Annotated in this window: 190 protein-coding genes, 1 tRNA gene, 1 pseudogene and 1 riboswitch (2 of these 193 running past the window's edge); of the genes and pseudogenes, 33 read left to right on the top strand and 159 right to left on the bottom strand. The window is 51.7% G+C overall.

The annotated features are described in order from the left end of the window. Window positions 1-134 carry the 5' portion of a GNAT family N-acetyltransferase gene (locus tag AC0YOB_RS10780; protein ID WP_475792996.1) on the bottom strand. The gene continues 79 nt to the left of window position 1, outside the view, so only the first 134 of its 213 coding nucleotides appear in the window; the start codon lies at window positions 132-134; its stop codon lies beyond the left edge, outside the window. 50 nt (window positions 135-184) lie between these two features. Beyond that, complete coding sequence (locus AC0YOB_RS10775; RefSeq protein ID WP_475792839.1) at window positions 185-787, bottom strand: nucleotidyltransferase domain-containing protein; 603 nt, start codon at window positions 785-787, stop codon at window positions 185-187. Between the two features lie 402 nt (window positions 788-1,189). Between AC0YOB_RS10775 and AC0YOB_RS10770 the strand changes: the two genes are divergently transcribed. Next, window positions 1,190-2,296 (top strand): acyltransferase, encoded by a 1,107-nt coding sequence (locus AC0YOB_RS10770; RefSeq protein ID WP_475792838.1) that lies wholly within the window; start codon window positions 1,190-1,192, stop codon window positions 2,294-2,296. 9 nt (window positions 2,297-2,305) lie between these two features. Here the strand turns inward: AC0YOB_RS10770 and AC0YOB_RS10765 are convergent, their stop codons facing one another. The 14 genes from AC0YOB_RS10765 to AC0YOB_RS10700 all read right to left on the bottom strand — a co-directional run bounded on the left by AC0YOB_RS10765 (window position 2,306) and on the right by AC0YOB_RS10700 (window position 20,756). Further along, the gene (locus AC0YOB_RS10765) at window positions 2,306-3,130 is read right to left on the bottom strand and encodes a carbohydrate ABC transporter permease (protein WP_475790098.1); all 825 of its coding nucleotides are present in this window, start codon (window positions 3,128-3,130) and stop codon (window positions 2,306-2,308) included. Beyond that, complete coding sequence (locus AC0YOB_RS10760; RefSeq protein ID WP_475792837.1) at window positions 3,127-4,011, bottom strand: carbohydrate ABC transporter permease; 885 nt, start codon at window positions 4,009-4,011, stop codon at window positions 3,127-3,129. The genes AC0YOB_RS10765 and AC0YOB_RS10760 overlap by 4 nt, the downstream gene beginning before the upstream one ends. 63 nt (window positions 4,012-4,074) lie before the next feature. Then, on the bottom strand, window positions 4,075-5,349 hold the full coding sequence (locus AC0YOB_RS10755) for an ABC transporter substrate-binding protein (protein WP_475792836.1): 1,275 nt from the start codon (window positions 5,347-5,349) through the stop codon (window positions 4,075-4,077). A gap of 153 nt (window positions 5,350-5,502) precedes the next feature. Continuing rightward, window positions 5,503-7,014 carry a helix-turn-helix domain-containing protein gene (locus AC0YOB_RS10750; protein ID WP_475792835.1) on the bottom strand — a complete coding sequence of 504 codons (1,512 nt, stop codon included), beginning with the start codon at window positions 7,012-7,014 and terminating at the stop codon, window positions 5,503-5,505. After that, a complete protein-coding gene (locus tag AC0YOB_RS10745) occupies window positions 7,014-8,855 on the bottom strand; it encodes a cache domain-containing sensor histidine kinase (RefSeq protein WP_475792834.1) in 1,842 nt (613 codons plus the stop codon). Before AC0YOB_RS10745 ends, AC0YOB_RS10750 begins: the two co-directional genes overlap by 1 nt. 71 nt (window positions 8,856-8,926) lie before the next feature. Beyond that, the gene (locus AC0YOB_RS10740) at window positions 8,927-10,606 is read right to left on the bottom strand and encodes an extracellular solute-binding protein (protein WP_475792833.1); all 1,680 of its coding nucleotides are present in this window, start codon (window positions 10,604-10,606) and stop codon (window positions 8,927-8,929) included. A 30-nt stretch (window positions 10,607-10,636) separates the two neighbouring features. Beyond that, a complete protein-coding gene (locus AC0YOB_RS10735) occupies window positions 10,637-12,994 on the bottom strand; it encodes a helix-turn-helix domain-containing protein (RefSeq protein ID WP_475792832.1) in 2,358 nt (785 codons plus the stop codon). Window positions 12,995-13,191: 197 nt separating this feature from the next. Next, a complete protein-coding gene (locus AC0YOB_RS10730; protein ID WP_210037521.1) occupies window positions 13,192-14,073 on the bottom strand; it encodes a carbohydrate ABC transporter permease in 882 nt (293 codons plus the stop codon). A 12-nt stretch (window positions 14,074-14,085) separates the two neighbouring features. Further along, the gene (locus tag AC0YOB_RS10725) at window positions 14,086-14,964 is read right to left on the bottom strand and encodes an ABC transporter permease (protein WP_210037657.1); all 879 of its coding nucleotides are present in this window, start codon (window positions 14,962-14,964) and stop codon (window positions 14,086-14,088) included. A 161-nt stretch (window positions 14,965-15,125) separates the two neighbouring features. Beyond that, window positions 15,126-16,769 carry an extracellular solute-binding protein gene (locus tag AC0YOB_RS10720; RefSeq protein WP_475792831.1) on the bottom strand — a complete coding sequence of 548 codons (1,644 nt, stop codon included), beginning with the start codon at window positions 16,767-16,769 and terminating at the stop codon, window positions 15,126-15,128. Window positions 16,770-17,299: 530 nt separating this feature from the next. After that, window positions 17,300-17,851, bottom strand: a complete 552-nt coding sequence (locus AC0YOB_RS10715) for a GNAT family N-acetyltransferase (RefSeq protein ID WP_475792830.1) — start codon at window positions 17,849-17,851, stop codon at window positions 17,300-17,302. Window positions 17,852-17,893: 42 nt separating this feature from the next. Continuing rightward, entirely contained in the window at window positions 17,894-18,829 is a 936-nt protein-coding gene (cysK, locus tag AC0YOB_RS10710; RefSeq protein WP_475792829.1) for a cysteine synthase A, read from the bottom strand. A 204-nt stretch (window positions 18,830-19,033) separates the two neighbouring features. Beyond that, the gene (locus AC0YOB_RS10705; protein ID WP_475790117.1) at window positions 19,034-19,447 is read right to left on the bottom strand and encodes a LytR/AlgR family response regulator transcription factor; all 414 of its coding nucleotides are present in this window, start codon (window positions 19,445-19,447) and stop codon (window positions 19,034-19,036) included. 328 nt (window positions 19,448-19,775) lie between these two features. After that, window positions 19,776-20,756 carry an Ldh family oxidoreductase gene (locus AC0YOB_RS10700; RefSeq protein WP_475792828.1) on the bottom strand — a complete coding sequence of 327 codons (981 nt, stop codon included), beginning with the start codon at window positions 20,754-20,756 and terminating at the stop codon, window positions 19,776-19,778. 179 nt (window positions 20,757-20,935) lie between these two features. On the opposite strand from AC0YOB_RS10700, the gene melA reads away from it, so the two are divergent. Further along, window positions 20,936-22,348: an alpha-galactosidase gene (gene melA / locus AC0YOB_RS10695; protein WP_475792827.1), complete on the top strand. Its 1,413-nt coding sequence runs from the start codon at window positions 20,936-20,938 to the stop codon at window positions 22,346-22,348. Between the two features lie 108 nt (window positions 22,349-22,456). Here melA and AC0YOB_RS10690 read toward each other — a convergent pair whose 3' ends face one another. After that, window positions 22,457-23,038, bottom strand: a complete 582-nt coding sequence (locus tag AC0YOB_RS10690) for a TetR/AcrR family transcriptional regulator (RefSeq protein ID WP_475792826.1) — start codon at window positions 23,036-23,038, stop codon at window positions 22,457-22,459. 205 nt (window positions 23,039-23,243) lie between these two features. Here AC0YOB_RS10690 and AC0YOB_RS10685 point away from each other — a divergent pair, with 205 nt between their 5' ends. The 4 genes from AC0YOB_RS10685 to trhO all read left to right on the top strand — a co-directional run bounded on the left by AC0YOB_RS10685 (window position 23,244) and on the right by trhO (window position 26,994). Next, a complete protein-coding gene (locus tag AC0YOB_RS10685) occupies window positions 23,244-23,984 on the top strand; it encodes an SDR family oxidoreductase (RefSeq protein WP_475792825.1) in 741 nt (246 codons plus the stop codon). 371 nt (window positions 23,985-24,355) lie between these two features. Further along, window positions 24,356-25,180: an oxidoreductase gene (locus AC0YOB_RS10680; protein ID WP_475792824.1), complete on the top strand. Its 825-nt coding sequence runs from the start codon at window positions 24,356-24,358 to the stop codon at window positions 25,178-25,180. Between the two features lie 153 nt (window positions 25,181-25,333). Then, window positions 25,334-25,996, top strand: a complete 663-nt coding sequence (locus AC0YOB_RS10675; RefSeq protein WP_475792823.1) for a TetR/AcrR family transcriptional regulator — start codon at window positions 25,334-25,336, stop codon at window positions 25,994-25,996. A gap of 83 nt (window positions 25,997-26,079) precedes the next feature. Then, window positions 26,080-26,994 (top strand): oxygen-dependent tRNA uridine(34) hydroxylase TrhO, encoded by a 915-nt coding sequence (gene trhO, locus AC0YOB_RS10670; protein WP_475792822.1) that lies wholly within the window; start codon window positions 26,080-26,082, stop codon window positions 26,992-26,994. Window positions 26,995-27,133: 139 nt separating this feature from the next. Here trhO and AC0YOB_RS10665 read toward each other — a convergent pair whose 3' ends face one another. The 7 genes from AC0YOB_RS10665 to AC0YOB_RS10635 form a co-directional block, all read right to left on the bottom strand. Then, on the bottom strand, window positions 27,134-28,312 hold the full coding sequence (locus AC0YOB_RS10665; RefSeq protein ID WP_475792821.1) for an NAD(P)/FAD-dependent oxidoreductase: 1,179 nt from the start codon (window positions 28,310-28,312) through the stop codon (window positions 27,134-27,136). A gap of 27 nt (window positions 28,313-28,339) precedes the next feature. Further along, entirely contained in the window at window positions 28,340-28,774 is a 435-nt protein-coding gene (locus tag AC0YOB_RS10660; RefSeq protein ID WP_210037511.1) for a DUF1641 domain-containing protein, read from the bottom strand. A 512-nt stretch (window positions 28,775-29,286) separates the two neighbouring features. Next, entirely contained in the window at window positions 29,287-29,598 is a 312-nt protein-coding gene (locus tag AC0YOB_RS10655; RefSeq protein ID WP_475792820.1) for a hypothetical protein, read from the bottom strand. Window positions 29,599-29,636: 38 nt separating this feature from the next. Further along, window positions 29,637-29,939, bottom strand: coding sequence for a hypothetical protein (locus AC0YOB_RS10650; protein ID WP_475792819.1), 303 nt, complete (start codon window positions 29,937-29,939; stop codon window positions 29,637-29,639). 119 nt (window positions 29,940-30,058) lie between these two features. Beyond that, window positions 30,059-30,415, bottom strand: coding sequence for a hypothetical protein (locus AC0YOB_RS10645; RefSeq protein ID WP_475764971.1), 357 nt, complete (start codon window positions 30,413-30,415; stop codon window positions 30,059-30,061). 157 nt (window positions 30,416-30,572) lie between these two features. Continuing rightward, window positions 30,573-31,523: an HD domain-containing phosphohydrolase gene (locus tag AC0YOB_RS10640; protein WP_475792818.1), complete on the bottom strand. Its 951-nt coding sequence runs from the start codon at window positions 31,521-31,523 to the stop codon at window positions 30,573-30,575. A gap of 101 nt (window positions 31,524-31,624) precedes the next feature. Continuing rightward, complete coding sequence (locus AC0YOB_RS10635) at window positions 31,625-33,472, bottom strand: DUF342 domain-containing protein (protein WP_475792817.1); 1,848 nt, start codon at window positions 33,470-33,472, stop codon at window positions 31,625-31,627. An 86-nt stretch (window positions 33,473-33,558) separates the two neighbouring features. Continuing rightward, window positions 33,559-33,644: riboswitch (cyclic di-GMP riboswitch) on the bottom strand. A 435-nt stretch (window positions 33,645-34,079) separates the two neighbouring features. Here AC0YOB_RS10635 and AC0YOB_RS10630 point away from each other — a divergent pair. Then, window positions 34,080-34,814: a LytR/AlgR family response regulator transcription factor gene (locus AC0YOB_RS10630; RefSeq protein WP_475792816.1), complete on the top strand. Its 735-nt coding sequence runs from the start codon at window positions 34,080-34,082 to the stop codon at window positions 34,812-34,814. An 11-nt stretch (window positions 34,815-34,825) separates the two neighbouring features. On the opposite strand, the gene AC0YOB_RS10625 is transcribed toward AC0YOB_RS10630, so the two are convergent. Further along, window positions 34,826-35,737 carry an AraC family transcriptional regulator gene (locus tag AC0YOB_RS10625; protein ID WP_475792815.1) on the bottom strand — a complete coding sequence of 304 codons (912 nt, stop codon included), beginning with the start codon at window positions 35,735-35,737 and terminating at the stop codon, window positions 34,826-34,828. A 181-nt stretch (window positions 35,738-35,918) separates the two neighbouring features. Here AC0YOB_RS10625 and AC0YOB_RS10620 point away from each other — a divergent pair, with 181 nt between their 5' ends. Beyond that, window positions 35,919-37,049 (top strand): Gfo/Idh/MocA family protein, encoded by a 1,131-nt coding sequence (locus AC0YOB_RS10620; RefSeq protein WP_475792814.1) that lies wholly within the window; start codon window positions 35,919-35,921, stop codon window positions 37,047-37,049. Here AC0YOB_RS10620 and AC0YOB_RS10615 read toward each other — a convergent pair. Further along, window positions 37,008-38,435, bottom strand: a complete 1,428-nt coding sequence (locus tag AC0YOB_RS10615) for a sensor histidine kinase (RefSeq protein ID WP_475792813.1) — start codon at window positions 38,433-38,435, stop codon at window positions 37,008-37,010. The two genes, AC0YOB_RS10620 and AC0YOB_RS10615, sit on opposite strands and share 42 nt — an antisense overlap. After that, window positions 38,428-39,075 (bottom strand): response regulator transcription factor, encoded by a 648-nt coding sequence (locus AC0YOB_RS10610; protein WP_475792812.1) that lies wholly within the window; start codon window positions 39,073-39,075, stop codon window positions 38,428-38,430. Before AC0YOB_RS10610 ends, AC0YOB_RS10615 begins: the two co-directional genes overlap by 8 nt. Before the next feature lie 231 nt (window positions 39,076-39,306). On the opposite strand from AC0YOB_RS10610, the gene AC0YOB_RS10605 reads away from it, so the two are divergent. Continuing rightward, window positions 39,307-41,667, top strand: a complete 2,361-nt coding sequence (locus tag AC0YOB_RS10605; RefSeq protein WP_475792811.1) for a glycoside hydrolase — start codon at window positions 39,307-39,309, stop codon at window positions 41,665-41,667. 339 nt (window positions 41,668-42,006) lie between these two features. On the opposite strand, the gene AC0YOB_RS10600 is transcribed toward AC0YOB_RS10605, so the two are convergent. Continuing rightward, the gene (locus AC0YOB_RS10600) at window positions 42,007-42,780 is read right to left on the bottom strand and encodes a DUF3891 family protein (RefSeq protein WP_475792810.1); all 774 of its coding nucleotides are present in this window, start codon (window positions 42,778-42,780) and stop codon (window positions 42,007-42,009) included. Between the two features lie 190 nt (window positions 42,781-42,970). On the opposite strand from AC0YOB_RS10600, the gene AC0YOB_RS10595 reads away from it, so the two are divergent. Then, window positions 42,971-43,177: a YrzA family protein gene (locus AC0YOB_RS10595; RefSeq protein ID WP_475764951.1), complete on the top strand. Its 207-nt coding sequence runs from the start codon at window positions 42,971-42,973 to the stop codon at window positions 43,175-43,177. Window positions 43,178-43,262: 85 nt separating this feature from the next. Here AC0YOB_RS10595 and AC0YOB_RS10590 read toward each other — a convergent pair whose 3' ends face one another. Next, window positions 43,263-43,616 (bottom strand): hypothetical protein, encoded by a 354-nt coding sequence (locus AC0YOB_RS10590; protein WP_475792809.1) that lies wholly within the window; start codon window positions 43,614-43,616, stop codon window positions 43,263-43,265. A 196-nt stretch (window positions 43,617-43,812) separates the two neighbouring features. Here AC0YOB_RS10590 and AC0YOB_RS10585 point away from each other — a divergent pair, with 196 nt between their 5' ends. Further along, window positions 43,813-44,037 (top strand): hypothetical protein, encoded by a 225-nt coding sequence (locus AC0YOB_RS10585; protein WP_475792808.1) that lies wholly within the window; start codon window positions 43,813-43,815, stop codon window positions 44,035-44,037. Between the two features lie 345 nt (window positions 44,038-44,382). Here AC0YOB_RS10585 and AC0YOB_RS10580 read toward each other — a convergent pair whose 3' ends face one another. The 8 genes from AC0YOB_RS10580 to AC0YOB_RS10545 all read right to left on the bottom strand — a co-directional run bounded on the left by AC0YOB_RS10580 (window position 44,383) and on the right by AC0YOB_RS10545 (window position 55,155). After that, the gene (locus AC0YOB_RS10580) at window positions 44,383-45,978 is read right to left on the bottom strand and encodes a response regulator (RefSeq protein ID WP_475792807.1); all 1,596 of its coding nucleotides are present in this window, start codon (window positions 45,976-45,978) and stop codon (window positions 44,383-44,385) included. Window positions 45,979-46,046: 68 nt separating this feature from the next. Further along, window positions 46,047-47,348, bottom strand: a complete 1,302-nt coding sequence (locus AC0YOB_RS10575; RefSeq protein WP_475792806.1) for an ABC transporter substrate-binding protein — start codon at window positions 47,346-47,348, stop codon at window positions 46,047-46,049. 40 nt (window positions 47,349-47,388) lie between these two features. Beyond that, window positions 47,389-49,113: a cache domain-containing sensor histidine kinase gene (locus AC0YOB_RS10570; protein WP_475792805.1), complete on the bottom strand. Its 1,725-nt coding sequence runs from the start codon at window positions 49,111-49,113 to the stop codon at window positions 47,389-47,391. A 94-nt stretch (window positions 49,114-49,207) separates the two neighbouring features. Further along, window positions 49,208-50,062: a carbohydrate ABC transporter permease gene (locus AC0YOB_RS10565; RefSeq protein WP_475792804.1), complete on the bottom strand. Its 855-nt coding sequence runs from the start codon at window positions 50,060-50,062 to the stop codon at window positions 49,208-49,210. Next, on the bottom strand, window positions 50,059-51,003 hold the full coding sequence (locus AC0YOB_RS10560) for a carbohydrate ABC transporter permease (protein WP_475792995.1): 945 nt from the start codon (window positions 51,001-51,003) through the stop codon (window positions 50,059-50,061). Before AC0YOB_RS10560 ends, AC0YOB_RS10565 begins: the two co-directional genes overlap by 4 nt. Before the next feature lie 206 nt (window positions 51,004-51,209). Beyond that, window positions 51,210-52,538, bottom strand: coding sequence for an ABC transporter substrate-binding protein (locus tag AC0YOB_RS10555; RefSeq protein WP_475792803.1), 1,329 nt, complete (start codon window positions 52,536-52,538; stop codon window positions 51,210-51,212). A gap of 313 nt (window positions 52,539-52,851) precedes the next feature. Then, window positions 52,852-53,928: a Gfo/Idh/MocA family protein gene (locus AC0YOB_RS10550; protein ID WP_475792802.1), complete on the bottom strand. Its 1,077-nt coding sequence runs from the start codon at window positions 53,926-53,928 to the stop codon at window positions 52,852-52,854. A gap of 207 nt (window positions 53,929-54,135) precedes the next feature. Then, window positions 54,136-55,155 (bottom strand): AI-2E family transporter, encoded by a 1,020-nt coding sequence (locus tag AC0YOB_RS10545; protein WP_475764941.1) that lies wholly within the window; start codon window positions 55,153-55,155, stop codon window positions 54,136-54,138. A 438-nt stretch (window positions 55,156-55,593) separates the two neighbouring features. Between AC0YOB_RS10545 and AC0YOB_RS10540 the strand changes: the two genes are divergently transcribed. Both AC0YOB_RS10540 and AC0YOB_RS10535 read left to right on the top strand, forming a co-directional pair. After that, a complete protein-coding gene (locus tag AC0YOB_RS10540; RefSeq protein WP_475792801.1) occupies window positions 55,594-56,526 on the top strand; it encodes a macrolide 2'-phosphotransferase in 933 nt (310 codons plus the stop codon). 41 nt (window positions 56,527-56,567) lie between these two features. Further along, entirely contained in the window at window positions 56,568-57,395 is an 828-nt protein-coding gene (locus AC0YOB_RS10535) for a helix-turn-helix transcriptional regulator (protein WP_475792800.1), read from the top strand. Window positions 57,396-57,465: 70 nt separating this feature from the next. On the opposite strand, the gene AC0YOB_RS10530 is transcribed toward AC0YOB_RS10535, so the two are convergent. The 16 genes from AC0YOB_RS10530 to AC0YOB_RS10455 form a co-directional block, all read right to left on the bottom strand. Then, entirely contained in the window at window positions 57,466-60,315 is a 2,850-nt protein-coding gene (locus AC0YOB_RS10530; RefSeq protein ID WP_475792799.1) for an AAA family ATPase, read from the bottom strand. After that, window positions 60,305-60,883: an ABC-three component system middle component 1 gene (locus AC0YOB_RS10525; RefSeq protein WP_475792798.1), complete on the bottom strand. Its 579-nt coding sequence runs from the start codon at window positions 60,881-60,883 to the stop codon at window positions 60,305-60,307. Before AC0YOB_RS10525 ends, AC0YOB_RS10530 begins: the two co-directional genes overlap by 11 nt. Before the next feature lie 4 nt (window positions 60,884-60,887). Next, a complete protein-coding gene (locus AC0YOB_RS10520) occupies window positions 60,888-62,504 on the bottom strand; it encodes an ABC-three component system protein (protein WP_475792797.1) in 1,617 nt (538 codons plus the stop codon). A 211-nt stretch (window positions 62,505-62,715) separates the two neighbouring features. Beyond that, the gene (locus AC0YOB_RS10515) at window positions 62,716-63,420 is read right to left on the bottom strand and encodes a phytanoyl-CoA dioxygenase family protein (RefSeq protein WP_475792796.1); all 705 of its coding nucleotides are present in this window, start codon (window positions 63,418-63,420) and stop codon (window positions 62,716-62,718) included. A 139-nt stretch (window positions 63,421-63,559) separates the two neighbouring features. Further along, the gene (locus AC0YOB_RS10510) at window positions 63,560-64,468 is read right to left on the bottom strand and encodes a Gfo/Idh/MocA family protein (RefSeq protein WP_475792795.1); all 909 of its coding nucleotides are present in this window, start codon (window positions 64,466-64,468) and stop codon (window positions 63,560-63,562) included. 10 nt (window positions 64,469-64,478) lie between these two features. After that, window positions 64,479-65,555, bottom strand: coding sequence for a Gfo/Idh/MocA family protein (locus AC0YOB_RS10505; protein ID WP_475792794.1), 1,077 nt, complete (start codon window positions 65,553-65,555; stop codon window positions 64,479-64,481). A 20-nt stretch (window positions 65,556-65,575) separates the two neighbouring features. Continuing rightward, entirely contained in the window at window positions 65,576-66,580 is a 1,005-nt protein-coding gene (locus AC0YOB_RS10500) for a phytanoyl-CoA dioxygenase family protein (protein WP_475792793.1), read from the bottom strand. Between the two features lie 25 nt (window positions 66,581-66,605). Continuing rightward, the gene (locus tag AC0YOB_RS10495; RefSeq protein WP_475792792.1) at window positions 66,606-69,284 is read right to left on the bottom strand and encodes a carbohydrate-binding protein; all 2,679 of its coding nucleotides are present in this window, start codon (window positions 69,282-69,284) and stop codon (window positions 66,606-66,608) included. Continuing rightward, window positions 69,268-71,622, bottom strand: coding sequence for a hypothetical protein (locus tag AC0YOB_RS10490; protein WP_475792791.1), 2,355 nt, complete (start codon window positions 71,620-71,622; stop codon window positions 69,268-69,270). The genes AC0YOB_RS10495 and AC0YOB_RS10490 overlap by 17 nt, the downstream gene beginning before the upstream one ends. Window positions 71,623-71,716: 94 nt before the next feature. Continuing rightward, entirely contained in the window at window positions 71,717-73,336 is a 1,620-nt protein-coding gene (locus tag AC0YOB_RS10485; RefSeq protein ID WP_475792790.1) for a type 2 periplasmic-binding domain-containing protein, read from the bottom strand. An 89-nt stretch (window positions 73,337-73,425) separates the two neighbouring features. Continuing rightward, on the bottom strand, window positions 73,426-74,289 hold the full coding sequence (locus AC0YOB_RS10480; protein ID WP_210037466.1) for a carbohydrate ABC transporter permease: 864 nt from the start codon (window positions 74,287-74,289) through the stop codon (window positions 73,426-73,428). 31 nt (window positions 74,290-74,320) lie between these two features. Further along, a complete protein-coding gene (locus tag AC0YOB_RS10475; RefSeq protein WP_210037465.1) occupies window positions 74,321-75,244 on the bottom strand; it encodes an ABC transporter permease in 924 nt (307 codons plus the stop codon). 201 nt (window positions 75,245-75,445) lie between these two features. Beyond that, entirely contained in the window at window positions 75,446-77,662 is a 2,217-nt protein-coding gene (locus AC0YOB_RS10470; protein WP_475792994.1) for a helix-turn-helix domain-containing protein, read from the bottom strand. Window positions 77,663-77,777: 115 nt separating this feature from the next. Next, window positions 77,778-78,680: an aldo/keto reductase gene (locus AC0YOB_RS10465; RefSeq protein ID WP_475792789.1), complete on the bottom strand. Its 903-nt coding sequence runs from the start codon at window positions 78,678-78,680 to the stop codon at window positions 77,778-77,780. Between the two features lie 35 nt (window positions 78,681-78,715). After that, window positions 78,716-80,497, bottom strand: a complete 1,782-nt coding sequence (locus tag AC0YOB_RS10460) for a hypothetical protein (RefSeq protein WP_475792788.1) — start codon at window positions 80,495-80,497, stop codon at window positions 78,716-78,718. A gap of 95 nt (window positions 80,498-80,592) precedes the next feature. Then, on the bottom strand, window positions 80,593-81,279 hold the full coding sequence (locus tag AC0YOB_RS10455) for a phytanoyl-CoA dioxygenase family protein (RefSeq protein ID WP_475792787.1): 687 nt from the start codon (window positions 81,277-81,279) through the stop codon (window positions 80,593-80,595). A 118-nt stretch (window positions 81,280-81,397) separates the two neighbouring features. Here AC0YOB_RS10455 and AC0YOB_RS10450 point away from each other — a divergent pair, with 118 nt between their 5' ends. Continuing rightward, complete coding sequence (locus tag AC0YOB_RS10450; protein ID WP_475790051.1) at window positions 81,398-82,306, top strand: helix-turn-helix domain-containing protein; 909 nt, start codon at window positions 81,398-81,400, stop codon at window positions 82,304-82,306. 35 nt (window positions 82,307-82,341) lie between these two features. Here AC0YOB_RS10450 and AC0YOB_RS10445 read toward each other — a convergent pair whose 3' ends face one another. From AC0YOB_RS10445 to AC0YOB_RS10430, 4 genes are read right to left on the bottom strand one after another with little or no spacing between them, the layout of a single operon-like run. Then, on the bottom strand, window positions 82,342-83,385 hold the full coding sequence (locus tag AC0YOB_RS10445) for a hypothetical protein (protein ID WP_475790050.1): 1,044 nt from the start codon (window positions 83,383-83,385) through the stop codon (window positions 82,342-82,344). Window positions 83,386-83,407: 22 nt separating this feature from the next. Next, a complete protein-coding gene (locus AC0YOB_RS10440) occupies window positions 83,408-83,842 on the bottom strand; it encodes an AAA family ATPase (protein ID WP_475792786.1) in 435 nt (144 codons plus the stop codon). A gap of 39 nt (window positions 83,843-83,881) precedes the next feature. After that, the gene (locus AC0YOB_RS10435) at window positions 83,882-84,658 is read right to left on the bottom strand and encodes a spermidine synthase (protein WP_475792785.1); all 777 of its coding nucleotides are present in this window, start codon (window positions 84,656-84,658) and stop codon (window positions 83,882-83,884) included. Window positions 84,659-84,695: 37 nt separating this feature from the next. After that, window positions 84,696-85,457, bottom strand: a complete 762-nt coding sequence (locus AC0YOB_RS10430; protein ID WP_475792784.1) for a MerR family transcriptional regulator — start codon at window positions 85,455-85,457, stop codon at window positions 84,696-84,698. Between the two features lie 145 nt (window positions 85,458-85,602). Between AC0YOB_RS10430 and AC0YOB_RS10425 the strand changes: the two genes are divergently transcribed. From AC0YOB_RS10425 to AC0YOB_RS10415, 3 genes are all read left to right on the top strand, one after another. Further along, window positions 85,603-86,811: an MFS transporter gene (locus tag AC0YOB_RS10425; protein ID WP_475792783.1), complete on the top strand. Its 1,209-nt coding sequence runs from the start codon at window positions 85,603-85,605 to the stop codon at window positions 86,809-86,811. A 270-nt stretch (window positions 86,812-87,081) separates the two neighbouring features. Beyond that, window positions 87,082-87,636, top strand: coding sequence for an NADPH-dependent FMN reductase (locus tag AC0YOB_RS10420; RefSeq protein ID WP_210037454.1), 555 nt, complete (start codon window positions 87,082-87,084; stop codon window positions 87,634-87,636). A 152-nt stretch (window positions 87,637-87,788) separates the two neighbouring features. Beyond that, window positions 87,789-88,253 carry a MarR family winged helix-turn-helix transcriptional regulator gene (locus AC0YOB_RS10415; RefSeq protein WP_475792782.1) on the top strand — a complete coding sequence of 155 codons (465 nt, stop codon included), beginning with the start codon at window positions 87,789-87,791 and terminating at the stop codon, window positions 88,251-88,253. 6 nt (window positions 88,254-88,259) lie between these two features. On the opposite strand, the gene AC0YOB_RS10410 is transcribed toward AC0YOB_RS10415, so the two are convergent. From AC0YOB_RS10410 to AC0YOB_RS10370, 9 genes are all read right to left on the bottom strand, one after another. Continuing rightward, window positions 88,260-89,318, bottom strand: a complete 1,059-nt coding sequence (locus AC0YOB_RS10410) for an NAD-dependent epimerase/dehydratase family protein (protein ID WP_475792781.1) — start codon at window positions 89,316-89,318, stop codon at window positions 88,260-88,262. A 13-nt stretch (window positions 89,319-89,331) separates the two neighbouring features. Beyond that, on the bottom strand, window positions 89,332-89,961 hold the full coding sequence (locus AC0YOB_RS10405) for an NAD(P)-dependent oxidoreductase (RefSeq protein ID WP_475792780.1): 630 nt from the start codon (window positions 89,959-89,961) through the stop codon (window positions 89,332-89,334). A 101-nt stretch (window positions 89,962-90,062) separates the two neighbouring features. Further along, a complete protein-coding gene (locus tag AC0YOB_RS10400) occupies window positions 90,063-90,656 on the bottom strand; it encodes a TetR/AcrR family transcriptional regulator (RefSeq protein WP_475792779.1) in 594 nt (197 codons plus the stop codon). Window positions 90,657-90,732: 76 nt separating this feature from the next. Further along, window positions 90,733-91,182, bottom strand: a complete 450-nt coding sequence (locus tag AC0YOB_RS10395) for a VOC family protein (protein WP_475792778.1) — start codon at window positions 91,180-91,182, stop codon at window positions 90,733-90,735. A gap of 272 nt (window positions 91,183-91,454) precedes the next feature. After that, window positions 91,455-92,453, bottom strand: coding sequence for an oxidoreductase (locus AC0YOB_RS10390; protein WP_475792777.1), 999 nt, complete (start codon window positions 92,451-92,453; stop codon window positions 91,455-91,457). 134 nt (window positions 92,454-92,587) lie between these two features. After that, a complete protein-coding gene (locus AC0YOB_RS10385; protein WP_475792776.1) occupies window positions 92,588-93,058 on the bottom strand; it encodes a CcdC protein domain-containing protein in 471 nt (156 codons plus the stop codon). Between the two features lie 145 nt (window positions 93,059-93,203). Next, window positions 93,204-93,944 (bottom strand): SDR family oxidoreductase, encoded by a 741-nt coding sequence (locus AC0YOB_RS10380; RefSeq protein WP_475792775.1) that lies wholly within the window; start codon window positions 93,942-93,944, stop codon window positions 93,204-93,206. Continuing rightward, window positions 93,937-94,197 (bottom strand): Atu4866 domain-containing protein, encoded by a 261-nt coding sequence (locus AC0YOB_RS10375; protein ID WP_475764874.1) that lies wholly within the window; start codon window positions 94,195-94,197, stop codon window positions 93,937-93,939. The genes AC0YOB_RS10380 and AC0YOB_RS10375 overlap by 8 nt, the downstream gene beginning before the upstream one ends. Before the next feature lie 190 nt (window positions 94,198-94,387). Beyond that, complete coding sequence (locus AC0YOB_RS10370; RefSeq protein ID WP_475792774.1) at window positions 94,388-94,768, bottom strand: hypothetical protein; 381 nt, start codon at window positions 94,766-94,768, stop codon at window positions 94,388-94,390. 204 nt (window positions 94,769-94,972) lie between these two features. Between AC0YOB_RS10370 and AC0YOB_RS10365 the strand changes: the two genes are divergently transcribed. Together AC0YOB_RS10365 and AC0YOB_RS10360 are read left to right on the top strand one after the other, a co-directional pair. Further along, the gene (locus AC0YOB_RS10365; protein ID WP_475792773.1) at window positions 94,973-95,662 is read left to right on the top strand and encodes a response regulator transcription factor; all 690 of its coding nucleotides are present in this window, start codon (window positions 94,973-94,975) and stop codon (window positions 95,660-95,662) included. Further along, on the top strand, window positions 95,643-97,127 hold the full coding sequence (locus AC0YOB_RS10360; RefSeq protein ID WP_475792772.1) for a HAMP domain-containing sensor histidine kinase: 1,485 nt from the start codon (window positions 95,643-95,645) through the stop codon (window positions 97,125-97,127). Before AC0YOB_RS10365 ends, AC0YOB_RS10360 begins: the two co-directional genes overlap by 20 nt. Before the next feature lie 181 nt (window positions 97,128-97,308). On the opposite strand, the gene AC0YOB_RS10355 is transcribed toward AC0YOB_RS10360, so the two are convergent. The 5 genes from AC0YOB_RS10355 to AC0YOB_RS10335 form a co-directional block, all read right to left on the bottom strand. Further along, window positions 97,309-98,247: an SDR family oxidoreductase gene (locus AC0YOB_RS10355; protein WP_475792771.1), complete on the bottom strand. Its 939-nt coding sequence runs from the start codon at window positions 98,245-98,247 to the stop codon at window positions 97,309-97,311. 111 nt (window positions 98,248-98,358) lie between these two features. Further along, window positions 98,359-100,260, bottom strand: a complete 1,902-nt coding sequence (locus tag AC0YOB_RS10350) for a hypothetical protein (RefSeq protein ID WP_475792770.1) — start codon at window positions 100,258-100,260, stop codon at window positions 98,359-98,361. Then, complete coding sequence (locus tag AC0YOB_RS10345; RefSeq protein ID WP_475764857.1) at window positions 100,245-101,030, bottom strand: ABC transporter ATP-binding protein; 786 nt, start codon at window positions 101,028-101,030, stop codon at window positions 100,245-100,247. Before AC0YOB_RS10345 ends, AC0YOB_RS10350 begins: the two co-directional genes overlap by 16 nt. A 340-nt stretch (window positions 101,031-101,370) precedes the next feature. After that, a complete protein-coding gene (locus AC0YOB_RS10340; protein ID WP_475792769.1) occupies window positions 101,371-102,225 on the bottom strand; it encodes an NAD-dependent epimerase/dehydratase family protein in 855 nt (284 codons plus the stop codon). A 191-nt stretch (window positions 102,226-102,416) separates the two neighbouring features. Next, window positions 102,417-103,145, bottom strand: coding sequence for a MerR family transcriptional regulator (locus AC0YOB_RS10335; protein ID WP_475792768.1), 729 nt, complete (start codon window positions 103,143-103,145; stop codon window positions 102,417-102,419). Between the two features lie 128 nt (window positions 103,146-103,273). Between AC0YOB_RS10335 and AC0YOB_RS10330 the strand changes: the two genes are divergently transcribed. Both AC0YOB_RS10330 and AC0YOB_RS10325 read left to right on the top strand, forming a co-directional pair. After that, window positions 103,274-104,143, top strand: a complete 870-nt coding sequence (locus tag AC0YOB_RS10330) for an Hsp33 family molecular chaperone HslO (RefSeq protein WP_475792767.1) — start codon at window positions 103,274-103,276, stop codon at window positions 104,141-104,143. A 63-nt stretch (window positions 104,144-104,206) separates the two neighbouring features. Then, window positions 104,207-107,269 (top strand): ATP-binding protein, encoded by a 3,063-nt coding sequence (locus tag AC0YOB_RS10325; protein WP_475792766.1) that lies wholly within the window; start codon window positions 104,207-104,209, stop codon window positions 107,267-107,269. A gap of 93 nt (window positions 107,270-107,362) precedes the next feature. Here AC0YOB_RS10325 and AC0YOB_RS10320 read toward each other — a convergent pair whose 3' ends face one another. Continuing rightward, window positions 107,363-107,785 (bottom strand): MarR family winged helix-turn-helix transcriptional regulator, encoded by a 423-nt coding sequence (locus AC0YOB_RS10320; RefSeq protein ID WP_475792765.1) that lies wholly within the window; start codon window positions 107,783-107,785, stop codon window positions 107,363-107,365. 294 nt (window positions 107,786-108,079) lie between these two features. Between AC0YOB_RS10320 and AC0YOB_RS10315 the strand changes: the two genes are divergently transcribed. Further along, window positions 108,080-112,333, top strand: coding sequence for a sulfite reductase subunit alpha (locus AC0YOB_RS10315; RefSeq protein ID WP_475792764.1), 4,254 nt, complete (start codon window positions 108,080-108,082; stop codon window positions 112,331-112,333). 163 nt (window positions 112,334-112,496) lie between these two features. Here AC0YOB_RS10315 and AC0YOB_RS10310 read toward each other — a convergent pair whose 3' ends face one another. The 18 genes and pseudogenes from AC0YOB_RS10310 to AC0YOB_RS10225 form a co-directional block, all read right to left on the bottom strand. Further along, complete coding sequence (locus AC0YOB_RS10310) at window positions 112,497-113,087, bottom strand: TetR/AcrR family transcriptional regulator (RefSeq protein ID WP_475792763.1); 591 nt, start codon at window positions 113,085-113,087, stop codon at window positions 112,497-112,499. A gap of 279 nt (window positions 113,088-113,366) precedes the next feature. Continuing rightward, a complete protein-coding gene (locus AC0YOB_RS10305; RefSeq protein WP_475792762.1) occupies window positions 113,367-113,507 on the bottom strand; it encodes a hypothetical protein in 141 nt (46 codons plus the stop codon). Then, entirely contained in the window at window positions 113,500-113,958 is a 459-nt protein-coding gene (locus AC0YOB_RS10300; protein ID WP_475792761.1) for a VOC family protein, read from the bottom strand. The genes AC0YOB_RS10305 and AC0YOB_RS10300 overlap by 8 nt, the downstream gene beginning before the upstream one ends. A gap of 290 nt (window positions 113,959-114,248) precedes the next feature. Then, the gene (locus tag AC0YOB_RS10295) at window positions 114,249-115,064 is read right to left on the bottom strand and encodes an ABC transporter permease (protein ID WP_475792760.1); all 816 of its coding nucleotides are present in this window, start codon (window positions 115,062-115,064) and stop codon (window positions 114,249-114,251) included. Window positions 115,065-115,066: 2 nt separating this feature from the next. Continuing rightward, the gene (locus AC0YOB_RS10290; RefSeq protein WP_475792759.1) at window positions 115,067-116,092 is read right to left on the bottom strand and encodes an ATP-binding cassette domain-containing protein; all 1,026 of its coding nucleotides are present in this window, start codon (window positions 116,090-116,092) and stop codon (window positions 115,067-115,069) included. Window positions 116,093-116,892: 800 nt separating this feature from the next. Further along, complete coding sequence (locus tag AC0YOB_RS10285) at window positions 116,893-117,822, bottom strand: GH25 family lysozyme (protein WP_475792758.1); 930 nt, start codon at window positions 117,820-117,822, stop codon at window positions 116,893-116,895. Window positions 117,823-118,447: 625 nt separating this feature from the next. Beyond that, window positions 118,448-119,374 (bottom strand): NAD(P)-dependent alcohol dehydrogenase, encoded by a 927-nt coding sequence (locus tag AC0YOB_RS10280; protein WP_475792757.1) that lies wholly within the window; start codon window positions 119,372-119,374, stop codon window positions 118,448-118,450. Between the two features lie 117 nt (window positions 119,375-119,491). After that, window positions 119,492-120,832, bottom strand: coding sequence for a LuxR C-terminal-related transcriptional regulator (locus AC0YOB_RS10275; protein ID WP_475792756.1), 1,341 nt, complete (start codon window positions 120,830-120,832; stop codon window positions 119,492-119,494). A gap of 41 nt (window positions 120,833-120,873) precedes the next feature. Then, entirely contained in the window at window positions 120,874-122,166 is a 1,293-nt protein-coding gene (locus AC0YOB_RS10270; RefSeq protein ID WP_475792755.1) for a winged helix-turn-helix domain-containing protein, read from the bottom strand. Between the two features lie 670 nt (window positions 122,167-122,836). Continuing rightward, entirely contained in the window at window positions 122,837-123,310 is a 474-nt protein-coding gene (locus AC0YOB_RS10265) for an RHS repeat-associated core domain-containing protein (RefSeq protein ID WP_475792754.1), read from the bottom strand. An 842-nt stretch (window positions 123,311-124,152) separates the two neighbouring features. Then, window positions 124,153-126,168, bottom strand: coding sequence for a M13-type metalloendopeptidase (locus AC0YOB_RS10260; RefSeq protein WP_475792753.1), 2,016 nt, complete (start codon window positions 126,166-126,168; stop codon window positions 124,153-124,155). A 75-nt stretch (window positions 126,169-126,243) separates the two neighbouring features. Next, entirely contained in the window at window positions 126,244-126,432 is a 189-nt protein-coding gene (locus AC0YOB_RS10255; RefSeq protein WP_475792993.1) for a cysteine-rich KTR domain-containing protein, read from the bottom strand. Further along, window positions 126,432-127,058, bottom strand: a complete 627-nt coding sequence (locus AC0YOB_RS10250) for an ABC-2 transporter permease (RefSeq protein WP_475792752.1) — start codon at window positions 127,056-127,058, stop codon at window positions 126,432-126,434. The genes AC0YOB_RS10255 and AC0YOB_RS10250 overlap by 1 nt, the downstream gene beginning before the upstream one ends. After that, window positions 127,055-127,915: an ABC transporter ATP-binding protein gene (locus AC0YOB_RS10245; RefSeq protein WP_475768384.1), complete on the bottom strand. Its 861-nt coding sequence runs from the start codon at window positions 127,913-127,915 to the stop codon at window positions 127,055-127,057. Before AC0YOB_RS10245 ends, AC0YOB_RS10250 begins: the two co-directional genes overlap by 4 nt. Before the next feature lie 5 nt (window positions 127,916-127,920). Next, entirely contained in the window at window positions 127,921-128,295 is a 375-nt protein-coding gene (locus AC0YOB_RS10240) for a GntR family transcriptional regulator (protein ID WP_475792751.1), read from the bottom strand. A gap of 19 nt (window positions 128,296-128,314) precedes the next feature. Further along, a complete protein-coding gene (locus AC0YOB_RS10235) occupies window positions 128,315-128,491 on the bottom strand; it encodes a DUF6440 family protein (protein WP_475768386.1) in 177 nt (58 codons plus the stop codon). A 246-nt stretch (window positions 128,492-128,737) separates the two neighbouring features. Then, window positions 128,738-128,995 (bottom strand): annotated as a pseudogene (locus AC0YOB_RS10230) (IS110 family transposase); the annotation flags it as partial. Between the two features lie 1,063 nt (window positions 128,996-130,058). Beyond that, window positions 130,059-130,538, bottom strand: a complete 480-nt coding sequence (locus AC0YOB_RS10225) for a hypothetical protein (protein WP_475792750.1) — start codon at window positions 130,536-130,538, stop codon at window positions 130,059-130,061. A 154-nt stretch (window positions 130,539-130,692) separates the two neighbouring features. Here AC0YOB_RS10225 and AC0YOB_RS10220 point away from each other — a divergent pair, with 154 nt between their 5' ends. Further along, window positions 130,693-131,064 carry a M48 family metalloprotease gene (locus AC0YOB_RS10220; RefSeq protein ID WP_475792749.1) on the top strand — a complete coding sequence of 124 codons (372 nt, stop codon included), beginning with the start codon at window positions 130,693-130,695 and terminating at the stop codon, window positions 131,062-131,064. A gap of 83 nt (window positions 131,065-131,147) precedes the next feature. Beyond that, the gene (locus AC0YOB_RS10215) at window positions 131,148-131,426 is read left to right on the top strand and encodes a hypothetical protein (RefSeq protein WP_475792748.1); all 279 of its coding nucleotides are present in this window, start codon (window positions 131,148-131,150) and stop codon (window positions 131,424-131,426) included. 249 nt (window positions 131,427-131,675) lie between these two features. Here the strand turns inward: AC0YOB_RS10215 and AC0YOB_RS10210 are convergent, their stop codons facing one another. The 3 genes from AC0YOB_RS10210 to nrdR all read right to left on the bottom strand — a co-directional run bounded on the left by AC0YOB_RS10210 (window position 131,676) and on the right by nrdR (window position 133,043). Continuing rightward, window positions 131,676-131,816: a hypothetical protein gene (locus tag AC0YOB_RS10210; RefSeq protein ID WP_475792747.1), complete on the bottom strand. Its 141-nt coding sequence runs from the start codon at window positions 131,814-131,816 to the stop codon at window positions 131,676-131,678. A 635-nt stretch (window positions 131,817-132,451) separates the two neighbouring features. After that, a tRNA-Ala gene (locus AC0YOB_RS10205) sits at window positions 132,452-132,524 on the bottom strand. A 48-nt stretch (window positions 132,525-132,572) separates the two neighbouring features. Further along, window positions 132,573-133,043: a transcriptional regulator NrdR gene (gene nrdR / locus AC0YOB_RS10200; protein ID WP_210037426.1), complete on the bottom strand. Its 471-nt coding sequence runs from the start codon at window positions 133,041-133,043 to the stop codon at window positions 132,573-132,575. Between the two features lie 108 nt (window positions 133,044-133,151). Here nrdR and AC0YOB_RS10195 point away from each other — a divergent pair, with 108 nt between their 5' ends. Further along, window positions 133,152-133,370, top strand: coding sequence for an alpha/beta-type small acid-soluble spore protein (locus tag AC0YOB_RS10195; protein WP_210037425.1), 219 nt, complete (start codon window positions 133,152-133,154; stop codon window positions 133,368-133,370). 68 nt (window positions 133,371-133,438) lie between these two features. Here the strand turns inward: AC0YOB_RS10195 and AC0YOB_RS10190 are convergent, their stop codons facing one another. The 11 genes from AC0YOB_RS10190 to AC0YOB_RS10140 all read right to left on the bottom strand — a co-directional run bounded on the left by AC0YOB_RS10190 (window position 133,439) and on the right by AC0YOB_RS10140 (window position 146,010). Next, complete coding sequence (locus AC0YOB_RS10190; protein ID WP_475792746.1) at window positions 133,439-134,017, bottom strand: lytic transglycosylase domain-containing protein; 579 nt, start codon at window positions 134,015-134,017, stop codon at window positions 133,439-133,441. Continuing rightward, window positions 134,017-134,613 carry a dephospho-CoA kinase gene (coaE, locus tag AC0YOB_RS10185; protein WP_475792745.1) on the bottom strand — a complete coding sequence of 199 codons (597 nt, stop codon included), beginning with the start codon at window positions 134,611-134,613 and terminating at the stop codon, window positions 134,017-134,019. The genes AC0YOB_RS10190 and coaE overlap by 1 nt, the downstream gene beginning before the upstream one ends. 23 nt (window positions 134,614-134,636) lie before the next feature. Continuing rightward, complete coding sequence (ytaF, locus tag AC0YOB_RS10180; RefSeq protein ID WP_475792744.1) at window positions 134,637-135,329, bottom strand: sporulation membrane protein YtaF; 693 nt, start codon at window positions 135,327-135,329, stop codon at window positions 134,637-134,639. A gap of 135 nt (window positions 135,330-135,464) precedes the next feature. Next, a complete protein-coding gene (gene mutM / locus AC0YOB_RS10175) occupies window positions 135,465-136,328 on the bottom strand; it encodes a DNA-formamidopyrimidine glycosylase (protein WP_475792743.1) in 864 nt (287 codons plus the stop codon). 106 nt (window positions 136,329-136,434) lie between these two features. Then, window positions 136,435-139,086: a DNA polymerase I gene (polA, locus tag AC0YOB_RS10170; protein ID WP_475792742.1), complete on the bottom strand. Its 2,652-nt coding sequence runs from the start codon at window positions 139,084-139,086 to the stop codon at window positions 136,435-136,437. A gap of 270 nt (window positions 139,087-139,356) precedes the next feature. Next, entirely contained in the window at window positions 139,357-140,478 is a 1,122-nt protein-coding gene (locus tag AC0YOB_RS10165; RefSeq protein WP_475792741.1) for an EAL domain-containing protein, read from the bottom strand. Between the two features lie 77 nt (window positions 140,479-140,555). Beyond that, a complete protein-coding gene (locus tag AC0YOB_RS10160) occupies window positions 140,556-142,064 on the bottom strand; it encodes a GGDEF domain-containing protein (protein ID WP_475792740.1) in 1,509 nt (502 codons plus the stop codon). Between the two features lie 208 nt (window positions 142,065-142,272). After that, window positions 142,273-143,037 (bottom strand): phosphate ABC transporter ATP-binding protein PstB, encoded by a 765-nt coding sequence (gene pstB / locus AC0YOB_RS10155; RefSeq protein ID WP_475792739.1) that lies wholly within the window; start codon window positions 143,035-143,037, stop codon window positions 142,273-142,275. 31 nt (window positions 143,038-143,068) lie between these two features. Continuing rightward, window positions 143,069-143,956 (bottom strand): phosphate ABC transporter permease PstA, encoded by an 888-nt coding sequence (pstA, locus tag AC0YOB_RS10150; protein ID WP_475792738.1) that lies wholly within the window; start codon window positions 143,954-143,956, stop codon window positions 143,069-143,071. Continuing rightward, window positions 143,953-144,813 carry a phosphate ABC transporter permease subunit PstC gene (gene pstC, locus AC0YOB_RS10145; RefSeq protein WP_475769376.1) on the bottom strand — a complete coding sequence of 287 codons (861 nt, stop codon included), beginning with the start codon at window positions 144,811-144,813 and terminating at the stop codon, window positions 143,953-143,955. Before pstC (AC0YOB_RS10145) ends, pstA (AC0YOB_RS10150) begins: the two co-directional genes overlap by 4 nt. Before the next feature lie 207 nt (window positions 144,814-145,020). Further along, complete coding sequence (locus tag AC0YOB_RS10140; protein ID WP_475792737.1) at window positions 145,021-146,010, bottom strand: phosphate ABC transporter substrate-binding protein; 990 nt, start codon at window positions 146,008-146,010, stop codon at window positions 145,021-145,023. A 184-nt stretch (window positions 146,011-146,194) separates the two neighbouring features. Here AC0YOB_RS10140 and AC0YOB_RS10135 point away from each other — a divergent pair, with 184 nt between their 5' ends. Beyond that, on the top strand, window positions 146,195-147,088 hold the full coding sequence (locus tag AC0YOB_RS10135) for a LysR family transcriptional regulator (protein WP_475792736.1): 894 nt from the start codon (window positions 146,195-146,197) through the stop codon (window positions 147,086-147,088). A gap of 109 nt (window positions 147,089-147,197) precedes the next feature. Here AC0YOB_RS10135 and phoU read toward each other — a convergent pair whose 3' ends face one another. The 7 genes from phoU to AC0YOB_RS10100 form a co-directional block, all read right to left on the bottom strand. After that, a complete protein-coding gene (gene phoU / locus AC0YOB_RS10130; protein ID WP_475769375.1) occupies window positions 147,198-147,857 on the bottom strand; it encodes a phosphate signaling complex protein PhoU in 660 nt (219 codons plus the stop codon). 24 nt (window positions 147,858-147,881) lie between these two features. After that, entirely contained in the window at window positions 147,882-148,637 is a 756-nt protein-coding gene (gene pstB / locus AC0YOB_RS10125; RefSeq protein WP_379112820.1) for a phosphate ABC transporter ATP-binding protein PstB, read from the bottom strand. Between the two features lie 102 nt (window positions 148,638-148,739). Beyond that, window positions 148,740-149,882 carry a methyl-accepting chemotaxis protein gene (locus tag AC0YOB_RS10120; RefSeq protein WP_475792735.1) on the bottom strand — a complete coding sequence of 381 codons (1,143 nt, stop codon included), beginning with the start codon at window positions 149,880-149,882 and terminating at the stop codon, window positions 148,740-148,742. 328 nt (window positions 149,883-150,210) lie between these two features. After that, on the bottom strand, window positions 150,211-151,107 hold the full coding sequence (pstA, locus tag AC0YOB_RS10115; RefSeq protein ID WP_475792734.1) for a phosphate ABC transporter permease PstA: 897 nt from the start codon (window positions 151,105-151,107) through the stop codon (window positions 150,211-150,213). After that, window positions 151,107-152,066, bottom strand: a complete 960-nt coding sequence (gene pstC / locus AC0YOB_RS10110) for a phosphate ABC transporter permease subunit PstC (RefSeq protein WP_210037410.1) — start codon at window positions 152,064-152,066, stop codon at window positions 151,107-151,109. The genes pstA (AC0YOB_RS10115) and pstC (AC0YOB_RS10110) overlap by 1 nt, the downstream gene beginning before the upstream one ends. Before the next feature lie 102 nt (window positions 152,067-152,168). Continuing rightward, window positions 152,169-153,035, bottom strand: coding sequence for a phosphate ABC transporter substrate-binding protein (locus AC0YOB_RS10105; protein ID WP_210037409.1), 867 nt, complete (start codon window positions 153,033-153,035; stop codon window positions 152,169-152,171). Window positions 153,036-153,075: 40 nt separating this feature from the next. Next, window positions 153,076-154,470 carry a stalk domain-containing protein gene (locus AC0YOB_RS10100; protein WP_475792733.1) on the bottom strand — a complete coding sequence of 465 codons (1,395 nt, stop codon included), beginning with the start codon at window positions 154,468-154,470 and terminating at the stop codon, window positions 153,076-153,078. Window positions 154,471-155,503: 1,033 nt separating this feature from the next. Between AC0YOB_RS10100 and AC0YOB_RS10095 the strand changes: the two genes are divergently transcribed. Further along, window positions 155,504-156,190 carry a DNA-binding response regulator gene (locus tag AC0YOB_RS10095; protein WP_475792732.1) on the top strand — a complete coding sequence of 229 codons (687 nt, stop codon included), beginning with the start codon at window positions 155,504-155,506 and terminating at the stop codon, window positions 156,188-156,190. A gap of 375 nt (window positions 156,191-156,565) precedes the next feature. Here the strand turns inward: AC0YOB_RS10095 and AC0YOB_RS10090 are convergent, their stop codons facing one another. The 7 genes from AC0YOB_RS10090 to fucU all read right to left on the bottom strand — a co-directional run bounded on the left by AC0YOB_RS10090 (window position 156,566) and on the right by fucU (window position 164,510). Beyond that, complete coding sequence (locus AC0YOB_RS10090) at window positions 156,566-157,741, bottom strand: GNAT family N-acetyltransferase (RefSeq protein WP_475792731.1); 1,176 nt, start codon at window positions 157,739-157,741, stop codon at window positions 156,566-156,568. Window positions 157,742-158,047: 306 nt separating this feature from the next. Next, window positions 158,048-159,061: a zinc-binding alcohol dehydrogenase family protein gene (locus AC0YOB_RS10085; RefSeq protein WP_475792730.1), complete on the bottom strand. Its 1,014-nt coding sequence runs from the start codon at window positions 159,059-159,061 to the stop codon at window positions 158,048-158,050. A 61-nt stretch (window positions 159,062-159,122) separates the two neighbouring features. Continuing rightward, on the bottom strand, window positions 159,123-160,067 hold the full coding sequence (locus AC0YOB_RS10080) for an aldo/keto reductase (RefSeq protein ID WP_475792729.1): 945 nt from the start codon (window positions 160,065-160,067) through the stop codon (window positions 159,123-159,125). 24 nt (window positions 160,068-160,091) lie between these two features. Then, on the bottom strand, window positions 160,092-161,603 hold the full coding sequence (locus AC0YOB_RS10075) for a UxaA family hydrolase (RefSeq protein WP_475792728.1): 1,512 nt from the start codon (window positions 161,601-161,603) through the stop codon (window positions 160,092-160,094). After that, complete coding sequence (locus tag AC0YOB_RS10070; RefSeq protein WP_475792727.1) at window positions 161,600-163,123, bottom strand: tagaturonate reductase; 1,524 nt, start codon at window positions 163,121-163,123, stop codon at window positions 161,600-161,602. Before AC0YOB_RS10070 ends, AC0YOB_RS10075 begins: the two co-directional genes overlap by 4 nt. A gap of 123 nt (window positions 163,124-163,246) precedes the next feature. After that, entirely contained in the window at window positions 163,247-164,083 is an 837-nt protein-coding gene (locus tag AC0YOB_RS10065; protein WP_475792726.1) for an amidohydrolase family protein, read from the bottom strand. Next, window positions 164,070-164,510, bottom strand: coding sequence for an L-fucose mutarotase (gene fucU, locus AC0YOB_RS10060; protein ID WP_475792725.1), 441 nt, complete (start codon window positions 164,508-164,510; stop codon window positions 164,070-164,072). Before fucU ends, AC0YOB_RS10065 begins: the two co-directional genes overlap by 14 nt. Before the next feature lie 148 nt (window positions 164,511-164,658). On the opposite strand from fucU, the gene AC0YOB_RS10055 reads away from it, so the two are divergent. Continuing rightward, complete coding sequence (locus tag AC0YOB_RS10055) at window positions 164,659-165,525, top strand: AraC family transcriptional regulator (RefSeq protein WP_475792724.1); 867 nt, start codon at window positions 164,659-164,661, stop codon at window positions 165,523-165,525. A 109-nt stretch (window positions 165,526-165,634) separates the two neighbouring features. Here the strand turns inward: AC0YOB_RS10055 and AC0YOB_RS10050 are convergent, their stop codons facing one another. From AC0YOB_RS10050 to AC0YOB_RS09975, 16 genes are all read right to left on the bottom strand, one after another. Then, a complete protein-coding gene (locus AC0YOB_RS10050; RefSeq protein ID WP_475792723.1) occupies window positions 165,635-166,534 on the bottom strand; it encodes a fumarylacetoacetate hydrolase family protein in 900 nt (299 codons plus the stop codon). 237 nt (window positions 166,535-166,771) lie between these two features. Continuing rightward, window positions 166,772-167,545 carry an SDR family NAD(P)-dependent oxidoreductase gene (locus tag AC0YOB_RS10045; RefSeq protein ID WP_475792722.1) on the bottom strand — a complete coding sequence of 258 codons (774 nt, stop codon included), beginning with the start codon at window positions 167,543-167,545 and terminating at the stop codon, window positions 166,772-166,774. 77 nt (window positions 167,546-167,622) lie between these two features. Continuing rightward, a complete protein-coding gene (locus AC0YOB_RS10040) occupies window positions 167,623-168,378 on the bottom strand; it encodes an IclR family transcriptional regulator (protein ID WP_475792721.1) in 756 nt (251 codons plus the stop codon). Window positions 168,379-168,755: 377 nt separating this feature from the next. Beyond that, complete coding sequence (locus AC0YOB_RS10035) at window positions 168,756-170,504, bottom strand: glycoside hydrolase family 2 protein (protein WP_475792720.1); 1,749 nt, start codon at window positions 170,502-170,504, stop codon at window positions 168,756-168,758. 18 nt (window positions 170,505-170,522) lie between these two features. Beyond that, window positions 170,523-172,148 (bottom strand): beta-galactosidase, encoded by a 1,626-nt coding sequence (locus AC0YOB_RS10030; protein ID WP_475792719.1) that lies wholly within the window; start codon window positions 172,146-172,148, stop codon window positions 170,523-170,525. Beyond that, window positions 172,145-174,571 (bottom strand): alpha-L-rhamnosidase-related protein, encoded by a 2,427-nt coding sequence (locus AC0YOB_RS10025; RefSeq protein ID WP_475792718.1) that lies wholly within the window; start codon window positions 174,569-174,571, stop codon window positions 172,145-172,147. The genes AC0YOB_RS10030 and AC0YOB_RS10025 overlap by 4 nt, the downstream gene beginning before the upstream one ends. A 210-nt stretch (window positions 174,572-174,781) precedes the next feature. Continuing rightward, the gene (locus tag AC0YOB_RS10020; protein ID WP_475792717.1) at window positions 174,782-175,666 is read right to left on the bottom strand and encodes a carbohydrate ABC transporter permease; all 885 of its coding nucleotides are present in this window, start codon (window positions 175,664-175,666) and stop codon (window positions 174,782-174,784) included. A gap of 21 nt (window positions 175,667-175,687) precedes the next feature. Further along, window positions 175,688-176,587: an ABC transporter permease gene (locus AC0YOB_RS10015; protein WP_210037391.1), complete on the bottom strand. Its 900-nt coding sequence runs from the start codon at window positions 176,585-176,587 to the stop codon at window positions 175,688-175,690. 63 nt (window positions 176,588-176,650) lie between these two features. Next, a complete protein-coding gene (locus AC0YOB_RS10010; RefSeq protein ID WP_475792716.1) occupies window positions 176,651-178,393 on the bottom strand; it encodes an extracellular solute-binding protein in 1,743 nt (580 codons plus the stop codon). 99 nt (window positions 178,394-178,492) lie between these two features. Next, window positions 178,493-180,238: a sensor histidine kinase gene (locus tag AC0YOB_RS10005; RefSeq protein WP_475792715.1), complete on the bottom strand. Its 1,746-nt coding sequence runs from the start codon at window positions 180,236-180,238 to the stop codon at window positions 178,493-178,495. Between the two features lie 366 nt (window positions 180,239-180,604). Continuing rightward, a complete protein-coding gene (locus AC0YOB_RS10000) occupies window positions 180,605-182,233 on the bottom strand; it encodes a response regulator transcription factor (protein ID WP_475792714.1) in 1,629 nt (542 codons plus the stop codon). 201 nt (window positions 182,234-182,434) lie between these two features. Then, entirely contained in the window at window positions 182,435-183,658 is a 1,224-nt protein-coding gene (locus tag AC0YOB_RS09995; protein WP_475792713.1) for an enolase C-terminal domain-like protein, read from the bottom strand. A 25-nt stretch (window positions 183,659-183,683) separates the two neighbouring features. Next, window positions 183,684-184,529: a phytanoyl-CoA dioxygenase family protein gene (locus tag AC0YOB_RS09990; RefSeq protein ID WP_475769317.1), complete on the bottom strand. Its 846-nt coding sequence runs from the start codon at window positions 184,527-184,529 to the stop codon at window positions 183,684-183,686. A gap of 52 nt (window positions 184,530-184,581) precedes the next feature. Beyond that, a complete protein-coding gene (locus AC0YOB_RS09985) occupies window positions 184,582-185,532 on the bottom strand; it encodes a carbohydrate ABC transporter permease (RefSeq protein WP_475792712.1) in 951 nt (316 codons plus the stop codon). Next, window positions 185,526-186,452, bottom strand: coding sequence for an ABC transporter permease (locus tag AC0YOB_RS09980; protein WP_210037384.1), 927 nt, complete (start codon window positions 186,450-186,452; stop codon window positions 185,526-185,528). The genes AC0YOB_RS09985 and AC0YOB_RS09980 overlap by 7 nt, the downstream gene beginning before the upstream one ends. Before the next feature lie 87 nt (window positions 186,453-186,539). After that, on the bottom strand, window positions 186,540-188,174 hold the full coding sequence (locus AC0YOB_RS09975) for a type 2 periplasmic-binding domain-containing protein (protein ID WP_475789863.1): 1,635 nt from the start codon (window positions 188,172-188,174) through the stop codon (window positions 186,540-186,542). A gap of 528 nt (window positions 188,175-188,702) precedes the next feature. Between AC0YOB_RS09975 and AC0YOB_RS09970 the strand changes: the two genes are divergently transcribed. Both AC0YOB_RS09970 and fabV read left to right on the top strand, forming a co-directional pair. Next, on the top strand, window positions 188,703-189,842 hold the full coding sequence (locus AC0YOB_RS09970; protein WP_475792711.1) for a GntR family transcriptional regulator: 1,140 nt from the start codon (window positions 188,703-188,705) through the stop codon (window positions 189,840-189,842). A 1,199-nt stretch (window positions 189,843-191,041) separates the two neighbouring features. Next, window positions 191,042-192,232, top strand: a complete 1,191-nt coding sequence (gene fabV, locus AC0YOB_RS09965; RefSeq protein ID WP_475792710.1) for an enoyl-ACP reductase FabV — start codon at window positions 191,042-191,044, stop codon at window positions 192,230-192,232. 150 nt (window positions 192,233-192,382) lie between these two features. Here fabV and lspA read toward each other — a convergent pair whose 3' ends face one another. From lspA to AC0YOB_RS09950, 3 genes are all read right to left on the bottom strand, one after another. Beyond that, window positions 192,383-192,859 (bottom strand): signal peptidase II, encoded by a 477-nt coding sequence (lspA, locus tag AC0YOB_RS09960; RefSeq protein ID WP_475792709.1) that lies wholly within the window; start codon window positions 192,857-192,859, stop codon window positions 192,383-192,385. 249 nt (window positions 192,860-193,108) lie between these two features. Next, window positions 193,109-194,125, bottom strand: coding sequence for a Gfo/Idh/MocA family protein (locus AC0YOB_RS09955; protein ID WP_475792708.1), 1,017 nt, complete (start codon window positions 194,123-194,125; stop codon window positions 193,109-193,111). 145 nt (window positions 194,126-194,270) lie between these two features. Next, entirely contained in the window at window positions 194,271-195,152 is an 882-nt protein-coding gene (locus AC0YOB_RS09950; protein ID WP_475792707.1) for a sugar phosphate isomerase/epimerase family protein, read from the bottom strand. 202 nt (window positions 195,153-195,354) lie between these two features. On the opposite strand from AC0YOB_RS09950, the gene AC0YOB_RS09945 reads away from it, so the two are divergent. Further along, window positions 195,355-196,248 (top strand): AraC family transcriptional regulator, encoded by an 894-nt coding sequence (locus AC0YOB_RS09945; RefSeq protein ID WP_475792706.1) that lies wholly within the window; start codon window positions 195,355-195,357, stop codon window positions 196,246-196,248. Between the two features lie 100 nt (window positions 196,249-196,348). Here the strand turns inward: AC0YOB_RS09945 and AC0YOB_RS09940 are convergent, their stop codons facing one another. The 8 genes from AC0YOB_RS09940 to AC0YOB_RS09905 form a co-directional block, all read right to left on the bottom strand. Then, on the bottom strand, window positions 196,349-197,848 hold the full coding sequence (locus AC0YOB_RS09940) for an IMP dehydrogenase (RefSeq protein WP_475792705.1): 1,500 nt from the start codon (window positions 197,846-197,848) through the stop codon (window positions 196,349-196,351). Between the two features lie 386 nt (window positions 197,849-198,234). Then, a complete protein-coding gene (locus AC0YOB_RS09935) occupies window positions 198,235-199,227 on the bottom strand; it encodes an aldose epimerase family protein (protein WP_475792704.1) in 993 nt (330 codons plus the stop codon). Between the two features lie 175 nt (window positions 199,228-199,402). Beyond that, window positions 199,403-201,223 (bottom strand): ABC transporter ATP-binding protein, encoded by a 1,821-nt coding sequence (locus AC0YOB_RS09930; RefSeq protein WP_475792703.1) that lies wholly within the window; start codon window positions 201,221-201,223, stop codon window positions 199,403-199,405. Then, window positions 201,204-202,961: an ABC transporter ATP-binding protein gene (locus tag AC0YOB_RS09925; RefSeq protein ID WP_210037369.1), complete on the bottom strand. Its 1,758-nt coding sequence runs from the start codon at window positions 202,959-202,961 to the stop codon at window positions 201,204-201,206. The genes AC0YOB_RS09930 and AC0YOB_RS09925 overlap by 20 nt, the downstream gene beginning before the upstream one ends. 203 nt (window positions 202,962-203,164) lie before the next feature. Next, window positions 203,165-203,977 carry an alpha/beta hydrolase gene (locus AC0YOB_RS09920; RefSeq protein WP_475792702.1) on the bottom strand — a complete coding sequence of 271 codons (813 nt, stop codon included), beginning with the start codon at window positions 203,975-203,977 and terminating at the stop codon, window positions 203,165-203,167. Beyond that, on the bottom strand, window positions 203,953-204,885 hold the full coding sequence (locus tag AC0YOB_RS09915) for an aldo/keto reductase (RefSeq protein WP_475769303.1): 933 nt from the start codon (window positions 204,883-204,885) through the stop codon (window positions 203,953-203,955). Before AC0YOB_RS09915 ends, AC0YOB_RS09920 begins: the two co-directional genes overlap by 25 nt. 60 nt (window positions 204,886-204,945) lie before the next feature. Continuing rightward, complete coding sequence (locus tag AC0YOB_RS09910) at window positions 204,946-205,935, bottom strand: Gfo/Idh/MocA family protein (RefSeq protein ID WP_475792701.1); 990 nt, start codon at window positions 205,933-205,935, stop codon at window positions 204,946-204,948. Between the two features lie 220 nt (window positions 205,936-206,155). Continuing rightward, on the bottom strand, window positions 206,156-206,938 hold the full coding sequence (locus tag AC0YOB_RS09905; RefSeq protein WP_475792700.1) for a phytanoyl-CoA dioxygenase family protein: 783 nt from the start codon (window positions 206,936-206,938) through the stop codon (window positions 206,156-206,158). A 124-nt stretch (window positions 206,939-207,062) separates the two neighbouring features. On the opposite strand from AC0YOB_RS09905, the gene AC0YOB_RS09900 reads away from it, so the two are divergent. Beyond that, a complete protein-coding gene (locus AC0YOB_RS09900) occupies window positions 207,063-207,950 on the top strand; it encodes an AraC family transcriptional regulator (RefSeq protein WP_210037365.1) in 888 nt (295 codons plus the stop codon). Window positions 207,951-208,050: 100 nt separating this feature from the next. On the opposite strand, the gene AC0YOB_RS09895 is transcribed toward AC0YOB_RS09900, so the two are convergent. From AC0YOB_RS09895 to yicI, 6 genes are all read right to left on the bottom strand, one after another. Then, complete coding sequence (locus AC0YOB_RS09895; protein ID WP_210037638.1) at window positions 208,051-209,790, bottom strand: ABC transporter substrate-binding protein; 1,740 nt, start codon at window positions 209,788-209,790, stop codon at window positions 208,051-208,053. An 83-nt stretch (window positions 209,791-209,873) separates the two neighbouring features. Beyond that, window positions 209,874-210,779 carry a carbohydrate ABC transporter permease gene (locus tag AC0YOB_RS09890; RefSeq protein WP_210037364.1) on the bottom strand — a complete coding sequence of 302 codons (906 nt, stop codon included), beginning with the start codon at window positions 210,777-210,779 and terminating at the stop codon, window positions 209,874-209,876. Between the two features lie 12 nt (window positions 210,780-210,791). After that, complete coding sequence (locus AC0YOB_RS09885; RefSeq protein ID WP_210037363.1) at window positions 210,792-211,745, bottom strand: ABC transporter permease; 954 nt, start codon at window positions 211,743-211,745, stop codon at window positions 210,792-210,794. Between the two features lie 396 nt (window positions 211,746-212,141). Next, window positions 212,142-213,698, bottom strand: coding sequence for a response regulator transcription factor (locus tag AC0YOB_RS09880; RefSeq protein ID WP_475792699.1), 1,557 nt, complete (start codon window positions 213,696-213,698; stop codon window positions 212,142-212,144). Next, window positions 213,676-215,481, bottom strand: a complete 1,806-nt coding sequence (locus tag AC0YOB_RS09875) for a cache domain-containing sensor histidine kinase (RefSeq protein WP_475792698.1) — start codon at window positions 215,479-215,481, stop codon at window positions 213,676-213,678. Before AC0YOB_RS09875 ends, AC0YOB_RS09880 begins: the two co-directional genes overlap by 23 nt. A gap of 271 nt (window positions 215,482-215,752) precedes the next feature. Then, the gene (yicI, locus tag AC0YOB_RS09870) at window positions 215,753-218,080 is read right to left on the bottom strand and encodes an alpha-xylosidase (RefSeq protein ID WP_475792697.1); all 2,328 of its coding nucleotides are present in this window, start codon (window positions 218,078-218,080) and stop codon (window positions 215,753-215,755) included. Window positions 218,081-218,270: 190 nt separating this feature from the next. Here yicI and AC0YOB_RS09865 point away from each other — a divergent pair, with 190 nt between their 5' ends. Further along, window positions 218,271-219,185, top strand: a complete 915-nt coding sequence (locus AC0YOB_RS09865) for an AraC family transcriptional regulator (RefSeq protein ID WP_475769298.1) — start codon at window positions 218,271-218,273, stop codon at window positions 219,183-219,185. Here the strand turns inward: AC0YOB_RS09865 and AC0YOB_RS09860 are convergent. The 8 genes from AC0YOB_RS09860 to AC0YOB_RS09825 form a co-directional block, all read right to left on the bottom strand. Continuing rightward, the gene (locus AC0YOB_RS09860) at window positions 219,162-219,806 is read right to left on the bottom strand and encodes a GTP pyrophosphokinase (RefSeq protein WP_379112840.1); all 645 of its coding nucleotides are present in this window, start codon (window positions 219,804-219,806) and stop codon (window positions 219,162-219,164) included. The two genes, AC0YOB_RS09865 and AC0YOB_RS09860, sit on opposite strands and share 24 nt — an antisense overlap. A gap of 34 nt (window positions 219,807-219,840) precedes the next feature. After that, entirely contained in the window at window positions 219,841-221,289 is a 1,449-nt protein-coding gene (cls, locus tag AC0YOB_RS09855; protein WP_475792696.1) for a cardiolipin synthase, read from the bottom strand. A gap of 374 nt (window positions 221,290-221,663) precedes the next feature. Beyond that, on the bottom strand, window positions 221,664-222,332 hold the full coding sequence (locus tag AC0YOB_RS09850) for a bifunctional 2-keto-4-hydroxyglutarate aldolase/2-keto-3-deoxy-6-phosphogluconate aldolase (RefSeq protein WP_475792695.1): 669 nt from the start codon (window positions 222,330-222,332) through the stop codon (window positions 221,664-221,666). A 157-nt stretch (window positions 222,333-222,489) separates the two neighbouring features. After that, entirely contained in the window at window positions 222,490-223,356 is an 867-nt protein-coding gene (locus AC0YOB_RS09845; RefSeq protein WP_475792694.1) for a helix-turn-helix domain-containing protein, read from the bottom strand. A gap of 172 nt (window positions 223,357-223,528) precedes the next feature. Continuing rightward, window positions 223,529-224,452 carry a nucleoside hydrolase gene (locus AC0YOB_RS09840; RefSeq protein WP_475792693.1) on the bottom strand — a complete coding sequence of 308 codons (924 nt, stop codon included), beginning with the start codon at window positions 224,450-224,452 and terminating at the stop codon, window positions 223,529-223,531. 183 nt (window positions 224,453-224,635) lie between these two features. Continuing rightward, window positions 224,636-226,552, bottom strand: coding sequence for a YhgE/Pip family protein (locus AC0YOB_RS09835; protein WP_475792692.1), 1,917 nt, complete (start codon window positions 226,550-226,552; stop codon window positions 224,636-224,638). 106 nt (window positions 226,553-226,658) lie between these two features. Further along, window positions 226,659-228,677 carry a Na+/H+ antiporter gene (locus AC0YOB_RS09830; RefSeq protein WP_475792691.1) on the bottom strand — a complete coding sequence of 673 codons (2,019 nt, stop codon included), beginning with the start codon at window positions 228,675-228,677 and terminating at the stop codon, window positions 226,659-226,661. A gap of 400 nt (window positions 228,678-229,077) precedes the next feature. Beyond that, window positions 229,078-230,686: the 3' portion of a family 78 glycoside hydrolase catalytic domain gene (locus tag AC0YOB_RS09825; protein ID WP_475792690.1), read on the bottom strand. 1,292 nt of this gene lie beyond the right edge of the window; the window shows 1,609 of its 2,901 coding nt (coding positions 1,293-2,901); its start codon lies beyond the right edge, outside the window; the stop codon is at window positions 229,078-229,080.

Here is a 230,686-nt window from a genome sequence, read left to right as displayed (position 1 = left end):
TGGGAATTTTTAATTCCTTCTTGTAGCAGTGCTGAACCTATCCCTGTTCCTTGATGTTCCGGATAAAGATAAATAGCCCCTAATTCTACTTTCCCATCTTCTCTTACAAATGAAAAATTGGCGAATCCAACTATCTTCCCGTTAAGTTCGGCAACGTATAGAAGCGAGCTGCTTGCACTTTAATTTAAAGAAAACTGACCCAGGCATGACCTTCTGGAAATTGCCGGTTTAAAGAAGTTTTCAGCCATGCTTTTTCTTGTGGTAGAAGTGACGGAAGCATTGTTTGAAAATCACTATAATCCTTTTCGCGTACTTGCGAACCACCTGCTTTATGGAGAAGTTGGATTTCAGGTCTCAAATAAGGTATGCCTTCAACAGTTCTCAAAAAAATTTCATCAAGTGGTCTTCTAACTGATTTATCCCTCTTATAAATCCAAGAATCTTCTTCGGCATCAATTATCATTATTTGAAAAGCCCAAGGCGACTCGCTGCTCTTACTAACCCATATGTCGTTTGTCGAGTTCAAATACTCTCCATCTTCCCAAAGATCAAGCTTACCATTCTCCGCCTTGTATAACTTCCAATCACGTATTAAATACTGATAGGCGGTTAATTGCTCATCTCGAGTGATAATAACATCTATATCGCCATGTTCCCTTGTTTGCTTGCATAGATGCAAATCTAAAGCCCAACCCCCAGCGACACACCAAAAAAGAGGCATGTCAGAAAACACTTTATTTATTTCCGACACAGTTATTGGCTTCCAATTGCTTATATCCGTCCTCAAGCGCCTATTTCCTCCCATTTTACGTTTTATAGTTTTAGGTTTCTTAAACCCTGCGCTATTTTTTGCAAAGTTATCATTAGTTCCTCTTCAGACAAACTCAAATTTTTTTTATTGAAACTATTTCGCCTCGAGTAAGTCCGTTTCCCGCCACCGCCTCCTAAGATATTTACATTCCTAAAAAGTTAGACGCGGCCTAAAAGGAAAAGTTTTCTAATCGGAATCTGTCAGAAATGAGAATAAGGGGACCAGGAGAAATGAATATGTCCAGGGGAGTTTTCGGGCATACTGGCTAGAAGATTCTGTAAGCTGATTCGAAGGGCGCGCTGGATGTCCATATGTAAGTAGCTAATCTTTCGTTGGAGGTAATATTCAGGATATAGATCAACTGCTATCGGAGGGCGTATGGTGAGAGAAAAACTTACTTATCTCGAAATATTAAGGGGATTTGCGATTCTGGCCGTTTTGGCGATTCATACGACGTCGTCCGCGATCACTGAGCTGTCGACGGCTTCGTCACTTTTTCCCGTCTACAAGATTATTAATGCAGCCTCGCATTTTGCCGTGCCGGCCTTTCTCTTCCTGAGCTCGCTCCTGCTTTTTTATCATTATGATGAGAGAACGAAGCAAAACTGGCTCGTTTTTTACCGTAAGCGGCTGAAAACCATCCTTATTCCCTACTTGATCTGGTCCGTGTTCTACTCAGCTGCCGACTCATACGTCAAGCATGTGTCCGCGGAAGACAGCCTGCTCGGCTTTGTTAAGGGACTGCCGTTCGGCGGCAGTTACCCCCATCTGTACTTCATCATTGTCATCGCCCAATTTTACCTGGCATTCCCGCTCTTTCATTTGCTGTTTCGGATCCGATTCGTCAAGAACCATCCATTGCTGTGCGGCGCAGCAGCCCAAACCGCCTTTTACCTGTTAAATTATTACGCTCTTGATATGAAAGGGGTCGGCTCGTTCATCGGCTCGTACCTGCTCTATTTTTTTCTGGGCGCTTATGCGGCCGGAAAATTGAAAACCATTACGGCAGGCGGCAAGGATTGGCGGAGATGGTGCCTTTTTGCCGGATTTATCATCTCCGCCGTTATCTATGTCGGCCAGATGTGGCTGCAGAAAACAAATCCGCAATGGATTCCGCAGCCGTATTACTCTTATCTCAATTTCGTTTCCGACTACTCCTACGCCGCAATCAGCTGCATCGTTCTGCTGCAGGCTGCATCGCTGCTGGAAGGAGGACGTCTTCATCTTTCGCGAAATACGCTGCTTTCGATCGGCACGTACTCATTCGGCATCTATTTCATCCATCCATTCTTCCTGCTCCTTTGGCGTCAGGAAGTGATGATCCACGGCGCGATATCCTATCATCTGCTCATATGGGCAGGAGGAGCTGTCGCATTCATTCTTTCATGGCTGATTACAATCGCCGTTCAGAAATCGCGCCTCGGCGTGTACATCGTCGGGAAATCGGATAGTCGCAGACTTTCTCCTGCGTCTTCAACGACGTGACATCGTTGACTACCCTTTTACCGCTCCGCCTACGATGCCTTTCACAATCTGCTTCTGCATGAGGATGAAGAAGATAAAGATCGGAATAAGCGTTATAACGGTCATGGTCATGAACAAAGGCCAATTCACCGAGAACTCTCCCTTTGCCTTGTAGATTTCCAGAACAAGCGTAGAGTTGCTGCGGGAGCCCAGAAACAGCATCGGGGCCAGAAAGTCATTCCAGATCCACATCGTCTGGAAGATGATGCTCGTGACGGTGATCGGCTTGAGCAGGGGAAGAATAATCCGCCAGAATATTCCCCATATCGAGCTTCCATCAATAATGGCGGCCTCCGACAGCTCTTTCGGGATCGTTTTCATATAACCGAGCATCAGGAAGAAGACGAACACCGCCCCCCCTGTATACAAGGCAATCAGTCCGTAAAGGCGGTCGACGAGGTTCAAATCGGTCATCAGCTGAAATAATGGAATCAGCGTCGTCTGGAAAGGAATCATGAAGCCAAGCAGCAAATAAAGCATGACATAGTGATTCAGACGTCCCGGGTTGAAGACGACCGGGTAAGCCGCCATTGCGCCAATCAGCACCATCAGCAGGACGGACACGACAGTCACGACCAGGCTGTTGCCGAAGCTTTGGACGATGGAAGTCTGCTCGAACACCTGGGCGTAATTCGAGAAATCCCAGGTCGTCGGCAGGCTCATCGGTCTGGCCGCCGTTTCCTGCTCGCTCTTGAATGTGTTGACGATAACCAGGTAGAACGGAAAGAACGTCAGCAATCCGACCGGCAGCATCAGAATGTCAAACCACCAATTTCTTCTCACTGCGCCCGTCATTGGATCCGATCCTCCCTTTTCTGCATCAGGGTAACCTGGAAATAGGCGATAACCAATACAATCAGGAAGAAAACAATGGATATCGCGGAAGCCAGCCCATACTGGGTCTCCGTGATGCCGCGCAGCACGATGACCTGTGTAATCGTATGGGTTTCGAAGCCGGGTCCGCCCTTCGTCAAGGCAAAAGGCACTTCATAGACTTTGAGCCCCCCTGTAAGAAGCAGCATGACGCTTACCGTCATGGCTGGCGCAAGCAGCGGCAGCGTAATATAGCGGATCTGCTGCCGGCGGTTGGCCCCGTCTATCGAGGCGGCTTCATAATAATCCCTGGAAATCGATTGAAGGAAGGCCAGATACAGCACGGCATGCCAGCCCACTGCCGCCCAGGCAGCCACAACAATGGTAGACAGCTTGGCCAGAAGCGGATCCGACAGCCACGGCTGTGGGCCGGCATGGAAGACTTCACGCAGCACCGTGTTGAGAACGCCGGATGGAACGGGCGACAGGATAAATCCCCATATGAAAGCCAGCAAAAGGCCGCTCGGAATGGATGGGAAAAAGAAGATGGCCCGGTGCAAATTTCTTGTCATAAATTTCTGATCCAGTATGAGAGCCAGCGGTATGGCCAATATCGTGATCAGCAGGGTGCTCAGCAGTGCAAACAGCAGGGTGAACGAGATGCCCGATACGATGGCGTCGTCGGTAAATAATTGCATATAATTTTTTAGTCCGGTAAAAGCATAATTCTTGTCATACCCGTCAAAATCCGTGAAGCTCAGGATCAGAGAGCGAATTAACGGATAGATCGTGAATAGCGTGTAGACCAGCAGGATCGGAAGCAGAAAAATCTGGTACTGTAGCAGTCGAAGAACCTTAGTCACGATTGTCTCCTCTCAGCAGCCGAAAGAGCAGCAGGTTTCCCTATTGCCCTGACGCGTTGACTGTTATTTATTTTCCATTTCCTCGAACTTTTTATCGATCGCTTCCGCTGCTTGCTCCGGTGTTATTTTGCCGACTGCCATATCCTGTGTCGAGATGACGAATTGATTGCGGAGCGCTTCCTGATGACGCGGCCACGTTACCATCGGCAGGTAGACGTTTCCTTTCATCAGCCCTTCTTCAAAAGCGGTTTGCAGCGCCGGATGCACCTTGGCCTCGAAGTCCTTAACCGTTATCAACGCCCCCGTTCCGTCATAAAACAGCTGCAGCCCTTCCTGCGTGCTTAAATATTCGATGAACTGCAGCGCTTCCTCCTGATGCTTGCTGGCGGTATTGACCGCAAACCCGACGCCTGGCGCTCCTACATAATAATTCGCGCCCTGCTTCGGACCCGGTATAGGCATCATGCTGAAGTTCAGCCCCTCCGTTGCCTCCAGCTTGGCGATGCTCCATGGACCGCCGAAGAACATCGCGACGTTGCCCAGCGTGAATTCACTCTCAATCTGATCGCCTGTCAGACCGATCATATCCGGTGTCAGTATCTGGGTGTCGATCAGATCCTTTTTCCATAGCTTGAACACTTCCGTCCAGCCTTCGGCGAATGTTTTTTCTCCGGTAAAGATTTTGTCATCAAAATTTGCGTCTGCCGCGAGGGTCATGTTGCCGTACAGCGCGGAATGAATCTGGGTGAGGTCCTGCATATTGTCATAGATCGGAGTAATGCCGGCTTCCTTGAGCTTCAGACAGAGGGCGACGAATTCATCCCAGTTTTCCGGCAGCTTCTCAATTCCCGCCTTCGTGAACAGGTCTTTGTTATAATACCAGCCGCCAACCCAGCCGTTCTGCGTATATGCATAGGTTTTGCCGTTTTTGCTGAGCATTGGCTTGTTGCTGTCCAGCATCGTTTCCATGAATGGAAAATCCGTCAGATCCAGCGCATGACCGCCGTCGATAATTTCATTCCGGTTTTCGGCGGCAATCATGAAAATGTCCGTAGCCGATTCCGACAACAGCATCGTCTGGAGCTTGGCAATATAGTCCTTCACGGGCGGAGCGAATTGAAAATCAATGGAAATATGCGGATACTTCTTCTTGAATCCGTCGAGAACCGGCTTCATTTCGGTTTCATTGTTCCAGGAAAGCAGGCTCAGCTTAACCTTCTCCTCCGTCTGCCCATTGCTGCTTTCCGCCCCCTGCTCATTGCCGCCGGCGCTGCCGCATGCGCTGAGCAGCAAAGCAGTCAATAGAACAATCGGAAGCAGGCTCCTTATTCTTCTCATCGTATTAGTTCCCCCTTCAATACTGGTTGTAAGCACTTACAAGCCATATGATAACTTCTTTGCCGCAACGGGGGAATTCATATTGTTGCATGTTTATTTGTATTTTGTTGCGTAAGCCAGGAGTCATTGGAGCTTCCGGCCGCTGCTCCGGATTCAACTGCCGCTTTCCGCTCCTGCCTTTGCTTGCCGGTACTGCTTGGGGGACAGGTCAAAATGCTTTTTGAAGCTGCGGCTGAAATGGCTCTCGTCGCCAAAGCCGGTTGCAGCAGCAATCGCGCTGTTCTTCATCTCCGTATTGACCAGCATTTCAGCGGCCTTGGACATTCTTGCCTGCATCACATACGTCCAATAATTAATATGCAGCTCCTGCTTGAAGGCTCTGCTTAATTGAAATTTATCCATGTTGAACAGCGTGGCGATCCTTTGCAGCGACAGATCCTCGCCATAATGGAGATCGACGAAATGCTTCACCTGCAGCACCGTTTCACCGGCATGCGGCGCAGCCTCGGATTTATCGGCAATACGGTGAAGCAGGGCTTGAAGGTAATGCTCAAGTCTATCCGCCGTCCGGCAAGCTTTGAGCATGTCGAGTGTTATTCCAGCCCACTCCGTCTTCCCTGCACCGGAGTCATTCAAGGCTTGTCCGGTTCTGTACACATAGTGGAGAATCAGCATATATACGTTTTCCGGATGGAGACGCTTCTCCCGAAAATGATCGAACAGCCCGGATACAAGCTTGCTGACCGAAGCGGATTGAAAGCCATAGGATACCTTCTCCGGAAGCGCGCGCTCATATCTTTGAAGCTCCCTGGTTCTCCAGTCTGTCGTGAAATAGCCTTCCTTGTACAGATTGACCGCTTCCTGCGAATAGAAACGCTGCAGGCCCGCTTCCTCACTCTGCCTGTACAGCTCCGGCAATCTGTCGGGAGTATCAGCTACCGTGCTGATCCCGATTGAAGCCTGTGAATCCGCAAACCGCTCAAGCCATCGATCGGATAATTGCCGATACAACTCCTCCAGCCGCATGGCTGGAACCGGGGCTGTCATTCCCAGCAAGCAGGAATATCCGTCGGGGCTTTTCCGGTGCACGACCGGTATAATCGCATCTTCAAGCCCGGAAATCCACTCGATCAATGACTCGGCGGACGGCTGTCCGCCATCTACATCCAGCAGCATGTATTCCCTTATTTGCAGCGCCTGGAACGAGCGCCCGATCACCTCAAACGATTCTGCCGGACAGGATAAGGACTGAATTATCCGGCCCAGCTCATGAGCGAGCGCTGCTTGCTGCTCATCCTGAATGCTTGCGAGAAGCTCCCTGATGGCACTCGTCAGAAGAGCGACATCCACCGGTTTAAGCAAATACTGGGCTACGCTCAGGTGCAGCGCTTCCCGCGCAAATTCAAATTCGTCATAGGCGCTCAAAATAACCGTCTTCGGTTTTCGGAAGGGCTGCTTCAGCTGCTTCAGCATTTCCAGGCCGTTCATGAAGGGCATCTGCACATCGAGTATCAGCAGATCCGGCATGAATTGTTCAATGATCAGCAGCGTTTCCTTGCTGTCGTAAGCATGTCTGATCTCGGTAATCCCCAACGAGAGCCAGTCTACCATTTTGTCCAGAAAGGTGTGGAGGGAGGCTTGGTCATCGGCTATCAGCAATTTCATTAAAGGTCCCCTTTCCGCAAATCGGCTCCGCCGGGAATGACGGGCAGCAAAATATACAGGGTCGTATGGACATTCTCGTCGCTTCGGATATAAATACCGTAATCATTGCCGAACTTCAGCTTGATCCGGTGGTTGACATTATACAGTCCGATATTGCCCGGCTTTGGGCTGGCAGGATCAATATGCCGCCTCAGCGCCTTCAGACTGTGCCTGTCCATCCCTTTACCCGTATCCCGGATGACGATCAGCAGCCCGCGCTTAACAGAGAGGACGCTTATCCGAATCGCGCCTTCCCGGCGGTTCTCCCCGAAGCCGTGCCGGATCGAATTTTCGGCCATAGGCTGAAGAATGAGCTTCGGAATCTTATAAGCCAGGACCGCAGGATCCGGAATATGAACCGTCACTGTAATCCGATCCTCGTATTTTTTGTTCATGATAAATAAGTAGTCCTTCATATGGGCGAGCTCCGTCGCCAGCTCCGCCATTTCGTCGGATTGCCGCATGGAGTAACGAAACAGGCTGCTTAAGGACAGCACGATCGTATTGGAGGACTGGATATTCCCGCATACGATCTCCGTTTGCAGCAGCTGCAGCGTATTGAACAGAAAGTGAGGATTGATCTGGGATTGAAGAGCCTTGAATTCTTCATCCTTCAAGGCGATCCGGGTCAGGTAATTTTGTTGAATGAGCAGCTCAATGCGGTTCATCAGCTCCTTGAATTTGGTGCCGATATGATTGAGCTCCTGATACCGGTAGTCCCTGTTTTTAACAAATAGCGTGTCATCTCCTCCCATTCTGTCCAGCGTCATCAGCAGCCTGCTGACCGGGCGCGAAATCCGGAAGGTAATAACCACGCTGATCAAGGTATTGAGCAAAATGCAAAGATACAGAATGCGGATCAGATTAGATTTGAGCGGGATGGATTGATCGGAGATTTCCTTCATGGTAACGGTTGCAATCATGGTCAAGCCTTTAATGACGGTAGGCTGATAGATAACGAGATGCTCTTCCCCGTCAATCTCCTCCGTGAAGTTGCCGCCAATATCGGAATCAAGCTTTTCGATCCCCTGGAATTTCAGAGCGTGGCCGATCTGCTCCCTGTCCTGGTGAACGATAATGGTGTGGTTCTCGTCGATCAGGAAGATATTGCCCCTGTTGTGATAGGCGCTCCTCTCGAACATCCCGTTCAGCTTGTTCAGGTCGAGATTGGCGATAACAGAGCCTACCGTGTCCCCCTGAAAACCCTGCACCTTCATGCCAACGGACAAGGTCGGAAGCCCGTATCGGGACGTATCATCCTTTAAATAGTAGTTTTGTACATGTACGCCCAGACTGAAGAAGGTATTGTCCGGATGGGAACGGAAGGATTCCTGTACCCAGGGCTGCTGCCTGAAGGCATAATCCCACTGGAGGGAATTGCGGCCATTCAAGTTGTTCACGTATCCATTCTGGCCGAGAATCAGCACATCGCTGATCAGGGACTGGTACGTATAAATGCCTTTCGTTATTTCGGCAATATTGCGTTCATGCTGAATCAGGTTGATCATCTCCATCTTGCCTGCCTCGCGCATAAGCGAAGCGACAGAATAATTCCCTGCCAGGAGGATCAGCGAACGCTTGGTCTCTTCCAGATTGAAGCTCAGGCCCAAGGCGGCCTGCTCCATCACCTTGTTGCTCGAACGGATAATTTCATCCGTCATCATTCTCGTGGAGTCCCGGATAGAGAGCATGCCGAAGAACAGGAGAAGAAGCAGATTAACGATCAAATAGGAAAACAGGATCGTCCGGTAAATCGTTCGATTAAAAATAAAATGCCGAAAAAAACGGAACAATTTCTTCATCAGCCACCTCATTTCATTTTCCATATTCCGCACGATTGCATTATACCAGAACCATTGGCATTATTATGCAGTTACATGCGGTTATACCGCTCCAGCGCCTTCTCCTGAATCTCTATCGCTCTATCAATATGCAGGGCTTTCAGCTGCGCGACATAGGCATCGCAGGCATCCACCGGTTCGATACCAAGGATGATCTTCAGGGACATCTCATCGACAAGCGTCGTCACATCCATCATGATCGCCGACAGCTCCGCGCTTTCCCGTTCCGTCTTCGGAACCGGCGGCAGCAGATGGCTGTCGGCATCCGTATCCGACCAGATGCGCGTCGCCTCCTTCTGCTCGGGCAGTACATAATACTGCTCCAGGTATCGCACATCCTGCACGAAAGGCCCGAAGTAGCTGGCCCTGTTATACATGGCAAGCGCCTGCGAGGGCGCAAGCCTGTCCGGATTGCGGAGGATAAGATCCGTATACGTCGGGTACCCGTCCACCATCGTGTAGCTTATATTCTCTATTCCGAAGTTAAAGAACAGATGTCCCTCCGGGCTGTAGCCGTAGTCCAGCATCCGGACCGCTTCCTCGACATTGCCGCTCCTGCTGGAGATGGCAACGCCGCCGCTGCCCGAGTACAAATTGGTCCGCTGTCCGAACTTCGGGCGGTCACCCTTGTTCAGCACGGGATAAGGAGCCGCAACGAACCTCGCGTTCGGGTCCCGCTCCTGTACAATCGGCTGCCAGGTACCGATTCCCGCTCCCGCATTCCATATGCTCGCGCCGCTTCTCCCCGATATCATATTGGAATCGAGCGTCTTCGTATCGACCGTCGCAATGTTCCGGTCGAGCAGTCCCTCTTCATACCACTTGCGGAACAGAGCGAGGAATTGCTTATAACCCGGCTCAAGCGGTCCGAACTTCACCTCTCCCTGATCCAGGTAGAAACCTTTCTTAATGCCGAAAGCACCTACGAAAGCGCCGTTCTCGATACCGAATAACGGGCTTGGCACGCCCAGGAATGTCAGCGGCGCCTGGACGCCCTTCTTCTCCTTGAAGCCCTTCAGGGCGGTATGCCATTCATCAATGGTAGCCGGCACCGGAAGGCCCAGCTCATCCAGCCAATCCTTGCGGATAACCGGTCCCTGGTAAGTGCGCAGCCTGTCGTCTCCCTGGATGAACGGAAAGACGTAATAGCTGCCGTCTGCCGTCTTGACCTGTTTATCGATCTCCGGGTGCCCGCCAAGATATTTTTTGAGATTGGGGGCATAACGCTCGATGGCTTCGTTCAGTCTGAGGATATAACCGTCCTTAATGGCTTTCTCCGGCCCGCCGGGAAAGCTTGCCCATTCGTATTCGATCATGTCCGGCAGCTCGCCCGAAGCGAGGAGCACATTCATCGCTTCCTTCGCCTGATTTGCCGGAGGCTGGATAAATTGCAGCTTCACGCCTGTCCGTTTCTGCCATTCCCTGAAGAACGGAATGTCCTCAAAGGAAGGCTTGATGCTGGCCGCATTGCCGTTCAGCTCCGCCCAATAGGTGAGCGTTTTGCCGGTGCGGATCGGATAGCTTCCGATCCCGCCCGTATATCCAGGCAAGCCTGCCCCGGCCCCTTTGCCCGTACCTGTCTGCTGCTCCGGCACGGCATTCCCTTGCGAATACCCGGCAAGCGGAACGGCATCCTGCCGATCGCAGGCGGACAGCAGCAGCGCCGCAGTCAGCAGAAGAGCTATCACTGCGGTAAGACGTGATCCTCTCATTTTCCCAGACCTCCCACTACTTGTCCCGATTTAATGAATTTCCTTATACTTGCCAGGAGTAATGCCTTCATACTTCTTAAACACGCGGATGAAGGTAGCCGCATCGTTGTAGCCGACCAGCCGCGAAATATCCGAGATCGATTCCTGCCTGCTTTTCATCATCCACTTGGCCTGCTTTATCCGGTATTTGTGTATATAGTCCAGAAGCCCTTCGCCGGTCTGTGTCTTGAACAGCTTCGACAGGTAGCTGCCCTTCAGGTCGAAGCGTTCGCCGATCATATTGACATTCAGATTGGAATCCTGATAATGGTCTTCGATATGGTGAGCGACCCTTGCCGTCAGCTCCCGCAGCGATTCCGCCCGCTCGTGCGTCACATTCGTCTCCAGCCTGGCCGCTGCGAAAGCGCATACCTCTTGGAGCAGGGCATGGAGCTCATCCTGCATCTCCTGAATCGTGTCGCATGCGATAATCTGATCCATCCACAAGGGATTGCCGCCCAATACACTGCTGTCTCCGTCGCCCAGCTCGTTAATCGCTTTCACCATTGTCCCTACAAGGTCGAAAATCAGGCATCTGGCAAGCGTCAGCGACATGATCGGCTTGTTGAAGTTCCGGTCCGTAATCTCCTTCATGAATGCGGATGCATGCTCGAAGTCGCCGGCCTTGATCAGATTGATCATCTGCTGCTCCGCCTGGAGCGGGTAATAGTAGCCGAACTGCAAATGATCCGCCGGATCGATCCAGATGTCGTCGTACGTAATAATCCCCTTCTTGCCGAGAACCATCTTGTACTCCATGGCGTCCACCGCCTCCTGATACGCCGCGGCGATGCCGGACAAATTGGCGTGCTTGCCGCCGATCGAGACCGTCAGATCCATCTGATACCGCATGAGGAAGCGCTGGGCCTCCCCGGCAATCATACGCAGCTCATCCTTATAGCGCCCGTCATCGGGCTCCGCCAGATTAACCAGGCAAACCATCATATCGTCCACTTCGGCCACGTAACCCGCATGACGATGCTGGCCGGCCAGCTCCTCCACCACATTCGTAATAATAAAATGAATCAGCTTCCGCGTCTCGTTGATATCGATGCCCGGCATATTTTCCGCAAGGCTCCCGTCATTCTCCACGACGAACAGGATAACGGCAAATTCATCGGACAACAGCTTCATGTTGAACGATTTGAAGGCTTCCTCGTAGGGGATCGGCGAATCCAGCTTGCCTTTCATCAGCCGGTTCAGCATGTTCGAGCGGAGCACATTCTGATGAATTTGCAGCTGCAGGGCGATATTCTCCTTCTCGCTTCTGGCAGTGGAGATCGCCCGCTGAATGAAGCTCAGTTCATTCCAGTCCGTCCGCTCCTCATTGGCATTCTTATCGGACAACGACTGTACGAGCTGCTGAATCGGCGAATAGTTGCGGCGCATGAAGAACCAGGTCAATACGCCGGCACCCATAATACTGATGAGAATACTGATATAGGTGAACTGTCTGACATACTCCGCCTTCTCCCAGTAAATGCTGCTGGGGATGACGAGCGCATACTTCAAATCCGATACGGAGGACTGCAGATAAAAGAGCTCCGAGCTGCCATCCTTCGCGGAAGCGGGCATCGTCTGACCGCCACCCTTGATGCGCTCCAGAATATGCTTCTCATCCGCCTGCACCGGCAGGTTGGACAACAGAACCTCATTATCCCGGTTCAGGATCAGCACCTGTCCCCCGCTGAACCCCGATATGCTCTCGATCGCCGCCTGGAACCGGACTGTATCGGCCATGACGACGACCGTTCCCGTTTCCTTGCCGTTCAGGTCCTTGGGCAGACGGGTAATATAGGCGATTGACGTGTTCGGCTTGGCCGAATCAAGATGGGGCAGCACCATGAACTGATTATGCTCCGATCCTCCGATGACCGCGAGCCACTGCTCATACGTCATCTTCCCTGTCTGATGCAGCGTATTGAACGCGGTCTTCATATCCCTGACGTTGCCTGGGCGCAGCACCGAAGCCTCCCGCTCCCAGGTTACATAAAATTCATCGATGGAGGCGTAAGAGGTTTGATACATGCGGAAATCCTTCACCAGCTCGTAGGCGCTGAATTGCGCGCTTCCGTCGGGCATGCTGGAATACATCAAGGTCTGCAGCTTGGCATTCCAGGTCAGCTCCATGTTCAAGCGCTTCATCAGATCGATCTGGTTGTCTATGGTATACCGTACCTGCTTGAGCATGGAATCGTTGGCGCGGTGAATCTCGCTTCTCAGCGCCCCGCTCGACTGTGAATAAACGATGAGGCTGATCAGGATCGGCACGAACAGGACAGCGCTGTAAGAGATAAGCCATGTAAAAATAATACTCTTCCGTTTCTTCCATAACTGTCGGATGTTCAATAGAATCTCCTCACCTAAGCGTAGAGTAACTAACAAGGGGTTACCCGAGTCAGACCCTTATTATACCTATAAATGCAAAGACCGCGGAATATGCAAAACGTTCAAAGCGATTGACGAAACGCACAAAAACCCGAATGGATCCCCTCCATTCGGGTTTTTGAGCCAAGCGGCCGTAACGATTCATATAAATACTGCTTTCAGCCCTTCAATGAGCCGACCATTACCCCTTTGACGAAGAAACGCTGCACAAACGGATATACGCACAGGATCGGCACAGTCGCGACCATGATCGTCGCATATTTGATCGTCTCTCCGATCTGATGGCGGTCGCCCGCCGAGGCCCCTGCCGACATGCTGTCCGTGGAGTTCGCGATCAGAATCTCCCTGAGCACAAGCTGCAGCGGGAACAGCTCGCGGCTCTTGATGAACACGGAAGCGTAGAACCAGCCATTCCACTTGTCTACCGCGTAATAAAGAATCATGACGGCAATTACCGGCATGGACAGCGGAATGATAATACGGAACAGGATCGTAAAATGATTTGCCCCGTCGATCTTTGCCGATTCCTCTAGACTGTCGGGGATGCCCATAAAAGCCGTGCGCATAATGATCAGATTGAATGTGCCGACCGCGAACGGCAGAATGGTCGACCATAACGAATCGAGCAGCCCTACTCCTTTTACGACGAGATAGAGCGGAATCAATCCACCGTGGAAGAACATCGTGAACACGATGAATACCATGAAGCTGTTGTTCCACAGCACATTCTTCCGCGACAGCACATACGCGCCGAGCGCAGTCATGACCAGATTAACCGCAAGACCCGCAAATACGATGAACAGCGTGTTGCGGTAACCGATCAGAATGCCGGGGTTGTTCATGACGCTTTTATAAGCCTCGAAGCTGAAGCCGAGCGGCTTCCACAGAATCCCTTTGTGGATAATGAGCTGCCCCGCCTCGCTGAATGAAGCGAATAATACATACAGCAGCGGATATAAGGTCACAACGACGAGGAAGATCAATACCGCATAGATACCGGCGTCGAACAATCTCTCGAACAGGCCAATCTCTCTTTTCATTGATAGCTCACCTCACCATAAACTGCTTTTGTTGACCTTGCGGCTGATATAGTTCGCGGTTACCAGCAGCGCGAGATTGATGACCGAATTGAACAAGCCGACTGCCGAGCTGTAGCTCCACCCGAATTCCAGCAGGCCCTTGCGGTAGACGAACGAAGAGATCACGTCGGCTTTCTCGTAGGTAATGGGATTGTACAGCAGAATAATCTTCTCGAAACCGACATTCAGCAGATTGCCCATCCGCAGGATGAGCATAATGGCAATCGTAGGCATGATGCCGGGAAGCGTGATGTAGAAAATCTGCTTGAACCGGCTCGCTCCGTCCATTCTCGCCGCCTCATACTGCTCCTGGTCGATGCTCATCAAGGCGGCGATATAAATAATCGACTCCCAGCCGATACGCTGCCAGATCTCGGACAGAATATAGATCGGCCGGAACAGATCCGGCTTCTGGAGCATCGCTTGCCCGTCGTAGCCGAGCAGCATGAACAAACGGTTAATCACGCCGTCGGCATTCGTAAAGTCGGTGATGATCCCGCAGATGACAACGAGCGAGATGAAATAAGGCATATAGGTGATCGTCTGGGCAACACGCTTGAATGCCCTGCTGCGAACCTCGTTAATCAGCAGCGCCAATATGATAGGCGCGGGGAACTCGAAGATGAGAGAATACAAGCTGATGATAATCGTATTCTTAAGGATTCGGACAAAATAATAGCTGTTGAAGAAATCATAGAAATGCTTCAGCCCGACCCAGTCGCTGCCCACAATGCCCTTCATCGGTGAATAATCCTTGAAGGCGATCAGGGCCCCATACATGGGGGCATAATGAAAAATCAGATAATAGGCGATAACGGGAAGCATCATCAGGTACAAATATTTATTCAGCATGAAGTCACGTGCGAACCGGTTCCGGCCTTTCTTGACGAACCGCTGCGTCTGGCCGCTGAGCGGCTTCCTGCTGTTCATCGCTTGCGCTTTTGCCACTTGCATCTTCACCTCCATCCGGATTGAAGGAGAGGGCCGTACCCCCTCCTTCGGATTTTCATTCTTTACCGGCTGTTATAGCGCTCCAGAGCCGCGGTCTGAATGGCAATCGCCCGTTCCAGATTAAGCGACTTCATCTTCGCAACGTAGCTCTCGAACTGATCCAGCGGCTCGGAGCCCAAAATGATTTTCAGCGTCATCTCGTCCACAAGCGTATTTATGTCATTCATAATGGTGGCGAATTCCGAGCTCTCCTCCGGCGTCGGCGTGATCGGAGGCAGGTTGTATTTGTTAGCGTCCGTCTTCTGCCAGGTCGTAACCGCGTCGCGCTGCGTCTGCAGGGCGAAGAATTGCTCGGCGTAACGCTTATCCTGTATGAAAGGGCCGTTGTAGCTGGCGCGGGCATACATGGAGATCGCCTGTGCCGGAGCCAGCTTGTCCGGATTCTTCATCAGCAGGTCGGTATACTTCGGATACCCGTCCTCGAGATTATAGCTGACGCCTTCCGTGCCAAAGTTAAAGAACATCCTGCCTTCCTCGCTGTAGCCGTAGTCCAGCATCCGGACCGCAAGCTCCGGATTCTTCGCAGCCGTCGTTATGGCTACGGTTCCTTCGGAAGCATAAGCCATGCTCTTTTGCCCGAACTTGGGCATATCGCCATGCTTCAATACCGGATATGGAGCGGCCACCAGCACCGCTTCCGGATTGTTCGCTTCCACAAGCGGCTGCCACTTGCCGATGCCGCCGCCCGCATTTCCTATGGTTGCTCCCGTAGCGCCAGAAGCGATGCCGCTGTCGAGCGCCTTCGAATCCGCAGTGGCGACATTCTTATCGATCAGGCCCTTCTGGTACCAATCGCGGAACAAGCTCAGGTATTCCTTGAAGCCGCTCTCCGACGGTCCGAACTTGATCACGCCATCCTCCTGATAGAAGCCGCGGTTCACGCCGAACGCTCCAAGGAACGCTCCGTTGCCGGATTCATTGAAGAAGCGCGGCTTGCTGACAACCGAGAATGGCGCCGCCGCCCCTTTCTTTTCCTTGAAGGCGGTCAAGGCTGCGGTCCACTCGTCGATCGTCTCCGGAACGGAGAGACCCAGCTCGTCCAGCCAGTCCTTGCGGATAATCGGCCCCTGGAACACGCGCAAATATTCGTCTCCCCGGATGAACGGGAAGGCATAGTAGCTGCCGCTGTCGGTTTTGACCATTTTGTCGATGTCCGGATTCTCCTGGAGGAACTTCTTAAGGTTCGGCGCATACTTGTCAATCAGATCGTTCAGCTTGAGGATATAACCGTCATTGATTGCTTTCTCGGGCCCGCCTGGAAAGCCCAGAAAGTTGTATTCGATCATATCCGGCAGGTCGCCGGAAGCCAGCATCACGTTGAGCGCTTCCTGCGTCTGGCCGGTCGGCGGAGCCGTGAACTCGAGCGATACCCCCGTCTTCTTCTGCCAATCCTGGAAGAACGGAATTTCGCTATGCGATGCTTTGACACCGATCAGATTGCCGTTGATCTCTCCCCAGTAGGAGAGCTTCTCGTCCGTCTGTATCGGGTAAGTTGTCGCAGTCGTTTCGGCAGGCGTCTCTGTCTCATTCGCCGGTTTGTCCGTATTCGTATTGCCGCTGCCGGCGTTCCCCCCATTAGAAGAACACGCGATTAATAATGTGCCCAGCATCACAATGCTCAGGGCAGTTGCGAACAGTCTTTTCATTCCCTAACCTCCGTTGGTCGTTTAGTGAGATGCATCTCCTCCACAGACTAACGGATAACCGGCTTCTCCCGATATGAGCAAAAAAGCAAATCCAATGCCGATTTCGTTCCAGGCAGATTGATCATAACGCCAAATGAATTGATCATAACGCAAGAATAATGGCTATCCTTGAAGGCCAAAATCAGTTTCTTATGCTCAGAACGACAAAAAAAACCGCCCCTGTAGGCGGTTTCCTGCGATCCCGTATGAAATTTCATCACTCTGATGCAAAGGCTCCTATTCACCGGCATTCGGACCGGTGTGAGGCAACTTCCGGCTTGCCTGCTTCCTCAAAAGGAGTCGAATGAATTTGATTTTCTCCATAAACGTCTTCTATAAAACTCATAAGCCGGCGCAAGTACAATAATCGAGACTCCAATTATTTTTAAAACAATCAAGGTTATTACCTCCCCCCTGATTATCAATCGCGCTAATCAAAATAATTCTACGTCAAGAAGCCGTTTCCTCCATACCTGCTTTGTGTCAGCCACTTATTTTTTCAGCTGGTCATATTCGCTCCGGAGCAGTCCGTAGACAAGCTCATCATAATGCTGTCCCTTCGTGAACAGCATATTTCTAAGTCTTCCTTCCTGCTGGAACCCAAGATGCTCCTGCAGCGCTTTGGAGCTTTCGTTAAAAGCATAAACATGCGCCGTTGCTTTCTGGTAGCGCAGCTCCTCAAAATAATACCGCAGCAGCAGCCTGACAGCCTCTGCTGCGTAACCCTTCCGCCAGTGCTCCCGAAATATCGCAACACCGTACTTAAAGGTTCCATGCCTTGCATCACAGCTGTGGGTATTGATGCTTCCGACCAACTCGCCCTCATGTGTTTCAATGGCCAGCATAATATTATCGTTATCAGGGCCGAGAGAGGCTTGATTATCCGCCCATGACCGGGTGCCTTCTTCCGATCTCGGGAAGTGTGTGACATCACACAGCCTGGCGGTTTCAGTATCATAGTCATTGTGATGAAACTTCTCCCAATCACCAGGTACTATTGAACGTAATCTTACTTTGCTGCCTGTCCAAATGTTCTCTACCATAATAGTCACCTCTTCATGCTGATCTAATGTACACATGTACCGTTATGAATCCGGATAAAGATCACTGGACAAATAACGCTCGCCGCTGTCCGGAAGCACGACAACGATATTTCTGTTTTTATTTTCCGGTCTTTTGGCGATTTGGAGTGCGGCGAATACGGCGGCGCCCGATGATATTCCGGCAAGCAGACCTTCAACCCGGGCCAACTTACGCGCCGTATCGAACGCCTCTTCATTTTTCACCTGAATAATTTCGTCCACAATGGACCGGTTAAAGTTATCCGGAACAAATCCCGCGCCAATCCCCTGGATCTTATGAACCCCTTTGCTGCCTCCGGAGAGGACGGGAGAATGAAAAGGTTCTACAGCGATGATTCGGACGGATGGCTTACGCTCCTTCAGCAATTCGCCTACCCCTGTAATCGTCCCTCCCGAGCCGACACCGCCAATAAAAATATCTACCCCGCCATCTGTATCTCTCCAGATTTCCTCAGCGGTTGTTGTTCTGTGAATTTGCGAATTGGCCGGATTATTAAATTGTTGGGGGATATAGGAATGAGGGGTTATTGCCGCTAAATCTTCGGCTTTTCTTATGGCTCCGGCCATTCCTTCATTCGCGGGGGTAAGCACCAATTCCGCTCCGAGCGCGACCAGGAGCTTCCTGCGTTCCATACTGAAATTTTCCGGCAGCGTAATAATTAATCTGTATCCCATCGCCGCGGCCGCAAAGGCAAGACCAATACCCGTATTCCCGCTCGTCGGTTCAATAATGACGGAATCCTCATGAATAATTCCCCGTTCTTCAGCATCTTTGATCATGGCATAGCCAATTCTGTCTTTTACACTGCCTGCCGGATTAAAAGATTCCAGTTTTACGATGATGTTAGCTTCGACATGATATTTTTTGGTGAAATTGGTGAGCGCGAGCAGCGGCGTATTCCCTATCAGATCTGTCAGATTCTTAGCAATTCCGGGCAATGTCATCACTCCGAGCCTTCAATTCCAACTTGAGAAGTTGGTATTATCATACTAGCATAGCCATTTTGGCGAGTAAATAAATACCATCCGGATGCGATTCTTATAGCAGCTATAAATTTCAAAAAAAAGAAGACGTAGACTAACCGCCTTCCTTATCGTAAGTTACTTCCGCTGCAAATCCCGGACATGGCTGCTCACATCACATCAGATCTGTGACGATTCCGGACAAGGTATTGGAGATAACCCGTCTATCTCCCTGACCAGCATAATTTTCTGTCTCACACGCTCTACGGTCTGCTGCAGACGGATTGGATGCACAGGCTTCAAAATATAATCCAGCGCGCAAATATCAAATGCCTTGACCGCATACTGATCATAACCCGTTACAAACACAATCTCTACATGCGGCACCGCCTGCTGCAGCTTCTCGCCCAGCTTCAAACCGTTCATGCCGGGCATATGAATATCCAGAAATACAACATCGGGCTGAAGCTCCTCCGACCGTTCGAGAGCCTGCACCGGATTTGATGTCATCTCAATGATCTCTACACCGCCCACAACTTCTTCCAGCATTCTCTTGAGCTGTTTCAAAGCCAATCGTTCATCATCGATCAACATCGCTCTCAACTTGCGTTCACCTCGGCATTCCCGCCCGGCCGTTCATCAAATACAGCAGCGGTTGTTGGGCAGTCATTCTGTATTCAATGCAGTATACCAACCGCACCTGTACAAAATCTGTACATGACAAGCATGAGGAATTTTATACTTTCTTCTATAATTCAAAAAAAAGAAATACCAGGGAGCTGCCCTGGTATTTCTGATATCGATGCTCTAATTTGTTCATAGCGGCTGCCATATTGGGGAAACCGGCACTCTCTTGGCAGCCTCGCAGCCGGATCGATTGGCCTCCTGTGAAACAACCATCCCTCGCCCCAACTCCCGGCTATTAGAACGGAAGCTCCAGTCCGAATTCAGCCGCGGCTGCCGCCAGATCGGCTTTGTGTTCACGGCTGACAGGTATTCCCGAGACTGTCCAGTCCCGCTCGCGCTGTGCTTCCAAAACGCCGGGAAGCGTCGCCTGGTCATACCCTGGCATAGGCTGCATGGTGCGGGTCATCCTCATATAGGCATCCATTTCTTCCTTGAAGGCTGCCGGAGAAATAAACCGGCTTATATCAAGCGCAATAATCAAGGCGCCTTGATTCGCTCCGTTGAAGCTTTTGCCGTTCCCGGACGGCGCAGCCGGAACCCCTGCAAGGAAGCCGCCAAGCGCCTGACACATGAAACCCAGACCCATACTGCGAAATACAAGGCCGGGAGCGAGTTTGAACAGCTCGTCCACATGAGGGGAATCGGCATACAAATCATGCATGGCGCCAAAATCGAGCACCATCGGAACCTCTTCGCCGGAAGGGACCGCAAACGACATCGGCGAGCCGCCCGCCGCTCTCATAATCGAATCCTCGGGCTTCAGCTCCAGCTGATGCCCGGAAGTGACATAGCCAATAAGGCCTTGCTCGGCCAGTAGTCGGGAATAAATGCCGGCTGCGCCGATGTGGCCGTGATTGCGTGTGACCGCAGCGGCTATCCCCTGCTCACGGGCACGATCCGCAAGCTTCTCCACCGCCCGGTAAGCGGCAAAATAACCAAGACCTCCATCGCCGTCGACCACGATTGTCGAAGGAGCCTCATTCGTAATGCTGATCTGCGGATCAGGATTAATCAACCCGTCGCGCATAATACGCGCATAGGTGGCCATTTGTCTCGTTCCGTGGCTGAGTACGCCGCGCAGATCATTTTGAACCAACACATCCGTCAAAAATAAAGCCTTTTCTTCAGGCATCCCGGCACTCTTCGCCAATGCGGATATAATACCGCGCAGCTTCTCCGGTTCCACCCTCGTATGATTTGCTTGTTCAATATTCATATTTGTTTAAACACTCCCATCTATCGCCATTGTACCCCTCGCCCGGCGTAATTACCATTGTATCATTTCAGCAATTCCGCATCATTAACTTGATTATAATGTTGGGGACAACCGTTCAGCTGGAAAACAAATCATGCTATGATGAGGGCATGCATCAAACATAAGGAGGTTCAACACAAATGAGAAGAGTCGCGATTATAGGAGCTGGCAGCATTGTATTTTGCAAAACTCTGATGTTGGATATTATGGCAACGGAAGCGCTGGAGGAAACAGAATTCGTGCTCATGGCCCCATCCACCTCCAAAACAGCTCAAGTGGAGACTTTTGCGAACAAAGTCATTGCAGAGAATGGCTTGAAATCCAGAGTCTCCATTACAACGGATCGGCGGGAAGCGTTGACCGGCGCCGATTATGTCATCTGCACCTTCCAGGTGGGAGGCGTCTCCGCTTTCGAAATGGATTATAAGATTCCGCTTAAGTACGGCGTGGATCAATGTATCGGGGATACGCTGGGACCAGGCGGCATCTTCCGGGCGCTGCGCAGCATTCCCGTCATTCTTGATGTGGCCAGAGACATGGAGGAGCTGTGTCCGAATGCCCTTCTGCTCAACTATGTGAATCCAATGGCGATGATTGGCTGGGCGCTCGGGGAAACCAAAGTGAAATTCGTCGGGCTCTGCCACGGCGTGCAGACGACGCTGGATCTGATCGCTGGTTACGTCGGTCTGCCCAAGACGGAGATCGATTATGTAAGCGCTGGCATTAATCATATGGGCTGGTTTCTCCGGCTGGAGCATCAGGGACGGGATTTGTATCCCCTGCTGCGGGAGAAGTTCGAGCAGCCGGAATTCTATGTCAATGAGAAGGTGCGCGGGGAAGTGTTCCGCCATTTCGGCTATTTTATGACGGAGTCGACGGGTCATCTGTCCGAATATGTCCCCTGGTTCCGCAAAAATGCCAGAGAGCTTGCGCTTTACTGCGACGAACCGGCCTTCGGCGGGGAATCCGGCGCGGCTTACGAGTGGTCGACTTATGTGGCCGGCAAGTACAATCAGCCGAATATCATGGATAACGAGCCGACGAAGCTGCCGAAGCGGAGCGTCGAATACTGCGCCTATATTATAGAAGCGCTGGAGACAGGCAAGCCCTTCAAGTTCAACGGCAATGTCCGAAATAGCGGAATGATCGCCAATCTGCCTGATGAATGCTGCGCAGAGGGGCCGATCTATGCGGACCGGACAGGATTAAACCGTACGCTGCTGGGTGATCTGCCGCCGCAGTGCATGGCGCTCAATATGACGAATATTAATGTGCAGCGTCTAGCTGTTCTCGCCGCCAAGACAGGCGATCCGGAAGCGGTTGTCCATGCTTGCGCACTCGACCCTCTCACCTCAGCGGTGCTTTCCCTGAAGGAAATCCGCGAGATGGTCACCGAGATGCTGGAGGCGGAAGCCCAGTGGCTGCCGCAATTTGCCGACAGGAAGCCAAGAGCGACTCCCACCATCGCTATCCCCCAGGACGTACAGCGCGCCGAGGTCCCTATCGATCCCGCGCTCGCGATATTTTCAAGATTTGGCGAGCTTGCCAGGTAGGGTGATTGGAAACCTGCCCTTCTGCTGGACACTGACTTATTATAAAAGCTCCTGCCCGGCTAATTGCCGGACAGGAGCTTTTATTTCTCACAGTCTTGTATTTTCGCTTTATCTGTCCAGAGGATAAATATCGTTCCGTTCAAATAATCTCCACAGCTGCTCCGCCATAAATTGAGGCGGATGCGGCATTTTATTCAGAATCCACCACTCCACGGTACCCACGAAGGCTGAGGCCATAAATTGGGCAATCAATTCCTTATCCATTTCCTGATTGATGTCATTCATTTTTATCTTCTGGTCTACCGTTGACGCAATGACTTGCATCAGGCGTTCCCGAAATACGGTCGTTCTTTGATTGGCAAGCATGGAAGAGAAGAACAGGTAATTCTCCTCGAAATAAACGAATGCAGGCTTCAGCGCACCAATCAGACCGGTTTGCACCTGATTAAACTCGTCGAATTTGCAGGCACGGAACATTTTGTTCAAATGGTCATCTATACATTGATTAAGCAGATCATATTTATCCGTGTAATGAAGATAGACGGTTCCCCGGTTTACATTCGCCCGTTCCGAAATGTCATTAATGGTGATGTGATCGAGTTCTTTCTCGGAAAACAGTTCCAGAAACGCCTTGTTGATGGCTTCCTTCGTCCGCAGAATTCGTCGGTCTATTTTCGTTTCCGCTGCCATTAGGCCATTGCCTCCCCTGTTATTGAACATTCCCGGTGCTGCTGTTGGATATGAAACAAAAGCGCGTATATTACCGATTGAATTAACTTCCCTTCTCTATATAATAGTAATCAACAGCAGTAAGATAATCAACTGCCGTTAAATAATCAACACCAGTTTCATAGGGAGAAAGCAATAACAAAATTCCTTTAAGGGGCGATAACGAATGGAAAACTTGAAATCCAAGGTCATCATTATTACGGGAGCATCCAGCGGAATAGGTGAAGCAACTGCGAAGTTATTGGCCCAACAGGGCGCAAAGGTCGTATTGGCGGCAAGAAGAGAGGATCGTCTGCAAACCATCGTGAACGATATTAAACAAGACGGCGGAGAAGCTGTTTATATACCAACCAATGTAGCTTCATCAGAGGACATGCAGAAGCTGGCACAGCTTGCATTGCAGCAATATGGCCGGATCGATGTGCTTGTGAATAATGCCGGAATTATGCCGGTTTCCCATTTGAATGAACTCAAGATCCATGAATGGGATCAAATGATCGATGTTAACATCAAAGGCGTTTTGTACGGCATCGCCGCTGTTTTGCCAACCATGAGAGAGCAGAAATCGGGACATATCCTTAACGTCTCCTCGGTAGTAGGTTATCAGGTAAGTCCGACCGCGGCTGTGTACAGCGCTACAAAATTTGCTGTCAGAGCGATTTCGGAAGGGCTGCGCCAGGAGGAATCTCCTTCCTCCAATATCCGGTCCACCATCATCTCCCCGGGACTTACGGATACGGAGCTGAGCGACACGATCAGCAGTCCCGAAATAAAAGCGATGGCAAGTCAAATGAAAAGCATGGCCATCTCGCCATACAGTATCGCAAGAGCGATTGCCTATGCCATTAATGAACCCGAGGATACCGGAGTCAATGAGATTATTATCAGACCGACCATACAACCCTGATGCAACCATCCTGATAGAAAAATACTTCTAAGGATCCTCTCCAAAGCAATGGTCGTCCTCTTTATGCTCAACAAAAAACAGCATGATACTTTTAGGGCAGCTTCGTTCAATGCGAAGCTGCCTTTTTTCCTCCCACTGCGACTTTTATCACCGCTTGGGCACAAGCGGGACTTGTCATTGATGGAATGCTAGTGTTCATTCATTTATTAACGGCTCCATATAACCTCCACAAGAGGTACACCAAAAAATCCGCCTTTACAATCGACTCTGAGTCAATTATAATCGATTCATAGTCAATTATAATTGATTTAGAGTCAATTACTTCGGTTGACAAATTATATACTGAATACTTATTCAGGGCGGAGGAATGAATGATGAGTAAAAAGGTCATCTTGATCACGGGTGCATCATCCGGTATAGGCAAGGAAACCGCAAAGAAGCTTCTATCCGAAGGTCATATTGTTTATGCCGCCTCAAGGCGGGTTGAACAAATGCGCGATCTAACAGAATCAGGCGCGGTAACAGTAAAAATGGATATTTCAATTGAGGATGAAATCAGAGCTTGTATGGATAAAATCATCAAGGAACAAGGAAGAATTGATGTGCTTTTCAACAACGCCGGATTTGGTCTTTACGGGAGCGTAGAGGAAGTGAGTATGGATGATGCGAGATATCAGTTTGAAGTGAATATTTTCGGATTGGCCCGAATGACCCAGCTTGCCGTGCCTTATATGAGAGCACAAAGAAAAGGAATCATCATCAATACCTCGTCCGTAGGCGGAAAAATTTACACGCCGCTTGGCGCATGGTATCATGCAACCAAACATGCGCTGGAAGGATGGTCCGATTGCTTGAGACTCGAATTGAAGCCGTTTGGAATAGATGTCATCGTTATTGAGCCGGGAATTATTGAAACCTCATTCGGAGATGTGATGAGCGAGCCTATGCTGAAAAACTCTGGTAACGGTCCGTATAAGGCCATGGCAGAGGCCGTTGCGAAGACAACCAAAAGCTCCTATCAGGCAGGAGGCGGTTCATCGCCTGGCGTAGTGGCAAATATCGTTTCAAAAGCAATCGCAGCGAAGAATCCCAAAATCAGATACGCTGTCGGTAAACTGGCCAAGCCCCTGATTTTATTGAGAAAATGGATTAGCGACAGGAACTTTGACAGACTCATTATGAGTCAGATGAAATAAAGACAAAACTTAGCTAAGAATACCTTGATTCCAGTTTTGAGAATGCTCAATCTGAAGTCAGGGTATTTGTCCTTTTCCTTGACAATCCTGCATGTATTACTTACGATTGACTGCAAGTCGACATAGAAGTTAATGATCGAGGTGCCGGTTTCAATGAAAAGAGCCATGACGGAAAGCGCTAAAGCAGAGAAAGCGAAGCTGATTTTAGATACCGCACGTGAAATGTATCAGAACAGCACATTTGATAAAATCAAAATGAGTGACATAGCAAAAGCGGCGAAAGTTTCAAACGGGACGCTGTTTTATTACTACAGCACGAAAGAAATCCTGTTTATGGAAATGCTTTTCCAGGAATACGAGAAACGCTTTCAGAATTTCGTGAATGTCCTTCTTCCTTTTCAAACCATGACACTTGAAGCATTCAAAAACTTTTTTCTGAGCGAGATGGAAAGCATTCTGGACCAGGATTCCGTATTGATCCGATTGAGCGCCATAAAGAATACCATTCTGGAAAAGAATATCGATCAGGAAACAGCCGTTAAAGACAGCACGGGATTGTACGCAATATTGGATCATATCGTACGCTTATTGACTGAAAGAGTAAGTTTGTTAAATGCTGAAGCTTTTTACAATTTACTGTTGGCTCAGAACGCCATTATTGTAGGGTATGCCAATATGGCAAGCATGCCCGAGGTGCTGCTTAAAGCGATTGACGACCATGAGCTGGAGGGTTTCAGAATAGATTTCAGGAAAAATGCATTGACCGCAATGGATTATTATCTTGTTGGATTATTTGAAAAGCTGAAGATTAATTAAAAAGTCTGGCGCCGGTTATAATATTTTTCCGTTTGTTAATCAAGCACGTTATGTTAAAATATATAGAATGTATTTTACAATCAATGAAGCAGGTGAAGAAAGTGAACGGGCAATCCGAGTACAATGTATTATTGTTTTACAAATTTATCGCCGTACCCGATGCGGAACAATTTACGCAGGAGCATTTGGCTTACTGCAGAGAGCTTGGCATCAAGGGACGCATCCTGATAGCCGACGAAGGAATTAATGGAACCTTATCGGGGACGATCGGGCAGACGGAGCAATACATGCATGATCTGCGCCAGAATCCTCTTTTTGCTGATATTGTCTTCAAGATCGATGCCGTCGAAGGGCATACCTTCCGTAAAATATTTGTCCGCTACAAGAAGGAACTGGTCACCTTCCGCTTCAACGAGGAAGATATCAACCCTACTCTCCAGAGCGGCAAGCGGCTCGCTCCGAAGCAATTTTATGAATATTTGCAGCGCGATGACGTGATTGTGCTCGATGGCCGCAATGGGTATGAGTATGACCTGGGTCATTTCCGCGGCGCCATCCGGCCGGACATCGAGACCTCCAAGGAGTTTCCCGAATGGATCAGGGAGAACCTGAGCGAGAATAAGCATAAGCCGATTCTGACCTACTGCACTGGCGGCATACGCTGCGAGAAGCTGAGCAGCTTTCTGCTGAAGGAAGGCTTCGAGGACGTTTATCAGCTGGATGGCGGCATCGTCACCTATGGACAGGATGAGGAAGTGAAGGGCAGATTATTCGACGGCAAATGTTATGTGTTCGATGAGCGGATCTCCATTCCGGTCAATCATACGGAGGAAGCCAATGTAGTGGGACAATGCCATCATTGCGCCAAGCCCGCCGACCGTTACATTAACTGCGCCAATGATCTCTGCCATCACCAGCATATTGTCTGCGACGAATGCGAAACCCTGCACAATCATTATTGTTCCGAGGAATGCAGCTCGTTCTCGCAGGCCATTTAATATACGTTCAAAATGCAACCACTTACCCTCCTGCTGCAGCCGGGAATGGATAAGTGGTTTTTTTATAAAAAACAGCGCCGATTTCAGGAAGCTGAAATCGGCGCTGCCGGTATGAATAGAAATGTGCCGCTGGTGAATCTTAATAAGCGAGTGAGAACAAGCCGTTGATATGAGCCAGGTAGCGGGCATTGCTCGCTTTTTTCATCAGGGAAGCCGGCGTGCCTTTCAGCTCGATGCCGCTGCCGCCAATGCTGCCGATTCCATCTTTGCGTCCGAGACTCGCCAGAGTACCGGAGAATACCGGATTGAACGTGTCCATGCTGCTGCCGTTGAAGAAGGCTGCGATGTTGGCGCCGGCAAGCTCGCCCATTTGCCAGGCCAGCTGTGCTGTCGGCGGGTAAGGACGGCCCTCGGGACCAAATACAACCGCACAGTCGCCGGCCAGGAATACTTCCGGATGGGATACGGATTGCAGGAATTCATTGACCGTGGCACGGCCGCGGTTCACTTCTACGCCGCTTTCGGCAACCAGCGTGCTGCCTTGAACGCCGCCTGTCCATACCAGCGTGCTCGTATCGATCGTTTGGCCGTCTTTCAGGCTGACAACAGATCCGTTCACTTCTGTGATGGCAAGGCCTGTCAGGAACTTAACGCCGCGCTGCTCAAGGCTTGAAGTTGCACGCGCAATCAGATCGGCCGAGAAAATCGGCAGAATGCTTGGCATAGCCTCAACAAGATAAAGCGAAATATCGGCAAAATCTACGCCGTTCTTGCGGCAGATGCCTGGAAGCTCGTCCGCCAGCTCGCCCACAAGCTCCACGCCTGTAAGTCCGCCGCCGCCGATAACGAAAGTAGCGTCCGCTTTGTTTTTGGATTTGCTGTATTCGCGGATGCGGTCTTCAACATGCGCGTAGACGCGGTTGGCATCCTGTACGGATTTCAGGGTTAGGCTGTTTTCCTGCAGTCCCGGAATACCGAAGTAGTTCGTTTCGCTGCCCAGAGCAAGAACCAGGGAATCATAACGATAGGATTCTCCGCCCTCAAGCTTCACTGAACGGCCTGCGACGTCTATTTTTTGAACCGTGCCGACTTTAACGTTGATTTGCTTGCCTTTAAGCAGCTTCTCCAAAGGCAGGGCAACTGCCTTCTCTTCCACATTGCCCGCCGCAAGACGGTGCAGTTCCGTGATGATCTGATGTGAAGGAACACGGTTAATGACTGTGATTGTAGCCTCTTCTGCCGACAGATGCTCACGTGCCGAAAGAGCGCTCAACAAGCCGCCGTAACCGCCGCCCAATATAAGAATATGTTTACTCACGTTCATCCTCCGTTCTGAATGATTAATCTATTCGTCTTTTTTATTTCTTTCGCCCAGAATATCCAGGTAAGCTTGGCTGAAACGAAGCATTTTCTGAAGCTCCGGATCTTTCAGCAGCTTAAGCATGCCAAACAAACCGATGGTTGCTTCGCTTTGCTCAGCGCGGTCATTCGCTTCGATAACGGCAGATGCGTAGCCTTTGACTTTCTTCTCAAGCGGCTTTACCACCTCTTGAAGGCCTCCGACCATATCTTGAATAAGCACGCGGTCCGTTGCCACTTTTGAAGCAAGGTCATACGTTTTGGTAAGCAGAGTCATCATTTCGGTAAGCTTCGGCAGTTGTTCCACCAATACCGTTAAGGACTCTTGTACTTCCGGCTTTAGCAGTTGATCCAGCACATCCGGCTTGGCAGCTGCTTGTACTGCGGTAACTTCTGTTTGTTGTACAGTTGTTTCTGACATTTGCACGTTTCCTCCTTCATTCAAATAAATAGTGCCGGCTCGCTGCTGAAAACGGATACTCTTCTAATCAGTCGGAATGTAATAATTTTTCATCTATCAGCCTTCTTAGTGAAAATCTTCACATAGAATCATAGAGGTGGGCCGTATCCAGACTGATGCGATCGACATAGTCACATCTGTATCTATTGTATACCTAAACGACGAATTTTGCATCCCCAAAACAAATTGTCAGATCTTTTGTTTTTATGGCGGATCTGGATTTATTATGCGGGATAGTCAGGCTGCTTATTCTACCTGGGCCAATGAGAATTTTTCAAGTACAAAAACACCCCTGCTATCCATTACGGAACACTGGTATGAAAGGAAAAGCCGCTAAAAGCCTAACCCTCGGGAGGCGGTTTGATTAGACGTCATAGCTTCTATAGATTCAATCTATTTCTCCCACTGCTGGTTCGGATCTTACACGCCTAAAAAACTTAAAAATTTTTAATCAGTCAAAAAAACCAATGGCTTCACCCTTGGTGACAAAGGGCGAAGCCATTGGTTTCCACTGGTTGCTGCCTTATTTTACTTCCGTTTCCGCTGCCATCGCCTGCCGTCCATATCCGGCAGCGGCCAGCTGACGATGCGTCGCTCCCACATATCCGCAGAATTTCCCACATCTCATCGCTGGAATCGTAGATGCCGTATTTGCCGAACAGGCCGTTCACATTGCCGAAATCATACAGCGCAAACCAATGCGTCCCCACCATGTAAGAAAGCCCGGCGGCGCGGCTGACAAAGTCCCGGCAGCTCCAGCCGGATGCAGCCTTCCTCCCCCGCAACCGGCTGGCAGGGCGGGATCAGACTGTAAAAAAGCTCTTCAGCAGGGCTCCGCGAGGACGAACGCATCCGTAACTTCAATCAAAGCCTCCCGCTGCCGTTCCAGCTTGAAGGATCGCCGCCAGGATTCGATGTCCGCCTCGCCGGGGTAGGCTGCCGCAATATCGATGGACATCACGGTGCCGCTCTCTTCCTGATGATACCGGGGACCGGACGCCTGGTACTCGCCGCCGTTCTGCTGCAGAACGCCCCGGACCGTCGGCAGATGATGGTATTGGGACTGGAGATACCACAGCACCTTGATCATTGGATGCATGATCAGGATAGCAGATAAACCCACCATGAAATACGAGACTCTCTTGCTTTTTATTGTCTTTTATTAGCCAACCTTGCCGCTGGCAAATCAAATAGAGGACCGCCGGCAAATTTGCCAGGCGGTCCTCTATTTGATTACGGAGCTGATTACAGCGAAAACATGGTGTATACACCTATAGACAGGACAATAACGGAGACTGCGCTGCATAAATAGGTATGCCGCGTCAGATTGGCGCGTTTCCTCCATGCTAACGCCAGCTGCCGGCAGGCAAAATACATACTGATTATATTGACAAGAAACAGCACGAGAATGAGCACATCCATAATAACGGAGCCGTGACCCTCCATATCCCGATGCTGCAATTGCATCCCCGCTGTCGCGCCCATTATGAGTGGAGCCAAAGCCCAATGGATCAGATGCAGAATAATGACGCCTGTAACCGAAATAAAAGATAAGGTGGAATATTTCGACTCAAGACCCATTACCCTGATTTTCTGCAGCATTCCATTCCCCCTTTTCACTTAAGGCGGCGGCTTGTTCTTCACACTGCGGTTGTTTGAAGCTTCCTATTTATGCCGTTATTTTTGTATATTCATTCCTCACCGATTGCAGAACAACCATATAGGGAGGCCCGTTGAAAAAAAACAGGCAGCCTCCCCGTTATACGATCTGCTCCACATGCACCGATTTGTCTTTGCTTAAATCCAGATATTGGCCTTTCACCTCGACAAGGGGACTCAAGGGATCATTGGCATGAATCAGAATAATCGTGCCCCGCTGTCCATTGGAGAGGCAGACCTCGCTGCCAATCAGCATGTCCATGATACGCGCGAGAAAGCATAACGTTGTCTCCGGATCGAGCAGCCCGTAGGCATTTTGCGACATTTCCAGCAGAACCTGATAGAAAGGAACCTGTTTCTTATAGACCCGCTTCGAGATCATCGCGTGAAAAACATCCGCGACGGCTACGATTTTGCTGAAAGAGTCCATCTGCTCTCCCTTGATGCCATGCGGATATCCGCTTCCGTCCTCGCGCTCATGATGCTCCAGAGCCACCAAGGCGTGCCGCTGCGCAAGCCCCGGCGTTTGCCTGATCAGTTCGTACCCGTAAAGCGTATGCTTCTTCATTTCATCAAATTCTTCAGGCGTCAGCTTGCCCGGTTTATTCATGATCGCTTCAGGAACTTTCGCTTTTCCGATATCATGCAGGAAGCCTGCGATGGTCAGATCCAGCAATTCCTCTTCGCCAAGACCCTTCACTTTGCCGATTAAACGTGCAATCAGCGCAACTGCGATAATATGACGGTAGGTATATTCATCATTTTCGCCGAAATAGGTGAAAACCTGCTTTAAATAAATATGGTTGCTCATATCCACAATGATCGGCACCATCGTATTGCGGACATGCGCAAACGGAATCTCATCGAAGTGCCGGACCTGATGAAAGACGTCCTTGATTTCAACAATAGCCGAATTCAGCAGGTGCAGGACCGGAAGATCTTCAATATCCTCTTCCTTCAGCGTAATTTGATGTTGAATGAGCCGCTTCAGATTTTTTCGTGTGAGCCGGGAAAAAGCAGGCACAATCAAGGCACCCATTTGGTTGTACATATTTTTATTTACTCTCATGCCTACATATTGATATTGCCGAACAGTCGGAGTCACCAAGATTCCACCACTTTCACGGGGTGCTTATTATAGAAGAAATCAGATTAAGCCTGCATCATGTTATCGATATCAAAGGTTGTATTTTCGACAGACTCCAGAATTTCCTTACTGTAATTCCCGATAGAGACTCTTCCCGAGTGCATTCTGACGACGCTGACCCGCCTCTTGGCTTTCAGCAGCGTGGCCGCTCCGGTCTGCCCTCCTACAATCTTCGCCGTGATATCCCCTTCGGCTTCCAGCCTTGAACCGCGGCAAACGGCCAGCCGATGCTTGAAGGATATATTGCCGGCCGAGTACAAATCACTGACAAGAACTCCGTCGCGCTGGATCAAAATATCGCCATTGGATTTGAGCTCGCTGTTATGGCATTGATTGATGGTAATATTGACCAGCGCCTCCTGCATGCGGGCCACCTCCTGATGGGCGTCCGTCAATAGGGACAAGAAGCTCTGGATGCCATTTCTGGTGGCCGACTCAATGAGCTGCGAGGGCTTCAGGAAAACCGCCGCCATTTCCATCAGCTTCTGGTACTCTTCTTTCTTCAGATGGCGGATATTGGCGACCACGGATAGCAGATCCTTGATTAGCCCCGGTATATCCTTCATTTTCTTCTCCAGCAGCAGCAGCACAATCTGTCCGTATTTAACCGTCTGGTCACGTGACTGGATCGCTTGCTCCAGCACCTGGGAGCCGATCAGCAGCTTCTCGATCTGCTTGCTCAGCAGCTTCGAGGTGTTGTATAAACGGTTGAACATGACACCGAAGTATCCCGAATACAGCTTGCTGCCCATTACATTCCCCCGGATATGGATGCATCCCGTTGCTGTGATGGTCGCATTGAAGACACTGCCAATGACATATACATTCCCCAGAGATTCAATAATCATATTGTCGGTTACATTGCCATATACGATCACATCGCCGGAGAAGACAATATTGCCGGTTTCAATGTCTACATCGCCGGAGACGGTATACGCTGTCGAGATATCAAAGACTTTGATTTTGGTTCCCGTAATCCGCGGGCGTCCTTCTTTTCTGGCGATAATGGCCCCCTGTGGAGTCAGCTCTACGCCCGACTTGGCTACCAGCAGGATATCAGCCGGCGCTTTGGGCGTGATCAGATTGCCGTAAACATCGTATCCCGGGATGCCGTCGATAATCGGGGATTTCCTGGCAATAACGTCGCCGCTGGTGACGGAAGGGATTTGCAGATGATTGCGGAAGTCAACCGTCCCTTCCGTTTCATGGAAACGGCTTTCGATCTCCTCGGAGAAATAAATCTCCAGCTCCGCATCCTTCCCGGGTACGGGAGCTTTGCCCCTGGCGATGAGAATCGGGCTGTAGGTCGGCTGCAATAATTCCTGATGAATAGCGGCCAGGTCGACGTTTGCTTTGATCGACTTCTTTTCAAGCACGGCGGCGACATCTGTCAAATGCACACTTTCAAGAACCATATTCCTGTCTTCCTCGGCAGATATTATGATTTTGGCAAGAGGCTCTGTATCGGTTAGCTGCCAGGCATACCGTTCTTTGGCGTGCAGGTGGAAATAAGCGTGAAGCTTGTCTTCCGAGACTGTAATCTCATACATCGGTTGATTCTCAATTTCCCAAAGGATGCTGTCGCTGGAAGTCACGTTGATTTCTGAATGTATGTCATGATGATTTACCTTTAGTTTGACCGGGGCAATAGCGCTGATGACGGGGAGCTTGCCATTATTGACGGGATCATGGACAATAATCCGGTGTTCAATTACCTGAATCCAGCCGTCCTGCTTCAAGGGGCTTCTGATATCCCTTTCGTCTGTGGAAGATCTGGAAGCCGCATCCACCTCACCCAGATGCAATTGCTTGATCAGCTGGGACAATTCATCTTCAGAGATTTTTTTCTTCACGTTAACACCTCTCAAACCTCAGACCAGAATGGTTTTTTTTAACAAAAAAAACACCATCCGATTGGATCGTGTTTATACACCACCAATTCGGCAGCCTGGCGACCATAGAGATGCTCTCTTTAGGCCCATAGCTTTGCGTCCCTGACTTTCGGCAGGTTTGCCTTTATCGTTTGAGTTTCTTAATTATTAGTCACTAGTTCCTATTTGAATTTTAATAATTAGGAAAATATACCTTGCAAGTCCAAATTGAGTGTACTAAAAGGACTGTCTTTTGTCTAATGCAGTCAAATAAAGAAGTTCGCCTGTTTACAGCCGTTCATACCTGAAATCTGCCATGTTCAGGCCGGAAAAACGACTATTCAAGTCATTCGACAACTATTTTCACTCCACTTCCGATAGGCACGAAGGGTGATTGCATTTTAATATTGTTAGCGTTATGATTTCAAATCATATCATTCCGTGATTCTGCAAAAAAACGATGATTAAAATAGATATTTCTAATAGATATTTAAAATATAAACGGTTTTCATATGGGGTTTTTGAATATTTTTCCATTCCGCTTTTTTTCGTCGGGCAGCCCAAAACAAGTATTGGAGTGTAAACAAGAATGATAAATATCAGGGTCATTATTGCTGACGAAGACAATCAAACGAGAGAAACTGTCAAGAAGTTTATCACTGCGCTTCCTTATATTACGCTCATTGGCGAAGTTCCCGACGAACATTCCGTTATGGAAATCATGGTCCGGGAGAGGCCGGATTTAATTTTGACCGATCCTTCGCAGCCGGGGCTGGGCGGACTTAAGGCGCTGAAGGACTATTTGCAGATCATCCCCCGTCTGAAAATGATCTGGATGGCCCCAGGCCAGGAGTATGCAATCGAAGCGTTCAATATGGGTGCAGTCGACTATATCATAAAACCGGTCCTTCGCACCAGACTATACAAGGCGCTGGAGCGGACGAAACATACCCTCGAAATGGAACGGAAGGCCAATCATTTGTTCATCAATCCGGACCCCAAGCTGATTATAAAAATCAATAAAAATATTCATATCATTCCTTTTAATGAAATACTTTTCATAGAAAAGATGGGAAAAAAATCTATTATACATACTCTGAATAACGATCCCCTTGAAACCTATGACAAACTGGAACCGGCTCCTCATCTGGTACAGGCTCACCGCTCCTATCTGATCAATCTCAGCAAAGTGTCCCGTATAACCAGGATGGGTGAAACCTACCAATCCTTCTTCGGTAGCTACCCCAGACAGGCGTTGATCGCCAAATCGAAAATGAAAGATATTCAGGAGCAGCTTCAGCTGAGGGACCCTAAACAGCCTTAAGCAATAGGCAGTCAATTTCCGGTTTCAAGCTTCATTCGCGATTTCACCGAACGCGCATATTCCGAAGGACTCATCCGCGTGGCATTCTTGAATGCCTTGGAAAAATAATGGACGCTGCTGAACCCCAGCTGCCGGGAAATCTCTGTGAAATTATAGCTTTCCTCCCGGATGTACCGCTTGGCGCGCTCGATCTTAAGCTTCGAGAAGTACTCCTTGACGGAATAGCCGGTATTCTGCTTGAATAAGCTTTTGAGCTGGGTTTTGCTGATATGCAGCTCGCCGCAGATATCGTTCACATTCATCGGACCGCCGATTCTTCCTTCCATAAACAAAAGCGCCTGCCTGGTCAGCTCATCCTTGCTTTTCTCCCGGGCTGGCGAGGACAAGGGCTTCTCCGGCTGCAGGAGACTGCTTTTGCGCAGCAGACGGATCAGGAAAATTTCCAGGTAACAGCGGAGCAGCTGCTCACTGCCGATCACCGCACCCTCGCGGCGCTCCAGCGGATGGCGGAACGGGAAAATGAAGGCATTCTCACCCTCCTTGATCATCTGCGCCAGCAGATTGCGCTCCTCATCCTCCAGACTGAACACTTTATCCGCAAAACGGTTCATTGCGCCGGAGCGGCAGTCGAACGTCATGACGATCGCATTGGGCGCTTTGCCCTTGGCGGCATAAAATTCATGAAACTCATTCGGCTTATGAAATATAATCATGCCCTGCTTCAGCAGCTGTCTCCTGCCGTCGGCAAACACCTCGATTTCTCCCTTGTCCACGTACAGAAACTCCCAAAAGTTATGTTTCTCACCGTTAAACCCGAAGTCCTTGTCCAGTTCAAAATAATACATCGTGATGAGCTTCTCAATGACAAGGGTCTGCTGCAGCGGTGTCCGCTGCAGATCGTCCAGCTCTGCTTGCGTGCTCACTTGCAATCATCACCTTCCGCATTTATCCGTTAATGCTATCATACCGCGTGCCGCCAGCGGCGGGAAGGGTCGCCCGATAGCAAAACAACAAAAAACGGGGCTTTTTGAACAAAGCCCTTCCGCCTCTCAGCTCTTATACTGGTAGTAAATCCAGTCAAGCAGATCATAGGAGGATGGCAAGATGAATTTGGGTGTAATCGGTTATGGGCTTCGCATACGCACGATCATTGCGGAGATTATCAAGCAGGAGCCCTCCTGCAGGGTGACGGCTATCGTCGATGTGCGGAAGGATGAGATCCGGGAGGAGCTTCAGGCGCAGGGGATGGACAGCATCCATTATTATGATACTGCCGAGGAAATGCTTGGCGCGGAGAGCCTTGACGGCATATTAATCGGCACGCGCTGCTCGCTGCATACGACAATGGCGCTGAAGGTGCTGCAAAGCGGAATTCCGCTTTATCTGGAGAAACCGGTATCCACGACGATGGAGGATTTAAGACGGCTGAAGGCGGGCTTTGAAGCTTCCATATCGAAGGTGGTGGTATCGTTTCCGCTGAAGCTGACGACGATCGTCCAGCTGGCCAAGGAAATTATCGATTCCGGCAAAATCGGTACGGTGGAGCATGTGCAGGCCGTGAATAATGTGCCGTATGGCGGGGTTTATTACCAAAGCTGGTACCGTGACGAGCAGGAAACCGGCGGACTGTTTCTGCAGAAGGCCACGCATGACTTCGATTATATCAACAGCCTGCTTGGGATCAAGCCCACCGAGATTGGCGCGATGACCTCCAAGCAAATTTTCAAGGGCACGCGGCCGGCAGGCCTGAAATGCGTCAATTGCGAGGATAACCGGGTCTGTCCGGACAGCACCGCCTTCAATAAAGATCGCTGGCGCAGCTGGGAGTACTGCTGTTATGCGGAGGATACCGGCAACGAGGATTCCGGGAGCTCCCTGATCCGTTACGAATCCGGCATGCATGTCTCCTATTCGCAGAACTTTTTTGCCCGCCGGGAGGCAGCCGCGCGCGGAGCGCGTTTGCTTGGCTATAAGGGGACGCTGGAGTTTGATTTCTACACCGGCAAAGTGAACGTATTCATGCATCATACGCCGCGTGTGGAAACCTATGATATTTCAGGGGGCGAAGGACATTTTGGCGGCGATTCCACCCTGGCGCAAAATTTCGTGGCTATCATGCAGAACGGCGCGGAATCGCTCTCCCCGCTGGAAGACGGTTTATTGAGCGCGTTGATGTGCCTGAAAGCCAAGGAATCAGCCGAGACCGGCATGTTCCGCTCCATTGATTGGGCGTAGCTCGCGGCGAAGCAGCGGGAGGGAAAAATAAAACGTGACTTTTCCTTCCTGTGCCCGAACACCGAAGGAAGCGTTGTGGCTCTGCAAAATGGTCCCGGCAATGGACAGCCCGAGACCGGTGCCGCTGAATTTTTTGCTGCGGGAGCTCTCCATGACATAGAAGGGCTCCCATACCCGCTCCCACTCGGCCTCCTTCCCGGTGTTCGTGCTGTTGGTGATGCGGAATTGAACGGCGTCCTCCTTCGCCGCAAGCGTCATGGCCACCTGTTTGCCTGTCGAATATTTCATCGCATTCGTCATGAAATTGTGCAGGGCGGATTCAAGCTTCCTCCTGTCCGCCATCACCCATGATTCAGCGGGCAGGCGGTCGTCCACCTCAAGCTCCAGGTCCTGCTGCCGGAACGCAATCCGGTATGCGACCAGCATCTCCCCAAGCAGCTGCCGAAAATCGACCGGCGCGAATTGATACGTCTCGGCCTGCAGCCTGGAGAGCTCCAGCAGACGGTCGATCATCCCGGACATGGCTTCGCTCTGCTGCCGGATCACATCGGCATAGCTGCCATCGTCCAGACCGTCCTGAATGCCGGACGCATACAACTGAATCAGGGACAGCGGCGTTTTCAGCTCATGCGAGATATCCGCGATAAACGTCCGAAGATTGGCATTCTTCGCTTCCAGCGATTGATGCGCGTCCTCCAATTTATCGCTCATCCGGTTGATGCTGCCGGCCAGGGACTCAATTTCATCGCCCGTCCGGATATCCGCCTTGGCAAACGACAAATTGGAAATCGCCTCTGCCGTTTCAATCAGCTTCGCAAGCGGTTTGACAATCCGGGTCGTATACAGAGCGGACAGCACGATAAGCAGCAGCAGCATGCCAACCCAAATGTACAGATTGAAGCGGTTGACGATCCGGATCGTATCCGAGGAATAGGAGATGGACTCCCCTACCGCAAACACATATCCGCCTGCAGGCAGGAAATTGACCAGGAAGCTGGACTTCAGCTTGGCCTGATCATATATTTTATTGACCCTTCCCCCTTCGCGCAGTGCCGCCACGCTTTCCTCGGCCAGCCAAAATTTGCTGAGGGCGATGCCCTTCCGGTTAAACTGCACGATGAGCCGGCTGTTCAGGTCATTGACCGTATCCGCCAGGGAAGTATACGCGATCGTTACCTGATACTGCTCCTCCATAGATCCGATCCGCTCCACCAGCTGCCCGTACTCCATGCCCGCCAGCTCCGAGGTCAGACCGGCAAGCTTATGCTTCTTCTGGTACAGGAAGTATTTGGGAAGAAAAAAAGTATTCACGGCAAAAGACAGCACAAAAACCGCGCACAGCGCCACCGTAATCCGCAGGATCAGCTTCCTGGTCAGTTTACTCATCGGCATCCACCAGACTGTAACCCATTCCCCGGAAGGTTTTGATGCGATGCTCGCCGATCTTCTCCCGCAATCTGCGGATATGGGTATCCACCGTACGTTCTTCGCCGAAATAATCGAATCCCCACACTTGATCGAGCAGCATTTTGCGGGTCACAATCTGCCCCTTGCTGACAACCAGATATCTCATCAATTGAAATTCCCTGGAGGTAGCCAGCACATCGTGCCCGCCGCGATAAATCTTTTGTCCCTCCATATCAACGGTCAAATCCCCGAGTATAATCTTGTCAGTCAGCTGCAGCAGCTTGCGTGCCCGAATGAGCAGGATGCGCGGATCGAACGGTTTGCGCATATAATCGTCAGCCCCCGACTGCAGGGCGGCAAACTCATCTTCCTGATCGCCCTTGGCCGTCAGCAGCAGCACCTTCGTCCGGCCCGTCTTCTTGATTTCCCGGCAGACCTCGACACCGCTCCGCTTCGGCATCATCCAATCCAGAACCGCCAAATCCACCCTGTTGTTATAGAACAGATCCAACGCCTCCTCTCCGTCCTGCGCAAGAAGCGTATGGAACCCTTCTTTATGAAAGTATGCCTTCAATATTTGCAGCATTAGCGGTTCATCGTCAGCAAGCAGCAGCTTCATGCCCGCACCTCCTTCCTCCTGGGCCGCTGTATGGCAAAGGCATCAGCAAGCCTCCCCCACTATAAACTCCGTATGTTACACCAGTATGACAGAAGCGTCTGTCTCCGGACAAGCTGTCTTCCTGCCGCTCCCGCTTCAGGTCAGGAGGACTTTTTTGCAGCATGCACTTTCCTGTAACAAAACTCTCTTACACTGAGTCTGGCTGCAACTACATGAATTGGAGGAGATAACATGAAACAACGATTAGCTTTGATTTTGGCGGCAGGCATGCTGATGTCTGCCGCCACCGGATGCGCTAGCGGCGCTGACGCCCCCGCCTTGCCCCAACCCTCCGTGACGAAGGAGGTTCCGGTTCTGCAGACGAACGGGGGCGTGAACGTGAAACCGGCGGAAAGCCATTTTGATTTCGAAGTGGATCCGGAGACCTTTGCCCTCACGATTATCAAGGACGGAGTACGGCAGCAGGCATCGCAGCCGCTGCCCAAGGAAAAGGTAAGCGGTCTGGTCAAAGGCAAGGATTCGGTCCAGTGGACTTACCCGGGCAAACTCAAGGTCAGCATCGCCAGGAAAAGCGATTATTTGGACATCCGTCTGAACAGTATCGGCGCTGCGCAATTTCAATGGCCTGCCGTCAAGGCGGACAGCTATATGCTTCCCATTGGGGAAGGGAAAAAAATCCCGGCGAATGATGCGAATTGGAAAACCTTCCTGAACGGCCAGGACTACACCTGGAGCGAATCGTTCTCTATGGACTTCTTCGCTCTGAATGCCGCGCCGTTCTCCATGGTCTATGTCGTGACGAACAAGTTCAATAACGAGGTCCATTTTGACACATCCCCGTCCGTGCAATTTCAATTTACGCATCAATTCCCTGCTATAAATCCAGACAAAAGCTACGGCTTCCGTCTGTACGTGACCGGCAGAGAGCCGCAGGAGGTCGTGCGCCCTTACAAGGATTACGTCAAAGAGAAGGGAGACTTCGTCACGCTGGAGGAAAAGGCCGGAGACAATCCAAACATCCGCAAGCTGTACGGAGCCCCCCAGATTTATCTGTGGAGCGGGTCCATTCTCACCGACGCCGACGTGAATTGGCCGAAGCTCCGAGCCTTGCTGCCAGGGGCGCTCGGTTCCTGGCTGGTTCAGCTGCTTGCAGGAACAGCCGACGGCAGCAGCGAGTATGAGGAAGTGCTGAAGCAGGTTCCCAAGCAGGATTATCTGGACAAGTACCAGAAAAGAATCGTGCTGGACGCATTGAATAAGGGAATGAGGATGAAAGGGTTCTACTCCCCTTCCGTGTTCCCCAACCCCGGTGAGGAGGCTGAGAAGCTCCTCGCTCAGGGACCCGGCAAGTTAAGCGAGGAGAAGCTGTATGATTTGAACAAGCTGCTGCTCAAAAGCGTGCTCAAGAACGCTGCAGCCGATTTGTCTGAATGGGGCCAGTCGGACTCGACGAACCTGCTTAAGGACATGCACAGCTCCGGCATCGAGAACGCCTGGATCGGCTTATCCAATTGGGCCGACGGACTGATGAATCCCCGACTGGTGAGCGAAGCGGATCAGCTGGGCTATCTCATCGCCCCATATGATTCCTATCATTCCATTCAACAGGACGCGGATCCCTCCTGGAATACCGCTTCCTTCGCAGATTCTTCGCTTTATGAGAACGCGACGATCACGCGCAGGGACGGGACTAAGGTGGCCGGATTTCTGCAGCGGGGGCGCAAGCTGAACCCTACCCTCGCGATGCCCAGCGTGAAGCAGCGTGCGGAAGGCATTTTGCAGGACGGAATCAACTTTAATTCCTGGTTCGTGGATTGCGACGCGACAGGAGAAATTTATGATGATTACTCGCCTGCTCATGTAACGACACAGCAGCAGGATCTGAACGCCCGGCTTGAACGGCTCGGCTATTTTGCCAAGGACCGCAAAATGGTGGTCGGCTCGGAAGGCGGCAACGACTATGCCAGCGGCGTGATCGCCTTCGCCCAAGGAATCGAGAGCCCGGTCATCGCCTGGGGCGATCCCGATATGCGCGACAATGTGGACAGCGAATACTATGTCGGCGGCTATTATTCTGCGGACGGCATACCCGACCGCTACGGCAAACCCGTGCCCATCAAGCCGCTGTATGAGAAGGTCTATTCCGATCCGGCTTATTCGCTTCCCTTATATAAGCTGGTTTATAACGACTCCATCATTACGACCAATCATTGGGAGTGGGGCAGCTACAAGATCAAATGCGAAGAGGCGGACCGGATGCTTTACGGGCTGCTGTACAACGCGCCTCCCCTGTATCATATGAATCGTCAGACATGGGAACAGGACAAGGCGAGCATCGTCGATTACCTGAAGGTCTGGTCCCCGTTCAACCGCCAGGCCGTAACCAGGGAAATGAGCGGGTTCTCCATTCTGACTGACGATCGGCTGGTGCAAAGCGCACAGTACGGGGACGATCTGAAGGTTATTGTCAATTTCTCCGCTCATGACGTTACAGTGGACAAGGAGGCCATCAAAGCGAAATCAGCCGTTATTTATGAGGGCAAGCAGCGTCTGGAATTCAACGCCGCTGCCAATATGAAGCTCATATCTTAATCCCAGGTTTCGACCGCGTGCAGCACCCAGCCCCCCTGCGGCGCTGGGCGACGGCTGCCGACCGCATGCCCGGCCTTGTCCGCGGCATGACTCAGCTGCCGGATAAGGCATCCCCCGCAGGCATAAAAGGCGCCGATGCGGACGGGAAGACTTTACCGGTATTCCAAAAAGGCTTCCGCATTCCTATCTGCGGAAGCCTTTTTCCATATATGTCTGCTCATGAGCACATCAATTCTCTGCCTTTTCCATTCATTCAGCCAATCCGCAAAATCCGCCACCCGTTTTCGGATACTCGCCGCTTTCGGGCGAAGAAAGCCTGTTCCATAAAGCTTGAAAAAATTATGCCTGGGATGGCCCCGTAAAAGTCACATTCAGTACCTGCTGGGCTGCTTTGCGGTGGGCCTCAATAATCCCTTCAGCCTGTATATCCAGTTTGCTGACTTCCTTGTAAGGAAGCGCCGCCGCAACATCCCGCCGAAACGGGAACAGGGACAGCTCAATTACATTTTTGTTTTGCCAATGGACCTGGATCTTTCGCTCGCTGCCCGGTTCAGCCGAATAATGAACACCGCTGCCAAACCATTCATATCCCTGCGCCGGTGTCCCCGGCTCCTCCATACACAAAAATAACGAAAGCTCGTCGCAGACCAGCATGATGCCCAGATGGTGCTGAACCCTTGCATCCAGGACGGAATCAATGCCGAGCAGCTCAAGCAGATGCTTTTGCCTGATATATTCTTCGTTTAGATACCCTTGCGTCTCCTCATCCCTGATTCTCTCGAACAAGGTCGTATACAGAAGGCTGCACAGCAGAGCCGAATACGGATTCTTGGCCGCAACCTCAGCGATTCCTTTCTTGTAAAATGCAAACCGCGGCTTAAGCGGAAAATCGCGGAAGGAATACGGGCAGCGCTTCGCGTCATTCCAGAAGGGAGAGAAATCCAGATCGATCCAGCCCCGGTCATGCTGATAAGCCGCATAGATAAGATCCTCTTTCCTTTCCGGATCATGCAGCCATTCATTGTTCCACTCCGAGGCAAGAACTCCGGATATTTGTGCATGATCATGCTGGTTTATCATTACGAATGCATTCGCTTTCTCATAGACGATCATATCGGCAGCCCCTTTACATCCGTCAGATTTGTTATTCTTATTATAGGCATGAGCGGGGCAAAAAAGCATCATGAGAGCGCTTTATTTTCAATTGGCCTTCTCCCGTCCAGCCTCCATCCCCGCCGCATTGTTAAAGCGGTGCGTCTATATTACAATGATGGGACGTATACAGAAGAGGAGCTGCTTTATCATGGAATTTTCACTTGAACGCATTGAGAACAAGATTGAATTTTTTGAGGCTTATGATTTGAAAACGCTGGAGATCAGAATCAATGATCAGATTGAGAACAATAAGGCTTTGCTGCTTGACGTATTCTCTCTCAGCCACCAGGCGGTATTCAATCCTCTTGCCAATAAAATGCTTTACAGTGCCGTCGTCCACTTCAAAGCCAAGTAGAGCTTGCCCGGCAAGGCCATAAAAGACAGCGACCAGGCTCCCCTTTGCCTGCAGAGGGAGCCTCACTCGCCTGCCAGACTGCTTCTCAGCCAGTCAAACGAAACGCGGCCGCTGACTTGGTGGGCCCCGGAAACAAATCATAAGCCAACCGGTTCTCTGCCCCCTGCTGACGGTAGATTTCTTGAAGCTCCCGGACCGCCCGCTTGAAGCCGTTCGCCGGGAAGATGGGGTCGTCCTGGCCCGGTTCAAGAAACAGGGGACGCGGGGCCATCAGGCCCATCAGCTCCGGAAGCTCCCCATGCGTGAGTATCCCCGGCGTAAAATTGCAGATACAGTGTTGCACGGCCATAATGCTTTCCTGGAACGTATTTGGGAAGCCGATCAGCACTGAGGCTCTCAGGCTCTCATCCATAGCCGCCGCAGCGAAAGCCTGCTCCAATCCCTGTTTCGATACTCCCAGACTATTCCTGTGCATCTTTAAGTGAATGCCCGCCGCTTACCGGAGCCGAAAAACAGGTAATTCGCCCGTTTAATAATAGATGTATTTAGCAGGAGCATACGTTATAATATAAGAATTAGCATCTGATGCCCGCAGTTGACTTTGAAAGACAAGACTTGGGATTGGAGATGAAGGTATGACGATTGGTAAAATTGCACGCAGTCTCTCCGTCGGAATTATCTTTGCTATCTTGGGTATTGCTTTGCTGCCGTTTCTGCTTGTTTACAATTGGGCCGAAATGTTTGGTCTGATCGATCTGGACTCATCCCCGCTCATGCTGTTTATGGCGAAATGGCTCGGTAATTCCCCGAAAAAAGCATCCGTGCCCCCGGATCAAACCGAACCATCGGATCATTTATAGAACCTGAAACAACGCAGCCCGGGAACGGGCTGCGTTGTTTTTATGTATTCGGCTGCCACGGGAGAGCAAGAGCCGCTCATCATGTATAGTTTTCAGCATTTCCAGTAAACATAAAAAAGACCGTCCGTAGACGGTCTCTTCACCCATGGCGCTTTTTTAAAAATTGATCCGCATCCCGCGCCTTCAACAGAAACGATTAATTGATGCTGCTGAATTGGGTAAGGGATACGTTCAACATGTGATTATGAATGTTGACGCACCTCCTTCCTTTGTGATTAGAGTTTAACACTGGTTCAAGCCAATTTCCAGCTTTTTTTTCTTCCAGTTCAGATAAATTTTAATCAGTCACGAGGATTCGCGGAATTCGGTTGGCGTCCTGCCAGTTGTTTTCTTGAATACCTGGGTAAAATATTTTGGATCCTGGTACCCGACCAGAGGCGCCACCTGATACACCAGCACATCAGTATGAAGCAAAATATATTTGGCTTTCTCCATCCGGCATTGGGTCAGATATTCGAGGAAGGTATACCCGGAGATCTGCTTGAACAGCGCGCAAAAATGACTCGTGCTCAAATCCGCATACTCCGAAACCTCTTCAATGCCCAAATCTTTATGATAATGGCTTTGAATATAGTTCATCGCCTTGTCGATCAGGGAACGGCCGTCCTCCTTGGACTGCTTCTCAATGTTCGCTGTCATCCAGCCGGCGAAGGAGCCTTTGACCGTTTCAATCCAGTCTCCAAGCGTATCAGCATCCTGCAGCTTCTGCAAAAGCTGTTCCAGTGAGCTGTCGCTCTGCACAGGCATGTGCTGGAATTGACGGTAAAGAATAACCGTGAGCCCGACAATCAGACGTTCCGCCATATTCTGCGTCCATTGATGATCACTGAAGAACAGCTGCACCTTGTCGAAGCCCGCAAGCATCCCGGGCAGATCAAGATTACGGATGCTTTCGATGATCTCTCCCTCAAGATGCTTCGGATACACGGCCGCCCCGCTAGCTGTCTCTGCCTGCTCCTCCAAGGCAAATACGCTTTCCCGGCCGGAGAAGAAGCGCCGGTACAACGCCTCGCTCGCCTCCGCATAAGCCAGGCTCAACTGATTCAGCCCCTGCACATCCCCGCTTAACCCTACCGAACAGGATAGCTTCGAGTACCGCTTGACGGTTAAGACCAGCTCTTCCCCGAGCTTACGCTTCAGACAGCCGGCGTTATGCGGAAACAGGAGTACCCATTCCCCGCTGTGGAACGGAAACACCACCAGCCCCTGATGCCTCGCCGACCATTCCTCCAGAATATTGCGGATGGCAAAGAACCACAGCTGCTTCTCATTCTGCGACCACTTCCTATGAACGGTCAGCATATGATCCAGCTGCACGACAGCCATATAATAAGGCCGGTCAAGCTCGCTGTTCTCCAGCCACTGCAGATGCTCCATCGGTCTCGGACTGCCTTCGATCAACTCCGACAGCATGCGTTCACGCGCCAGCAGGGACAGAGACTGAACCGAGTGGCGGAGCTGATCGGTCTCGCTTTTTACTCTTTTATCCGCATCCAGCCTCTCCGCTGCCCGTTCCATCATCTTCGTCAGCTCTTCATGGTCAATCGGCTTCAGTAAATAATCGAAAGCCCCCTGGCGCAGCGCATCCCGGGCATACTCAAATTCCCCATAACCGCTGATAAAAATAAAAATCAACTCCGGCCTCTTTGCCAGGACCGCCTTCATGAGTGATATTCCGTCCATGGATGGCATGCGGATGTCGCTGATGACAATATGCGGTTCAAGCTGTTCGACAAGCTCCAGGGCCTGCTGGCCGTTCCTCGCCTCCCCGACAATTTGCATATCAAGCGAATCCCAGGGAATGGCTGCTTTGAGGCTGCGCAGAATGAGAGGCTCATCATCAGCCAGAACAACTTTATAGGTTCTATGGAGCATGTCCATCCTTCGACCCTGCCTCTCCGTATGATTCTCCCCCGACCTCGGCATCGTACTCCAGCTGCCGGTAATCTCTATGAATCCAGGCGTTCAAGCGCTGCTGCAGGGGAAATGCTTCCATCGATAAGCTCCTTCAATATTTCCAGAAACGAACTGTTGACCTCCGGGGACAATACGTTATCGTATGCCAGAAAGCTCAAGCCCCTCCGGTCCACTAGGTCCAGCACCTGTGCAAAGATCGGACCTGTTCTCCCGCTGTCGACAGGAATCCGCATGGAGGGAATCCGCATTCCCTCATAAACCAGTCTGGCCTGAACTTCAGGCGTATACAGAGCCTTCAACAGCTCAAGGGCCGCTTCCTTCTGAGCTCCGGTCAGGCTTGCGGACAGACCGATGCCAAGCGTATAGCCACCTGCCAGATCGCCGGGCTCTCCCGCATTGCGGGAAGGAAAAGGAAGAACGCCAACCTCATCGCGGAATTCCGGCGGCGCCTCCCCGTCCTGGAATAAGGTAATATCCCAATTGCCGTTGAGATACATAGCCGCTTTACCTCCGGTAAACAGCCGGATGGCCGCTTCTGTCGACAGATCATTCGGCGAAGGCGGGAACGCAGCCGAATTGATCCAGGCATCATACTGCTTGAACGCATCCGCATAAGCGGCATTGTTAAAGAGCCTTCCTGGCGTGCCCTGAGCAAGCTCATCAATCAGCTCCGGTCCGGCAAACAGGTTCATCAAATAATGCGCATAGACGCCGGCAGGCCAGCGATCCTGATTGCCCAGCGCAAAAGGAATATATCCCCTGCCCTTCAGCACTCCGATTGCAGCATTCAGCTGAGCCAGTGTTTCCGGCGCTTCCAGACCAAGCTCGCGAAATATCCGTTTATTATAAAACAGCGGCTCCACATGGCCCTCCAGCGGCAATCCATATACGCGTTCATTCTGCGTGAACAGGCTGAGATCCTCGAACTGGTTCTCCAATCCATTATCCGTCAGGAAGTCTGTCACATCCATCAGCCGGTTCGAACGGATATAAGGCTCAATCTCAGCACCGCCGAACAGCACGAACAAATCAGGCGGCGTACCGGTCACCATTTCACTTTTGAGCTTATGCTCCCTGTGGATAGTCTGGTCAATCCCCTCGAAGTTGATTTTCACATTGGGATGCGTCTTCTGGTAGGACTTGACCACCTCTTCAAAAATATGAAGAACAGGCCGGTCATGCTCCTTGATCCAGAAGTGCCGGAATGTCAGCATCACCTTCTCTTCCTGCTTCTCCTCAATCGGCTCCGTCTTGCCATGCACGACAATGAGCACCGCGCCCGCCAGAACGAGTGCATAGAGCACGACCCAGCTCCAGTTTTTAAATCGCTTCATCGCGTCCATCCCCTGCTCCCCGCCTCCTCGCTGCTCATCACTATGAAGGCAATATCTTCGGCAAACGGATCCGGATAACCGTTCCACAGCCGACGGCCGAGCAAATGAGTATGCCGCAGCCAGGACCAAAGCGGATCGTCAGCCGTTCATGGACATTGCGCAGTCCAACCCCGTTATCCCGGTATTTATGTACCGCCCGCTCCGCATCTCCCGCCGGGCGCTCGAAGACGGAGGGATCAAAGCCGGGTCCATTGTCGCTCACATAAATCCAGATACAGTCAGCAGCTTCAACCGCCTGAATGCGGATGAAGCCCTGCTCCTCCATCGGCTCGATGGCATGATAGAGCGCATTTTCCACAATAGGCTGAACGATCAGCTTCTGGGTCATATACGTTCCAAGCGTATCCGGAATCTCGATTTCATACTGAAATTTATCCTCGAAACGCAGCTTCTGAATCTGCAGATAATGGCGGACATGCTCGAACTCCATCGCCAAGGGAATCAGCTCCTGGCTTTCGCTGATGGAAATCCGCAGCAGCTTGCCCAGCGAGATTACCATTTTGCTGATATCCTTATTCCCTTGGAGCACCGCCATGGAATTGATCGATTCCAGTGAGTTATAAATGAAATGCGGGTTGATCTGGGCCACAAGCGCCTGCATCTCCGCTTCTTTCTTTCGGGCCTGCTCCGTCTCCACCTGCTGCAGCAGCTCATTAATCTGGAAGCTCATCCGGTTAAAGCCGTCAATCAGAAGATCGGACTCATCGTTGGTCTTCACCTGCGAGACGATCGGCTTGAATATCCGCTGCTCCACCCGTCTCATTCCGTTGACCGCGCTGTTGATAATCCCCACGAGCGGCAGCACGAAGAAACGGTCGAACAGAAAGGCTGAGAGCAGCGAAAAAACCGCAAGCACCAAGGCGGTATTACGAATGGGCGCCGATTCGGATTGCAGCAGCTTGAGCGGTGTGACCGCGACCAGATACCATTTGGGATTGTGGGCGGGGAGAAAGGTCACCAAGGACTTCTCATTCCGGTAGTGATCGATATAATAGTCCTTCTGCTGCCCTCCGCTGGCAGCCAGGAACGTCAGGCTTGCCTGTTCACCGATATGCTCGCCGGATTTGTCATACACGATGGCTCCCTGTTTGTTGACCAGCAGCACATCTCCCTGTTTCAGCGTAGCCGCCTCCCAGAAGACCTGCTCCATTATATCCGGCTTGACATGAATCACCAGATAACCGATGTCTTCAAGGGAATAATAATCCTTGATTACCCGGGCGTGAATAAGTACCGGTTCACCTGAAGCTGCGGATCCATTCTCGCCGGGACCCGACCAGACCGGCAAACCCTCCGCCTGCTGCATCTCCGCGAACCAGGGCTGGCTATGCAGATCGTCCTCCGCCTCATTGTTGTAATGGAAGACCAGCCTGTCCTTCGAATACAAGCTGAAGGAGGCGATCATAGGATGATTGATGAGCAGGTTGATGATTTCCTGCTGACGGTCGTAGCTGACTTCAGCGCCCCGCTGCTTCAGTGCCTGCTGAATGACAGGCTGGGTAATGGCGGAACTTGACAGTGTAGATATTTCGTTGAGCGCAAACTTCAGCTTGCGGTCGGTCTCGAGCAGCGAGATCCAATAAAAGCTGCTGGACTTGGTCTCGATGGCATCCGAGAATTTATAATAGGAGATTCCGCCCATGGCAATAACGGGGAAGAAAATAAGGAGAATGATGGCCACCAATATTTTACGTCTAAGCTTCAATTTACGCTCACTTCCCCTTGATGGCATGAATCGTCCTTGACTTCTTTCTCCGCGTTGCCTTTTTTTTCAGCAGCGGCTATCCAATCGTCACAAATTAGCTTTTGACCGCTCCTGATGTCAGACCTGCAATGAACCAACGGCTGAATAGCAGGAATACGATCAGCAGCGGAAGCGTTGCAATAAAGGTCGCGGACATAATCATACCGTAATCCAGCCCGTCGCGCACCGTAAATAATTGCTGAAGAGCGATTTGGATTGTAAAATGCGCACTGTCCTTCAATACGACCAGCGGCCAGAAGAAATCATTCCATGTGTTGAGGAAAGTAAAAATTCCGAGCGTTGCAATAGCCGGCGTTATGACTGGTACGGCAATATTCCAGAAAATGCGGAAATGCCCGCAGCCGTCGATCCTGCCCGCTTCAATCAACTCGTTATGTACCGCTGTGGCGATATACTGCCGCATCCAGAATATACCGAAGGCATTAACCATCGCCGGCACGATCAGCGCTTTGTAGGAATCGATCCAATGCAGCTTCGCCATAATGACATAGGTTGGCAGGACGCCCAGCTGCTGCGGTACGAACAAGGTGCCGATGACGAAAAAGAACAGCGGTGTTTTGAAAGGGAACTTGTATTTGGCAAATGCATACCCGGCCAGGGTGCAAAAGAAAAGCACGGAAGCCGTTACGGAAATAGACACGAAAAAGGAGTTGCCCAGGGCGTTGAAGAAATCCGACTGCGCCAGCGCACGCTTGAAGTTGGCGAAGAACTGATTGCTCGGCGTCACGATTGGAGGCACATGAAAGGCTCCGCTCTTGTCATTTGTGGCAATGATGAACATCCAGTAAAACGGAAAGACAGAAAGAACAGCGCCGATGATCAGAACCACATGAGAGATCCCTTTGGCAAGAGGAGACTGACGCTCCCCGGAGCGGATTTTCGAACTCATGACGATCTCCCTTCCGTATCCCCGCCCAGGCGGTTTGATACCCACATATTAATGACCGAGAACAGGATCGTGATCAGAAACAGCATGACCGCCGTTGCCGCCGCCGTGCCGAAGAAGCTGTTGCGGAACGCTTCGCTGTATAGATAGATAACCATCGTAATGCCTTCCTGCCTCGTGGATCCAGTGCCGGATTGACCCAGGAACACATAAGGCTCGGTAAACAACTGAAGACTGCCGATGGTCGACAGCAGAACCGAGAACAGAATGAACGGTTTAAGCAGCGGCAGTGTGATATAGGCCATTTGCTGCTTCCGGTTGGCCCCGTCAATCCGTGCGGCTTCATACAAATCGGTCGGGATGCTCTGCAGCCCCGATAAATAAATGATGGTATTGTAGCCCGTCCATCTCCACATAACCATCGTGGCGATCGCGATCTTGACGCCCCACCATCCCGAATTCCAGGCCACATTATCCAGTCCGATCAGGTTCAGGAACCAGTTCGCCATCCCGTGATTGCCGAAGAACGAGCTGAATACGAGTGTAACGGCCACAATCGACGTGATATTCGGCATGAAGAAAAGTACCCGGAAGCCTTTCTTGAACCGGGTAAGCCCGGAATTCAGCATAACGGCAAGCACCAGCGCAAGAAGCAGCTGCGGCACGGTTCCCATCAGGGAGATCAGCAGCGTATTGGAGAAGGAAATCCAGAAGGTCGGGTCATGGATTACCCAGCTGTAATTTTGCAAACCAATGTACGTCATAGGGCTGAGCGCGTCCCATTTGAAGAAGGAGAGATAAATGGTGAACACGATCGGATAAAGCCCGAATATGGCAAACAGCAAAAAGAAAGGGGAAATAAATAGATAGGCGGTCAGATTGCTCCGCCGGTTCTCCGTTAATATGGGCCGCTTCACCTCCAGAGGAGAAGCCGTCCGGGGCATTATTTTAGCCATGGGATACCTCCGCAAACAGAATCATCAAAAGAAGAAAAGGCTACGCCCATCCTTTGGGGCAAAGTTAGTTTCTTCCCTTAGAAATAAAAGCAAAGCATGATGAAATTTTATACTTTCTTATATTTGAAAGAAGAGCAAGGGAAGGGTCTCCCCTCCCCATGCCTCAGGTGAACAAATGATCAGGTGTAGCGTTTCTAGCTGCGTTCTGCCAATTTCTTCGCCTGGGCAATGGCATTATCCCATTCCGCTTGCGGGTCGGCTTTCTTCTCCAGCACATTTTTCAGAGCCGCTTTGATAAAGGAGTCGGTCTGGTCATGCAGCGGGCCGTAAAACATCGGCTTCACCCGCTCAGCCGCTTTGCCGTACTCCACTGCCGTCAGCTGTCCGCCAAAGAATTCGTCCGCGAAATCGCTGAATGCCTTGTCTTCATATAGAGCCGGGATGGACGGCATAAGGTTCTTGGTTTTAAACGATTCCAGCTGGTTCTCCTTGCTGTCCAGCCAGCTGATGAATTGGAAAGCCTCTTTCGGATGCTTGCCTTCCTTCGGCAGCGACAGGAAAGATCCGCCCCAGTTGCCTGACCCTTCCGGAAGTTGGGCTATTCTCCATTTGCCCGCAGAGTCCGGCCCATTGCTCTTGACATTGCCTGCCATCCATGCCGGTCCCGGAATAACCATGAAGTCGCCGTCATTGGTCGCTTGTCCCCATTCCGGCGACCATAACGCCCAGTTGCCTACCCAGCCGTCCTGAATGCCTTTGACTGTAAAATCGTAAGCTTTCTTGATTTGCGGATTCGTATCGGCAATCAACGATTTATCCGCTTTGCTGTAATAAATTTCGCCGTCGGATTGATCGCGGAGCGCGTTGTAGATCAGATCCGTTCCGTCCACGAACGCTTTGCCTGTTTTGGCCGTGAACTGCTTGGCTGTTTCAGCCAGTTTATCCCAGGTATCAATCGATGCGCCGAACGCTGCGGGATCGGTTGGCAGTCCTGCCTGCTCGGCCAGATCCGTACGGTAATAAATAACGGTCGGGCCGATATCCGTCGGCAGTCCGATGACGAAGCTTCCGTCAGCCGAGGAGCCCTGCTTCCATTTCCAGTCCAGATAATTATCCTTCAGTTCTCCGGCGCCCAGATCGTTCAAATTATAAAATTTGTCCTGCGCATTGATGAACCGCTCCATGAATCCAATCTCCAGCTGAAAAATGTCAGGAGCGCCGGAGCCTGCGGACAGCGCGGTGGTCAGGTTGTTGTGATGCGCCGTTTGGTCTCCCGTGTTCTGCACCTTCACTTGAATGTTCGGGTTCTCTGCATTCCATACTTTAACCAGATCCTCATAACCGGTATTGCCGAGCGTCCAGAAGGAAAGCTCCACCTTCTCTGCAGGTGCGCCTTCTTCTACGCTGCCGCCTGCTGCAATGGTATTCCCGTTATTGCCGGCATTGTTTCCACCGCAAGCTGCAAGGGACAATACCAGCAGGATGCTGAGCAGCATAAGCGCCCCATTTTTCATTTTCATCATTTTTTCGAATACCCCTCTCGGACAATGTTTATTTACCAGTTAACTGTAATTCATCCGCTGGAAGATTGTGAGGAGGCATTCTGCTGATTTAAGGTTGAAATTATTATGAATGGAGCTATATAAGAAGAAACGGCTTCGCCGTCCTTTGGCGGCAGTGTCAGCTTCTAAATAAACTCTATACGGTCAAAAAAAAGCCAGCCTCGTTGATATCGGAGGCTGGCGTTGTGTCAGTGTTTAACATGGCAAGCTCATTCATGACATGATCAAAGGTCATATAGTATTCGGGTTAATTGGCAAATATGGATGGATCCGTCTAGCTTTGTGCCCAGCACTGGGTTTCAGTCGTAACCGCTTCTCCTGATTTGACCGCCTTTTTTATCATAAGTCCCAGATAATGATCCTGACAGGCTTCTGCCAGACTGTAGAAATCCGGTCCGCCATCCACATATTCCGCCATACGCGCCAGACATGCCGCAACTGCAATCTCATCATCCGACAGACGTCCGGGAATGAATTCATTCCGGTAGACGTAGGTGTCGCCGCATAGAACAGCCTTCAGATGATGGCCCTCCAGATCCCCGCCATGACCCGCATGCACCCTTCTAAGCTCCGTATGTACGGGAGTACGGTAATCCTGGAGATAACGGACATCCGTATTGTTGATTTCCCCGTGATCTCCGCGAACAAGCACCTGCCGGGAGCGGATCCATGAGAAGTAGAGGTCGCCGGTAAAATCATAGACGCCCAGTTTTCCGCCGAAATCCAATGTTGCGATCGTTTGCTCGGAATCCACCAGACGGTAGGATTCAGGTCCTCCCGCCCGGCCGCGTCCTTCCACAATCGGGGAAGTAAACGACTGTCCGCGGATGACGGCATTCTCGAAGCCGATATCCAGAAATCTCCTTATCAGCACAAGTCCATGGTAATCATGAGCGACCGCTACTTCCGCAAGCGACACCTTGCCCAGCTTGCCCGAACGGACAACCTCCAATCTTGCCGCGTGGTCAGGCTGGTAGGGATACTGCTCCGCAATCTGGATTTTGGCTTTTCCTCCTACTGCCTGATACAAGGAGACAAGATCCTCCAGCCTGTCCGCCGGAGGCGTTTCGCATAGAGCCGGAACTCCCGCGGCTGCAAGCTCCAGCATGATTTCAGGGGCGATCGTGCGGGGAACGCTTACAACAACAAATGCCGGTGCCGTCCGTCTGAGCATATCCTGGATGGTGCGGAAGGTCGGAACCTGCCACTGCCGCTCCAATTCCCGGCCTTTCTCTTCGCTGCGGACAACAATTCCTTCAACCTGGAAGCGCTCCGGCAGCTCTGCCGCAATCCGCAGAAAAAACTCCGCACGCCAGCCGCCGCCGATTATACCGAATGGGGTTACACTCATAGAAACCTCCCGTTTATATTCAAGATGATTACGATTTGCAAGATAGGCAGGATTCAAGTTCGTCTATGAATCGGATTGCCTTTCTTACCTATCCTATCATAGCACAGGAAGATGTGATGGTACGCGCAACTTCTGCTCCTCCGGTCAGAAAAAAAAAAGAACCCTTGATCGCTCAAGGGCTCTTGATGTCCAGCAGCTGCAGCAGTTCTAACCCGATTTCTCCGAGTTCTCCGTTTTCCCCACATCCAGCACATCCAGCAGAAACATGAAGATCGGAATCCCGATAATCAATCCCCATATGCCCATGTAATGCTGGGAAAAAATAAGAATGATAAACGTATAGAACATAGGCAGCTTGGTCTTGTGGGCGTACAATCTGGGATTCAGAAAATACGTTTCCAGCGAGTGGATAATCAAAATCAGCAGAATCGCCCACAGCACCAGCGAGAATCCTCCGATCTGATAGCCGATGATGCCAATGGGAATGAAAGAAATAATGACTCCTGCCACGGGAATCAGGCTCAGCAGGAACACCATGACCGTCAACGCGAACAAATACGGGAAACCCAAAATCCATAGACCGATCATGGTCAGAACCGTATTGAACAAAGCGATCAGCAGCTGCACTTCGATAACCTTGCCGAAAGAAGAAACGAATTTCGTACCGAAGTAATCAAACTCTCTGTAGATCCAGCCTATTTTGCTGTTCTCCAGTTTCATCGTAAACTGAACAACCTTGTTTTTTTGCAGCAGATAGAAGAAACTGAGCAGGATGACGAACAAAATAATCTCCAGCCATTTTCCCAGCTTCATTATGTAATCGACTGCACTGCCCAGATATTTCTGATAGTCCACCTTCTCAAGCGCACTGTTTAATTGCTGGACCACCTCATCATTTTGCGAACTGCTCAGGAACTTGGAGATGTTGTTGATCATGTCCACGACCTGACTTACGATTTTGGGCGCATAGTTGAATATCCCGTACACCAGAGAAGATACCAGCAGCACATAAAGCGCCACGTTCACAACTATAGGGGAAACAGGGAAAAGGCGGTTGAGCTTCCTCGTTACGATGCCCTCCAATCTCCCCATAACGAATGTTACCAGGAAGAGCAGAAGCAGCAGGTTAAGCATGTGGCGGAGACTGTACAGCAGCAGCAGGGCCAGCAGAAGAAACACAATTCTCCTGGCAGAAGGCTGGGCAAAAAATTTGCGCAATGATTCCATTAGCTTCCCTCGTTTAATTTGATCTAATTTCACCCAACATTATACGGATAATCAGTCGAAGCGTTTCATTTGTTTAGACAAAAAAAGCAACTTTTTATGCTACAAGAAACAGCGTATCCGACTTTGGAAGAAGATTCAAGCGGAACTAAGGGAAAGCGTTTCAAAACTGCTCTTTAGGGCACTGCGTCTCCCCTTTTGTAAACATTTATGTTAACCCCCTGATTGAATCCGCAACAATCAAATGTTATATTCGGGAGGGGCACGGCGCCCACACTGGAATTTAATGGAGGAGTCCTCATATGTGCATCCATTACATGCGGATCAGGTAAGCTTGGCATTCTATCACAGGCTCAACCATTTTTTTAAAGACGAATGGCTTGAGTTTATTTGTGTATGGTTCGTAGTTTCCTAATACAAATGAATGAGGTGTATATGGATATGATAGACAAACCCAATATCAACGATTTACTTGATCAGGCAAGCCGCTGCGGACTTCAGCTGGACCCTGCGAGTGCGAAGATCAACGAAGCAGGACTCGATTTCCAGGCTATGTTTGCCGATACGGCGGATGGAGTGCCCTGGGTCATACGCAGGCCAAGACGGCTTGATGTCATAGATTCCGCGGATTATGAGAGCAAGGTGCTGCATCTGATCCGCAATAAGCTTCCGGTACAGGTGCCGGATTGGAACGTGCACACAGCGGACCTGATTGCATACCCCATGCTGGAGGGAGTTCCCGCTGCGAGCATCAATGCCCAGACCAAAAGCTACGATTGGGTTATCAACCCGCAATCCCTCTCTGCTGTTTTCGTTCAATCCTTGTCTGCGGCAATGGCAGCACTGCACAGGATCAACCATGATGAAGCGGCAAGCGCAGGCATCCGTGTCCTGCAGCCCGACGAAGCACGCCGGACCCTTTCAATCAGAATGGACAGAGTCAAAGCCAATTTTGGCGTTTCCCACGCCTTATGGCAGCGTTGGCAAGCTTGGATGGCAGACGACTCGTTCTGGCCGGAGCATTCGTCGCTGGTCCATGGCGACCTGCACCCCGGGCATATCCTCATAAACCCGGATGAAAAAGTAACCGGACTGCTGGATTGGACCGAGGCGGAGGTTGCGGACCCTGCCGCTGATTTCGCCATTTACTGCGCATGCTTCGGCGAGCCGGCCCTGGCGGATCTGATTGAGCATTACCGGACCGCCGGCGGCCGGGTATGGCCAAGAATGCAGGAGCACATCGTCGAGACGCTGGCAGCCTATCCTGTTCTTATCGCGCTTTTTGCCTTGAAGTCGGGACTGCCGGATTATATGGAGATGGCGCGCGGCGCTCTCGGCGTGGATGAGAACGGAGAAGATCTCCCCGCACAGTAAACAATGATTAAAAAGCATTCGCAGCCCGGGAGTGGATAGCCTTGTATGATTCCAATATTCAGCTCGTCAACGGATATACGATCGAGGAGCGTCTGGCGCAGTACACCGAGCATGAATGGCATATGCACGATGCGCTGGAAATCAGCATTCCACTGGATGATGCCATGAAATATCCGCTTGGTAATGATATGTACTACGCCGTTCCCGGAGACGTATTCCTGCTCCGGCCGTTCGAGCCGCACTGGAATCTGATTCAGGAGGAAGGCAAGCCGGGCCGCTGGATTATGCTGCTTTTCTCACCATCGATTGTCGGCCCTATGCCCGGCGGCTACAGCCTGCTCACTCCTTTCTACACCAAGGATGTCTCGCCTCTTCTCCCTGCTGCTTCCCCGTATGCCCGGTCTGTCTGCCGGCTCGTCATGGAGGCCATGGAAGAACGGCGCAGGGCGCTGCCTGGATGGGAGCTTCAGCATTACGGCCTGCTGGTCCAGATTCTTGTGCACGTCCACAGGTATTTCCGGGAGCAGCTGGCCGAAAACACCGTGGATGCGGCCGCATTCTCCGGAATTATCGATGCCGTTGAGTATATGATGGAGCATTGGTCCGAGGAGATCAATATGGATGAGCTGATCGGGCGCTCACAGCTGAAGAAAACCTGGTTTTATACCAAATTCAAGGAGGTTACCGGCCTTACGCCGCTGGCCTTTACCGTCAGGCTCCGTCTGCAGTATGCCAGCCGGCAGCTGCGGGGCACGAACGAATCCATTACCGATATCGCCCTGACCTGCGGCTTCGGCTCTTCCAGCTATTTCAATAAAGTTTTCCGGGATTTCCGGGGGATGACGCCAGGCGAATACAGGAAGCAGTAGGCTTATATCTTTTAAAAAATCGAGAGGCCCATGCGCAATTGCGCATGGGCCTCTCATAGATCCGGACCTGTTACTGCTCCGGTTTGGCAAGGAGCAGGATTGTCTTCTTGGGACTTGCTTCAAAGAACCTTTGGCTGACAAGCGGTCCCTTTTCAGAATACGACTCATACTCGATTACACCGACATTTAACATTCGGAACTTCTTTCGCATCAGCTGGTAAAAGGCAGCATCATGTGTGGATATAATGAACTGTTTTTTTGTGTTTGATTGCGGATCGGCAAGCATCCGTATAAGGTCGATTAAGGCAGCGACATTCAGATCATCCATGCTCTGGACGGGATCATCCATCGCTATGAATTCCAGAGGCGACCATTGCTGCCTTAATGCCATTGCCAGGAAGAAGGAAATTGCCGTGGCATTAACCTGGGCTGCGCTAAAAATGTAAGCTGGATTGGCCTGTTTGCGCAATTCCGGTATGTCATCTGTCATGACAGTAAGAAACAGACGATTGTTGTTATATTTTTTATCCGTATCGTAATCCATTTCCGTGAATAAAGGGTGTGAATTGACCCGGACAAAAATCGACCTCATCGTATCGAACATTTGATCCATGACTTTTTCATTCAAATCATTGACTGCTTCCGGCACTTTCTGCATGGCTTCATGTGCTATTTCAATATAGCTGTTCCATTTATTCATTTCTTCGACAGTGTCTGCTATCTCTTGCTGCTTGCCTGTCATCAGACCTTCCAGGGCTTGAAGCCTGCTGACAGAGGTATCGGTACGATAGGCCTCTTGTATTTGCAGAATCTTCGCTTCCCTCTCGTTCAAACGGGATATTCTTTGTTCCTGCTCATGCGCCATGAACTCCATTTGCTCCTGCAAAGCTTCAAAATCCGGCTCCTGGCCTTCCTCCAAATCCAGTCCGGCATCCTTCAGCCTATTCTTGAAAAGCACCTGTTCATCTTGAAGCTTCGTCAATAAAGCTTCACATTCCGTCAACTTTCCAGGCAGTGTTTCCAATTCCATTCCAGGTAAATGGGAGAGCTTTTCTTCAATGGCCGCGTGCAGGGTCTGATATATTTTATCCAATTCCTCCTGAACGGTCGGGTCCCCCGTTTCCAAGCCAAATTCACGCAGACGATTTCTAAATTCTTCATAGGACTGATCCATGATGTCCATTTCTTTCTGGTACAAATCTATTTGCTCCAGCGTTCTCAAATGAAACTGTCTGCTCTTTAACAGCTGTTCATCTTTTTGTTCGAGAAAATGTTCGGCTGCGCCCAAGGATAGTTGGAAATCGTTCTTGGCGATCATAAGAAAAGCTTCCTTGGCCTTAAGTTCATCATGAGCCTTTGACACTTCTTCTTCAGTCGCGGCCAAACCGGGATGAATGTCATTTCTCTTCTTTTCCACATTGGACAGCAAGTGTTCCGCATCGACACTTTGGGTTCCGCATGCAGGACACTCGTGTGTGTCTGGACGAATAGATGCATATTCAAAAACATGTTGCAGTAATTGCCTGTATTGTTCCTCCCGCATTTCGAGCCGGTGAGCGGTGTTTTGACATTGTTGATAATGATCATGCGCATCTTGAACCAATTGGGCTTGCTCGGTTCGCACATGATGTGAATCTTCAACCTGTCTCATGACGTCAAGAAAAGAAGTCCTGAGCTCTGAATCTAAATGATTGACCTCCCTTAGAAATGAAAGCTGCAAGGAAGAGTAGCGTTCGTCTTGTTCTCTGGCATCCTCAAGCGCCTTTCGAAAATGATCCCGCGCCAGCTCTAATTGTTCTGACTCTTTTTTCTCTTTTTCCACCTTCCTTGAAAGCTTCTGCATGAGCATAATTACATGTTGTTTGGTTTCCTCTGAATTCTGGAATCTCTCGAGCTCATTGACAAGTCGAGCCAATCGCTTGAGCGTTCTGTCCATTCCTCGTAATATCTCCAAATTCGCCACTTTCCTGGAGATATTCCTGTAGTCAGGTTCATTTTTCTTCCAGGAAAGCAAAGCCGCTTCCGCCAACTCCAGGTTTCTTTTTTCTTTTTGCCTTATACGCTCCCGTTCAACTTCCGATGAGCCTAGATGGCGGACCAGCTGCTTCATGAATTCCGGGAACCGGGTACTATCATCCAGCTTCCAATCACAGCCATATTCATGGGCATAATGACTCAACATGGCCGATACATTTTTTCTTGTGCCCGAGCCTTCATCCAACCGGATCTCTTCCCTGAGACGCTTGTATTCCTGCTCCATGATCCCAAGCTGTTGGTCTATTGCGGCTTTTCGGCCTTTGGCCTCTGTATGACACTGTTCAAGCCGTTTTTTCGTCTCATGAAACAATTGTCTATAGCGCTGAAACTGATCGGTTCCAAAGAGAGCTGAAACGGAATCATAGCGCTCATTTTCTTTCATCCCCCGCAATATGCCGTTCATTCTTTCCTGGCACAGCAGATGAGTTAAAAATAATGACTTGTTCAAATCCACATGTTTCTGCCAATCCTCGTTGATCAACAGGGAGTGCAGCTGGTTTTCAGCCTGATCATCAGCTATCTGGATACCATTAATAAAGATTTGCAGTTTACTGGACATACTGTCCGTTTTCGAACTGGATTCGGCTGTTCCCGTTCGGGTAATTTGAATATGCCGGTTTTCCCGGTCCCTAAGTTCGATTGTGACGGATGGTTTTGTCTCGCCAGAGAAGTGGTTTCCGATAAATCGATATTGTTTACGTTCTGTATCATCCTCAAATCTGTAAATTCTTCCTGTCAGTCCCCATTCAATAGCATCAAAAAACGAGGTTTTCCCGAAGCCGTTAGGACCATAGAGCACAATTACATCCGCGCTTGGAAAGATGAATGTCCGTTTTTCCTGAACTCCCCTGAATGCTTCCATGGTAAGGGCTTCAATTCTCATGATTCACCCCCTCCGCTTGGCCTCGTGAGAATAAGGTAAGCATGTCTTCCACACTCTTCGCTCCATTTGTAAAAAATAATTCTCCCAGTTGCTTCCTCGCTCCTTCACTTAAGCGATCCTTCAGTTCCTTAAGGAACTGCCCGTCGTTAAACAGCAGCCCATTGCCCGTATTATCCTTGCCGGAAGGCAGCTCAAACCGCAGCGGAAGCTTCTCGCTCAACTTGCTCATATCCGAACGGGTGAGAACGATCTTGCGAAAATAAAACCGGTTATTCTCAATCAGCCTCTTCAGCTCGCTGCTGATCTTATCCTGATTAACGAAAATAATCAGATACATGTCCCAGCGCAAATCGTCCAGCTCAAGCGGCAGCCGGTTTTGAATATTATGCGCCAGCTGATGCGCCGCCCGCTCCCAATGCTGCTCCATCTCCGCCTCGTTCGGGTAGGAGGCAACGGCCATTAATTGCAGGGATGAGAAAAACAAAGCCTTGATATGACGCACTTCCAGATCTTGAAGCCTCGTAAATCCGGGATGCTCTTGCAGAAAGCTGAAAAGTTGTTGTTCCATTCTCTTAGATCACCTTCCTTAACCGCTCGCAGATCTCCGTAAAAGAGGTTTCATTTCTTGCCTGACGGATACATGACGCGCAGCTTATGCTCACTTCTTTGGCAAGGTAATTGAGCTCAAGTCCCTGGAATACGGAAAGATTCTCCGTTCGTCCGAATTGCACCAGGATCTTACTGAAGTCGGCTTTCCTGCCTTTGCAATGCTCGCATATATTTTCCTCGTTTTGAGGAATCATCGATTCCGCATTGACGTTCTCCAGAATGAAGCGATGCGGAAAAATATCGCTTTGGCCCGGATGCATGAGAAACTGGCGGAAAGCCCCGTTGTACAGCTTGGACAAGAACCCGATTATGATCTCCGGCATCGTTTCTTTGTGCACCGAGTAGAGGAGGCGAACCCAGTAGTGATCGTCGATCCGCAAATTAGGGAGTTGAAACAGATCATCAGGAGCGATGAAGTTCCAATTGGGATAGACCACATTAATTAAAGTCAGCAGCTCCCATAATTCCTGCAGACCCGAACCCTCCGTCTTTCTGTTTTGCGTCGAATAGCGGTAATGCGTCATGAATTTCTCAAGCCCGGTCTCATTCATGCCCTTAAGCTTCAGCAGCACCTGATCCATCGAATGGAGAAGCTGATCCTGCGCATCTCTGGAGAATCGCTCAATAAATTGAACTCTCAAGGTTTGACCGCATTGCTCGAACTGCCTGATCAGCTGACGGGAATTGTCCGGCGGGACCGGGGCAGCATGTGCATGGGAATCCGCCCGCACCGCTCCGTCAGTTAAATCGCTTACATAAAACTGGTGCGGATCGATCGTGCTGCTCACATCGAGAATCAAATCTTTCAACAACTCATAATTGGTGGAGTGGATTCCTGCAGACAGATCCAGCACGGTTCCATGATCGCCCGGGAGAGTTCTCATTTCGTTATAGGTGTGCGCTCTTCCCGTATGCGGCACAGCGCTTTCCTTGACCACAAACGGATCCTTGTCTCCATAGCAGTAGTTAAACATCATTTGCTGCCGCAATGGATCCTGATGCTCCGAATAGGTACGGATTATCTCATCCAGAAATCCGCAGTTCGGCTCCAGCTGGACGATTTGATTATGCTTGTGCACGGGTTTAATCAGCTTGTGAAAATCTGCCATGCTCGAACCGTTAAAGGGTGTCGCATAGCTTATGTACCCGCCGATTCGATTTACGTTTTTGTGATTTTCAAACTCGTTCAGGATATACCTCATGCCGACCAGCCCTCCCATGCTGTGACCGGCGATAACAATCTTCTGGTAGGACTTGAATCTGCCTGTGCTCAATTTGGTCTTGAGGTGCTGTGCCAGGTCTCCGACAGCAATCACATTGTTTTTCCGGACCGTAATGTTTCTTCCCATTATGCTGTATGTTCCCGAGATTCCGAATAACCCGCTTATCAAATGCGCCGTTTCATACTTGACAATACCGACATCTGCTTCTTCCAAACCTGGATCAGCAAGAAGCTGATTTCTCCAGTCACACCCCGGCATGACCCAGGTATCCGGAGCACCTAATCCATGGATGAGAAGAACCAATACACGCCCTTGTTTAGTTGCATTTCTGCAGAACAATTCTATATTTAAAGACATCCGGCATGCCTCCATTCTATACCTCTCTATTCTACTTTAACTATCAGATATTTCCAATAGAGGGAGCCAGCTCACAGGCATTAAAAAGCCGCCATTTGATTAAATGGCGACTGTTAATGATTATTATCGGAGCCCATTGTCAATGTCAGGCGCAAAAAGAGGCTGACCCGCGTCCAATGACGCCAGATCAGCCTCCGTTTTTCCACTGTCTTTATTTGCGGTATCCCGACAATAGCTCCCGATCCTCGAGCAGCTTGCCCGTTTGCGCGTAGCGGCAGGTCGCCGACGCCACCTGAAAGGCATAAGCCCGTCTTGGCTTGTCGGTGTGGTTCTGTTTGCTGTGATGCAGGGTTTCCCTATGGAAAAAAACCGCATCTCCAGGCAGCATGGGCTTGCAGGGCATGCCGTTCTCCGGATCTGCCGCTCGCCTGTGCGCGCCTTCCGCATTCAGATTCGGCTGCCGCCCCTTCAGATGGGAGCCAGGCGCAAGCCACAAACCGGCATTTTCCTGTGTAATGGAATCAAGTGCGATGAAGCCGTTAAACATATGGCCCAAAATATGCGTGTATTGGTTGTCCTGATGCCATTCCAGCCCGCTGCCAAGCGGTGCGACCACCGCGTACATGCCCATCCATAACCTGACTTGATCCCCTACAATTCTTTCGAATATGCGGACTATATCGGGTTCGGTCAGAAATTCCGTTGTTCGCGGATATTCGCCCTGCTCCTTTGCAATATTCGTAATGCCTTTACTCTTCCATTGCCCGTCGCCTTTGGCATGGGCGAACTCCGCATTCTCCGCATTGATCGCATCCACAGTTTCCTGCGTGATAAAGCCGGGCGCATAGAAGTAGCCCTCGCGGTAGAACTGCTCGACTATTTCTTCTGTAAGCGTAAAATTCGTTACGTTGGACATCCGATATTCAACTCCCGCTGCTTGGAATATCTTTATTTTACAAAGACCCGACTTCCTTTTCTTTCGATCGCGGCATCGGATAATAGCAATTTTGTTCACTATTCCGATACCCGCAAGTATGAAACTCACGCAGGAACGGCTACAGCTTCACGGGCCGCCCTGTCTCCGCGCTCTCGTTGGACGCTTCGATAAACCGGATCAGCTCCAGCGATTCTTCAATCGGGATGGGCGCGACGCCCGTCTGAAACATCTCCATTACCCGCTCCAGCAGGCTGGCATAATACGGTTTGGGATGTGCGCTCACATCCGCATAGTGAATACAGTTCTCGCGGTGAATCGTCGCACCGAAGCGGTAATTCCCCTTCCTGTTGCCGCGCACCGTCCCGATTCTGCCATCCTGCCATATCCCCACGGCAAGATCATAGTCGGCGTTGGAGCGTGTGTTCACCTCCACACATCCCGGTCCCATCGCGGCATAGAGCATTTCGACGGAATGTATCCCGTACGTGAACAACCCCGGCATAACCTCTTCAAGCGGCGTCGGACCGAAGCAGTCCACCCCGATAATCGGGCCGTCGGCTTCTTTTGCCGTCTCAAGCGCTTCAGTCAGGCCTGCTGCATAACGCAGCGAGGAGCAGCTCATCAGCGGCACATTATGCTGCCTGGCCAACCGGACGATCTCTTTGGCGTCAGCCACTGTCGTGGCAAAAGGTTTGTCGACAAATACCGGCTTGCCATAAGGGGCGATACGCCGGAAAAGCTCCAGATGCGCCCGCCCGTCGACCGACTCCAGCAGAATCCCATCAGACCGCTCGGCAACCGCCTCCGGCGAATCGACGATAGCCACTCCGAATTGATCGCGCAGCTGACTCGTATACCCGTCCACGCGGGAGAAGCTGGAATGCATATCGGCGGAGCCGCCGGGATAACCGGCAATCACCTTGCCGCCCGGGACATGCCAGGGATGATCCTTATGATTGAGCAGCTCCGAAAATACAATGACGTGGGAGGTGTCCAGGCTGATCATGCCAAGCTTGATTTCACTCATAGGAGGCTCCTTATCTTAGATCCAGTTTGGATAACGGATTTTGTCTATGGCATTCTTCGATGACGGCGATCTGCTGCTTGACCTGCCGCGGCGTAATATCCAGCGGCTCTCCTTTCGTAAGGGCCGCATGCAGGTTCCCGTAAAAAGTCCGGCATACGTAGCCTAAAATGTCCTTTTGTCCCTCCGGCAGCTCCCACTGCTCCTCTATCCACGGCAAGGTTTCCGACCCGTATGCCGGAGAGCCGTCCGCATGCTTCAGTGGTGTTCGGATCAGCTGCTGCGCGGGCGCCTGCCCGGGCCTGAAATACTTCCAGTTCAGCTTCGTGCCCGTGCCGCTGATCCCGCCATACTGCGCTTGAATGCGATAGGTTGCGGCGGGATAGGCGTCACAGGAGGTGATTTCCAAATCCAGCAGCGGATGGTCCTTCTTGTGCATAATCAGCTTCACGTAATCCTCGGCATCCCCGAACGTATTAACGCGGTCCATAAAGCAGGTGATCTCCGGCATCGTCTCCGTCCCGAACAGCTGAAGCGCCTGATCGAGCGGGTGCGGACCCGTGTTCAGCAAATTGCCGCCATTATTGGCCTGCAGCGTCTGCCAATCCCACCGCCGCGCAAACCCGTTAAATGAAATACTTACCTGCACGATACGCCCGAGCACGCCGGAGCGGATGACCTCCATAATCTGCTGGAAGGCCGGCGAATAGCGGGATTGCTGGAAAATGGTCAAAAGCCTGCCAGCCTCTTCTGAGGCCGCGATTAAAGCATCCACTTCCTCCCCGGTTCGCGCGAGCGGCTTCTCGCACAATACATGAAAGCCGTTAGCCAGACATTCCAGCGTGATCGGGACATGCAGGTGGCTGGGCGAAGCATTGACGATCAGATCCAGATCCTTGCGCCCGAACAGCTGCTTGTAATCCTCATAAGCCTCACAGCCGAATTCCGTTTCTGCCCGCTTGCGGTAGGATGCCTCGTAATCCGAAACGGCGGCAATCCGGAACAGCTCCGGCAGACCTTTTAATGTTCTGGCGTGTATGTCGTGACCGCTTCTTCCCTGCCCGATAATGCCTACATTTAACGGTTCCATGGAGCGCATCCCACCATCCTTTAGCATTCTGCATTCGTCATTTCATTGGTGAACATCATTTTGAATTCCTGCGGCGTCATTTTTCTGGACGATTGCGGGGAGTAGTGAAACTGGAGAGCCCGTCTGCGTTTGCTGGAGAAGTTGGGCGGCGTTCCATGATGGAGAAGTCCCGCAAAAAAGAGCGCCCCGCCCGGCTTCAGCGTCACGGCAACATCGCGTTCAACAGCAACGTTCGTATCGCACAGCTGCCAATCCCGAATCGCATAATGGGGAACCGGCCCATCCATATGGGAGCGCGGAATAACGTGCATGCAGCCATTATCAAGGCCCGCTTCATCCAGGGCAATCCAGACTCCGCATACCATTTTATTCTGGGACAGATTGCCGTAGGCCATATCCTGATGCCATGGCTTCTCGCCGCCCGCCTCCGAGGAAGGCGGCTTCAGAATCGCCTGATCCTCCAGAAATTGCGCCTTCTCCCCGAATATCCGCTCCAGAATGCTCTGAACATCCTTATGAAAGCAAGCTTCATGGAGAGCAGGCGCATGATCGATAAATTTATGCAGCTTGCGCATCGCCCGGTCCCGGTCATCGGGAGTGAGCAGCTCACTCTCCTTCTTCATAAATTGCAAACGGGGTCCGACAATCCGTCCCTGGATAATATCCGTGATTGCCTCATTGGCTGCCGCGACCTCGGCCCCGGTCAGCAGCTGATCCACAACAAGATATCCCAGCTCCCAGAACTGCTTGATCCGGTAATCGTTCACGTCCTCTGCTGCTGCCGCACGGTCAGACGCGATGTGATCGTACCTGTACATCAAATGTGCCACATCAGCCGGGGCATCCACCTCTTTCTCGTCATAAGTGTATGTTGGATGGCCGCCGTCCTGAGGCCAAACGACAACCCGCTTGCTGATGACCGGCCGCTCCTCGGGGATAGGGAATCTATACCACTGGTTGTTGTCAGCCAATACAACCATCTGCTCCTCTGTAAAGCTGTGAACCATGCCTTTGATCGTCGCCATTACAGTCACCCTTTCGTATAGAAGCTTATGATTCTTCCGGATCAGGCCGCCACATTCCGATATCGTCCAGATAGACGAAATACCGGCTTTTATTCTCGAACGAAACCACCACATCGGTTTCCTCCGGCTTCGTCGTGAACGGAAGCTTCACCATCTTCGCTTCCCAATTCAGGCGGAATACGCTGCGTTCGAGGATTGGACTTTGAGAGCCCTGGACGGCCATCGTTGCACCGCCGCCGAAGAAATTGTTATGGCCCAGCTTGAAGCCGCTCAGCAGTAAACGTCCCGGGCCTTTGATCCTGAAATAGAGATCATGTACACCTGCCCGGATCGGAATAGGCGTGGAAAAGTAGCGCCATACATCGTCATAGTCCATTTCCTGGGAAATAGCGGCTATCCGCTCTCCCTCCAGACTGTCCAGATAAACTTCTACCGTCACCGAATCGAAGATTTTGGTCATCCCGAGAGCAATATGATCATATTTGCCCGGGCTTCCGAAATCCACTGCCACATATTTCAGCCAATCTCCCTCAGCCAGCTGGCCGATATAATGCAAATCGCGATAGACGGCATAACCGCCATCAGGCGTTGTATCAAGCGCGCCGTTCTTATGAATGTCATCAAATTGTTCCGCGCTGCGGTATTCGCCGTCTATCTTGATCCCAGCCCATAATTCGTAGGCTGCGCCAGGCGCGACTCCCGTAATTCTCTGCTCGATCCGGTCGCCCGGTCCCAGCATGGCCCCATATTTGTTGCTGCGTACAATCGAAGGATAACCATCCCGGCTGAAATCCCATGCGCATTCATAAACGATCTTCGGCGTCCCCGCCGCTGCCTCCCATGGCTCCCAGGCGCCAGACTCAAAGCCCCCATTGCCGATTGCGCTCTTGCTGTTAAGCTCCGAATAGACAAGCTCCGCTTCAATGACCCTGTCAAAATCATGTCCTGCCGTCCAATAAGGCTCGCTTGATTCGTAGGCGCCAAGATCCGGCTCCTTGCCGCCGGGAGACGCAACGCCGGCAATTCTCATCCCGGCCGACAGGGCCGGCGAATCTGCCCGCAGACGGAAATCGCCATGGTCGGCATCCTCAAAACCGCCATCCGCCCCGAGAAGATTGTGGGAAACCAGGCAATCCTCGCCCCACTTGACAATCTTGCCGTCCGCGAAAATATTGTTGATCATCTGCGTGCCGTACATATCATCCAGCAGGAATACAGCCGAGTCCGCATCCCCGCTGCGCAGGAACGTATTGTTGTAAATAAGCGTGCGCTGCAAAGGCCGGTTGAGATGAAGCCCATGATGCGGGATATTCCACACCACATTGCGGTAAAGATTCACTCCGCTGGTCCAGGCATCCATGTAGAAGCCAAAGCTCAGATGAGGCGACTTGTTATCGTGCAGCCAATTATGATGAATATCCGTATTGTCAAAATCATGGTTAAACAAATAGATAATGCCGGAGTCCTTCGTCAGACAATTGGCATGGGATATATCGCAATATTCAATTACGGATCGCGAGAAAACCCCGGAAATACAAGTCCGGGCCGATCTTGTGACCGTACAGTGGCTGATCAGATGCTGCGAGCCTGCTGCCCGTATCAGACTGGCATAGGAAGCCTCCAGGTTGCCGTCATGGATGTAGCAGTTGACGACACGGTTCCGCTGTCCTGACAAATTGATGCCGATGCCTTCGAAGTAGCCGATATCGCTTCCCGAGATGATATTGTCGCAGCCTCCCAGCTCGATTCCTTTTGTCCGTCCGTAGATGGATTGGCGGCTGCTGAAGCAGCGGTCAATGGCATGAATCTGCACATTATCGATGCTGCAATAAGATGCATTCTCCGTTGTGATGGACGCGGCGCGAATCTCGAAGCCCTTGATTTGGACATAGGAACACCCGCGCAGGTCAAACGCGTATTCGCGCCGCTTGGCCTCAACCTCGCGGCTTGTGGGGTCCCCGCCATCCGGCAGCCGTACCGTCAGCCGCCCTTTGACCGGGTCGATATGCCAGCCTTCGCTTACGGCAAGCGTCCGTGGTGAGCGGGTGAGGAAATAAATATCCCCCGGAGTCGTCCGGTAATGAGCAGCCGAGCTTATCCAGCCATCGAAATACAATGTGCCCTCGCGGAAATCCGTAACGGCCGCAGTGGAAATAAAATAACCGGCCCCGTTGACGCAGGCCACGACGGCCCCGGTCCAATGACCATCGGCAAAGGCAAGCAAATCCTCGTCATATATCGTGTACGTGGGCACTTCATTGGTGCATGAGTCTACCACCGCGTATTGAGTCCGGTCCAGACGGTCGGTAATTCGCGGCCACATGCCCTCATGGCTGAGCTCGCTGTCAATGAATACAATATTGCCGCTGTCTCCCTGCAGACTCCAATCCATTGCCGCCTCATATACGCCCGCGTTAGCGGTTGTGTCTTCCTGCCGCGCGGTCCAGCCGACAACGGGATCACAGCCGCTGATTACGACCCGTTCTCCCGGCTGCGCCTCATAACGGATAGGTGCGTCTTCGTGCCCCGAAGCTGCAGGAACAACGGTCTCGCGGTAAGTTCCCCCGCGCACGATGCAGCGGTCTCCTGCCGTCATCTCCGCAGCGGCGCGACCGATCGTCCGCCATGGTCGCTGTGGATCCAGCCCGTCGCTGTCATTACTGCCGTTCACCGCAACATAATAAACATTACCGCTTGCCGTCATGTTCTTCCTCCTCATCTATACCTTCCAGATTTGCTCCGCCGCTGCGCTCCAGCCTGAACCGGACGCTCAGCGTCCCCTGCATACCTTCCCGGCAGAAGGTAATCCTTGTCTGCACGGGACCAAGCGGCATATTGCCGCAGAGCATTTCCTTGCGCTGCTCAAGCAAAGCCTGATAGTCGCCGCCCAGCAGCGGCAGCGAATCGATTCTCGCCGTACAGCCTTCCGGTACCGTGATACGCGTTATGCCGCGCTTGCCTCGCAGTATCACCATTCCGTCCCTAACCTCCGCCGGCAGCGGCGTGGACCAATAGAATTCAACCCCTGTCCCGCGGATCAGCTCATAGCTGTCGGTGATCGTCCACTCATCCGGAGCCGGCGAATCCCATGTCCGGACCCAGGAGCGGTAATACTCCTCCCAGCCCGGAGAAACATTCATCTCCGCATGAAAGGAGGCTGCATCGCCATGGCCCTTTGGCTTGATATCGGCCATAATCGGGTTCTGCGGCCGCGAACGCTCCTCCATTCCTACCGGAACCAGCATATTATGGCGTCCGCAATGCTTGAGCACTTCAGCCATGGGATGGCTGTAATCGCAGGTGCCCATCTCCATCGCCACCGTCTCTCCGGCGAACTCCAGTACAAAATGACCTTTGTCCTCATGGGTGTGGCTGGCCCCCGCCTGGTTGCCCACAATGAGCATTTTCACCGGCTCGCCCTCATGCCATCTGACCGAAGAGAACAGCCCCAGATCCGGCAGCGAAACGAAGGGCGCAAGCTCCGGCGCTTCCTGCGGAATGGAGGATTCCAGCAAATAGGACGGCAGCGTGTCCGGAATCCCTCCCGCAAGCTGCAGCGACTTGCGGAATATACGGACCCATTGGCTTTCTGGCATCATTGCAGCCAGATAAGCTACGGATTCCTGATTGATATACATCGCATCGCAGATCAGAATCATGAGCAGCTCATCGCTGGTCGAGGCAAGCGCTTCCGCAAAAGCGGCCGTCCGCTGCAGGGATTCAGGCAGTACCTGCCTGTAATCGATCCCCCGGTGACGCCCGTAATAATACAGGGAAATCGCGCATTGGCGCGCTGTCCAGGTGAAGTACATCGGCCCCTCGAGGAAGCCGCCATCGGGAAGGATGGTATGCTCCATGCTTTCAATCAAGTCGTTCAGGGCAAGCTCCGTATACGGCCTGGTCCGCGGCATGGCCTGCTCCAATACGGCATAGCCAAGCATGCGCCCCGGGGAGAACCAGGCCATTTGATTGCAATGAAAAATATATTCATGCCTCCAGGTGATATAATTGGCGTTCCCATGTCCGTCTTCTGCGATCCTGCGGATGATCACCTCCCTGCCGTAGTCCGTAAACATCTCGCCAGCCATATCGAGTACCGCCGATGTCTCAAGCATGCATAACGACTGGACAAACGAGCGGTGCTCGAAGGAGCTGCCAGGGAAAAAGCAAATAAAGCCGCTATCCCACCTCGTGCACATGGCCAGTGAAATCGCGTACCTTGCGGCCAGGCGAAGCAGCGTCTTGTCCTTCATCAGCAGCGCAGCCGCGGCTGCATTGGGACCATGCGTCAGCAGATGCTTCCCGTAATCCCGGTCCCGGCAGTAACGGGTATCGTTCCAGAAATTGACGAACTCGCCGATCATCCGCTCCGGAACAAGCTGACGCGCATCTTCGGCCAGCTGCAGAAACGGACTGGTTCCGTGTTCCGCCAGCCAATCTGCATGCTTGAGCCGCAGCTGCTCCAATTCCCCGCCGCTCACGACCAGGCCATAGAACGGGTTAAAGGCCGGCTCGAAGCTCTCCGGCTGCAAATAGTTCTCCCACTGATCGTCGAACCGCTTCCACTGCCGGTCATACCGTTCTACCAGCCCGGAATGCTGCAGCCCGATCCAGTTGAACCATCCGACGCCCTGTCCCTCGCTCTGCGGCCAGAGTTCCAAGGTAATGGACCGCACCAGCGATGCGCCTTCAAGAGGAACATAACATTCCCGCTTCAGCATCCCGAAGGGTTCCGATTCATACGTCAGCATTCCTTTATCCGTGTCCGCCTTCATCCTCAGCAGCGCGCCTTCCGGAGCAACCAGCGATATCATCAAATGATCGTAGTCTTCGCAATCAACCTGGAAATCGCGGGTCATCCTCACCGCTGGCCCCTGCTGAGGTTTGGCTGTCCATTCGACCTGCGCCAGCGCCCACCGCTGATGGACCTTCAGCCCGTGCTCCTTGCCTGGCTCGATCCGCCACTTCGCAAGACCGCTGAGCTTCGGATCGGTGAACAGCTCGAATATCGACTCTGCCATATTGATCGGCGTATTCCTCATCTTCCTTACCTCCATTCAAGCCGCATATGGACATGAAGCAAGACTGCCCTGCAGCCGACAGGACGTCGCTTGCAGGACAGCCGTGTCAGCTTGCCTATTTCTTCGTGCTTGCGTAGACCTCGTTTGCTTCTGCTGTCGCTTGCTCCAAGCCGGCTTTGTTCATTTCCGAAATGAACGTATCGAAGCCTTTATCCGTGTCCGCCTCGCCGAGAATAAATTTCAACTCATATTCCTTCGCCATCTTTTGAAGCGCATCCTTGTTGGCATCCCAGGAAGGCAGCGTCTTCATCTGCATGGCATCCGTGATCGGCGTAATGCCTTTATCGTTAACCTGCGTACGGAAGGCTACCTTCTCGGCCGGATAATCGATTTTCAGCATAAGCGGATTATTTCCCTTGATCGGGCTGAAGAAGTTGATGCCAAGCGCCGATGTCGCCTGAATAGGATCCGTAAATTCCGGCCTTGGCACTACGCCGCCGCCTTCGGCGATGTCGTAATTGACGCCTTCTTCACCGTATGAGGTCATGAGATAGGCTTCTTCATCCGTTGCCAGCGTCTCCACCATTTTCAGAATGGCTTCCACCTTCTTGGGATCCTTGGCGGCATCCGCTCCGATTGCGAATGGAACCTGCTTGAAGCCCTGCGCGATCCCCATCATTTTGCCGGCTTCGCCTACGACCGGCTTGCCGACAATCATGTCCATACCGGCCTTTGCCGCATCCTGTCCGACTTGGCCGGAGCTGTGATAATGGTACCAGAGGGCCTGATCCATCATGCCTGCCTTGCCGCCGACGAATTTGGCGCGGTACGTATTCCAGTCATCAGTAACAAATTCCGGATCGATCAAGCCCGCTTTATACCATTTGTTCAGCAGCTTGAACGCCGCACGCGCCTGCTCGGTCACAAGACCGTACTGCACGCTGCCGTCAGCCTGGAGCACCCAGCCGGAGGGCGTGATGCCAAACGATGCGAATACGGTATTGAAGATCTGGTTGCTTCCCAAGGTATCCTTTCCCCGGGCTGTCAGACCGTACGTATCCTTCTTGCCATTGCCGTCGGGATCGTCGTTGCGGAATTTGGTGAGCACGTCCTCCAGCTCTGCGATGGTTTTCGGCGGCTCGCTGTACCCGATCTTGGTCAGCCAGGCCTTGTTAAAGGCTGGAACGAACGGCGAATCGCCTTCGGCATAGATTTTGGGGATACCGTAATTCTTGCCGTCCACGACCGGAACGTCCCAGTCTGTCGGATCCGCGTCGTCAATCATTTGAGAATATTCAGGCGCGAATTCGCGAATCTTCTCGACCGGAATTTCGCCGACGATGCCCTGTTTCACCCAGCCTTTGAAATTATCCATTCTGGAGTCCAGGTTGCCGAAGAAATCCGGCTTCGTATTGGCGGCAAGCTTGATATTGAGCTGCTGCTCCCAGTTCGAGCGGTCAATCCCGATCGGATCGATTTTCATGTTGAACCGCTCCTCCACATACTTCTGGGCCATCGTATCCTTGCCCGGAATGTATGAGGCGATCCATGAGATCTCAATGGGCTTTTCCGCCTCCGCCTCCGCCTCCGACTCCGCCGCAGCGGGTGCGGGCGCGTCAGTTCCGGGCTCCGCAGCTGCAGCCGGACTGTTGTTATTCTCTTTACTGCTGCAGCCCGCCAGCACGATCATAAGCAGCAATGCAGAAGCAATGGCCTTGAAAGCTTTACCCTTCATATTGATAATCCTCCCTTTTATTGAACTGCATTTTATATCAAGGAGCGCTGGTCCGCCCGCTTAATAACGCCGCTGTCCATTCCAATTCTTCATCCTTTGACCGATCCGATCAAAATGCCTTTGGTAAAGTACTTTTGCAGGAAAGGGTATACCAGCAAAATAGGCAATGTCGTAAATACGAGCACGGCGGCCTTGAGCGACTCCGCCGGAGGCGCGCTTAGGCTCATCAGGGCCGATGTCAGCATGCTCTCATCCTGGCTGATGATCAGCCGCCTCAGGTAGATCTGCAGCACAATCTGGCTCTGATCCTGCAAATAAAGCAAAGCGTCGAACCAGGCGTTCCAATGGTACACCGCGCAGAACAGGGTCATCGTGGCGATTATCGGAAGCGACACCGGCAGCACAATCCCGATAAATATGCGGATATCATTGGCGCCGTCGATCCTGGCCGACTCCTCGATCTCTTCCGATAATTCCATAAAGAAATTGCGGATAATGATCAGCCAGAATGTATTGATCAGGCAGGGGAGGATAAGCGCCCAGCGGGATTCGATCAGACCCAGGTTCTGAACGAGCAGATAGGAAGGCAGCAGACCTCCGCTGAAGAACATCGTCACCACAATGAACATCGTATAAAATTTACGGTGCGGCAGACCTCTTTTGGACAAGGCATAGGCGGCGGCAGACATAACGGACACCATCAGTATCGTGCCGACAACCGTCCGGAAGACGGAGTTGCCAAGCGCCGTCCAGATTTCTTCGGTTTTGAACAGCTCGCTGTAGGCCGAGACGGCAAAGTTTTTCGGAATGAGGCTGACTCCGAGCCTTGGCGCGTCGGCGCTCAGCGACAGGGTGAGCTGGTACAGGAACGGGTACAGCATCGTTATACAAAGGAGCGATAGTCCGAGCACCAGGAAGGTCTGGAATATTTTCTCGGGAACCGTCATTTTCATGCTCTCCGCGCCTCCTCTTTGCAGGTTGGCTTCATACCAGCCCCTCCTGTCCGGAACGCTTCACGATATAATTCGTGGTCAATACAAGCGCGAATGCGATGACGTTCTTGAACAGGCCGACTGCGGTAGCGAAGCTGAACTGCATCTGCTCCAGACCGATCCGGTAAACATACGTATCCAGAATATCCGCTACGCTGTATGTGGCCGGGGTATACATGTTGAGCACCTGATCGAAGCCGGCGTCAAGGACCTGGCCGATCCGCAGAATGAACATAATCGAGATGACGGGCACAAGCGAAGGCAGCGTAATATAGAGCATCTGCTTGAATCTGCCGGCGCCATCCACGACGGCCGCTTCATACATCTGCGGATTGATGCCGGCCAGCGCCGCCAGGTAGATAATGGCGCCCCAGCCGATTTCCTTCCAGATGGCCGACATAACCAGCGTGAACCGGAAGTATTCCGCTTTGCCGACAAAATAAATGGGCTCGACGCCGAACCAGCCGATAATCATGTTCACAATGCCGCTGGAAGGAGACAGGACCGTGAACATAAACCCGGCCACGACAACCCATGAGAGAAAATGAGGCAGATATGAAAGCGTTTGCGAAACCCTTTTAAAAATTTCCCCGCGCACCTCGTTCAGCAGCAATGCCAGTACAATGGGAGCCGGAAATCCGAAGATCAGATGATAAAAGCTGAGTATGATCGTATTGCGGATAATCTGGTAGAAATCCTGTGAGCCTTCGACCATCTCCCGAAAATACTTGAGACCGACCCAGGGGCTGCCCATAATCCCCTTGTTGATAATAAAGTCCTTGAAGGCGAGCTGAATGCCGTAAAGCGGGCCGTAAGCAAAGATCACATACCAGATCAGGGCCGGGGCCAGGAGCAGGAACATATATTTATAGCGTTTATATGACTTCCAGGTTCTCCGCCAATACGTCAGCTGCATGGATGCACCATCCTTTCCCGTCTGATGTGTGTTTGTCGCTTGAGACTAATGCTGCTTCAGAATGGCGCCAAAGTCTATTTCAATTCCCTCCAAATCATTGCACTTTTATCTTATTGGCTCTCTAATTGGAAATTATTATAATCAAACAGCCGCATCCCGGGGCCACTACGGATGTGAGCCCGGGATGCGGCAGGCATTGGATCATTCCGCCACGCTCTCCCGCAGCTTTCCGGAGCCGCGGTATTGAAGCGGGGTAATGCCGAACCTGGCCTTGAACCTCGTGCAGAAATATTGGGAATTGCGGAAGCCGACGGATGCGGCAATATCCGCCACGGTCAGATGCCGTTCCGCAACAAGGAGGGAGGCCGCCTGCTCCAGACGAATCCGGTTCAAATATTCGGTAAAGGATTCACCCGAAATGGATCCGAACAGGGTCGACACATAATTGGCCGAGAGGTTCACCCTCCCTGCCACTTCATCAAGCGACAGATCCTCCGCCATATGCTGAGCGATAAAGGATTTCAAGTAAACGATTTTCTCATGATGGGCGTCATTACGGCTTTCACTGATATGCTTCGCGATGCTTGCCGCTTGCTGCTTGAGCACCGCCATCGTTTCGTCCAGCGTGCGCTTCCTGATCTTCTCGTTAATGCCGAACACCGGGAACAAGTCCTGCAGCTTTTGTTCAATGACGATCTGCGAGATGACCGTCGTGATCCGCAGATGGATCAGCTCCACCATCTCGACGCTGAGAGGCTCCGACTTCAGGGTGAATGTCATCTCGTCGATCCAGCGCTCCACTTCGCCGACCTTTCCCGCCTGCACCCTGTTTTGCAGCATATCGTATTCGACCTGAGGGAGCAGCAGCAGCTCCCGGCATGCCGAAATCTCCTCATACCGGATGACCGCGTTCCTGCCCCGGATGTAGGAATATTTGTAAGCTTCCACCGCTTCCAGATAAGAATGGTGGATCGCTTCGACAGAATGGACTACGCTTCCGATGCCGGCGCCGTAAGGGATGGACCCGAGGGAGGATCGCATCGCTTCAAGCGTGTCCGCCACGGCGCGAGAAGTCGGGGTGTCATCGTACATGAATACAAGAAGGGCCATCTCCGTCGCGCTCAGGCTGACGAGCTCTGCGGACAATCCCGGTTGATCCGCGATAATCCGGGCCAGAATCCCGCAGTCCTCCGGCTCCGTTGTCATATAAGCCACGGCATATCTGCACTCCAGGGGCATGGCCGGGAACTCCCCGAAGCCCGCTGCCGTTTGCTGCCCGGTAATAAGACCTGTAATCTGTTTCGTTCTTACCTGATCCTTCATCTGGAGCATGCTCAAATCGATAAACATCAGCATATGGTCGATAGCTGCATACTCATGTCCGGCAGCTGCGGGCGGCGGTCCCGTGTAGAGATTGCGGATGGAATAGAGCAGCTTCTTGAGCGGCATATAAAAATGCCGCGACATGAGAAAGGAAATGATGAAGCCGCCGAGCAGCGCCATGAGGCAGGCTGTCCATACCTGGCGTTTCATCTTGCTTGCGGACAACTGGAACGATTCATCCGGTCTCACAATGACATAGTTCCAGCGGTTCATGGCATCGTTCCGGTGAAGGACGGAGATCACACTGCTGCCATGGCGGGTGAAGGTGCCGGCGGCTGATTGGCTGTTCGCAGAACCCGCCATCGCACGCTGCACCACGGCAATCTCCTCCGGAGCGGCATTTTCTCCTCCGATGATCATCTGCCCGTTCTCGTCGTACATATAGACATGGGACTCGGGATAATTCAGCGCATCGCGCACCATCGTGCTTAAGTGATCCAGGCTGATATCCAGATACAGAAATCCCGCGGCCTTGGCGGGCGGCGATTGATAAGGCAGCGGAAACACATAGGTCATCACCTGATGACCCGGGGAATCCGGCTTCTCGCGTTTGAACCACTGATTGGGAACGATGTCGTCAAGCTGCCGGATAAAGGCCGCGTCCAGAGAGTTGTCGGGGGTCTGATAGTAGCGGTTGTTGTCCATAGCATATTCGCCCTCGCGCATATATACCGTAACCCCGTCAAGCCCCGGCGTCATGTCCTGGATTAAGCCCAGATCCGTAATAAAGCGGACGATTCGCGAGACATTGCCCTCAGCCCGGTGCTCGAGCAGGTACTTGATCTCCTCGTTGCTGTCCTTATTGAAGGTCATCAGCACCTTGTTGAAGAAAGCGTCTTCATAAAACCGGAAGAAATTATTTTCCACCAGCTCCTTCACATTCAACAACTCATACCCGGCGTCCTTGGATACCTCGCTCGTTACAATTTCGCCCGCATTGGTCAATAAATACCCGCCCGTAATGCCGATCAGCACAACGGCAAGAAGCGTGTAGGAAAGGACCAGCCGGAAGTAATAGCTGCTTCTCCATTTCATGATCACCGAAGAACTCACCTACCCTTCGTCAATAGAAACGGCTTTCGCCATCCTCTGGCGGCACAACAAGTTTCTTCCCTCCGGACTTATAGACAAGCTCCCTTAGCCTTAGAACTTATATCATTGCTTCACCCTTGAATAAGGATAAAACCTGCTCCAGCAGCTCAGGCGCAAGCCCCTTGCCGTCGCAATACGACGCGTTCTTCGCCAGTTCCAAGACGCTTGTGGTTCCTGTCAAGGTCACCGCGATATCGGGACAGCCGAGACTGAAGCGCATCGCCGGCTCGATCAGCCCGCCCGTTCCCGGCTGACGCAGGAAAGCGAGCTCCGCCTTGCGGCGCTCTCCTTCCAGAAGCTTGGCTTGATAATTAGCCATGAACGGCGCCGGGCTGTCCGCAAGAACCCCCATGGCCAAGGGACTGCCGTGAATAACGCCAACTCCATGGCCGCGTGTGTGGGGGAACAGGATATCGGAAGCCGTATGATCGATGAGCGTATATTTGCCAAAGGTCTGCACCGTATCAACAAGCCCTTCCTGCACGAAGGGCAGCAGCATCGCAACCTGCCCGGCGTTCACGCCAACCGCGCGGACCTTGCCCTGTTCCTGAAGCTTGCGGAAGGCGGGAAGCGTATCGCTCATGGCTGTTTCCTCCCCGCATGTTTCCAGCTCATGCAGCTGGATCAGGTCAATAAAGTCCGTCTGCAGCCGGTCAAGGCTCTCCTCCACGGAACGGATCGTATTCCCGTAGGAATAGGAATCTCCGCGCATCACCGCCTTGGTCGCCAGAATGACGCGGTCGCGGCGGCCGCGAAGCGCAAGACCCAGCCTGCGCTCGCTCTCCCCGCGCCCGTACAAGGGGGCCGTATCGAAGAAATTAATGCCAAGATCGAGGGCGGCATGAACCACCTTCTCAACCTCCCGGTCATTCGTTTCACCGAAATCCCCGCCAAGCGGCGCGCCCCCGAGCCCCAGCCTGGAAACCCTCCATCCCGTTCTGCCGAGCTGTGTATACTCCATTCTTGTGTTCCCCCTTTGCCGCCCTAGTCAGGCATTCATAAATATTCCGCAAAGCGTGTTGTCCATGAGCATTCGTCTCCGGCTTTAAGCGGTCCTGATACGACCAGCGACAGATTCGCGGATACGCCGGACACGGACAGCAAGGAGCGTGACAGTGACAGATTATTGGTGTTCGAATAGACCGCTTCAGGTGTACGGATGATATTGTCGCAGGCATCGCATGAAATTTCATACTTTGCATCCCCATAGGCCAGCTTCCAGCCATGTCCGGTCCGGGCTTCGAGTCTCGTGCCGCTGCGGCCATCCGTAAGCAGCAGCGGCAGAATATGCTCACAGCTGACAAAATTCTTGTTCACTTTCAATTGATACGTCCATTCGATCCCCGAGCCAATCAGCGAAATCGTCTTGCGGCAAACAAGATGTTCGTTTTGCGCTGTCATCGCAATACCGTTATCCAGCCACTGCACCTCCGGATTCGATGTCATATCGGGGAAACAGAGATTACCCGCAGCGTCGCGCAGCAGGAACCCTTCCCAGGCTCCCAAATCATACCCTTGCTGATAAAGTCCGGCCGCCAAACCGTTCACATTCAGCTTCGGTTCGGCAAGAGGCGGCTTGCTCCCGTTTATGCGGTAGTGAAAACCGCAGAGAGCCGGGCTGTACTTGCCCAGATGCATGCGCAGGCTGACGGCGAAGAAATCATCGTGGCTGCGGATGAATGCATATCCGCTCCGCAAATCCATGTATTGATTGTTTGCGGGCAGGGGGCTGCGCTCATTGGCCCGCTCCATCTGCAGGTCCCGGCTGATGATCCGTTCTGCAACCGAGATGCCTGTCATGCCCAGGATGCCGTAACAATTCACCAGCGTGTACCATTCGTAGCCTGTACGAAGCTCATGAGGCAGATAGTTGGGAGTAATGCTGTATGTGCCGTCAGCTTTCTTATAGGGGAGCCAGGACTGAAAGGCCCGCGTAAACAACCCCTCGTCGCCCATCCCCGCGTAAGCCTGATAGGTTACGAACGAGCCCCAGGTAAACATTTGATGGCGGCTGCGCTCCATCATTGCATAAGTACCATCAAAAGAGGTAGCGTGATTGAGCCACTGCTGCCCTTTCTCAATCAGGATTTCCAGCCGCGTCCGAATCTTCTGATGCGCAGGCGGCCATTCCTCAATGGCCGCCAGAACACCGGTCAGAATAAACATAATAAAGGCGGAATAGGAAATCGGCATCCCGTCATGCTCGCGGAACGTCTCCTGATCGTGATAATCGAAGGAATCGTTCAGAAACCCTTCATGCTCCCGCTCTTCGATCAGCGCCATTAATTGCCCGATGAACGCTTCATTGGCAGGGCGATACCCCAGCTTCTCCAGGAACAGCTCGTTGCCCAGCTGCAGGGCAGCGCAGTTGAGATTAATCGTGCCGCAATCCTGCGGCTCGCCATGCAGAAAATCCTCCGCAAATTCCCCCTTGTGACGAATGCGGACCTCTTCAGGCAGCATAAGGAGCGCCATCATGCCAAAATGGTAGATAAACAGGCGGGTGAACGGGGCCGCGTTAAGATCCTTCAGGCGCAGAGTCGAGCGCCGGATTAAACGAAGCGCCGTATTTGTAATTTCCTTATCGCCGCTGAAGCTTGCTCCGCCTGCGAATATAACCGCCGCCGTGCCTGCCGTATAGTTCTCGCTGTATATCGTATCCCAGCGGTCCTCGATAGCACCCGTTTCCCCATCGATCCAGCCGGAGATCGTCTTCATGTAGTCGAGCAGTACGGTTTGCATCTGGTGATGCGTGCTTTGCCGTTCCGTTGTGAACATGGACTATTGGCTCCTTCGTAACCATTTTCAAGCAAATATTTCTCCTTACACGTCAGGTGCTATTCATCGGCAATACATTCATACCCTCTGCAGGATCAGATGGGAAAGGCTGCTTTGGCCCACTCGTAGGACGGATCTTCCTGCGTTCCGTCTTTATACGTCGAAATCAAGGCCACCCGGTCTTTGCCGGACTGATTCGGGTAGGAGGCGTGGAAGAGCAGATCATGGAACACAATAGCGGTTCCCCGCGAGGCAGGCAAATCCACAATTTGCGACTGGTCAATATCCTCTACCTTCAATCGGCTGGAGAAGCCGTTGCCGTCATTGTCTCCTTCGCCATGATGAAGCGCCCCTTTCAGATGGGAGCCCGGCAAAATCTTCAGGCAGCCGTTCTCGCGTGCCGCATCATCCAGTGCGATCCAGACGGAATACTTGTGGCTGCCTTCCCAGTAAGGATAATCCTGATGCCATGGTGATCCGAAATCGACCTTTGAATCCTTGAATACCACTTTATCGCTGAGGAAGATGACCTGCTCCCCGATAATTTTCTTGAGGACCGCGGCCAATTCAGGCTTTGCCGCCGCTTGCCTGAATAAGGCGCTGGCCGCCGACATGCCTACGTATACGCCATGCTTAACCGCCTCCGCTCCTTTCTCCTTCTTGACTTCCTCCAGCACTCGGGCCGCTTCCAGCTTAAGCTTCCGCACTTCCTCTGTCGAAAACAGGTCCTCAATCACGACATAACCCTTCTCCGCGAATTGTTGTTCCATATTGCCGCTCATCGGTTCATTCCACCTTATTTATCATGTTAAATGAGATGTTAGCACAAATAAGCTGTGATATATTTGGTAGAGATCGATGATAAGTTATCCTTTTCCGACATTGGAGGCGAATGTCCTTATGTTCCGGCATCCCAAACCGCGATACCTCGAATTAACGGAAATACGGCCAAATGTGCACTGGGCGCAGATTCAGCATGTCCCCCGCAGCAGCGGGCAGCTGCGGACCATTTACGATTTCGAGCTGATGTATGTCTTCCAGGGCGAGCTGCAGATCCATTTTGATGATGAGAGCAGCCGGATTCCCGCCGGGGCGGGCGATTTGCTTCTGCTGCCTTCGTCCATCCGGCATCGGATTGAGATCCTTACGGAGATGGACACGCGGCTGCTGGGGATTCATTTTGATTTCTTCAATGAGCACTCTGCCCTGGCCGAGCAGGATATTGTCGTTCAGGAGGATAAGGTGGTTCTGGAGCGGTTTTGTTCCTTGCCTGTGAACGGGGAGGATCTGCCGGCTTTCGGCCTGCATTACGAGGGAATTCCATTTGAAATGGTGGAATGGATGGAGCGGATTGTGCAGGATCATGCGAGAGGAAGAGGGAATCCGGGCTATGAATTGGCGTGCAGGGGACTGATGCTGCTGATTTTTACCCAATTGTTAAGTCTTCCTGCGAAGTCCAGCCGCCCGAGCCTGCAGTCCCAATACTATGAAGCGGTGCAGAACCTTGCTGCGGACATGGAGCACAGCCCTGGCGGGACCTGGCCAAACGGGGCGATGGCGGAGCGCTTTAATGTGAGCGAGGATCATTTTATCCGTCTGTTCAAGGATATTATCGGGATGAGCCCCCATAAATACCTGCAGTTTGTCAGGCACCGGGAAGCGAAAAGAATGCTGCGTGAAACCGACATGAAGATCGAGCTGATCGGCCGTCAGCTCGGTTATGACGATCTTCATAATTTCAGCAAAATGTTTAAAAAATGGCAAGGCGTCTCCCCCAGAGCTTACCGCAAGCTCAGCATTATGCATTAAGGACAGGAGGCCGGAGACAGAATTTCTGCCGTTGTTTACTCAGCTGCGATGTCCGGATTCGCCGATATAATGGCCTCGGCGGTCTCCCAGACTCTGGGCAGAAACCGTTTAACGTCAGATGCGCGGCGGGTCAGGTCACCGGTGGAGTGAATGCCAAGGTCAGCGATCATGGCAAGAAAGGCCGGAGCATGCGCATGCTGCAGGTCCCATGGAGCGTCTGCGGCGAGAATTTTGTGGCAGCGAGCGAAGGTCGCAGCGATCCAGAAGACTGCTTCCCGGTGATTGCCCGCCCGTACGAGCTCGCGGCTTCCGTCGATCGCAATCGGCCTCGCCGCGGCCGTGATGTCGGTGCTGAAGAAGAAAGGAGTCTTGGCCGCAGCCGCCGCGGCGTCGAAGGTCCGGGCCAGCTCCGATATATGATGTTCAATGCGCCCGGGAGTCAAGCGGGCGCAGCCGAGCAGCTCCAGCAGCTCGTCGTACAGTCCGGAATGGCCGTATTCCTCCAGCACACCGCGGGCGGCGAGATAGCGGAGCCGGACGGTCGGATTGCGAAGCGCGGCTACGAGCAGAACATGCGTGGTTATGCCGGTCGGAAACAGCCACGATGTGACCTGATCATGCAGCGGCGCGGCGGTGTCGAATGAATTCAGCCCATTCTCGATTTTCTCCCGTGCGTTCACGCACCGGCGGAGAACCCATTTCCGCCCGGCAAATTGGCGCGATACCTGAATTTGCAGACTGCGCAGGTACCCGGTAGGATCCGCAATGATGGTATCCGCTCGGAAGCTGCCTGCCAGATGATAGGACGACAGCACATCCTCGACCGAATTGAACAGGCTCAAGGACAGATACGTGGCCTCCACCAGCGTGCCGCGGTAGATGAATTTCCCGAGCTTGAGCGGAGGCTCGTCCCCGGCGACGACGATCACAACGTCAACGTCGGAAGCGGGCGGCAGCTCGGCTTCATCAGGCAGTCCCACCGTCGATCCGCTGTAATACGCCCCCCTGAATCCGGCCTCGCGGCTGGCCTCCTGCAAGATCCATTCCGCCGCTGCTGCCCGTGCATCTCCTACTCTCATATATTCATCCTCCTCCACTTTGTCAAGTCCATTCCGAAACCGTGAAAACGCCGTCAACAATCTGAACGCTGTACAGCTGATCGAAGCCTTCATCGAAATCCGGTTTTTGCAATTTACGAAGTGTGCTCCTCAGGCCCGGCAATGGAACCTTTCCCTGGCTGCGTTTATCATTTCTCGCCATTGATTCCTCCAGGTTCGGTTCAAAATAATAGCCTGTAACCTTGAACTGCTGATTGCGGGCAGCATCCATGTATTTCTGCCGGTCCGCTTTCGTTGGATTCGTGTTATCAATAACAAACGGCTGCTTGGCATTAATTGACGCATCGACAAAAATATGTTCTCTGTGTCTGGTTTTAAGCATATCCAGATTGATTCTTACATGTGTATCATAAAATTTTTCTTTGTAGAAAGTGGATTTCCCTGATGCCTGGATCCCTATGAAAATGACACATTCCAAATCAATCGCCTCTCTCTATCATATTTTAGGCGCTCCGAATCAGAAGTCCCGCTTCTTGTCCCTTATGATATGTCCCGGCTCCAGTTCAATTTCCCGAAATCCTGCCATGGCCTCCGCCTGGAATTCAACAGCTCTGCCGCTTCCCATAATGATAATATTCCCGATACCGGCCGCTTCCTCCCCCGGCAGAAGCAAAGCTTTTGTGCAGGCGTATACTTCCCGGACCGTCGTGTGAATGGCATTGATTACAGTGTCGTTCCTGGGTTTTCCCATAAGGTTCAACATAATGGAGCCTCTAGGGCCAAGCTTTTCAAGGGTCATACCGAAAAATTCCACGGTTGTCAGATGAGGCGGAGTTCCCCTGCTGGTAAAGGCGTCCAAAATAATATAATCCAGCCTTCCAGGCTCTTCATCCGCCAGCAGCTCCCGACCGTCTCCAATGGTTACATTCTCCATGCGGTAATCAAAAAACTCCCTGCTCAGCTCGACCACCCTTCCGTCAATTTCCGCCACCTTGAACCGCTTGTCCGGGTAATGGCCGGCAATAGTGCCAACTCCGTGGCCGATGACAAACACATCCTCGAACGACGGATAATTATACTCCATCAGATGGATCATGGCCCGTGGATATTCCAGCACGATCCGCTTCGGATCCTTCAAGTCGATTGCCCCCTGCACGGCATGGTCCGAAAACTGCAGGAAGCGGTATCTCCCTGTCTTCCCATACAGCTGTGCCGCCTCGTAAACGCCGATCTCCTGATGCCTGCTGATCTCCCTGGCTAGCTGACGCAAATGCCCGATCTCCTTCACTATCATCTATTTATCATTTCCCGGATATCCCCTATTGCTTCCATTACCCGCCTGCTGTGTCCTCTGCCGCGAATGCTTCTGCCGCTGCGGCAAGAAAATAGGCCAGGCCGGTCTGCTGATCCTCAAGCATGCGAAGATGAAAGTCGTCAGAGAGGAAGAAGCGTGTTTGCGCAGCAAAATCATGAGCGGATATTTGATGGCCGTGCTGATTCATAAAATGGATATGGCTGCGGATAACATCCCGCATTATCGCATCATTATGCTTCAAGCCTGCTCTCAATGCATCTGCCATATGCATCATAAATGCTGCCGCCTCCGATGCCTGCTCATTCATCTTCTGTACATCGGCTTCGGCAACCTCCAGAGCGTCGACCGAATAGGTCTTCTTCAAATAATCATTTTGTCCGCGCAGCGCTTCATTCCACTCCTCCATGGTTTCAAAGCCCTTGAACAAATCCCGTTTATTCATGTTCTCCCCTTTCTCTGTGTGCTCCATGGATAATTTCAAGGTTTCTATAATGTTTTCCAGCCTTTGCTTGCGGGCAAGCAGCAGCTCCTCCTGCTGCGACAAGATGGACAGCCGTTCCTGCTCTCCTTGAAGCAGCTCCCTAATTGTCTCCAGAGGGAAATCCAGCTCCCGGTAGAACAAAATATGCTGCAGGCGTTCAAGCTCCTTCGTTCCGTACAGCCGGTATCCCGCTTCCGTGATCTCGTGCGGAATAAGGAGACCTATCTTGTGATAGTGGTGAAGCGTCTTGATCGTGACCATGGATAATGACGATACCTCTTTTACCGTATAGAGCATCTGGCTCACTTCCTTTCAATTTCCACTCTAAAGCCTTCCCTAAGAGGAGAGTCAAGTCCGGGCAGCGACCATAAATAATTTGACTCTCCCCTTGAAGGAGGGCCTAAGCTTACGTCCGAGATGATATCAAGGAGGAAGCATAGCCATGTCAAATTCCATTCACCTGCTTCGCAACAAATTTGTACGCGTCATTCTGATTTCCAATCTCTTCTCACAATTCGGAATCTGGATCAGAAATATGGCGGTCCTCTTATACGTCATGGAAAGCTCGAATGGGGATGCGCTGGCCGTTTCGATGATTGCTGTCGCCGAGTACGCGCCGATCTTTATTTTCTCATTCATTGGCGGTGTATTCGCGGACCGGTGGCGTCCCAAAAGAACGGTCGTCTGGTGCGAAGGCATAAGCGCTTTATCGGTATTGATTGTTTTCTTCCTGATACAATCCGGATCATGGACGGCCGTGTTTTTCGCTGCCCTGATTTCCTCGATTCTATCACAGTTTGCGCAGCCATCCGGCATGAAGCTGTTCAAGAACCATGTAAAGGATGAAGAAGCGCCAATTTGCATGTCACTGCTTCAGATGCTTTTTTCAGTTTTTATGATCATAGGTCCGATTCTAGGAACGCTTGTCTACCAGCAGACAGGAATTGGTGTCTCGATTCTGCTAACCAGTGTCTCTTTTCTCATATCCGCATTTGTCATGCTGTTTATTCCGGCAGATCCGGCAGTTCCCTCGGATCAGTCCGCTGAACCGGCCTCCCTGCTTCGTGAGATGGCGGACGGCATTCGTTATGTCATCTTCAACAGGGAGCTTTTGCGCCTTAGTCTATGCTTCACGCTTGTCGGACTCGGCGTAGGGCTGATATCGCCTTTAAGTATTTTCCTCGTCACCGATCGTCTGGGGTTGCCGGCGCATGACCTGCCATGGATCACCATTCCTTACGGACTGGGGGAAATGCTCGGAGGAGTCCTAGCGTTTGCTGTGGCTGCCCGAATTGCTCCGCAGCGTCTTCTTCTGATGGGATTGCTTGTCAACGGATTGGGCATCCTGCTAATCGGATTATCTTCTGTACTTTGGATTACGATGGCCGCGCAGTTCATTATAGCGCTTCTGCAGCCGGCTATATTTATTGGCAACAATACGTTAGTCATGAATCATACCGAGCAAGCGTTTATCGGCCGGGTTACCGGAATCCGGACACCGCTTATGACCGGTTCCATGCTTCTTATGATGAGTGCTTCCGGTGTTCTGAAGGATGCATGGTCCCTTGCCATCGTGTATGAATTGGCCGGTCTATGTTTTCTTGCGGGTCTGTTATTCATCGTACCCATCCATCGCAGCCGCAGTCAATAACCGCTTCATATCCGGGCTTGCTTCGACAGTCAAATCTTCACGCCCATATTTCGATTGACAATAAAGTATCCTAATGTTAGGATTAAAAAGTCCTATAAATATTATATATATGATTATTTTATATAGGATTGGGAGGGAGTGAAGTCCAGAAAGCTTTCATCACAAGCATCATAATAAAACGTAGCTGATTAGTCCAAACTAGTCTAAGATTACGCATCTATACACGATGGTCTTCGATTTCAAAAAAAAGAATTCATGGAGGAGTTTACGATGTTAAAAATAGCGATTATACTTGGAAGCACACGTCCGGGCCGCAATGGTGAAGCTGTAGCACGCTGGGTAACCGATATTGCAAAGAAACGCAGCGACGCTTCATTCGAGCTTGTGGATATTGCGGATTTCAATTTGCCATTGCTCGATGAGCCGGTACCGCCGTCCATGGGACAATACAGCAAACCGCATACGATCGCCTGGTCTGAGAAAATTGCTTCCTTCGACGGCTTTGTATTCGTAACACCCGAGTACAACCATGCAACCTCCGGCGCGCTCAAGAATGCCATTGATTTTCTCTTTAAAGAGTGGAATCATAAAGCGGCAGGCTTCGTGGGCTATGGCGGCAGCGGCGGCGCGCGCGCAATCGAGAATCTGAGGCTGATTGTAGGCGAGCTTCATATCGCCGATGTACGCGCTCAGGTCGGACTTTCCCTGATCACCGATTTCGAGAATTATAGTGTTTTCAAACCGGCCCCTCACCAGGAGTCTGCGGTTAACACGATGCTTGACCAGGTTATCGCCTGGAGCGGCGCGTTGAAAACATTGCGTTAATAAGAATTGCAATGCTCCATGCTCGAATCAGCAGCAAGCCGGGTCAGTTCTCTTCTGATCCAGCTTGCTTTTGCTATGGATAGAGCAGTTGTTTCGACGCAGGCAACGGACCTCCAATCCGGAGGTCCTGATTTATAAAAGGAGGCAAGGCAATGTCACAGCCAGATGAGCACAACGAGCTTGACCTGAGACTGTTCCGGATATGGATGAAAGCTTCCAGAGCCGTCTTTGACAATGTACGAAACGATATTGAGGATCATGGCATTAGTCAGGAGCATTTCATGATTCTGGAGCTGCTCTACAGCAAAGGTCCCCATCCCATCCAAAAAATCAGCGAGATTTTCTCCATTCCCAGCGGAAGCATCACCTACGTCGTCGATAAACTGGAACAAAAAGGATATGTCAGACGCGAGCCAAGTCCAACCGACCGCAGAGGCTCCAATGTAACCCTTACACAGCAAGGTCAAGCTCTGCTCGGCGGCATCTTTCCGAAGCATGCTGAAGTGATTTCCAATAATCTATCATTTATCAGCAAAGAGGATAAGCTGAAACTCATAGATTTGTTAAAAGCCATTGGACTGGGCGCGGAAGCCCTCGCAAACAATACCAAGCCCTGAACTATTCTATATGGATCGTAATGGCGAAGCAAAAAGCTTACTTGCCTCTTGGCTCGATGATGCCGCTCGCAATAAGATTATCCATCGTATCCCGGACCATCTGAAGCAAATGGGTGTCTTGTATTTGTAAACATTCGGATATTTCGTTTTCATGACGGTATTTACCCTCAATTTTGAATAAATGGATGCGACATCGGCACTGAAAAACTTCATTATCCATAACAGAAAATGCGGCGCCACTCTTGATGTTACCTTGTAACCAAGCTGGGAATAGTTATCCCGTATGAGCTCGGCGAGATCGAAATATTTCCCCCTTGCCGCCATGCTCAAATGACGATGGCCATTCGTTTCGGGATCATTCATAATCGCAATATGCATGCGGGCGCAGTCGCGCACATCGACATAATAAACCGTCATATCCGGGAACATCGGCATTTTGCCTTCCGCAATGTTTTTCACCGTCTCACTGCTGAAGCGCGCCCACGGCACGAGAGATGGCCCCAGAATCATGCTCGGATTAATAGTAGACAGCGCCACCTGCTTCGGATTGCGTGTTTGATCCCGTGCGATCTCCCATGCAATTCTCTCCGCCCGCGTCTTGCTGCGGAAATAATCGCCGGGCCCATTCGCGTCCGTCCAGTCATCTTCATTGAACGTTGTCTTGGAAGAAGGGTGGCCATAAGCCACTGCCGCTTCCGAACTCGTAACCACGACTTTTTTCACCGTATCGGAGCAAAGCGCGGCATTCATCAGAAATTCCGTGCCTTTGGTAGCCCCGCCGATTCGATCGGTCTCCGTCTTCACCGCCTGCGGGCTTGCGACGTGGAATACCCACTTCACCCCATCCACCGCTTGATCCCAACCGTTTTCCTTCCTCAGATCGGCTTCGACAAATTCAATGCCGGGCAGCAGCTCGCTCAGCTTCTCCAATTGCTCACGATTATTAAGGCTTCGAACGGTTCCTCTGACCCGGTAGCCCTCCTCAATCAGATAATGCCCAATCCAGGACGCCAGATATCCGCTGATTCCCGTTACCAAACAAAGATCGCCTTTTTGCATACTCATGATTCATTTCCTCCTAATAGATGACTGTGGATTTGTTGTTAAATTTATGACTCTCTAGCTGATCAACCATAAAAACCGCCACATCCATCCGGGAGACTCTGCCAAGCATGGGAGCACGCGCCGTATCCAGCCGGTAACGTCCCGTCCTTGGCCCATCGGTAAGCGTCGGAGGCTCCACGATCGTCCAGCTGAGCCCGCTTTGCCTGATACGGCTGTCCTGCTGCCGTTTATCCATGGACTCCCGGCGGAAAAGCAGGACAGACAGCCACACCGCGAGTTTGGTCCCGAACCTCATCTGCAGCCGGCTGTCGCGGCTGATGCCGAACCCCGTCACCGCAATGATCCGCGGAACGCCGGCCTTGCGCATCGCGGAGAGGATATGCGCGGTTCCTTCGGAACAGATATCAGGCGGACTGCCGCCGCTTGCTCCTATTGCGCACAACACCGCGTCCTGCCCGACAACCGCTTGCTCCACCTCATCCGCGATCAGCACATCACCTTCCACAATGCGAAGGTTCTTATGCGCATGCGGGATTCGGCCCGCCTTTCGCACAAATGCCGTAACCTCATGTCCCTGCTTCAGCGCTTGTTCGATGAGCTGCCGGCCTGTAAGACCGCTTGCTCCAAAAATGATTACTTTCATTCCATGCGTCCTCCAAAAATATAATTTATTCATAAATGAACGTCTATTTATAATTATTAAAATAAAAAAGTGTTCATTTATTTATATGGAAAAAAATTTGTCTACGTCTTTATTGCATCCCAGCTCATTTGAATGGCTGTTTGAAGGCTTCTCTCATCGAATAGAAATTCGCCCTTGATCTGAGCCTTGGCGAGCTGCGCGATGGGCATCACAGAATATATGATAAGCAAATTAACATCCTCTTGTTTGAATAGCTTTTCGCTCTTGCCTGTTTCAAACATTCTGAATACCGGCTCGTACAGCGAACTGGTTTCTTCCAGACACCAATTCTGCAGCAGCGGGGAGTTGGTTACCTGCTCCATAAACATAAAATTATCGCCATGGTTTAGAATGAACTTTACAAAGTTCCGGGCAAAGAAGTTAAACTGTTCTCTCACAGGAGCTGCTTCATCCATCCCATGAAACAATTTTTCACTCATCATCTTTTTGGCCTTCAAATAGGTTTTCCCCAGCATATCCTCCTTATTCTCAAAATAAATGTAAATGGTTGCAGCCGATACATTGGCTTTCTTGGCAATCTTGGAAATGGATGTTTCGGCAAAGCCGATTTCATTCACAAGCTGAATGGTGGCATCGTAAATCGCTTCTATTTTGTTGTCATCTCTTTGTCTCATGAAGCAATAATAAACGATCATTTATCTTAAGTCAACCATAAAAATTATACCTTGATTCGGGGGTATAATTTTATGGCAAGCCGGCTGTTCAACATGCCTACCCGTTGTAGGCTTGTTTAAGAAGCGCAATATCGATCTTATCCATTTGAAGCATCGCCTTCATGGCTCTTCCCGATTTTTCAGCGTCCTCGCTGTGCAGCATTTCACCCAAGGCAGAAGGTATGATCTGCCAGGACAGCCCGTATTTGTCCCTCAGCCAGCCGCATCTTTCTTTGGATCCGCCAGCGGACAGCTTCTCCCACAATTCATCGACTTCCTGCTGCGTCTCACAATTCACGAATAACGAAATGGCAGGCGTGAAGGTGAAATGAGGACCGCCGTTCAATGCCATAAATTCTTGTCCTTCCAGCTGGAAGGTTCCTGACATAACCGCTCCCTGGTTGCGGTGAAGACTCAAAATTTTTGAATTTTTAAAGATAGACGTATAAAAGTTGATTGCCTCCTCCGCCTGATCGTTGAACCACAGGAAGGTGGTGATTTTTTGCATAAACCTTCAGCTCCTTTTTCATCCTATTGGAATAGTCCGGATTATTCTCTTAAAACGAATAGTAGCATAAAATCGGAACTGCAGTTTCTTCTGGATTGCTGTTTTTGCAGGATTTCTTCATGTGCGCTGCATATCCGGAAATATTCATGTCTGCCCTGGCATGCGCATTATGCGCTGCCCCCTGCCGCCATGGGTTGTTCTGGAACCTCACAAAAACAGGCCCGGGATTGCCCCGGGCCTGCTCCAACCTATCCTATAGCTCAATTAACCGCTCAGATGCTGAACTTCACGCCTGTAAGCTCTTCGCTTAGCGACCAGAGCCGCTTCGCATCATCGGGATCGACTGCCCATGGCCGAACCCCTGTGCCCTTTACACTATCGGCCGGGACAGCTTCAGCGATATCGCTGTCCTCACAGTAGACACCGCCCATTCCGTCCAGCTGACCGCTGGTTGCACACCAGACGCTCGTCGCCGCTCCCTGCTGAACGTTCTTCATTTGATCGGCTTTCCTGCCGCCAACCGGCTTCCCATTCTCGTCCTTCACCATCTGGGGAGCATTTTCTTCCGCTGTCAGGCTGCGCCCTATATCAGTCGGAATTAGACCGGGATGAACGGAGAAGGCGCGGACTCCATAAGATCTTCCACGCTTGTCCAGCTCCAGGGCGAACAATATATTGGCCGATTTGGACTGGGCATAGGCCTTCCATTTGTCATATTCCCTGCGTTCAAAATTCGGATCGTCAAAGTCGAGCCCGCCCAGCCGGTGCGCCCGCGAGGACAGGGCAACGACCCTGGCCCCTTCGGACTTGCTCAAGGCAGGCCAAAGCCTTGCCGTCAGCTGGAAATGCCCGAGATGATTCGTCGCGAATTGGGATTCATATCCGCGGGCATCCCTTGTAAGCGGGTTTGCCATGATGCCTGCGCTGTTCACCAGGATGTCGAGCGCTCTTCCCGAAGCGAGGAACCGTTCCGCGAAGCTGTCGATCGAAGCCGGATCCATAAGATCCAGCGTTTCCATTTCCAGCCGCGGGATGCCGGCAAGTGCTTGCTGCGCTTTCTCCGGCGTCCGCACGGGTACGATAACCACCGCTCCGGCCTCCGCCAGAACCCGCGAGGTTTCAAGTCCGATACCGGAATAACCGCCTGTCACTATGGCAACTTTGCCTGTCAGATCGCGGCTGCCGATGACTTCCCTGGCTGTTGATTGAGGACCGAAGCCCGAGGGAATCGGCTGTTGTGCTGTATCTTTAATACCTGTAAATGACGTCATCCTGCTCCACCGGCCTTTGATTGTTTATTCATTCCGAAACCCATTTGAATTAGAATATCCATCATTGTCGGAATGTAAAACAATCTTACACCTTAAAGTTGACTTTAAGGCAAGAGCCTTTTATATAATAAGGATCAGACATGTGCCCGGCTGTTCACGGCACGCTGGAGTTTAGCGAAGATCGCGATTCTCCAAACCGCGATGTAGCTTAGAGTGGCGACATTAAGAATAAATTCAAGTGTTGTTGAATCAATACCCGTTATCAATCCCATCAGTGCAAAGCGGAGCGCAAAAACCACTATCAGGATGACAAATACAGCACTGCTGCGCTGAAAATAAATGCCGTCTGACCGGATTTCAAAATTTGTCGCGATAACAAGCGGTACGGCAATAACGAGACCTGCCACCAGCGCAAGAATAATTTGATCCTCCCGCACATGCAGATCCGGATCGAGCAATTGAAACAAGCAGGTGGCGATATAAATAATCGGCAGCAGCAGCGTGATACCCGATTGCCGGATCGGGTTCTTCATGCCCCGGGACAGACCGGAAACGATGAGAATAAAAATCAATACAGAAATCACCATAGACGCGGGCGCACTCATGCTTCCATACACTCCCTTTAATCGGCTTCTAAATCAAAGTATCCCCGATTCGAGAGTGATTCAATAGTGAAAATAATCATGGGCCCCGGATGACTTACTTTATTTCAAACGTCTGCAGTCGATAATCCCGTGCAATAACCCGCAGCTAATTGGAGCTTGCGGTCGGCCTTACAATGATCTCGTTCACATCCACGTCCTCCGGCTGCTCCATCGCAAATAGTATTGTCCGGGCGACAGCAGCCGCTGAAATTGAAATACGCCGATACTCCTTCATCTGCTGCCGTGCTTCCTCATCGGAGATATGATCCGCAAGCTCCGATTCCGTTACTCCCGGCGAAACAAGCGTCACCCGGATACCGTTTCCGGCCTCCTGGCGCAGCCCGTCGGTAATTGCCCGGACCGCGTATTTCGTGGCACTATAAACAGCAGCGGTCGGAACTACCCCGTACGCTCCTATGGAAGCGACATTGATAAATTGGCCGAATCCCTGTTTCTGCATAATGGGAAGGCCTGCCGCTATGCCATGAAGCACGCCGCGGATATTCACATCGATCATGCGGTCCCATTCGTCAACTTTCAGCGCTTCCAGCTTCGAGAGCGGCATAACCCCGGCATTGTTCACAATAACATCCACATGGCCGTATTTATCTTTAGCAAAGCCGATAAAAGCCTCCATTTGCTCCCTGCTTGTAACGTCCAATACCTGGTACTCGGCTGAGCCGCCTTCAGCACGAATAGCGTTTACGGCAGCCTCCAACCGGTTGAGACGTCTTGCTCCCAATACGACATGTGCCCCATTCGCAGCCAGAAGCCGTGCGGCTGCTTCTCCAATTCCGCTGCTTGCTCCTGTAATAGCCACAACTTTTTTTGAAATATTTTTATACATTTTTTTCCTCCCGGTAAAAAATCATTCCTCCGTGATAGAGAACATCGTCCCGAAACTCGCCATCCGCAGTAAATCCGGTATCGTCCACATAATCAATGCGGTTGCCTTTAACGCTATAGCTTCCCGTATAGGCGCTTTTCCGGTTGCCGCGGGCTTCATCGTAACGGCCGTCAGGCAGAAGCTCCTGCCGGATATGGCCATCCTTGGTGACCCACATGCCGACGTACGGATGAGTAGTTGAATGTTGATTCATTTCGTATTCTCCCTTCCTGACTTCAATTGCTTGGTCTCTTCCACATTATGAAACGATTCCGATTGAAGGAGATAGTCCATTCATCGCAAATGATTGCCTGATCCTCCAGGCCGTTGTCTGAAATAAAAAAAAAATAACCCTCCGAATATCGGAAGGTGGGGAATAGCCTAAAGGGTGAACGCCTGTCCTGTTATTGCTCAACCGTATACCGCAGCAGAATTTCATTATCCAGCTTCAAATTGCCTGTCCAGATAAATTTGCCTTTACTGAATTCCTCCCTGAGATTGGTGTAGGGATTTTTATTGTCCACCCCTGCCTCTTTCTCGGAATAAGTCGACACCTGCGGCCAGCTTGTATTGTCGAAATCAACGGCATACCAATCAGCCGGAACGGCAACATGAGCAGAGCCCCGGGTAAAGCTGGCAGCCGGAACGGATCCATCAACAGACTTGTCCGGCTGCGAGGCGGCGGCTGGCTCCGTACCGGATGACTGATCCCCGGCGCTCCTGTTTTCGGCGGAACAACCCGACAGGAATAACCCAATTGCGATCAATAGAAGCCTGATTTTCACTTCGCGTTCCCCTCTTCCCGTCACGGTTCAATATAAGCCTGAACTATGTCAAGATGAAGTCAAAGCTCTGACATTCACCTGACATCTTCATCGCTTATAATGAAACACATGACAATCTTCGAAGTATGGATATTCCGTGCACCGGACTGTATAATTCTTTCTGAAGCGGAATCATATTGCGCATCAGACATCGGGGGATATAGAGTGGGAACCATTATGATCGTTGAAGACGAGGATCCGATTTCCCGGGTGCTCGCGGCATATATTCGCAAGGCCGGTTTTGACTGTGCAATATTCAAGGACGGCCTCCAGGCGATGGAGTCCTTCGATACCGTCCGGCCTGAGCTCGTGCTTCTCGACGTTATGCTGCCAGGCATGGACGGCTGGGAAGTGCTGAACGGCATCCGCCGCAAAGGCCCCTGTCCCGTCATTATGCTGACCGCAAGAGGAGAGGTAACAGACCGCATCCACGGCTTGAACGAAGGAGCCGATGATTATATGACCAAGCCTTTCGAGCCGGAAGAGGTTGTCGCCAGAATTCATGCTGTGCTGAGGCGTCCTCCCCGGTCGCTGGTCAGCTCGGAACAGGTTGTGATCGGGAGCCTGAGGATCGATTTTAAATCCCGCAGCGTTTATTTGAACGGCGCGAGCCTGTCGATTACGCCCCGCGACCTGTCTCTTCTATTATTTTTGACGGAGCATCCGAATCAGATCTTTTACCGGGAGCAGCTGATTGAGAAAGTATGGGGAATCGACTATGATGGCAGCGACCGGGCAGTGGATTTAGCGATCAAACGGCTGCGCAAAGCGCTGCTGCACTGGCCGGCGGAAGAGGGAGAACTTAGAACAATGCGAGGAACGGGGTATCAGCTTTATGCGAACGGGCTCAAATAAACGGAGCACACTGCTCAGTCACTGGACTATCCGCTACGTGCTTACTTTATTCGTGGGCCTGGTCACGATCGGATTCGCGTCCGTCCTGTGGATCCGGCATGATACCATGAAGGAGCGAATGAATTCTCTCAAAGCCTTCACTGAAGCAGCGGCTCAATATATTGCAGACGGGGAAGGAGAAATCGCCATTCCAGGCGATTTCTACGAATGGATCGATAAAACGCAGCGCCGCTATAAAATCCCGGGGCAATTTGGATTAACCGTATTTGATCGCAGCGGAGCCTCATTATTTTTCAAAGAAGGACCTTCGCAGGATTCGGAATCCGGCAATCCTCCGCTTCCAGCCTCCGCACCTCCGTCAGAATCAGAGACCGATCCCTCGGAAGCCGACCCCGTATTTCCCTCCGCCCCCCCTCTTGCCGATGAGATCCGCGTAGAGAAAACAGGACATATGTATGGCATTTCCGCTCCCGTCGCTTATGGGGATTCCATTATCGGAACTGTGGCCATTTCTTATTCCTACCGGGAACTTGCCAAGGTGAATCAAGACTACGGCCTGATTATTTCCCTGCTTTTGTGTTCAGGCGTATTAGGCTGGATAATGATCTATTTGCTGTCGCGAAAATTAAGAAAACCGATCCTTCAGCTTGCCGCAGCGCTGAAAAAAATGGAAGCCGGAGACTACCGGCTGAGTGTTCCGGAGCATGTAAGAGAAAAGGAGATTCATGATTTCTTTGTCTCCTTCCAGGCGATGGCGGCACGTCTGGGAAAGCTGGAGGAGCTGCGGACGGAGCTGCTTGCCGGAGTGACTCATGAGCTGAAAACGCCAGTCGCCTCTATTCACGGTCTGATTCACGCTGTCCGGGACCATGTCGTAACCTCTGACGAAGCGGAAGAATTTCTGGATATTTCACTGGAACAGACCCAGCGGCTGCAGCATATGGTATCCGACCTGCTCGACTTCAACTCCTTTGCTTCCGGTAAAATCAGCGTTCAAACCGATTCGATCGATTTGGGAAAATTACTGGGGGAGATCGTCTATCAATGGAGTCTTCTCTACCAGGACAGCCGTCTCGAAATTGCAGCCGATATACCTGAACGCACATTCATGGCAGTCGGAGATGCCAGCCGCATTCAACAAATTCTTGTGAATTTGATGAATAACAGCAGACAGGCAATGAAGGATGAAGGAAGGATTGCCGTATCGCTTTCCGAGCATTCGGATCAGGACTTTGAAATTCTCGTTCAGGATAATGGCCCCGGCATTCCAGAGGACGAACACGCCAACATATTCGAAAGGTACTACAGGGGCGAACGCAAGAAGCATTCCGTCGGCGGCCTTGGTCTGGGTCTCACGTACAGCCGAATGCTCGCTGTCGCCATGAACGGCCAGCTTGCTTTGAAGCGCAGCACACCGGAGGGCGCAACCTTCCAGCTATTGCTGCCAAAACAGAACCCGGCTTAATCTGCAAATCATATTCGTATATCTCTTGATCTTATAGGCTCCATAAAAAAGCGGTCATCCGGAAAGCTGCCGGATAACCGCTTTTTTTTGCCATCAGCCACTCCCTGGATCCGTTGCTCCCTGGCACATACCAGTCCCATCTTGTTTTCCACCATGGTTCCTTATTCTCCAACCCCTTGCTTCAGGTAACGACCGAGCCGCCATTGACAAAATATATCTGTCCCGATATGTAGGAGGAATCATCTGAAGCCAGCAAAACATATACAGGGGCCAATTCAAACGGCTGCCCCGGTCTTCTCAGCGGAACATCCGTTCCAAAGGTTTTTACCTCTTCTGCCGTGAATGCGGACGGGATCAGCGGTGTCCAGGTTGGTCCGGGCGCGATCGCGTTGACCCGTATCCCTTGACCCGCAAGCGAAAGAGCTAACGAACGCGTAAAGGATACGATGGCTCCTTTCGTAGCTGTGTAATCTATCATATGGTCCGAGCCTGAGAAGGCGGTATCCGAGGTCGTATTGATGATTGTGCTTCCTGCATGGAGATGAGGCAGCGCCGCTTTGGTCATTTCGAAAAAAGAAATAATATTGGTTTGGAATACATTCATCAGCTGCTCTCTCGTAATATCCAAGATGCTTGCCTGATGAATCTGCACGCCGTGATTGTTCACAAGAATGTCCAGCCGTCCGTAAGCCTGGATCGTGGCCTCCACCGCGTAGCGGCTGGATTCTTCCTTTCTTAGATCTGCGGCAATGAGCAGACATTGGCGGCCAAGCTTGTTGATCATTTGTTTCGTTTCAGCCGCATCCTGGTGCTCATCGAGGTAGACAATCGCCAGATCCGCCCCTTCCTTGGCGAAGGCTATGGCGGCGGCCCGTCCGATTCCGCTGTCCCCGCCAGTAATAATCGCAATCTTATTATTCAGCCTGCCGCTGCCTGTATAGTCAGGATTCTCGGAAATCGGCCGCGGAGTCATCAGGTACTCAAAACCCGGCCGCCTGTTTTGATGCTGCGGCGGAAAAACGACAGGGACATTGGTGCACTGCTGTTCCCAGCCTATATATGGATATACGGGATAAGTAATCGTAATTCTCCTCTCTTGTACTGCAATTTTATAACTCACTATATTCAGCTGGAATTATAAAATGCCTAAGCCGCAAATATGCTGCCATGTATATCTGCGGCCACTCGAACCGGAAGCATACTGCGCAACCGGTCCTCCAAGTTTGGTGTTTTATGATTTACCTTCAACCATTTCCATCGTCCGGGAATCAACTGCGGACAACTTCCTTCTCTGTGAGAAATAGATATACACGGCATTGCCAAAAGCGATTAGCCCCACGCCAATCATAAGCGCAATGACCGGCCATTGCCACAACCCGGGAAGATAGAGGGCGAGGAACCAGAGGGGATCGCCGCCGCCGGAAAGCTTGATGCCAAGCGGAACAAGACCTTGCGGAAACAAAGCGAGCAGACCGAAGAACACGCAGAAATAAAAGACGGTTTTGACGCCCGCGGACATGCTTCTTGTGACGACGTAAAAATCAGGTTTGACGGAATCCGCCGCCGCCGCTTGGACAGGGTCATGCCCTCTGAGCATCAGATTAAGGAGCTCCGGTCCGCGGGCTTCCAGCCTTTTGCTGGCCAGACGGCCAAACCACCAGTAGTAGAAGCTTCCGGTCAGAAGCGCTGCCGGAACCCCCGACCATTGAACCCAATCCATATCCAGATAGGTTCCCCATACCGCCAATCCAAAAGCGGGAGCGATCAGGACCAGGGTTACAAGCATCAGCGACATGAATTGCCACCAGCCTATAGGATGGTCGAACATATCGTCGCCGCGCTTGTGTGCGTCTGTCATCGGTTCGAGGCGGTGGACCGAATTCAGCACAACAAGTCCGGCTCCGGCACCCAAAGCTGCAATAATAAGCGGAAGCGCAAGCGGCACAGCCCAGTAATATCCGCTGATAAAAATCATGGCGAAGGTGATAATCAGAGCCGGAGGCGCAATAATCAACAGCCAAGCCAGCTGTCGTCCCCGAATATCATACCGCTCGGCCTGTGAGGTAACGAGCGTCATCCACAGAGCGCTTCCGTCCGACCCGTACAAATTGGCAGTGGTGCCTGCCGCCGTGATGACGAAGATTGCCCCGGTCCATGGCAGTAAAAATAAATTGCCGGCAGATACAGGATATAGACATAAGAAAATGCTATAGAATAAGGCGAAGTAAACAAATCCGGATCGTGTATAATCCCTTCCCCACGCTATGAGTTCTTTGCGGGCTACCGTTCCCGTCCGGTTGGCGAAAAAGCCGTATGGGGAGTCAGGCTTGCTGGATAAGCGATTCCGCTGCGGCTTGGTCGTTAACCGTTTCACCAACAAGATCGCCCATAAGGAACGAAGCAGCAGAATGACAAGAACCATTCCTGCCAGATAGGCGGTGGAGAATGCCCATTGTCCGCTGCGCGCGGCCTCAACTGCTGCTGTTCCCCAGCTTGAAGGGAGGACATTCAGGAGAGTTGAAAGCCGCGCAGGGAGTTCAAGCGTCATGATATTATAATCCGCGTCCAGCAGCATCCACCCCGAGATGAAGAAGGCCATGATAGCTCCTGTTACCATCGCTCCCAATGCTGAGCTGAGCTGGGACCTGGTGAGCTTTCGCATGACGCTCGTCACAACACGGGACAAGGCAACGGCGAGAATCAGCTGCAGTATGACCGCCGGTATGGCAACAACCGCCGGCATCACGCCAAGGCCAGCAGCATAAATAACCAGAGGAATGAAAGCAAGCAAACTGATGACCGCGGGAACCCCGATGAATGACGCGCCGAGAAGTCCCGTTGCAAGCTGATTCGGAGTAACCGGCAAAAACCTGAAGTTCTCCGGTATGAGCGTCTTGTCTTCCCCGCTGAATAAAATCGGTCCGAGTGCCCAGCCCAGCGTCCATATACCGAAAATGATCATGAGCCTGTCACTGGCAAGGCGCGGCGATACTTGATCAGGCAGTCCCAGAGCAAACGTAAGGATGACGCCGGTCAAGCCGAAGATCACGCCCCAGCCCAGCCGGACCAGGCTCGGGCCGCTGAGGCTGCCCCGCAGAACAGCCAGCTTCATCCGCATCATGACAATAACCACGACAACCCCTCCTTGCCTCCGGCTTGCCCTTCGACGAGCTCGACGAATCTATCCTCCAGATTTTGGCCTGCTTGCACGTCCTTCATCGGACCCGCAGCCTTCACATTGCCTTTGCTGATGACAGCCAACGAGTCGCACATCTGTTCCACGGTAGCCATCACATGGCTGGAAAATACGACGGAACCGCCATGCTCCACGAAGCGGCGGAGAATGTTCTTGATCGTCGCCGCCGAGACGGGATCCACTGCCTCGAACGGCTCATCGAGCACCAGCAGCTTGGGGCCGTGAAGCAGAGCGGTCGCCAGGGCAATCTTCTTGCGCATGCCGGTTGAATAGTCGCCTACGAATGTTTCCCGAGCATCCAGAAGGTCCAGTACGGTTAGAAGCTCCAGGGAGCGAAAGTCTACCGTCTTTTCATCCAGCTTGCGCAGCAGGCCCATATACTTCAGAAGCTCCAGGCCGGTCAGCCGCTCCGGCATCGACATGCCGTCAGGGAGTACGCCGATCAGCTCCTTGGCAAGTGCCGGGGTACGCCATATATCCACCCCGAATATTCGCGCCGTACCGGCATCCGGGCGAAGCAATCCGGTCGCCATCGATAACGTGGTCGTCTTGCCGGCCCCGTTTGGTCCAACCAGTCCGAAAAACGATCCTGCCGGTATCGTCAAGTCGATATGGTCGACTGCCACCTTCGAGCCAAAAGCTTTATAAATGCCCTGCAGCTCAAGCGCCGGCGTTCCATCCTTTGGAGTATTGCGTACCGTTGTCATTTACCTCTCCCCTTTATGGGCTATTTTTATCAACAGCTACATTGGTTAGTTACTTATGTAACTAACTATATATCCTAAAAAAATAGCTGTCAATACTTTATATGACAAATCGGGCTGCCTTTTTATCTGTTTCATGAATTGCAGTATGTGCTCAGGTCGGTTTTATTTCCGAACCCTATTATGGTTACCGCGGGTATTGAATATGGGTTTGTAAACATAAAAAAAAACGACATTTCTGCCGTTTGTGTTCAGGGGGAAATCTATGGCTTCCGCCAAAATTGCAACGCCGCCTGGCGCATTATGGAGTGGATAACGAAGTCTATTTAATTGCGTTGCCCGTTCATCCCAAGGCATAGCGGAAACCGTCCCGCCACGAAGCATACCGCGGCTTCCAGCCATGCTGAAGCGCCTTGCCGTTCAACGCTCCTCTTTCCCATGCGGCCGCGCTTGCCGGATCAACGCCTGGTGCCGGAGCGCCCAGAGCATCCGCATAGACCGGCAGCCATTCGGTCCCGGCAGCCGGCTCATTATCGGTAATGTTGAAGGCGCCGGAAGGCCATTGCAGCGCGAGAAGTGCAGCCTGCGCGGCGTCATCCGCATGGACGAAGGAGCTGACGCCTGCCGTCGCAGCCACTTCCTGTTGACGAACCTGCTGCGCTATAAAGCCGTCCGGGGCATACCAGGTTCCGGCTCCATACAACAGTCCATAACGAAGAATGACGTGCTCCGGCATTTCGGCAGCCGCGCTTTCCAATGCGTGGATGCCATCGATCGTCGATTTCCTCGGCAAAGGGGCTTCCAGATCCAGCGGCGTGTCTTCGCCAGCAGGTCCATTGCCAGGTGAATATGCCCAGGAGATACTCTGCACAATCATTTTTCGCGCTCCCGCTTCTAACGAAGCGTCCACAAGATTACGCGTGCCCTCCCTGCGGATCCGGGCATTTTCAGCGAAATTTCTGCCGCTCAGCGCCGTAAGCTGATGAATCACCGTATCCGGCCTGGCTTCGCGGAGAGCGGCGAATACGCCATCCCGGTCATAGATGTCCAGAATTACAGGCTGCACCCCTTTATCATTCAGCTCTGCCGCGTATTCCGTATTGCGCGTTAACCCAACCACCTCATGTCCCGCTTTGAGGAGCAGCGGGATAAGCGCCCGTCCGATTACGCCGCTCGCTCCTGCAACAATAATTTTCATCCGGCATCAACCTCCATCCTGTTTATATTGTCAGCTATGAATTCAAGATTACGGTACAAACAATCATATTTCAAGCTGAAATCAGCTAAACTGTACCGGTACAATAAGTCGTTTGAACCCAGCCTGTCGGCATGGTATCGATTTGCCGTCAGGAAACAGCCGAGTCATTATTTCTTAAATATCCTGCTGTTTCAAATTAAAGATAAAGCCTGCTTAATATACTCGTAAAGCTTACTATCCATTCCGTACTGCATGGCCTCTTCCGGATTCTCTGTATAATACCGCTCAGCCGATTGTATAAATTTATCGTCTGCAGGAGTAAATGAGTCCATTTTTTGCTTCCAGCGTTTGGCTAATTCAACTGCTAATGAATCATTCGGCAGCTTGCCCATTTCGATTAATTTCCGGAATTCGGCAACAAGCTGCCGCCCTTCCGCAATATTTTTATCCAGCTCGTTCGCCTTCGCCGATTTGAACCGGTTTCTCATATCTGCTGCTTGCCCCGGCATAAAATGCGGACTTTGCAAGATCCTCATCATTTGCAAAACCATCATAAACCTCTCGCTCGATACCGGCTGCCCTGAATGAAGCAGGTCAGAAATCTCCTGTACGCGGTCACGCAGCCTTACCACTGTGTTTATCTGCCCGTCTAATCGGGAAAGCTGCAGATTCAATATTACGATTGGATCGTAATCATGGTTATTGATCAAGATTTTGATTTCCTCAAGCGAGAGTCCCAGCTGCTTCAGCGAGATGATCTGATGCAGCTTGGCAACATCAATATCTGTATATAAGCGGTGCCCCGCTTCAGTAACCCGGGAAGGCGAGTACAAGCCGATCTGATCATAGTGATGCAGCGTCCGAACGGTTACCCCCGTTCGTTTAGACAATTCCCCTATCTTCCAGCTCCGATGCTCCATTGCAATCCCTCCAATACCTTCAACTCATTAACATTGTTTATAAACGGCCCTTGAATCTGACGTAACGTTAGGAATTATACTAAGCAGTGACAAAGTAAATCAACCTGCAGGGGAAGGAGAGAATTTCGATGAAAATGGACAATTATTTAATAAAAACATTGGCCTTTAATAAACAGGCTTTGATTCTGTTTGTTGAGAATACCGGTTTGATCCAAGTGGCTTGCAATCAATCAAATTGCAATAAACTCCTGAAAACCGCGCTTGGCAGAACTATATCCGCAACAAGCCTGCTATCCGGAATTTTAAAGGACGGCCAAAGGATTAGTCTAAAAGTGAAAACCAGCAATCGCCATTATACTATTTTTGCAGATGCAGATTCTTCTGGAAATATACGCGGATATTTGAGTGATGAATTATTAAATGCTCCTGCGGAATATTTTAATCAATTATCAATCGAGCAATTAATCGGCAGCAACGGTTGTATTCAAATCACCAAGGATATAGGAATGAATCATATATTTACTGGGATTACAGACATGCCTTATGCCAATATTGTGGATGATATTTCTCATTATTTCAAACAAAGCGAGCAAACTCCTTCTTTCTTCTCGTTAACGGTCATGTTTAATGATCAGAATGAGATCGTACTAAGCAGAGGGGTTATGGCCCAATTGCTTCCAGGTGCGCCTGCCCATCTTCTTCACCAGATCAGAAATGTCATTTCCGATCATCAATGCCGGTTTACAGCTTCAGAAAACAGTATAGCTTTTACTGGTTTTCCGCATATGCTGTTTGATGATCTTGAAATTATAAGCATTGAACCCCTACAGTTGTTGTGTGAATGCTCCAAAGAACTTTTTTATCCCATGCTGTATGCCTTGGGCCAGGAAGAATTGAAAAATACCTGTGAAAACAACCAATCCATCGAGCTGGTATGCAATATGTGCGGAAAAAAGCACAGCTTCCAACCCGTTGAGATAGCAAAGCTTATTAGTTAGGTGAAGTGCAATTAACATATGCAGGAAAACCGCAATTTTTGTCGAACTATAGGCTTTACGATGATGAATACTAAAAAAGTTCTGCTCATAACCGGTTTGTTTCTGCTGATTCTTATAAGCATACGTCTGGTCTGGTCCGTCGTGTATACCCCGCCGCCGCATCCCGGGGCTGTCCAGGGCCGTCTGGATTTGCGGGGATGGGATATTGCAGCGAATCGCCCCCTGACACTGGACGGACAATGGGAATTTTACCCCAATAAATGGATTTATAACGAGGCTTCCGGCTTGAATACAAGTCTTCCGGACAGCTCCTATCTCTCTGTACCCGGCAGCTGGGGAACAGTCGCATCACCGAATAACGAATCAACCTTCGGCTTTGGCTCCTACCGTCTGCGCATCCTGATTGATCCGGACAAGGATGAGATCTATAGCCTGAGATTGAATGACATTTCATCGGCATCCGAGCTGTTCGTGAACGGACGATCACTGGCCAAGTCCGGACAACCGGCAGATCAAGCCCAGCAGTACATCGCACAGAATGTCCCCTATAATGCGTCTTTTATGACAAGCTCGGATGAGATCGAAATCGTCATCCAGGTTGCCAATTTTCACAATCCCTTCTATGGGGGGATCAATACCTCAATTAAGTTCGGAACTCAAGCTGCGGTAAGCAAAGAAACGGATTTCTCCATCGGCATGCAATTGTCTGTTTGTCTGATTTTTCTGCTTCATGCCGTCTATACCTGCATACTGTATTTTTTTGGTGTTCGCCAAAAAGCATTGTTTTATTTCAACTTGATGCTTCTGTGCGGCATTATAAGCATCTTGATCGTAGACGATAAAATCATTCTCACCTGGCTGCCGATCAACTTCGAATGGGCAACAAAGCTCAATAATTGGTCCTATCTCGGCGTTGCGGTGTTTTTGCTTCAATATGCCAGGGAGCTTGTCGCTCCGCAGGCGAAAATAAAGTTTTTCCAATGGTACGCCTGGTTCTCCGCGGCTTTCTCGGTTTTCATTCTGTTTGCTCCAGCGGCTCTATTGCTTCAATTGGATATGCTCAACGTCGGAACTGTGATCATTCCATTCCTGAGCGTTCCGTTCCTTGCCTGGCGTTCGGTCCAGAGAGGTGAACCTGACGCCATTTATTTATTTCTCGGGATGGTCGGCTATATGAACAATATTCTATGGAGCTTTGCCAAAGTTGTGGGATGGATGAGTTTCGGCTATTATCCGGTGGACATGGTTGTCTCTATCATCGTCTTCTGTGCATATTGGTTCAGAAGCTATTTGCGAAGCTCTGCCCAGACTGCCCGGCTCGCCGTCGAGCTGCAGAAAGCCGACAAGCAGAAGGATGACTTTCTGGTCAATACCTCGCATGAACTGCGGAATCCGCTTCACGGCATCCTGACCATCGCCCAGACCATCGTAGATAATGAAGACCAGGACCGCGCGGGCAGCAAAGAGAATATGAAGCTGCTGATATCGGTCGGCAAACGCATGTCATTTCTGCTGAATGACCTGCTTGATTTTACACGTCTGAAAGAGAACAGTATCCGGCTGCAGCCGGCTGCTCTTCCCGTTCAGACAATCGCTTCCGGCGTTATGGACATGATCCGTTTTATGGTCGAGGGCAAGCGTCTTCGTTTGATCAATGACATTCCCGATGCATTCCCTCTTGTCGCCGCCGATGAGAACCGTCTGATTCAAATTTTATTTAATTTATTGCATAACGCGGTGAAGTTCACGGATGAAGGAAGCATTACAATCTCTTCCCGCGAGAAGGACGGGTTTGCCTATATCCATATCACCGATACCGGCAGTGGAATGGATCATGACACGAGCTTGAGAATATTCCAGCCCTACGAGCAAGGACCATTCGGAAGCGCCGGCCCGACAAGCGGAATCGGGCTTGGCCTCAGCATCTGCAAGCAGCTCGTGGAGCTGCATGGGGGAGCTCTGAGCGTCGTTTCCGTGCCGGAGCAAGGCTCGACTTTCACCTTCTCCCTGCCCTTATATGAGATGGCTGCATACGGACCAAGCGAGACCCTGATGCCCGCATATACAGAAACAGCCGCTGCGCTGCCTGCCGTTGGGGACGGGGACGGCAAGCCAGAACCGGCATTCAGCGCCGATCGGCCCTCCATACTGGCCGTTGACGACGATCCGACCAATTTGAACATTCTCGTCGGCGCCCTTTCCCTGCATAAATACGATATCCTAACCGCTACAAGCGGCCAGGAAGCGTTGACGCTTCTGAATTCAAGAGAATGGGATTTAGTTATCGCGGATGTCATGATGCCGCGGATGTCCGGTTACGAGCTGTGCGCTGCGATCCGTAAACGCTTCTCTTCAGCCGAGCTTCCCGTTCTGCTTCTAACGGCGCGTGCGCGCGTGGAGGATATCGAAGCAGGCTTTCAATCCGGCGCCAACGATTATGTGACGAAACCGGTAGATACCATGGAGTTAAGATCGCGCGTGAAGGCTTTAACCACACTCAGGAAATCCGTCAGCGACAAAATGCGGATGGAAGCTGCATGGCTGCAAGCGCAAATTCAGCCTCATTTTCTGTTCAATACGCTTAATTCGGTTGCCTCCCTCAGCGAATTCGATACGCCGCGGATGCGCAAGCTGCTTGAAGCATTCAGCCATTTTCTGCGGACCAGCTTCGCATACAGAAATGTGGAGAAGGTTGTTCCTCTGGAGTATGAGCTTGAGCTCGTCCGCTCCTATCTTTATATCGAGAAGGAGCGCTTCGGGGAGAGGCTCCAGGTTGCCTGGGAGCTGGATGAGGCCCAGGATTTGATGATTCCTCCTTTATCACTCCAGCCGCTTGTCGAAAATGCCGTCCGGCATGGACTCATGCGCCGCAAATCGGGTGGTGAAATTCGAATTCGCGTCAAGCTGGATGGGCAGTTCGCAGAAATCTCGATCGTGGACAACGGAGTGGGAATGGATGAAGAAACCCGTCAGCGAATAATTGCGCAAACGAATGTTCCGAGCGGCGGAATCGGCCTGCCGAATACCCACCGCCGATTAAAACAGATCTATGGAAAGGGCTTGCGTATCGCAAGCGAACCCGATCGCGGCACGACCATCAGCTTTAACATACCGGTTAATCAATAGCTTGGCGGATTACCGGAAATCGCGAAGAGGAGCGGCAATGAGAGCCGCTCCTCCTTTCGTTTTTTGCGCGCTTATTCATCCTGCCGGGGCGGTTCAATCCGATGATTCCGGACGGGCCTCGTCATTTTGAAATTCAAGCAGCCCCGCTCTCTTCAACTCATCTCTATGGATTTCCGACAATTCCTCCAGGAGTCCCATTCCATATTGCGTCAAACGGATAAATATGCTGCGCTTATCCTGCTGGTTCGGGAAACGCTGCACATATCCTAATTCCTCGCAGCGCTGGATGAGCTCCAGACAAGCGTGTGGAGTGATTTGCAGGCGCTCTGCCAGCTCCCTCGGAGTGGCATAATCTCTCTCGGGAAACCCCATTATGGACAGCATAAGCTGGTGATATTGAGGGGTGAGTCCCTTGCTTCGCGCCGCTTCCTCGCTGAAACGAATGAATTTGCGGATTCGATACCGGAATAATGCCAGCTGCTCATATACATGTTTAGGCAATCGCTTCTTGTTCATGGCCGGCCCCTATCTGACAGAATACCTATAGTTTATAGCATTCCTTGATCCTGGACAATCAACCGGCTTCTGAATTTACGGACTCCGGATATTCCGAATGTCATATAAGTTTACTTTAAATAAATATAACGGACACAATTCAAACCATTCCGTCTTATCATGTTATATATCATGACATTAAATCCTTGACTTAGATCGTAGTGCGATATATATTTAAGCTTATTCAGATATCATCCGTTATGAACGATACGAATCCAATATGCGTGCCAAGCACGCCAACGCTGGTGAACCTTAATGACAACAAAACAAGTGAAAAGCGTCTGCCCCTACTGCGGTGTCGGCTGCGGCATTGTGCTCGAGGTAGCTGATAACCGTGTCGTCAAAGTCAAAGGCGACAAGGATCATCCGGCTAATTTCGGCCGGCTCTGCACGAAAGGCAATACCTGCGCCCAAGCTATCACGGAATCGGGACGTATGGAATATGCCTATCGGCGTCCGGGTCGGCTGGCCGAACCTGGCCAAATCGGTATTGACGATGCCATTAGAGAGACGGCATACAGGCTGCGGGCCATCCTCGATGAACACGGCCCCGACGCACTGTCCTTTTATGTTTCGGGCCAAATGTCCCTGGAATCGCAGTATCTCATCAATAAGCTGGCCAAGGGCTTCGTGCGCACGAATAACATCGAGTCGAATTCACGCTTATGTATGGCAAGCGCGGGAAGCGGCTATAAGCTGTCACTCGGAGCAGATGGTCCGCCCGGCTCTTATCAGGATATGGATCACGCCGATCTGTTCTTCGTCATTGGCGCCAATATGGCCGACTGCCACCCCATTCTGTTCCTGCGGATGATGGACCGGGTCAAGGCCGGAGCCAAGCTGATCGTCGTCGATCCGCGCCGCAATGCGACTGCGGACAAAGCATCCCTATATATGCCGGTCAAGCCGGGAACCGATCTGGCCCTGCTTAATGGCTTGCTGCATTTAATCGTCAAGAATGGCCATACGGATCCTGCCTTCATTGCCGAATTCACCTCCGGCTGGGACAGCATGCCCGGCTTCCTGGAGGATTACCCTCCTGAGAAGGTATCAGCGATAACAGGGATTCCCGAAGCCGATATCCGCCAGGCCGCCCGCTGGATCGGCGAATCGCCCGAATGGATAAGCTGCTGGACGATGGGTCTTAATCAAAGCACGCATGGCACGTGGCATACGAACGCCATATGCAATCTGCACCTGGCGACCGGAGCCATCTGCCGCACCGGCAGCGGGCCCTTCTCGCTCACCGGCCAGCCGAATGCGATGGGCGGCAGGGAAATGGGCTATATGGGGCCAGGCTTGCCCGGGCAGCGTTCCGTGCTTGTCGAGGCCGAGCGGCATTTTATGGAGGATATGTGGGGCGTACCGCGCGGAACGATCCGAACGGAAGTTGGAACCGGGACCGTATCCATGTTCCAAAGTATGCAGGCCGGGGACATCAAAGCATGCTGGATTATTTGCACGAACCCGGTTGCTACCGTTCCCAACCGGAAGAACGTCATCGCGGCTTTGCAGACTGCCGAGCTTGTCATTACGCAGGATGCTTTTCTGGATACTGAGACCAATCGATACGCGGATATTATGCTTCCCGGCGCTTTATGGTCGGAGGGCGAAGGCGTTATGATCAACTCGGAGCGCAATTTGACCTTGATGCAGAAGGCGGTGAATCCGCCTGGAGAAGCGCTGCCGGACTGGCAGATCATCGCCCGTGTCGCTTGTCAGATGGGTTACTCCTCCGCCTTCTCCTACGCTTCCGCGGAGGAGGTCTACGCGGAAATTCAGCAGATGTGGAATCCCAAGACCGGCTATGACATTCGCGGCGCTTCCGTCGAGCGGCTGCGCGAAGCGCCCCTGCAGTGGCCAATCGCTCCGGATGGCGCCTATAGCCGCAATCCCATCCGTTACTTGAATAATGGAATCAGCCAGACGCTGAAAGAGAATAAAGACAACAGCCGCCCGCGGATCGTTTTCCCGACAGAGCACGGAAAAGGCATTTTCTTGGCAAGACCCTATCTGCCTCCGGCAGAGATGCCTGACAGTGAATATCCCTTTGTGCTCAATACGGGGCGGCTGCAGCATCAATGGCATACCATGACCAAGACCGGGAAGATCCCAACGCTCAATAAGCTGAACCCGGGTCCTTTTATCGAAATTCATCCGGAAGATGCGGAGCTCATGGGCATAAACAGCGGGGACCGTGTTGAGATTCAATCACGACGAGGGTTGGCCATTCTGCCGGCGGTCGTAACCGACAGGGTACGTCCGGGAAATTGTTTTGCCCCTTTTCATTGGAATGATCTGTTTGGCGGCCATCTTGCCATCAACGACGTCACTAATGATGCCATTGATCCGGTATCCTATCAGCCTGAATTTAAATATTGTGCAGTATCGCTTGTCCGCGCTGCCGTCCAACCAACTGGTGAAATCTCCGTTTCTCCCGACACTGAAGCCCGATTCAACGAAGCTGCAAACGAAGCGAATATTCAACCGGATATTCAGAAGGAGGAAGTTTATATGGCCAAAGTCGATACGCTCTCCAGTATCCTCGGCATTGATTCATCTGCTTCTGTCATACTCGACAACCATGAAAAAATGTATCTCGCCGGATTCATGACGAGTCTGCGGACTGACGAATCGAGAACGGCTTCGGGTATCCCTGTCCTGCCTCCGACAGCTCCGCTTGACCAAAGCAAACGTTTCTGGCTGGACGGCATGCTGGCGGGCATGTTCTCCCGCACTTATCTTCCGGAAACGGAAATTACTCCTTCCGCTTCGACGGTGGCAACTTTAGAACGGCCCGCGGCACCTGCTGCAGAGAAGGCAACGCCGCTTATCACCCTGGTCTGGGCATCGCAAACAGGCAATGCGGAGGAGGCGGCCAATGATGCAGCCAAGAAGCTGCAGGCCGCCGGTCATGATATTCGTCTTGTTAATATGAATGCTTACTCAATTGCAGACTTATCAGCAGAGCGCATTGTTTTGTTCGTTGCGAGCACATTCGGGGCAGGCGATCCGCCGGATAACGGCGAGAGCTTCTGGAAGGCACTCCGGGCGGACAACGCGCCCCGTTTGTCCCAACTGCGCTATGCGGTACTTGCGCTCGGCGATTCCAATTATGATTCGTTTTGCGGATTCGGACGCAATCTTGATTCCCGTGCCGAGCAGCTCGGAGCCCAGCGGATGACGAGACTCGTCGAATGCGACACCGATTATCAGGAACGGGCGGAATTATGGATCAATGCGGTAGCGGACACGCTGAACCAATATGCTTCCCGAGAAATCGAGTCCGGTTTCTCTGCCGATCGGGAACCGTCTCCGGCCGGCGTCTATTTACCGCAGCAGCAAGGCATTGAAACGGCGGCGGCGGTAGAGACCGTCATTCCAGGAAGCTATGACCGCAGCCATCCTCTTCAAGCGCGTTTGATTGCCAATCGCCTTCTGAATCAAGAGGCCTCCGAGAAAGAGACACGCCATTATATTTTCGATCTGGCCAATACCGGGCTTCATTATGAAGCCGGCGATGCTCTGGGCGTCTGGCCAACCAACTGTCCGGATACCGTCGATGAGATTTTGCATGCGGTCCAGCTTCAGCCTACCGACATCGTCACGCTAAAAGACCATGGTCAAATTACCGTAGCTGAAGCGCTGCTCCGGCATTTCGAGATTGCCCGTATAACCCCAGCCATTCTTCAATTTGTCCAGGAGCGGTCACGCAGTGGTCAGCTCGAAACTCTTCTGAAGCACGAGAATAAATCCCGGCTGAAGGAATGGCTGCGGGGCCGTCATCTGGTCGATCTATTGCAGGAATTTCCGGTGCCTGCCGGCGCGGATGAACTCGTCCGAATACTCAAGCCGCTGCAGCCCCGGTTTTATTCCATTTCCTCCAGCCCGATGGCAAATCCTGACGAGGTTCATATCACCGTTTCAACCGTACGTTATCCATTCAACGGAAAAACCCGAAAGGGTGTCTGCTCTTCCTTCCTCGCGGACCGTGCGGAGCTTGCTGCCGAAGTTCCTATTTTCATTCAAAAAACCGCTCATTTCCGTCTGCCGGTCAATCCGGATACGCCAATCATTATGGTCGGCCCGGGCACTGGAGTCGGACCGTTTCGCGGATTCCTTCAGGAGCGTCAGGCCACCCGGGCCAAAGGAAAAAACTGGCTCCTGTTCGGCGAGCAGCGGGCAGACCAGGACTTTTACTTTCAAGAGGAATTGGAAGCTATGCAAAGGGATGGCATTCTGACCCGTCTGGACACCGCATTCTCCCGCGATCAGCCCGAGAAAATCTATGTCCAGCATCGCCTGATCGAGCATGGAAGTGAAGTATGGGCATGGCTCCGGGAAGGCGCCCACTTCTATATCTGCGGCGACGCCAGCAGCATGGCCAAAGAGGTCGATTCCGCGCTAAAGCAGATTATCCGGCAGCATGGAGGAATGAACGACGCCGAAGCGGAAGCCTACGTGAAGGAAATGCTGCATTCCAAAAGATACGCCAGGGATGTTTACTAGAAGGATCGAAATCAGACAAGAGGGAATCCGGCATAAAGCGCCTGATTCCCTTTTTCTTCGTTCATAACCAGGATTCCAGACTGCCGCCGGAATCTGACAGCAAGGGAAATCCTCAAACTATTCCGAACCACGTTCACAATGAAATTCAAGGTCTTTACCGGAATTATCGGATACCTTCTAGCAGCAAGCGCAGCGTCTGCAGACAGTCCTCCATCGCTTTGGCAGCATCCTCGGCATCCGGTATTTGCGCCAGCCAGAGCGCCGCTTCGTTCAGTGCGCCTGACAGCAAATGCGTGGCTGCATCCAGCCGGATATGCTTCAGATATCCTTGCTGCCGCATCAGCTCGAGTTGTCCATGCAGCAGCCGCATAGACTGCTGCTCATCCAGCAGCCGCCACTCCTCCCAACCCAGCACCGCCGGACCATCTATAAGCATGATCCGCCTGTTCTCCGGTTCAGTCGCCACAGTCACAAATGCCCGGCAGCCCTGATACAGCTGCTCCCACAAATCATCGCTAAGCGAGGCCTTCTCCTCCAGCCGCTGCGCCACTTCGCGTTGAACAAGCTCCAGCACCACCCGGAACAAGCCTTTTTTACTGCCAAAATGATGATACACGGCGCCACGGGTGACCTCGGCGTCTTTGGCAATTTCCTCCAACGAACTGTCAGCGTAGCCATGCCTTGTAAAGTGATGGCGTGCGACTTCCTGCAGCTTATGGATCGTCTCATCCGTATCTTTTTTATTTCTCCTCATACGCTTTCTCCCGTCTCCTGCACAGGCTCCTGCGCCCTGCGATCACCATGCTTGAGCAGTGTACGCAGCCCTTTGCGAATAATCCATGTTGTGTGCTCGCCGACCTCCGATGCCCGCTGCTTCAACCACGACACCAGCGTTAGCCGTTTGTGAACATTCCTTCCTCCGTTTCCATTCTAAGGCCCGAGTATGGCAAGCAAAATACCAAGAGCAGTGGGATAGTCCTCTGGCCAAGCATCATGCAGCGCATCTGAGATAACCGCTACCCGTCCCTTCAGCTCAAGCGGGGGTATCCGGCCAGCAACCTCCTGTATAAAGAATGCCGCCCGAAAACGATGCATATTGTCCGGCAATCAGATCTCCCAGTCTTCTTGCCAGCCTTTCGTCAAAATAATGCTTCAGAGCCGTCGGCTCATTCATTCTCGCCCCTTGCCTCCTCCTGCTTCCACACGGATTCCGAATAGTTGGCGCTCTCTTTCACGGAAGGTGGAATCACTGCAATCACATCGATTAAGACACCGGCTGGATCAGACAATATAAAATGCCGCTGCCCGAATTCCTCATCCCGGATATCCTGCTCCAGCGTGAGCTTCGCGTCAATGACCAACCGCTTGTACTCTCCATCCACATCGTCGACTTCCATGTTCAGAATCACACCCTCAGCTCTCTTGCGGAATTGGGCGGGAATTGTCGGATGTCCGGCATCGAGCAGCGCCAGCTCATACGATCCCTGCTGGCCTCCCCCAGTCCGCAAGCTCACATACCAGTCGGACTCATAAACAACTTCAAAACCAAAATACCGTTGATAAAATTCCGCAGTGTCCGCTACCTTCTTCGTCATGATTACCGGATAGAAACTGTTGATTTTCAAATCGGCTCCCCCTTGTATTAAAGTTAGATTGGTATAGCAGGATGTTAACATACATACAGCATGTATGTAAATAATAAAAGCAATGACTTCTCCGTTAAATGGTGATGATCCCTGTCCTTATGGGTTCAGCAAAGGAAGCTTATTCCTTTCCCCCCCAGGCAATCCGTAAAATAAAAAAACGCAGCCCTTATCAGGCTGCCTTGAATGTCATAAATGGGTGAAGTCCAGGGGGATCGAGCCCCTGACTCCATCGCTGCCGGCAATGCGCTCTCCAATCAAGTCTGGTCCTGCTATGTCCGGCGCATGTACGCACGAACTGTAATGGGTGCAAAGATCGCCACAATGACAGCGGCGCCGATGAGGGAGATGCCAAGATCCCAACCTATAGTTCCCGTGTTAGCAAGATCCCGGACGGCTGTGACCAGGTGCGAGATCGGATTGATGTTAACAAACCACTGAAGCCAATCGGGCATGGTCTTGACGGGCACGAACGCGTTGGATAGGAAGGTGAGCGGAAACAGCACAATCATCGATATCCCCTGTACGCTCGAGGCAGTACGGGCAATCACGCCAAAGAAGGCGAAGATCCAGCTGATTGCCCAGGAGCAGATAATGACAAGAATCGCGGCGAGGGCGACGTGTTCCAGGCCTCCTTCGGGTCGATAACCCATAATATATCCCATGGTAAAGGTGAGTACAGTCGCAATGGTATATCGGACGGTATCTGCGAGCAGAGCTCCTGCAAGCGGAGCAATACGCGCGATAGGCAGGGACTTGAATCGGTCAAACACGCCTTTATCCATATCCTCGCGCAGCTGGACGCCGGTAACGATTGAAGTAGTAATTACGGTCTGCACCAGGATACCCGGTATGATGACTGGTAAATAGCTCTGTACATCACCAGAGATCGCTCCGCCAAAAATGTAGGTAAACATCAGGGTAAAGATGATTGGCTGAAGCGTAACGTCGAACAACTGCTCGGGGGTTCGGCGGATCTTCAGCAGACCTCTATAAGCCATTGTCAACGAGTTGCGTACCGTCTGGTTGAAGCTTGTGTGGTTTTTCAGTTGTGGATTAGCACCCGGCTTGATTGTTGCGCTTCTCATGCTCATGCCTCCTTCGCTTCGTTCAATTTATTGGACACTGACGACGTGTCCTCCTTCACCCCATGGCCGGTAATGGTCAGAAACACCTCATCGAGCGTCGGTTTCTGCACACTCATCTCGTCCAAGCGAATCCCCGCCGCGCGAAGAGCAATAAGCAGGTCGGTGACCCGGTCAGCGTCTGCCATCGGTGCAGTAATTCTTGCAGCTTCCGAAGACACAATAGACTTGACCCTGAGCACCTGTTCTACGGTCTGGCGGGCTTTCTCAATGTCCTGTGGGTTTTGGACTCTCAATTGCAGCGACGAGGTACCGATTGACGCTTTCAGCTCATCCACAGTGCCTTCGGCGACGACACGGCCACGGTCGATAACCGCTACCCGGTCCGCCAATTGATCTGCCTCATCTAGGTATTGTGTTGTCAGCAGCACGGTTGATCCCGTACTCACCAACCGGCGGATCGTATCCCACATCTGTGCACGTGTGCGCGGGTCCAGCCCGGTAGTCGGTTCGTCCAGGAAGATGAGCGGCGGCTGTGCGATAAGGCTCGCCGCCAAATCCAGCCGGCGGCGCATGCCCCCGGAGAAATTTTTCAGCGGACGGCTCGCGGCCTCTGTCAAACCAAATTCCTCAAGCAGCTCCGCTGCTTTTTGCCGTGCCTCTGCGCGCCCTAGCCCGAGCAGTCGGGAGAAGATGATGAGGTTCTCGGTAGCGCTAAGTGACTCATCCACCGATGCGTATTGACCGGTCACTCCGATTAATTGACGGACAATCTGCGACTCCTTCACCACATCGTACCCGAAGATTCTGGCTGATCCCGCGTCCGGTCGAAGTAAGGTCGCCAGCATACTGATTGTGGTTGTCTTGCCTGCCCCATTCGGGCCGAGTACGCCGTAGATCGTACCGGCGCGCACATTCAAATCCACGCCATCCACCGCTCGATTGCTTCCAAAAGTCTTTACGAGCCCACCCGCTTCGACAGCCCAATCACCCTTGTTTGGCGCTAATTCCTTTCTGTATACATGTTTCAAAGCAATTCCTCCTATATAACAGATTATTACAAAAGGAATCGTAACTCAGATTTATGAACTGAATATGTCGTGGTAACCCAGCGAAACCCAAGTTTGGACAAAATACAGAATCCAAGCGGGTTAGTCAGTTTGCGATAGATTACGAAGGAATGCAATATTGTTGCAGGGAACCTGTGGGGAAAAAAAATCCGAAAAAGAACCAGCGGCATTCAGTCTGTTGGCTCTTTTTCGGATTCAATTAGTTCAGGGCACTCAATCCAATTTTGGTTTAAGTAAATGTCACTGGAAACCGTAACTGTCATTGATGGAAACTCCAATACCGTCATAACCGCCGTTCACGTAGGAAGTGGGCCGAATAGCCTTGGCGTAAACCCTTAACGACAACTAGATCGGGCTGTGAATTCATTCTTCGCAGGAACTCGCAAAACCCTATTAAAATAACCCCGCCAGCCACAGGGCAGCGGGGTCATCATTTTTTTTACTCCCCTACAGGATTGTCATATTCATCTACGTTATAAGTCAGGATCTTGTCAAAGATCACATTCTCTGTTCGGATGGTAAACGGACTCATATTCCAAGTCTTATTGAACGAATATTGAGACAAGCCGGTCCCCGTATCCTTCGCATCGTACCAGGCGACAAAAGAATTTACTTGCTCCTTGGGAAGACTATACTCTTTTTCAAGCCCGTTAGTCATTGTCACGGTGAGTAAGTCGGTTTGTGAAAAGTGAACAACAAAAATCCCCGCAAGCAGAAGCCGGCGGGGATTTCGTATATTTATTATTTACTGCCACGACACCTCATCCCGCATCATCATACAGGTAAACTTTTTTGGTCTGGCCGTCGAACGAGACCACGCCTCCCATCAGCTCGGCAGCGGCGCGAATGCCCACGAATGTCACGCCATCAATCAGGCTAAACATCTCAACCGCCTTGCCGTCGATATACGGCATCTTGGCAGCATTATCCCAATGGACCGGCTTACTCAGCGCCTCACCCAATTGCCTAAGCGGCAGATAGACATGGCCGTCAATGTTCCGGCCATACGCAGCCAGCTTGTCATTGACAACGACTTTGATATTGTCCGTTTCCGTCGGTTCAATTGTGCCATTAGGGAGCGTGTAGCGATCAAAGAATGCCTTTTCCATAGCGTTCATATCCACATTGCCAGCAATCCCGGCAATCTTGCCGTCAGAAGCGTACTGGAATACGGACCAGTTTCCCCAAGTCGGATTTCCCATGGGTTTGTCAACGCCATAGTGAGCGACCCACAAAGGCCATTTGGCGAGTGCTGCACCCAGGTACGACTTTGCGAAACTGCCACCTGTATAGATCATCGCCGGGTGACCAGATAGCCGCTCAACCTCCTGCAGCCACTTCACGCACCAATCGGTCAGTTTAACCGCTCCAATAATCGACGCTTCCCCCTCCACATCCAAGACATGAGGGAAGTGCGCCACGCAGCTTTTGACGTTCCGGTAAAAATTAGCCGCTTCGTCTTCCGGGCTGTTATTTTCCGGTCGGGCATAATGGTAATATCCCACTTTCAGGTCTGCACCGACCGCTGCCGCCGCGTTGGCCGCAAATTTAAGATCAATGCCAGTCTTGCCTTCTGTCGCCTTAATAAATACCCCCTGAACGCCTGCCGCTTTAACCTGCTTCCAGTTGATCGATCCTTGATGGTGGGACACGTCGATGACCTTAACATTACTCGCGCTTTTAGTCTGCATCTTTATCAGCCGCCTTTGTCGCTTGCCTGATCCATTGATTGCCATACACTGCGAAAGCGCCACACAGGATTCCCTGGGTAACGCTCTTAGCCAACCATCACTGTATGCTGAAAACAGCCACGAGCGCTTGAACAGTGACGATATAGATGATCATCCAGTCAGCCACTTTAGGAGTCTGCTTCAGAGATGTAGCCAATTATCCAACAACATGCACAACGATTAATAAAGCTGGATCAATCAAACTATAAATAGTTGTAAACTCCATGAATAATCAACCTCCAACGCAATTCACAGAAAGGAAAATATTTCATTAAGTCGTATGATGCAACAGGTTTGGTATATCATAGTTTATGAGAGTAGATTAACTTTGTTGACAGAATCCGACATTTAGATTTCAAAAACTATTAAAGTGAGTGAAGAGAAAAAGAACATTGCCCGTTTACAATGCTTGGCAGCAAAAGGAAACAGCCAGATTGCCGATATACGTATATGCCCGCAGATTCCGCCATTCGGCACCTTTCGTGACCGGACTAGTGCCAGCTTGAAGCTACGCGGGCACTTCCAATAATGAAGAAGCACCGCAACCGAAGGGCTGCAGTGCTTCTTGATTGTATGAGGCCTTGGGTCAGGCTCTATTATCGTGATTAACCGTGATGACTACATTTCCCTTCTTATGCCCGTTTTCTACATAGCGGTGAGCCTCTGGAATTTGTTCCAGCGGGTAACGTCTGTCTATGACCGGTCTTATTTTCCCTGTCTCGACAAGCTCTTTGAGAAAAATTAAATCCTCCTTACTGGTCTTTACGATCCCCTGCCCATCAACTGTCACGTATATCCCGTTTGGGGTCAATGCTTTCCTGCAGTGGGATTTCGAGCTTTTGCCAACCGCATCAAAGACGATATCATAACGCTCTCCTGTTCCCGTAAAGTCCTCTTTGGTGTAATCCATGACCTTATCGGCCCCAAGCGATTTCACCAATTCTATATTTGCAGCGCTGCATACCCCGGTAACTTCCGTTCCAAAATATTTGGCGATCTGCACCGCAGAAGTTCCTACCGCTCCGGAAGCCCCGTAGATCAGAACCTTTTGGCCGCTTCCGATATTTCCTTTTCTCAAAAAATACAAGGCTGTAGTTCCCCCAAAAGGCACAGCCGCGGCTTCCTCATATGTCGCATTTTCCGGTTTTAAGGCCACCACTCCGTCATCGGGCAGACATGTGTACTGGGCATGAGCGCCAAAACGCATCCCGTTTAATGCATAAACCTGGTCGCCTTTCTTAAATCGTTTTACATTTTTTCCTATTGCTTCAATCTCCCCGGCCAGCTCCACCCCCAGTATAGGTTTTCTTGGCTTTCTTAGGCCCAAAAATATCCGCATTGGAATCCAGAGCAAGATTGGACTGTTGAAGCCCCGCACTCTGCAGTCCCCCGACGTTACGGTTGTCGCATGAACTTTTATCAGTATTTCATTGTCCCTGGGAGCAGACTTTTCTACCTCTGTAAGCTTCAAAACATCCGGCGATCCGTACTTTGTGCATACAATTGCTTTCATGGGCTTCCTCCAAACCTCAATCTGAATCTGCAATCAGTATAGCTGCAGTACGGTAACGCCATATAGATACTAAAGTATGGTTTTAGTCATTGTTGTGTGAGCTGTCAAATTGTTCTGTCACAACAGACCCAGCTTGCGGGCATATGCTACAGCTTCGGTGCGCCGTTTTACCTGCAGTTTGTCAAAGATAATCCGGTTATGGCCTTTAACGGTAGTCAACGCGATGAAAAGGCGATCGCTAATCTCGCGGTTCGAGAGTCCTTGAGCGATGAGCTGCAGTACTTCCATCTCCCGCCTGCTCAGCGGCTCGATAAGTGGCTTGGCAGACGAGGCCTGGGGCTGACTGTATTTGACTTCACTGATCAGATCCTCCGCTTCAAATTCAGCCAGCAGCTTACCCAGATAATCCGGCATAATATTATGAGCCGACGCGTCGCGCAGCAGCCTGTACATCGGAATACCTTCATCGACAAAGGTACGGATGAAGCCGCCAGGCTCAGCCATCGCCAGAGCGTCTGCAAGCAGCCGAACGGCCGCCGGATTCAGGCCATGGGCATGCATAGCGGCCGCTTGTACAACCATGACCTTCAGCCGTTCATCCACCAATCCCTTTGCTTCCGTCTGCTCACGCAATGACTCCAACACCGACAACGCAGCGGACGCGTCTCCTTGTGCAAGGCGTACCCGCGCCAGGCTAATGTGATTCTCCTGCTTCTGCGCCAGCTGAGCAGCCGCGTCCAGATTGTCCTGACGAAGCAGTACCAGCACCTGTGCGGCAGCAATATGGGGCAGCTGATTCACGAAACTTTGCTGACGGGCGTAATGATCAGCCTTAGCCAAAATAGCCGCTGCCCCGCTCACCTCTCCCCGCGCAAGCTTCAGCCTTGCAAGAAACACCTCACCTGCAACGATTCTGTCCGTATGCTCGAACTGCTTCGCCAGTTGAACGCTGTGTTGTCCGTGCTGCATCGCAGCATCCAATTGGTTCCATTCATAAAAAATCCGGGCCAAGCCCAAGTGCGCCTCGCAAGCAGCCGGAAGCGGCGGATCACCTGCCAAATCCAGAACTCGCCGATAAGTATCAGCCGCCGCATAAAGCCGGTTATCTGTTTCGTCTATGTTTCCCAAGCCGAGTGCAGCCATAACGGCGATCATTACATGCCCGATCTTTTGACTGTTCGATACTGCTTCGGCATAGGCCTTGCTGGCAGCAGCGCGATCCCCCTGGAGCTGGTGAGCATATCCCAGCGCCCAGACGGTCGACGTGCGGACAGCCAAATTATCCGGATGCAAATATTCCAGCGCACGGCGGGACTCGGCAATGATGATTTCTGCCTGATGCCTGCTGACTGCCAGCGCAGCGCGGATGGCGGCAATATGTCCGATAATATCCCGGGTTTTATCGTCTTGCTCCGTATCCTGCAGGGCTTTCTCAGCAGCTTGCAGTTTCTGTTCCACGCCCGTCATCTGACCCGCCATCAGCAATGCCGAAGCATACATCACCCATAACGAGGGCCTTGCGTCGAGTTCCTCCTTTGGCTTGAATCCAGCCAATTCCTTACAGGGGCCACAGCTCCGCGAAAGAGCAAGGGCATCTCCCCTCCTTCCACCAGCCGAGCTGCACGCGTAGTATCCTTGGCGGCTGCAGCATGGTGAAGGGCTTCGATCGGAAGGCTATTGTCTTCATACCATATACTTGCACGTCTATGTAATTCATCAGCTGCTCCTTCATTATCCCCTATGTTCGAGGCGAAGCTCTGTTGCAGCCGTTTCCGCAGCAAATCAGCAAAGAGATGGTGGTAGCGGTACCAGCGCCGCTCGTTGTCCAACGGGACGATGAACAGGTTGGCGCGTTCGAGAAACTCCAGGATATCCTGCCCGGATGCAGTGGGAACGATGTTTTCCCCCACTCCCCCGCGAAGAACGGCATCGCATAGAGGGCCGCACAACCGGTCGAGAATGGATGTGCGCAGCAAAAAAGTCTGAATGCTTACGGATTGGTGCTGCAGCACCTCTTCAACCAGATAATCCAGGACAAAATGGTGGCTGCCGGTGAAAGAATCAATGAAGCCGGCGGGATCTTGATGCCCCTGCAAGGAAATTGCAGCCAATTGCAGGCCGGCAATCCAGCCCTCTGTGATAGATTCAAGCTTCGCGATATTTTCCGCTGAAAGGCTTAGGCCCATCACCTGTCCCAGAAATTCGGCCGATTCGGGGGAGGTAAAGCGCAAGTCCGCTGCCCGCACTTCAGTCACTTGATCCCTGACACGCAGCCGCGCCAGGGGTAAACACGGATCCTCGCGGGTGGCGATAACCAGATGCATATTCGGCGGCATGCGATCGAGAAGAAAAGCGATGGCATCGTGAACAGGTCGGGCATCAATAACATGGAAGTCGTCAAGGATGAGAACGAAATGGTCCGGAATGGCGGTAATTTCATTGAGCAGGGCTGTCATAATCGATTGGATTGGCGGCTGAGGGGACTGGAGCAAACCAAGCACGCCTTCTCCCATATTTGGTGCAATCGTCTGCAAAGCAGCGGTAAAGTATGCCAGAAAGCATGGAGGATCGTTATCTCCCTCATCCAGCGATAGCCAGGCAGCCTGCAGCGGGCAACCGGCGAGCCATTCGCTGACAAGTGTAGTTTTACCACAGCCGGCGGAAGCCGAGATGAGAGTCAGCTTGCGCTGCATCCCCTCACTCAGACGCCCGACCAGGCGGGGGCGTTGAACAAGCCTGAATCGGGGCGGAGGGATATATAGTTTAGTGGACAGAATGGGTATCGTCATCATAACCACCGTTCCTTGCCGTCAATGGCGGCGCTTTGATACGTCATCGTAATATGTTCGACTGTTCAAGTGTATTTCCTTTTTGTGCTTTTTAAGGCATGGCTAAGAGCTGCAAATCCTGTGTCAAAAAGAGAAAACCACATCCAAAGGACGTGGTTTTGAATTATTTATTAATGGAGCTTTATGGGATGCAGCATGCCTCTGCATCCCGCTCAAGGGATGTATGAATCCTGATTGCAGGCTGACGAAGCTTATGCTTCGGGGACTTTTAGCGGTAGATTCAGACGCCGTGCTCCTCCACTAGAAGCTTTTCCCCGAAGCCTGCTCACTTCATTCCGTCCGCACGGGCGAACTATTAGGGGTTCATCTCCCCTGGGCAAACCATACAAAAAAACGCCACCACATCATGTGGTGACGTCTCTTTGTATGGAGCCTAGGGGGATCGAACCTCTGACCTCATCGCTGCCAGCGATAGAGATGGGATATGATCTATTATGATGAAAATTGACATGTAAACCCCCTACGGCGATTTCCGGACATGCAGCGTCTCCGTATTCGTCATTTGGAGGCGGGGGCGAGATGATCGTAGCGAGAGAACTTAAAGCGAATTATAAAATTGAAACTACTTCGAAAACTGTTCTACACACCACGAATAGATCGAAACTCTCCGTTTCTATCCCGATCGCATCGGCCAGTATTTGCCGGGAGGGTCGCTTCTCCTCCGGGGGAGCCTACGATAAGTATCAATCTGTCCCGCATACGTATCCTCCGAAATAAACCATCCCATACTCGGATCATACCACCGCGCCCGTAAATACTGCAGACCCGCTGTCTGATCCCACATTTCTCCCGAATAGCGGAACGGATTCGCGACTGTTTCCACGGTGGTCAGTGGATTTCCCCATATGTCATACGTATACCGGTTCAGGCTGGTGTTCCCTGTGCTGTCTCGTAATTCAATTACGTCTCCATGCCCATTTTGCATGTAGTAGTACTTCCCACTACTGCCGATTCCCGCGACCAGTCCTTGACCACGGATATACTGGGCCTTGGCGGAGACGACACCATTCGTCACCTTCCCTTCGGCAACCACCTGATCCCCATCGTAATAATATCGAATCGTGGTATTATTTTCTGTCCGCTCCACCAACAGACCATCTCCGTTATACTTATAACTTACATTCTCGCCGGTATCTTTGGCAACATTTGTTAGTCGATTCCAGGCGTTATAGGTATAGGCAGAACTATCTATTAACACGTGAAGAAATGTACGTGGACCTCGGAGAAGATTATTTTGACAAACAGAAGCAACAATCTATTGTAAAGTACGCAGTTCGGCGACTAGAAAACTTAGGTTATTCTGTGGCCATAACGGAAGTCTCCTAGTTATTCAAAATCCTATCTTCTTCATTTCGGGTGGAGCGCCCTTTTTAAAAAAGGAATGCGCGGCGTCTTCTGTACTATTGTCTTTTCACAGTAACAGAGATTTAATTTTCATGGGAGTTTAACGACTTATTAGTCCTTTTGGAGTTGGAAATTGGAAATTCCACAACTTGAATTTTAAATAGATCCAAAACAGCAATTATAGACAAAGCGAAACCACTGTTCCACACCTGATCTATCCAATTTTCTTCAAATTTCCTCCGTACATTCATTAGGGCGTGTCTTCAAACTTAAGCAAGCCACACCATCATGGATGCCAAGGCCAAAAAAGACTTGACGTACACGCTAACGAGTGAACTATTACCACTTATTATTTCGAATCCAGTTAAATGACGATTAAGGGTGCTGAGTTGTTCTTGATTTGAATACGAGTATTTCTTTAAATTTGCATTGTTCAAGGCTCCAGTAAAAGGATACCCGCCCCTTGTGTAAAAACAGCAGAATGAAGAAGCGCCTTCTGCTCCTCTGCATTGAACAGTAGAGAAGCTTGGATGAAATTCTGCAACAAACGATACCCGCCATGATGACCGAGATGTCAAAACTGCTTTACCACACCGTCACACGTTTTTCAGGCTCAAGGTACATCCCATCCCCCTCATGTACATCGAAGACCTCATAAAACGCATCAAGGTTCTGAATTTGTAAGTTAGCGCGCAACTTGTAAGGAGCATGGGTGTCTCTTGCAAGCAACAATTGCTCAAATTCGGGGGTCACTTTAAGTCGCCAAATGGTGGCCCAACTTTCAAAAAAAGCCTTTATATCGGCATCAGGCAGCGCCAGAACGACCTCTAATGCGCTGGAAAGGCCGCCGGCGTCGGAGACATTCTCTGTTACAGTCAGCTCCCCATTCACCTTACTTCCGGCATACGGCAGACCGTCAAACAGCACTACCATAGCTTGGGTATGCTCCTGAAAGGCCTTGTAGTCTGCTTCAGTCCACCAGTCACGCAGACTGCCGTACTGGTCAAACTTTGCTCCGTTAGAATCGAAGGCATGGGTGATCTCATGGGCGATGATTGCACCGATGCCGCCATAATTGCGGCTGGGAGAATACTTCAGGCTATAGAATGGTTCTTGCAAGATTGCCGCGGGTAAATTGATTGAATTACTCAGTAGATGATACGCGGCGTTAGCAGAGTGTGCAGGAAGGATCCATTCGTCAGGGTTTACCTTCTGTCCGCATCTGCGTAGATTGTCATCTGTAAGTAGTCGCATTAAACTGACATAATTATCAAGCAACGTACCGTCTTTGACATGCAATTGCGAATACACCGGGCTGAGCATCTCGGGATAGCCGATGTGTATTTTCATGGACTCCAGCTTCTTAATCGCAGTCTCGATAGTCTCCTCACTCAGCCAATCATTCGCTTTCAGACGCCGGGTATACACCGAGCGGATATTATCCGCCAACTTAGTCAGATCGCGCTTAGCTTCTTCGCCGAAGTAAGTTCGGCCATAGTATTCGCCAATTAACTGGTCGTAGGGGACAGAAGCCAAGCGATAAGCCAGTGTCTGGGGATCGTCCATCGCTGTTTTACCCGTCAAAAGCTTAGTAAAGGCATCGGCGGTGACCATCATCTCCTCTGAAAGAGCCGGTGCGGCAGCGAAAACCGTTTGCCCGTAGAGCCATCCCTTGAGTAACGGGAAATTGTCCTCATTGATAATTTCATCCAATGCGCTGAAAAAACGCGGATTGCTAAGCACCACATATGCGGGAGACTCTGGCACCAATGTAGACACCAGCGCCGTGAAGTCTATGGTTTCGCTGCTTGCGGTAAGTTCATCAAGCGGCATTGGATTATATCCTGCGGAAACGTCCTTGTTTTCCATTGCGGTTTTAAAATACGGTTTAAGCAAGCGGTCAAACGCAATCGTCTGCTCCGCTATTTGAACGGCTTCCTCTGGTGTACTTCCGCTCATCTCCAAGAGCTTTTGCAAGTTTTCCCGATAGTTTGCCAGCAGCTTCTCTCCCTCCGGCATATCATAAAAGCCCGCATCAGGCAGGATTAACTTCGGCATATCCATATACAGTGCGTTATGCTGCGCATCCTTCATGTCCGGCTGCACATAGACCACCAATGGCGAGGCTATCTGCGGCAGAGACATGCCGCTGATTATGATATCCGGCAGTGCCGTGTTAAAATCTGAAAGGTTTTGCAACGCATCAATGGGTTCCAGGTATGGCTGCAGCGGCGCCGCACCTTCCACATTTCGCTTGGTATAGTCTGCGGCTAGATCGTAAAATTCCAAAAATTCCGGCAAACCACTTGAAGTGGCAGTGTCCGGTGACATTTCGGCAAAATCCGCCATGAGCCAGGCTTCTACATCGCCGCCAATATCTTCAAGCCCGCCTACAGAAATTTTTTCAGGGGGAATTTCGGTCGAGGCTAACCATTCACCATTGACTGCTGCGTACAGGTCATCCTGCGGCCGGACTGAAGCTGGACTTTCCGGTTTGGAAAAGAGGGAATCCCTAAATACAACGGCAATTACAAGCAGGCATATGAGCATGATACAGGCAGTAACGAGGGTCAGTTTCTTATTCCGGGATTTGTTTTTCATTTTGTTAATTCCTCCATTAAATGTTCTTGCATGAATGAATACAAAGAAAGCCGATAACTGCGATTGTACCCGCGGTTATCGGCTCTGCATCTTAGCGTCTGGCTCTGAGATAACGGACATTTTCATTTGTACTATATTGATTAAGGTTTCCTGTTTGCACTTGGGACAAAATAACGGGAAATTTTTCAGTTCCGTATCTTCCCGCATTTTCATCCTTGTTTTTTGACCGCATACCGGGCACAATATCCATTCATATTTTTGCATCATAGTTCTTTACGGCTTAGCCATCTGGGACATATGATCCATGAGAGCAAATAGGCTACAACACTAAACGCGGCCACTATACCGTATACCAATAGCAAATTTTCTTCTATGTTCATATAATAGCCCAGCAATTTCCTTAATCCCTCAAAGGCAGCGGCTGTAACTACATAAGAAAGGATGATTCCGGCAATGCTTTTATCTCCATCAAGCAAAAAAGAAGAGGGAATATTCACACTGGCTGGGAGAAACGCGAGAATAAGTGCAAAGAATACATTCATATAAACCGCGGATAACTCAAAACCAGATGTTATAATTGAAGCAGCAACACAAATAATAGAGGCTACCACAATTCCCAACAGGCTAAGTAACATATACATACAGTATTTGCTTGAAGCGATTTGAACTCTTGACACTGGAAGCGTTGCGCAAAACTTATCCCACTGCGCCGTTTTGTCGCTCTGAATGCTCATTACCGCCATCATGCCAAACGAAGTCCCGGCAATTACAATCAAAATCCATGGAGAGCTTAAAACTGACAGAGCTATTCCAATAACGACCATTATTAACAGGGGGATGAGCAACCCATCGCGGATTGCATAGAAATCTTTAAGAATTAGCCCCTTCATTTTCGCTCCCCCTTTATATACAGCAGCATAATATCATCAATTGTGGCACGGTCAATCACTGCATTCGGGTATTTTTTTTGCACCAAATCTTTATCGGCAACCAATACTTCCCAGGCATAATCCTGCTTCCGGTAAGCGACTATATCTTGTTCGTCAAGGGCATCAAACTGTGCCGCACCACATTTAATGATCCCGTACTTATATCGCAATTCATCCTTTGGTTTGTTGAAAATAACCTTGCCGTTATGAATGAACACGATATAATCAGCGACTTTTTCCAAATCACTTGTGATGTGTGAAGATACTAGGATGGAGTTGCTTTCGTCCTGTACAAATTCCAGAAATATATCTAAAATATCATCTCGGACGACAGGATCAAGTCCGCTGGTCGCTTCATCCAAAATCAGAAGCTTGGAACCGTGAGAAAGTGCTACAGCAATAGATAGCTTCATCTTCATTCCTTTGGAAAATTGTTTGATCTTTTTGTCCGCAGGCAAGGATAATTTACTTAGTAAAGAATAATATCCTTTTTCATCCCAGGCTGTAAAAATATTTTGGAAAACCTTGTTTAGCTTTTTAGGTGACAATCCTTCAGGAAAACTACTGCCGTCAAAAACAACACCAATTTGATTGCGGACAGCATTATCAATTTCCTGGTCCTGCTTGCCGAAAATCGTAACCGTGCCGGAATCTTTATTTTTCAATCCAAGAATCGAATTGATTGTGGTGCTTTTTCCTGCACCGTTTTCACCAATCAACCCCACAATCGACCCGCGCGGCACATGAAATGATACATTGTCCAAAACAAAGTCGTGATACGCCTTTGTCAGTCCATTTACAGTTAAAGCATTGTTCATCACCATTACTCCTCCACATAGAACAGCTTTAATAACTCGATGAGTTTTTCAACAGGAATACCATTTGTGCGCCCAATATCTGCGGCTTCCTGTAAAAGTCCCTCAGCCCGGCGCTGGATTTCTTCTTGATAGAATTTTTTGTTTTGTGCCGATACAAAACTTCCCCGTCCTACGGTAGTCTCTATAAAACCGTCCCGCTGCAAATCCTCATAAGCTTTTTGAACAGTAATCACACTGACATGAATAGATTTTGCCATAGAACGCATAGATGGAATGGGGTCACCTGTCTGTAGTTCACCACTCATTATCATAGCTTTGATCTGTGATGTTATCTGTTCGTAGATAGGCTTACTTGTATTGCTGCTAATAATAATCTCCATGTAAGCACTCCGTTTAAGATTATTTTTTTAGTAAAGGTTTTCCGTCTGTATCAAGTAAAACTGTAAGCCCTGATCCTACATTAGGGAATATAGCTAAGAGATATTGCACTCCAGTTTCTTTGTCGGTAATGACTTGTGTCATTACTGCACTTTCAGCTTGAATATGCTCTACTCCAAATCTTGTTTCTTTTTTCATAATCCTCCTCCTTACTTTTCGTTTTAAACACTGTCTTCCGGTAAAAATTCATCCCTACAACCTGTACTATATTGTACTTATACAATAAGTACAATATAGTACACTCAATTACAATTGTCAACTTTCTTATAAAATCTTTAGACAGAGACATTTAATTTTTTTTCATAAGTGTAGATAATCAAGGTTAATCCGGTTTCCTGCTTGAACAGGTGGAAATACCTGTAAAAGCCGGTGTGGAAGAGTATCGTGCCCTGTCGGCTCCATACCAATGATGAGCCTTTTTAAACGGTGTTTCTGTTGTAATCCATCGATCCATCGTTCTAATTTTTCGAATCCTTCCATTGTATTTGAGAATGATAGATGTCGTTTACTCAGTATGATGCCGCGAAAATTAGTTGCTTGTGCTACATGAGTTTCCTTCGCGATATCTATACCCACAACAAGGTGAGATGTAGATATTCTTTCAATGCGTTGATTTTGTCCGGCTGATTGCTTAAACTTCATAGTAAGAGCGCCTCCTTGATGGTGTTGGGTTATTAAACCTTTCAACAAACCCATCATACAGAGGCGCTCCTTTTTTGACAAAGGCCAAATCTTAGGCCCTACAGGAATGTTTAGCGTAATCCCTGTTCAATAAATTAAATACAGAATTACCCCAATCCACGACCCGGTCGCCGCGCCGAAACGACAAGCTGCCGAGCTGCCGCACGCGCCAAAGCCGGTCAGACTTGCATGATTCGCCGCCTTTTACGGCCGCGGCTTCTGAGCGGCTTCCTTGCGGGCCTCGTCCGGCAGCGAATACGCGATTTTGCCGGTAACCGTCGTGACTCCACCACCCTGAAATCAAGGTGTGGGCTATTGCTGTGTATGTAGCTGTTCAAACCCAGCTGTACATATGTATCAAATACCCTATTTTGTGAAGATGAAAAAGGATCTGCCTGAGCAGCTGCGGCGAATCTTTTTAATTTCAACTATCGGTACCCGTTAGCGTAACGGCAAAGGAGCAACTGCCACCGGCAAGCTGCTCCAAGATGCGTTGAACTATCGTACCCGTTAGCTCAATAGTTCTTCTTTAGAAATATAAGAAAATCATCCAGTGCTTTCGTCGCCAATCGAAAATGTTCCGACTCTAACTGAGTGTATAATATAAGTTCTAATTCATTATCCAAGTCGAAAAGCCTGGTTGAAAAATCGGGTATAGACTTATCGGACATTAGTGCCGTATTCAATCTACTTTGAAGTTCATCGATACCGAATTCCTTTTTCTTAAAGCGTTCGACTAGAAATTCGAATTGTTGGTAGCTAATTTCTTCTCCCCCTATCTGCGATTACCGGTGTCTCTAATGAGCTAACGTACCCGTTAGCCATGGAGCTGCTGCCGCCGGCAAACCGCTCCAAGTTTGTCGTTCATGCTCCGGACAAGGAAGAGAACCCGTATATGCATGATAGCCCCTCAAACGAATAGCACGACCCAGACTGCATCCGACTTCGCGACCTTCAACAGATTGAGTGGCCACGCCCACGGCGATGAGGGAATAAGCAGAGTTTTTCATTCGCGATCCTCCCTCTACGCTCGGGCAAAATGCTTCATTTGCGATTCCGTGAAGTAGGGCAAATAATTTGCAAAGATCGGATAGCTCGACCGGCTGCCGCCTTCCTCGTTAAACGTTTGCGTCAGGAGTAATTTGAATACGTCCGCCGCCAGCGGACTGATGTCGGGAAAAACGAACCAATAGTTCGTTATGAGGCTGTCGCCTTTGTCCAGCTTCATTGGATAGGTTACTTCCGATTCGAGGGGGCCGTTGGAGCTCGCGATGCTGCTGATCCATTTCTCGTGGAATTGATAAGCCGTACCGAGCAGGCCGAGCCAAGCCGATGTCATTCCGGTCAATACGGCGGGTCGACTCACGCTCACCGTTTTTAAGCCTGTATTGTCCGAGGAGCTCCCTCCGGAAGAAAACTCGACCGGCGAAGCCTTGGACGGATACACGTTGAGCTCAGCAGCGATATGGGTCTCCAAAAGGCTCCGGATGTGTTCATCGTTCAATCCGGCGGGATCTTGAACGCTTTTGCGACGAGGTTCTTCGGGCGAAGCTTCTTGTCGTGCTGTATTCCGACATCTTCGAGCTGCTCGAGCTGGGAAACGACGAGGAATTGACCTCGTTATAGCCCATGAGCTGGCGCACCTGCAGCGCAAACATGTGTTGAAGCAGATACTGATTTTCCCGGCGATGTGGATCCCGTATCTGGGCAACGCTTATTCCAGAGCGTGCGAGTACACGTGCGACCGTATCGCAACGGCTTACACAGGCAATGCGAATGCGGCCATTCACGCCTTGACGGTGCTCGCGGTCGGCAAGCAGCTGTTTAAACGGATCAACATCCCCGATTATTTGGAGGAAAGCTACCGGGAGCGCGGATTTTTCATCGCATGGTACGAGCTCCTGTCGACGCATCCTCCGCTTCCGAAGCGGATTACGGAAATATGGCAGTTTCATGCGCATCCGCAGCTGTTCGGATATGAGACCAGCCGGTTTGAAGCGGTAGAACCGCCAACGTCTATAACCATGTAAATGGATTCGTGTCCGGCATAAAACGCGTCCTTTTGTCTCATAGTAAGCAGGAAGGCTACGAAGGTATGAGGAGGTACACGACCATGGCGAAATACGATTCCAGCCTGCAATCGCAAAACCCGATTTCCCAGGCGCAAAATTCCGTCAATACGGCTCACAATGCGGTGACGAAAGCGCAAAGCCATCCGAGCGAGCAGCTGATTCAGCAAGCCGAAACGACTGTAGAACGTGCAGAGAACTCGATCGAGCAGGCCGGCTTCAGCCACAACCAGAAGGCAGTGGACGAAGCAAGGGCCGATCTGGCGGAGGATCAGGCGGCTTTGCAAAGCTTGACTCCTATGAAAAGCCCGGAAGAAACCTAAAAAGTATTGAGCGGTCGGAATGAAGAGGGAGTTCCCAATACCTGAAGCAAGAGACCTGTATGGCCGGTGTGATTCGCCGGTTGTCAGGTCTTTTTTGCCCGCCATTATCGGCAGCAACGGATCGCCTGGTAGTCACTTCGGAAAAGCTGTTGGGTAAGAAATTCTTTCGCATATTTTTCAAGTTCGTCTGGGTCAGTAATGGTCATCGTGATTGCGAAATAACTAGATATTATGGAGACAGATGGGAGGTTACATTGGGCCGGATGCGTCTTCTCGCTCGAGGCTCCGAAGCGCGCTTATGCTGCGCCAGTCGGCCAGACCGTCGATGGACTTACGCAAATCTGTCGCACCGGCAGCCAAATAAATCGATTGTATACCTGAGAGGCTCATTTTGACGCCGCCAGGGCAGCGATGACTTCGCGAAGCAGCTTTGGGTCCAAGCTACCTTGGATTTTCATGTGCACGGCTTCAACATGAAGGATGAGGGTGGAATCGGATGCGGTCGAAGCCGATTCACGATGGAGAGCGGAACAAAAAGAGCTGCTGCTTTGGGGCCTCGGGGGCGGGACGAGGGTTCAGGGTGCGTCCTTGGGCATTACACCAAGTTTTCATCGTCCGCTCGCTTCATAATCTGCGACGTGAGCGGCCCACTCTTGCCGACGCTGTTCTTTGATCGTCATAACGCAACCTCCAATTTCGTAACGTTGCCGTTATCTTCTCACAGATCCTGATCACCTTGAAGTATGCTATGTTTGACGCTTACCTGAGTACTTTTGGTCATAACCTTTTTACTGAAAAACTTACGGATTTTTATGTTTTTCCAATAACGCTTTTGGCGATATCGACAACTTAGCTAAGTCCTGTAATTTGTTTTTTTGTATTTGCTGTTGTTTTTGTTTTGTTTGTTTATTCCGTCCCCATTATCGTCCCCAAAACAATTTCAACTTGACCAAAAGATTTATGAATCATTTCATGGAAAACTAAAAAACCCTTGCTACGCAAGGGTTTCATCAAGATAGGGTGTATGGAGCCTAGGGGGATCGAACCCCTGACCTCATCGCTGCCAGCGATGCGCTCTCCCAGCTGAGCTAAGGCCCCGTGAATCATGGCGACAAGTAAGATCATAGCACAGGAAAGTTGTACCTGTCAATCGTTTTTCTTGCTGCCATTGGAGAGCAAACTGTTTAGCTCCTTCATGAACATGTCGATATCTTTGAACTGCCGGTATACCGAGGCGAAACGCACATAAGCTACCTCGTCCACCGGATACAGCTGCATCATCACCAGCTCGCCGATTTCGCGGCTTTGGACTTCGGCCTGGGCCGTTGTACGCAGCTCTTTCTCGGCCTCGGATACAATCACTTCAAGCTTCTCAACCGGCACAGGACGCTTCTCGCAAGCACGGATAAGACCGCGCAAAATCTTGTCGCGGTTGAACTCTTCGCGGCTGCCGTCTTTTTTGACGACAATCAGCGGGGTTTCTTCAATCATCTCGAACGTTGTGAATCTTCGGGTGCATTTCTCGCATTCGCGGCGGCGGCGGATCGACTTGTTGTCGTTCGCAGGTCTGGAATCCAATACTTTGGTTCCCGCGTAATCGCAATACGGACATTTCATCGGATTTGTTGACCCCCATCTTTGAAAAAGAATTTCCATACGTTTCCTGTAATGAAACTCGTGCAATCGCACATAATACTTGTACCAACCGCAAGGAGGTGAAAGACAATGAGTTCAAACCGCAGCAGCAACCAACTGGTTGTACCACAAGCCAATGCAGCGCTCGACCAAATGAAATATGAAGTCGCGCAAGAGCTGGGTATTACGATCCCACAAGACGGTTACTATGGTAACATGGCTACGCGTGACGCTGGCTCCCTTGGGGGTTACATCACTCGTAAACTGGTACAAATCGCCGAGCAATCCATCGCAGGTCAGTTTAAATAAGGTTCACAGGATTTATAATGGAAGCTTTGGCAGCCGCCCTCAGTGGCGGACCTGCCAAGGCTTCCTTATTATTTTGTCGCAAATTCAGGATAAAGCTTCTTGTATTTATTATAATAATAAATGACGCGCTGTACATAGTGGCGGGTTTCCCCATATGGAAGCTTGTCCACCGTCTCCAGCTTGCCATCCCATGTTCCCTCCGACATCCATCGGTTTACTGTCCCCGGTCCCGCATTGTAAGCCGCAACAACGGCATACGTGTTGCCCTTGAACTGCTGCAGAAGCGAGTTCAGATACCAGGAGCCAATTTCAATGCTGATGTCAGCGCGGCTGGCAATGGCAGCTTGGGTAACATTGGAGAATTTCCCCTTTTGCACAATCCAGTCGGCCGTATCCGGCATCAGCTGCATCATACCGATGGCACCTTTCTTCGATACCTTATTATTGCTGAAATTCGTCTCCACCCTTATGATAGCGGCCACCAGATGCGGGTCCAGCCCATAGTTGACCGAACTGATCTTAATGTCGGATTGGTAATGGATCGGATACATCCAGCGGTTCATCCAGTCGGATTTCAGATACAGCATTACCAGCACCGCAATAATCAGAAGCAGCAGTACACGTTTTTTAAATATCTTCCTCACCATCACGAAAGTCCTTGCTCACGCCAAAATTGTTCAATTTGCGCCTCTGTGTTTTCAAGTGAACCGCTATTGTCTATTACGAAATCCGCAAGCTTTCTCTTCTCTTCAATATCCATCTGCAGCCCAATGCGCTGCTCCGCTTGCTCTGCCGTCATGGAGTTGCGTGCCATCAGCCTCTCCATCTGCAGGTGGCGCGGTATATATACGACAATGACTCCCTTGTACAGGGACGCTTGTCCCGTCTCATACAAAAGCGGAATATCCGCCACAATCAGTCCGCCTGGGTTCTCCAGCTCAAAGGCATTCATTCGCGACCACATGGTCGCCCGGATCGCCGGATGCAGAATACCCTCAAGCATGTCCAGCTTCTCCCGATTGCCGAAGACGATCTTCCCAAGCTCTCCCCTGTTCATCGTTCCATCCGCATTCAATACGGCCTGCCCGAATACAGCCGTAATTTGCGCCAGCGCAGGCTCTCCGGGAAGCACAACTTCCCGGGCAACCTGGTCGGCATCGACAATTTTCGCTCCCCGTGCGGACAGCATGGCGGATACCGTGCTTTTGCCGCAAGCGATACCGCCTGTTAATCCAACTATCATTCCTTCACCTCATAATACCCCTTTTATAACAACCGCAAAATCCCCATCATAATCAGCATAATCCCCGGTAATACCGATAGTGCGCGCATTCCCCGCCAAGCTGCAAAACGAAACCCCAGCCGCATCCCGGCCAGCAGGAACAGTCCGCTGGTGGTTGAAATGATAAATGCCGTCAACAACGGCGACAAGCCGACCATGGCTGCGCCAAGTCCCGCTCCGAAGCTGTCGATCGAGAGGGCGAAGCCAAGCAGCACAGCCTCTGACGCCGAAATAATACCGGAGCGGTCCACATCCGCAATTTGCGGCGTCCGCAAAATTTGAATCACGATCCCCAGGCGCTTCCATTCCAGCAGCAGCACAGGCACAGCCGGCGTAAGTCCATTCATTTCCGCTGCTGAACCGGATGGTTCAGGCTCTTCCGGAACGCTTTCCTTGGCTTCCTTGCGTCTTCGCCATAATTGAAACAGAGCCCAGCAGCCGATAACCATCAACAAACTTGCGCCGATCCACTTGGCCGTCAGCGGCGACAGATGGCCTGTCAGCATGGAGCCGATCTGCATGGACAGCCAGACAACAAAACCCGAACAGAGAGAAATGATGACAATGGATACGACCGGTATCCGAATCCGTCGTAATCCGTACGTTACACCAACGCCGAAGCCGTCCAGACTGACGGCAAAAGCAAGCAGCAATAATGAAACGACATGTGCCAGCAACCGATGTCCCTCCCATAACGGCGACTGCTTCAAGCTTGCCCTAACCGCCAATCAATCGGCTTGGAAGCTGGTAAGCTGTGCATTCGCCCATTAACATGAACGGTACATCATATGCGGTTTCTCCCCAGTCGTGTCTTATTTGCGCGAGAGCCTGCCAGCTTTGGACAGCCTGGGTACAGGCTGGCAGCTCGTACAGATATGGGTGCCTCTGCCCCCTACCACAAGCTTCTCGATAAACTGTCCGCAGCGGCTGCAGGGTTCATTCTTCCGGCCGTATACGAGCAGCTCATGCTGAAACATTCCCATCTCGCCTTGTCCATTCACATAAGACTTGATGGAGGAGCCGCCTGTTTCGACCGCCCTCCTTAAGGTGGCGATGATCGCTTGATGCAAGCGCGCCCATTCGGCCGGTTTAATGGAATCCGCTGTCCGCTCTGGATGAATACCCGCCGTGAACAGCGCCTCATCTACATATATATTGCCAAGCCCCACGACATATTCCTGGTTCAGCAGCAGCGGCTTGATTTTGGTCGTCCGTTTAGCCAGCTTCTTCTTGAAAGCCTGCAGGGTAAAAGCATCATCAAGCGGCTCCATGCCGAGTTTGTTAAGCGGCGGCAGCGTGAGCTCCTCGCCCCAATCAAACAGATGCATCGTCCCGAACTGGCGGACATCCTTATAACGCAGCTCCGTATCATCGCTAAAATGAAAGACCACATGCGTATGCAGCTCGGATGGCTCCTTACGATCATAGACACCATAGCGCCCTTCCATACGCAGATGGGAAACAAGCACCAGACCATCAAGTATAATCCTCAGAAATTTCCCCCTACGTTCGACCGACTGGATCGTCCGGCCAACAAGCAGGGCTGCAAATTCATCCGGCGCTTTGGGCCGCTGTATAATCCGCGGCAGCGAAACGGTCACCCGCTCTATCCGCTTTCCCGCCACAAGCTGGTTCAGTGTCCGCCGAACGGTTTCCACCTCCGGCAATTCCGGCATTTCCTTCACCTCCGACACAACCGCAGGCATAAGCAGCACAACAGAAATCTATGCCCGAAGCCCCCGGTTGGTATTATAGTATAACCGATTCTTGACCCAAACCGCCTTATTTTGCTTCGTACCAATTCACTCCGTAATTGACGTCCGCCTTGAGAGGCACATCCAGCTCCAGTGCGCTTTCCATAACTTCCGGCACGAGCGTCTTCATCAGCTCGAGCTCATCCTCCGGCACCTCGAACACCAGCTCATCATGCACCTGCAGCAGCATGCGGCTGCGAAGCTTGCGCTCTTGCAGCTTCTCGTCCATCCGCACCATAGCAAGCTTGATAATATCAGCTGCCGTGCCTTGAATCGGCGTATTCATCGCCGTTCTCTCCGCGAAGGAGCGCAGGTTGAAGTTGGAGGCTTTGATATCCGGCAAGTATCTGCGGCGCTCCAGAAGCGTTGTCACATACCCGTCCTGACGGGCTTGTACCACAATATTGTCCATATAGCCCCGCACACCGGGGAAGGCTTCAAAATACTGTTCAATAAACCGGGCCGCATCCTTGCGTGTAATATTCAGGTTATTGGAGAGCCCAAAATCGCTGATTCCGTACACAATGCCAAAATTAACCGCTTTCGCCTGACGGCGCATGTTGCTGTCCACCTCTTCGGCGCGCACGCCGAACACATCCATCGCGGTCTTGGTATGGATGTCCATATCCTCGATAAAGGCTTCCTTGAGCTTCTCATCATTGGAGATATGCGCGAGCACGCGCAGCTCGATCTGCGAGTAATCCGCTGCCAGAATGGTCCAGCCCGGCTCCGACGGAACAAACGCTTTGCGGATGCGGCGTCCTTCCTCCAGCCGGATCGGAATGTTCTGCAGGTTCGGAAACTGGCTCGACAAGCGGCCCGTTGCCGCAATCGTCTGCCGGTAATACGTATGCACCATGCTGCTGTCGCGGCGGATTTCCTTCAGCAGTCCTTCAATATAGGTGGACTGCAGCTTCGCCAGCGTCCGGTATTGCAGGATGAGCGGTATGATCCCGTGGTACGGCTCCAGCTTCTCCAGGACATCGGCATCGGTAGAATAGCCGGTCTTCGTCTTTTTCATTGCCGGAAGGCCGAGCTTCTCGAACAAAACTTCGCCCAGCTGTTTCGGTGAACCGATATTGAATTCCATTCCCGCGTGCATATAAATATCGCTTTTACAGCGGGCGATTCCCTGCTCCAGTTCCTTGCCCAGTTCCTCCAGCGTGCCCGCATTGACCCGGATGCCCTGCTTCTCCATCCCTGCAAGCACAATGGCGAGCGGCTGCTCCAGCTCATAATAAAGCTTGCTCATGGCGCCTTCCTCCAGCGCCTTCTGCTGCAACGGCACAAGCCTGCGGACCGCATCCGCCTTGGCCGCCAAATGACGGGCCAATATCTCCCGCTCGGGAATGCGGAACTTGGCTCCCTTGCCATAGACCGACTCATCCGAATGGATGGCGGGAAGCTCATAGCGCTGCATCAAATAAACGAGCGTCTGGTTAGACTCCGTCGGATCCAGCAGATAAGCGGCAAGCAGCACGTCAAAATCGGTACCGCAAAGGTCAACGCCATTCCAATGCAGCGTCAGATCCGCTTTGTGCAGATCATAGCCGAATTTCCTTGCTTCCGGATTGCCCAGCCATTGACGCACGGGCTCGCCCGCCTCAGCCAGCAGCTCTTCCGAGGTGAGCACCAGAACCCGCTCCTCAACCGGAATCGCCAGCCCAAGCAGCAGTGCATGATGCGGATTATCGCCCACTGCCTCGATATATACATTCTCCGCTCCGGCCAGCAGTCCGCTCAGCTCAGATGGGCTCAGTTCATTCAAGGCCACGATATCGTAATTCGCCTCCGCAGCCACGGCGCTATCCGCCCCAAGCTCCGGCAGATCGAGGCGCTCCATGAGGGACCTGAATTCAAGCTTGCGGAAGGCATCCGCCAGCTGCGCCTTGTCGTAGCCGTTATAGGCCTCCACACCCTCCGCATTGTCCAGGGGAACCTCGCGGAATATGGTGGCCAGCTTCTTGCTCATTCGCGCATCTTCTTGATGCGCCGCGACCTTCTCCTTCATTTTACCCTTGAGCTCGCCGGCATGGGCAAGCACTTCCTCTACGGTGCCATACTCATGGAGCATCTTGAGCGCCGTCTTCTCGCCCACGCCAGGAATGCCGGGAATATTATCCGAGGCGTCGCCCATCAGCCCTTTAAGATCGATAATTTGCTGCGGCGTCAGGCCGTATTTATCCTTTATTTCCTGCGGATTATACCGCTCGACCTCGCTGACGCCCTTACGCGTCAGGGCAATCGTCACATAGTCGGAAGCCAGCTGCAGCATGTCCTTGTCCCCGGAGACAATCAGGGTCTCGACCTTCTGCTCATCCGCCATCCGCGTCAAGGTCCCGATAATGTCATCGGCTTCATATCCAGGCAGCTCAAATTGGGCAATTCCGAAGGAACGCAGCAGATCCTTGAGCACCGGAAACTGCTCGGACAGCTCCTGCGGCGTCTTGGCCCGTCCGCCTTTATATTCCTCATATCCCTCATGGCGGAAAGTTACCTTCCCCGCATCGAAAGCAACAAGCATATGCGTTGGCTTCTCTTCCTCCAGCAGTCTCAGCAGCATGGTGGTGAAGCCGTACACCGCATTCGTATTAAGCCCTGCTGAATTCGTTAACGGAGGCATGGCATAAAACGCCCGAAAGACAATGCTATTTCCATCAATCAATATCCATTTATCCATACGAAAGGCACACCTCACCTTGGTTTTCCTATGATCTATCATAGCATAAAGCGGGCATGCTTTCCCATCAAGTCTATGCTCAAACACGAACATTCCACATATTACAGTTTCCCGTGCTTCCACAAGCAAATCCGCAGTCTGAAAATATGAAAAACAGCCGCGCAACCGGGCTGTTTCCAATTTTTTATATTATCCGCAACAATCAGGGTGATTTAGGTATCCGCTTCCATAATTGTGGAGGCCGTGCACGCGTTACCGTTAATATTATCGCTAACCGATAGCCGGCTGCGGCCTGCCGAGCAGATAGCCCTGTGCATAATCCACGCCCATATCACGCATATGCTGCAGTTCTTCCTGCTCCTCAATCCCCTCGGCAACAATGGATATGCCCATTTTGGCGGCAAATTCAGTGAAGGTATGCACGATTTGCTCCTTCATGGCGTTCAGATGGATGCCATGAATAAGCGAACGGTCAATTTTGATGAAATCAGGCTGCAGCTCCACGATCGACTGCAGCGAGGAATATCCAGCCCCCGCATCGTCAATGGCGATTTGATAACCCTGGTTGCGGTAATGATCGAACATTTTCTTGGCCGCCCCAAAATCCTCGAAGGAGCTGCGCTCGGTAATTTCAAATACTACATTATGGGGCGACAAGCCGAAGCGCTCAAGCAGATACAGGGTTTGTCCGGGAGTGAATGATGGGTCGTTCATAATTTGCGCCGTCATGTTAATAAACAGCTTTTGACCGCTGGCCAGCCCTGTGCTGCCTTCAATAGCCCGCTCGCGGGCCAGCCTGTCCAATCCGTAAATCATTCCCTCCTCTGCCGCATAAGCAAATAACTGCTGGGGTCCTTCAAACCAACGCTTATCGGGAAAACGGGAGAGTGCTTCATAACCGTACACATCCCCGCTGCGCAGAGAATAGATGGGCTGATACACCGGGAAGATGTCACGGCTGTGGAGGAGCTGTTCGAATGCGCGGCGCTGAAGACTCCGCTCGGTAGCCGAAGCCCGCTGTCCGTGAACAATCGCCTGCTTGATCCCTTCATACCATTGATCCCCCTGCTCATCCCGCTTGCCCATAATGGAAACACCGGCATGCAGCTTCAGCTCCTGAACATCGCCATCGAATGAGTGATCCATGAAGCGCCTGCCCCACTCCCGCTTGAACCTGCTCCCGAGCTCCAGCAGCTGCTCCTCCAGCAATTCCTCGCGGGCTTCCGGAAGGGGCAGCCATATGTACAAATCATCGCGCATCCAGACGGAGCTGATCGCAAGCAGATTGGTCCTGTTATGCTGAGCGATGGCATGCTCGGCAAAAGCTCTCCAGCTGCTGTCGATGACCTGCCGGATATCAGTACGATCCTTTGCCTTGCCATGCCATGCCAAGTATATTATTCCTGTCGCTGCACTTTCTTCGGGACGTAAACTGTCTGGTGCTTCAAAGCTGTTATGTTGTCTCACGTCTACAATCGTTCCTCTCCCGGTTGCTTTTCAATAACGTCCCCTGAGATATAAGCGCTGCCTTTAATCGCCTTCGCCTGTTTTTTGAGTCGTGCTGCGGCTTGTGAAACAATCCCCGGTGTAATGGGGCAGTCTGCATCCCAGAGGAGCAGTGATAACGACAGGCTGACGCCTTCTTGCTCCACCTTGTTGCCGCTCCGGTCGATCACCATCGATACGTCGGAGCCGCCGTAATGGAATTTGACGCCTCCGTCGAACCGCTCCAGAATCTGTGTGCACAGCTTCTCCGGCTGCGGATGATCCGAGAGCACGATAAAATCATCGCCGCCGATATGACCGACGAAGTCGCCCTTTCCACCGTTCTCCCGGCCCGGTATTTCCTGCAGCACTTCAGCAAGGAACCGGATGAGCTCATCGCCCTGACTGAAGCCGAAGCAGTCATTGAACCATTTGAAATAGTCCAGATCGGCGTAGATCATGCAGAAAGGCTTGCCCGCATCAATGCGTCTTTTGATCTCCCGCTGGATGGCTCCATTGCCGGGCAGCCCGGTGAGCGGGTTCGCGGTCCGCGCTTCCTCGGTGCGCAAATTCGTCATGCACTCCAAAATGGACCGGATGGATGCCGCGCCAAGCAGCTTGCCGTCCCGCGTGATGGTCACCACATCATACAGCCGGGAGATATCCCGGCCCATGGCCATCTGAGCGACCTGTTCCACAGGCAGGTCGGCATCCACCACAAGCGCATCGTCGTCCATCATCTTCTCGATGGAACGGTTCCAATACAGCGGAAGACCAAACTGTCCTGCCAGCATCTGATGCATTTTTTCTTTCATCACAAGTCCAACAGGCCGTTCCTGATTGACGACAATCGCACCCTGAAGATGCTGATTTTCCTCAAACATCCGGGCTACCTCCGATACCCGCGCGCTTGTGCGGAAGGTCGGGATTGTTTTGGCCAGGGCGCCAATGGAGTAGGACATATCGCCGTCGTTATAGTCCAGACCATTCTCGACCCGCGGATACGGCCAGGCTTCGGCTTCCTGATAAGGCACCTCGCGGGCAGCTGCGCTTTCATCCCGCAGCCGGTACCGCATAACCGAGACAAGAGCTTCTTTAATGGCATGGTAGACCATCGCCTCTGCAGAGCGCCCGAGGCCCGATGGCAGTACCGAAGCGCTGCCGATGGCCATACGCTGCTGGCCCCTGCCCTCCGGGGCTGCGGAAACCACTTTTATCATCTGTTGACGAAGGGTATTGACCGCATTCTCCAGAAGCAGATCGAGTCTCTCATCCGACTTGTTGCGCTGAAAAAAGAAGAAGAAATCGCTCTCCATCCGGTAACGCCAGATCAGGCGCTTCTGCTCCGTCACCCACGTCTGGAGCGCTTCAAGCACTGCTGCTCCGCTCACCGGCAGGTGCATGATAATAACTCCGATTCCTCCATGATGCCAGCGCTCCGTAATACGGTGAATCATCGTGCGGTCCAACAGACCATATCCGATATCGTCCACAAGTATCCCTCTTTGGTTGGAACATTTTGACTGCTCTAATAGTTCAATTGTACCAGTCGTTTGTGAAATAAATATAGCTGCTTTGTTAACGTTATGTAAAAAAAGCAAAATAACCGGCTCTCATCCTCTGAGCTCCGGTTATGCGTATGAAATACAAGCTTATGGTTAAATCGTATGGCTGCAATGGCGCTTATATCCCAGCATCTTTTTAGCCAAAGCGCCCGGAGATGTAATCGTCCGTCTGCTTCTCAGCAGGATTGGTGAATATTTTATGAGTCTCATCGAATTCAACCACTTTGCCCATATAGAAAAAGGCGGTTTTGTCCGATACGCGCGCGGCCTGATGCATATTATGGGTCACGATCACAATACAGTAATCGCGTTTGAGCTCGGCGATCAGCTCCTCGACCTTGGAAGTGGACACCGGATCAAGTGCCGAAGCTGGCTCATCCATCAGAATCACCTTCGGTTTGACTGCAATCGACCTGGCGATGCACAGCCGCTGCTGCTGTCCGCCGGACAGGGCGAGCGCGGATTGGTGAAGACGGTCCTTCGTTTCCTCCCACAGCGCCGACTTGCGCAGGCAATCCTCCACAATTTCATCCAGCACTTTCTTGTTCTTGATGCCGTGGTACCGGGGGCCAAACGCAATATTCTCATAAATGGATTTGTGGAACGGATTCGGACGCTGCCATACCATGCCGATACGCTGGCGCAGCAGCACCACATCGACACCAGTGTCATTGATATTGATTCCGTCCAGCCATATCTCGCCCGTGGTACGGACACCGCCAATGGTATCGTTCATCCGGTTGAGGCTGCGCAGGAAGGTGGACTTCCCGCATCCCGACGGACCGATCAGAGCCGTAACCTCGCGTGCCTCAAAATCCAGCGACACGCCCTTGATCGCTTCCTTCTCGCCGTAAAATACACTCAGCTGCTTGGCTGACAATTCTTTTTCCTTGACATTCATGGAAAATGCCTCCCCTCTCCTATGCTGGTTTCTATTTGGTGGCCGTGAATTTACGATGCAGTCTTCTTCCGAACCATCTGGCCGCAAAGTTAAACAGCAGGACCATGATCAGCAGCACAGCTGATGCGCCGGCGGCAATTTCACCCGCATCCGGAGCAAGGCCTTCGCTGTTGATTTTCCAAATATGAACGGCCAAGGTTTCGGCCGGCCGGAACGGATTGAGCGGGGAGAACGGGCTGAGCGGATTCCAGTTGGTGAAATCCAGCCTTGGCGAGCTCATTCCTGCGGTAAACAGCAGCGCGGCAGCTTCACCGAATACACGGCCCGAAGCCAGAATTGTACCGGTTACGATCGTCGGCATGGCGATTGGCATCATTACCGAGGTAATCGTCTTCCAGCGGGAAAGGCCAAGAGCCAGACTCGCTTCCTTCTGCTCGCGCGGCACGCCGCGCAGCGATTGCTCCGTAATCCGCACCATGAGCGGCAGATTGAATACCGTCAGAGCAAGCGCACCGGAGAATAAGGAGAACCCAAAGCCGAACAGGTTGACAATGACCAGCAGGCCGAATAATCCGATGACAATGGACGGGAAGGAGGACAGAACCTCAACCACGAGACGGATGGAATCCGTCAGACGGCCCGGCCTGGAATATTCGCTCATGTAGATTCCGGCGCCGATTCCAAGCGGAATCGTAATAATTAAAGTCAGTACCAGCAGGAATATCGAGTTGAACAGCTGCGGCCCGATTCCTCCGCCCGCCTTGATCGTCTGCGGCTCTGATGTCAGAAAATGAAAGCTGATATGTCCAAGGCCGCGGATAATAATGTAGCCGAGAAGCCCTGCGAGAATAAGGACAATTAATGCGGATACGATATAGATAACGGCTGTGGCAATCTTGTCTGCTACTTTGGCGCTCATTGTTTATTTCTCCTTTCCAGGAAACGAACCACGAATACGAACACAAACGTCATGGCGAGCAGGATCAGAGCCAGCGACCACAGCGCGTTGTTATGCGCGGATCCGGTAACTGTATTGCCCATGCTCAAGGTGATGACGCTGGTTAAGGTAGACGCTGATTCGAATAAGGAATGGGGGATATGCGGCGCATTTCCGATAACCATCTGAACAGCCAGCGCTTCACCGAACGCACGGGACATGCCAAGCACAACACCGGTCAGAAGCGAAGGCAATGTGGTTGGAATGACAATGCGGTAGATCGTCTGCCAGCGTGTAGCTCCCAGTGCATAGGAGCCTTCTTTCAGACCAAACGGCAGGCCTGCCAGCGCATCCGTTGCAATTGTTGTGATTGTTGGCAGAATCATAATCGACAACACGATGGAGCCTGCGGCAATCCCGATCCCCTGTCCAGGGAAAACAGAGCGCAGGAAAGGCACAACAATGCTGAGTCCTACAAAACCGTAAACGACAGACGGGATGCCTGCAAGCAGCTCGATGACGGGCTGAAGCACGCGGCGGCCGGCGCCAGGCAGGATTTGGGTCATAAATATGGCTGCACAGCATCCGAGCGGAGCGGCAATGCAAGCTGCCAGAAGCGAGGTGCTGAATGAGCCGAATATGAACGGCAATGCGCCAAACGACGGGATATCACCCTCTGGAGACCATTTCAATCCCGTCAGCAGTTCACCTACGTTTACGCCGCTCACAAAAAACGTGCTCAATCCGCGGGAAGCTACAAAATAAACGATCGCTACTATTGTGACGATAAGTACAATGATGCAGAGGGTCGTATATACCTTGCCGACCCATTCTTCCATTATGTGCGGTTTGATTTGTTTATGATTCGATCGTTGTTGAACAGGTTGCCCGCCCGCGGCCTGCCGCTCCATAGTACCTCTCCTTAATGGCCAAGAAGAGGCGGATGTCTCCACCTCTTTGACTGTTTATTGATTATTTTTTTTAAAACAGTATTTCCTGCAAATGAAGCCTGCTGCGCAAGCCGGAGGAAGGCGCAGCGTATTTCATTACTTCGTTACAGTGCCGGCAACATCGCGTTTAACCTGCATTTTGCTGATCGGCGTGTAGCCAAGCTCAACTACGTCATTGTCTTGAACTTCCGGGCTCAGCATGTAATCCAGGAATGCTTTGGCAGCTTCATTAGGCTCGCCTTTGGTGTACATGTGCTCATATGCCCATACTGGATAGTCGCCAGTTACTACATTTTCTTCTTTTGGCTCTACGCCTTCGTATTTCAGGGTTTTGATGGTGTCGTCGATGTACGAGAAAGCCAGGTATCCGATTGCGCCCGAAGTATCTGTAACCAGTTTCTTAACTGTACCGGAAGCATCCTCTTGAATGGAGCCCGGAAGGTCTTCCGATTTCATGCCCAGTGCGTATTTCTCGAAAGTAGCGCGTGTACCGGAGCTGGATGGACGGTTAACGATTGTGATGGCTTCATCTTGGCCGCCAACATCTTTCCAGTTTTTCACTTTACCTGTGAAAATATCAACTAATTGTTGTTTGGTCAGATTGTCGACAGTTACGCTTTTGTTGACAACAGTCGCCATAGCAACAACCGCTACTTGGTGATCGACAAGCTCTTTGGCTTTGTCTGCGTCAGCATCGACAAATTTCTCTTCTGCGAAAATATCCGAGTTGCCGATATCCGCTTGTCCGGCTTGAACTTGCGTAAGACCTGTACCGCTGCCTCCGCCTTGTACTTGAACGGTAATGCCGCTGTATTTTTCATCAGACATAAATTTTTTCGATACTTGGTCGACAAGCGGTTGAAGCGCGGATGAACCAGTTGCCAGAATCGATCCGGTAATTGGCGTTTCTGCTGCTGCATTGCCGCCTGCGTTTGTTGCTGTGTTTCCGGTGGTATTTCCACCTGCCTCTGTATTGGTTCCAGCATTTGCAGCATTGCCGGTGTTGGTTTCGTTGTTTTTAGCCCCACAAGCTGCCAGACTGATTGATAACAAGACCACCGTTACAAGTAACCCTAACTTTTTCATCTCTTTGGTTTTCTCCTTCCGTTTCGCACGGTTATTTGATTTACAAACTCATTATAGGTCGCTGGTGTTAATCTGATATTTTCTAAGTGTTAACGCTATGCTAAAAATGAATAGAATTATTGTATAATGGTGAGGTGTATCATATATTTAATCTATAAATTTAAAATGAAGGGGCTTCATCGTCATGAGTATATTAAGGATGAAGATTATTGTGCTGCTGGACAGGCTTAAAAAAGTCACTGCGGTTGCCGATGAGCTGGATCTCAAACAGCCGACAGTAAGCTTTCATATGAAAAAGATGGAGGAAGAATGGGGAATTCCGCTGTTCGAGATGAAGACCGGCAAGGTGCTGCTGACCGAAGCCGGCAAGACGCTTCATCACTACGCGCAGCAAATTGACCATATCTACGGAGAGGCTCAGGCGCGGCTGCAAACACTCCGCCAGACGGGCAAAAACCAGTTTATTATCGGCTGCACGGATCTTGCCGCTTCCCTCCTGCTCCAATCTGGTGGTTTCCGGCTCTCTCAGGTGCCCGGCGACCTGCTGCTGTCCATCAGAACCGGAGGAGAGAGTGAGCTTCATGCCCTGCTGGAAGACGGAAGCGTGGACCTGGTATTAAGCGGTCAATGGGTCGAGAACGCAAGCTTGTCGTGCGAGCCCGTAGCCGAAGACGGGCTGGCCCTGATGATCCCGCGCGATCACCCATTAACGCGTTATTCCGGGCCGGGCTCATACCGGCTGAGCGGTCATCCATTCACCCTGATGGAGGAACCTTCATTAATGAAGATTGTAAGGCAGTGGGAAAAAGACGAACAGGTCACACTGCAAATCGAACAGCTGACCGATCGCGTCGATTTTGCTCTGGAAGCGGTCCGCTCCGGAGGCTGCCTGTGCATCCTGCCTTCGAGGGTCAACCGGCAGGCGCAGGGCGGCGTTCCATCCATCAGACTTCCGGGCAAGCTGCCTTCCTGGAAGCTGTATGCCGCGTGGCGCACTGATTTTCCCCGTCCGCAGCTCATGCCTTATTTGATCGATAAACTGCGCATGAGCATGTCTCTGCCCGAAGCGGATGTGTAGCGCTTGCTTTTTCATATTAAAAAAAGACTATCCTGTCAGGTCAAATGACCTTTGGATAGCCTTTATCTCTTCTAATGTGTCCACGTTAAAGCCGTCGAAGGAAGCGGAATTAAGAGTTCAGGTCCGGACGCGATCCGGTAACCAGATAAACCACGCATTCTCCGATGTTCGTCGCATGATCCGCAAAACGCTCAATGTAGCGTCCGACAAAGCTGAGCAAGTTCGCTTGCGAGATGGTTTTCGGATTTTCCATCATGATGGTGAACAGCTCGCGAATAATTTGGGAATATAAAGCATCCACCAGATCGTCGTCTTTGGCCATTTTATAGGCCAAATCTGTATTTTCCTGTATAAAAGCCTGAATCGATTCCCGCGTCATCATCTGCACGATTTCCGCCATGCGGGGCAAATCGATCAGAGGCTTAATCAGAACCTGACCTTCCAGACGCACAACCGCTTTCGCGACATCGACGGACAGATCGCCCATCCGCTCCAGGTCACTGGCGATTTTGAAGGCTACGAGAATTCGTCTCAGATCCTTGGCCACGGGCTGCTGCGTAGCGATCAGCTTGGCGCCGAGCTCGGATATTTTATCCTCGATCTTATTCAATTCCTTATCCTCGGCAATCAGGCGCTTGGCTTCTGTAACATCCACATTCTCCAGCGCCTGCATGGAATCGCCGATTGCCTTTTCCACACGTTTACCCATTTCAACGATATGCGATTTTAGTTCATCAAGTCCTAAATCAAATTCTTTTCTTTGGGTCATCATAATGGCATGCTCTCCTTTATCTTAGCCGAACCGTCCGCTTATATAATCTTCCGTTCTTTGGTCGCGAGGATTGGAGAACAGCTTCTCCGTATCCGAGAATTCCACTACCTCGCCATTCAAAAAGAAAACGGTCTGATTCGAAACACGAGCCGCCTGATGCATGTTGTGCGTGACCATTACAATGGTGTATCTGTCTTTAAGCTCCTGGGCCAGCTCTTCAATTTTCAGGGTAGAGATGGGGTCAAGGGCAGATGTCGCCTCATCCATAAGCAGAATGTCGGGATTAACCGCAAGCGCTCTTGCAATGCACAGCCGCTGCTGCTGACCGCCGGACAGACTCAACGCCGAACGCTTCAGATAATCCTTCACTTCTTCCCAAAGGACTGCCGAACGAAGGCTTGTCTCAACGATTTCGTCCAGCTTCTGTTTATTGCGGATGCCGTGCAGGCGCGGTCCGTAAGCCACATTGTCATAAATCGACTTGGGAAACGGATTGGGCTGCTGGAACACCATACCGACTTTTTTGCGAAGCGTCTCGACATCAACTTCATTGGAATAGATATCGGCGCCGCCAACCGAGATGCGGCCTTCAATGCGTGTTCCCGCAATCATGTCGTTCATCCGGTTTAACGTGCGCAGAAGCGTAGACTTCCCGCAGCCGGAAGGCCCGATGAAAGCAGTGATGGCCTTCTCCGGGATGTCCATCGATACATCTTTGAGCGCATGGAAGGTTCCGTAATACAAATTCAATTTTTGAATATCGATTAATGCTTGCATGGCGGACTCCTCCGTGTCGTGGACACACGTCCACATCAATAGTAGTATTGTATAGGCAATTTGTAAAAGTTGTTTGATGGTTTTGTTAACGCCATATTAAATTTATTGTCCCAGCTGCATTTCGTTCTTGAGCTGCTGCATTTCCCGGATGACGCGTTCGGACTGGTTATAAGCCTGATTGGACAACGCTCCTATGTCTTTGGCGCTCCTGCTGTTGTTCGCCGCTGCTTGAAACAGCTGGTCAAATACTTCAAAAGCGGCCTCCACATTGGACTGGCTCGACAAGGCATTTGCCCGCCCCGCTCCTACCAGCTCAACCGATTGCTTCACAGATTCCAGAATCGACCGGATCAACGAATTGATTTGATCCGCGGATTGCTTGGTCTGCGTCGCCAGCTGGCGGACTTCATTGGCAACCACGGCAAATCCTCTTCCATGCTCGCCCGCACGCGCCGCTTCGATCGTGGCGTTCACGGCAAGCAAATTGCATTGGTCGGCAAGATCCCGGATAAGCTTGGACACCGAACTGATCGAGCTTGCACGTTCCTGAAGCTCGCCAATCTGGCCTTCCTGCCTGGTCGTGTTGTCATTCAGGCTGCGGAAGGCAGCCGTTACTTTGTCCAGCTCTTTCTTGCCCTTCAAGGTCAGGTCCACCATGGTCTCGGACATTTTCTCCCCCTGCTCCGAGGCACTCAGCACACGAACAACCGATTGGTCAATCTCCTTGATCATGGATTCTGCCCCATGAACGGTACGAATTTGCGATTCGATGCTCAGCCGCTGCATCAAACGGGATAGATGGAGCAGATCGGCAACCGACAAAATGCCTGTCAGTTGCTCCTGATCCGTAACAATAACACAGTCGTATAAGGTTTTCTCGTCCCGTCCAAGCGCAAGGTCCAGCAGCTTCTGGGGCGAGGTATGTATGTCTATGATGAGCGGATGGGCATCCATGAGCTTCACAATGGAGCGGTTGTAATATAATTCTCTGCCGAAACGGTGGGTCTGTATGACGGTTAGATTCCGTTTCATCACAAGTCCCCTTGGCTTGCGGGCATCGTCGCATACAATCACGCAGTCGCAATCCGGCTGCGAACCAAACTGCTGAATGACCTCCTGGCAGGTATGAGAGGCATATACAACCGGAGCTGTTCTAATGAATTCCAGCCATTCCTGATTCTGCTGCATAGGCTGGCCGGTCACAACTGACGGTTCTTCCAAAGCTTCCATGTATGTCGTTGACATCACGTGCTCCTCCTCATGAATCATTCTATAGCTATACTATAGGAAGAAAGGATTATCGTTGATGCATTGAAATGTAAAGTCTATGTCAAATAACGACGGTTTTATCCCGATTTATGTCGAATAAAGCAAGAGATTCAAGTTATTATATGACTTTAGACCTATTCATGGGTGACGAGCACAGATGACCTTCTTCAGAACCAAGCTGGTATTTTCCAAATACATGCGGAAATAAGCCGCCCTGCAGGACAGCTTTTCCGTTTTACAGTATGCATTTCATACGATAAGCTTGCCTTCAAGAAACGTTTTGTTTCTAAAAACAATCTGGGAGCTATCGCATTTTGCGGGAATTTATCCATAGCGGAACACGGAAGAACAAATTGATCAGAAGCACGACAAACACAAGCACCGCCGCTGCCTTCTCCGCAATTTCCGTCGCATCCGGAACAATCGCCTCCGACTGGACATACCACAAATGCACGGCAAGTGTTTCACCGGGAGAAAATAAACTGAAATCCCACATTTCGCCTGAAGTCGAGACACCTGCTGTCAAAATGATTACCGCGCTTTCACCAAATGCTCTGCCCGCCACCAGACAAATCCCGGTGATAATGCCGTTCAGCGCAACAGGCACAAGAACACGGCGGATTGTCTGCAGATGCGTGCCGCCAAGGGCGAAGGATGCCGTCTTCATTTCCTGCGGAACCGCTCTGATCGCTTCCTCGGTGACACGGGTCAGAACAGGCAAATTCAGAAAAGCCAGGCTGACCGCGCCGCCGATTATCGTCAGACCGATTTGAAAAGCTTCTACGAAAACCGCGATCCCGAACAAACCGAATATAATAGAAGGAACAGATGCCAGACCTTCTACGCAAATACGGACAAAGGCGATAAATTTATTATCCGGGGCGAATTCCGAAAGATAAATACCGGCTGCCATCCCCAGCGGAATGGAGATAATCAGCGAGATAATCAGAACATAGAAGGAATTGAACAAGGTCGGACCGATTCCCCCGCCTTCGTCGATCTCACTGGGAAGGCCTACGAGAAAGCCCCAATCCAGTTTGAGCATGCCCTTCTGTAGAATGAGGAACAACAGGCCCAGAATAAACAGGACGGTGACGATTCCTACGCACCATACGACCAGCGTAAAAATGCGGTTGTTGATGTGATTCATGCTTTTACGCGAAGCGAATGGATTGCCTGCCGGCTTGATTTCCGATTTCATTATGACTTCGCTCCTTTACGCTGAATGACACGAACGAGAATGATCATAATCAGCGAAATGATAAGCAGCAGAAAACCCATCATATAAAGCGCATAGTTCCAGGTGGAATCGAACGGCACATTGGAAATCTGCATGACGATATTGCTGGTGAGAACGGCTGTCGGCTTGAACAAGGCGTTAGCCAGCTGAGGCGTGTTTCCGATAACCATCACCACTGCCATCGTCTCACCGATCGCCCGCGCCATTCCCAGAATAACCGCGTACATAATCCCGCTTTTTGCTGCAGGCAGCACAACCTTGAAGATTGTCTGGAAACGGGTTGCTCCCAGCGCGTAGGAAGCATCGCGGAATTTCTTGGGTACGGACACGATGGAATCATCGGTAATCCGGCTGATGGTCGGGAGCACCATAATCGTCAGCACGATGGCAGCGGCGAGCAATCCGTCTCCCAGGCTGGTGCCTGTCACGCTGCGAAGCATAGGGATAAGTATCGTTAAACCCAGAAAGCCGTATACGACAGAGGGAATGCCGACGAGCAGATCCATAATGGGGCGCAGACCGGTTTTCAGCCAGGCAGGCGTCAATTCCGCAAGGAAGATCGCAATAATAACCGAGATCGGAACGGAGATCAGCATTGTCAGAAAGGTTAATGCAAGCGTCCCGAAGATGAAGATGAACGCTCCGTATTGCTCATTCTCCGGCACCCATTCCGAGGAGAAGAAGAAGGTGAGCGGCGACACGGTTTGAAAAGTCAGAATGCCGGTTCGTCCCATGAAGAACAGGATTGTAAAGAGGATCAGGCAAACGAAGATTGCGCATGCGATGCAGATGAGTTTGAAGGTTTTGTTGTAAAACGATAGCCTGGTCTTGCGGTCGAATGCGCCGGCAGAACTGGATTTGAGACTTTTTCCCAAATCGGCGCCGGTGAAAGCCTGGCTGGAAGAAGGCGCTTCAAGCATATCAGGGTCATCCTTTCGTCATTTTTCATGAAGAGAAGCCAGCCTCGCCGCAAGTAGCGCCGGATGCTGGCTTCTTTTCGCCGTTCTATCCCGATTGTACGTTTATTTTACGTTTTTCATGGCTGCGAGCGGAATGAATTTAAGCTTTTTCAGCGAACCGTTTTGGAACGTTTTGCTTTGTACATAATCGATGAATGCTTTAGTAGCGCCTGTCGGTTGGCCTTTAGTCATGTAATAGCCATAGCCCCACACTTTGTAAGAACCATTAATGACGTTTGCTTCTGTTGGTGCAGTACCGTTGATTTTGACAGCCGTCATTTTGCTTGTTACATAAACAAGGTCGATGTAGCCGATTGCGCCCGGTGTTGTTTCGATGGCCGTTTTCATATCGCCGCTTGATTTTACTTCTTTGTAGTTGTCGCCTTTGGTCATGAAATCAGTACCGTTCAGCGCTTTAATTTGGAAGTTAACGCGAGTTCCCGATCCGAATGCACGGTTAACGACGACGATTTTGGAATCAGCACCGCCAACGTCTTTCCAGTTCGTTACTTTACCCGAGAAGATATCCTGTAGTTGTTTTGTTGTCAGGTCAGGTACTTTCACGCCGCTGTTCGTAACAGCCGCGAAAGGAATAACCGCAACCTTGTTCGGTACTTGGCCATCGAATTTTTTGAAGCCCGGTACGTCTGTGGAAGCGTCCCAGTCAACAGCGCCGATATCGGCGATGCCTTTGCGGACCGATTGCGGGCCTGTTACGGAACCGGCAGCGGAAGCCGCGATTTTTACCTTTGGATTCAATTTCTTGAATTCATTGGCTGCTTGAAGCGTAAGGGGAAGCAGGGCGGATGAACCGTTGATAACAATTTTGCCGCTAAGCTTGCTGGCTGCGCTTGCTACGGATACCGAACCAAAGGCTACTGTCAGGGCAATCGCGGTAAACGCGATATTTTTGAACAATTTCGTTTTCATATTAAATGCAATCTCCTCTCGGGCACAGGGCCCGTATTCTTTATTGGGTTACTTTCTTCCATTGACCGTTCTGATTAACCGACACTTGACCATCCGCAACTACAGCTACCGGAGTACCGGATGCAGCCAGCAGATCCGTTACGCTGCTTGGAATCGTGTAAAGCTCTGTTTTCGCACCTGTTGCAGTATCGATTTCATAAACAAGCTCACTGTCGTTGTTATCTACAACGGCATAGATTTTGCTTCCCGCCATGACGGCTTGGAGAACATCCTTGTCATCAACCAGCTTGGCCGCTGTTTTATCCTTGGCGATGGAAACCAATGATGACGGCTTTCCTTCTTCAATGCTTACATAGAAAGCCTTGCTGCCGTCTGCTGCAGTACCGACAAAGATTTTATCATCTGCCGCTGTCGTCAGGCCCACCGGCTTGCTGTCTTTAACCGAAGAATCGTAGGTGAAGATTTGCGGCTCCGTACCCGTCATATCAATAGCTACGTCATCCTCTTCGACCGGCTTGTTCGCATCAGCTGTAACAGCGCCGGGCTTCGTAACGGTGTAATAGAATTGTTTGCCATCCGCGGATACATTCAGGTTGGCTTTGTAATCAACCTTGTCGTCCAGGAGATTCGTGATCGCGCCGTCTGCAAGATTCAATTTGGAGATGATGCTGCCCTTGTCCCCTTGCAGGAAATAGATAGCCGAGCTGTCGGCTGCCCAGACCAGTTCAGGCTTGATCGATTGGTCGGAAGAAACCACGCTTGCCTGTTTGGTGCTCAGATCAACCGTGTAAACTTCTCCGGTTTCAAGCGTATAAGCCGCTTTTTGTCCGTTTGGAGCTACAACCAAATCAGAAGCGTCCGTCGATTTCAACAATTCCGTGTAGGCGCCAGTTGCCGCGTCAACGACATAATCTGTTCTGCCATCGTCAGTGATCTGTGAAGCCAACAAGCGGGAGGAGTCGATCCAGACCGTACGGTTGATATCCTTCACCAGTTGAACCGTGCTGATCGATACTTGTCCAGCGCTGTCAACTGTCGTTTCCGCGCCAAATGCGCTTGCGAAATCCTCAAGCGTGATGTAGTAGGAGTTGTTGACGTTCTCTATTGCGTTCTGCAGTTGGATTACGGATCCGTCCACTGAAACTTCTTTTGAAGAACCGCTCAGCGTAGCCATATGCTCACTGTAAATGGCGGTGATTCCTCTTCCGTTCTCTTCAAAATAAATGCCTGCTGCCGTACCAAGATCACGAAGCGATAATAACGTCTGGCCATTCAGCGTAACCGAACGTACGTTTACTGAATTATCATTGATGGAAATCAGGGATTGCTGAGTAGCCACGATTTGTTGAGCTTGGGCTGCCGAAACGACACCGACTGCGGAGGTGGAAACAGCTGCTGCAATTGCAGTAATAACAAGCGTTTTTTTCATTGACATTTGGGCTCGTATCACCTTTCTGGATCACGTTTTTTTGTATGTTGTCTAATTTTTAAAATTGCCGACCACCCCAGCCTCCATCGCTCGCCGGGTCTCTCATCCTCCCAGAACACTATTCTTATGTACAAACTGATTATAAAGTCCCAATGTAAAGTGATTATCAAGCTAACATGAAGATATTGTTAAAATGTGGCATGTTTTCTGAATATTTCATCTAATTTTGGCATAGCTGCTTATGGAGTTTCGTATCGCAGACGCTGATTGACGGCATACGCCAAGTACGCTTTTATGCGTTCATCGGATCTTCTTGGAAGACGGCTGTTCACCCGCCCTGGGCCTCTGGCCCCTCAACCTAAGGAGGATAGTCTGGAAGAACCTTGCTGCGTATTTGTTTAGGTCGCTATGAAGTTCTGCCAGTCTAGCAAGGAAGTTCTGCCGCTCTAGTGAGGAAAATCCGGCTTCCAGTATCCTAAACCTCGATTTTCCCCGCTCTTAGCCGGAAAAACCTTGCTGCCTCACCATTCGATCGCTTCTGCGCCACTTCCGCTCACTCTAGTGAGGAATATCCGGATTCCAGTATCTAAATCTCGATTTCCCCTGCTCTTAGCCGGGAAAAACTTGCTGCCTCAGCGTTTGGTCGCTCATGCGACACTTCGGCTCACTCTAGTGAGGAATATCCGGCTTCCAGCATCCTAAACCTCGATTTTTCCCGCTCTTAGCCGGAAAAACCTTGCTGCCTCACCATTCGATCGCTCCTGCGCCACTTCCGCTCACTCTAGTGAGGAATATCCGGCTTCCAGTATCTAAATCTCGATTTCCCCTGCTCTTAGCCGGGAAAACCTTGCTGCCTCAGCGTTTGGTCGCTCATGCGACACTTTCTCAAATAATGAAGGAAATGAGTTGATTATTACCCTGCATTTATAGTATAGTTTCAATATATATTGTTGATAGGTTGTGAAGCACACACCGCTAATTGGAACGACGCCCTGCGTCGTTGATTAGCGGTTTTTTTATTTCCGGGAGGGTGATGGGTGTGGCTTTTTTACCGGTTTATCGTTCATGGATGGAAAAACATTTGAATAGTAGAAGCGGGGAACGGGAGCGCAGATTAGCTGAAGGTCATGGCCACGCTGAAAAGCTGTTTCTGGAGAAGGCATGGTACCCTGCCTTTGGCGAGTTTGAGAACCTGCATCCCGAATATGAGGTTTCTGATTTTCGCGATGGGTCGCGCTTTCTGGATTTTGCTTTTATCCGGTTTCCCCTGCGGCTGGCAATCGAAATCGATGGATACGGCCCACATTCAAGCAAAACAAGCCGATGGCAGTTTTCCGATTCGTTAATGCGTCAGAACTTTCTGATAATCGACGGTTGGCGCATCCTACGCTTTTCATACGACGATGTAAACGAGAAGCCTCGAATGTGTGAACAGCTGCTTCAGCAGTTTATGGGTACATGGTTTAACGGCACTGACCGCCCAAATCAATCAAATATGGCCGATTTGCTGGAATCCGTTGTTCTAAAATTGGCTCTGCGAACATCTTCTGCTTTACAAACCAAGGATGTATGCCATTTTTTGAATATCCAACAGGATAAAGCCCGATCGATCCTGCGAAGCATGGTGACTAAGCATACCCTAATCCCGGCGTATAAAGGCACAAAACGAATACATGGCTATATAGTAAATAAGGATCTGCTGAACGAAAAAATTAGGTCCCTGTGACCCACATGGCAGACAAGCATTCCGCTCTGGCAGCATACACAATAGAAGACCCGCTGACGCTACTTTTTAGTGACCCAGTTAGATTCTTCCCTGAGACTTATTGAAATAGATAGACGTGAAACTTTATCAACCTCTTTAAGACAAGGAGAGGGGCTATCTCCGTCCTTGCAGCTAAGCTAATTTATTCCTTATATACTTTCTTATATTTTCAAAAAAAACAGCCTCCTGTCAAAGCAGGAAGCTGCATGATTGATCGCCATCTCATGAAACGATATTTATTCGAAAATTTCGAGCTCGTCCGGATGGCTCGTTATAGCCGGTTGGATTGGATTTTTGTCTCAACAATTTCGGTGACATGTTAACGTCCCGAACGTATCAGAAAAAATCCATTAAATAGGTTTGGCGCGGTTGAATAATGGCTTCCAGCTGCCTGGCCGCTTCCTGTGAGCCGGTGAGCCTCCCGTGCCGATGCAGCTCAGCGGGGCTGCGGTAGCCCATCATTAAGGCTGACCATGTGCTGATATCGCATGCCAGGTCGGCTGCGGCGCCTTCATCGGAGGAGAGCAGCTCCATCGCCCCGCTGCCATCCGCGGATACCGACAGGCTCCATAGCCCTTCGTTCCAGGGGGCGTGCTGATCCTTCAACTGCAGCGTCAACGTTGTATCGCCGCCCGACGCTCCAAATGCGTACTGCTTCACAAAGGCAGCCGTATCGACAATGCGCGCCATAAAATACGGAACGATTTCCTGTCCGATCCTCGGATTGGACAGCAGGAAGGGCAGCGCATCATCCATCGGCGCGTTCAGAACCGCCTTTTCCACCATGGAATCGTGACTGGCGAGATAGGTCCAAAGTGCCTGACGGGCCTGTTCATTCTCATAAACCATTTCATGAATGGTCAGCACGCGCTGTTCGATCTCGTAAAGCAGATAGCCTGCCGCTTCGCCATCCGCACGGTAATAGACCGTAGTATACCCTTTCTTGCGGCTGAGTACAGAGTCCTTCCACCACTGTTCGCTACGCTGCAAGGTTCCGTTATAACGGGACGCATAAGCCTCGTACAAACGGGATAGCAGCGGGATATCCGCGTCCTCCAGACTCACTCTTCCCTCCACCTGAACACGCTGCGGAAAAAGCGCAGTCTCAATGGTGTATTTTTTATAATCGGTATACGTCTCCCAGCCATATTTCCTGTAGAAGCCAAACGAGAACGGAGCCAGACAGGAGATACTCATCCCCTTCTCTCTCATCTGAAGAAGCGCATGCCGGATCAGTAAAGCGACATTCCCGCGCCGCCTGTGCTCCGGCCATGAGGAAACGCCAGCGATGCCGCCCATCTCGAACACCTTGCCCTGTATGTACAATTGCAAGGGTATCACTGTCAGCTGCGCCTCCAGCTTGTCATGGTCAAAAATCCCCCAAACCTGCTCAGGCTTGAACCGGCTGCGCCGCTCCTCCCGCTGCTCGGCAGTGACGGAATATTGAAAAGCATACTGGGATAAATCCACGCTGGCATCAAAATCGTCAATCGTCAAATTTCTGAGTTCCATTGGATTGTTTTCCACCTCGATTTTTTGAAAATCAATTTACCCCTCATTATAGGGGGCTTTAACCTTCTTCCACTTCGATAGCCGTTCCTCCTGCCTCACCAAAGAAAAATTACACTTTCATGCCGAGGATAGCTGGGTCTGCTATGACGATGACCGGGCTGTTTGAACTTCAAAACGGAAATTCTTTGACGGGAAAAGAAGCCCGGCTTCTCGTCCTGCAAATGTAACATATAAAAATTCCTGCAGCCAGCCGCATATAGGCGGTAAACTGCAGGAATCGTCATTCGAATCAGTACCCGTATTTCATTAAAGCTCAACCAGGGCTTTGATTACTCTGCTTTCAGGCTTCAGCCAGGTCTGAAAATGCTCCAGCATCTGGTCGAAAGGCGCCCGGTGCGTGATATACCGTTCCACATCAACTGCACCGCTCCGAACCGCGGCCAGCACGGTATCAAAATCCTCAGGCGTCGCATTGCGGCTTCCCATCAAGGTCATTTCACGTTTATGGAACTCGGGATCGTTAAACGCTATATCCGCCCGTACCAAACCGACAAAGATAAGCTTGCCGCCATGCGCCACATATCCGAAGGCATCGGTCATCGAACGGACATTGCCCGTAGCATCAAACACCACGGTTGGAAATTCACCGCCCGTAATTTCAGCCAGCTTCTCGAGCGGCTGCTCCAGCGCATTGATCGTATACTCAGCCCCTGCCCAGCTGCGGCAGAAATCGAGCCGGTCATTATGCACATCCATCGCGATCACTCTTGCTCCCCGATCCTGGGCAAAAGCCATCACGCCAAGTCCGATCGGACCGGCGCCGATCACAAGGGCGAATTCACCGCTCTTCAGCTCGGACCGCCTCACGGCATGGGCACCAATAGCAAGCGGCTCCACAACCGCCGATTGATCGAGCGTAAGTCCTTCCGTGCGGATCAGATGCGTCGTCGGTACTGAAATCAGCTCACGCATTCCCCCGTCCCGATGAACGCCAAGCACCTGCATGCTCATGCAGCAGTTCGTTTTTCCGCCCCGGCAGGCAATGCAGCTTCCGCAGGCCAGATAAGGAATGATGGCAACCTGATCGCCTGCCTTCAGTCCATTGGCATTATCGCCCACCTGCTCCACAACGCCGGACAATTCATGACCAAGAATACGCGGATATTCGAAAAAGGGCTGATTGCCCCTATAAGCATGCATATCTGTGCCGCAGATGCCGATTCTCCGGATCCGGACCAGCGCTTCGCCCGGCACAAACACTGGAGCTTCCGTCTCCGTCATGAACAGGCTGTCCGGCCGCTCGCAAATAATGGTTTTCATTATAGTATGCACCTCTCTCTTATTGCCATCTATCAACTAGAGCACCGCCGCTATTTGACCATCAGACTTTAATGGAACGGTTATATTCAGGCCTGCCGCTTGGCCAGGTCTTGCCTTGAATCGGGGAGAGAATCTCCAGCACCGCCTGCAAAACCGCAGGATCGGGCTTCTCCTCCGCCCAGCGGACATTGTTCGTGATGTTGACAGGATTAGCCGAGCTGATCAGCGTCGTCGGAATACGCTCCTCGCTGACAGAGAATTGAACGGCAAGCTTGGCAATATCGACGCCCTGCTCCTGACAATAAAGCGCTGCCTGCCGGCAGACATCCTTCATTTCCTGGCTGGCCAGATGCCAATCCGGTACCCCTCTGCTGCTGAGCAGTCCCATTGAGAGCGGTGACGCATTGACCACACCGACCGAGTGCTGCTCCAGATAGGGGAGCTGGCCAAGCAGCGTCATATCGTTCAGCGAATAGTGGCAGTACGAGAGAATGACGTCCACCTGTGCCCGGTCGATCGTCATCGGGAAAATATCCAGCGGCAGACCGGAAATCCCCGCATAACGGATTTTGCCCTGCTCCTTCAACCGGTTAAGCTCGGGAATGCCTTCCTCCACAATAACTTCAAGCGACTCGAACTCCATATCGTGCAGGAACAGCATATCCACATAATCCGTGTTCAGTCGCTGCAGGCTCTCTTCCAGACTTTCACGGATTCGCTTCGCTGAGAAATCGAAGGTATCAACGCCGTAGCGTCCCGCTTTGGTGGAGAGCAGAAAACGGTCGCGCGGCAGCTGCCTGATCGCTTTGCCAAGGACGGTTTCCGCCTTGGTCAGCCCATAATAAGGGGAAACATCAATGTAGTTGATGCCGGCATCGACGGCCGCATGCACCGTACGGATACCATCCTCTTCATTAACATCGCGAAATACGGAGCCCAGCGAGGAAGCTCCAAAGCTGAGAATCGAGACATCAAGACCCGTTGAGCCAAGTTTTCGGTACTGCATCCTGTTCAAGCCCCCCATGAATTCCTATAAAATAACGCCGTCCTTGAAAATCGCGATTTCCCGGTAGCCGTTGCGTTCGTTCCTCGTTTGCTGGTCGCCGGATGCCACCTGCAGCAAATAATCCAGCAGCTCACCCGATAAGCCCTCCATATTCTTGCCTTCCAGGAGCTGCCCCGCATTAAAATCTATCCAGTTGCGCTTATGCGAGGCGAGCTCGGAATTGGTGGAGATTTTGACCGTTGGCACAGGACCGCCGAACGGCGTTCCCCTTCCTGTCGTGAACAGGACGATATGCGCGCCTCCAGCCGACAAAGCCGTAACGGACACCAGATCATTACCCGGCGCCTCCAGCAGATTCAGACCATGCGATGTGATCCGTTTGCCATAAGGCACTACGTCCATAACCGTTGCATGTCCGCCCTTCTGCGTGCAGCCCAGCGATTTCTCCTCCAGCGTGGAGATCCCGCCCGCCTTGTTGCCCGGCGACGGATTCTCATAAATATCCTGGCCGTGATTGATAAAATATTGCTTGAAATCGTTGACCAGATCCACGATTTTATGAAATACGCCTTCATCGCTGGCACGGTTCATAAGGATCGTCTCCGCCCCGAACATCTCCGGCACCTCCGTAAGAATGGCCGTTCCGCCCTGGGCGATTACACGGTCGGAGAGCGCGCCTACAAGCGGATTGGCCGTAATGCCGGAGAGGCCGTCGGAGCCGCCGCATTTGAGTCCGATTTTCAGCTTGGATACCGGAACCGGCTGCCGCTCGAACTTGGACGCATACTCGACAAGCTCTCCGATCAGCTCCATCCCGGTCTCCAGCTCATCCGATACATCCTGCGAACGCATAAATTTGACCCGGTTCGGATCGTATTCGCCGAGCACTTCCTTGAACAGATCGATCTGATTGTTCTCACAGCCAAGACCGACTACGAGAACGCCGCCGGCGTTGCCGTGATTAGCCAGGGAAGCAAGCAGCTGCTGGGTATATTTGAGATCGTCACCCAGCTGCGAGCAGCCGTAAGGATGCGCGAAATGAAACACGCCATCGACGCGCTCGCCGTGCTCGGCCGAGGCCATTTTTGCCAAAACCTCGCAAGTCTTGTTGATGCAGCCGACCGTATTCAAAATCCAGATTTCATTGCGGATTCCAACCTCGCCGTTATCCCGCACATATCCCTGGAACGTCAGCTTCCCGGAAGCGGGCGGCTCAATCTCACTCGCTGCTGCCGGCGCCGCCGGTGAATAAACATACTCCAGCTTCCCCCGCAGGCCCGTCTCCAGATTATGCGTATGAACCCAATGCCCCGCCTCGATGGCTTCCTTCGCTTTGCCGATGGAATAACCGAATTTGAGCACGTCGTCCCCCTGGGAAACGGGTTTTACGAGCAGCTTATGCCCTTTGGGTACAGGATCCAGAACGGTGACAGCCGCTCCTCCGCTTTCATCCGCCTGCACCGTTTCCCCCGGCTGCAGATCGCGCAGTGCAATCATGACATGATCGCTTGGGCTCAGTTTGATATAGTCGCTCATGCGGATTCCTCCTTCATTTCATTCAATTGACCGACAATCGCATCCGTCAGTCCCGGTATTTCATTTAACGGTTTATTCCACAGCAGGGCGGATCCCAGCAGTTCCTCCACCAACTGCTTGCGGTCGAGTGCTCCCGTCTCATAACGGCCCCACGCATCGGCCATAAGGTCCAGAGCCGCGCGGTCATCGCGGACCGTATATGATGAACCGTCGAAGCGTCTGCCCACGAACTGCTCATCCACCAGCTGCACCTTATACAATCGAAGCAAATGAGCCAGCGCCTTCACAATGCGCTCAGGCAGCTTCCCGTCTTGAGCGGAAATATAGCCCTCAAGCGAAGGCAGCAGCCTTGCCCGGAACTTGCTGATGCTGTTCATGGCGATATCAAGCAGCCTGTGGCGGTTATATGGATTCTCGAACCGCTCGAATACATCTGCCGCGTAGGCCATCGTCACCGAAGGCTCCATCTCGGAAGCCAGTGAAGGAATAATTTCCAGCTTAACGGCATCCCGTACAAACGCACCCAGCTCCGCATCCTCAAGCGCAGGCCTGACCTCTGAAATACCGTGCAGCAGAGAGATCGGCGTCATCAGCGTGTGCGCTCCGTTCAAAATGCGCACCTTGCGCAGCTGATAGGGCCTCAAGTCATCGGTCCAGACCACGCCAAGACCGGATGCCTGCAGGGGAAGCTTGCTCTCCAGCTCCGCCTCGCCTTCAATCGCCCACAAATAATAGGGCTCTGCAGAGCTGAGCAGCTTATCCTCATATCCAAGCCGCTCGCGCCACTGCCCGGCTTCTTCGCCTGGATATCCGGTAACAATCCGATCGACCAGGGAATTGAGGAACCGGTTGTGATCCCTAACCCAGGCGATGAACGGCTCCGGGAGCTCCCAGTCGGCGCTGTGCTGCAGGACGCAGCGTTTCAGTTCGTCCCCGTTGCCTTCGATCAGCTCGCAGGGCAGCAGCAAGAGGCCTTTATCGGGGTCTCCGTTAAAAGCAACGAAACGGCGGTAGAGCAAAGCGGTAACCTTCGCCGGATAAGATACGGCAGGCTTATCCAGCGAGCTTTCCGTAAATTGATAGGTTAATCCCGCTTCAGTTGTATTGGACACCAGCACCTCAAGCTCCGGCTGCGCAGCCAATGCGAGGAAAGCCTCCCACTGGGTATAGGGGTCGATAAATTCACCGAAAACGGCGATTCTCTCAACCCGTTCAACCGGAGCGCCTTGTTCGATCCCCCGGACAACAAGCGTGTAGAGCCCATCCTGCGCCGCAAGCTGATCAAGCTTCGGCTTCCCCGACGGACGCGGCTGCGAGACTGCGATGGCTCCGTCATAGTTGCCTTGCTTGCGCATTTCATGTACCATCCAATCGACGAAGCCGCGCAGAAAATTACCTTCACCGATCTGAACAATGCGCACTGGGCTTTGCTTCATGGCATCGAATCCTGCTCTCTCCCCTGCGCCAAGCGCGCTTCTGTCCAGCGCCTTGACCTCACTGCCCTGTCTGGTTCCTGTCATAAATGAAAGCCTCCTTCACTAAGTTCAGAAATGCAACGCGTTGCTTTGAGCTTTTATTCTGGTAGGTCCGATGAAAAACCGGCTGTGCAATGCGGAAGCGGAATTCAGCTGTCATTTTATGATTTAGAGCTTATAAAATGCCGCGGCATTGCCCCCATACAGCGCTTCAAGCTCAGCTTCTGTCAGCGAATCCGGCAGCACCCTGCCCAGCAGCTGATGAACCTGCGTATAACTGCCGGCAAGCAGGCACACAGGCCAGTCGCTGCCGTACATAATCCGGTCTGTACCGAAAATATCGACGATATGCGCGACGTAAGCCGTGAAATCCTCCGGCTTCCAGGCCTCATGATCCGCTTCCGTCACAAGTCCGGAGAGCTTGCAATAGGTCTTGGGATAGCTTGCGATCTCGCGCATTTGGGTGGCCCATGGCTCGAAGATGCCTGCTTTGATTTGAGGCTTGGCCAGATGATCGACCACGACGCGGAGCCCAGGCACGTTCCTAAGCAGCTCAAGGACAACCGGAAGCTGGTGCCACATCGCCACCAGATCGACCGGCAGGTCCATCTTCGCTATTTCGCGCAGCGCTTCAATCACATTCGGACGAAGAATTTCGCTTGGCTCCGGCATGTCCTGAATCATCAGCCTGAAGCCGAGAAACTTGGGATGATTGCGGAAAGACTCCAGAACAGCTGCCCAGTCCGGATCGTTCAGGTCCAGCCAGCCGACAACACCGGCGATCGATTCATGCTGCTCGCTCAGCTCCAGCATGTAATACGTCTCTTCATGATGGGTCGCCGCCTGAACCAGAATAGTCCGGTCCATTCCGGCAGCTTCCAGCTCCGGCTCGAGGTCTGACGGCGAGTAATTCCGATAGAGAATCGGTGAGCTTTTTTCCGTCAGCCAGCCGTAATCGATCCGCTCCGGATTCCAGTAATGCTGATGGGCATCAATTCTGGTCATCGGTGATAACACCTTTCTTGAGGATCAAATTAGCGTACAATGCGCTTTCGCCTGTGGCGATAATCGCATAAGCCTGCTTGGCCCGTTCATAGAAAGCGAAGCGCTCCACTTCCTCGAAAGGATCGTCTACATTGACATGAGGCGCGATTATTTCGTGATACCGCTTCCAAATTGGCGTCTCCACAGTATCGCCAGGCACGACCTGCATGAGCGCTGCCGGACGCTCGACATAAGCATCAAGCGGGAACAGCTTCATAATCGCTTCCAGCAGCTCGGGAATGGAATGTCCATCGCAGCGGACCAGCCGCCGGGCATGGCTTGCAGCAGGAAAATTTCCGTCCGCCAGTATAATTTCATCGGAGTGTCCCATCTCCATTAATATTTTCAATAATTCCGGTGAAATCAGCTTTGAAATCCCTTTTAACATCACGATTCTCCTGCCTTTTCTATCAACTTTTTTTGTTTGCTCATCTTATCATAACATCAATAATTTGAATTAAAAGTGCCTAAACAGATACAAACATATCTTTTTTTGATATACTGGCGATAATACGACTCCGAAGGAGAGGTTTTTCTTGAAACCGATTGTCAAACCTTTTCCCGATGACCATCCATTCCCGCTCAGCATCGTCTATAAGGATACGAAGCCGCCTCAGAACGAGCTTCCCGATCATATCCACGAATGGCATGAGATCGTTTATGTTTACAGCGGAAAAGGTACGATCTTCATCAATCATACCTTTTACGAAATGTCCCAGGGGGACTTGTTTCTGATTCCGGGGAATACCATTCACCGGGCTTTCCCTGACAAAGCGGAGCCTGTTACCTCGACTGCGCTCTTCTTCAACTCTTCCATTCTTCCGACGGAAACCTATGGGGAGACCTTCTCGTTCCATCAGCTGTTCCGTCCTTCGGGCGGTATCAGCTACAAGCTTGCGCTGCCCCCGTCCGCAGCCGCGAATTTCAGCGCCATGATTGACGAATTGAAGCTGGAATCCGAACGGCAGGAGCACGGTTACCGGCATCTGATCGCTGCCAGGCTGCAGCTGGCGCTGCTCGGTATCAGCCGCCTGATGCCTGCCCCGCATCAGCCATCATCCAATGAACAGCTTGCGGCCAGACCGGAATGGTTCGCCGATGCGCTTGCGCATATCGACCGCGATGTGGCCGGCTCCTCCAATCTGACCGAGCTTGCCGCGCTGTACTCGGTATCGCCGGAGCATTTCAGCCGCTTGTTCAAGCAGCTGATTGGCATGACGTTCAAAACCTATATCAATACCAAGAAAATGGTTCATGCCAAAGAACTGCTGGTCGCAACCGACCTTAAAGTCGCCGCCATCGCCCTCGAGTGCGGCTTCGACAGCCTGCCCCATTTTCACCGGATGTTCAAACGATTGACAGGCTCTGCTCCTGCCGAATATCGTCAGGCCGCTTCAAGATGATAGCTTTCACTGAGATTAAACAAGGGAAAGCAGCCGCCCCTCACGGGCAGCTGCATTCCCTTGTTTGTTGCATCCGTATGCTCTTGCCTTTTGCTTCGGTCAGTAAAGCTTAAACCGTCTCTTCGACAAAACGGTTGGTCAGCGCTCCGAGCTTTTCGACTTCAATCGTCACCACATCGCCAGGCTTCAGATACACCTGTTTTTCCTCCGGATATCCCATTACGACGCCTGCAGGAGTTCCTGTCAGAATAATGTCCCCGGGCACCAGAGTCATATGCTGCGATACATAGCTGACAATTTCATCGCAGTGGAAAATCATATCCGAGGTGTTGGATGACTGCCGCACTTCCCCGTTCACCGTAGTTTTGATATTCAGGTTGTTGGGATCGCCGATTTCATCCGCGGTTACCAGATAAGGACCAAGCGGGCTGAAATCGTCGCAGCTTTTGCCGAGCAGCCATTGCTGGGTGCGCAGCTGCAGGTCGCGTGCAGACAGGTCATTGACATTGCAGTACCCGAATACATGGCTGAGCGCATCTTCCTTCGAGACATACTTTGCTTTCTTCCCGATCACGATGACCAGCTCGGCTTCGTAATCCAGCTTTTGCGTGACTTTCGGAACGGCGATGTCCCGCCCATGACCGGTCAGCGTGTTGTTGAATTTATTGAACAGGATCGGAAATTCAGGAATTTTGGCGTTGGTTTCTTCCGCATGCTTGCGGTAGTTCAGGCCGATGCAGATGATTTTGTTCGGCTCGGTCACGCAAGGACCCCACTCGATATCATCCTCATTGAGCAGATAGGAAGCATCGGCTGCCGGCAGCTCGCTTATGTATTTTTGCAGCGCTGCGACCGCCTGATCTCCCCCTTCGATAACCTGCATAACGTTCGTCGGTGTATCGGCGGCTGCGGGAACTTGCTTAAAGGCCTGCTCCACATCGATAATACCGGCATCCGTCTTAACACCAAGCGTACTGCGTCCATTGTTTGCAATCGTCACTAGCTTCATTGTCTCTCAACCTCTTTCATTATAGTATAAGTTCCTTTGAATCCGATTTCATGATCAAACGCGCTCAAAAAGTCAACGATTCAGCATCGAGAAGGTTGGGTGAGCCTGAAGAAGGAGGAGCGCAGTGTAGGCTAAACCTACATGAGCACCGCACTTCGAAGGCGAACGCAAGATTCGATGTCGACTATGCTCCCCGAGTCTGCTTCGTGATCAATCGGGGGCTTTTTGAACTTCCTCTTAAGCGTTTTTGCCGAATACGACTCCTCCGTCAACATAGAGAGGCGACCCCATGACAAACTTGGATTCGTCAGAGGCAAGGAACAGCGCGGCCTGGGCCACATCTTCAGGACGGCCAAGCTCTTCGCTGAGCTGGCGTTTCTTCAGTCCCGCGATCGCCTCGGCTGGATCATCGTACGATTTTTTCAAATAATCTTCAACAAATGGCGTCATAATCGTACCCGGAAGCAGTGCGTTCACACGGATATTATAAGGGGCATAATCCACCTGCATCGACTTGGTCAGGGCAAGCACCGCTCCTTTGGTCGTCGCATAGGATGCCCGGCGGGCAAGCCCGACCTCGGCGATGCACGATGACATGTTGATAATAGAACCGCTGCGCTGCTCCATCATATGCGGGATGACATACTTGCTGGGGATGAACACGCCGCGGATGTTGACGTTCATGACTTTGTCCCAAGCCTCCGGCTCGATTTCATGGAGCAAGCCAACGCCGCTGATGCCGGCATTATTGAACAGCACATCAATACGGCCATACTTGGCAATAATCTGCTCCACCATGGCCGATACTTCGCCGGGATTGGTCACATCGGCCTGGATGAAAATCGCTTCGCCGCCGGCTTCTTCAATTCCCTGAACCGTTTCCTTGCCGTGCCCGGCGTTCAGATCGTTGACAATAACTTTGGCGCCCTCACGACCAAAAAGCAGCGCTGTGCTTCTGCCAATACCCGAACCCGAACCGGTGATGAGGATGACTTTGTCTTGCAGTCTCATGTGGAATACCTCCTAATGTCTGCGGATACCCGCAGAAATGTAGTACTTCAATTCCCAGGAGCAAGTCCCGTGCCCTGCTAATTCAGGCCCGAGAGCCGCTTTGCCAAATCCACGATCTCCCGCTTGGTGTCTGCCGCCTTGTACTCCCACTGATGAAGCGGCATGGAGCAGCTGACGCTGGCAATCGTATCGCCGACAATGTTATAGATCGGGGCTGCCACACAGCGAAACCCTACAACGGATTCCTGATCATCAAGCGCAAAACCCTGCTGGCGAATCTGCCTGAGCTGCTGGAACAGCTTCTCGCGGTCTCCGATGGTGTTCGGAGTCTGCATGGTAAGCGCTCTCTCGGGATAAAGCCGTTTCCATTCCGCTTCGGGCAGCTGGGCGAGCATGACTTTGCCCAAAGCCGTCGTATGAGCGGGCAGGCGCATGCCGGGCTCGGATTGCAGCCGCACCGGCGTAAGCGCCTCTACCTTGCCCAAATACAGGATGTGATCCTCAATCCGCCGGGCTAACTGGATCGTCTCCTGCAGCCGGTCCCTCGCTCCCGCAGCCTCGCTCTGAAACCGGTCATTCAGGTCGAACTGCTTGACCAAGGAGGACCCCAGCACCGCGATGGCTTCGCCGAGCGAATAGGTATCGTCGGCACCCTTCTTCACCCAACTCAACGTCTCCAGCGTGTGCAGCAGCGAGAACATGGAGCTTTTGTTGATGGCGAGCTGCCTGGACAGGTCAATCAGCTTGTATTTCCCGGGCTCAAGCGATACGACGGACAATACGCGGTCCGCTTTCTCCAGAGCGGGCACCCAATACTTTCGTTCCTCTGTCACCTGATCGCCTCTCATCTTTAGGTTTATTATAATAAACCAATTTCTATATAATAAACTCCTTTCCTTAATATATCGCGATTCAGGCCAATCTTCAAGTCAATTATTTGTCTAAAAAGCAGGATGGTGCCTAAAAACGCCGACAACCGACACATTAATCGAAGCCGAACTACCCGCTCTCGGCCTTCTATCGTTCGGTTATCTCCGCCTGCGCGAGCCAGCCATCCCTCTTAGGAGCATAGTTCCCAAACATAGAAAAAGCCGCCTCACTCTTGCAAGCTCCGGCAGCCTCCAGCTCATATTTCAAACTAAAATTATACGCCTTTCAAATTGAATTCTACGTCTTTGAGGTAATTCAATCTTTCGTCAATCCGCCGCATCTATTCCTCATGAAATAATCGCGATAAGGTCCGGTACCCTTCCTTCTCCTTGCGGTCAATCGTGACTACGCCAAAGGGGCCATATGGAGCGCTCCATTTCAGGCCGCCATCCGAATCGTAGAAATCCCGGCGGTGATAATAATCCGCCCAGCTCCATACGATCCCGCCCTGAATTCCGGCGTTCCCGATGGCCCGCCACACGCTCTCCAGATAAGCGGCCTGGTAAGTTTCGGAGAAACGCTCATTACCCCGCAGTCCCAGAATGCCATGCGTGCCGAATTCCGACATCAACACGGGCTTATCCGGATACTGGCTGGCCGTTTCCCGCAAATGCTCCTCGGTCGGGATTCTCACAACCTCGTCGAATTCAGAAATATCAAAAGCAAGCCTGCGGTGGAAGAACACGCCGTAATACAAATTGACACAGACCAGGTCGGCTTCCTCGAAGGCATGATGCCCGCCCGAGCCCGTCGTCGCAAACGTCACCAGCCGCGTTGCATCCAGCTCCCTCGTTCTGCGGATCAGCCTTCGCATCGCCGCGATGCCGACCTCCCTGTTCGTGCCGGACTCGTTGCACATGCTCCAGGCAATAATACAAGGATGATTGCCGTCGCGCTTGACCATCTCATCCAGAGTGGCCTGCGCTTTATCGATAACCTCTGGAATATACGGACGGTCATCCCATTCGGACAGCCACCAGTTCAGCGGGATTTCCGCCATATACAGCAGACCGATCTCATCCATAATGTCCAGATGAACAGGGGCTTGCGGATAATGGACGCGCACCAGATTCGCGCCCATAGCCTTGATTTTCAGCAAGTCCCTTCGGATCAGCTCCTCCGGGACGCTTGGGCCATAGCCGGCATACTCGTCATAGCGGTTGAAGCCTTTGATGATCAGCGGCTTGCCGTTAAGCAGAATCGTGCTTCCCGCCGTTTCAACCGTTCGGATGCCAAAGCGTGCCTCCCGTTCATCCAGGGAAGTTCCGTCCGCCGACAGCCTCGCCAGCAGACTGTACATATGCGGGCTGTGAAGCTCCCATAGCTGCGGATCTGCCAGCCCGCATTCCCATGATACGATGACCGCTTTATTGGGAAGGCAGCTGACATGTACAGGCTGATTGGAGTCAAGTCCAGCACCCTTAATCTGAATGGTCAGTTCACCCTCGAACGCATCATTTGAACCGTTCACCACTTCTGCATTGCAGTGCACAAGAGCGGCTCCGGTCTCCGTGAGAGAGGCGCGGATGCCAAGAGATGCCACGTAAACCGTAGACGTTGTCTCCAAAGCAACCTTCTGCAGAATCCCGCCGTACTGAATCCATTCCACGACCCGGCCGCCGGGAAGCCATTCCTCGCGATGGACATTGTCCACTTTGATGACAATCTGATTGCTGCCGTCCGTCCGCAGATAAGGCGAAACAACAAATTCAAAGGGCAAATAAGGTCCGAGATGCTCGCCCAGATAGACGCCGTTCAACCAGACCCGCGCATGACCGCTGACACTGTTAAAAACAATCCGCTGAAGGGAATGGGGCTCTGCCAGCTCCCCCGATATTTCTGCCGCATACCAGCCGACTCCCTCATAACCCCAGAAGGCTTCCTGATAGAAATCCCATGGCCCGGGAGCCTGAACGGACATCCAGCCTGACTTGTCATAGGCTTGGAGGAACCATTCCTGTCTCTCGCCTCTGTCATTCTGGTCAATCTGAAACTGCCACTCGGGCAGTTCAATAGCTGTGCGCTGCATGTCTGTTCCTCCTGTATATTAAACTTCCAGTGCTGTCTCTATCACTTCCAGCCACTCTTCCTGCGATGCGTCTCTTGCCAGCAGCCAGGTCTGCCCTTGTCCGCTCTTATGTGTCAAATATACAGCCCGCCGCTCCGGGATGCCATCGGTGACAAAGTTGTTCTCATGCCAATCGAGCAGCTCCCTGAACAGTCTCGGAACCTCTGTCAAATAGACATTCCTGTCATCCTTCCGGAACAGATCGGCTGTCACGACCAGCTTGCCGCCCGCGTGCACATAGGCAATCAGGCGCTGCTCCAGCAGCGGGTCATAAATCGTATGAAGCGGCACGGCGATCAGCTCATGCTGACCGATTTGACCGGCTGAATAGAAAATATCGATCAGTCCGGTGTGAGCCTCATATAACGTCTTGTACACGGTATTGACCGTATAATCCGTATAATTCAGCCGGTCTCCGACCGAAAGCTGGTAGCACCAGGAGCTGTCAAAATGGTAATACAGTCCTATCCTCGCCGGGGCTGCACCGCTTGCCACACTCAGCTCTGTGTCTGCGCCATGCTGCTTGATATACTGCTGCACCGCCTCATAATTCGGGCCCGGCTCCCCGGTTATCGTCAGCAGCTCGGGACCGCCCCTGGACTGCTCCTGTCCCCATGGAAAAGGCTTCATCTTGAACAGGAAGAAGCTCTCGCAGCCTCTCCCCTGAACGAGCGTGAGCTTCGCTTCCAGCTCCGGCGAGCTTGCTCCAAACTCCATGATCCAGAACGGCTTGGCGAGCACGCCTCTGCTCGCATCGCAGTAAAAGGCAATCTCATACGGCTTGCTGCTATAGATATCGATGCCTGCCACATCAAGCTCGGCAAACATCTCCGCCCAATTGACATTATCGCCCCAGCTGAACATAAAGGCATTGGTCGTAATCGGTCGCCCGCCGATATACGGCCTTAATGCCCGGGCCTGCAGCTGCGCGAATTGAACCATGCCGTCCGAAGAGAACCGGGCAAACTCCAGCTCCAGACTGGGATGATGCCACATCATCACATCGGAGCTTACTGGCCCCGGCAGCGGAATCTGGCCGAAGCTGTGATAATGCTGGGACCAGAAAGCCGTCCCCCAGCTGTCGTTCAGAGCTTCGATCGTTCCATACTTTTCGGCCAAATACCCATGAAAAGCCTGCTTCGCGCATGCTCCGTAATCGTATTTGGTTTCGCCCCCAAATTCATTATCAAGCTGCCAAGCGACGACATTCGGATGACTGCCGTAACGCTGCGCCATCAAATCCACGATGCGCAGCGAATATTTCACATAGTGATCCGAAAAATATGAGCGGTGCTGGCGGGCGCCGAAGCCGACTGTCCGGCCATCCTTGTGGACAGGCAGAATCTCCGGATGCTTCTCTGCCAGCCAGATCGGCGGACAAGCCGTCGGCGTGCAGAGCACTACCCCGATGCCGGCTTCGGCGGCCAAATCAATAGCGTCGTCCAGCCATTTCCAGTTATACTGCCCGTCCTGCGGCTCCAGGCTGGACCAGGCAAATTCCGCGATCCGGATCGATGTGATCCCGGCATCAACCAGCTTGCGGTAATCGGCCGCCCACTGCTCCCTGTCATGATGCTCCGGATAGTATGCAATTCCCACATTCATTGTTCGTCCGCTCCATTTCTGTCAAGGTCTGCTCGTTTATATGTGCACGCCAATTCCAGAGATCGTGCATCTTCCACATGCCGGACCTCGCCGCCAGGCATACGGATCGTTGCAGGGATGCCCGCTGGCGCGTTGATCCGGATAGTAAACTGATCCGCTTCGAGTCTCCACTCCACCTCCACAAGCCCATGGGGAGTCGAGGCGCTTCCCTTTGCCCAGCGCAGAGGTCCCACAACAGGCGAAATTTCAATTGCCGCAAAACCCGGCTTCAGCGGCTTGACGCCCAGAATTTCCGCAGGAAATTCATATAAGGGCAGCGACCCCCATGCGTGACAATCGCTGCGCTCCGACACGGGATCCTCCACCCAGGCCGTCAAATGCAGATCCACCTGCTCCCGCCAGGTATCCCACAGCGCAAAAGTCTTCTCGTACAGACCCGTCTTGGCAAGAGTGCGGAACAGGTAGTAGGACATGGCGCTGGATACCTTCGCCATTGCTGCCGCATTGCGGTCAAGCATGCGCTCCGTTAATTCCCGGGCCTCCGCCCCTTCGACCGTACCGGAGAGAACCGCCCACAGCTGGGCATGCTGACTGTAGGCTTCAACGGAAGGGCCGTCGCGGAAAAGCTTCCGCTCCCCTGACCAGCAGTGCCGGCGGACCGCTTCACGGATGGTTTCCGCCCGGACGCGGTATTCCGCTCCGGTATCCTTTCTCCCGGTCCATTCATTCATCTCCGCCGCTTTGACAAGCGCATCCGCATACATCAGGCTGTATACCGTCATGGGACCCGACCTTCCAGCCTGCGGCGCACCGGCATTACCCTTCCACTCCATCGTCCAATCGACGAACGACCAGTAGCCCTCCGGAATCTGTCCGACAAGCCCGCTCTCGTTTCGGCGGTCCTCGAACCAGCCAAGAACGGCATCCATACCCGGACGGTACCGCTTCACCAGCGCAGGATCTCCGAAGTGGCTGTAATGGTCATAAACCATCATCAGCCAAAACAAAGCGAATCCCGGGATAACCTGCCTCGAAACAGAAGGATACCGACTCTGCAGCATGCCGCCGGGAAGCAGTGAGCTGTGAAAGTCGCGGATCGTTTTGCGCGCCAGACGGTCATCCCCACTTACGGAATACGTGAACAAAGCCTGAAGACGGCTGTCGAGCTCATACTGCATCTGTTCATAATAAGGCGTATCCTCGTAGGTTTCGTGCATGCAGCCCCGCAGCGTATTCAGGCTGATCTCCCACAGGGGACGAAGCGTGGCATCGGAGCTGTCGAAGCCGGCAAGCTCCTGCAGCGGATAGCCGCTCTGACGATAATCGACTCCCGCCAAAACAACCGGCTCATCCGCAGCCTGAAGGGTCAGACGGATGAAGCGGAAACCGCGCCGGTGAAGCGGCTCATATACCTCGGCGGAGGACAGCGGCTCGTTGCCGCTTCCGGCCAGCGTATAGTGATCCTCGAAGCCGTAGAGCGCTTTTCCTTCCATTTGATCCCGGATACCCTTGCGCCTTGAACCGTCCGCGCCCGGCGGAAGCTCGTAGCACTCGGCATACAGAATGGAAGCCCTGGCCCCCTTCCCGCCATAAAAAACCACACGCGGAAATCCGCTCGTCATCCGCGAAGTATCCAGCTCCACCGTGAGCCGCCCTCCAGCAAGCAGCGCCAAACCCGCCAAGCTGTCGGGTGATTCTCCCTCCGCCCAGCTTCGTTCCCCGCATTTGCCCTGCATAATCCGGGTGAATGTCCTTACGGTTTCCCGCATGGGCGGAATCGTCCGCTCCGTCAGCTGCCAGGGGGTCAGCTGTCCGTACATAGGGTCCAGCACATCGCTGACCGCCAGGGCTACGGGCCAATGTCCGTCCGGAAAATCCTTGTTCTCGAAGCCAATCGGCAGCTTGGCTCCGTCGACGCGTTCTCCTCCGCCGATAAACAGCGTGAACGTCTCCTTCTCAAAGGCGAAAGCGCCCGCTTCCAGACACAGCGCCTGCCAGCGTCCATCCGTACTGACATCTTCAAGCAGATTCCCATCGTTATTCTCAAGGCAGCCATCCAGCAGGAAACTGCCCATATACGACCGCCATACGGATGCCGGGCCGGAATGCCCCCCATAATGAATCACCTGAGCGGCCCATACGTTCCGGCCGTCCAATAGTTTATCTGTCACATCAACGACTTCATAATAATGAATATTCATGTCGCCCTTGCACGGCCCGTTTGAAACCGCTTCTCCGTTCAGCCATAAGCGATAGCGGCTGTCGGCCGAAACACTCACGGTCAATCGGGCCTTATTCTTATCGGGAACATGAAAGCTGCGGCGAAAATAGGCAATCTGCGGTTCATTATTCCCGGCGGCATTCTCCTGGGAGGAAGCTTGCGGCCAGATCCATTTGGCCTGCCATTTGCGGTTTTCTTCCATTCTTATCCATCATCTCCCTTGTATAATGCGAGTGAAATAATCCGGCTCCCGCCTGTTCAGCCCGTTAATCACCGGACTTTAGCTGTCGCTTTTAAAGCGGTGCCATCCAATTTGCCGGTCTTGCCCTATTTCAAAGCAAAAGGGGCTGCCAGGCAGCACCACGCTCCAGGCAACCCGCTTGCTTCGAGTCCTCTTGTCCGGCAGGCTGCGCTACTCCTTCACGCTTCCCATCACAATGCCGCTGATGAAAAACCGCTGCAGAAACGGGTAAACCAGAAGGATCGGCAGCGTTCCGAGGAAGATTTGCGCCGCTTTGACCGTCCGGTTCGACACCTGGCCCAGCAGGGTCAGATCGGTGACTGTCAGACGGCTGAAATCCTTGGTCACGATGACGGTCTGCAAATAGCTTTGCAACGGATAATTATCCGGGGAATTCATATAAATCAGCCCCGTAAACCACTCGTTCCACTGAAAAACAACGGAGAACAGCGTCACGGTAGCCAGCACCGGCATCGATACGGGAATGACGACCTTGAGCAGCGTTTTCCAGTGGCCAGCTCCATCGATGAAGGAAGCCTCCAGCAGCTCCTTCGGCAGTCCGCGGAAGAAATTCAGAATGAGAATAATGTTGAACACATTGACTGCGCTCGGGATAACCAAGGCCCATATCGAGTCGATCAGACCCGTCTTCTGCACAATCACGTACGTTGGAATAAGTCCGCCATTGAACAGCATCGTAATGACGAACGTCCATACATAGACGGTGCGGAAGCGGAATTCCCGGACCTCCTTGGACAGGGCATAGGCGACCAGTACGCCCAGCATCATATTCAAGGATACGCCCAGCGCCACCCGCTTCAGCGTTACAACAAAAGATTTGAGGAAAGCCGGCTCATTGACGACGAACGAATAGGATTTGACCGTAAAATCGACCGGCCACAGGCCGACCTGGCCCGCCGTGGCCGCACTGCTGGAGCTGAATGAGATGGCCAGAATATGGACCAGCGGAAATATGCAAAGCAGCGCCAGCAGGCTTAGTGCGGTATAGTTGCCGATTGTAAAAATTTTTTGACTGAGCGTCTTGTTCTCAACCAAGTCGCACCCCTCCCTTTGCTGCTAGAAAATACGATAGTTGGCGAACCGGAAAGCGAGAAAGTAAGACCCCGCTATGAAAATAAGGGAAACAATGGATTTAAACAGTCCCACGGCTGTCGCGACGCTGTATTGATAATCCAGCAGCCCCAGCCGGTAAACGAAGGTATCGATAATATCTCCGGATTCGTATACGACCGTGCTGTACAGATTGAATACCTGATCGAAGCCGGCATTGAGCACATTGCCCATGCTCAGCGTAGCGAGCAGAATGACGACAGGCATCATTCCCGGCAGCGTAATATGCCAGGTTTGTCTTCTCCGGTTGGCTCCGTCCATGACAGCCGCTTCATAGAGAGCGGGATTAATGCCGGTCAAGGCAGCCAGGTAGACGATGGTGCTGAAACCGAATTCCTTCCATACGTCCGAGATCACAAGGACGAACGGAAACCAGTTGTTGTCGGCCAGGAAGAAGACCGGCTTAAGACCGAACATTCCCATGACCTGATTGATGATCCCTGTTGAAGGGGACAGCAGATCAATCATGATTCCGCCCAGAATGACCCAGGACAGGAAGTGGGGCAAATAAACGAGCGTCTGTACGGAACGCTTGAACTTGCGTACGCGGATTTCGTTGAGCGCAAGCGCCGCCGCAATCGGAACAACCTGTCCAGCAATGATTTTCATCGCGGAAATATACAGGGTATTGCCCACAACGCTCCAGATATTAGGCAGATGGAACAGGTACTCGAAGTTGTCCCAACCGACCCACTCCGATTTCAGGAAGCCGAGCGTCGGATAATATTTCTGGAAAGCGATAATGATGCCCAGCATCGGGCCGTAGCTGTATACGAGCACTAGTGCGAGAGCCGGCCATACCATGAGATGAAGCGGCAGCTCTTTTTTCCACTGCGGAATTTTCATATTCGGTCCTCCTGTCCAAAGCAATAAGGAGAGGGATGACCCTCCCCTTCGAGCAGCCTGATCTTATTTGGCATCGCTTGCTGCATACCACTCATTGACTTCTTGGGTGATTTGATCCCCGCCAAGCTGCTTCCAGTCCCCGACGAATTTATCGAACGCATCCGGCGAGGCGGCTCCCATGATGATTTTGATGAAGGTTTCGAATTCCTGCTGTTTAAGGAATGAGCCCTTCTCGACCATCGTTGGCGTAGGCGTCCCGTAAAAGGCATTGGATACGACCCGGTCGTTCTCGTTGTAGGTTTTGAGTATGGCATACGCGCCGTTCTCGCCGAAGATCGGGTTCAAATACCAGCCTGTAAAATTCGTGCCCGCCGTAGCTTCCTTCATCTGGTCATAGTAGCCTTTGAATTCTTCGTTCAGCTTGGAGGTGTCGCCGGTTTTCAAAGCCTCGGTCACCAGCTCATGCGCGTTGATGTTGGTATCCATCGTGAACGTCTGGATCACTGCGCCGCCGAATACCGGAATTTTCTTGTCGCCTTCCGTAATCGTATGATATTTGGAGGATTCGGCATTTTCGCCGTAAATCTTCTCGTAGTAGAAATTCAGCATCTTGACGATCGCTTCTTTATGCTCCGTGCCTTTCTTGACGACGTAGAAATGGGCCGGTACCGGCTGTGGAATATACGCCTTGGCCGGCTGGTCGTCAACCGATACAAGCGGATACGGCATCCATTCGGCATTCTTGTCGCGCTGCTTCAGATCGTTGAGCGGCCAGGAAGCGTTCCAGAATTGACCGAAATGCAGGCCAATCTTGCCAGAAGTTTCCGATTCTGCAACCTTCGTACCGTCCTTGACGGCGAATTCCGGATCGATCAAGCCTTCCTTGAACATGCTGTTCAGAGCAATCAGCCCTTCCTTGACCTGCGGCTGGATGCTGCTGTAGACCAGCTGGCCCGTCGCTTCATCCTTCTGCCACATCGTCACATCCGTGCTGTACGGGTAAGCATGATAGCCGGCGAAGAAGCCTTCTACGCCTGCAAATCCGTCATATACATTCTTGCCGATCGCAAGTCCGAACGTGTCCTTCTTGTTGTTGCCGTCGGGATCGTCATTCGTAAAAGCGCGCGCGATGTTGATGACATCCTCCATCGTTTTCGGCGGTTCAAGATTCAATTTCTCCAGCCAATCCGTCCTGACCCATACCAGCTGCGCTCCATCGGTGCCTCCGCCCGAGGTCGTATTGGGAATGGCCATCAATTTGCCATTGCTGGAGGCTGCCTGCATCATAATGCCGCTATTGGAATTCAGGTTGGCCTTCACGGCATCCGAAGCATATTGATCGAATACGTCGGTCAGATCCTCGACCATATCGGCGTCGATCATCATCTGCAGCTCGCGGGCCGACACGTCCATGATGTCCGGCAGATTGCCCGAGGCAATCGCCACGCTCATCTTCTGGTCTCTGACCTCGGGAGAGCTGCTGGCCACCCACAGGTTCTTCACTTTAATGCCGAGCTGGGCCTCGTATTCCCTTCTCCATACATTGTGGTCAATATCGTCCCCTTGAGGATAGACCGGGTTTTCCATCTGGAATGCAACCGTTGTCAACTCAATGGGCGGGTCGTATTTGGCCATGGGATCTGCCGGAGGAGTCGCTGCGGCATTGCCGATATTCTCTTTCCCGCTTGGCGGGGCATCTGCTCCCTCTTGATTGTTTGTGCCGTTGTTCGAGCAAGCCGCTATCAATACCATCATACAAGCGAGCAGGACTGCAAGCGTTCCCTTGAACCTCTTTGCGCTTTTCAATGTTAATCCCCCTGTCGGATCCTGTATTGTTCTACATCTCCCATTATGCGGAATACGGCGGCAAACGGACAGATTCACAATTGCACATATGTTGACTTCTTATGACTTCTTGGGGCCGCGCATTATCAATATCGTTACCTTCAGTCCCCCGAGAGCGCTTCGCTCCAGGGTAATGCCGCTCTCCTGGCCGAAGACAAGCTGAATGCGGCGGTGCACATTAATCAGTCCCGTCGTTTCCATCTGATCGTCGCGGACGCGAAGCTTTCGCCGGAGCTCCTCCATGCCGGCATCATCCGGCGCCCTGCCGCTGTCCTCAACGCGAATGATAAAGCTTGCCTCATCCGCCTCGAAGGATACCGCGATCCTTCCGTTGCGAACAACATGCTCGAGCCCATGGTTGTACGCATTCTCCAGAACCGGCTGCAGGAACAGCCGCGGCACCGGCAGGTCAGCCACGTCCTCCGGCAGCGGGTCGAATTCCACCCCGATGCGGCTTGAGAACCGGATGCCCTGAATGTCCGTATAGGACTTGGCATGCCCGAGCTCCATCGTCATCGGAACCTGCTCGGCCGCTCCGCGGGTAATATATTGAAAATACTCGCCCAAATGCTCGCAGAACAGGATTACCTTGTCGATATCATGCATCTTGGCAAGCCGGTAAAGCGTAAAATACGTGTTGTACAGGAAATGGGGGTTAATCTGGGACTGGAGCTGCTTGAGCTCCGAGCTCTGCGAGCGGATCTTCTGTTCGTAGACCTCATGAATCAGCACCTTGAGCTGATCGACCATGGAATTGAACTGCGTATAGAGATAGGAGAATTCGTCGCCTCTCCTGGTGACCGGCATTTTCTCCAGGACCCCTTTCTCCACCTTGCGCAGAGAATGGACGAGATGGCTCATCGGACGGTGAATCACCCGATAAATCCAGGCCGAGAATATGAAAATAACGACGATCGAAATAATGGAAAGCATCCAGAACCAGCTGCCGTAAGCGGACAGCTTCCCCAGCACCTCTTCCTCCGGCACATAGACGGCAAGCGACAGATCCTTCTCCGCCCCGGTCCGGTAGGAAATCAGATAGCGGTCATTGTCGTAATGGTAGGGATAGACGCCCAGCTTGCTTTCCGGAGGTTCATAGGAGGCCTGGATCGCTTCATTCAGAGTATCGTCCGTGCCGCTGGCCAACGACCAGTTCTGGTTGCGGTTCCAGAGAATCGCTCCCCCGTTCCCGTAGGTGGAGAACTGCGACAGCTCATGCCTGATCGTATCGACGTTCAGCTCGATGCTGAGCGCGTAGGACGGTTCTTTGTCATAGAAGCCGTAATAGGGATAGGATAAGACAATAAACAGGCGGCTCTGCCATTCCACAATAGCCGCTCCCCCTGTAGCGGAAGCTTTCACCACCATGCCGTATTCGTCCGCCGGCAGATCGGCTATTATATTTTGCGAGGAAATCACCCGGTTAATGGTTGGAATATAGGCGCTTACTTTACTGATCAGGGCGCTGGAAATCTGGATCATCGACAGCTTTTCCTGGATTTTCAGAATACGCTGGGTCATCTCGTAGCTGTCCAGCACGGAACCGCCGAAGCTGATGCTTTGCAAATCCTTGTCGTCAATAAACTCCCGCTGATGCTTGCTCATCCGGTCAATCTCCGTGCTGAACGAGTCCATGAATTTCTGAACACTGGCTTCCATCTGTTTGGACAGCTCCTCGCGCACGCTCTCCTTTCCCTTCTGGTTAATAAACAAGCTGAGCGTGCAAAGCGGGACGATGACCAGCAGGAAGACGAAGACGATCTTCGGATAGATGGTCAGCTTGAATCGGCGTTTGACAAGTAACATACGGCCCCTCCACATATTCAAAATGAGCTTTCAAAAAGCGGCTTTTAGAAGTCCGGTGAATAATAGGCGGAGCAGGCGGAAATAGTCTGGAGAAGCGTAAGCTGAAAGCTTTCGCTAGAAAGCTGCTTCGTAAGCATCCACTTACGACCTTTGTACCCCGAATTTAACCGATAAAAGGTGACAAAGCGATTCACGTTGTTTATTGTGGATCGCTTTGCACCAAAGGTATTCAAATTCAAAAATTCAGGGGTACAACAGCGATCTCGACAAGTGACAAGCGATAGACATGCTTGTAGCACTTGCGAGTATCGGAAGACGTTTCCGTATGCGCAGCATGTCCTTTTCACCGGGCTTTTTGAATGCCTCTCAGACGGATTTCTCCCGGTATTCGACAGGCGTCATCCGGGTCAGCCGCTTGAAGAAACGGGTGAAATAGGCGGAGGATTCAAAGCCGACGGCCAGGGCAATATCATGCACCTTGCGGTTGGTTCCTCTGAGCAGCTCCTTGGCCCGTTCGATTCTCACATGAATCACGTAATCGGTCAGGGAAACGCCGGTCAGCTTCTTGTACAGCCGGGACAGGTAATAGGGGTTCAAATAAACAATCTCCGCCATACGGGTCAGCGACAAGTCCTCGGCGATATGCCGATGCACATAATCCTCAATCGTCTGCACCACATCGCGGTACGGTGAGAATTCGGATTGATTGCGCAGCTCAAAATAATGCGCAGCCAGCTGGAGAAAATAATCGGCCACGCTCTTCCAGTCCGGAAAGGATTTGTACTCCACGCAGCGGCCCAGATCGATCTGCCTGCCAATATCCCGGCTCAAGCCGGAGCGGTTGATGCATGTCATAAAGGTGGAGGAAAGCGCGAGAAAAATCTCCTGCATTGTGTACGTATTCCCGTCCGTATTCTCTGTCAGCCCGGTCAGAAAAGCCGCCATCGCTTCGTGGAATTTCTCCTGCTGGCCGCTCTCGAGATAAGCCTCCAGCTGCTTGAGCGCAGGGGCGTAAAATTGATTTTTGCCCGGAGCTCCATCGCTATGAGACGGCTCGCTGTACTCGGAGAGCATCATCTCGCGGCCCATGCCGATGCCGTAATTGATCTGCCATTTCATGCGAAAATAAGCCCCGGTCAGCTGATCCCAATGGATTTCCCGTTCCCCGATCAATAAGGAAGCGCTTACTTTCAACAGTTGATAGCTCTGCTTTTGCGTCATTTCCAGAATCCCGCGGATCAAGCGGCACAGGCCGTCAGCGTCCTGCGGTTCCCTGGATTGCAGCATCCACACCCATTGATCGCTTTCATACTTCACCTGCACAATAAGAAATTTCGGCGCCAGATATTCCTCGGCAATATTGTTAATCGCAAACAGCAGCAGCTCCTTGTCGGATAAGGAAAGCTCCGGCTGCCACTTGTCAACCTTGCCGGTCACAAGCAGAACGGGACGGTCTGTCAACAGCGGAATCTCCAGCTGTTCCAAATTGCGCGGGGTCACATCGGCAGCGGTCCGCGCCCCTTCCAGCAGTCCGGTCAGATACACCTTCCTGAGCATGGGGAGGGCGACGCTCATGCTGCCTTTTGCCTTGAGAATCAAATCATTCAGCTTCCATTCCTCGTCCAGCTCCCGGCAGGCCCGCTGCACCGCTTGCAGGATCTTGGCATCGCCTTCGGTCTTGAGCACGTAATCGATGCTTCCTCCGCGAACGGCCTCTTGAATATATTTGAATTCGTTATAGCCCGTGAGCATAATGACCTTGCAGTGCGGCCAGGTCGCTTTGGCATGTTTCAGCACCTCAAGACCGGAAATTTCCGGCATATGAATATCCGTCAGCAGAATATCGATCTGGGTATTGTTAAGCCGCTGCAACGCTTCATCGCCCGAGTAAGCACGGTACAATTCAAGCTCGACGGTTTCCGTGTGCTCGCCGAACATCTCGAATAATCCGTCCGCGATAATCGGCTCATCATCTGTAATTAGCAAGCGGTACATGGTTCACCATTCCTTTTTCCGATTTAAGCACCTCATTCTCTCATATGGATATAGGGTCGTCAATTACAGATGTTAGGGGATCGGCAGAGCTGGAACAGGCTGGAAAGGGCACGAAAAAAGAGCGCCAGAAGCTCCTTATTAAGGGAACTCCAAGCGCTCTGTACGGTTAACGGTTATTTACGTTTGGGCAGCTGATTGCGATTAAGGCCTGACAATGGTGCCGTCCGCCTTGCGGTCTATCGGGTACGGCTTATGGTACATGCGGGTTTGCAGCTCGGGATTTACGAGCTTCGCCGCCTTCTCTTCATCGATATCGACGCCCAGCCCAGGGCGTTCATTGGCGTAGAGGTGGCCACCCTTAAGCACTGCATGACCGGGAAACGCATCAAGCTCCTCTGCTCTGAACGCATTATCTTCCTGGATACCGAAGTTCCAGACCGCCATATCCAGATGCATGGCCGCCGCCTGGTTCACCGGATCGTTATCCCCGCCTTCCTGCCAGGCCGTGCGGACGCCGTGCGCTTCCGCGAAAGCCGCGAGCTTGCGGCAGGCCGATATGCCGCCGCCCTTGGACACGCGGACCCGGATATAATCGATCAGCCGCTCCTGGATAAGCGGTATCCATTCATGGGGGCTTGTGAACAGCTCCCCCATCGCCTGCGGCGTCGTGCTCTGTTGCCGGATCGAACGGAACCAGGCGATCTGCTCGGGCGGGAGCACATCCTCCAGGAAGAACAAGCGGTAAGGCTCCAGCCGCTTGGACAGCATGACCGCCCCCTGAGGGCTGAGATGCTCATGCACATCATGCGTGAATTTGGCATCCGGACCAAAATGTCCGCGGAGCTGCTCAAACATATTGGGAATCGCTTCCAGATAAGCCTCTTCATCGAAAATAACCTTGGCCGGCCAGGCATTCGTCGGCCGCTTCGCCTGATCGGCGGAGATGAAGCCTCCCCCGCCATAGCTGCCGAGCTGGCAGCGGACCACCGAATAGCCCTCCTCCCTGTAGCGGGTAATGCTCTCCGTCAGCTCGGAGATATCCCTTCCGCTTGCATGCGCGTAACAGGGAACCGCCGGACGGCATGGACCGCCGAGCAGCCGGTACACCGGCATGCCCGCTTCCTTGCCTTTAATATCCCACAGCGCCATATCGATGGCGCCAATGGCAGTCATAAGTGCCGAACCGTTGCGCCAATAACCGCTTTGGTACATGGACTGCCAAATATCCTCGATCGCCCCGGCATCGCGGCCGATCAGCGTCGGCGCCAGCAGCTCCTCGATAACCGCAGCTACGGCGCCCGGATTGAAATAATCATTCGCCGATCCGATTCCATACAGTCCATCCTGATCCGTCTCGACCTTCACGATCGACCAGCTTGCATCGTGGCGCGTCCGAATCAGCCGGATCCGTTTGATTTTCGTCACCTTAATTCTCCTTTCGAAGCAGCCGCTACTTGAGTTTATCTACCGGATAATAAGGCGGAACCGGCTGCGTATAGGTATCGCGCGCGAACTTGATTTGATTGGGCGTCCACTGCGAGTAGAACAGGCGGGTATCGTGGTCCTCGCTCATCGCCAACACCTCCGGCACTGTCGCCCAGTTCGTCAGAGGGTAGCTCGATGCGCGGGAATGATAATTATGCATCGTCCGCCGGCCATGTGTGCAGTCGTCCCTTCCCCCTTTGCGGGTGTGATAGGTTGTAATATTATACAGCACCGCAGTTCCCGCTTTGCCCCGGATCGGAACCTCCTGATATTCACTTCCCTGCTTCTCCTTCGCTTCATCCAGAGAGCTGTACATATGGCTGTTCGGGACCAGGCAGAAGGCCGGGCAGCATTCATGGACATCCGACAAATAATAGATGACGCAGGTGAAGGTGCTGATATAGGGATTTTCGGGATCGTAGATCATCCCTCCCATCGTGCCGTAATAGCTGATATCGCGGTGGAATTTCATCTCGCTGCTGCTCGCCCGGTCAACCGATACATCCCGGAAGTCGAATTGGGCGAAGCGGGCTTCGCCGAGCAGCACCTCCTGAATCAATGGAAAAATTTTCGGGTGGCGGATGAACTTATCCATCTCCAGCGGATGCTTCCCGAGAAAGCTGCCTGTGCCGACAGCGCCTTCCATCGGCTTATGCCACAGTTCAGGCGATTCCTTCAGCGAAGCCTCGACCATGCCGTTCAAGTAGTCAAGCTCCTCCTGTGACAAAGCATTCGGGATGACGGCGAAGCCATTCTCCTTGTAATGCGCCAGAATTTCCTCTTTTGTCGTTTGATAGGCGGTTACAGTCATAATTCACTAACCTCTCTTTCATGTGTTGAGATTCAAATGTGGGAATGATGGATTAACCTTTGACGGAGCCGAGCATGATGCCTTTGACAAAATATTTCTGCAGGAAGGGATACACGATCAGAATCGGAACGATCGCGAAAATAATGGTTGCCGCCTTAATATTCTCCGGCTGGACGATCAGCCGGCTCGAATCATTCAGCGTGCTTGTATCCTGTGCTCCCATATTCAGCATATTGAAATCGATAATGATGGAGCGCAGCACCATCTGAAGCGGCCATTTGCTGTTATCGCTGATGAAGAACAGACCCGAGAAGAAATCATTCCAGTGCGCTACCGCGTAGAACAGACCCACCGTCGCTATGACCGGCTTGGACAGGGGCAGAATGATGCTCCATAATACACGCAGATCCGAGGCACCGTCGATCCGGGCGGATTCCTCCAGACTTTCCGGGATGCTCCAGAAGAAGTTGCGCATCAGTATCAGGTTGAAGGGAGCGACCAGCTGCGGGATTATAAGCACCCAGATGCTGTTGAGCAGCCCGATATTTTTGAGCAAAATGTACATCGGGATCAGGCCAGCCCCGAACAGCATCGGAATGATCACGATCCACAGCAGTATCCGGTGGCCCGGAATATGCGTCTTCGACAGCCCATACGCGCCGGTTGCTGTAAACACGAGATTCAGGAAGGTCCCCACCACGGTAACGAACACCGTGATGCTGAATGCCTTTAACAGAACCTCCGTGTTGAAAATATATTTGTACGATTCTAGCGTGAATGATTTGGGCCACAGCATCATCGGATTTTTGTAGATTTCATGCGCTTCGCTGAAGGAAATCGCCCACACGTTAACCATCGGCATCAAGGTAATCAGGCCCGATGCGATAAGGATGAGATAGATGAGACCTTGCGCCCACCACGGATTCGCGTCCAGGCTTCTGCTTCTCCCGTTTAAGTCCAGCTCCTTGATGGGCTGCGCTGATTCGGCGGTTTGATCTACCATAGCGATTTCTCCCCCATCCTGCGAATGATTGTATTGGCCGTAATGATGAGGATCATGCCGATGATGCCTTTGAATAAACCGACTGCAGTGGCGAGCTCGAATTGGGCTTGCAGAATGCCCAACCGGTACACATACGTATCAATGATATCTCCGACGTCGTACAGGGCAGGATTGAGGAACATGAAGATCTGATCGAAACCGGCATCCAGGATGCCTGCCAGCTGCAGGCAGAAGAGCAGGGCGATAATCGGCCTGATTCCCGGCAGGGTCACATGCCAGATCTGCCTCAGTTTGCCGGCGCCGTCGATCTTGGCCGCTTCATACTGCTGCGAGTCGATGCCTGCCAGGGCTGCCAAATAAATGATCGCGCCCCATCCGAATTCTTTCAGAATGGCCGTAATGACAATAATTGTGCGGAACACGTCGGGATTGGTGGTGAAATTGAACTTCTCCAGCCCCATGTTCGTCAGCACGAGATTGATGATTCCGCTTGGCCCGATGAAATTGTAGATGACCCCCGCGAACACAACCCAAGAGAGAAAGTGCGGGAAATACGTGATCGTCTGGATGGAGCGCTTGAACCAGAAGCTTCTCACTTCATTCAGCAGCAAAGCGAACAGGATCGGAACCGGAAAGCCGAATAGAAGACGGTACAAGCTGATAATGACCGTATTCTTGAGCAGCTCCGGAAATTTATCCGATGTGAACATCGCTTCAAAATGTTTAAAGCCGACCCATGGGCTGTCCATGATGCCCGCAATGATTTTAAAATCCTTGAATGCAATCGTAATACCGTAGAAGGGCGCGTAAGTAAAGATGGCAAAATAAACAATGGTCGGCAGAATCAGAAGGTATATAAACCGCGACTTCCAAATCCGTGTACCCAGCCTATTAGGAGCATAGACGGATTTCGCCCTCATGAAATCATTCCTTTCCTTCTTGCGGACATGCCGGAAATGTTCTGGAACAGGCCCGCAGCTGCTGCCTATTCCAGAAGTTCCGGCCCATTAATCTACATAATTCGGTTCCGACTTATTCGTTTGCAGTTCATTGAACTCATCGATGATTTTCTGCTGGCCCGCATCCAGCCATTTCTGGCGGGCTTCCTTGTACGCTTCCTTGGTAAGATTCATATCGGTCAAAATACTCCCGTCCACCTTGGCCATATAGTCCTCCCAGATCTGAGGGCCGATTTCCGCGTTGGTCGGTGACATTACCGTTGGATCCTTAAAGTCGTTATAAGGCGTCGCCGCATATTTCTCGAACATGCTCTTGAAATATTCGAACTTATCCTGAATCCCTGCTCCGATGAAGTTCAGCTCCTGCGCTTCCCAGTCCAGCTTCTCGCTCATCGGGTCGAGGAACTTCAGCGGTTCGATCTGGGCGGCTTTATAGTCGGCTTCCCGCTCTTCATCCGGAATCGGCACTTTTCTTCCTTCCGGATCTACCGTATAGGTCTTGCCTTCAATGCCGTATCTTCTGAAGTCGGACCCCGTAGTTAAGGACCAATTCAGAAATTCAAAAAATTTCGCTGCCTTATCCTTCGCCTTCACATTGACGTAGAACCCCCTGTCCTGCGGAAACACGACGCGCGTTCCGCCCTGCTGGCCATCCGGTCCGGTCAAAGGAGGCATGATCTTGATGTCTGCATTAGGCTCATTCTTCTTCAGATCGATATATAGCGATTGAAGATTTCCGCCAAGAATGACTGCTGCACGCCCGGCTTTAAATTTCGTCTCCCCGAAGGAAGCATCAGGATTGACGCCGGCTTCCTCGTCGAACAATCCGCGTTTCTTCAGATCCTGCAGCCAGAATTTGAAATCCAGATGCTCCTCCTGCATTTCCGGAGGGACGATCTTGTTCGGATCCTCTTTGGAAGGCGCCCACCCGGAGGTTGTGCCGAATGATGTGCCCAGATCCTTGGCTGCCCAGAATGGAATCGTATTCCCATGCGTCATGGGCACAATCCCTTTGCCGCTCGCCTTGATTTTCTCCAGTGCCGCCTCGAGCTCGGCTACAGAGGTAGGCTCTGCTATTCCAAGCTCCTCGAATATATCCGCACGATAGTTAATAAAGAACGGGACAATCGGATAGATCAGATTCGGGATAAAATAAATATCGCCTTTGTCATCCGCCATTTTATCCCAGATGCCTGCAGGCACGGCATCCTTGACGGCGGGGAACTGATCCAGATATTCATTGATTTTCAGGAAACCGCCCTGATCCTGCATATCCTTCCAGAACGGATCGACCGGCCCCTTGCCCCAGATGACGTCAGGCATATTGCCGCCTGCTGCGGTTGTCTTGATCGTCGCATCGTAGTCCACGACGGGAATGATTCTAACATCAATGTCTACATTGCCCTGCTTGAATAATTCCTTCTCATAAGCGCCGCCCTTGGTATAGGTAGCCGGCCCCCATGTCGGTCTTGAATAAGAGAATTTAAGCGGTTCCGTATCGCTGCTGCTGCCCCCGTTATCGCCGTTGTCTTCAGCTGCAGCCCCATTCGTATTTCCCCCGGCTGGCGGTCCGGAATTATTATTCTGTGTACAGCCAACGATCAGACCAAGCAGCATGACCGTTACCAGAGCCAACAGCCCAACCTTCTGCAATCGTTTCTTTTCCGTCATCTCCCGATTCATGTTCGTCCTCCTTCGATAGGTTTGGTTAACAAACGCGGCAGCCCCCCTGTTGTTCGAAACCGGTTTAATTTATGAAATCTCCCGGATTGGGAATTTTCAACGGTTTTAAGAATGCGCTTACAAAATTGCTGTTAATAGTGCTCCTTTCATTGTCGGGGGTTGTGAAAATCTGAGTATGGGTACGCTTACAAAAGGTTGAAGACTGCTATCTGTGAGGATAAGACTGAGGCGTATGTTTCGGATTGGCTACTTGGTATGATTGAATCATGTTGTTATGTTATTTGACGGTTATTTATGATCTTGGTATGGATGATATCATTACAAGTAACTCGTTGTAAATGATGGTTTAGGGTCCATTTTTGCTTAAAATCGAGGCAATATCGCCCTCTATGTTCCATTTCGTATCATTTTCTCAATTTTCTAACTATTTACGCAGTCTAATCACCTTGTACTCTGGCAACCTTTACAAATTATATATCAAACTATAAGATGATATATAACAAGCAAAATATGACATGAGGTTACAAAATGGAGAAAACCGTTCAACATTTATCGCTCTACGAGCAGATCAAGCAGCATCTGTTATCGGAGATTCAGGAGGGGCATTGGAAGACCCATGACAGGCTTCCGTCGGAGAATGAACTGACCAAGCAGTTCTCCGTAAGCCGGATCACCGTCAAGAAGGCGATGTCCGATCTGGTCGAGCAGGGTGTCATTTACCGGGTGCAGGGGAAGGGCACGTTCGTATCCGAGCCGGACGCAGAAGCCGCTGCGGATAGGGTGGCTGTCCGCTTTCCGGAGAAGAGATCAGTGGCGCTGCTGCTTCCTTTCATCAACAACCAGCATAACGCGCTGTTACTGAATGGTGCCGAGCATATCCTCTCGCGGGCGGGATATTCCCTGCTGCTTTGCAATACGGAGAATTCCGTCGAGAAGGAAGAACGCATCATCCGGGAGATGGTTGAACGCGATGTAGCCGGCATGATCGTGTATCCTGTCGACGGCGAGTCGTATAATCGGGAAATTTTGCAGCTTACCCTGGATTCGTTCCCGCTTGTCGTAATGGATCGATATTTGCGGGGAATCGACACGAACTGCGTGTGCCCGGATAATATCAAGGGGGCCCAGGACGGCGTCAACCATCTGATCTGTCTTGGCCACCGCAATATCGGCTTTCTATCCACGACCATTGCCGGCACGAGCAGCGTTGAGGACCGCTTGACCGGCTACGAGAGAGCACTGGCGGAGCACAATATCCCCATCGACCACCGTTACCGGTATGTCGACATCGAGCTCGGCGAGCCAATACCGATTATCAAGAAAATCAGGTCATTCCTGGACCGGAATCCTGAAATAACGGCCATTTTCGCGATCAATCCGGGCATTGGCCTGCAGGTCATCAAGCTCGCTTCCGAGATGGGCATCCGCATTCCGCAGGACTTATCCCTTATTTTCTTCGACGACTTCGAGCTCTCCGAATTCCACAGCGTCAGGCCGACCTTCATCAGCCAGGAAGAAAATGTGCTCGGCCAGGAGGCCGCCAAGCTGCTCATCTCCGTCATGGAGAATCCCGAGCAGCATACCCAGAAGCTGTTCTTCCCGCCCAAGCTGGTCATTAGGGACTCGACCGCGAAGCCAGGGGTTCTGGTGATGGACAGCAATGATTAGGGTGGGAATAAGGAAGCCCCAAGAACCATTGTGGATGGTTCTTGGGGCTTGTTTGTTGATCGGCTTTTCCAGCAGTCGGTTGTTCCTCCTGGTCTATTATTATTTATTGATAAGAGGATTCAGGTATCTTAATCAGATACAATTAATTATCGATTAACATTGATTGTCTCAAGTAAATCAATACCTTTATACCGATCATGAAACTTCCAAGAGTACGAAATCAAATCCAGTATGAGCCGCATTCTTAGTATCAACATGTGGAATATTTTTTGTTCCATTCGGTTTTGTGAAATTTTTCTACTTCATTTCAACTTGCCTTAGAATTAAGGGAATGGTAATGATCGGAGAGAAGGGTCATTTTCTCTTGCCCACCATCTAGAATCGTGACCGTAATAAATGTCGATTGCCCAAAATTCAACAGTCTCATGATAGATCATATCGTATTCTGAAGTGAGTTCAAGTCCACCCCATATCCGATTTATTCTACCAACAGCTTCCTCTATAGATATTCCAAATTGGCTTGCATACATTCAACAATTTCATTGCAGAACTTAAGAGACTTCTTACTAGTCTTAAAATTAAACATTTGTTGACTCCTCCTACCCTTTAGGAATAATTCTGAAGATGTAATGTACTATAACCTTTCATCAACGGTACATCTTCCTCATACTGAAGATAATTATGCATCGATTATAAATTCATCATAAAACATGTTATGATTTTGCCCAATGTTAATTGCAGAAGTACCATCTAGCCCTAATATAACAAAGAAATGTCCTCGGAGTCATCTGTGTGAGATTCAGGGGTATTTATATTACTTTGTGTGTGAAGGACATAATGTTATAGTAGTCGTTATAGTAGTGATTGTTTAACGGTTACTTGATCTTCTTTCAACATGGCTATAACGTTATCTGTTTTGATTTCAAATAGAAATTTTTTTGGTGAATCTTTACATGTCAAATTAATGTCCAATATATCTTTTTTTGTCGAAATCGTTTGTTTTATTATAGATCAAGTCAGAACGTTCTATTTTCCCTCCTCTACTAGCTAAGAAAAATAAAGTGCAATATTGCTACATCGGTATTCCCATTCCCCGCTTCCCATTTCCCCAAAAAATCATTAAAATATAAAAGATGATCTCTTACATCTTTTAACGCCCCATGCACTATCCACTCTGATCGAAGAAAGGAATTTACATAATGATTATTAAACCGAGAACACGGGGATTTATTTGTACAACGGCTCATCCGGTGGGCTGTGCGAGTCAGGTGAGGCAGCAGATCAATTATGTCAAAGCCCAGCCTGCGGTGAGCGGCTTCAAAAATGTGCTGGTCATTGGCGCTTCGACCGGATACGGCTTGTCCTCCCGCATCGTTGCCGCTTTCGGCGGTGGAGCCAATACGGTCGGTGTTTACCGTCAAGGCGCAGCCACCGACAACCGCACGGCTACTGCCGGCTGGTACAACTCGGCAGCCTTCGAGAAGGCCGCGCAGGAAGCCGGCCTCAAGTCCTTCAGCGTCACCGGCGACGCCTTTGCCGATGAGACCAAAGCCAAAACCGTCGACGTGATCCGCACGGAGCTGGGTCAAGTCGACCTGGTGGTCTACAGCGTAGCATCGGCCAGACGGATTCATCCGAAAACCGGTGAGGTGTTCAATTCCACCTTGAAACCGATCGGCAGGCCCTACACGAACAAAACGGTTAATTTCCACAATGGCACGGTAAGCTCCATCACCATTGATCCTGCAACCGACGAAGATATCGATAACACCGTTGCCGTTATGGGCGGCGAAGATTGGCAGCTCTGGATTGATGCGCTGCTGGATGCGGGCGCTCTTGCCGACGGCGCAACGACGGTCGCTTATTCCTACATCGGCCCTGAACTGACGCAGGCAGTCTACCGGGAAGGCACTATCGGCCGGGCCAAGGACGATCTGGAAGCAACGGGTCACCGCCTCAACAAGCAGCTCGGCGAACGGGGCGGACATGCTTACGTATCCGTATGCAAGGCACTGGTAACCCAATCCAGCTCGGCTATACCAGTAGTTCCTCTGTATATCTCTGCCTTGTACAAGGTGATGAAGGAAAAAGGGCTGCACGAAGGCACGATTGAGCAGGCCTACCGCTTGTTCGCGGACAGACTTTATACTTCGAACGGAATGGAACTGGATGAGGTTGGACGCATTCGCATCGACGACTGGGAAATGCGCAATGATGTGCAGGCGGAGGTTGCGAGGATCTGGGAAGAGCTGACTACCGATAATATTTATGAGCTGTCGGATCTCGAAGGATACCGGAAGGAGTTCTTCCAGCTGTTCGGCTTTCAAGCGGACGCGGTTGATTACGAAGCGGATGTTTCGCCTGAGGTCGAAATCCCGAATCTGCGATGACAGCGGTCGGTTTCATTTTTCCCTACTAAAAAAGGGGCTCCCGGATTTTATCCGGAAGCCCCTTTTCTTTTGCATTTCAATTTTAATCTGGATTGCCCGGCTTCGTTTACATCACGATAATCTGTGGATTACCCAACTTCAGCAATTCGCTTAAGATTCCGAAGTAACTATACCCGTTCTATCCTTTCGCGAGGCTCTCAAAGAATCAATCGCAATCATAGCGACTCCTATGCACAGCAAGGAATCAGCAACATTAAAAATAGGGAAATTAAAAAAATGAACCTGAAGCATATCCACGACTTCTCCCTTAAAGACACGATCGATATAATTACCCAACGCACCGCCTAGAACGAGGGCTAATCCATAAGATAGAAACTGATTCTCCCGGTATACCCTGTGCAAATAGATCATGATTCCGATAATAACCAAGGAGGTTACCGCTATGAAAAATCCCAGTTGGCCTTCCAGTATGCTGAATGCAGCTCCCTTGTTTCGTATCGAGGCGAGTCCAAAAACTCCGGGTATAACGGTTATTTGCTGTCCGATTGTCATATACATGGATACAAGCCATTTGACCACATGGTCCACGATAATAACACCGACAGCTATACAATAATAACGGAACACTCCATTCACTCCTTTTAAATACGTCATACGTTCATTCTTCAACGCTCATAATTTTTGCTGTGTCTATGTATCTGCCTGTATACCTAATCCTCAATATCATAACATTCTCTGGATGGGATATGCCAGTATCATTAGTACAGTGATACTTATAACTGTCGAGATCGCCAGCTGCCATAAAAAAAGAGCCGCCACGCCATTCACATGGCAATCGGGCAGCCCCTTCAAGCAAATAAATCCTGTCCATCCAGCCTACAGCTGTACTTTCTTCCCCGTCCTTGCACTCTCAACCGCGCCGAATACCATCGCCACGCTCTTGATGTTATCCAGGCAATCGGTCTCTGCCGGGCGGCCCTGCTCCAGGGCATTGAACATTTCATCCAGGCAGCCCCAGTGTCCTTCGCGTCCTTCATAGGTGACAGCCGCTTCGATCTGCTTCATCGGCAAGAAAAATTCCGGTCCTTTACTGGTGTCGACAGCCGCTGCAACCGGCAAATTGGCCCCATCCCATTTCGCCGTACCGCTGCTGCCGGTTACTCTCCACTCCGATTCCCAGGAGGTGCCGAGGCCCTGGGCGCACCATGAACCGCGATAGCTGAATACGGAACCGTCGCTCATCTCGAAAATGCAAATCGCCGAAGCGTTCCCTGTGTACCAGGAGCCCGGAGGGTTATATTCATGGCAGTAGACCGATACCGGGTCGGCGCCGATGATGAAGCGGGCCTGATCGAAGGTATGGATCGCCATATCAATAACAAGCGGGCTGTCCATCGCGTCACGGAAGCCTCCGAAATGCGGCCCCAGGAAGAAATCGGCATGAATGGAGCCGACTTGTCCAATATCGCCCGACCCCACCAAATCGCGGAACGAGCGGATTTGCTTCAGGTAGCGGCGGTTCTGCATAACGGCATAGCGCTTGCCGGTTTGCCCGCTGATGCGTACGATTTCTTCGGCATCGGCATACGACTCTGCCATCGGCTTCTCGCCAAGCACGTTGCAGCCCGCTTCCATCGCGGTTGTGACAATCTGTTTATGGCTGGCCGGGATGGTCACATCAAAGACGAGATTGGCTCCCGTTGCCGCCAGCGCCTGGGACAGATCAGTGAAGGTCGGAACGTTAAGCCCGCGTTTCTCCGCCATTTTCCTGGCGCTCTCCTCGAAAATATCCACCAGACCGACAATCTCGGCGTTCTCCCGCTGCGCTGCGTAATCCAGCCATGTATTGGACATGCCGCCGCAGCCTGCTACGACAATTTTATGTTGTGCCAATCAAAAGCACCCTCTCATTGTAAAAGTATGATCATTTTCCATATCGCAATTAGGCCAGCTCCCTTGCGCGCGCTCTCCCGTGAGACTTTCAAGGGTGGAGTAACGATAGGTCAATCCGCACAGTCGATCCACGAAAGCGTGCAGGTTACTCAGGATTAGGAATAAAATCTCCGCCGCGGCATTTTTTCAAATAATTAAGGCCGTGCACCTGCCCCGTCATCTCCAGCTCGCCCCGGTAAACCGGATCATGCCAGCCTTCGATATCGATGCTTCCCTCATAGCCCGCCTGGCGCAGGATCGTAATAATATCCGTCCAGTTCGTATCGCCAAAGCCCGGCGTACGGTGCCAGACGAATTCCTTCGGTCCATGAATGCCGTATTCGCGAACGATATCCCAGGCAATGGTGGCATCCTTGCCATGCACGTTGAAGATTTTATCCACCCATTTGCGCAGCTGCGGAATGGGATCGATCAAGCTGACCATCTGGTGGGTTGGCTCCCACTGCAGGCCGATGTTGGCTGCCGGCACGGCATTGAACATCATCTCCCAGGCCGTTGGATTATGCGCAATATTCCAGTCGCCGCTTTTCCACGTCCCGCCCATATCGCAGTTTTCAAAAGCAAGCTTCACGCCCTTGGCCTCGGCACGGCGCGATAATTCGCCGAACACCTCGCCGAAGCGCGGCAGCGATTCATCGATCGAGCCCGGCATCCGTCCGGTAAAGCCGGCCACCAGATTGGTACCGAACGCTTCGGCATGATCGATCAGTCTCTCCCAGCTCGCTAATGTATCTGCATTATCGCCCGCTCCGGTGAGCGGATTCCCGAATATGCCCAAGCTTGAGATGACGATATCATGCTCCGCCGTTATTTCTTTAACGCGCTTCGACAGCTCCATCAGATCCGCATCCTTGGTGGATTGCCAGAAGGTCAGCGAGAAGGATTCAAAGCCATGGGGAATAATTTGGGGCAGAACGCGCACCGCGTCGCCACCGCCGACAAGCGTACCGATTCGAATTTGTTTCATTGTACCCTCCTAAGGTTTTACAAATATGATCTTCCCTTATCTTACCTAATGAGAGGAGAGCAAGCTATGAATGAAATTGCGTTTCAATCATACGATCTTACGATATTTATGGAAATGACAGCGTCGACATTTTCGTAAATAGCGATTATAATAAGAAAATTGTATGAGCCTAATTTTCATCCCGCAGAGGAGAGACCCGTTTATGACCGTCAGCCCTCACAAGGAACATACCTGGATTCCCGATCAGACGTTTCCCATCAATGTTTTTTTCGTGAGAGGAATCGGTCTGCATTGGCATGACCATATCGAGTGGATTTTTGTCAAGGAAGGCAAAGCCCGCATCCAGATCGACGCCGACTTCGAAACGCTCCAGCAGGGGGAGCTGGCATTCGTCAACTCCAGGCAGCTGCACAGCGCTGTTGTTCTGGATCCGGATACCGAGCTGATCTGCATTGTTTTTAATGAAGCTTTGGTGCGGGGGAGCGGTCTGGATATTACCGAGCATCATTATTTTCAGCCCTATTTGAACCAGCATCTGAAGTGGCCGGGAATTATCCGCAGAACGGAACCGCTTATGGAGGGCATCAATGAGTCTTTCTCCAGATTGGTGGGCGAATTCAAAGGCAAGCAGCCTGGCTACGAGCTCCTGGTCAAAGCCGAGCTGCTGCGGATTTTCGGGCAGTATTTTCGTTATGCGCAGCAGTTCGAAACGTTAAAATCTCCGCGCCTTCCGAATACGCCGGACTTCTCCGGGCTGCTCCAGACGCTGCGCGAGCGCTACCATGAACCGATCAGTGTCCAGGAAGCTGCCCGGATGGTCAACCTCAGCCCGAATTACTTTTGCAATGTTTTCAAGCAAATGACGGGCAAGACTCTTATTGAATATATTCATCTGCTGCGGATCCAGGAGGCCGAGCGTCTGCTGCTGGAGACTGATGCTTCCATAACCGAAATTGCCGACAGGGTCGGGTTTTCCAATATGACCTATTTCGGCCGCGTGTTCAGGAAGTTCAAGGACGGCACCCCCTCCGATATACGGAAAAAAAGAGCCGCTCTTCACAGCGCCGGCACCTCAACCCTGCTCTCCCGCAGCTGACCCAGGCACATGAGCTGACAGACGCAATAAAGCCGGTTCCCCCTGTCCAATGGCAGAAGAAACCGGCTCTTATTCCTATTATGCTATTGCTTCTTATTCCTTATTCCCCCGACAAGCTGCTTTCCTTCATAATAACATCATGCGCGCCGCCCTCGACCAGACTGGTTGCCGATACGAGCGTGATTCTGGCATTTTGCTGCATCTCTGCGATCGACTTCGTACCGCAGTTGGACATGGTCGATTTGATCTTGCTGATCGTCTTGTCCAGGTTTTCCTGCAGACCTCCGGCGTATGGCACGTAGGAATCAACGCCTTCTTCGAATACTAGGCCCTGCTTGCCTCCGGTATCGTACCGCTGCCAGTTCCGCGCGCGATTGGAGCCTTCTCCCCAGAACTCTTTCACAAAGTTGTTGCCGATCATAAGCTTCTTGGTCGGGCTCTCGTCAAACCGGGCAAAATATCTGCCCATCATGACAAAATCTGCGCCCATGGCCAGCGCAAGCGTGATGTGATAATCGTGTACAATCCCGCCGTCGGAACAGATCGGCACGTAGATGCCCGTTTCCTTATAGTACTCTTCTCTTGCTTCCGCGACCTCGATCAGCGCCGATGCCTGACCGCGTCCGATCCCTTTTTGTTCGCGGGTAATGCAGATGGCGCCGCCGCCGATCCCGACTTTAACAAAGTCCGCGCCGGATTCCACCAGATAGAGGAAGCCTTCACGGTCAACGACATTCCCTGCGCCGATCTTGACATTGAAGTTGGATTTGACGTATTGCAGCGTATCGCGCTGCCATTCGCTGTACCCGTCCGAAGCGTCAATAACGAGAATATCGACTCCCGCAGCGACCAGTGCCGGCACCCTTTCTTCATAATCCTTCGAATTGATGCCTGCCCCGACGATATAGCTTTTGTTGCCATCGAGCAGCTCCAGCGGATTGCCTTTATGCGCATCGTAATCCTTGCGGAACACGAGGTAGCACAGATTCTGCTGCTCATCCACGATGGGCAGACAGTTCAGTTTATGCTCCCAGATCAAATCATTGGCTTCAGGCAAGGTTAAGCTGGACTTGCCGTAAATAAGCGACGAGAAGGGCGTCATGAAATCCTTGATGCGCTTGTCCAATGTATCGCGGCTTATCCGGTAATCTCTGCTGGTCACGATGCCAAGCAGCTTTCCGTTTGGTGTACCGTCGCCGGTGATCGCTACGGTCGAATGACCGGTTTTCTCCTTCAGTTCCAGCACATCCTTGAGCGTGTGCTCGGGTGTCAGGTTTGAGCGGCTGACCACGAAGCCCGCCTTGTATTCCTTGACTTTTCGTACCATGGCTGCCTGATCTTCAACGGATTGGGAACCAAAGATAAAGGAAATACCGCCGCAGCGCGCCAATGCAATCGCCATATTATGATCCGAAACCGACTGCATGACCGCGGATGAGAACGGTATGTTGAGAGAAATATCAGGTTGTTCGCCTTTATTGAATTTGGTGATTGGCGTCTTCAGCTCGACATTGGCCGGCGTGCAGTCCTTTGTCGTCAAATTGGGGATTAACAAGAACTCATTGAACGTCCGGGACGGTTCAGTATAATAGAAAGCCACTCTCTTCCCACTCCTCATCTATTTTTAGTTAATTTTTAGAATCATACACCTTGCTTAACTTAAGGTCAATAGTTAATAAACAGGATTAAGTGAAGAAAACCGGCTTCGCCGTCCTTTGACGGGCAAGTAGGATTCTTCGCTCAGAAATAGAAGCAAAGCATCGAGGAATTCTTATACTTGCCGATATATCAAGAAGAAACGGCTGTCGCCGTCCTTTGGCGGCGCGGCAAGTTTCTTCCCACAGAAATATAAGCAAAGTATGATGGAATTTTATACTTGCTTATATATCAAAAAAACCGCTTATCGCAGCGGGACCAACGGCGGCTTGATGCCCGTCTGCCTGCTGAATAAGCGGATTTTTCCACATTACATATATCAACTTCTAACTACTTCAGATATAGTCTTCCGGTTTCCTCCCAGATCTCGCCCGGAGCCAGACTGAACAAACCGATTTCGTCCGCGGGAAGATCGACATTCGGCGCATTGACCAGATTAATCTGCGGCTCCGGACAGAAGAAGCCTTCGGTCGCGAAGTTGTTCCAGATCATCCACTGCTTATAAGAGGTTCCCACATCATAGACCAAGGTGCGGCCAAGCTTGGTATCGGTGAGCTCCATCCGGTTGCGCCCGTTCTGCGGCACCGCCGTGTAGTGATTGTCCAATTCCGTGAAGAATGGATAAACGCCTTCGCCCTTGAGCTGCTCTTCCTCCGCAGTCAGCGGCAGAAATTCACCCGTAGGCAGCATCCGCTCGCTCATTTCCCAGCGGCTTCCGATCGTCAGCTTCACCCGGTAATCGGCCGCCGAGCTTCCAGCCGCGAATGGGGCATTTACTGCCGTATGGAAGGCGAACAGGCATGGCATCACATCCGCTCCGTCATTGCGGATCAGGATATGCTGCGATAAGCCGGCAGAGCTGAGCGTATACTTGAGCTTGATGGTAAACAGATGAGGCAGGAATTTGTACACCGCATGCTGCTCATCTACCTTGAGCGCTACGGTAACGAAGCTCTCTTGTCCGGTTTGCCCGAACTCCTCCACATCCCAGGTCTCGCTATGTACGAAGCCATGCAGATGATTGCCGGTCTTCTCTTCATTCACAGGGAAGGTATAGGTCTTGCCATTCCAAGGGAACTTGCCGTCTTCGAACCTGTTCGGCGGAAACAGCACCGGAATGCCATGGATAATCGGCCTTGCCTTAAACGATTCCATCTCGTCCGCTGTAGGCTCGTGAAGGAAGTTGTAACCGTTTGCTGTATCGCGAAAAGCAATCAGATTCCCGCCGATTTCCGGCAGGATTGCCGCTTCATAGCTTCCGCTCTTCAGCCATACTGCTTTCTCGCCTTGATATTCACCCTTGTATGCAGCTGCTTCGCTCATGTGTAATTAATCGCTCCTTTAATATGAATAATGAATGCCAGGCCAATTATTACTTCATTATATATCAATAAGAGTACCATAAAGGCAGCCTGTGGAGAAGGCTGCCTTTTGTGGTTCCCAGTCCCGCAAGAAGAAACGGCTGTCGCCATTCTTTTGGCGGCGCGTAATCCGCCCGCTATGCCGTAATCTGTTTCCCCTGCGAATGCAGGTACAGCTCCTCGTAATATCCTTTACGGCTGAGCAGCTGCTCGTGGGTGCCTTCCTCCACAACCTCGCCATCGCGCATAACCAGAATCCGGTCCGCATGCATGATGGTGGAGAGCCGATGCGCGATAACCAGCGTGGTGCGTCCCTCGGACACAGCCTCCAGAGCGGATTGGATCAGCTGCTCGGTCTGAGAATCCAGATTCGCCGTCGCTTCATCCAGAATCAGCACCTTCGGCTTGAACACAATGATGCGCGCGAACGAGATCAGCTGCCGCTCCCCTGCGGAAAGCCCGCTTCCCCGCTCCGACAGCCGCGTGTCGTAGCCTTCTTTTTTCTCGGAAATCAGCTGCTCCGCACCAACAAACTTGCAGGCCTCGATAACCTCTTCCCGGGAAATCGTTTCGTCAAACATGCGCACATTATCGACGATGCTTCCGGAATACAGATACGGCTCCTGCTGGACAAGTCCGACGATCCGGTGAAGCTTCTCCTGGGGAATGTCCCGGATATCCGTTCCGTCGATCAGCACACTGCCCTCTTGCGTGTCATAAAACCGGCAGAGCAGGCTGATCAGCGTACTTTTACCGGCACCCGTCGTTCCGACGATTCCGATCATTTCGCCTGGCGTGATATGAAGATCCAGGTCGCGGATAACAGGTGTGTCCTGCTTGTAGCCGAAGGTGATCCGGTTGAAATCGATGCGGCCTTTGACATCCGCCAGGCTTACATCGGTTACTCTTTTGCTGTCTTTGACTTCAGGGGAAATGGAGAAAATCGTCCAGATCCGGTTGACGGCAACCGATGTGGATTGCAGCGTATTCCACTGCTGCGTTATCGCGTTGATCGGTTGAAAGAACTGGCGGATATACGTAATAAACGCATACAGCACGCCGAACTCGATTTTATGATCAAAGACAGCCATTCCGCCGAGCCACGTAACGAAGGCAATCGAGATATTGCCCAAAATATCGAAGGACCGGTTAAACAGAACATTGGTGCGGATTTCCCGCAAATTCGCTTTCAGGTACGACTCGTTGCGGCCGGTAAACTGTTTGCCCTGCTCCTTCTCCTGGTGAAATGCCTGGATGATGCCCATACCGGCCAGATTCTCCGCCACAAAGGCAACCAGTCTGGAAAGCTGCGTTCTGGACAGCTGGTATGTCTTGCGCATATAAGAGCGGAACGCTATGGCGATGAAAGCGATAATCGGCAGCAAAATCATGCAGTACAGCGTAAGCTCGACATCCAGCTGGTACATCAGCACCAATATGAAGATCAAGGTCAGGCCATCGCGGAAAACGCTCAGCACGACCTGGGTGAAGAATTGATTCAAGGTTTCCGTGTCGCTCGACACATGGGTGATCAGGCTCCCCGCCGGTGTACGGTCGAAGAACGGGATGGACAGCCTGGAAATATGCTCGAACAGCTCCTTGCGAATGCGGGCGACGATGCTTTGGCCGGCAAACTGCAGCAGATTATTCTGCAAATAAGTAAATACCAGGCCGCCGATGGACAGGGCAAAATAAATGCCGCCGATCATGACTAATGTTCCGTAATCGGTTTTGCCGACCATCAAATGGTCATCAATGGCAATCTTCATTAAATAAGGCTGAAACAGATCAGCCGCAATCGCCAGCAGCGTGCATATAAACATCAGGGAAAAAGCAAGACGATGCGGTTTCACATAGGCATACAAGGCGCGGAAGCCCGTTTTTCCTTTTTGCTCATTTTTAGCTTCATCCCGGGGGGATGCTTTCTGCCGCTCCTGCTTAACGGATATGGTCGACATGCCGGCTTCCCTCCTCCTGAATGGTATACAGCTCAGCGTACAGGCCCTGCTGCTTCAATAATTCCTGGTGCGTACCCCGCTGGACAATCCGTCCTTCGCTCAGCACGACGATTTCATCCGCATGCTTGATCGCACTGATCCGGTGCGCAATCAGGATGGTCGTTTTGCTTTTGCGTTCCTTGCGGATGGAGTTTACAATACTCGTCTCCGTCACCGCATCCACCGCGCTTACGCTGTCGTCCAGTATGAGCAGCGGCGCATTTTTGATAATTCCCCGGGCCAGGCTCGTGCGCTGCCGCTGACCCCCGGACAGCGTGATGCCCCGTTCCCCCAGCTTGGTCTCGAACTTGTCGGGAAACGCTGCGATGCTGTCATAGATCTGGGCTTGCTTGGCTGCCTTCTCGACATGCTCAAAGCCGGATTCCCGGCGGAAGAACGCGATATTATCGCGAATGGTCGTACTGAACAGGAACCCGTCCTGCGGTACATAAGCAATCTGGCTGCGCAGGCTCTCAATCGTCAGTTCGTGAATATCCATGTCGTCAAAGAGAATCGTACCCTCCGGCGAATCGTAGACCCGCAGAAGCAGCTTCATCAGTGTCGTCTTGCCGCTCCCCGTCTTCCCGATAATGCCCAGCGTCTTGCCCGGCTCCACCTTAAGGTCGATGTCATGCAGCGTTTCTTTGGATGCCCCCGGATAAGTGTAGGAGAGATGACGGATTGCGACTCCCGTATGCCTCAAATCCGCTGACTTCGCATCGATTGCATCCTGGATCTCCGATTCTACGGAAAGCAGATCATTGATGCGCGTCAAGGATGCCCTCGAGCGCTGCATCGTATTGATCACGTTGCCGATTTGCTGCAGCGGGTTCACCATCATCCGGATGTACAGCGTCAATGCGACGAAGCTCCCCAGTGAAATCGTGTTGTTAATCGTCAAGTACCCGCCGTACATGATCGTCACAATAAACGACAGCGCGCCCAGAAACGGAATAAGCGCCTGAAACAGCGAGGATACCCGTACAAGATGCAGCTGATTATCGCGGATATTGTCTACCGTCTGAGCGAAACGGCCGATCATAATCGGCTCCACCGCAAATTTCTTCGTCACGCGGATCCCGCCGAACTGCTCCTCCGCCGACTCGGTCATTTTGCCAAGGGACTCCTGAACCTTGAGCGAGCGGCCCCGGATGACGGGACCGAAACGGGTCACAATCCAGGGAATAATGAGCAGGGGAAGCACACAGGCGAGAATCAGATAATACGGAATGTCACTGATCAGCATCATAAAAATGGCTGAAATAATGAGCATCGTCGCATTCGTTGTCTGATTGATCCCCATGGAGATCGATTCCCGAACGGCCGTCACATCGTTGATGACGTAGCTCAGCCATTTGCCGACTCCGTGCTTGGAATAATAGCTTTCGCTGAGCGTCATGAAATGAACGAACAAGCGGTTCCGGGTATAGAATTCAAAGCGGCGCCCAAGCCGCATAATCATATATTGTCCAATGCCCGCCAGCAGGCCAAAGCTTAACCCGACACCCAGCAGCAGCAAGCTGTAATCGATAATAGCAGTACGGGTAATATCTCCAAGCTTCAGCTGATCCGTGAAATTCCCGATGATTTTGGGATAAAACGACTGAATAATGTTTCCTGTCATGATAGAGGCGACGGCAATTGCATACAAACCCCAATTCGTCCGAATATAGTTAAACAGCAACCGTTGCGGCTTCAAAAGAAAATCACACCCCCGAAAAGACGTACATTCCTATTAACCATACTGAATGCCGAGTAAAACGTTTAATGCTTGCGCTGCAGAGCGCTCTCTAGTCAAGCTGAAAAACCCATTTGCCTTTTTGCATGCAGGCAGAAAATCCCCAACCTGAAAGCTTCCGGATGTATTCATCCGGTTGGCTTTAAGGAAAGGGGATGCTAGCTTTATTTATGAAATTCGTATCGCTTGAGCCACAGCTCGCACACGGAGGTCCATGAGGCGACGTGCTTATCTTCCTCGGCAAGTCCCAGACCATGACGTCCATGCTCATACACATGCAGATCAAACGGTACACCGGCGCGGCTGAGAGCCGAAGCGAACATCAGCGAGTTTTCCACGGGAACACCGGCGTCATCGGAGGTATGCCACAGGAAGGTTGGCGGCGTATCCTCCGTCACTTGCTGCTCCATGCTCATCAATTGGACCAGATGCTCTTCCGGCTCGGAACCGAGCAAATTTTTCTTCGAACCTTCGTTGGAATACGGCGGCTGCATCGTGATAACCGGATAACACAGGACGAGCAGATCCGGTCTGCTGGACTGCCGGTCCACCGGATCATCCGCATCGGCTTCTCCCCGGTCGAACAGGGTTCCGGCCGTTGCCGTGAGATGTCCCCCGGCCGAGAAACCGAGTACGCCGATCTTGCCCGTATCAATTCCCCATCCGGAAGCACGATGCCTGACATAACGGACAGCGCGCTGTATATCCGTGAGTGCGCTTGGGTAACGGTAAGGCGCTACGCGGTAACGCAGAACGAAAGCCGAAATGCCAATGGAGTTAAGCCACAAAGCGATCGGTTCACCTTCATGATTGGCCCGCATGCCATATCCGCCGCCCGGAACCACAATAACTGCGCCGCTTCCCTTGCCTTCCACCAGATAGGTGGTAAGCGCCGGACGGTCTTCTTCCGTGCTTCCCTCGGCGCGTGGAGCGCCTCCGGGCCAAAGCTCGATTAATTCGTTCTCAGATCCAGCCACTTCACTTCCTCCAGTGTCAGAGAGATAGTCGTTGCCTCCAAACAGGATTTCAGCTCTGCTTCATTTCGCGGACCCACGATGGCGCCCGTCGCAAATGATTGATTCAGCACGTAGGCAAGCGCGATTTGAATCGTAGAGAAGCCTTTCTTCCTTCCAAGCTCTTCGGCACGGTAGTAACGTTTCCAGTTGTCATCATTATAAAATACGCGCACCAGGTCGGCGTCAGAACGATCCTCCGGCGTAAATCGGCCCGTGAAGAAGCCTCTGGCTTGCGAGGACCAGGAGAACAGCGGCATTCCGCCGCGTTCATGCCAGGCCAGCATTTCTTCGTCAACGCTGATGCAATCCTTCCAATATGCTTCCTGCGCTTTGGCCAGACTGAGGTTCGGACTGCTGAATTCGAAGCCCCGCAGGCCGTGTTCAGCCGCATAACGGTTCGCTTCATCCAGTCTGGCCGTCGTCCAGTTGGACCCGCCGAACGCCAGGATCCGTCCCGCTTCCACATGCTCGTTCAACGCCTCAATAATGTGCCCGACAGGAATGTTCGGATCATCGCGGTGAAGCGCATACAGGTCGACATAATCCGTGCGCAGACGCTCCAGGCTGATCATCAGCTCTTCATGAATCGCTGCTTTGTTCACCCGCGGGCCATCCTTGTTCGGATGCGCGCCCTTCGTCCAGATATTGATCTGGTCGCGGTTGCCGCGCTCCTCCACCCACATGCCAATAGCCTGCTCGCTCTTGCCTCCGGAGTAGCCATAAGCCGTGTCAATCGTGTTGCCGCCAATTGCAGTAAACGCATCAAGATTCGTGCTGACAAGCTCATAAACATCCGGTGCAAAATAATCCGATCCCATGATCAACTGGGTCACGCCTTGCTTAAGTCCGGGCAGGTCGATTTTTTTCATCTGGTAAACATCCTCCTCTATTATACATGATTTATTAAAATTTATTAAGATGAATTAATATTAAATTAGCACGCGCTCGCGCGAATAGGCCGATTTCAGGCAGGCATCCAGCACTTTCATATTGGCAACCGCATCATCCGGTGTGAACCGGGCCGTCTGCTCGCCCCATACGGTGCGGGCAAAATCGTCGATTTCCAGCGCGAACGCATTCAGCTCCTGCGGCTTCTCTTCGCGCACTCCGTCCTTCGTATGAACGATGAAGTGCTGATCCCCCACAAAGGCCCCCGGCACTTCAATCCAGCCGTCTGATCCCAGAATTTCAAGAGGATTCCGGAAAGCGGCCCACATGCCGCTGCTAAACGTCAGCGCTACACTGCCGGGGAACTCCAGGAGACCGGAAGCCATCATATCGACTTCATCGTGCTCGGGTGAAATCAAGGCATGCACAGTTGCGGCTTCCGGTTCCGCTCCCAGAATCAGACGCGCCACGCTGATGGGATAGCAGCCGATATCGTAAAGCGATCCGCCTCCCCATTCCCTGCGGTAGCGGACATTGCCCTTGTCCCCGGCATTATTGAAGGTAAATGCAGCATGAATGCCGCGGACGTCGCCTATTTCTCCGGAGCCGATAATTTCTTTGAGCCGTTCATAACGCGGATGATGGCGGTACATGAAGGCTTCGGCCAGATGCACGCCTGTCCGGCTTGCTGTGTCTGCCATTCTCTGCGCTTCTTCGGCATTCAGCGCAATCGGTTTCTCGCAGAGTACGTGCTTGCCTGCTTCCATCGCCCGAATGGACCATTCCATATGGAGATGATTCGGAAGCGGTATATAAATGGCGTCAATGCTGCCATCCGATAATAGATCTTCATAGCTGCCGTAGGCAGTCGGAATATTAAGCTGCGCTGCTGTTTCCCGGGATTTCTCCAGGTTGCGGCTGGCAATAGCCGCCGCTTCGCCGGTCTGCGATTGCTGGATCCCGGGAATGACCGAACGTTTCGCGATTCCGGCTGTTCCAAGAATACCCCATCTAAGTTTTTTTGTAGTCATGTATACGTTTACACCTGCCTTAATGGATTTGCCCCTAGTATAGACCAATTCCTCCGGCGTGGAAATATAAAACTACTTCTGAATATATAAGATTAGCGCTTTCATTCCCGTTACGAACAACCGGGAAAGGTCTTAAATCTACAGCATTATCAACGAAAAAAAGCCCGTAATCGTTCCTCGGAACGAACAGGGCATTTATATTTTCGGAGAAAGAGAACGCTTACGCAAGCTTCGGAAATAATCCTCCCCGCAGCGGGTCTCCCGGCTCCAGTGATTGTCCGTCCGTGCAGACATGGCGGGCGCCGCTGTAGGTTGTTCCATCTTCCATATAGATAATGGCCAGAGCGCGGCGCGGCTGATCCGTTTGATTCGCATGGGCATAATGGAAGGTGAGGCCGTTATGAAAGGTGCAGCTGCCTGCTTTCATCCGGACGATAGCCGCCGTGTTGCGGTCCACTTCCGACGCGCCCGAGTCTTCGAAAATATCATGCGGCGAAACCAGGTCCACATGCTTGAGGTTCTTGATTTTTTGCGACTTCGGAACGAACATCATACAGCCGTTATTTTCATCCACATCGTCAAGCGCAATCCAAATCGACATGCCGGTCTGCTCATTCATGGGCCAGTATGGGGCATCCTGATGCCAGGGAGTCGGTTTGGAATCCTGAGGCATTTTGAACAGGGCATGGTCATGGAACAGCCGAATGCCGCTTGCGCCTGTAAGCTGCTTGGCAGCGTCGGCAAAACGCTCCGAGAGCACGAACCGGGCCATGCCGCCATGATCGCGCCAGGTGTTCACACGCTGATTCAAGACTTTGAAATAAGCCCCTTCCTTCTGAGCCGTCTGCACCGAATTTCCCGTCTTTTGGCCCATCGCCTCGTTCAGATGCTCGCGCAGCTCATTCAGCTCTTTACGGGACAGCATATTGTCAACCTGAACGAAACCATTGTCCCGGTAAAATTTAATTTGATCTTCCGTCAGCTTGATTTTCTTTTTTAACATGCGCTCGTCTCCCTTTGCTTCGAAAGTTATTTGTCTTACTCTTAATTTAAGCTATTATAGAACCATAATCTTGGAGGATGAGCGACAAAACCAGGTCGATCTGCCAAAAAGGGGACAAGAGGACATGACAACCTATACAGGCAGCAATTATTTCAAGGACAGCCGTTTTCCGTTCTATATCGACCGCGCCGTCATTCGCAGGAATGAGCCGATTCCTTCCCACACGCATGATTTCGTCGAACTGGTGTTTGTTGTTGAGGGGAGCGCCTTTCACGAAATGTCCGGTCATCAATACCGGCTGGCCACGGGGGATGTGTTCATTCTGGAGCCGAATGTATACCACAGTTATCTGGGATCGGCCGACGAAGATACCCTTGTCTATAATGTGTTGTTCGATACGGCTTTCCTGCAAAAGGAGCTCGAGGCGCTTCAGGAAATTCCCGCCTTTATCGATTTTTTCTATCTGATGCCCTTCCTGCGGAAAAGCCAGTCGTTTATCCCTTACCATCCGCTGCAGGCTGCGCAGAAGCTGCAGTTCCAGGGCCATCTGCAGACTATCTACGAGGAATATGAGCAGGAGCGCGACGGCTCCCAGCTCATTATCAAGACACGCTGGATCGAATGTCTGGTCTGGCTCAGCCGCTATCATCAAGAGAACCGGAGCACAGAGCGCCATACACTCAGCGACCGGGAGCGGATCCTGTCGATCCGCAATTTTGTCGAGCTGAATTACCGTCAGCCCCTGACCCTAATCCAGCTGAGCCGGATTTGCGGGATGAGCGTCTCCTCATTCACCGCCAAATTCAAGGAAGCCACCGGACAGAGTCTCATGGACTACAAGCACGAGGTGCAGATCCGCCACGCCTCCGCGCTTCTGCTCGATACGGACACCAAGGTGCTGGATATCGCGCTCGAAACCGGCTTCAACGATGTCAGCTTCTTCAATAAAATGTTCCGCAAGCATACCGGCGTCACGCCAAGAGAATACCGGCGTACGCATAAACAAAAATAACCCGATCCATACCTGTTTTCATTCAGGTGGAATCGGGTTATGGCCTATATAAGAAAAGCCGCCCCAACTATGACGAGGGCGGCTTATCGAATGACATCGTTTATTGGCCGGAATCGGCACTCCACAATGCAACGCGGTCCTGCACGTATTTCGTATATCCTTTTTCCATTTTCTCAACGCCCGCTTTGATCAGATCCTGCTGGTACGCCTCCCAGACTTTATCGAAGTTCTCCGGCTTCGCCAGGATCGCCTCCGGAACGCGCTTCCAGGTGATGTCCTTCATCTTGTTGCCGAGAACGGCTACTTCATCCTCGCCCGGGATCTGGATATTCCAGGCTGCGCCGTATGCCTTCACCTTGAACTCGTCTTCTTTGGGGAATAGATCCTTCCAAATTGTAGCATCATACGCTTTGAGCGTTTCTTTTTCCACATCGCTGTAGCCGGTCGGGATCATCTCCGGATTGTTCTTGGTATAGTAGTTGCCGGTTGAATCCTTCGCGCCGTCGCCATAGTGCACCATCATGTTCCAATAGAAGCCGATACCGGTTTCTTTTGTGAATGCCGTGTTGTCGTTATTGATGCGGTCCTGCACTTCCTGCGGTACGACGCGCTTGCCGTCCTCCATGACATAATGCTTGCCTTCAATCCCCCAGTTGTTGAGAATCTGGCCTTCATCGGATGCGAGGAAATCCAGGAACTTGATGATGCGCACCGGATCCTTCGCCGTGCTTGAAATCGAGATCCCGTAGCCGCCCATGAAACCGGTTGGCCAGAATGACGTTTCCTTGAAATCTTCGCTCAGGGTCACCGGATAATGACCGTATGTCTGGTCCAACTTGCCGGCTGACTTCAGAGCCTGCTGGCCGTCGTTGTAATCCCAGTCCTGGTCGATCAAGCCGAGTACGCGGCCGGAAGCGACCTTGGCTTTGTACTGGTCATACTTTTGCACAAAGCTTTCCGGGTCAAGCAGCCCTTCGGCGTTCATATGGTTCAGCCAGCGGAAATATTCCTTTTCTTCCGGACGGCGAAAGTGGTACTTGGCTTCAAATGTGTCCTGATCGACCCAGTATTCGCCGTCATCGGATCCGCCGGTTGTGGCAACGGCCGGGTTGGTAACGGAGATTTGTATATGCCAGTCATCCGCATTCAGCGATACTCCGATGTTCTTGTTGCCATTCTCGTCCGTCGGATGCTTGGCCAGATAATCCTTGATCGCCTTCTCATAATCCTGTACGGTACGAATCTGCGGGTAACCCGCTTCCTTCACGACGCGATGCTGAAGCTCGAAGCCTCCACCGGCCACGAATCGCTGTTCATCAACGGCTGCCCAGGTCGGAATGGCGTAGATGGACTGATCCTCAGTTGTATATTTGGCCCGGCTGAGGTAAGGACCTAGCACTCTCTTGATATTGGGCGCATATTTGTTGATCAAGTCGGTCAGATCGATGACGCCGCCGGCATCGACGAGCTTGCCGATATCGCCTTTGGCCGAAATGATGTCCGGATATTGACCGCTTGCCGCCATGAGCGCAACCTTCTGGGCCGGATCGCCTACGGCAAATTCCGCATCGAGGGTAACGCCTGTTTTCTTCGTAATTTCCTTGGACACTTCATCCTGCATGTTGTTCCAGTTGGGATTCGGATCCTCGGCGAAAAAGCTGAATGTGACCGGGGACAAGTCTTCTGTTTCCGCACCGGCGTTCGTGCTCGTATTCGCCGTGCCGGTGTTGTTCGCAGCCTTGCTGTTCTCGCCATTATTGTTGCTGGAGCAGCCGGCCAGCAGGCCGACGGAGAGCGCGAATGTCATGAGCAGCGCCGCCGCTTTGGATCTTGTGTTCATCATGCGTAAAAACCCTCCCAATTTGTAGTAAAGAAATATCGTAATGAACAGATTATCTGTCTATACCGGTTTATCAGCTGCGCTCAGCTCTTGACCGCGCCGAGCGTCATGCCTTTTACAAAATACTTCTGCAGGAACGGATAGACGACCAGAATGGGAACGGTCACGACGATCGTAATGGCCATCTTCACCGATTCAGGCGAGATTTGGCGCATGACCTCGGTCATGTTGCGGCCGCGGAAGGAATCGGCGTTGGTCGTCGTGCTCTGCAGCACCTTCATCAGTTCAAACTGCAGGGTAGTCAAGTGTTCCTTCGAGCCGTTGAACAGATAGGTATCGAACCAGGAGTTCCATTGTCCCACCGCCAGGAACAGCGCGATCGTCGCCAGCGCCGGCTTGGTCAGCGGCAGGATGACACGCCAGAAGATCGTCCAGTCGTTCGCCCCGTCCAGCTTCGCCGACTCCTGCAGCGCATAAGGAATGCCATCGATGAAGGAACGGATGATGAAGACGTTGAATGCGCTCACAAGTCCGGGAAGCACGTAGACGGCGAAGGTGCCGATCATATGCAGGTCGCGAATCAGAATGTAGAACGGAATCAGCCCGCCAGATATATACATCGTCATTGCGAGGAAAGCCGAAACGAATCTGCGTCCCTGAAAATCAATGCGGCTGATCGTGAAGGCCAGCATCGAAGCGCTGACAAGCCCCAGAATCGTCCCGATAACCGTTCGGAGAATGGAGATTTTCAGCCCGGTAATCAGCCCGCCAAAGGCAAAAATCGTCTCGTAGTTCTTCAGCGTAAACACCCGGGGATAAATGGTGAGTCCGCCGCGCACGCTGTCGGTGGAATCGTTAAGCGATATCGCCAGCACATTCAGGAACGGATACAGCGTTACAATCGTAACGACCGCCAGAATGAGATAGACAAGCAGGTCAAAGGTTCTGTCCGGCCAGGATGCCCCGGAGGACCATTTGCGCGAAGCCATGCGGCATCCCTCCTAGAAAATACTTTCTTTGGTTACTTTTTTGAATATGCCGTTTGCGACAAGCAGCAGGATGATGCTGATCAGAGAGTTGAAAATATTGATCGCTGTACCGAAGGAGAACCGTCCCATGCCAAGCCCGTAGTTCAGCGCGTAGAGGTCAAGCACCTGCGAATAGTCGCTGACAAGCGGATTGCCGAGCAGGAATTGCTTCTCGAAGCCGATGCTGACCAGGTGGCCGATGGAGATGATCAGCAGAATGATGATCGTAGAGCGGATGCCCGGAAGCGTAATATTCCATATCTGCTGGATCCGGTTCGCACCGTCTACCTTCGCCGCTTCATACAGCTCGGGCCCAATGCCGGCAATGGCGGCCAGATAGATGATCGTGTTCCAGCCCATCTCTTTCCAGACATCCGAGCCGGTTACGATATACCAGAACAAATTGCCCTTCGCCATATACTGGATCGGCTGATCGATGATGTTCAGACTCATAAGCAGCCCGTTGACGGCGCCGTCGGTTGCCAGCATCTTCGTTACGATACCTGCGACGACGACCCAGGACACGAAATGCGGAAGGTACGAAACCGTTTGCACAAAACGCTTGACGGCCATCGCTTTCACTTCGTTCAGCACGATCGCGAAGATGATCGGTACCGTGAAGCCGGCGACCAGTCCCATCGTACTCATGGCCAGCGTGTTGCGGAGCACCTGGTAAAATTGCGGATCGTGAAATAGTTCCTTGAAGTACTGAAGCCCCACCCACTCCTGATCGAAGAAGCTTCGCCCCGGCTTGAATTTCTGGAATGCCATCGTCCAGCCCCACAGGGGCAGATAGCTGAACACGAATACCCATGCGATAAAAGGAAGCGACATGAGATACAGATACCGCTGCTGGAAAAAAACGCTCCAGAATCGTTTTCTGCCATGCTTCGCAGGGGCTTTCATTTCGGTTGTAACCGCTGCCATGTATTTCCCTCCTTGCTGTATGTCCTTATGATAATGGAAATGCGATGCCCGCAATACCCGACCAATTCAAGCGAAAATCATATAAAAATCAGCGCTTTGAACGTCCGTCAAGAAGAAACGGCTGAGGCCGTCCTTTTGGCGGCACAGTAAGTTTCTTCCCACCGAAATAGAAGCAAAGTATGGAGAAATTTTATACGTTCTTTTATTTAGAAAAAGACTGGCTGCGCATGTGGAAACATCTTCCGATACTCGCAAGTGCTGCAAGCATGTCTATCGCTTGTCACTTGTCGAGATCGCTGTTGTACCCGAATTTTTATTTTGGAACCCTTTATCCGATAAATTCGGGGTACAAAGGCGAACGCTTACGCTTCTACAGACTATTTCCACCTGCTCCGCCTACTTCTTGCGGTAAGCGGAAGGCGAAGAACCTTCGTACTTGCGGAATTTGCTGTGAAAATAATCGACGTTCGTATAGCCGACCTTCTCTGCCACCTGATAGACCTTCAAGCCGCTGTCCAGGAACTCTTTGGCCTTCTCGATCCTGACTTTGTCGAGGTAGGTATTAAAGTATTCGCCGGTTACATTTTTGAACAGCTTGCCCAGGTAAGCACTGTTATAATTGAACACCTCAGCCAGCGTTTCGAGCTTCAGATTCTCATGGTAATTCCGCTGGATCAGGTCGATCATTTTCCTCATCTGCTTGTCAATCCCTCCGCCTGGCTGCTCGTTAATGAGCGTTTGCAGATAGCCGGTTACATGCCGCACAAGCGAGCTGCAGGTCATCTGCCGGTAGATATCGAGAATACCTGCGGAATGGTCCTGACTCACGGACGGATTGGCGGAATGATTCCGTGCGAGTTTGGCGAGCGTCTCCGTAATGATTTGGACAAAGCCGGATTTGATCTTGGGCTCCGGGCATCCCACGGCAAGCATTCGGTCTGCTGCTTCCGAAACCAGCTGGGCTACGGACATACGGTTGCCGACATCGATCGCGAAATAGATTTTATCGGCGACAGCGGAATAGTCAGGCATCGGCTCGTTATCGGAACCGCCTGATGCCGGGAGGCTGGCTGGGATATCTCCGGGAGCCGCAATCAGATCCTCAGCGTAATAAAAGCGCTGGTTCATGAGCCGCATAACCTCCCCGCAGGAAGCGCCAATGTCCGTCAGACTCCTTACGCAGCCGCCAGAGGCAGCGATAAATTCCATACTCTGCCGCGCCGCGACTGCAGCGATTTCAGTGTGAATATGATGACGTGTATGCTCATTATGCAGATCACCATTCAGCAGCAGACCCACATACGGCTCCATGGAAAAAACGACGCCTCTGCCCGATTGTTCGTACAATTCGCATAACGTGCTTTTCAGAAGCGCGGAAGCTCTTGGTTCAGGCGCCTGCTCCATTGCTTGAAACTTGATCAATATTATCTCATAGCAATCCCACAGCAATCCCGCAGCCAGAATCTCCTCCTCGCTATAAGCGTTAACCGGCGAGCCTCCCGGCGCAAGCAGGGATTGCACGATTAATTCTCTGGACAAGCCGCTGAACGCGGCCGTCTTCTGTTTGTCCTGTTTCTCCCGTTCGAGCGTCATCCGGAGCACCTCCAAATACTCGATCAGCTCATCCTCATCGACGGGCTTTAACATGTAACCATCAATCTGCAGGGAGATGGCTTTCTTGGCATAATCGAAGTCGGCGTATCCGCTCAGAATAAGGACATGAAGAGTGGAGCCGTTCTTCCGGAGCGCCTCCACCAGCTCCAGACCGCTCATCCCTGGCATCCGGATATCCGCAATAATCAGATCAGGCGAATGATCGGCAGCCTTCTGGAGCGCCTCTTGACCGTTTGCAGCGGTATCCACGACCTCATAACCGTACATCTCCCATTCAATAAGCGTCCGCAGCCCTTCACGAATCGTAGGCTCATCGTCAGCTATCAGCACTTTGTACATGTTTACCGCCTCCTGTCGGAATTGTAAAACTTATCTTCGTCCCGCTATCCGGGCTGCTAGTGATCACAAGTCCATGCTCCCTCCCGTAAGAGAGCTGAAGTCTCATATGCACATTCCGCAGACCGATCCGGTTATTGGCTTCGTCCTCCTGCTCCTCAAGGGAGCGCAGCACAAAATCAAGCCTCTCCTTATCCATTCCCTCCCCGTTATCCGACACTTCGATACGCATCCATTTATCCATCAGCTCAGCCTTGATCCGCACGTATCCGCCCTCCTGCTTGTTCTCCAGTCCATGAATGACAGCGTTCTCAACAAGCGGCTGGATAATGAGCGGGAGAATATGCAGCTGCTCAGTCAGAGGATCGATCACAAGCTCATAGCCCAGCCGGCTCTCGTAGCGGAATTTCTGAATATCCAGATAGCAGCGGACGACCTCGATTTCGCTTCGCAAAGTCACTTCTTTGCTTCCCGCCTCCAGATTCTTCCTCATCATTCTCCCGAGCAGCCTGACGACCTTGGCTATCTCCTTCTCGCCCTTGATATGGGCTTTCATCCGGATCGACTCCAGGGCGTTGAAGAGAAAATGCGGATTAATCTGGCTCGCCAGCATTTTGAATTTGATTTCATTCTGCCTGGTAACAAGCTGGGTCTTCTGCAGATTGGATTCCTGAACCTCGGCGAGCAGGACGTTGATACTCCCGACCATCGCATTGAACTGCCTGGACAGCTGGCCGATCTCATCCTTGCCGTCGATCGCAAGCGTCACATCGAGATTTCCCGTAGCCACCTTCGTAATATGCTTGCTTAAACGCAGCATGCGCTTGGAGAGAAGATTGGAGAAGCCATAGATCAGGACAATAGCAACAATCAGGCTGATGAAAATAACAATGGTCGCCAGAATGATAATCTGGTTGGCATCCTTCACGATGGTTTTGACCGAAAATACCGACAAAATCCGGATACCATTCAAGCTGGAAAGAGGAATAAGGGTTTCAATCCGGATTTTGGACGATTGTTCATTGACCACTGCATTATAAGTGCCGCTTTGCTTGTTCACGATATTCCGGTCAAAATCGATCTCCGACAGATCCTTGCCTACCCGGCCCGGCCGGTTGGACGATATAATATTGTTGTTCTCATCGACAATCATGGTCTCGAAGGTTTCCTGGTTCAAAATCGCATCGAGCATCCGGGAGTTGACGTTGATGACCAGCACGGCGCTGCTCATCTCGTCGCGGAAATCAATCTTGCGGATCAGGCTCAAATATTTCTTGCCGTCCCGTTCGTCCTCGATATAATTCCAGCCGATCAGGCCGCTGCTGCTCATGGCGGATTGATACCAGCCGGAATTAATAATGGACTCGCTGGGTTGAATAAACTCCCAATTATCCAGCAGCGTAGGATTGTCCAGATAGATGCGGATGTTGGAAATTTCCTTGTACAGGCTGATATATTCCTTGATATCGGGATAATCCATATAGGCCTTGACCACATCATAGACCGTCTCGTATTCCGTAGCCGCCAGACGGGCCAACCGGCTGTCATTGGAAAGACGGTAAGAAATATCATAAGCGGCGTTAATCACCTCCGAGGTCCGTTTCTTGACCCGGTCCACATTCACAGCTGTTTGCTCCAGCGCATTATCCAGCGCCTGATGCCGCAGCTCATTGGTCAGGAACAACCCGACAATCATGACGGGGATGAATACCACAACAATGAAGGAGAGGATCAGCTTGGTTCTCAGCTTTAAATCGTTAATTCCGCGAATGATGATCCGAAACACTGGGCCTGGCTCCTTTCTTCTTCGGATGCTGCACGGACTGTTTCCGCCAGCTCTGGCCAGTTTATAACCGGCCTTCTTGTGGAAGCGCTTTAGCAATAAACGCTTTCTTCATTTTAAACGAGTGGAGTTTGATAAAAACTATTAAAAATTTTCCATTTTTTCAGTTCATAATTAGACATTTTTCCTGCCCGCGCAAAGAACCCCCTCACCTCACAGACAGCTTCCATGTGAGATAAGGGGGTATCTACCGTTTACAGCTGGCGCCACTGGCTTATTGAATCGTAAGTTTGAAGCTCACCTTCGGCGATCCGGCAGGAATGGATACGGTGTTTCCGTCGATCGAAATTCCCGAATGCCCCTCAGCCGAAACAATGGCTGCTCCCCCTTGCAGGGAGAAGCGGAACGGTTTGCCGCTGCCTTCGGCATCGACCTGTATGGTTGTTCCCTGGCGGCCTGCGCTTATGCCAAGCTCCGGCTCGCCTTTGATGCTGCGGACCACGGTGCTCGCCGTATGCCCATCCTCCAGATTATACAGGGAAAGCTCGACCCCGTCTGCAAAATCATAGTCCGGACGCCGGTCATTGGCCCCCAGCGCAACGATGGAATTCTGGCGCACAAACAGCGGCAGGCTGAAGAAATTGTAGTTTTCCTTCCGCCATGAGCCTCCTTGTACGGTCTCTCCGGTAAGCAGATGGGTCCAGGTGCCTTGCGGCAGATAATAGGAAACATCGCCTTGTTCATGGAACACCGGCGCGACCAGAATGGAATCGCCGAGCATATACTGGCGGTCCAGCGTTTCCGTTGCCGGATCCTCCGGAAATTCAAGCACCATCGCCCGCATGGAGGGGAGGCCCAGCTCAGCCGCTTGTCCGGCCGTGTTGAACAGATAAGGCATCAGGCGGCATTTCAGCTTCGTAAAGAAACGCGTCACATCGACTGCCTCTTCATCGTAGGCCCAAGGCACCCGGTACGATTTGCTGCCATGCAGGCGGCTGTGGCTTGACAATAAGCCGAAGGCCAGCCAACGCTTGAAGATATGATGCGGCGCCGTATTCTCGAAGCCGCCGATATCATGGCTCCAGAAGCCGAAGCCCGACATTCCGAGCGACAGGCCGCCGCGCAGACTCTCTGCCATGGATTCATAATCCGCATAGCAGTCCCCGCCCCAGTGAACAGGGAATTTCTGTCCGCCAACCGTTGCCGAGCGGGCGAATACCGCCGCTTCCTGCTTGCCGAGCTTGTTCTCCAGCACTTCGAAGACCACTTTATTGTAAAGGTAGGTATAGTAATTATGCATCTTAACGGGATCCGACCCGTCATGGTACACGACGTCTGTCGGGATTCTTTCGCCGAAGTCGGTCTTGAAGCTGTCTACGCCCATATCGACCAGCTCTTCCAGATAACCGGCATACCATTTGCAGGCTGCAGGGTTCGTAAAGTCGACAAGAGCCATGCCCGGCTGCCACATATCCCACTGCCACACGTCGCCGTTTGCTTTTTTCACCAGATAGCCGTTCTGCCTGCCTTCTTCAAACAGCCGGGAACGCTGGGCGATATAGGGATTGATCCATACGCATATTTTAAGCCCTTTCTCTCTCAGCCGCTTCAGCATCCCCACCGGATCGGGGAATACCCGCTCATCCCATTTGAAATCCGTCCAATGGAATTCGCGCATCCAGAAGCAATCGAAGTGGAAGACGTGAAGCGGCAGATCGCGCTCGGCCATTCCCTCGACAAAGCTGTTCACCGTCGCCTCGTCATAGTTCGTCGTGAAGGAGGTCGTCAGCCACAGGCCGAACGTCCAGGCCGGAGGAAGCGCCGGTTTCCCGGTCAAATCGGTGTATTTGCCAAGAACGTCCTTGATCGTAGGACCGTCAATTACGAAATACTCCAGCGACTCGCCGGTCACGCTGAACTGTACCTTCTTGACCTTCTCGGACGCGACCTCGAAAGAGACCAACTCCGGATGATTGACGAACACTCCATAGCCTTTGCTCGATACATAGAAGGGAATGTTCTTGTAGGATTGCTCCGAGCTGGTACCGCCGTCCTTGTTCCAGATGTCGACGATTTGACCGTTTTTCACAAACGGCGTGAAGCGCTCGCCAAGTCCGTATACATATTCCCCTACGCCTAAATCCAGCTCCTCGCGCATGAACGCCTGCTTGGCCGGATCCGTAATATAGGCCATCGATTTCTGCCTGGTCCCTGTAATGCGCTGCGAGCCTCTATAGAAATCCACACCCCATTCGGTTCCCTTGCTGATCCGCACCGTAAGTCCGCCGCTCTTCAGCAGCACAGCCTCGTCGTTCTCCTCGATCGTCACATGCGAGCCGGTCTGCTCTGACAGCTCAAATTCCGGACCGCGGGCAGCAACTCCCTCATGATGGATCAGCTTAACTCCGACTACCCCCGGAAGCGGGGAATGAAAACGTACCGTCAGCAGCATCGTATCGAGCATGCTGGAACGGTTCACGATCGGCCGCGGGGACACATAAGCGGTCAGTCTGTTATCCTCCTGGTCGATTGCATGCGCTTGCACAGCGCCAAGCACCTGGTACCCCTCGCGAATCATCCAATTGCCGTCTGTAAATTTCACCTTAAGTCTCATTCCTTTCAAGGGTCATTGAATTTACACTTTAAAATCCTGCATAGTCGCATTATACTGATATTAAATAGACAAAACTAATAGAATCACGACTTTTTATAACACAATTACGACATTATCATGCGCATATAGACTCAAAACTAATCCAAAGATCCCATTTTCCGTCAAGGAGCTGTTTGCTATGGATCAAATCATACGGCCTCTGCTTAAGGAGAACCGGCTGCACGGCGATACGATGCTGCCTCTGGGTGTATATGAGAACCAATACATGCCCGGCGGGAAAGGCTTTGACTGCCATTGGCATGAGGAAACCGAGTTTCTCCTGGTGCTGGAGGGCGAGGTGCTGTTCCAGGTGGACACCGAGTATTTTACGGTGAAGGCCGGCGAGGCCGTGTTTATCGATGGCGGAGACATTCATGCCGCATTGGACGTACTCGGCGATACGCCATGCCGGATGACCGCCATTGTTTTTGACGCCGGGTGGCTGGAAAGCGGCAGCTTCGATGCCGTTCAGAAGGATTATATTTCCCCGCTGCTGGAACGCAAAAAAACCTTCCCCCGCCGGATTCTTCCTGCATCCGGTTGGGAGAAAGGTCTGCTTGTCCATCTTCATACGATTATCGACGCTTATCACAAAAGGCAGCCCGGATTTGAAATCCGGATCAAGGCGCTGCTGATGCTCATGCTCGGCGAGCTGTCCGGGGTTGAAGGCCGGGCATGCGACCGCAGCGAGGCCCTCCATTCCGATGCCACCCGTGTCGACCGTCTGAAGACTGTTATCGTCTACATGCATAATCACTACCATCGTTCGATCCGCCTGCGCGAGCTGGCTGACCAGATCCCGATGAGCGAAGGCCAGTTCAACCGCTTCTTCAAGTCCATGACGCGCTCGACGCCGATTGAGTATTTGAATGCCTACCGGATCAGGAAGGCCGGGGAATACTTGTCCGCTTCCGATAAGAAGATCTCCGCCATTGCGATGGATGTCGGCTTTGACAATCTCAGCTACTTTATCAAGGTCTTCCGTCAAACCATGAGGTGTACGCCTTCAGAATTCCGCAAAAAGCACGGTTTACGACCGGAGCAGTCCGGATAAAGGATTCGCCAGCCGCTTGACTTCCTCGTTCAGCCCCATCATCCGCTGGTCCAGACTGGCAATCATATGAGCGGTATCCTTCAGCTGTTCACGGATCGACTCCGGCATATCCTCATGGAATTGATAATAAATTTTATGCTCCAGACTGGCCCAAAAATCCATGGCCACCGTACGGAGCTGGATTTCCACATTCACATGCTCGATGCGGTCGGACAAAAATACCGGAATCTGGATAATAACATGCAGACTCTGATAGCCGTTGGGCTTGGGGTTCTGGATATAATCCTTGACCTCCAGAACCTGAACATCGCTTTGCCTGCTGATCATTTCATACACATGGTAGACATCGGCCGAAAAAGAACAGGTCACTCTGACCCCGGCGATATCCCGGATATGGGCAATCGCATTCGCTGTCGTCACTTCCAGACCCTTGCGCAGCAGCTTCTCGGAGATGCTCTCGGGCGTCTTGATCCGCGTTTTCAAATGCTCGATCGGGTTATAATGCTGCACAAATTGCAGTTCCTCATTCAATATCGTCAGCTTGGTTTCCACTTCGTCCAAGGCGAATTTATAATTCATGAGCAGCCTTGCCCATTCCATTACCATTTTCTTCTCCATCATGATGATCAAGCTCCTGTCTGCTTCCTGCTCTTTTTTATAATATAGGGGACAGCAATCGTGTGCAGGATTCCTTAAACCGTTGAAACAACGGCCTCTTCTTGTATTCCTCGTAGGTCAGTTCCCTGCTGTCGAGCATATCTGCTTCGAAAATCTCCTTCAACCGGGTTGCCGTACCCGTGTCATAGATAACGGCGTTGACTTCAAAATTGAGCTTGAAGCTGCGGATATCCACATTCGCCGTGCCGACCGAGGCTATATTGCCGTCCACGACAATCGTCTTGGCATGCATAAATCCCTTCTCATAAAGATAACATTTCATCCCCTGCTCCATCAAATCGCCAAGGTAAGAGAAGGAGGCCAGATAGACCATTTTGTGATCCGGCTTGCTGGGAATCATCATCCGGACGTCAATGCCTGACAGAACCGCCATTTTGAGTGCGTCCAGCAGGCTTTCATCGGGAATGAAATACGGCGTCTGGATATAAATGCTCTTTCTCGCGGAATTGATCATCTTAATATACGCGTTCTTGATCTGCTCCAACGTCTGGTTGGGGCCGCTCGAAACAATCTGGATGCCGACGGTTCCGCATGCCTCCGCCTCTTTAAACATACCGGGCTCGGATCCGGTGACGATATAGGGAGAAGCCAGATTCCAGTCCAGCAAAAATTGCGACTGCATCTGCTGAACGGAATTGCCTATCAACCGCAGATGGGTATCCCGCCAGAAGCCGAAGCGCTGGTCAATACCCAAATATTCGTCGCCAATATTGAATCCGCCGATGTACCCGATGACGCCGTCAATGATTACGAGCTTCCGGTGATTGCGGTAATTCACCCGGAAGTTCAAATAGGGGATCTTTGACGGGAAAAACGCCGAGACCTGGCCCCCCGCCTGCTTCAGCTCGTCGAAGAAATGCCGCGGGAGATGGTAGCTTCCGATATCGTCATACAAGAAACGTACCTGAACGCCCTCTTTGGCTTTGCGGGTGAGGGCTTCCGCCATGCGCCTGGCAAGAGCGTCGTTCTGTACGATGTAATACATCATGTGGATGCTCTCCCGGGCTTGTTCGATTTCTTTGAACAGGCACTCGAATTTATCGGTTCCGTTCGTGAAGATATCCACGCTGTTGTTCTGCGAATACAGCGCATAGCCGCTGGACAGGTTCATGTAGATCATACCCCGGTAATCCGCCATGGCGGGATCGGTGAATGTGATATGATTTTCCCGAAAATCCTTGCGCTGGTTCTCAATCAGAGCCGCCATCATGATACGGCTGCGCCTGTTGATATTGTATAGCTTCTGCTTGCTGAGGTTCTGACCGAACAATAAATAGACGGCGAATCCGACCACCGGCAAGAACAGCAGAACCATCAGCCACGCCCATGTCACCCCGATATTGCGGCGCTCCAGGAATATGACCGTAATGGCAAGAGGAATATTAAGCATGGTAATTATTGTATATAAATGTGTATATATGAACATCCGCGTCTATTCCACCTCTGCCGTCGCTAATCTTTTTTAGTTTACAATAAAAGCAGCCTTATTCCAATGTCGGCTCCACCTGGCGCATCGCGTCAAGCCGGAAAGAAACGGCTGCAGCCGTCTTTAGGGCAAAGTTGGTTTCCTCCCTTATAAGGTGTGAACCCTGTGAATGCTGTAAAGGCGAACAAAATAAGGGAGCAGCAGATCGAATCCGCCGCTCCCTTATTTAAACAAGAAGTTTCAGGTTTGAAGCAAGAGCAAGCATGTAGAAGCGGCTTCGCCGTCTTTTGGGGGCAAAGTTAGTTTCTTTCCCAAACATATCGGAAAAGCAGAAGCCACATTTTATACTTTCTGACTGATATTTAAAAAAAGAATTATCCCGCGTTCTTCGCATTGCGGTAAGCTTCGATGTATTGGCCTGCGCGGCTTGCGATCAGATCATAATTACCGCTTTTCACCGCTTCGCTTGTGAGATCCGAGCCGATTCCGACGGCCACCGCGCCTGCTTTGATCCAGTCGCCCAGATTGTCAAGCGATACGCCGCCTGTCGGCATGATATTCGCTTGCGGAACCGGACCTTTGATCGCCTTGATCATGGCCGGCGAGTAGAGGTTGCCCGGGAACAGCTTGACGATATCCACGCCCAGCTCCAGTGCCTCCTGGATTTCCTTGATGGTCATACAGCCGGGCATAACCGGTACACGGTAGCGGTTGCATAAGGTAACCGTAGCCGGATTCAGCGATGGCCCTACCACAAATTCGGCGCCGCTCAGAATGGCAGCCCTTGCGGTTTCCGGGTCAAGCGCCGTGCCCACCCCGATAATCGCGAATTTCGACGGGTCCTTCGTATCGCTGGAATACGACATTGCCAGCTTCTCAATCGCCTTAAGCGCGAACGGCACTGTCATCGTGATTTCAATGACCTTGATGCCGCCGGCAATGCATTGATTCGCCATTTCGATGACTTCGTCAGGGGATTCGCCTCTGAGAACGGCGACGACACGTTCTTGCGCTACCTGTTGCAAAAGCTTGATTTTTTTCATCATCACTCATCCGATCTGTATGTATTTGGAATCTGTCAGCCTATGAATCCATCTCTGTTTCTTATCCTAGCGGAAGAAGGACATTTTGGCAATTCACTTACGTCCCACGGCATCGGCGGATTCATGGGGATTAGAGCAGCTTATTATGAATATCAACTCAGCTCTTGTTCCTGAATTTCAGCGGTGTGACGCCGACGACTTTCTTGAACAGCTGGATGAAATAAGAAACGTTCGGCAAGCCAACCTCGCTGCCGATCCGGTCGATGGGCAGTGACGTGGTTTGCAGCAACCGGCAGGCCTGCTTGATTCTTCTGGCGGTCAAATAATCCGTTATGTTGCTGCCGGTCTCCTGTCTGAACACACGGGAAACGTAATACTTGGAGAGATGCAGCTGCCTCGCCAACTGCTCCAGATCGAATTCCTCCGCATAGCTGCTCTCCAGCCGCTGCATTACCGCTTCTGAATATTTGAGCGGCCTTGGCGCGATGTTCATGAATGCTTCATCCGGACTGCCGCTGCCGGCTGCCTGAATGCAGGACAACAGCTGCAGCATCAGCAGCGTGATTTCTTCCTCATTCTCTCCTTTTCCGATCCTGTGCGCTCTCTCGTAAAAATCGCAAATACCGCTCATATATTCAAAATTCCCGTTCAAATCATACGCCTGGCGGTTGGTCTGTCCCTGCCACAACAGATTGAACAGGCTTTGACGTTCGGGGAATGCCTGCAGCCCCGCCGATATCCGAACCGGATCGAAATGCATTATCGAGCGGACATAAGGACGCTCTGCGCTCACGCTCGCATACACCTTGTGAAGCTGAAAGGGCTGGAAGAAAAACAGCATGCCCCGCTTGATTTCATAGGTCTGTTGTTCCACGATTACGGTTCCCTGGCCTTCATGGACAAACAGCATTTCACAGCATTGATGCCAATGATAAAACCCGCGGAAATTGCTGTCCGAGTAGGATTTATGACCCCACAGCAAAGACATGCCATTCAGTGAAACAGGCTCGAATAATAAATTCATTTTCTCCTCCGGGAAGGACAATTTAACAACATTTAGATGTATTGTACCATTAACATTCCCGAAAAACAGCACCTCCCGACCTATGAAACGGCCGGGAGGTGCTGTTCAGGCTGAAACAGATGCTCGTACTGATGGAAGAATTGCCAAGCAGCCAGCCGCTCTCGCGGATGATTTATTGTCCTCTTGTCTGAAGCTTGGCGAATAAATCCTTGAAAACCGGATCGCGATGAATATGGTTCACATAACGGATGAGATGCCTTGACGAATCCATGCCCCACCGGAAATCCTCCGAAATATGGGGACTTGGAACAAGCGAGCTTGGCGTCCAGTTCTCATTATTCATGAAGGCCACGGTGGAAATATCCCAGATGACCCTTGACGAGCCTTTATGATCCGTTATGCAATCCCGATAGACCTCATATAAATAATGGCCGATTTCACCTTGGTCCTTCACATAATCCCGTACTTCCGAGAGGGTGGTAAGCAGATGGGTTGTTACGCCCATACACGGAATCAACACCAGCGGCACGCCGCAGTCCATGATCGTCCGTGAGGCATGAATATCCTGAATTAAATTAAACTCCCTGGTATCATTCCACTGAAAAGAATGCCCTCCCAGCCATACCACAACGATTTTGCGGATGATCTCCGGCTCCATCAAGATGGCTGAGGCGACGTTGGTAATTGCGCCGATCGAAAGCACATAGAGGGGATCGTCCTCCGATGAAGCCATGGCGCGCTCTACGAGATTGCGGGCGGCCTCGCTCTCCACCGGCGTTTCCGGTCCGGATAAGTAACGGTCCGATCCGGGATAAGCCGGGATCCCGCTGTTCATCAACCCCAGAATTTTCGTTAACTCCTTGTAGCTTTTCTCCATGCCGTCCCTCGGGCCATCGGACAGCTCATTGTGGAAGGGCGCTGCGTAAAACGCTTCCATTTTCAGACGTTCCGGAGACAACAACGCATAAACAACCGCGAACTGATCATCGATTTCGTTATACGTATCCGTATCGAGGACAGCTCTTACTGTCCGCTTGGGCGGTTCCAGACGGCGAACCCGCTCTTCATTCGTAAGCATTGGAAATGACAAAGGCATGGATGGACTTACCTCCCGGAGATATTGTCGGACATTTCATGAATCCCGCTTTATTAAGATAGCATGACCCGCAAATCTTTTCTATCGGGAATGGCAATCAAAGCGCAGATCCCCCGCTGACAGGCTTGTTGTTCTCACGGCTTGCCAGCACAGAGTATCAAGAATGAATGCACGGGCGGCAGATTATTTCCCTTCAGCGGGTGTTCCCCTGCTGAACAGGGAGAGCAGAATAATCGTAACCACCAGAGCTCCCGCCCCGAAGCATAATAAACTCAGCGAGTCCACCCTCACCAGTCCGTAATCGCCGGTTGATATGATATTGCGGAATCCGTCAACCGTATACGATACCGGCAGAAAAGCATGAATGCGCTGCAGGATTTGCGGTCCCAGCTCGACAGGAAACGTTCCCGAGGTAGCCGTCAGCTGGAGCACGAGCAGAATGACGGCCACGAATCTCCCCACATTATCACCCGCGGTCACCAGCAGCTGAATCAATGCCATGAACACGAAGCTAGCCAGCAGCCCGAAAAGCACAAAGTACGGCTGGCTCAGCGGGTGCAGTCCGACTGCATGGATGATAATCAGACTCATCAGCAGCACCTGAACGATAGAAACAACCGCGAGAAAGCTGTATTTGGTCAAGCCCCAGATAAATCCCGAAGGCGCAGGAGAAGCCGGCGTCCGCAGAGGGAAAACCGTACTGAGCAGCAGCGCTCCCACATAAAGGCTGATGGAGAGAAAAAAAGGCGCCATGCCTGTCCCGTAATTGGGCAGCTTGTTAATCGATTCCTCCTTCAGCCTGACGGGATTCGCCATCATTTCATACAGCGGCTGCGAGGCATGAAGCCGGCTTAATTGATCCGCGCCTTGGCTTAAGGAAGAGCCGAGCTGGCTGCTGCCCTCTATCAGCTTCGCTTCTCCTTCAGAGAGCTTCTCAAGTCCGCCAATCAGTCCGTCCCACCCTTCCCTGATCTCATGAATGCCTGCCGATACAGATTGCGCTCCCTTGCTCAGATCAGACGCCCCTTTGGAAAGCTCCCTGAGCTTTCCGCTGATTTGGGCGGTTCCCGCTGCCAGCTGCCCCTCTTTGCCGCTTAGCTCCTCAACGCCCGCATTCAGGCTCTTCAAGCCTTTCACCAGCGGATCAAGCCCGGCCGATGTTTTCGCCGCCGCTGCGGACAGCTTGACCATGTTCTCATCAGCGGCCAGATCAGGATGCCCGCTGATGAACTGCTTCAGCAGCGTATTGATCCCCTGCATCCCCGAAGCAAGCTGGCCTACGGCTTGTTCCAGCTTCTTGCCCCCTGCCGCGGCCGTGGACAAGCCCTTGCCGAAGGGCGCCATGCCCCGGGCAATTTCCGCTGCTCCTGTCTGCAGCTGCCGGGAGGCTGCTGCGAGCTTCGACGCTGACTCCTTCAGGCTGGCTCCGCCTTCATCCAGCTTGCTGACCGCATCCTGCTGTCCCTTGACACTGCCGAGCAGCTGCGAGGTGCCGGCAGACAGCTGCTTCAGGCCGTCGCCAAGACCGGCTGCTCCTCCGCTCGCCTGCTGCAGCCCGTTCTTCAGCTGCTCAAGCTGCTGAAATATCGTCGCAGCATAGTTTTCGCTCAGCTGATTCGACAGCTCGAGGCGAATCTTCTCCACGCCGGACTGGCCGATTTTGAATACGGAATAATTAAGCCCTTCATTGCTTACTACTGTGAGCTCGAGGGGGGTGGGCTGATTGGCCGTCAGCGTCGTGGCCCGCTTCGAGAAATCCTCCGGAATCATAATGCTGAAATAATAATCATTGCTGCGCAGCCCCTGCTCGGCCTGCTCCCGGCTGATGAATGCCCAGTCGAAAGCATGATCCTTCTTCAGCTCATCGGTCAAATCATTGCCGATCGCATAGGTTGTGCCTTCATAATCGACGGGATGGTCTTCATTGACGACGGCAACCGGAATTTTCTCAATATGGGCGTAAGGGTCCCAGAACGCCCACAAATACATCCCGCTGTACAGCACGGGAATGAACATGACGCCGATAAGCGATACACACAGCATGGGCGATCTGAGAACGGATTTCCACTCCGAAATGAACCAGGCGAGATTGCTTTTCATAGGATTCTCCTTTTGGATGCTGAATCGGCATAAAGAGGCAAGCCATCCTATTATTCACAATCCTGGTTTCTCTTATTACGCGGCGGCTGGTCCGGGTATCAGATCATCAGGCGAACTCCTCTTCCTCGAAGAAGGAGGCTTCGCGAAAATTGCTGAACATCCGCAATTTATTGGCCATGCCGTGCGTGATCTCCCCTTTCTCGTAAAGACTCTGAATTTCATCGCGTTCGGTCTGAATCGCCATGATGTGAATCCCCTTCACATCCAGAGCGGCCTGATGCGTTTTCTTCCGACCATGCATGCCGCTGTTCAAACGCTCAATCATCTCATGATAGTGGGAGATGACCGCGAGCGCGGCAGACTTATTATTTTTATCCGTCATTTCTTCAACAGCGGCGACAGCGGCTTCGGCAGCCTGCTTTTTGACTTCTGTCAATGTCCGTATATCCTCGTCCGTGAGCGCTTCTTTTGCATGGCCCATCAGCTTCACGATCAGTTTTCTTGCAACGACAACCGTCAGCACAGCCGCATATTTAACCCGGTTGGTGAGCATCAGCTCCGTTTGGTTAAGCATGAATTGAACACGCCGCACGGCTCCAGGGTGGATTTCCCCCTGTTCGAAAAGCCGCTTCACGGTCTCCCGCTCCACTGCAAGCGCATAAAGATGGAGACGCTTGGTCATTGCGCGGACCTCAGCCCCTTCCTTGGTGCTCGACCCTTCCGAGCGGATATGCAGAAGCTGTCTCCGGTAATCCGTAATAACGGTCATCGCCGCCGCCTTATTATCCTCCTGCATGGATTCCTTGATGGCGCTGACAGCTGCGTTCATAATTTGAATTTTGGCTTGCTTCAACCGCTCTTCCTGGCTCTGCTGCCCCTTCTGCTGCGGCGTCTTCTCCATAGGGATCAGCGGCAGTATGAAGCTCGCGACAATCAGCGTGAACAAGATAACGCCTGCGCTTAGGAAAATAATGAGCGACCGTTCGGGAAACAGCGTTCCGTCGTCAAGAAACAGCGGGATCGAGAATGCGCCTGCAAGCGTAATCGCGCCGCGGACGCCGGACAAGGAGGTTAACAAGGCAGCCTTGAACCTCCGGCCATTCTGCTCGCGGTTAACCAGCGCACTGAACAGATAAACCCACAGAAAACGAAGCACGATCAAGGTAAGGGAAATGACGACAATATAGCCCATAACCTGAACATTATTAAAGGCTTTATCCTTGAAAATCGCAGCAAGCACGCTTGGTATTTGCAGACCCAGAATAACAAAAACCAGCCCGTTCAGGATAAACAGAATAACCGACCAGGTGCTGGCCGATACGAACTGCAGCTTCATCGTCAGCGACTCCGAGCGGTCCCTCTCAATCGCGTGGACAATTCCCCCCGCCACAACCGCCAGCACTCCCGACACATGAATTTCTTCGGCAATCAGATAGATCGCGAAAGGGGTCAGGATCTGGAGGAGCATATGCATGGTGATGTCTTCAATCCCGTAACGGCGCAGAAATACCCGAAAACGGATAATGAGAAAAGCCGCCGCAGCACCGCACAGCAGTCCCCCAAGCGCAATCAGCAGGAAGCTTGCGGCGGCTTCCCCCAGGGAGAACGAGCCCGTAACCATGGCGGCAATGGCGAATTTGAAAGCAACCAGCCCTGAAGCGTCATTCATCAGCGCCTCTCCCTCAAGCAGCCGCATAATACTTTTGGGCAGCTTGATCCGTCCGGAAATCGCGCTGACGGACACCGCATCCGTCGGAGACAAAATCGCTGCAAGCGCATAGGCCGCCGGCATCGGAATGGACGGGATCAGCCAGTGAATGACATGCCCGCCCACCAGCATCGTGGCAAACACGAGCCCCAGCGCAAGCAGCAGGATGGGAGCCCGCATATTCCACAGTTCATCGCGCGGTATCCGTTTTCCGTCATTGAATAAGAGCGGTGCGACAAACAGCACGAAGAACAGGTCAGGGCTCAGCGGTATCTCGAATCCGAAAGGGATGACCGCAACTATCATGCCAAGCGCGATCTGAATTAATGGAACCGGGATGAAGAAGACCAAGCGGTTGATCATATTGGATAAAGCGATCAGACCCAGCAAAAACAAGACAAGCAGAAAAATCTCCATAAGCGAAATCGTCCTTCCCGCCCTCAGCCCGGCAGTAAATAGGTAATGATAGCATTTGCCCTCTATCCCAAATTAAACAAAAATAGCGCAAAATAAGCTGAACGTTGCCTATTATTTGGCTGGGGTCGTCTATATTCGGAAGTCCGGCGAGAACGTTTGGCCGACTATGGGGGAGACGATCTTCCGATCTATGAACGGTACAAAGTTGTACGCATGTATTTCTTTTGATATTTGGCCCCTCCGCTCCCGCTCCCGTTAATCATTGGAGGCCCGGAACAGCAAAAACTCCGGCCGCAGGAACAGAGGCCGGAGTTTAATATGCTGAAAGAGTAAAAGATAACGCACGCCCTCTCAGGCGCGCGTCTTAAGGGTGGAATGACTGTGGTCAGACCATATGAATTTATATGAGAGTCAGAGAACCGTTCTCCGGGGTTTTGACGATGTGAACCTCGCCGGTGAGTCCCTCGGGAATCAAGATATCCAGTTCGACATCCTCCGGCGCGGAAACGCTCAGCTTCATGAGATTTCCTTCCACATGCCATTCAACTTCAATCCGTCCGCCCTGCGGCAGAGGGACCTTGCCTTTGGCCCAGCTTAAGCCGCATGGCTGGGGCGCGATTGCCGCGCGGCGCCAGCCGTCCTCCACCCGCTTCACGCCGAGGATGCTTTCGCCGAGGAAGTAACCGGGAGCCGCCGACCAGGCATGGCAGTGGCTGCGTGTCAGCATATCCGCTGAAGCGCGGTTCTCGGCAAAGTTCGGATACATCTCCCAGCAGGTCGTAGCGCCATGCTCGATCATTTGGCCATAGTTGGCGCGGATATCCTCCAGCATCAGTCCGTAATGCCCCTCCTGCGCCAGCGCTTCGTAATAGAAGAAGGACATGAACGGACTGCCGATCTGAACGAAAGACTTCGGCGGCTGCACGAGATAAGCTGCGACCCGTTCCTTCCGCTCCCCTTCGGCGATGCGGCACAGAGAGGCGACGACCTGGGTCTGCATGCTGAAAATATCCGAGCGTCTTCCGTCCGTATGAATACAATCCAGATAGGCCTGCTGCCCTTCATCCCACAGCTGTTCGTTAATCGCCGCAAGAAGCGAATCCGCCGCACCCGGGAATGCGGAGCCTGCTTCACCCGCCGCTGCCGCAAGCCCGTCCGCTTTGCGCAGTGTCTTATAGAGAAACATATTCTGATGGGTGACAATGCCTTCATCCGGTTGATCCATAGGAGCCCAGTCCAGCAGGTTCCAGCCCTTGATATTCAGCAATCCCGAATCGTCGATGTGGGTCAAATAATGTTCCAGCGTATGGCGCACAGCCGGCCAAATCTCAGCCGCGTATGCACGGTCTCCGGTATGCTCGACATACTCCGCGCAGGCGATCGCCCAGAAGAAGGTCCAGTTCGGGATAACGCTGTTCCATGCGCTTGGCACCTGATCGAGATAAAGCGGCGTAATGTCGGCTGAGCCGGGCACCAGATTCAGGCAGCGCTTGACGATATCCAGGCTTCCGTAGACATAGAAATTGACCAGCGCCTCATTGCGGCTGTCTCCCACCCAGAATACCTGCTCATATGCGGGACAATCCACGAAGGTGTCTTCCATGCACAGCCGCGTCGTATGGCGGCTGATTTCCCAAATCTGGTTCAGCAGCGGATCGGAGCTTTGGAATGCGCCCGCTTCCGTTACCGGATAGTTGCTCTGATTAACATATACATCATACAGCTTAACCGGCTTGGCGGCTCCCCTCACGGTTAGAATCAGATACCGGAAGCCCCGGCGTACCGGCGACAAATACTGCTGGCGGCCTTCCCGGCAAGTGTACCGGATCGTGTTATCCAGTCCATAGGTATGCTGACGGTAATCGCCGTTCATATATTCCAGTCCGTAGAGATCAATGACGGCGCCTTCCTCCGCCTCCACCTCAAAGCCGATAAAGCCTGACCATTCCTTGCCGAAATCGATCACAAGCTCGCTGTCGTATCCATCTGCGGATACAGGAACCAGTCCC

The organism is Paenibacillus sp. JT31N17, from assembly GCF_056269255.1.
This window is presented reverse-complemented; position numbering and strand designations above follow the sequence as displayed.

What these genes read in the sequence shown, in the direction of transcription:
- AC0YOB_RS10575 (WP_475792806.1), bottom strand. Translation starts at nt 47,348, where the DNA reads ATGAAGCGATTTAAAAACTGGAGCTGGGTCGTGCTCTATGCACTCGTT.
- AC0YOB_RS10640 (WP_475792818.1), bottom strand. Translation starts at nt 31,523, where the DNA reads ATGTACAACCAAATGGGTGCCTTGATTGTGCCTGCTTTTTCCCGGCTC.
- AC0YOB_RS10755 (WP_475792836.1), bottom strand. Translation starts at nt 5,349, where the DNA reads ATGAGAAGAATAAGGAGCCTGCTTCCGATTGTTCTATTGACTGCTTTG.
- fabV (WP_475792710.1), top strand. Translation starts at nt 191,042, where the DNA reads ATGATTATTAAACCGAGAACACGGGGATTTATTTGTACAACGGCTCAT.
- nrdR (WP_210037426.1), bottom strand. Translation starts at nt 133,043, where the DNA reads ATGAAATGTCCGTATTGCGATTACGCGGGAACCAAAGTATTGGATTCC.
- AC0YOB_RS10080 (WP_475792729.1), bottom strand. Translation starts at nt 160,067, where the DNA reads ATGCAGTACCGAAAACTTGGCTCAACGGGTCTTGATGTCTCGATTCTC.
- AC0YOB_RS10340 (WP_475792769.1), bottom strand. Translation starts at nt 102,225, where the DNA reads ATGAAAATTATTGTTGCAGGAGCGAGCGGCGTAATCGGACGGGCGCTT.
- AC0YOB_RS10435 (WP_475792785.1), bottom strand. Translation starts at nt 84,658, where the DNA reads ATGATAGTGAAGGAGATCGGGCATTTGCGTCAGCTAGCCAGGGAGATC.
- AC0YOB_RS10555 (WP_475792803.1), bottom strand. Translation starts at nt 52,538, where the DNA reads ATGATGAAAATGAAAAATGGGGCGCTTATGCTGCTCAGCATCCTGCTG.
- pstB (WP_379112820.1), bottom strand. Translation starts at nt 148,637, where the DNA reads ATGCAAGCATTAATCGATATTCAAAAATTGAATTTGTATTACGGAACC.
- AC0YOB_RS09970 (WP_475792711.1), top strand. Translation starts at nt 188,703, where the DNA reads ATGGAGAAAACCGTTCAACATTTATCGCTCTACGAGCAGATCAAGCAG.
- AC0YOB_RS10380 (WP_475792775.1), bottom strand. Translation starts at nt 93,944, where the DNA reads ATGTATAAAAATATTTCAAAAAAAGTTGTGGCTATTACAGGAGCAAGC.
- AC0YOB_RS10615 (WP_475792813.1), bottom strand. Translation starts at nt 38,435, where the DNA reads ATGAGTAAACTGACCAGGAAGCTGATCCTGCGGATTACGGTGGCGCTG.
- AC0YOB_RS10065 (WP_475792726.1), bottom strand. Translation starts at nt 164,083, where the DNA reads ATGACCAGAATTGATGCCCATCAGCATTACTGGAATCCGGAGCGGATC.
- AC0YOB_RS10330 (WP_475792767.1), top strand. Translation starts at nt 103,274, where the DNA reads ATGAAAATGGACAATTATTTAATAAAAACATTGGCCTTTAATAAACAG.
- AC0YOB_RS10075 (WP_475792728.1), bottom strand. Translation starts at nt 161,603, where the DNA reads ATGAGCGACTATATCAAACTGAGCCCAAGCGATCATGTCATGATTGCA.
- coaE (WP_475792745.1), bottom strand. Translation starts at nt 134,613, where the DNA reads ATGATAGTTGGATTAACAGGCGGTATCGCTTGCGGCAAAAGCACGGTA.
- AC0YOB_RS10410 (WP_475792781.1), bottom strand. Translation starts at nt 89,318, where the DNA reads ATGAGTATGCAAAAAGGCGATCTTTGTTTGGTAACGGGAATCAGCGGA.
- AC0YOB_RS09935 (WP_475792704.1), bottom strand. Translation starts at nt 199,227, where the DNA reads ATGAGCGAAGCAGCTGCATACAAGGGTGAATATCAAGGCGAGAAAGCA.
- AC0YOB_RS09910 (WP_475792701.1), bottom strand. Translation starts at nt 205,935, where the DNA reads ATGACTACAAAAAAACTTAGATGGGGTATTCTTGGAACAGCCGGAATC.
- melA (WP_475792827.1), top strand. Translation starts at nt 20,936, where the DNA reads ATGAGAAGAGTCGCGATTATAGGAGCTGGCAGCATTGTATTTTGCAAA.
- AC0YOB_RS10485 (WP_475792790.1), bottom strand. Translation starts at nt 73,336, where the DNA reads ATGAAGGGTAAAGCTTTCAAGGCCATTGCTTCTGCATTGCTGCTTATG.
- AC0YOB_RS10620 (WP_475792814.1), top strand. Translation starts at nt 35,919, where the DNA reads ATGAATTTGGGTGTAATCGGTTATGGGCTTCGCATACGCACGATCATT.
- AC0YOB_RS10295 (WP_475792760.1), bottom strand. Translation starts at nt 115,064, where the DNA reads ATGAGAAGCGCAACAATCAAGCCGGGTGCTAATCCACAACTGAAAAAC.
- AC0YOB_RS10235 (WP_475768386.1), bottom strand. Translation starts at nt 128,491, where the DNA reads ATGAAAAAAGAAACAAGATTTGGAGTAGAGCATATTCAAGCTGAAAGT.
- AC0YOB_RS10375 (WP_475764874.1), bottom strand. Translation starts at nt 94,197, where the DNA reads ATGAATCAACATTCAACTACTCATCCGTACGTCGGCATGTGGGTCACC.
- AC0YOB_RS10310 (WP_475792763.1), bottom strand. Translation starts at nt 113,087, where the DNA reads ATGAGGAGAAATAAAAAAGATACGGATGAGACGATCCATAAGCTGCAG.
- AC0YOB_RS10120 (WP_475792735.1), bottom strand. Translation starts at nt 149,882, where the DNA reads ATGTCAACGACATACATGGAAGCTTTGGAAGAACCGTCAGTTGTGACC.
- AC0YOB_RS09830 (WP_475792691.1), bottom strand. Translation starts at nt 228,677, where the DNA reads ATGGAGATTTTTCTGCTTGTCTTGTTTTTGCTGGGTCTGATCGCTTTA.
- AC0YOB_RS09900 (WP_210037365.1), top strand. Translation starts at nt 207,063, where the DNA reads ATGACAACCTATACAGGCAGCAATTATTTCAAGGACAGCCGTTTTCCG.
- AC0YOB_RS10515 (WP_475792796.1), bottom strand. Translation starts at nt 63,420, where the DNA reads ATGTCCAACGTAACGAATTTTACGCTTACAGAAGAAATAGTCGAGCAG.
- AC0YOB_RS10650 (WP_475792819.1), bottom strand. Translation starts at nt 29,939, where the DNA reads ATGGTGGGTTTATCTGCTATCCTGATCATGCATCCAATGATCAAGGTG.
- AC0YOB_RS09930 (WP_475792703.1), bottom strand. Translation starts at nt 201,223, where the DNA reads ATGTCGACCATATCCGTTAAGCAGGAGCGGCAGAAAGCATCCCCCCGG.
- AC0YOB_RS10025 (WP_475792718.1), bottom strand. Translation starts at nt 174,571, where the DNA reads ATGGAAGAAAACCGCAAATGGCAGGCCAAATGGATCTGGCCGCAAGCT.
- AC0YOB_RS10715 (WP_475792830.1), bottom strand. Translation starts at nt 17,851, where the DNA reads ATGGTAGAGAACATTTGGACAGGCAGCAAAGTAAGATTACGTTCAATA.
- AC0YOB_RS10475 (WP_210037465.1), bottom strand. Translation starts at nt 75,244, where the DNA reads ATGCAGCTGACGTATTGGCGGAGAACCTGGAAGTCATATAAACGCTAT.
- AC0YOB_RS10750 (WP_475792835.1), bottom strand. Translation starts at nt 7,014, where the DNA reads ATGAAATTGCTGATAGCCGATGACCAAGCCTCCCTCCACACCTTTCTG.
- AC0YOB_RS10770 (WP_475792838.1), top strand. Translation starts at nt 1,190, where the DNA reads ATGGTGAGAGAAAAACTTACTTATCTCGAAATATTAAGGGGATTTGCG.
- AC0YOB_RS10395 (WP_475792778.1), bottom strand. Translation starts at nt 91,182, where the DNA reads ATGCAAAAAATCACCACCTTCCTGTGGTTCAACGATCAGGCGGAGGAG.
- AC0YOB_RS10400 (WP_475792779.1), bottom strand. Translation starts at nt 90,656, where the DNA reads ATGATCGTTTATTATTGCTTCATGAGACAAAGAGATGACAACAAAATA.
- AC0YOB_RS09905 (WP_475792700.1), bottom strand. Translation starts at nt 206,938, where the DNA reads ATGTTAAAAAAGAAAATCAAGCTGACGGAAGATCAAATTAAATTTTAC.
- AC0YOB_RS10105 (WP_210037409.1), bottom strand. Translation starts at nt 153,035, where the DNA reads ATGAAAACGAAATTGTTCAAAAATATCGCGTTTACCGCGATTGCCCTG.
- AC0YOB_RS10100 (WP_475792733.1), bottom strand. Translation starts at nt 154,470, where the DNA reads ATGTCAATGAAAAAAACGCTTGTTATTACTGCAATTGCAGCAGCTGTT.
- AC0YOB_RS10630 (WP_475792816.1), top strand. Translation starts at nt 34,080, where the DNA reads ATGATAAATATCAGGGTCATTATTGCTGACGAAGACAATCAAACGAGA.
- AC0YOB_RS10280 (WP_475792757.1), bottom strand. Translation starts at nt 119,374, where the DNA reads ATGAAAGCAATTGTATGCACAAAGTACGGATCGCCGGATGTTTTGAAG.
- AC0YOB_RS10690 (WP_475792826.1), bottom strand. Translation starts at nt 23,038, where the DNA reads ATGGCAGCGGAAACGAAAATAGACCGACGAATTCTGCGGACGAAGGAA.
- AC0YOB_RS10030 (WP_475792719.1), bottom strand. Translation starts at nt 172,148, where the DNA reads ATGAATGTGGGAATTGCATACTATCCGGAGCATCATGACAGGGAGCAG.
- trhO (WP_475792822.1), top strand. Translation starts at nt 26,080, where the DNA reads ATGAAGCAGGTGAAGAAAGTGAACGGGCAATCCGAGTACAATGTATTA.
- AC0YOB_RS10610 (WP_475792812.1), bottom strand. Translation starts at nt 39,075, where the DNA reads ATGAAGCTGCTGCTTGCTGACGATGAACCGCTAATGCTGCAAATATTG.
- AC0YOB_RS09975 (WP_475789863.1), bottom strand. Translation starts at nt 188,174, where the DNA reads ATGAATCGGGAGATGACGGAAAAGAAACGATTGCAGAAGGTTGGGCTG.
- AC0YOB_RS10405 (WP_475792780.1), bottom strand. Translation starts at nt 89,961, where the DNA reads ATGAAAGTAATCATTTTTGGAGCAAGCGGTCTTACAGGCCGGCAGCTC.
- AC0YOB_RS10740 (WP_475792833.1), bottom strand. Translation starts at nt 10,606, where the DNA reads ATGAGAGGATCACGTCTTACCGCAGTGATAGCTCTTCTGCTGACTGCG.
- AC0YOB_RS09860 (WP_379112840.1), bottom strand. Translation starts at nt 219,806, where the DNA reads ATGATGGAGAAGAAAATGGTAATGGAATGGGCAAGGCTGCTCATGAAT.
- AC0YOB_RS10480 (WP_210037466.1), bottom strand. Translation starts at nt 74,289, where the DNA reads ATGAAAATGACGGTTCCCGAGAAAATATTCCAGACCTTCCTGGTGCTC.
- AC0YOB_RS10550 (WP_475792802.1), bottom strand. Translation starts at nt 53,928, where the DNA reads ATGAGTGTAACCCCATTCGGTATAATCGGCGGCGGCTGGCGTGCGGAG.
- AC0YOB_RS09890 (WP_210037364.1), bottom strand. Translation starts at nt 210,779, where the DNA reads ATGGCTTCGCGCAAATGGTCCTCCGGGGCATCCTGGCCGGACAGAACC.
- AC0YOB_RS10000 (WP_475792714.1), bottom strand. Translation starts at nt 182,233, where the DNA reads ATGTACCGCTTGCTAATTACAGATGATGAGCCGATTATCGCGGACGGA.
- AC0YOB_RS10720 (WP_475792831.1), bottom strand. Translation starts at nt 16,769, where the DNA reads ATGAAAAGACTGTTCGCAACTGCCCTGAGCATTGTGATGCTGGGCACA.
- AC0YOB_RS10320 (WP_475792765.1), bottom strand. Translation starts at nt 107,785, where the DNA reads ATGAACAAGAAGCGATTGCCTAAACATGTATATGAGCAGCTGGCATTA.
- AC0YOB_RS10195 (WP_210037425.1), top strand. Translation starts at nt 133,152, where the DNA reads ATGAGTTCAAACCGCAGCAGCAACCAACTGGTTGTACCACAAGCCAAT.
- AC0YOB_RS10305 (WP_475792762.1), bottom strand. Translation starts at nt 113,507, where the DNA reads ATGAATGAGCCGACGGCTCTGAAGCATTATTTTGACGAAAGGCTGGCA.
- AC0YOB_RS10700 (WP_475792828.1), bottom strand. Translation starts at nt 20,756, where the DNA reads ATGAATATTGAACAAGCAAATCATACGAGGGTGGAACCGGAGAAGCTG.
- AC0YOB_RS10215 (WP_475792748.1), top strand. Translation starts at nt 131,148, where the DNA reads ATGGCGAAATACGATTCCAGCCTGCAATCGCAAAACCCGATTTCCCAG.
- AC0YOB_RS10250 (WP_475792752.1), bottom strand. Translation starts at nt 127,058, where the DNA reads ATGAAGGGGCTAATTCTTAAAGATTTCTATGCAATCCGCGATGGGTTG.
- AC0YOB_RS09885 (WP_210037363.1), bottom strand. Translation starts at nt 211,745, where the DNA reads ATGGCAGCGGTTACAACCGAAATGAAAGCCCCTGCGAAGCATGGCAGA.
- AC0YOB_RS10385 (WP_475792776.1), bottom strand. Translation starts at nt 93,058, where the DNA reads ATGAGTGCGCCCGCGTCTATGGTGATTTCTGTATTGATTTTTATTCTC.
- AC0YOB_RS09880 (WP_475792699.1), bottom strand. Translation starts at nt 213,698, where the DNA reads ATGTACAAAGTGCTGATAGCTGACGATGAGCCTACGATTCGTGAAGGG.
- AC0YOB_RS10685 (WP_475792825.1), top strand. Translation starts at nt 23,244, where the DNA reads ATGGAAAACTTGAAATCCAAGGTCATCATTATTACGGGAGCATCCAGC.
- AC0YOB_RS10495 (WP_475792792.1), bottom strand. Translation starts at nt 69,284, where the DNA reads ATGACGGCAAGCGGTAATGTTTATTATGTTGCGGTGAACGGCAGTAAT.
- AC0YOB_RS09950 (WP_475792707.1), bottom strand. Translation starts at nt 195,152, where the DNA reads ATGAAACAAATTCGAATCGGTACGCTTGTCGGCGGTGGCGACGCGGTG.
- AC0YOB_RS10490 (WP_475792791.1), bottom strand. Translation starts at nt 71,622, where the DNA reads ATGAGGAATACGCCGATCAATATGGCAGAGTCGATATTCGAGCTGTTC.
- AC0YOB_RS10705 (WP_475790117.1), bottom strand. Translation starts at nt 19,447, where the DNA reads ATGTTGATCGATGATGAACGATTGGCTTTGAAACAGCTCAAGAGAATG.
- AC0YOB_RS10345 (WP_475764857.1), bottom strand. Translation starts at nt 101,030, where the DNA reads ATGACAACGGTACGCAATACTCCAAAGGATGGAACGCCGGCGCTTGAG.
- AC0YOB_RS10045 (WP_475792722.1), bottom strand. Translation starts at nt 167,545, where the DNA reads ATGAGACTGCAAGACAAAGTCATCCTCATCACCGGTTCGGGTTCGGGT.
- AC0YOB_RS10270 (WP_475792755.1), bottom strand. Translation starts at nt 122,166, where the DNA reads ATGATGACGATACCCATTCTGTCCACTAAACTATATATCCCTCCGCCC.
- AC0YOB_RS09895 (WP_210037638.1), bottom strand. Translation starts at nt 209,790, where the DNA reads ATGAACACAAGATCCAAAGCGGCGGCGCTGCTCATGACATTCGCGCTC.
- AC0YOB_RS10430 (WP_475792784.1), bottom strand. Translation starts at nt 85,457, where the DNA reads ATGCTCTATACGGTAAAAGAGGTATCGTCATTATCCATGGTCACGATC.
- pstC (WP_475769376.1), bottom strand. Translation starts at nt 144,813, where the DNA reads ATGGAAGAATGGGTCGGCAAGGTATATACGACCCTCTGCATCATTGTA.
- AC0YOB_RS10470 (WP_475792994.1), bottom strand. Translation starts at nt 77,662, where the DNA reads ATGAAATGGAGAAGCAGCTATTACTTCCGGCTGGTCCTTTCCTACACG.
- AC0YOB_RS10455 (WP_475792787.1), bottom strand. Translation starts at nt 81,279, where the DNA reads ATGAGCGGCAATATGGAACAACAATTCGCGGAGAAGGGTTATGTCGTG.
- AC0YOB_RS10605 (WP_475792811.1), top strand. Translation starts at nt 39,307, where the DNA reads ATGAAACAACGATTAGCTTTGATTTTGGCGGCAGGCATGCTGATGTCT.
- AC0YOB_RS10660 (WP_210037511.1), bottom strand. Translation starts at nt 28,774, where the DNA reads ATGTCAGAAACAACTGTACAACAAACAGAAGTTACCGCAGTACAAGCA.
- AC0YOB_RS10360 (WP_475792772.1), top strand. Translation starts at nt 95,643, where the DNA reads ATGCGAACGGGCTCAAATAAACGGAGCACACTGCTCAGTCACTGGACT.
- AC0YOB_RS10015 (WP_210037391.1), bottom strand. Translation starts at nt 176,587, where the DNA reads ATGAAAATTCCGCAGTGGAAAAAAGAGCTGCCGCTTCATCTCATGGTA.
- AC0YOB_RS09840 (WP_475792693.1), bottom strand. Translation starts at nt 224,452, where the DNA reads ATGCCTTTGTCATTTCCAATGCTTACGAATGAAGAGCGGGTTCGCCGT.
- AC0YOB_RS10140 (WP_475792737.1), bottom strand. Translation starts at nt 146,010, where the DNA reads ATGAAAAAGTTAGGGTTACTTGTAACGGTGGTCTTGTTATCAATCAGT.
- AC0YOB_RS10415 (WP_475792782.1), top strand. Translation starts at nt 87,789, where the DNA reads ATGTCACAGCCAGATGAGCACAACGAGCTTGACCTGAGACTGTTCCGG.
- phoU (WP_475769375.1), bottom strand. Translation starts at nt 147,857, where the DNA reads ATGACCCAAAGAAAAGAATTTGATTTAGGACTTGATGAACTAAAATCG.
- AC0YOB_RS10545 (WP_475764941.1), bottom strand. Translation starts at nt 55,155, where the DNA reads ATGGAATCATTGCGCAAATTTTTTGCCCAGCCTTCTGCCAGGAGAATT.
- AC0YOB_RS10135 (WP_475792736.1), top strand. Translation starts at nt 146,195, where the DNA reads ATGAGTATATTAAGGATGAAGATTATTGTGCTGCTGGACAGGCTTAAA.
- AC0YOB_RS10530 (WP_475792799.1), bottom strand. Translation starts at nt 60,315, where the DNA reads ATGAGAATTGAAGCCCTTACCATGGAAGCATTCAGGGGAGTTCAGGAA.
- AC0YOB_RS10540 (WP_475792801.1), top strand. Translation starts at nt 55,594, where the DNA reads ATGATAGACAAACCCAATATCAACGATTTACTTGATCAGGCAAGCCGC.
- AC0YOB_RS10460 (WP_475792788.1), bottom strand. Translation starts at nt 80,497, where the DNA reads ATGTTCACAACGGAACGGCAAAGCACGCATCACCAGATGCAAACCGTA.
- AC0YOB_RS10090 (WP_475792731.1), bottom strand. Translation starts at nt 157,741, where the DNA reads ATGGAACTCAGAAATTTGACGATTGACGATTTTGATGCCAGCGTGGAT.
- AC0YOB_RS10245 (WP_475768384.1), bottom strand. Translation starts at nt 127,915, where the DNA reads ATGAACAATGCTTTAACTGTAAATGGACTGACAAAGGCGTATCACGAC.
- AC0YOB_RS10210 (WP_475792747.1), bottom strand. Translation starts at nt 131,816, where the DNA reads ATGAGCCTCTCAGGTATACAATCGATTTATTTGGCTGCCGGTGCGACA.
- AC0YOB_RS10585 (WP_475792808.1), top strand. Translation starts at nt 43,813, where the DNA reads ATGACGATTGGTAAAATTGCACGCAGTCTCTCCGTCGGAATTATCTTT.
- AC0YOB_RS10050 (WP_475792723.1), bottom strand. Translation starts at nt 166,534, where the DNA reads ATGAAGCTAGTGACGATTGCAAACAATGGACGCAGTACGCTTGGTGTT.
- AC0YOB_RS10765 (WP_475790098.1), bottom strand. Translation starts at nt 3,130, where the DNA reads ATGACGGGCGCAGTGAGAAGAAATTGGTGGTTTGACATTCTGATGCTG.
- AC0YOB_RS10730 (WP_210037521.1), bottom strand. Translation starts at nt 14,073, where the DNA reads ATGAAAAGAGAGATTGGCCTGTTCGAGAGATTGTTCGACGCCGGTATC.
- AC0YOB_RS10565 (WP_475792804.1), bottom strand. Translation starts at nt 50,062, where the DNA reads ATGAGTTCGAAAATCCGCTCCGGGGAGCGTCAGTCTCCTCTTGCCAAA.
- AC0YOB_RS10680 (WP_475792824.1), top strand. Translation starts at nt 24,356, where the DNA reads ATGATGAGTAAAAAGGTCATCTTGATCACGGGTGCATCATCCGGTATA.
- AC0YOB_RS10190 (WP_475792746.1), bottom strand. Translation starts at nt 134,017, where the DNA reads ATGGTGAGGAAGATATTTAAAAAACGTGTACTGCTGCTTCTGATTATT.
- AC0YOB_RS09985 (WP_475792712.1), bottom strand. Translation starts at nt 185,532, where the DNA reads ATGGTAGATCAAACCGCCGAATCAGCGCAGCCCATCAAGGAGCTGGAC.
- pstC (WP_210037410.1), bottom strand. Translation starts at nt 152,066, where the DNA reads ATGCTTGAAGCGCCTTCTTCCAGCCAGGCTTTCACCGGCGCCGATTTG.
- polA (WP_475792742.1), bottom strand. Translation starts at nt 139,086, where the DNA reads ATGGATAAATGGATATTGATTGATGGAAATAGCATTGTCTTTCGGGCG.
- AC0YOB_RS10510 (WP_475792795.1), bottom strand. Translation starts at nt 64,468, where the DNA reads ATGAGTGAAATCAAGCTTGGCATGATCAGCCTGGACACCTCCCACGTC.
- AC0YOB_RS09915 (WP_475769303.1), bottom strand. Translation starts at nt 204,885, where the DNA reads ATGAAAAAAATCGACCTGCCCGGACTTAAGCAAGGCGTGACCCAGTTG.
- AC0YOB_RS09850 (WP_475792695.1), bottom strand. Translation starts at nt 222,332, where the DNA reads ATGAAAAAAATCAAGCTTTTGCAACAGGTAGCGCAAGAACGTGTCGTC.
- AC0YOB_RS10285 (WP_475792758.1), bottom strand. Translation starts at nt 117,822, where the DNA reads ATGCAGACTAAAAGCGCGAGTAATGTTAAGGTCATCGACGTGTCCCAC.
- AC0YOB_RS10425 (WP_475792783.1), top strand. Translation starts at nt 85,603, where the DNA reads ATGTCAAATTCCATTCACCTGCTTCGCAACAAATTTGTACGCGTCATT.
- AC0YOB_RS10005 (WP_475792715.1), bottom strand. Translation starts at nt 180,238, where the DNA reads ATGTTACTTGTCAAACGCCGATTCAAGCTGACCATCTATCCGAAGATC.
- AC0YOB_RS10500 (WP_475792793.1), bottom strand. Translation starts at nt 66,580, where the DNA reads ATGGCGACGATCAAAGGCATGGTTCACAGCTTTACAGAGGAGCAGATG.
- AC0YOB_RS09835 (WP_475792692.1), bottom strand. Translation starts at nt 226,552, where the DNA reads ATGAAAAGCAATCTCGCCTGGTTCATTTCGGAGTGGAAATCCGTTCTC.
- AC0YOB_RS10420 (WP_210037454.1), top strand. Translation starts at nt 87,082, where the DNA reads ATGTTAAAAATAGCGATTATACTTGGAAGCACACGTCCGGGCCGCAAT.
- fucU (WP_475792725.1), bottom strand. Translation starts at nt 164,510, where the DNA reads ATGTTAAAAGGGATTTCAAAGCTGATTTCACCGGAATTATTGAAAATA.
- AC0YOB_RS10645 (WP_475764971.1), bottom strand. Translation starts at nt 30,415, where the DNA reads ATGCTGCAGAAAATCAGGGTAATGGGTCTTGAGTCGAAATATTCCACC.
- AC0YOB_RS10525 (WP_475792798.1), bottom strand. Translation starts at nt 60,883, where the DNA reads ATGGAACAACAACTTTTCAGCTTTCTGCAAGAGCATCCCGGATTTACG.
- pstB (WP_475792739.1), bottom strand. Translation starts at nt 143,037, where the DNA reads ATGAATGTCAAGGAAAAAGAATTGTCAGCCAAGCAGCTGAGTGTATTT.
- AC0YOB_RS10240 (WP_475792751.1), bottom strand. Translation starts at nt 128,295, where the DNA reads ATGGAGATTATTATTAGCAGCAATACAAGTAAGCCTATCTACGAACAG.
- cls (WP_475792696.1), bottom strand. Translation starts at nt 221,289, where the DNA reads ATGTTCATATATACACATTTATATACAATAATTACCATGCTTAATATT.
- AC0YOB_RS10725 (WP_210037657.1), bottom strand. Translation starts at nt 14,964, where the DNA reads ATGCTGAATAAATATTTGTACCTGATGATGCTTCCCGTTATCGCCTAT.
- AC0YOB_RS10325 (WP_475792766.1), top strand. Translation starts at nt 104,207, where the DNA reads ATGAATACTAAAAAAGTTCTGCTCATAACCGGTTTGTTTCTGCTGATT.
- AC0YOB_RS10560 (WP_475792995.1), bottom strand. Translation starts at nt 51,003, where the DNA reads ATGCCCCGGACGGCTTCTCCTCTGGAGGTGAAGCGGCCCATATTAACG.
- AC0YOB_RS09980 (WP_210037384.1), bottom strand. Translation starts at nt 186,452, where the DNA reads ATGAGGGCGAAATCCGTCTATGCTCCTAATAGGCTGGGTACACGGATT.
- AC0YOB_RS10450 (WP_475790051.1), top strand. Translation starts at nt 81,398, where the DNA reads ATGTTCCGGCATCCCAAACCGCGATACCTCGAATTAACGGAAATACGG.
- AC0YOB_RS09990 (WP_475769317.1), bottom strand. Translation starts at nt 184,529, where the DNA reads ATGACTGTAACCGCCTATCAAACGACAAAAGAGGAAATTCTGGCGCAT.
- AC0YOB_RS10335 (WP_475792768.1), bottom strand. Translation starts at nt 103,145, where the DNA reads ATGGAGCATCGGAGCTGGAAGATAGGGGAATTGTCTAAACGAACGGGG.
- mutM (WP_475792743.1), bottom strand. Translation starts at nt 136,328, where the DNA reads ATGCCGGAATTGCCGGAGGTGGAAACCGTTCGGCGGACACTGAACCAG.
- AC0YOB_RS10595 (WP_475764951.1), top strand. Translation starts at nt 42,971, where the DNA reads ATGGAATTTTCACTTGAACGCATTGAGAACAAGATTGAATTTTTTGAG.
- AC0YOB_RS10070 (WP_475792727.1), bottom strand. Translation starts at nt 163,123, where the DNA reads ATGACAGGAACCAGACAGGGCAGTGAGGTCAAGGCGCTGGACAGAAGC.
- AC0YOB_RS10465 (WP_475792789.1), bottom strand. Translation starts at nt 78,680, where the DNA reads ATGGAGTATACACAGCTCGGCAGAACGGGATGGAGGGTTTCCAGGCTG.
- AC0YOB_RS10085 (WP_475792730.1), bottom strand. Translation starts at nt 159,061, where the DNA reads ATGAAAACCATTATTTGCGAGCGGCCGGACAGCCTGTTCATGACGGAG.
- AC0YOB_RS09945 (WP_475792706.1), top strand. Translation starts at nt 195,355, where the DNA reads ATGACCGTCAGCCCTCACAAGGAACATACCTGGATTCCCGATCAGACG.
- AC0YOB_RS10505 (WP_475792794.1), bottom strand. Translation starts at nt 65,555, where the DNA reads ATGGAACCGTTAAATGTAGGCATTATCGGGCAGGGAAGAAGCGGTCAC.
- AC0YOB_RS10600 (WP_475792810.1), bottom strand. Translation starts at nt 42,780, where the DNA reads ATGATCGTCTATGAGAAAGCGAATGCATTCGTAATGATAAACCAGCAT.
- AC0YOB_RS10745 (WP_475792834.1), bottom strand. Translation starts at nt 8,855, where the DNA reads ATGAAGAAATTGTTCCGTTTTTTTCGGCATTTTATTTTTAATCGAACG.
- AC0YOB_RS10445 (WP_475790050.1), bottom strand. Translation starts at nt 83,385, where the DNA reads ATGAGAGTAGGAGATGCACGGGCAGCAGCGGCGGAATGGATCTTGCAG.
- AC0YOB_RS10390 (WP_475792777.1), bottom strand. Translation starts at nt 92,453, where the DNA reads ATGACGTCATTTACAGGTATTAAAGATACAGCACAACAGCCGATTCCC.
- AC0YOB_RS10260 (WP_475792753.1), bottom strand. Translation starts at nt 126,168, where the DNA reads ATGAAAAACAAATCCCGGAATAAGAAACTGACCCTCGTTACTGCCTGT.
- pstA (WP_475792738.1), bottom strand. Translation starts at nt 143,956, where the DNA reads ATGAGCGCCAAAGTAGCAGACAAGATTGCCACAGCCGTTATCTATATC.
- AC0YOB_RS09845 (WP_475792694.1), bottom strand. Translation starts at nt 223,356, where the DNA reads ATGAATTTATTATTCGAGCCTGTTTCACTGAATGGCATGTCTTTGCTG.
- AC0YOB_RS10580 (WP_475792807.1), bottom strand. Translation starts at nt 45,978, where the DNA reads ATGGACATGCTCCATAGAACCTATAAAGTTGTTCTGGCTGATGATGAG.
- AC0YOB_RS10315 (WP_475792764.1), top strand. Translation starts at nt 108,080, where the DNA reads ATGACAACAAAACAAGTGAAAAGCGTCTGCCCCTACTGCGGTGTCGGC.
- AC0YOB_RS10675 (WP_475792823.1), top strand. Translation starts at nt 25,334, where the DNA reads ATGAAAAGAGCCATGACGGAAAGCGCTAAAGCAGAGAAAGCGAAGCTG.
- AC0YOB_RS10520 (WP_475792797.1), bottom strand. Translation starts at nt 62,504, where the DNA reads ATGTCTTTAAATATAGAATTGTTCTGCAGAAATGCAACTAAACAAGGG.
- AC0YOB_RS09865 (WP_475769298.1), top strand. Translation starts at nt 218,271, where the DNA reads ATGGATCAAATCATACGGCCTCTGCTTAAGGAGAACCGGCTGCACGGC.
- AC0YOB_RS10255 (WP_475792993.1), bottom strand. Translation starts at nt 126,432, where the DNA reads ATGCAAAAATATGAATGGATATTGTGCCCGGTATGCGGTCAAAAAACA.
- pstA (WP_475792734.1), bottom strand. Translation starts at nt 151,107, where the DNA reads ATGAAATCGGAAATCAAGCCGGCAGGCAATCCATTCGCTTCGCGTAAA.
- AC0YOB_RS10035 (WP_475792720.1), bottom strand. Translation starts at nt 170,504, where the DNA reads ATGCAGCGCACAGCTATTGAACTGCCCGAGTGGCAGTTTCAGATTGAC.